Genomic DNA, 230686 nt, shown 5'->3' with positions numbered 1-230686 from the left:
AAACCGGATGTTCTGGTCTTGATCATCCGGGACGAAACGCCGCGTTTTGAGGCGGAGGCGCGCTTCGAGAGCGCCTTCAATGCAAATCCGGCGCCGGGACTGATATGCCGGCTGGAGGACAAGCGTTTCATCCGCGTCAATCAGGGTTTCCTTGAGATGACCGGGTTCAGCCGTGAAGAGATCATCGGCATCAGTGTCGAGGAACTCGGACTGTTTTCCGAGTGCGACACAGGCGAGGACGCCCTGAAAAAGCTGGAGGATGGCCGGCTCATCCGTCAGCGCGAGGCGCTCATTCCCATCCCCGGAGGCGACAGGCTGGTCATCGTGGCCGGCGAAACGATCGCCGTTGCCGAAGAACCCTGCATGCTGTTCACCTTCGCCGATCTGGACGGCCGCCGCAAAGCCCAGAACGCTCTGCGACAGAGCGAGGAGCGCTTCTTCAAATCCTTTCGCCTGTCGCCTGTCCCGGCAGCAATTTCGAGGCTGGACGACTTCGTTCTGATGGAAGTCAATGACGCGTTTCTGGTGCTGTGCGGACGCAACGAGGCCGAAGTCGTGGGCAAGACGGCCAGCGAATTGCGGCTGTGGGAGGACGCGGGTGCGCGCCGCGATCTCGAAAAGCGGCTGAAGGACAACATCCCCATCCGCGATGAGAACATGCGCATGAATCTTTCCGGTGGCGGTTTGGCCGAATGCATCGTTTCCGCCGAACGCGCCGAGATCAACGATCAGCTCTGTGTCATCTGGGCGATACAGGACGTGACTGAGCGGCGCAGAACCGAGAACGAACTGATTGAAGCGATCGAAAGCGTCATGACCGATACATCCTGGTTCAGCCGGACGGTTGTCGAGCGGCTGGCAGGGCTGCGGCAGAACTCTCGCGGCACAACCTCTTCCGCCTCCCTCAAGGATCTCACCGAGCGCGAGGAGCAAATCCTGTCACTGATCTGCGATGGATGCAGCGACAAGGAAATGAGCGACAGGCTGAACCTGTCCAAGCATACGATCCGCAACCATATCGCCTCACTCTACGGCAAGATCGGCGTCAACCGCCGCACCGCCGCCGTGATCTGGGCACGCGAGCGCGGTTTTACCGGCCATAGGGAAAAATAACCGCAGCCGAACGCGAAAATAGGTCAGTTTGTACCAGTTCAACTAGTAGCTATTGCTCTGCAAACTGTGATTTTCCCGAACTACCTTACCATCATGCCGCTACCAACAGCGGCACCCTCTAACGATGGAAGGAGTTCGTCATGGACAATAACCGTATCGAAGGTATCGCCCGTCAAGCCAAGGGCACCATCAAGGAAGCAGCCGGCAAGATCACCGGCAACGACAAGCTTCAGGCAGAAGGCAAGGCCGAGAAACTGGCTGGCCAGGCGCAGGAGAAGCTCGGACAGGCAAAGGACGCCGTCAACAAAGTTCTCAAGTGAACCATCTATGTTCAAGGCAGGAGGTTTCACGATGATGCTCTCGTGCGATGCAAACCAGGTGTCAAGCTGCGATCCCCAGGAGATCAGCCTGTGCGCCGCGTTGCAAGCCGTGATCGCCTATGCGGACGGGCAGGAAAAAAGCTCGATCTCCGTCACCTCCGTGGAGGGCCGTATCGTGCTCTCCGGAGAGGTGGAAACACTCTCTGCCTTCGAACATGCGGTCATCATCGCAGAATGTTTCGCGTCGCGGCCCATCATCGCCGATCTGGCGATACGGCAGCGGCCTTGCACCTATCTGGAGACGCCGTCCCGGCGCATCCATCTAGCGAATAACAACAGGAGTGAAAAACAATGAAGACATTCGTTCTCGCAACCGCGATTGCAACCCTGGCCCTTGCCCCGATTGCTTCAGCCGAAACGAAGCACAATGCAAAGCGCCCTATGGAAACCGCGCAGAAGGAACGCGTCGGCACCCTGTCGTGCGAAATTGCCGGCGGCGTCGGCCTTGTGGTCGGCTCCAGCAAGAGCGTGGCCTGCGAGTTTCGCCAGCGCTCCGGCAAGACCGAGCGTTATACCGGCACGATCGGCAAGCTCGGTCTCGACATCGGCGTAACCGGCAAGACCTATATGAGCTGGATCGTGCTGAACACCGCAGCCAGCCGCGTGGGTGACGGTGCGTTGAGCGGCAACTATGTTGGTGCCTCCGCTGCCGCATCGGTCGGCGTGGGCTTGGGCGCCAATGCACTGATCGGCGGCAATGCCAAGAACTTCGCGCTTCAGCCGCTCAGCGCCGAAGTCGGCACCGGCGTTAACATCGCTGCGGGTGTCTCGCGTCTGCAGTTGAAGCGTGCAGGCTAAACCTTAAAAAACCGGCGGCGCGGGCTCGGGACGGTTATCGTCTTCGAGCCCGCGCCGTCTGGCGCAGATCAGGCCCCGATATCAGGGTTTGGGGTGAGGCATCATCTCGCCCATCGGGCCGTCGCCTTTTGGCCCGCGCATCATATCCTCTTTAGGACCATGATGCGGCGGACGGCCTGCCGGTCCTAGTGCCTCGATACTGCCATCCTGACGGACGACATAGCTTGCCCGCAGGACACCCCTGTCGAAACGGCCCTGAACGCTGACCGCTTCATCGACAGTCACGACCTTCCCATTGTCGCCCTCGGGGCCGGTATCGATGAGTGCGCGGCCGCTATCATCCTGAACGATGAACTTGTTGCCGAAAATCTCGGCGACCTTGCCCTTCAGGGTCACGAGATTTCCTTCCTTGACGGTGGAAATGGCAACGGGTGTCATCGGCGCCATCTCGGGCGTCGGCCGTGTCAGCTTCACCGCACCGGCTCCGGCAGCTGCCCCAACGGCCAGCATGGCAACGGCCGCAAAGGCGAACGCGGCGGTTTTACGGCGATGTTTCCGGTGCGGCGGCACGGGAGTGTCAGAAGTGGCCTTCGGTGCTGCGATTTCGTTATTCTCTTCAGAGTGGGACATGGTGGTCTCCTGTTTGATTGACAGGGCCTTTTTACCTGCCAGGCGCCACCAGCAGCCTGAACCTTATGGTTCAGGTTGAGTTAAGCCTTCCGGGCCTAGTTAAAACACCGCCCACGAAACCGAAACGGCAGGATCATGCGCATACTTCTCGTTGAAGACGATACCGATCTTTCCCGGCGCATCGCAGCCAGCCTGCGGGCGGAAAATTTTGTCGTCGACATCGCGCAGAATGGCGAGGATGCCGAACATGCCGGGCTTACCGAACTTTACGACGTGGCCGTCCTCGATCTGGGATTACCGAAAATCGATGGCGTATCGGTTCTGAAATCATGGCGGGCGGCGCAGCGGAACCTGCCCGTGCTCGTTTTGACCGCGCGTGACGGATGGCCGGACAAGGTGGCGAGTTTCAAAGCGGGAGCAGACGATTTTCTCACCAAGCCGTTCAAGGTGGAAGAACTGGTGCTGCGGCTGCGTGCACTCGTTCGCCGTGCCACCGGCCACGCCGCCTCCGCCATCACCTGCGGTTCGCTCATCTTCGATGCGCAGCTCGGAACCTTCGAACAGGACGGCTTGCCGCTGAAGCTGACCGCGCTGGAGTGGCGGGTCCTCTCCTGCCTCATCCTGCGCAAGGAAGTGGTGGTCGACCGCCGCGAACTCATCGAACGGGTCTATGAGGGCGATGCGGAAGTGGATTCCAATTCCATCGAAGTGATCATTGCCCGCCTGCGGCGCAAGATCGGTGCCGGGCATATAGAGACCGTTCGCGGGCGCGGTTACATGCTGAAGGCAGAGCCATGAGGGAGTTTTCGGCCATTCCGGGTTCGTCGATCTCGCGCCGCCTCACGGTTTTTTCCGTGGTTTTCGTCACCGCGACCGTGATCGTCGCCTCCATCATACTCTATCTCATCGTTGCCGCCGTGGTGCGTGAACAGATCGACCAACGGCTTGACACGCAGATAGAGGGATTGCGGAGCGCGCTCTCCGGCAGCGCAAGCGGCGGCGTGACACTCAACGCCGCGCTGGACGGCCCGCCATTCGACAGGCGCGGCTCCGGCTGGTACTGGCAGATCACCGGCGAGGGTGTAGCGATCGTCTCTCGGTCGCTCGCGGGGCAAACCATAACCAACCCGCCCTCCCCGTTCGAATGGCGCAAAATGATGGGCCACGGCCCTCGTCCCGGCGCAAATACCGATTTTCACGGCGAGAAGCTCTATCTCAGATCCATTCAAACCATGGTTGGACAGCGCCTCGTCGAAATCACTGCCACTGCGCCGCAATTCGCGCTGGTTGCACCCGCCCGCAGCGCGCTTCTGTGGTTGATACCTGCCATGACCCTCTTGGGCGCGAGCCTCGTCGGCGGTATCTTCTTGCAGGTCAGATATGGTCTGCGACCACTGCGGCAACTCACCGCCGATATTTCCTCGATTTCGGCAGGCACACTCGACAGGTTGCCGGAGGCGGATGTCGAGGAACTGCGTCCCGCCTCGGGCGAAATCAACCGTCTCGTGGAGCAGAATAGCGAGAGGCTTGCGGAAACACGTCTGCACTTTGCAAATCTCGCCCATGGTCTGAAAACCCCGGTGACAAGCCTCTACCTTGCGCTCGACGAAACCAACGACCCGGACCGCGAAATGCGTGCGCTGGTGGACAGGATCGACCAGCGCATCCGTCACCATCTGGCAAGAGCCCGCAAGACCGCGGCAGGCGGCACGACCACGGTGACCGCGCTCAAACCGAGGATCGACGATATCGTTGATATCATGTCGCGTATTCATGCCGACCGGGGGATTGTCGCAACAGTCGATGTGGACCCCGAGTTGCTATTGCATGTCACGCCTGAGGATCTGGACGAGATCGTTGGCAATATCATCGACAACGCATTCAAATGGGCCAAAAGCGCGGTTTGTATTTCCGCGAAAAAGACCGGACGCGACGTCTGGATCGTGATCTCGGACGATGGACAGGGCATCGAGGACAACCGGATTTCGGAGGCTTTCCAGCCGGGCAGACGCATGGACGAGACCGTTCCGGGTGACGGCTTCGGTCTTACCATCGTCAAGGAACTTGTGGAGCTTCATGGCGGCAGCATCAGGCTGGAGCGCGGCGAAAATGGCGGGCTTACCTGTTCGCTGGCCCTGCCGGCAGGAGCTTGAGGAAAGCCCGCCTTTCCCTTTGTTGACCCTGATGCGCAGCAGCGTTAAATACAGGTTTCGAAGCAGGGAGATTTATGCGCAGAGGTTGAAAATCTGACCGCCCATCGCGGTTTCAGCCGGCTCTGAAAACGGAGCTGACCCTTTGGCATGTCTAATTCTGCGGAATTTCCATGAATATCAAATCTATCGACATCCGGCCGTTTGACGCGGCAGCGGATACGCAAATCCTGTCACGCATCTGGCTTGATGCCTCGCTGCTGGCACATCCCTTTATCGGCACGCAGCGTTTGCGCGAGCAGCAAAGACTGATCGAAGATACCTATCTGCCGCTATCGGAGACTTTCGTCGCGGCGCAGGCCGGTGACCCTGTCGGCTTCATCAGCCTGCTCGACAGTTTCATCGGAGGCCTGTTCGTCGCACCGGCACAACAGGGCAAGGGTATCGGGCGCAGGCTCATCGCCCACGCGCTTGATCTCAAGGGTGAATTGTCGCTTGAGGTCTATACCGCCAATGAGCAGGCGATGCGGTTTTACCGTTCGCTCGGCTTCCTTGAAGTCTCGCGCAGGTCGACTGACGATGACGGCCTGCCCTTCGAGAATGCCCGCCTGTCACTCAAGGCCTGAAAACAAATCCGGGCAGCCACAGGGCTGCCCGGACGATCTGATGTTTGTCGCAATCAGCCAAACAGCACAAGGCTGCTTTTGACCGTGACCCACACGCCCCAGAGAAGTGGTATGCCGACGGCTGCCCAGGCCAATGCGGCCTTGGCGTCCAAACCACCCCTGCCGATACCGAAGGAACCGGTAGGCCCTGCATTGGCGGCTGCAGTCTTGGCCTGAAGTGTCGCAACCTCCGCATCCGACATGAACCATTTCTCCGGCAGCGGTCGGACAAACGCGTTGGCGACGAGGCCGATCGCGAGCATCCCCGCCAGGATGTACATGGTGCTGGTATAGAGCGCGGGACCCGGCGCGACACCGGCCGCGATCTGTGCTTCGCGGATGTAGTTGACGACAACAGGCCCGGCGATACCCGCCGTTGCCCATGCCGTCAGCAGGCGGCCATGGATCGCGCCGACGAACTGCGTGCCGAATATGTCGGCAAGATAGGCGGGAATGGTTGCAAAGCCGCCGCCATACATCGACAGGATGATGCCGAGGGCAAGAACGAAGAACGCCTTGGAACCCATCGTTGCCAGCGTCGGGGCCAGCGCATAAAGAATGATGCCAAGCACGAAGAAGCAGAAGTAAGTGTTCTTGCGGCCGATTTTGTCGGACATGGAAGCCCAGAAGAAGCGGCCACCGATGTTAAACAGCGACAGCAGGCCCGTGAACCCGGCCGCGATGGCGGCGATCGATGCTTTCTGCTCGATGTTGAGGTCCGCAAAACCAACGCCGGGCAGACCGATCAACGAACCCGCGAAAATCTCCTGCAACATTGGCGATGCCATGCCGATCACGCCGATACCCGCTGACACGTTGAGGCACAGAACCGCCCAGATGAGCCAGAACTGCTTCGTCTTGTGCGCATCACGCAGATGAACGTGACGATTGGTGATCATGGCACTTTTGGCCGCCGGGGCCGTCCAGCCTTCCGGACGCCAGCCCGCCGGTGGAATGCGGTAACCGAAGGCACCCGCCATCATGAAGACGAAATAGATCAATGCCATGACGACGAACGTTTGCCAGACACCGACTGAAGTATCCGTCTTGAAGGTATTCATGAGCAGATTGGCAAGCGGTGCGCCGATCATAGCACCACCGCCGAAGCCCATGATGGCCATGCCGGTTGCCATGCCGCGCCGGTCCGGAAACCATTTGATCAATGTCGATACCGGCGAGATGTAACCGAGACCAAGACCAACGCCGCCGATGACACCTGCCCCGACCCACATCAGCCAGAGCTGGTGCGTCATCACGCCAAGCGCTGCAACCAGAATGCCGCCGCACCAGCAGCAGGCGGAAACGAAGCCGGCCTTGCGCGGCCCGACCCTTTCCAACCAACCGCCCCAGATCGCCGCCGAGCATCCCAGCAGGACGAAGAAGAGCGTGTAAATCCAGCCAAGATCGGCCACACGCCAGTTGCACTCGGTGGTGAACAGCGCCCCGACAAGGGTAAGGCTGGAGCAACTGGGGTCCGTTGCCGGCAATGCCTTGGACAGCGGCAGCCAGAAGACGCTGAAGCCGTAGGCCATGCCGATACACAAGTGAATGGCCAAAGCCGCCGGCGGTACCAGCCAGCGGTTGAAGCCCGGTTTTGCTATGATCCGTTCGCGGTCTAGAATCCCGGCTTGCGCCGGCCCTCCCGCAGATACGCCTGCTACTGCCATCGACACTACCTCCCTCGTGAATGTCTGGACAACCATGATACGCCCGCATTGGCCGCATCGACCGGGCGTTACCGAGATCGCCGGATGTCCCCCATCCGGCAATACCTGTTTGCGGCGTGTTACCGCCTGGCTTTACGTGGTTTCGGGAATGCTCGGTTCGGACAAGGACTCGCCCGCAGCAACGCCCTTGCCCTCCGGCGTTCCCGTGGCATCCTTGCCAAGCCCGACCGCATCGGCGGCGGGCACCCCGGGCCTCTTGATCTTGAGCGCTGCTGCGAGCACCAGCGGCAAAAACTCCCCGGCACCGGCATCAACCATCTCGAAAAACCGTTTGCGCATACGGGGTTCCCAGAATTTGTTAATGTGCGTGGCGACCCCCTCAACGCGGATATCCTCCGGCTGGGAAAGGAAAAAAGTCGCGATCTGGTTCGCCATTCTCACCAGTTTTTCGTCGGTGTGATTAAGCAACATGGCTGTTTTCCCCGCGCCGCCTGACGGACGACGTTCACGTTTTCAAAAGGCCGAGATTGCCCCGGCCCCGATTATTCGGCCGCCTCGAGCTTGCCAGCGATCCGCCGCGAACGGCGGCTGAGCGCGTCATATCCTTCCTGCCATTCGGTCGGCCCGTTCGAGGGCGAGACCTGAACTGCAGTGACCTTGTATTCCGGACAGTTCGTCGCCCAGTCGGAGTAGTCGGTGGTGATGACGTTTGCCTGCGTGCCCGGATGGTGGAAGGTGGTATAGACCACCCCCGGCGCAACGCGATCGGTGATCAGCGCCCGCAGCGTCGTATCGCCCGAACGGCTGGCGAGCTTGATCCAGTCACCATCCTTGACGCCACGCTGTTCGGCATCATGCGGATGGATTTCGAGACGATCCTCCTCATGCCAGACGACGTTTTCGGTGCGCCGTGTCTGCGCGCCGACATTGTACTGCGACAGAATGCGGCCGGTGGTGAGCAGCAGCGGAAAGCGCGGGCCGGTACGCTCGTCCGTCGCCACATATTCGGTGCGGATGAACTTGCCCTTGCCGCGCACGAACCCGTCCACATGCATGATCGGCGAGCCTTCCGGGAATTTTTCGTTACACGGCCACTGCACCGAGCCTCTGCTCTCCAGATAGTCATAGGAAACGCCGGCAAAGCTCGGTGTCGTCGCCGCGATTTCATCCATGATCTGCGACGGGTGCGTATAGTTCCAGTTCAGCCCCATGGCCTGAGCCAGCTTCTGGGTGACCTCCCAATCCGAATAGCCGTTTTTCGGCGACATGACCTTGCGCACACGATTGATGCGGCGTTCGGCATTGGTGAAGGTTCCGTCCTTTTCGAGGAAGGTGGAACCCGGCAGGAAGACATGCGCGTAGTTTGCCGTCTCGTTCAGGAACAGGTCGTGCACGACAACACATTCCATAGCGGCAAGACCGGCTGAAACATGCTTGGTGTCCGGGTCCGACTGGAGGATGTCTTCGCCCTGAATGTAGATGCCCTTGAAACTACCATCGACGGCTGCATCCAGCATGTTGGGGATGCGCAGCCCCGGCTCGTTGTTGAGGGTAACACCCCAGAGCTTTTCGAATATTTCCCGGGTGGCATCGTCGGATATATGACGATAACCGGGAAGCTCATGCGGGAAGGAACCCATGTCGCAGGAACCCTGCACATTGTTCTGGCCACGCAACGGATTGACGCCGACACCAAGGCGACCAATGTTGCCGGTCGCCATGGCAAGATTGGCAATCGCCATGACGGTCGTGGAACCCTGGCTGTGTTCGGTAACGCCAAGCCCGTAATAGATTGCGCCATTGCCGCCCTTGGCAAACAGCCTGGCGGCACCGCGCAGCTCATCGGCGGGAACGCCGGTAAAGCTTTCTGTTTCCTCCGGGCCATGCTGCGGTTCGGCCACGAACGCGGCCCAGTCCTCAAATTCCGACCAGTCGCAACGCTCGCGGATGAAGGCCTCGTCGAACAATCCTTCGGTAACGATGACATGGGCAAGGGCTGTCAGCACCGCAACATTCGTTCCGGGCTTCAGCGGCAAATGGAACGACGCCTCCACATGCGGCGTGCGAACGAGATCGATGCGGCGCGGATCGATGACGATCAGCTTGGCGCCCTGGCGCAGCCGCTTCTTCAGGCGTGAGCCGAACACCGGGTGCCCGTCCGTCGGGTTGGCGCCGATGACGAGGACAACATCCGAATGTTCGACGGAATCGAAATTCTGCGTTCCGGCAGAGGTGCCGAACGCCTGCCCCAACCCGTACCCCGTCGGCGAATGACAGACGCGGGCGCAGGTATCGACATTGTTGTTGCCGAAACCGGCACGGATGAGCTTCTGGACCAGAAAGGTCTCTTCATTGGTGCAGCGAGAAGAGGTGATACCGCCGATGGATTCGCGGCCATAGGTTCCCTGAATGCGCTGGAATTCGGAGGCGACATGGGCAAACGCCTCGTCCCACGTCACTTCGCGCCACGGGTCGCTGATCTTTTCGCGGACCATCGGGTTGAGAATACGGTCGCGGTGGCTGGCATAACCATAAGCAAAGCGACCCTTGACGCAGGAATGGCCACGGTTTGCCTGACCGTCCTTCCACGGCACCATGCGAACCAACTCCTCTCCGCGCATCTCCGCCTTGAACGAACAGCCGACGCCGCAATAAGCGCAGGTGGTGACCAGCGAATGTTCCGGCTGGCCAATGGCGATCACCGATTTTTCAGTCAGCGTCGCCGTCGGACAGGCCTGCACGCAGGCGCCGCAGGAAACGCATTCGGAATCAAGAAATGCCTCGTGCGCGCCGGGCGAAACGCGGCTTTCAAAGCCGCGCCCTTCGATCGTCAATGCGAACGTTCCCTGCACTTCCTCACAGGCGCGCACGCAGCGGGAACAGACGATGCACTTCGACGGATCGTAGGTGAAATACGGGTTGCTCTCGTCCTTGGGCATCCAGTTGGCGTTGAGGTCGCCATCGCCGGCACGGGCCTTCGCATGGTTGTCACCATCATAGCCGTAACGCACGTCACGCAGGCCGACGGCGCCAGCCATATCCTGCAATTCACAGTCGCCATTTGCGGCGCAGGTGAGACAGTCGAGCGGGTGGTCGGAGACATAAAGCTCCATCACGCCCTTGCGGATCTGCTTCAGGCGTTCCGTCTGGGTGTGGACGACAAGACCGGCCGCCACTGGCGTGGTGCAGGAGGCGGGGGTGCCATTGCGGCCCTCCACCTCGATGAGACAGAGGCGACAGGAACCGAAGGCATCGACCATATCGGTGGCGCAGAGTTTGGGAACATCGATGCCCGCTTCTCTCGAAGCACGCATGATGGACGTTCCCGCCGGCACGGTGATCTCGCGGCCGTCTATCGTTAGCGTGACCATCTCTGTCGAGGTGGATTTTGGTGTTCCGTAGTCGATTTCAGATATAAGGGCCATGGTCTTACTCCGCCGCTTCGACACGTGGGATGGGTGCAAAATCCTGCGGGAAGTGCCTGAGCGCGCTCATCACGGGATAAGGCGTGAAACCGCCTAGCGCGCAGAGCGAACCGAACTTCATGGTTTCGCAGAGATCCTCAAGCAGCGCCGTATTTCGCTCTGCTTCTATTCCAAGGGAAATCTTGTCCACCGTCTCGACACCGCGTGTCGAACCGATCCGGCATGGCGTACACTTTCCGCAACTTTCGACGGCACAGAATTCCAGGGCAAAACGCGCCTGGCGCAGCATATCGGCGGTGTCGTCAAAGACGACGATACCGGCATGACCTATCAGGCCGCCTGCGGCGGTAAATGCCTCGTAGTCGAACAGCGTATCAAACAGCGACACCGGGAAATAAGCGCCCAATGGGCCGCCGACCTGAACCGCTTTGACCGGCCGGCCAGTAATGGTGCCGCCACCGATTTCGTTGACCAATTGCCCGAGCGGCAGACCGAAAGCGGTCTCGTAAAGTCCGCCATGTCTGATGTTTCCGGCAAGCTGGATCGGGATCGTGCCGTGCGAACGACCAATGCCGAAATCCCGGTAGAACGCCGCGCCGCGATCCATGATCACAGGGATCGAAGAAAGAGAAATGACATTGTTGACTACCGTCGGCTTGCCGAACAGCCCCTGCAGGGCGGGAAGCGGCGGCTTGGCGCGCACTGTGCCGCGCTTGCCTTCGAGACTGTTGAGCAGCGAGGTTTCCTCACCGCATACATAGGCTCCGGCGCCCATGCGCACCTCGAGATCGAACGCGCGACCCGAACCCAGCACAGACGCGCCGATCACCCCATCTCGCCGGGCAATGTCGATGGCTTTTTCCATCGTCCTAACGGCATGGGGATATTCGGAGCGGGTATAGATGTAGCCCTTCGTTGCACCAACCGCGAGGCCGGCAATGGCCATGCCCTCGATAAGGACAAAGGGATCGCCTTCCATGATCATGCGGTCGGCAAAGGTGCCGCTGTCGCCCTCATCCGCATTGCAGACAATGTATTTCTGATCGGCGGTGGCATCCGCCACGGTTTTCCACTTGATACCGGTCGGAAAACCGGCGCCACCCCGTCCGCGAAGGCCGCTATCGGTGACCTGTTTGACGATCTCCGCGGGGGTGAGTGCGACGGCTCTCTCCAGCCCCTTCATGCCCTTGTTGGCACGGTAGTCTTCCAGCGAAAGCGGATCGGTCACGCCGCAGCGCGCAAACGTCAGGCGCGTCTGATTCTTCAGGAAAGGGATTTCTTCGGTCAGCCCAAGACAGAGCGCATGATCGCCGCCACCAAGAAAATCCGCATCGAACAGCCCGGAAACATCAGAAGCTTTGACTGGTCCATAAGCAACGCGGCCATGATGGGTGTCGACCTCTACCAGCACTTCAAGCCAGAGCAGGCCGCGCGAACCGTTGCGGACAAGGCGAATATCAAGATTGCGGGCCGCGGCCTCACCCTGGATTGCTTCGGCAACGCGGTCGGCACCAACGGCGAGTGCTGCGGAATCGCAAGGCACGAAAACGGTCACGCTCATCGACGCACCTCCGCCAGAATGTCGCCAAGACAGTGCTCATCCACTCTGGCATGAACCTCGCCATCCAGCATCAGCGCGGGTGCCTGGGCGCAGAGCCCGAGACAGAAGACCGGCTCGAGTGTGACCGAGCCATCCTTTGCCGTCTGGTGCCAGTCGAGACCAAGATTCCCCTTGATGGTGTCGGCAAGAGACTCACAGCCCATCGACTGGCAAGCCTCGGCCCGACAGAGCTTCAGCACATGGCGCCCGCCGGGATGGTCGCGGAAATCGGGATAGAAGCTCACAACACCATGCACTTCGGCACGCGATACGTTGAGGGCCAGGGCGATCACCTGTTTGACGCTATCAGGCACATAGCCGAATTCTTCCTGCACCCTGTGCAGGATGGGCAGCATTGGCCCTTCCATATGCAGACAGTCGTCAATGATAGCCTGCACACGCGTCGCCTCATCTGCGGCGACAGCACGAATATTCATGAGCCAGTCCTCCCAAACCGACAGGTGGCGGGCGTTTGAACCGGAGGACCTCCACATCCTTATCCGGCGCGCCGCGCTACCTGATGGCGAAAGAATGGCGAGCGGAGCAAGATCAGGTCAATATCGTCTTTCCGTCAGTCGATAGGAAATTTCTATCAAAAGCGGAGGCCGCGACGCGCAATCGGGCCTCATGCAGCAGTGCGGAAACGAGTGGCGTATGGGGTTCACGATAGGTAGCGATGAGGCCGACAAGATGCTCGGCATCGGGCTCGACAATCGGGATCATTCGGATCTGCTTTGGAAAACCAAACGATTCCACGATGTTACGCGGCATAATTGAAGCCCATTGTCCGGTTCGGATATGGGAAAACAGTACAATCATCGAATTGGACTCGAGCGTGGGTTTCGCTTCAACACCCGCTTCGGCCATGTGCTTGTTGATAATGCGGCGGTTTTGCATGTCGGAAGTCAATAGGCAAAGCCGAAGACCAGAAACCTGCTTCCAGGTCACGCTCTCTTGATCGGCAAGGGGCGTGCCTGCTGCCGCAATCAGGTGATATCGCTCCGAGTAAAGCGGAACCGTCGTCACCCGGCCCAGAGGTTCGTTGTCGAGATAGGTGATTCCCGCGTCGATTTCGAGATTTTCGATCTGGCTGAGAACCTGCAACGACGTGCGGGAGGTGACGGAAAACGTGACTGCCGGGTGACGCGCCTGAAAGGGTTCGGTGAGCCTGGGCACCATGGCGAGAGCGGTGGGGATGACGGCCAGCCGGATATGGCCGGCGAGACCTTTACGCGCAGCCCGCATTTCCTCCCGCATGGTACGTGTATCGGCAACGATGCGCCTTGCCCATTCGAGAACCCGCTGCCCCTCCGGCGTCAGGCCCTGATATCGGGCCGCGCGCACGACGAGCACGACACCGAGCTGATCTTCCAGTTGCCGGATGGCCGCAGACAGCGTCGGCTGCGAGATGCCGCACTCCTCCGCGGCCCGCCCGAAATGCTCCGCGCGCGCAAGTGCAATGAAAAACTCCAGCTTGTCGATCATCCTGCCTCCCATCCCGCGCGGCCATTCTGCGGACCGGCGCGAAAGCAGACACTAGAGCGAGGCGGGCTTTGTCGCAAACGCCGTGGAGGCGCTTTGCCGCACCCGCGTTTCCTGGTCAGGCGACGAGCTTGGTTTCCTTCACCCGCGGATAATCATAGGCATTGACCTTGGATGTCACGTAACCCGCGCCCACCAGGGCTTCGGCCAGCTTGACGGCGGCCGTGACACCATCGATGACAGGGATGCCGGTTGCCTCGCGCAGCCTGTCGCACAGTGCGGACATGCCGGCGCAACCGAGGATGATGGCTTCTGCCGCATCTTCTTTCTTGGCCGCTTCGATTTCACGGATCAACATCGCCTCGGCTGCAAGCGGATCCTCATCAAGACCCAGCACCGGCAGATTGATGGCACGAACCCTGCGGCAATGCCGCTGTGCACCGTAGCTATCGACGAGATCTTCGATAATGGGGATGGAGCGCGGCAGCGTTGTGATGATGGAAAAGCGGCGGCTGATCGTCATCGCCACCTGAATGCCGGCCTGGCAGATGCCGATCACGGGACCACGCGCGACTTCGCGCGCCGCATGCAGGCCCGGATCATCAAAGCAGGCAATGACATAGGCATCGACGCCCAGCCGCTCGCCCTTGCGGATTTCCTCCAGCATGCCGGGAACAGCCAGCGCCTCATCGGCCCCGCCTTCGATACTGACCGGCGTATCGACAGGATTTGCGGCGGAAATCTTCGTATCCGCCTGCCTGACGCGCAAGGCGCTCTCGAGCGCCTGCGCCGTCATCGAGGCGGTTGAGTTCGGGTTGATCAGACGAATATGCATTCAGGTCAGCCTTTCGGGACTGTCACTTGCCATCTGGCTTGATGAAGTCGGTAATGGGTGGCGCCTTCAAGACGAACTGGCGATCCGAGGTAATGTAATTGTCGGCATGGAGGCGTGCGATCGGCTGGTATCGGTCCGGATCGACATAATGCCCCTCCTTGTCGAGGCAGTCCCTGTGGACATGCATGTGCACGACCTCCCCCAGCACCAGCGTCCGGCGCGGATAATCGATCAGACGCTCCACCCGGCACTCGAAGGCGCAGGGCGATTCCGCTGCAAAGCTTGCATCGATCTTGTTGCAGGGCGTCGGCGTCAGCTGCGCCATGGAAAGTTCGTCGACCTCGCTGTCGAAACCGAGGCCGCAGACAAGCATATGTTCGGATATAGTCATATCGACCATGTTGACGACAAACTCGCCGGTGCGGCGAATATTGGCCATCGTGTCCTTCTCCTCGCCATTCAGACGCGGCTGGATTCCGAGAACAACGATGGGCGGATCATGGGAGAAGACGTTGAAAAAGCTCATCGGCGCTGCATTGTTGTGGCCCGCTTCCGAGCGGGTCGTGACAAGCGCTATCGGCCGTGGACCAATAAAATTCGTCAGCAACCGATAGCGGCTCTGTGGCTCAAGCGTGGTGAAGTCGAATTCCATGACGTTGTCCCGTTTATAGTATACAATATTGTTTCATATTGTTGACAATTATGCAACCAAAACCCTGTTGAAACAGTTGACTTTTTCGGCGGCATCACGCTTTTCTAACCCTAATGGAGAGCGAACAAAATGACCGAGCAGAACGGCCAGTCCACACAGCAAATTGTCGAGAAAGTCTGGCTGTCCATCGCTGAGCGGCGGCTGCGTCCCGGCGTGCAGCTGAAGGAAGAACAACTGGCGACAATTTTCAGTGTCAGCCGTGCACGTATCCGTCAGGCCCTGTCCGTTCTGGAGCGCGACGGTCTCGTCACCATCGTTCCCAATCGCGGCGCCTTCGTTTCGAAACCATCGGTCGAAGAAGCCAGAGACGTGTTTTTCGTGCGTCGCACCGTTGAGCAATGTGTCGTTGAACGTCTGTGCAAATCGGCAACCAAGGCCGATCTGAAACGGCTTCGCGACCATGTTGCCAAGGAGCGCGTGGCCAATGCTCACAACATCACCACCGATATCATCAAGCTCTCCGGCGGGTTCCATCTGCTGCTTGCGGAAACGGCCGGTTCCGATTTCCTGTTCACCACCATGCGCGACCTCATTTCTCGTTCCTCCCTCATCACCGCCGTTTACCGCAACACCGACCGCTTCAATTGCGGACCGGACGAGCATGCGGAAATCGTCGATGCGATTGCCAATAACGACCCGGCGAAAGCCACGCATCTGATGACCCACCATCTGGAACATGTGGAAGCGGAACTCGATCTCAGCGAAATCCGCGACCTTTCCCACGATCTGCGCGCCGCACTCGCCTGACCCGACGGTCAGACGAGTTCTCTTTCCTTCACAACCCGCTCTTCTTCGTCCGCCACCAGATGGCAGGCGACACGTGTGCCGCCGGCAAGCGTGCGCACCTTTGGCACCTCCGCCGAACAGCGCGCCGTTGCAAGCGGGCAACGCGGATGAAACGTGCATCCCGATGGCGGTTTGAGCGGGCTTGGAACTTCACCGGCAACCAGTTCCCGGTCACGGCGCGGCGCATCGATATTGGGAATGGTCTGCAGCAGAAGCTGGGTATAGGGGTGACGCGGGCGGGCGAACAGCTCCTCCGTGTCGCCCTCCTCCACGATGCGGCCAAGATACATGACCGCGATGCGATCCGACATGTGGCGAACCACGCTCATGTCATGGCTGATGAACAGATAGGTCAGCCCCAACTCGTCCTGAAGGCGTCGCATCAGGTTCAGCACCTGCGCCTGCACCGATACATCGAGTGCCGATGTCGGCTCGTCACAGACCAGAAACTCGGGCTCACTTGCCAAAGCGCGGGCAATGGAGATGCGCTGACGCTGGCCGCCTGAAAATTCATGCGGAAACTTTTCGCCGTCCGAAGCAGACAGACCAACCGTCAGCAACAGTTCCTCCACCCGTTCCATGGTCTCGGCCCGGGTCGCACGAAGTTTCAGTTCGCGGATGGGTTCGGCAATGATATTCTTCACCCGCCAGCGCGGATTGAGCGAGGCATAGGGATCCTGAAAGATCATCTGCGCCGAAAGCGGTGTATCCTTGCGGCCCTTGGCAAAGTGGAAATTACCAGCACTTGGCCGGAACAGCCCGGTCACCAGACGGGCAACCGTGGACTTGCCGCAGCCGCTTTCCCCCACGATGCTGAGACAGCCGCCCGCCGGAACCGTAAAATCGATGTCGTTTACGGCCTGGACGAATTGCCGGGGCTTGCGCTCGATGACCCGATTAAGCCAGGGGGCAGAGACATCGAAGGTCTTGGTGAGGCCCTTGACCGTCAATGCGGGTGTTCTTTGAACCGGCGTGTTCATGCTGTACCTCCTGCATTCATCCAGCAAGCGCTGGCGCCATCACCCACCGCTTCCAGTTCCGGCCGCTCGCGAAGACAGCGCGGTCCTGAGAACCCGCAGCGCGGATTGAAGGCGCATCCGGGCGGGATGGCGTCGAGACGCGGCATGGCACCGTCGATCTGGTTGAGCCGTTCCACTCGCGCGCCGAGCGAAGGAATGGAGGCCATCAGGCCCTGCGTATAGGGGTGCCTCGGCGCATGGAGAACCTGTTCGACCGGCCCCACCTCTATCAACCTGCCGGCGTAAAGCACGGCAACGCGATCGGCCGCTTCGGCGATGACGCCCATATCATGGGTGACCAGCATGACAGCCGTCTGCTTTTCCTTGCAGAGCTTGCGCAGCAGCGAGATGATCTGCGCCTGGATCGACACGTCAAGCGCCGTCGTCGGTTCATCGGCGATGATCAGTTTCGGCGACGCCGCAAGTGCGAGCGCTATGACGACGCGCTGGCGCATACCACCGGAGAATTGATGCGGATGGTGATCGACGCGCTCTTCCGGAGATGGAATACCGACATCACGCAAAAGCTGGACTGCGCGTGCCTTTGCATCCCTTTTCGAAAGCGGCAGATGCTGGCGGATCGTCTCCACAAGCTGCGCGCCAACCGTGAATAGCGGATTGAGTGAGGTGAGCGGATCCTGAAAGATCGCGCCGATTTCCCGGCCACGGATGCTTTCCATCGCCCTGTCATCGAGTTGATCGATACGACGCGACCCAAGCCATATTTCGCCATCCGCGATGCGGCCCGGTTTTTCGAGCAGGCCCTGTATCGCAAGGCCGGTCATGGATTTTCCGGCACCGGACTCCCCGACCACACCGAGGATTTCGCCGGGGCGGATGGAAAGGCTGATATCCGAAAGTGCCGTCACCGTTCCCCGGCGGCCGGGAAACTCGACTTTCAAATTGCGGACATCGATAACCGACTGGTTCATGTCATTCATTGGTATTCACCTCCACCGGGTAGCTCGGGGGGAAGATTTCCGAAACGGGCGGATTGGCCCAGCTTCGCTCGGGATATTTCGCGATCAGCCCATCGAATTGTGCCTGCGCCTGAACGCGGGCGCTCGCCATGTCGATGTTCGCGACCTGTCTTTCCCGCATGGAGAGACGGCCATCGACAAACACGGCGCGCGTGATTTTGCCCGAACCGCCAGTGACAATCGTCGTGATCGGATCGAGGCTCGGTGCCATGACCGTGTCATCCAGATCGAAGACCGCGATATCGGCGCGCGCACCCTTGGAAAGATGTCCGAGATCGGAGCGACCCAGCGCCCGAGCGCCGCCGAGCGTGGCGGCGTCGAACAGATCGGCTGAGCGGACCTTATCGGGAGCACCGTCATTGATGCGGCAGGTTATGAGACCGACAAGCAGGTTCATCAACATGTCGGCGGGCGCCGTATCGGTGCCCATCGCAATGTTTATTCCAAGCTGCCGGCACGCGGAGAAGGACGACAGCGTACTGCCGCTTCTGGCCGACACCAGCGGACAGTGGACGATGGACACGCCATTTTCCGCATAGAGCGCCAGATCTTCCTGCGTCGCATTGGTGGCGTGCGGCGCGATAAGGCGGTCGCTAAGCAGGCCTGCCTTGGCGAGCCACACCGGTGCAGTCGAGCCATGCAGCTTGCGAACCGTGTCGACCTCCATGGTACCCTGCGCCATGTGCAGCCGGAATTTGCAGCCGAGATCACGGGCGGCCGCATCGGTTCTTTCCAGCAGGGTGAGCGTCGATGTTTCTACCCGATCAGGTGCCAGAAGGCCGCGGACGAGGTCGCCGTGTCTTCCGGTCTGCCGTTCGATGAACGACACGGCTTCCTTCAGCCCCTGAAGACCGCGTTCCTCATCGAACACGGGCACCATGCGTCCCGGCTCTTCCAGCACCATGCCGCCGGAGCGGAAGGCGGGGCTGAGATAGACCCGGAGACCAAGTTCGCCGGCAGCATCGGCCGCAGCTTCGAATTCAGTGACCGTTTCTCCCCATTCACGATAAAACAGCGAGGCAATGGGTGCCGCCGTGGTGATGCCGTTGAGGAGAAGCTGGCCAAAGGCGAAACGTTTCTGGAAGGCAAGCTCCTCCTCGGAATACATCTCGTAAGGACCGGCCTCGACATAGGAGCGCGGCCATACACGGCCCTTCGCCCAGCCGGGGTGATTGTCGATCCCCAAAATAGTCGTATCGAAATCGGAAAGCGCATCGAGGTCGATCAGGCCGGGGCTGATCAGGGCATTGCCGAAATCGACGCGCCGCGCGACCTCGCCCGGAAAGCCATGGCCGACAAAAAGGATTTCGCCGTTCTCGAAAACCACTTCGCCGTTTTTCAACAGCCGGTGAGACCCGTCCTTATGACCGACCACCCAGCTCGCGGTGAGCAGCGTGCGACCGGAGGGGCGTTCACCGAGAGCGATAGACTGTAGCGGATTGTTCATCATGGCGCCTCCACCACAGCCTTGCCGCCTCTGGCGGTCACGCGTCCGCCCTTTACGACCAGCGGCCGCGGCGCGACATCGACAACGGCATGGGCCAATGTCTCGCCCGTCAGCAGCGTGAAGTCTGCGGCACAGCCAACCTCAAGACCGTAATCCTTGAGGCCCATGACATCGGCACCGCCCTGCGAGACGACATGGAGGACATGCGCAAGCTCGATATCCGAGCGCAAGCCGTTCTTCATGCCGATAATCTTGGCCCGGTCGAGCATATCCGGCTGGCCCCAAGGTCCCCAGGTATCGCGAATGCCGTCACAACCGCCGCCAACGCGAACGCCGGCTTCCTTCAGCCGCATGATCGACGGCACGGTTGCCGAGGGCGCGCCCGTCGTCAGGATCGCCACATCGAGCCGGGCGATTTCATCGATAAGCTTGCCGACCCTGATGTAATCATTCATGCCCAGCGCAAAGGCGTGGCTGATTGCGACCTTGCCTTCCATGCCATTGGCACGAATACGCTCGAAGATCAGCTCCATCGTGAAGGCGCCGAGATCGGCAGCCTCATGCAGGTGAATGTCGATCGGCACGCCGTGCCTGACCGCGAGTTGAAAGAGGATATCGAGCTGACCTTTGGGATCGCGATCGATGCCGCAGGGATCGATGCCGCCAAGGACTTCGCATCCCTGTTTCAGGGCCTCGTCCAGCAACTCCACCGTGCCGGGCATGACCATGACGCCGGACTGCGGGAAGGCAACGACCTCGATGTCGATGATGCCTTTCAGCTTCTCACGTGTTTCCCATATGCCTTCGACAAGCTTCAGGCCGTGGGTCGGATCGATATCCACATGGCTGCGGATATGCGTGCCGCCGTTTGCAGCAAGGCCGATGGCGTGGCGCATGGACTGGCGGTGCGGATCGATACCGATCTGGGTGCGGTTCTCGCGCTCGAAATCGATCCGTCCGCGCAGGATGGCCGCACGGTTGTTCTCATGCCAGGGCATGCCCCATGTCGTCTTGTCGAGATGGGTGTGTGCATCGATGAGACCGGGCGCGACGATTGCACCGTTGCCATCCTCGACCGCCATGCCGGGTTCGGCCTCGAACTTTCCAAAACCGGCAATCTTTCCCTGTCTTACCAGAATATCGCAGGTGCCGCCCGCCATGGGCCTGACGTTGCGGAGCAGAAGATCGTACATGGAACTCACCTCAGTTTCGGATTGAGCGCATCGCGCAGCCAGTCACCCAGAAGGTTGACGGTGACGACGAGCAGGCAGAGCTGGAAAACCGGAAACAACACGATCCACCAGGAACCGGAAAACAGGAACTGGTTGCCGATGCGGATCAGCGTTCCGAGCGACGGCTGGCTGGGTGGCATGCCGATGCCGAGGAACGACAACGTCGCTTCGGTCAGGATCGCCATGCCGAAGTTGAGCGTGGCGGCAACCATGATCGGCGTCAGCGTATTGGGCAGAATATGGTTTGCCATGATGCGGCGCGCGGGAACGCCGATCAGCTTCGCCGCCTGCACATAGTCCTTGCCGGTTTCGACAATCGCCTGGGCACGCACGGTGCGCGCATATTGCACCCAGGCGGAAAGCGCGATGGCGAGAATGAGCACGGCAGACGCGCCGACCTCGCGAAGATTGTCCGGAAGCATCTGTCTGACGACCGTGGAGACGAGAATTGCCACCAGAATTGTCGGAATGGAGAGCGTGATATCGCCGATGCGCATCAGGAGATTATCGGCAAAACCGCCAAAATAACCGGCCACAAGCCCGGCAGTCATGCCGATGACCAGGGAAAGCGCCACCGAGGCGACACCAATGACGATCGATATGCGCGTGCCGTAGAGGATAGCGGAGAGCATATCACGCCCTTGCGTATCCGTGCCGAGCAGAAAGGGCCATTCGCCGCCCTCCTGCCACACCGGCGGCAGTTCGGCCTTCCACATGTCGAGCGAAGCGCCGTCATAAGGGTTCTGCGGTGCGATCACGGGCGCGAAAACGGCGGCGAGGATGAGGACTGCAAGGATCAGCGCGCTGATCTTGGCCGATCTGCTGTGGCTGAACGACCAGTAGAGATCGCTGTTGCGTATGCGCTTGATGAGCGACGGGCGGGCAGCTTTTGCCGTTTGCGGAAGGTCTGTGGCCATGAAACCGGCTCCCTTCGGTTAGCGCGCAGTGCGCAGACGCGGATCGATCACCGCATATGCAATGTCGACGAACGTGTTGAGGACAACGAAGATGAAGGAAATGATGCAGAGATAGGCCGCCATGACGGGGATATCGAAAAACGTCACCGCCTGTATGAACAGCATGCCCATGCCCGGCCACTGAAACACCGTCTCGGTGATGAGCGCAAAAGCGATGAGCGAACCGACATTCATCGTCGTCAGCGTCACAACAGGCATAAGACAGTTGCGCAGCGCATGGCGGAAATAAATGCGCCAGCGGGGAATGCCGCGTGCACGGGCGAACTTCACGAAATCGGACCGCAGCACCTCCAGCATCTCAGCGCGGACCAGACGCATGACGAGCGTGATCTGGTAAAGCGAGAGCGCGATGGCAGGCAGAATGAGTGCGGCACGCCCCGACGAGGTGAGCAGGCCGGTGGACCACCAGCCGAGCTGCACGACATCACCGCGACCAAAGGCCGGCGCCCAGCCGAGGCTGACCGAAAAGACAAGAATAAGCAGAATGCCGACAACGAAGCTTGGCAGCGAGACGCCGACAATCGACAGGAATTGCAGGCCCTCCGTATACCACTTTCCGCGCCTGATCGCCGTCAGCACCCCGAGCGGCAGGCCGACGACAAGCGATATGATCGTGGCCACCAGAACCAGTTCCAGCGTGGCTGGAAACCGCTCCGCGATCAGCGGCAGCACCTGCTGGCCGTTGCGATAGGAAACGCCGAAATTGCCCTGGGCGGCATCTTTGACAAACCGCAGATATTGCGTTGGCAGACTGTCGTTAAGACCAAGACGCTCACGCAACGCGGCGCGATCTTCCTGCGATGTCTGCTCCCCCACCATCAGCTCGACGGGGTCTCCGGCAAGCCTGAAAATGAGAAATGCAATAAGCGCGACGGAAAGCATGACCAGAATGGCATTTCCCATACGCTTGATGATGAAAACCAGCATTGTAACCTCTCGGATGCAAACCCGTGGCCAAAAGGCAGGCAGGTTTGCCCATTTTTGCAAGAGACGGGGTACGGGCCGCATGCGCCCGTAACATTGTCAACAATTGCACCGGCAGCGGAGCATTCAGGGAGGCGTTCAGCGAAATGCCCAATGCCTCCCTGATATTCCAGATTACTTGCCGACCTGCGTCAGCCAGTGGCGCGGCTTGTTGTCGGCGCGGAAATCAACGCTCTTGACCTTTCCGAGCATGGCCCAGGCGATGGGCTGCTGGTGCAGCGGAACAAGCATCGTCTCGTCCTTGGCGATTTTCAATGCAGCTTCTTCAAGCGCGAGACGCTTGGTATTGTCCTGCTCGTGTGCTGCCTGATCCACCAGCTTGTCGATCTCGGGGTTAGACCAGCCGCCATAGTTGGATACGCCCATCGCGCCCTTGCGGGTCGACAGGATCTGCGACAGGAACGAGAAGGCATCGAGCGTGGGCTCGTTCGCCCAGCTAAGGTTGAAGACATCGGCCTTGCCACCATTGCGCTTGGGAGACTGTACCGAACGCGGGGCGATGTCGATTGTCGGCTGGAAACCGCCGCGTTTGAGCATGTTGGCAACGCCGGAGCAGATGTCTTCCTCGTTGATGCTTTCGTCATTCATGCAGGTATAGGTGAATGCAAGGTTCTTCATACCTGCATCGGCAAGCAGCTTCTGCGCCTTTGCCGGATCGGCAGGCTGGTAGGTATCAAGCGACTTGGCGTAACCCGCAATCTCAGGCGCAATAAGCGAGCCGGACGGTCTTGCAAGATCGCGCATGACCTTCTTGTTGATGAGATCACGATCGATCGACGCCTCGAATGCCTGGCGAACGCGAAGATCGTTGAACGGGTTAGGCTTGCCGTCTTCCAGCTTTTCGCGGCGATTGAAGCCGATGAACAGCGTGCGCAGCTCGGTGCGCTTCTTCACCGTGATGTTGGGCGAGGATTCCAGACGCGGCAGATCCTGGATCGGCGCGGAATCGATCAGGTCGATTTCGCCGGAGAGCAAAGCTGCAACGCGGGTTGCGGCCGAGGCAATCGGCACGAATTCGATGCGATCGAGATTGTGTTTTTTCTGATCCCACCAGGAATCGTTGGCGACAAGAACCGTTTTGCTATCGGGAACGCGGCTCTCAAGCTTGAACGGGCCAGTGCCGTTGGTATGCATCGTCGTGTAGCCATCGACCTTGGAAGCGAAGTCGGTCGGCTTTTCGCTGTTGTTATCTTTCAACCACTTGGCATTGAAGATGAAGATATTGGTGATGTCGTTGAGGAAAAGCGAGGTGGGCGCGGTGACGTTCAGATCGACGGTGTAATCATCGACCTTCTTCACGCCCGCAAAAACCGGAATATTGCCGCGCAATGGCGAGGTGGCATCCGAAGCGCGCGTGAAAGATGCAACGACATCGTCAGCGGTAAACTCAGCACCGTCGTGGAACTTCACACCTTTGCGCAGGGTGAAACGCCATGTTTTTTCATCAACAAGTTTCCACTCGGTCGCAAGCGCCGGCTCAATCTTGAAGTCCGGCCCGTAACGCACCAGCCCTTCATAGATATGATTGAGAAAGGCGAGGTTGGAGGTGGAAGGCACCGAATACGGATCAAGCGAGTAAAGATCCGCGCGGCCGCCCCAACGCAAGGTTTCTGCGTTTGCGGGAACGGCAATGGCGGCGGCGGCCATGGCGGCCAGAACGAAACTTCTAATTCGGGACATTTGATCCCCCCTTTTTATAAATCATTGGATAGCCGGCAGACCTACCGGCCGGACAAGGCGGAGTATTGTTTCGCACAGGCGTATTGTCAATAATATTGTTGACAATTATCGTATCCAAAATCGCGAGGTTCTGGATACAAGCTACGCTTCAATGAGGGAGAGGACGAAATGGGGAATTTTCTGCTGCTGCACGGCACGATGGTGACGGTGGATCGTGAAAGACGCATCATCGAGGATTGTGGCCTTGCCATTCAGGGCGACCGTATTGTCGACATCGGTACAGCAGCGGAGCTGGCGCCACGTCACAGCGACAAACAGATCATAGATTGCCGGGGAAAACTCATCATTCCCGGCCTCATTGACGCCCATGGCCATGCAGGGCACGCGCTGATCCGCAGCATTGCGGCCGACACCAACGCCATGTGGATGAAGGTCGTGACGCCGACCTACTATCACTACGTCACACGCGATTACTGGTATGCGGACGGCCTGGTATCCGGCATCGAGCGGCTTCGCGCCGGCGTGACGACAGGTGCCAGCATCATCACCTCGATGCCACGCGCCGACGACCCCGTCTTTGCCATCAACCACGCCCGCGCTTATGACGAGATCGGGCTTCGTGAAATCATCTGCGTTGGACCTTCCGGCCTGCCCTGGCCGCATCCGGTGACCCGATGGGAAAGCGGCTCTCCGGAGCGCCGCAATGTAAGCTTCGAGGAAATGATTGAGGGCAGCGAAGCCACGATCGACGCCCTGAACGGAACGGCAGACGGACGCATCAGTGTTTTTCTGACACCCTTTACCATCGTTCCCTCGGTGGAACCCTCCAACGCTTCGAGCCCCGACCACGCCGTGAAACTGACGGAAAACGACCGCATGCAGGCGCGCCGAATACGCGAGACGGCCCGGAAAATGGGCGTCAGGCTGCATTCCGATGCATTTGCGGGGCAAATCCGCATGGCGTTTCAGGATAAGGAAAATGCGCTTCTCGGCCCGGATATCCACCTCCAGCATTGCTGGGGCATCTCGCATGAAGAAATCGACATTCTGGCCGAAACCGGCACGCGCGTGACCCACGCCCCGCCGGGCCGCTCAACGCCGATCATGGAAATGATGTCCAAGGGGATTCGAGTCGCCATCACCACCGACGGCGCGGCACCCAGCCGTCACTTCGATATGCTCCAGACCGCCCGTCTGGCGCAATTCACGCAGCACCTGCTGCACAACCACGATCGCTACCTTTTGCCGCCGGGCAAGATATTCGAAATGATTACCATCGACGCCGCCCACGCCATCGGCATGGAAGATGAAATCGGCTCGCTTGAAATTGGCAAAAAGGCCGATGTCGTCATCATCGACATGCGCAAGCCACATCTGATGCCGATTTGGATGCCGGTGCACCGTCTCGTGCATCAGGTTCTGGGAAGCGATGTCGACACCGTTTTCGTTGATGGCAAGATGCTGATGGAAAACAGCCGGGTTCTGACGACCGACGTCGATGCGGCTCTCTCCTTTGGACAGGAAGAGGCACTGGCACTTGCCGCCCGCGCGGGTCTTGAAGCGCATATGCATGATCCGGGCTGGGGACGTTTGCTGCGAACCTTCGAAGAGCCAGTGCACCCTCCCCAGCCGCCGGTACCAATGCCTGGCGAGCGATAGCGCAACCTGATCTCCAGGACCGGCAACCCGCCAACCCAGCGACCCGCCCGCAAATGCCCGCAACGACACTGTTGACAAAAATCTGCCGGAACTTTCCTCAAAACAAAATCTCCCCGGCCTGGAGGGGTCCGGGGAGCAAACCTAACATCATGTCAGGAACTTTGACTGGAGCTAGCACTCACCCGCTCAAGAGCGGGGTGGATCTGAGTCATCTAATCCGGTTTAGGCTTTTTTCTTATGACTATTAGAATGCGCGCTGCAGGCGAACGAAACCGGTCCAGGCTTCAGGCTTGGTGTCGACGTCGAGGTAGTTTGCAGCAACCTTTGCCGAGAGGCCGTCCGTGATCTTGTAGTCAACCGTCAGGCCAGCCTTCCAGGCGTCGTTGTTCGAGAATTTGTCGAACGAGACGAGGCCGTAGCCACTGTAGTACTGGAAGCCGGGGGTGATCTTCAGCTTGTCGGTTGCGTTGATGGCGTATTCGGCAGCAACAGCCCACTCGGAAGCATTGTAGTAAGCGTTTGCGCCGGAAGCCCAAACACCAGACAGGCCAAACGTGCCAGGACCAACACCAGCTGTTGCGATCAGGCGAACAGAGCCGTTTTCGCGGTCAGTGTCATAACCACCGATGAGCTGAAGAGAGACGCTATCGATCTTCGCGCCAGCGCCAACAACGACGCCGACATTGTTACTTGTGTTGTTGTTCTTGTTGAACGTGCCGACCGCGATACCTTCGAGTTCGTCAACCGAGACACCAGCCCAGAAAGAACCCGCTTCATAGGTGTAACGAACGGAATTGAACAAAGCGTTGGTCGCCACATCGTCCGTTTCACCGGAGAGACCATCATCCCACCAGCTCAGGAACTTACCGACCTTCAGGCCGGCGATTTCGATAAAGGCCTGATGAACGAAAACTGCGGATCCCTTGTCGCTGGAACCAGAAGTGGTGGAAGCAGCGGCAGAACCGGTATCAGCATCACCACGCAGGCCGATGAAGCCACGCAGAGCGCCGAGTTCAGTGTCGGTACGGGTGTCAACTTCGAACTGGGCGCGCGTGAATGCGTCCCAATCAGACTTGCCAGCCTTGTCACGGCCGAAGTCGGTCTGGAAGCGAACGTAGCCCTGGAACTTCAGGCAGGTTTCGGTGCCGGGGATGTAGAAGAAGCCGGTGCCGAAGGCGTCGCAGACGCGAACATATTCCATGGGCTCGGGTTCGGCAGCGACGATAGCGTCAGCGGCCTGTGCGCCGGATACTGCTGCGAGAGCGGCAGCGGAGCCGATGAGGAGGCTCTTGATGTTCATTTTTAATCTCCAGTCAAAAAATTTTTCAACGAATGCGCAAAGCCGAGGGCTGGTCTTTTCCCTGCCGCCCGCTTCTCTGCGCTGATCCAGCAAATGGCAGAAACTTCGGGAGAATCGCAATTTAAATCTAAAAAATCCAAATAAACTCAAAGCATGCAATCAAATCACGTAGTAAAATTACAACAAATTAATAGTTCAATATATAATATATAAATGTTTTATTTGGTGATTTCGATATTTATTACTTAGTTATCGCGCAAATTAGTTCTAATATTTTTGAATTATAATACTAGAACAAACTTGCGCCCAATCCCGCAATCGCTTGGGAAAGGCATCAAGTTTCATGGATGAAGATGAGGGCATGCGGGCTTTTAATGCCGCGTGGGGTCGCAAGAAGGGTGATATAGCCGCACTCCCTCCCGACGCCACTATGCGGCAAAGACAGCGCAACGTGCCTTCCGCCAATTCGCGTCCGGCGAATCCGGTTAGAGGCAGGCCACCGAGGTGGGAATTATTGCATGTCGTTCGATAGACCAGCGGGGAAAGTCATCATATTCCCCAACATTGCCTCGATCGCATCCGCCTGCACCGGGCGGCTGAAGTAATAACCCTGCCCATAGGGGCAGCCGGCAGCGCGCAGAAACGCTGCCTGCTCGCCGGTCTCGACGCCTTCGGCAATGACATCGATGCCCAGAGACCCCGCAAGCTGGATCATGATGGAGACGATGGCGCTGTCCTTGGTTTTTTCCGGCAGATGGGTGAGGAACGACCGATCTATCTTCATGCACGACAGGGGGAAGGTCTTGAGCATGCCGAGACAGGAATAACCAATGCCGAAATCATCCAGTGCCAGGCTGACGCCCATCTCCTTGATGACGCGCATGATCCGCACGGATGTTTCCACATCCTGAATGATGAGGGTTTCGGTGATCTCAATTTCCAACAGAGACGGTGCAAGGCCGGATTGCGTGAGCGCAGACCTGATCTGCTCCACAAGGCCGCCCTGAAATTGCCTGGGTGAAATATTGACCGCCATTTTGACGGGCGGCAGCCCGGCATTGCACCATGCCTGCGCCTGAAGGCAGGCTTTCTTCAGAACGCTTTCCCCAAGTTCCACGATGAGGCCGGTTTCTTCCGCAAGGCCGATGAATTCCGCGGGGCCGAGCAGACCTTCCACCGGGTGCTGCCAGCGCACCAGCGCCTCCACGCCGCTGATGCGACCGGTCAAAAGATCGACCTGCGGCTGATAGTGGAGAACGAACTCATCTCTTTCTACCGCCTTGCGCAATTCCTCGATGCGGGTGAACTTCTTCCTCAGATCATCCGCCATGCGCGGCGTGAAGGTTGCAATGCCATCTCGCCCGCTATGCTTGGCCTCATACATCGCAAGATCGGCCGCAGCGACTATTTCCGCCGTGGTTTCCCCGTGCTCCGGGAAAAATGCCATGCCAATACTGCATGTGACCTTGATATCGTAGTTGCCGAGGCGCAGCGGCTGCGAGACCGCAGCCCGGATATGTTGCAGGCGGCTTTCGAAATCGTCCTTGTGCTTATGCAGAATGATGACGAACTCATCCCCGCCCACCCGTAGCACCAGATCGTTTCGACCGAGACTGCGCGAGATGCGCTCAGCCGTTTTTGACAACAAAGCATCGCCAACGCTGTGGCCGAGCGTATCGTTGATGTGCTTGAAATTATCGAGATCAAGAAAGCCGATGCCGACATGCCGCTTCGCTTTTGCCGATGCTGCCAGTATTTCCGGCAGTCTCGTATCCAGAAAGCGGCGATTGGGCAGCCGTGTCAGCATGTCGTGATCGGCAAGAAACGCGATATGTTCCGCCGCCCGTTTGCGATCGATCGCAAGACCCGCCATGCGCGCGGCGGCGGCGATGAACTCCAGAAGCCCCGCATCCGGTGTGCGGCCCGCCAACATGCACCAGACGAAACCGTGCGCATTGCCTTCGCTGGCGGGAATATCGAAACTGAAGGCCACATTACCGGCGGGATAGGTCAGGCTTTCGGGATCGCTGACGCTGGAGATGAGTGCTGACACCCCCGCATGCTGTGAAAGCGCCGGTGAGGCATAGACCGAGGGTTCGCCGGCCGCGGCATCGAATACGCGAACAGCGCAGGCAAGACCCGTAGCGAGGTTTTCGATGGCTTTCACGAATTCTTCGAGAAAATCCTCGATACGCGCCGCCCCAACAATCATTTCGAGAATATGCGCCTGCGCCTGAAGCAGTCGCTCCGAGGCTTTCTTCTGGGTAATATCCCTGGATGCGCCAACCACACCGATGATCGCGCCGTTCTTGTCCTTAAGCGGCACGCGCGACATCATCAGCCATCGGTCGATATCGCCGCGCATTGCGCGTTCCTCAAAACCGAGATCCGGCTCTCCCGTGCGCATCACCCGCGCCTCGGTCTCTGGAATGCCCGCACGCTGCGCCGCATCGCCGTTAATATCGTAATCGGTAAGACCGATCAGTTCCTCGACTGTGTCAAAGCCGTTTTCGGTGACGATGGCACGGTTGGCGAAGAGAAAGCGGCCTTCCAGGTCCTTGGCATAGATGAAATCCGGCACATGATCGATCATCGCTTCAAGCAGCGCATGCCGGTCGGATGGCGGCGCATCGGACTTCGTCCGCGGCGGCCGGTTCTGCAAGCGTGACTTCGGGCCTTTGGAACGCAACTATCCGCCTCGTTACTGTATAAGGAAGCAGAATAGTAGGATTATACATATTATATAAATATGAACGGTGGCGGGGGATTGAAGCGAAATTGCGCGACAAATACCGCGCGATCAGATTGTCGGCAAAGGCAAAACCTCTCCTGCAACATGCCAGCCTTGAGCTGGCATTGAGCCACGGCGCATCTGCGCCGTGAAACAAGCTTTTCCCATTCAATACTTCATAGCACTGAACTGTGAGCTGCAGGACTTCGTAGACAATCTCATGAGCTGCAACGGCTGTAGCGTTTGACTACAACCGTCAATTGCTTATCCATCACACGACAGGTGTGGGGAGCTCTTTACCGGCAAAATGCGCGTCTAGATTGGCGAGTACCAGATCGGCCATGGCGCGCCGGGTCTGGTGCGTGCCGCTGCCGACATGCGGCGCGAGCGTGACATTTTCGAAGGCGAAAAGCGCCTCCGGCACACGTGGCTCATCTTCAAAGACGTCAAGCGCTGCGCCACCGATCGTGCCACTCGAAAGCGCCTCGACCAGTGCCTTTTCATCCACAAGCGAACCACGCGCCACATTGACGAGCACACCCTGGGGACCGAGAGCCTTCAGCACATCCGCATTGACGATATGGCGCGTTTCAGCGGTGGCGGCGGCGGCGATGATCAGCACGTCGCAATTGGCGGCCAGAGCCTCGATGCTGTCGTGATAATCATAGGGAACATCGCGGCGGTTTCTGGCGGTGTAGGAAATGCGCGCATCAAAGCCTTCCAGCCTTTTGGCGATAGCCTGACCGATGCGGCCAAGGCCAAAAATGCCGTAGCGGCGGCCGGCCACACGGGTGGAAAGGCCCATATCACCCTTCAGCCACTGCCCCGTGCGCACATGCTGGTCAGCCTGCGGCAGCTTGCGCGCTTGCGCCAGAACAAGACCGAGCGCGAGGTCAGCGACATCCGCCGTCAGAACATCCGGTGTGTTGGAAACGCGGAAACCGCGTCGCTTGGCTTCCGCCAGATCCACCTTGTCGAAACCGACGCCGTTGATGGCGACGATCTCGAGATTGGGGAGTGCGGCGCCGATATCCGCCGGAAGGCCGATATGGCCACCGGTGACGACGCCGCGGATTGCAGCACCCTTTTCAGAAAGGAACGCCGCCTTGTCTGCCGCCTCAAACAGGCGATGAACAGTGAAGCGCTGCGCGAGTTCTTCTTCCAGCGCCGGGATCAGCGGGCACAGTTGTACGATTTCAGTAGTCATGGATATGTCCTTGTGGATCAGGCGCTATTTCACATCGGCCTTGACGAATTGCCGGAGTTCCGGTGTTTGCGGATTGGCGAAGAGTTCTGCCGAGCGGCCCTGTTCCCAGATCTTACCCTTGTGCATGAAGATGGTTTCGGTCGCCACACGGCGTGCAAAGGCCATTTCATGGGTAACAAGGATCATGGTCATGCCGCCCTTGGCGAGGTTTTCCATGACCGTCAGCACTTCCTCCGTCAGTTCGGGATCGAGTGCAGAGGTCACCTCGTCGAACAGCATCACCTTCGGCCGCATGGCAAGCGAACGGGCAATCGCCACGCGCTGCTGCTGGCCGCCGGAAAGCTGGTCGGGATAGGAATCGAATTTCTCCGACAGGCCGACGAGTTGCAGAACCTCGCGGGCAATGTCCTTCGTTTCCGACTTTGCCACGTCCTTGACGATACGCGGAGCGAGCATGATGTTTTCACCGACCGTCAGATGCGGGAAAAGATTGTAGCTCTGGAACACGATGCCGACATCGGTGCGCAGCTTGCGCAGCGCTGTGGCATCTACGCCCAGCGCATGGCCGGCAATTTCGATGCGGCCCGAATTGATCTTCTCCAACCCGTTCATGCAGCGCAGCAGCGTGCTCTTGCCCGAGCCGGAGCGGCCGATGAGGGCGAAAACTTCACCACGGCCGACGGTCAGCGACACGCCTTTAAGGACTTCCAGAGCGCCAAAGCTCTTGTGAACGTTTTCAACGATTACTTCCGGCATGAAGCCTCCTTTCCAGCCAACGAGACAGCTGGGACAACGGGTAGCAGACGATGAAATAAAGCACGGCCACCGCGACGAAGACGCGGAACGGCTGGAACGTGGCATTGTTGATAAGCTGCCCCGCTCTCGCCAGTTCGACGAAACCGATGATTGATGCGATGGACGTATTCTTGACGACCTGAACGGCAAAACCGACGGTCGGCGGCAGGGAAATGCGGATCGCCTGCGGCAGGATGACGTAGCGATATTGCTGGGCGCGGGTGAGAGCCAGCGACTCGGACGCCTCCCATTGCTGCTTCGGCACCGCCTGGATGCAGCCGCGCCAGATTTCGGCGAGATAACCCGACGTATAGATCGTCATCGATGCGCCGGCAGCAATCAGTGGCGGCAGTTCAAGTCCGGCAAGGCTTAGGCCGTAATAGGACAGGAACAGGATCATCAGCACCGGAATGCCCTGGATGACCTGGATATAGGTGCCGGCAGCGATACGCAGCGCCTTCAGTTCCGAGGTGCGGGCAAGCGCCACGAAGAAACCGACGAGGCCGCCGCCGATGAGCGCAATGATCGTCAGAAGCACGGTCCATTGCAGGGCGGTGAGCAGGAAGCCGAACTCGTTCCAGCCGAAAGTTCTGAGTGTCATGACTGCACCTCCGGCAAGGCGGTCATCGTCTTGCGCGCCACGCGGCGGCCGAACAACCACATGCCGACAAGGGCAAGGATGAGCCGCAGGCTGAGCGCCAGCGCAAGATAGATGAGCGTGACGACGAGATAGACCTCGAAGGAGCGATAGGTCTGCGATTCCACGAAGGCAGCGGCGGCCGCAAGCTCATGGGTGGAGATGGCCGAACATATGCTCGATGCCAGCATCATCAGCACGAACTGGCTGCACAGCGAAGGATAGACCTTGGCGATAGCAGGCACGATGATGACGTGACGATAGATCTGATATTTGGTGAAGCCCAGAGCCTCACCCGCCTCGATCTGTGACTTGTGCACCGCCTCGATGCCGGCGCGGATGATTTCCGTGGAATAGGCGGCAAGATTGATCGTCATGCCGATCAGAGCTGCCGTATCGGCTCCAACGCGAAAGCCGAGCCCCGGCAGACCGAAATAGACGATGAAAAGCTGCACAAGAAATGGCGTGTTGCGGATCACCTCAACATAGCCGTCCACGATGATGCGGACGATACCGCCATTGATGGAACGCAGCGAGGCTAAAAGAATGCCGAAAGCGCAACCGAGCACGATGGAGAGGACCGATAGCTTGATCGTCAGCCATATGCCGCTCAACAATTCGTTCTGATATTGGGCAAGCGCGCCGAATTGAAATGTATAGGACATGCGTCACTCCGTGGACATTTCCCGGCCCGCCGGAATTTCTCCCGGCGGGCGCGTTGAATGGCTCAATCAGAAGCTAGGCAGTTGCGGCAGCGGACGGCCGGTCCACTTCACCGAGATGCGGTCGAGATCGCCCGACATCTTCATGAGATAGATGGAGGTGTTCAGCCACTGACGCAGCTCGAAATCCTCAATCTTCGTCGCCATGGAATTGCCCTGCTGGAAGAAGGTGAAACCGACCTGCAGACCGGCTTCCGGACGCTGCTTGATGATCGCCTCACCCACCGTGGACGGCAGGGCGACGGCATCCACCTGACCGGCAAGCAGAGCCTGGGCGCTGGTGGAATCGTCTTCGTAGACGACGATTTCGAGACCTTCGACATTGGCCTTGCGCAGCGCGGTTTCCTGCGAGGAACCGCGATTGACCGAAACACGCTTGCCCTTGAGGCTGTCGAGATTTTCGAATTTCTGGTCCTTGCCGGAGATGATGTCCATGTTGAAGGCGCTGTAGGGCTGCGTGAACATGACGGTCTTGGCGCGTTCACCGGTCGGTGCGAGCGTCGCGACAAGGAAATCGACCTTGCCGGTCTGGAGCGCCGGAATGCGGGCCGGCGGCGTCAGCGGCACCAGTTCGACCGGCAGCGACAGGTAAGAGCCGATCAGATTGGCGACATCAACGTCATATCCGGAAGGATTGCCCTTCTCATCCACCATACCCATCGGCGGCGCGCCGGTGAGAACGCCGATCTTGACCTTGCCGCGCGCGGTGATCTCGCTGAGCGAGACGGCATGGGCCGAGGTGGTGGCGGCTAGCGTTGCTGCGGCAACACCGACTGCGACGGTCATGTTCTTCAAAAATCTGGAAATGCTCATGGTTTCTCCTCCAACCCTTTATTTGCCGTCCGCACGGGAACAGCGGCCTTTGCGCAAACCGAAAAATGTTCTCGATAACATTTCAACCCGATTTGCAAAAAACTCCTCCCAAGAAGACGCGAAGATCCAAAACTGTTAGAATTCCCTATGAAATTCAATGATTTTGGCTGGTTATCGATTTTCCTCTGGTCGACACCATTTCGCGTTCTTGGCAGGATCAATAATGCATGTTATCGGTATCATTGCAAGTCCGATCTACAGAACTGTTGCATCGGGCATTCATTCGGGAGGGAACCATGTATACACGCTCGGCAATTTTTGAAGGCAAGATCCACGCCGGTCGGGAGGAGGAGTTTTTCCGCATTGTCGAGGAAAAGCTTCTGCCGGTCTGGAAACGCATGCCGAACGCGCAGGCCGTGCGCGTCATGCGCACCGAGCGTACGGACCCGGACGCGGCGGCCATCATTATGGTGCAGGAAATCGACTATCCGTCGATTGAGGCTGTGGAAGAAGCGCTGGTTTCGCCTGTCAGACTGGAAGGCCGGGTGCTGACGGACGAGATGATGAGCATGTGCGACGGGCGTTTCTATCACCTCGTCTACCGTCGCATCGCATAAATCCGGTGCACGCCGCACCGATCTGCAATCATGCGGCGTGCTTTCCCTTGATATCTTCGTGTATGTCTTGTCCTGAACCGGTTCTAATTCAGGGAGACATGCTTTGGTGGAGCGCACGCCCTTGGCCGCAGCGTTAGTCACGTCAAAAAAAGCAACCATGAGCGACGTCTCGAAACTCGCGGGCGTCTCCAAGATGACCGTTTCGCGGGTGCTGGCCGATCCGGCGCTGGTGTCTGAGGACACGCGCCAGAAGGTGATGAAGGCCATCGAGAAGCTGGGCTATGTTCCAGATAGAATCGCCGGTTCGCTGTCTTCCCGGCGCACCAATTTCATCACCGCCATCCTGCCGACGCTCACCAACTCCAACTTCGCCGACAGCGCACAGGGGCTCGCCAATGCTCTGCGGGCGGCCGACTACCAACTGCTGATCGGCTATACCATGTACGATCTCCAGGAGGAGGAGCGCGTCATCCGCACCATGATGGAGCGCCGGCCCGACGCCATAGTCGTTGCCGGAACGGTGCATACCAAGATGGCGAGCGAAGTTTTGATGCGCGCCGGCATCCCGATTGTCGAGATCTGGGACGTTCCCGAACATCCCATCGACCATGCGGTAGGCTTTTCCAACTACGAAGTGGGAAGAAACGCCGCCAAATATTTAATATCGCTTGGATTTAAGAGAATTGGCGCACTGGGATCGCGTGCGGATGGCGATGTAAAGGACTGGCGCGGCGAAAGCCGTCTGCTCGGTTTTGGTGCTGCACTTCGCGAAGCCGGGATTGCCGACGACCTCATCATCCGCGAGGGCAGCGCCCCAGTCTCCTACGACCATGGGGCCAAAACGCTCGGCTCATTGCTGGCGAAGGCGCCGGATGTCGAAGGTATTTTCGCGGTCTCCGATATTTCCGCCGTCGGCGCACTGATGGAGTGTCATCGTCGCGGCATTCATGTGCCCGAACAGATTTCCATCCTCGGCTTCGGCGATTTCGACATCGGCCGGCAATGTTATCCGGCGATTTCAACGATCCGTGTAGACGCCCAGATGATCGGCCGAAAAGCGGGCGAATTGCTGCTTTCCATATTGGAAGCGGAAAAAGGCGCTGCCGTTCCCGAAGGCGCGCGGGTGGATGTCGGGTTCGAGTTGATCGTGCGCGAGACGACGAAGCGGGTGGGCGGGTGAGGCGTTCCCTCCCTCATCCCTGTGCTGGTCACAGGGATGAGGGAAGTACAGTGTATCGTCCTTATCGAGCGCCCCAAGTGTCCGTCAGACGATATCCTTCCGGCCACGGATCGGAAGGATCAAGCATGTGCTGGTGAATGCCGGTGATCCAGCCGCGGCCGGAAATTTCCGGCAGGATGGCCGGGCGGTCGCCCACCGTTGTCGTTCCCAGAATGCGACCGATAAAGGTGGAGCCGATGAGCGACACGGCCGTCAGCGTTTGGCCTTCTTTCATCTCACCGCGTGCATGCAGCACCGCCATGCGGGCCGAAAGCGCCGTACCGGTCGGTGAGCGATCCACCTTGCCAGGCTGGATGGCGACGGCGGCACCTGCCCGCAGGCCCTCAGCGGTGCGCTCCACCTTGCCCGCAAACAGGCAGAAGGAAAAATGACGCCAATCGGGGTTTTCGGGATGCTCGAAACCCAGAGCCTTGTTGGCGGCATTGGTGATGCGCACGCCGAGACGGGCAATCTCGTGCGCTTCATCCGGCTTCAGGCTGAAGCCCATCGCCTCGGCGTCGACGATGACGAAACTGTCGCCGCCATAGGCCGTATCCACCTTCAACGTACCGAGACCCTCAACCTCAAGCTCTACATCGAGCTTCGCGGCAAAGCTCGGCAGGTTCTGCACGAAAATGCGTTCGGCCTTGCCATTGCGGCATTCGGCACGCACCTTCACAAGCCCGCCCGGCGCTTCAAGCAGCATATGGGTTTCCGGCTCCTGCATTGGCACGATACCGCCATCCAGAAGCACGGTGGAAACGCAGATGGAGTTGGAGCCCGACATGGGCGGGGTATCTTCCGGCTCCATGATGATGAAGGCGGCATCCGCGTCAGGATGTTTTGGCGGCACCAGAAGATTGACGTGGCGGAACACGCCACCGCGCGGCTCGTTGAGCACGAAATTGCGCAGGGTCTCATCGCGGGCGATGAAACGGCTCTGTTCCCAGATCGTCTCGCCCGGCGGCGGCCTGACGCCGCCCACGATCACATCACCCACCTCGCCTTCCGCATGGGCGGAGATGACGTGAACTGTCTTGATACTGCGCATTTAGTGCTCCTCAGGAAAGCCAGGATGGAAGACGGGAAATAGCACGGCCGGTCAGTGCGCTTTCAACACAGTCGGCAAGGCTGCCGAAACGCACCGCGCGGCCGCTGAGGCCAGGACCGTAGTGGGCGTACTTGCCCGAATTGGTCATCAGCGCGCGCGTCCTGGTCGGAAAGACCGGTTCGGAAATCGAGCACCAGCACAGATCAGGCAGTACCTGGACGCCACTGTCATGCAGGCTTTGCAGGGTGCCGTCCCGTTCTGCTGCGTCGATGACCTGCTGTCCGGCAGTGACGATGACGGCAACATTTGCATGACGCCTGCGTCCGTTGAAGGCGGACGCCAGCGCGCGGCATTCCTCCAGCGAGGCATGCGGGCTGCCGATGGCAACCAGTTGCACATCCTCTGGTCCCTCATTCAGAAGCGACCAGCCTGCGGCCATATCAGCAAGCGAAACTGTGACGGTTTCCGCCGTTTCGACCGGCTCCAGTCCCGCTTCCGGGGTGACGCCCTCGATATGCAGCATGGGAGCCGCAGACGTGGTGCCGAAAGCGGCGCAGAGCGCCTTCAGATCATCCCGCGAAGGCTTTGCTGCACCAAGACCGCGCAGAAGCGGAATGCAATCGGGGGCTGCCTTGCCAGCGAGATAACCGATGAGCGGCCAGAAGGCGTCATTGATATCCTCAGGCAAAGCGACATCGACAATGCGTTGCGGTCGGCGGTTTTCCTCAAGATAGACGCCGGACAATGGCGCCCTGCCCGTCAAGGCAATGCAGAGATCGAGAAAATCCGGATGTTTAGCCGTGCGTGCGCCGAGAACCGTATTTGCGAAAATCACGGCATTCGATTCGGCCCAGGCGATCATGTCGCCGGCCTGCGGCGCGCTGTCGAGCAGATATGGCGAACAGGTAAAGGTGGGGCGACAGCCCATGCGTACATAGGCATCCGCCAGCCTTGCGGCGGGATCGCCGAAATCCTCCGGCACGCCCTGCGCGCGCCAATGCGCCTTGTCCACCGAGATGGCGTTCATGGTCGTCGGCACGCGCACGCTTGCGCCCATCTCCGCCATCTTCTCTGCAAAGGTGAGATTGGCGGGGCTGGCATAGATGCAGCCGTCAATATGACCCTGCGTGACATCGACGAGCGCTGACGCCCCCTGCTGGGCGGCCATGGCGACAATGATGCGCATGGCCTGCTGCACGGCAATGCCGTCGCGGCCCTCGAGCATTGCCCTGTCGTCATTCTTGAGATCGAGATACGTCGTCGCAGGCGGCGCGATCGCGAGGGAAACGCCATCAGCCTCAATGGTATTTTCATCGATACGCACATGAGAGGCTTGGGAGAACCGCGCGAAATTCTCCGCGTCCAGGCGCAGCACCGGCAAAGGCTTGCCGAACATTTCCGCAGCGATCAGTGCACCCAGCGTCAGCACGTCTTCGGCCTCGCAGAAGACAAGCGCTGAGGGTGCGCGGCCCGTCAGGATGAGATCGAGCAAAACGCCCGAACCGGTGCAGGAGCCACGGCTTGACGGCATGAACAGCACACCGCCGGTGAGACAGACGCCATGCAGCGGGTGGTGCACGTCAATCACCTTGCCGGTGGCGGGATCGACACCGCCCCAGAAACTCAGCGCCTCTGTCGTGGCGATCACCACGCCTTCAGCCGCGCCCGGCAGGATGCTGCGCGCCTGAGGAACGGCTGTTGTCGAACCGGAAGAAGACATCGAAAATCTCCCCAAAAGCATTTCCAGTAAAAGTGCGTAGCGGTTTTGCGTCTGGAAAATGCGTAAAAAAAACCAGAGAATTTTTGCGTTTCGGAGAAAAGCCAAAATTCTCTAGAAACGTTGTGGCGAAAATGCCCTTGTATCGATGGCGGGTTTTTGCCCCGTCAGTAGATCGGCGACGATGCGGGCCGTGCCGGCCGATTGCGTCAGCCCCAGATGGCCGTGGCCGAAGGCATAGACCACCCGCGCCGTATGCCGCGCCGCACCAATCGCGGGCAGGCTGTCGGGCAGCGACGGGCGAAAACCCATCCATTGTTTGCCGCCTTCGGTTTTCAGGCCTGGGAGAAAACTTGCCGCCTTGGCGAGAAGCGCCTCGGAGCGGGCGAAATTGGCCGGAAGCTCGAGCCCGCCCAGCTCCACTGCACCGCCGACGCGAATGCCGGTCGAAAGCCGCGTGACAACGAAACCATGGCCACCGAAGGTCACCTGCGTGCGCAGATCGAAGGCGCCTGAAGGCAGGGTGGTATTATACCCCCGTTCCGTTTCCAGCGGAATTTTTTCCCCAAGCGAACGCGCAATGCGATGCGAAAATGCGCCCGCCGCCAACACCACCTTGCCGGCCTTGCGGGTGCGCCCGTCATGGCTCACCACTTCCACACCGTCTTCCAGCGGCCTGAGCGCTGCGATGTCGAGACGTTCGATACGACCGCCGATGCTGCGGAAATGCTCGGCAAGAGCCAGCGTATAGAGCTTCGGGTCGGCGATGGAATGCCAGCCGGGCGTGAAGGTGCCGCAGGTGAAACGCGGTGCGATGCCGGGCTGTATCTCGGCCATCTGCTCGGCATTGAGGTGCCGGAACTCGATGCCATGACGCTCGCGCGCCTTCCAGCCGGCAAGCGAGCCTTCGAATTCGGCTTCGCTTTCATAGACCTGGAGATTGCCCTCCTTGCGCAGCATGGCAATCGTGTCGGTTCTCCTGAGAAACGGCTCAAGTTCAGATTTCGACAGGTCCATCAGCGCCGTCTGGGAGGCGGTGGAATGTTCAACCTTCGAGGCGGCACAGGCGCGCCAGAACCGGAACATCCATGGTGCAATCTTCAGCGCATAGGCAGGCGGTACGCTGAGAGGCCCGAGCGGGTCGAGAAGCCACTTCGGCGCTTTCCAGAGAATGCCGGGGGATGCGAGCGGCAGGATATCGGTGAAGGCGAAGGCACCGGCGTTACCGGCGGAAGCGCCGGCCGCCGGGCCTTCGCGATCGATAACCGTGACCGAAAGGCCGCGTCCCTGGGCGGCAATAGCTGCCGAGAGGCCGACAACGCCGGCCCCTATGACGATGACATTGTTTGCAGACATTACCGCACGCTCGACAGGAATTTCTGCGTCTCGGGGTGCTGCGGCGCGCCGAAAAGCTGATCCGGCGTGCCGATTTCCGCCATCACGCCCTGGTGGAAAAAGGCGACACGGTTCGACACATCGCGGGCGAAGGCCATTTCATGGGTGACGCAGATCATCGTCATGCCCTCGTCGGCCAGCATCTTCAGCGTATCGAGCACTTCGCCCACCAGCATCGGGTCGAGCGCTGAGGTGACTTCGTCGAACAGCATATATTCCGGCGACATGGCAAGAGCGCGGGCAATCGCCATACGCTGCTGCTGACCGCCAGACATGCGGTTCGGATAGACCTTCAGCTTTTCGGCAAGACCGACATGGGTCAGTTGCTTGACCGCGATTTCCTCGGCCTGCTCTTTCGAAATGCCAAGCACCTTGCGCGGCGCCAACATGACGTTTTCGAGCACCGTCAGATGCGGAAAGGCATTCCATTGCTGGAAGACGATGCCGACCTTGCGACGCAGCTTGTTGAGGTCGGTCGATTTGGCATGCACCTCGGTGCCGTCGATGACGATCTTGCCGCTATCGATCGGCTCCAGGCCGTTGATGCAGGTCAGCAGCGTCGACTTGCCGGAGCCGGAACCACCGATGATAGTGACGACCTCGCCGTTGTTGACGGTCAGGTTGATCCCTTTCAGAACCTCCAGCGGGCCGAAGGATTTGCGGACGTTTTCGATCTCAATCATTGGGGGACCACCGTCTTTCGAGATACCCGCCGAAACGGGCGATGGGGAAGCTGATAAGGAAATAGATGGCGCCGCAGATCATGAGAATGGTCAGCGGTTCCTGCAGGCGGGTGACGAGGATCTGCGAGGCACGCAGAAGCTCGATAAGTCCGAGCCACAGCACGAGCGCCGAATCCTTCATGACGCCAAGTGTCAGGCCGATCCAGGCGGGCAACGACACGCGAGTTGCAAGCGGCAGCACGATGTAGCGCATGTCCTGCGACCAGGTCATGCCGAGTGAACGGCAGGCGCGGCGCGTGTTCGACGGCACCGCTTCGATGCCGCCACGCACGATCTCGGTGCAGTAGGCCGCCGTATAAAGCGACAGAACCACGCATGAGGTGGTGAATGGCGGCCAGCCGAGCTTGGCGATCGACTGGAAGGCATTGCCAAGGACCAGCTGGATGAGGAGCGGCACGGAGCGGAAAACATCCAGCACGAAGGTCAGCGGCAGCGACCAATAGGCCCCGAGCTGGAAGCGGATGACACCGAAGATGATACCCATGAGGGTGCCAGCCGTCACGGCAACGGCGGTGACGGCAAGCGTCATCCCCGCGCCCTTGGCAAGGAAGGCAAGATCACTCCAGGTGAGAGCGGTTTCAAACATGGCGCACCTCTCTCAGTAACGAAAAAGACGAGCGGCCAGCAATCTGGCGGCAAGCGTGACGATCTTGGCGATCACGTAATAGATGACCGCGGCAAGCGCGAAGAATTCGAAGGTCCGGAACGAACGGGCGTTCAAGGCCTGCGTGACACCGGCAAGATCCGTATTCATGCCGACGGTGACACCGAGCGAGGTCATCAGGATTGCCCAGACCATCTGGTTGGTGGCGGGCAGGAAGGCGACGCGCAGCATCTGCGGCATGATGATGAGACGGAAGGTCTGCATCGACGTCATGCCGAGCGAACGGCCGGAGCGCGTTTGCGTATCCGGTATCGCCTTCAGCGCTCCACGGAAGTTCTCCGCAAGATAGCCCGCATTGTTGAAGGCGATGCCGGCCAGAAGTGCCGTATAGGGGCTGAGATGAATGCCGAAATTGCCAAGGCCGAAATGGGCCATGTAAATCTGGAACAGTGCCGGCGTGTTACGGGCGATTTCCACCCAGACGGCGGCAATGGCACCCAATATCCGGTTACCGGAAAGCCGGAACAGGGTCAGCACTATGGCGCAGGAAAGACCGATCACCATCGACAGGATCGCGATCTGCAGCGTCACCACCGCACCGTCCAGCAGCTGCGGCAAAGCCTTCAGCGCCTGATTCCAGTGGAATGTATAATTGAACATAACCGTCTCACCTTTTCAGAAACGATCAACGGCGCGATCGATCCGACCGCGCCGTTTGGGAAAAGTTCCGATCAGCGATAGACGCCGTTGACGGTGAGCGAAGGAACTTCGCCGCCAACCCATTTTCCGTAGAGTTCGGCGTAACGGCCGGTGCGAACCTGCTGGTTGATGAACAGGTTCAGATAGTTGATGAAGCCATATTCATCGCGGTTGGTGAAGAGAGCGACATAATCGATGTCATAGGGTGCCTTGCCGACCACCGAGATGCCGGCAAATTTGCCGGTCTTGACGTTGGCCTGTGCAACGGTCGAGGTCGAAACGGTGGCGTCGATCTGGCCCTGGCTGAGCGCGAGGAACACATCGGCCTGCGTCTGGTAAGGACGGAACTCGCCTACGCCCCATTCCTTGACGGTCTTTTCGAGCGCAATGGCTTCGAACGTACCGGCAGTCGCGCCGACGGTCTTGCCCTTCATGTCCTCAAAGGATTTGACGCCGGACTTGTCGTTGGCGGTGACAGCCATTTCGAAGGCGAAGTAAGGCACGGTCATGCCAACCGTCTTGGCGCGCTCAAGCGTATCGGAGGTGGAGGCAACGCCAACATCGACGCGGCCGGACATCAGCGCCGGAATACGTTCCGGGAAAGGTGTCTCGACGATTTCAGCCGTGACGCCGAGCGCCTTTGCGAGATCATTGCAATAATCGACATCGAAGCCGATCGGGTTGTTGGCGTCATCACGTGCGCCCATGGGCGGGAAGTCGAGCACGACCGCGCAGCGCAGCGTACCGGACGAAATGATGTCGTCAAGCTTGTCGGCCTTGGCCGGAGTAATAGCGAAAGTGGCGGCCAGCAGGCCGGCGACGATGACCGATTTTTTCATTGTTGATTTGCTCCCAGAATTGCTCTGCCATTGAAGGCGAGGTCACTATTTCCCCATGGAGGCGATAAATCAACATAAAAATACAATGAGTATACAAAAAGAATTTTTGCAGCAGCGAACAGTGCTACGGCAGCGAGCTTGCAATTCGGGACCGAAGAGCACGTGAAAATGACGCCCTGGTTGGGCAGTTCCGCCCTACTCTCATCCCGGCGCTTGTGGCAGGAATGGGCACCGGACGCAGAATGCCGAAAAGACAAGTTGCAATAGAATGACCGTTGTATACTTTATGTATTCAAAATGTGCGAGCCCAATATCGGAGGATTATGATGAGCGACAACACCACATTGACCATCGACGGGCTTTTTCAGCGGGTCGAAGCTATTTTCCGCAAGGCGGGGCTCAATGCCGTGCAGGCGGGAGCGCTTGCGCGGGTTATTGTTGCCGGTGAGCGTGACGCCTGCAAATCGCACGGTATCTACCGCATCGAAGGCGCCCTGCGCACCGTCAAGGCAGGCAAGGTTAAGCCCGATGCGATGCCGGAGGTGGCCGAAGACGACGGCACAGCGATCGTGAAAGTCAACGCCAATGGCGGTTTTGCCAACCCCGCCTTCGAGCTTGGCCTGCCTGTTCTGGTGGAGCGGGCGAAACGCACCGGCATCGCCGCGCTCGTCATCAATGATTGCACGCATTTCTCGGCGCTCTGGCCGGAAGTCGAGGGGCTGACAGCGAACGGTCTAGCGGGTCTGGTCATGTGCCCGAGCTATTCCACCGTCGCCCCCACTGGCGGAACCAAGCCGCTGCTCGGCACCAACCCCTTCGCCTTCGGCTGGCCCCGTAAGAACACTTCACCCTATGTCTTTGATTTTGCGACATCTGTTGCGGCGCGCGGCGAGATAGAACTGCACCGTCGCGCGGGCAAATCTTTGCCTGAAGGCTGGGCCGTGGATGCCGACGGAAACCCGACGACCGACCCGGAGGCTGCGCTTGCCGGCGCCATGCTTCCGTTCGGCGGCCACAAGGGTTCGGCCATCGGCACCATGATCGAGCTTCTCGCGGGTATCATGATCGGTGACCTGACCAGCCCCGAAGTACTGGAGTATCTCGGCACCACAACGCTTGCGCCCTTCCATGGCGAGCTTATCGTCGCCTTTTCCCCTGAAGCCTTCGCCAAGGGCCGCCCGGGCGATCCTTTCCAGCGGGCGGAAATCCTGTTCGACGCCATTATCGGCCAGGGTGCCCGCCTGCCCTCCGGCCGCCGCTTCACTGCACGCGCCAAATCGGAAAGCGAAGGCATTACCTTGACCGCCGCCGAAATCGCCGGTCTCGACCGGCTGCTGGAACAGGGGATGGACGCCGTCTCCTGACATCAGTCCTTCGTCATGCCGAAGCCAATCAGGCATGACGAAGGATAGCTATCGAACCTCATAAAACGAAAAAAGGCCCGCAAATGCGGGCCTTTCCACTTCAGCAAGTAATCAGGCAGCCTTGCAGGCCTGAACCGCACCCGGAAGCTTGCTCCAGTCGGCGTACCAGCTGTTGAACAGCTTGAACTGCGCCTCGACATAACCGCGCTGGCTGTCGCTAAGGGCATCGGTCTCGTTGAAGTGCAGCGTATATTCCTTGTCGCCCTTCAGCACCATCATGTGCTTGAAGTAGAGAACCAGATCCGGGCCTTCATCGAAGGAGGAGAGGACGGCGAGCGCCTGCTCCAGTTCCAGCGCGCGGGCGCGGGCATCCGCATCGCCCTTGGCGGCGGCCTGCGACAGCTTGCAGAGATGGATGACTTCCTTCGGCAGGACATTGCCGATGCCCGTGATCGCGCCGGTTGCGCCGCAATTGACGAAGCCGTGGACAACGGCAGTATCGACGCCGATCATCAGGGTGACTTCATCATCGCGGCTGGTGATGTTTTCAGCAGCGTAACGCATATCCGCCGGACCACCGAATTCCTTGAAGCCCACGAGGTTCTTGTGTTCCGCACGCAGCGCGAAGAAGAGATCGGCGCGGGTGGCGAAACCATAATAGGGGCTGTTGTAGATGACAGCAGGCGTTTCGGGAGCGGCCGCAAGGATGGCCTTGAAATGCGCCTTCTGGGCAGCGATGACCGAGCCGCGCGAAAGAACACGCGGAATGACCATCAGGCCCTTTGCGCCAACCTTCTGAGCATGGGCGGCGTGCGCAACGGCAGATGCCGTGTTGACCGCGCCGGTGCCGACGATGACCGGAATGCCGGCTTTCACCAGACGTTCCACGCCTTCCATGCGCTGCTCATCGGAAAGAAGCGGCCAGTCGCCCATGGAACCGCAATAAACGACGGCAGACATGCCATCGGCGATCAGCTCTTTGCCCTTGCGGACAAGCGCGTCGAAATCGGGGGTGCGATCATCTTTGCAGGGGGTCATCAAGGCGGGAATCACGCCGGAAAAAATGCTGGCCGTCATTACTAGCTCCTAAGGGACAGTTTTTCGGGAATGGACGCACCTCCGCGCCACCCTTTCAACAAGGACATTACAATCTTGTATTTTATTTGTCGACAAGAAATCGACAAGCTACAGATTTATTTCCAGCCGCTCATTGCGCACCAGTAGTTTCTGCACCTGCTGCACGATCTGTTCGGCATGCTCGCGGGCCAGTTTCTCGGACAGAACGGTGTCGCGCGCGGCGATCGCCGCGATGATCGCATCGTGATCGTCGACGAAACGTTTCGGCAGGCGATCATCATAGGACTGGTAATACAGCCGCAAGATGCGCCGTCCCTCATCCAGCAGACGCTTGAACAGACTGGTGAAATAGGGGTTGCGCCCGGCTTCGGCGATGGAAAGGTGCAGGGCCGCATTGGTGGAAATCATCGCCAGCGCGTCTTGCTCTTCCACCGCAATGGCAAATTCCGCATTATGGGCGCGGATGCCGGCCAGATCTTCCGGACGGTGATATTGGGCAGCAAGCTGGGTCGTCACCCGGTACATCAGCACCAGCGCATCGAAATAGGTATGCATATTGAGGAAATCGATGTTCGACACCATGGTCGAACGGTTCGGCAGCGTATCGATCAGCCCCTCGCCCGAGAGCCGCACCAGCGCTTCGCGAATGGGCGTGCGCGACATCTTGAACCGCTCGGCAAGCTGCACCTCATCGATTGGACTACCCGGCGGCAGAACCAGATCGAGAATCTCGTCGCGCAGCAGATCGTAGACCATCTTCACGCCGGAGCCACGCTTACGCTCGGCAGAAGCAATTATATCCGTCATAACCAAATCCCTCTTGTCGACATAAAGAGTACTATTATATTTTTTCCATATCAACGCCGCGTTGCAGCACCTGCCCTTCGAATGGCGGAATAATTGTTCAAAAACAACAAAAAGCCGTCACGAAAATTACCCGCGACGGCTTCAATAATTCAATTTGTGACATAGCTGCTTTTTTTACAAAGCGCCGCTTCGAGGTCGGGACCTCAGTTACGCAGGCCGGTGGCCACGACGGAAATCTTGAAAGCGCCGTCCAGGGTCGGATCGAAGGATGCGCCCATCACCACATCAGTCTCTTCGCTGACTGCCTCGCGCACAAGCGTCATCGCCTCGTCGATCTCGTAAAGCGTCAGGTCGTTGCCGCCGGAAATCGACACAAGTGCGCCGCGTGCCTCCTTCAGCGACGGTTCGCCGAGCAGCGGGTTGGCGATGGCGGCTGCTGCCGCTTCCGAAGCGCGTTTTGGACCCTTCGCCTGCGCCGTACCCATAAGCGCGCGTCCGCCATTCTTCATGACGTAACGCACATCGGCGAAGTCGAGATTGACCAGGCCTTCGCGCAGGATGAGATCGGTAATGCAGCGCACGCCGAGGGACAGGACCTTGTCCGCCGTCTTCAGGGCACTTTCAAAGGTCGTGCCGGCATCCGCAATACGCAGCAGGTTCTGGTTGGGAATGACGATGACGGTATCGGCGGTATTAAGCAGATTGGCGAAACCATATTCGGCAGCACGCATGCGGCGCGCGCCCTCGAAGCTGAACGGCAGGGTGACGACACCGACGGTCAAGATATTCTTCGCACGGCACGCTTCCGCGATGACGGGCGCAGCACCGGTGCCGGTACCGCCGCCCATACCGGCGGTGATGAAGCACATGTCGTAACCGTTGAGGTGATCCATGATCTCGTCAAGCGAATCGATTGCCGCCTGCCGGCCAACCTCCGGATCAGCCCCGGCACCCAGCCCGCCTGTGAGTTCGGAGCTGAGTTGCACGAGCCTTGGCGCGTTGGTTTTCTTCAGCGCCTGCGCATCCGTATTGGCGGCGATGAAATCAACGCCGCCGATGCCCTCGTCGATCATGTTGTTGATCGCGTTTCCGCCGCCGCCACCGACGCCGATAACAGCGATATTGGGCGTATTGCGGGCGATTGGAGCGCGCGGAGACTGGGTCATCGTCTTATTCTCTTTCTAAACTCATAGGGTCTCGCGCCGTTTTTTAACCGCGGCACGCGAATGATCGGCAACGTTCCTGCGTTTCCTTCCTGGCGCGTGAAGGACGCTGTAACGCTTTGAATTTGCATGCAAGCCTTTGCCCCGCTTGCGGCTAAAGGCTTGTGCTCCAGGGGCGAAAGATGCGCTACGGCGACTGTCTCCGACCCCTTCCCCGGATGAAAACCAAACCGAATCAACTGCTTCGCTATCTAGAGGTGATAGCCGAAAAGCCGGTCCGTTTACACTGGATTCACCATGTTTATCTCACTTTGGAACGAGTTGCTTCGGCAGGTGTTTGCCTTCCGACCGCGCTAAAGCGCATGGAATGGAGGCAGTCATATGTCCGCATACATCCTGCAAAACGAACCGGGTTTCCGCACGGAACAACCGCGTGTGCTGATCGTGGAGGACGAATTTCTCATCGCCATGGATATCGAAGATTCCATTATGCAGGCGGACGAGGAAGCTGACGTCATCGGCATCGCCAACCGGCTGGATCAGGCCGTGGCACTCGGCAGCCGCGCAGATATTGCCTTTGTCGACGTCAATCTCGCCGACGGCCAGACCGGCCCGGAGATCGGGAGGCGGCTTTCGCAGGACCACGGCGTCGTGGTGATCTTCATGACGGCAAATCCGGAAGTGGTGGTCAATCTCGGTATCGGCGCAGGCGTTATCGTAAAACCTGTGCCGCAGGACGCCGTGGAGCAGTGCCTTTCCTACGCACTTGCCAAGCGCGCGGGCACGCGGGCGGTTACGCCCATCGGCATGATGGCTTTCGACTGAACCATTCTCGTGGAGATGAAAAGCGGATTGCCTGAAAACGGCGCCCGGCGCTGAAAACAAAAAAGCCTGCCGCGGGAGGAGGTGCGGCAGGCTTCTTGAAAGATTGAACAGCGATATGGGAGGAGGAAACCGCTGTCCCCGGGGCAATCCTTGGGAGGAGGAGTAGGATCGCCCGCATTACCGAAAGGATGTGGGAGGAGGTACATCCGTTTCGATGATTTGAAGATATCATTTTTTTCTGCATTTCACAGACACAAGCTTGCACCTCAGACATGCATCAAACGCATGGCGATTTTTCCAACCCGAAACATCAATGCAACAGGCTGATTTTTGCCTTTGCACGGCATGCCCCGTGGGAGACACAAGCATCGACGGTTCGCCAAAAACAAAAACGCCCGCGAAGCGGGCGTTTAGTCATTCAAAAGCGGCAATAGCTGCCTGATTACTTGCCGACGGCGGCGCGGGCGACGCTGTTGATCTGGCTACGGTCGATACCGAGATCGTGCAGTTCGCGGCTGCTCATGCGGCCCAGTTCGTTGACGGTCTGACGATACTTGCGCCAGTTATTAAAGCTGCGTGCTACGTTCATGACATTACCCTTTCAAGGTGTTGGCGACGTCAGTAACGTTTCGTTCCGGCGTCCTTTGATGTCCCTTATATGCGCCTTGTCGGGACCAAAGAACAGACAGAATAAGGCAGGCCACCCATGCGCTGTATGCAAGGGTCATCGTCCGAGGGGCGCGGAAAAACAGAAGTATGGCGTAAATTCAGTCATATCGGGGGGCCACTACCGGCACCCCGTCGTCAGAACTTGTAGCGGACGCCAAACACATTGGCATTCGTCGCGCCCTTCATATTGCCCAGCGTCTTGCCGCCGCCGGAACGGTGGTGAAGCCGCCAGAAGAACTCCGTCGAGGATTCTTCGCTGAAGGAAACGTTGATTTCCGGGCCGAGGTAAAACAGGACATTGGCGTTGCCGTTGTCCTTGATTTCTTCTTGCCGCTCCCGCCCCGGCTGCGCATCCGAGACGAGGCTCAGACCCGCCGTGAAACTCGGCGAAACGAACAACCGTTCCCCGAGCCTGATCTTGTCATATCGCGCGACCGGCCCCGCCCAGACTTCACCAGTGAAACCCTTGCCAAACCTGACGGCAACGCCGATTTCACCGCCCAGCTTCACATTGCCGATGCGATAGGGATAGAACTGATAACCGCCACCCAGAATGGCGTTTTTCTCATAGTCGACCGGAATGAGTGCTGCGCTTTTCAGCATGTCTTCCGTGGTGAGGGCGCCGCCAAAACCGAATATCGCTTCGCTTGTCTCCGAGCCCATGTCCTCCGAAGAAAGAGACGGTGTCGCGACCAGGGCAATCATGGCTGCCAGTGACAGACTTGGTGCGATATTCATTTTGCTACTCCTGAACATGGCCGCTTTTATCCGCCCTCATAAGGGTATTCACGTAAGGCGAACATACCCTTACCGAACACAATTAATTTAACACATTCGGAAATGGGCGGGAAAAGCCGTCCATCGTTGCTGTCGTGGGGGCATAGGTGAAACCGAAAAAGGCCGTGGATGAATCCCACGGCCTTTTGCATTCAGCGGTTCGGCGAAGCGAGCTTACACCGCGCGAGCGCGCTTCACCTCCACCTGCGTCCATTCCGGCAACCAGTCCCGGTGCGCGACAAGCAGATCATCCACAAGCGACCAGATCTGGTCGAGATCGAGTTCCGCTGCCGTATGCGGGTCCATCATCGCCGCGTGGAAGATATGCTCGCGGTTTTCGCTCATCAGCGCCCGCACCGTCAGCTCCTGCACATTGATGTTTGTGCGCATCAGCGCGGTCAGCTGCGGCGGCAATTCTCCGATGAAGGTTGGTTGCACGCCGTTATGGTCAACAAGGCAAGGCACTTCCGCAGCGCAATCTGATGGTAGCGAGGTGATGCAGCCATTATTGCGCTGGTTGCCGTAGATGACAGACGGTTCGCCGGTCCAGACCGAGTTGATGATGGAGGAGGCATATTCCTTGGATTGCTTGACCTCGATCTTCTCGGCTGAGCGATAGGCCGCCGCCTGCCCCTTCCAGCGCTCGATCTGCTCGATGCAGCGCTTGGGATATTCATCGAGCGGAATACCGAATTTCTCGATCAGATCCTCGCGCCCCTCCTTGATGAAATAGGGTGTGTATTCGGCGAAATGCTCGGAGCTTTCGGTGACGAAGTAGCCGAGACGCGTCAGCATCTCGTACCGCACCTTGTTGGGGCAGCGCGGGTTCCAGCCGGGCTTCGGCGCACGGCCTTCGCGATAGCCGCGCACGAGATCGGGATAGAGGTTCTTGTAGCTGCCATCAGGCTGGCGGTGCTCGAATTCCAGGAAAAACGCCATGTGGTTGATGCCGGCCGAACGATAGCGGATTTCCTCATAGGGAATATCGAGGTCATGGGCGAGTTCCATCGCCGTGCCCTGCACCGAATGGCAAAGGCCGACCTGCCGGATGGTCGGATATTTCTCCGCAATCGCCCAGGTGTTGATCGCCATCGGGTTGACATATTGCAGCATGATCGCATTGGGGCAGACGGCGAGCATATCCTCGCAAATCTTCCACAGATGCGGCACGGTGCGCAGGCCCCGCATGATGCCGCCGACACCAAGCGTATCTGCAATGGTCTGACGCAGGCCATATTTGCGCGGCACCTCGAAATCGGTGACTGTGCAGGGTTCGTATCCGCCGATCTGGAAGGCGACGACGACGAAATCGGCACCGGCGAGCGCCTTTTTCTGGTCTGTAAAAGTCTCGGCTTTCGCCTTTGCCCCGAGCGTCGAAATCAGCTTGTTGACGACGATGGCGCTTTCTTCCAGCCTTTCCCGGTTGATGTCCATCAGCGCGATCGTTGCGCCTGAAAGGGCCGGACGTTGCAGCACGTCGCCGATGATGTTCTTCATGAACACCGTGGAACCTGCGCCGATAAATGTGATCTTGGGATCTCGTGCCATATTTGCCTCCGGCATCTTGAACTATGCGATTTCAAAGGCGGCCCGGACGAGCCGCTGGGTGTATTCGGTTTTCGGGCGGTTCAGCACCTCCTCGACGGGGCCTTCCTCCACGATCCTGCCGCGCTGCATGACGATGACGCGGTGGCAGAGAGCGCGAACGACCTTCAGGTCGTGCGAGATGAACAGGTAACTCAAGCCGCGCTCGTCCTGCAGCTTGCGAAGCAGGTCTATGATCTGCGCCTGAACGGAAAGGTCGAGCGCCGAGGTTGGTTCATCGAGCAGGATGAATTCCGGCTCCAGCGCGACTGCACGCGCAATGGCGATGCGCTGGCGCTGGCCGCCGGAGAACTCGTGCGGGAAACGCGAGAGGATGTTGCCGGGCATGCCTGCCGCCTCCAGCGCGTCGCGCACCCGCTCCAGCCTTTCGGCCTTGGTTTTACCAAGCCCGTTGATAACCAGCCCTTCCTCGATGATCTGGCCGATGGTCATGCGTGGATTGAGCGAGGCGAACGGGTCCTGAAAGACGACCTGCATGCGTGAGCGCAGAGGCCGCATTTGAGACCGGGAGCGGCCGTCGACCCTCTCGCCATCGAAAATCACCTCTCCGGCCACCGGCTCGTTCAGCCGCAACAGGGATTGGCCAAAGGTCGTTTTGCCAGACCCGGATTCGCCGACAATTCCCAGCGTTTCATGGCGCTTGAGGGCTAGACCAAGATCGTCGACGGCAACAAGTTCCCTCAATTCCGGCTTGAACAGGCCACCGTAGCGCATCATGAACGACACCCGCACGCCATTCGCCGTCAGCAGCACACCGGAATTTTCCGGCAATGGTTTGGCGGTGCCATGCGGCTCGGAAGCAAGCAGCTTTCGGGTATAGGGGTGCTTCGGCGCTGCAAACAGCCGCTCAGTGGTGTTGTGCTCACGCATCTCGCCATGCTGCATGACGTAGACGTAATCGGAAAACTGCTTCACGATCGTCAGGTCATGGGTGATGAGCACCACGGCCATGCCGCGCTTCTTCTGCAGATCGCGTATGAGGTTGAGGATCTGCGCCTGTACTGTCACATCCAGTGCTGTGGTGGGTTCGTCGGCGATCAGAACATCCGGATCGTTGGAGAGCGCCATGGCGATCATGACACGCTGTCGTTGACCGCCGGAAAGCTGGTGCGGATATTGCTTCAGCCGCGCCTCGGGTTCCGGAATCTGCACCTGCCGCAAAAGATCGAGCGCCCTCGCCTCGGCCTGCTTCTTGCTCAGCTTCGAGTGGACGCGGATCGCCTCGACGATCTGACTGCCGATCGTATAGATCGGGTTCAGCGAACTCATCGGCTCCTGAAAGATCATCGAGATACGATTGCCGCGCAACGCCCGCCGCTGGCGGCTTGAAAATTTCAGGATGTCGTCGCCGTTGAAGCGAACGGTCGCGGTTTTCGAAACCGAGGCCCGCTTCGTCAAAAGCCCCATGATGGTGCGGGCGGTCACCGATTTTCCCGAACCGGATTCGCCAACGATGGCGATCGTCTCCCCCCGGTAAAGCTGGAAGGAAATGTCCTTCACTGCCTCCACCGTGCCGTGCTCAACCTTGAAAGTCACGGCAATATTGCGTGCATCGATGATGGCCTGGTCGTTTCGATTATCAGCATCGAAGCGGATGGCAGGGGCGTAGGTGTTCTGTGCAGCAACCATGTTACGCTCCTCTCAATAGGGATCGACAGCATCGCGAAGGCCATCGCCCAGCGCGTTGAAGGCAAAAACGGTGACCAGCACAAAGCCGACCGGCGCAAGGATCCATGGATAGGAACCAATGACAGAATAGGTGGCCGTATCCTGAAGCATCAGCCCCCAGGAGATCAGCGGCGGCTTGACCGCGAAACCGAGAAAGCCAAGGAAGGATTCGAGCAGCACGACGCTTGGAATATGCAGCGTGACGGCAACGATCACATGGCTCATCACATTCGGCAGGATGTGCTGGAAGATAATGCGCCGGTCGGTGGCGCCGACGGCAATCGCGGCGCGGACATAGTCGATACGCGCCAGCGCCAGCGTCTTGCCGCGCACCTCGCGAGACATCTGCGCCCAGCCGAGCGCTGACATGACGCCGACCACGAAGAGGAGGAAAACAGTCGTCGGGGCAGTGACCGGGATAAGCGACGTCAAGGCGAGATAGAGCGGCAATTGTGGAAAGGCCAGAACCACTTCCACGAAACGCTGCACCCAGGCATCCAGCGGCCCGCCGAAATATCCTGAGATCAACCCGACGCTGGTGCCGATGACGGTAACGATGGTGACGACACTGAGCGCGATGGCAAGCGAGATGCGCGATCCATAAATGGCGCGTGACAGCACATCGCGTCCGAACTTGTCGGTTCCGAGAAAATGCACCGGCTGCCCGTCCGTGGTGCCGAAGAAGTGCCGGTTTGCCGGGATGAGGCCGAGCAGTCGATATTCCGCGCCTTTCACGAAAAAGCCGAGATAAAGCGGATTGTCGTAATCCGGGCCGACGATAGGCTGGAAGGTCACCGGATCGAGCTCGTCCGTTTCAGCGGTAGCATAGACCCGAGGGAACAGGCTGATATTGCCGTCCTTGTCGGAGAACCGCACCACCTGCGGCGGGGAGAAACTGTCATTGGTTTCGAGCGGGTTCATCGGCGCGAAGAAATCGGCGAAGACTGAGATCGTGATCAACAGCACCACCAGCACCAGCCCCACCATGCCGGTGAAAGAGCGTCTGAGGCGCCGCCACACCAGAGCGAGATAGGTCTCGTTACCCTGAACAACCCGCTCGGGCTTGGGTGCGGCAGCCGATTCATTCTTGAGTTCGTCAACGGCCACCATCTCAAGCCCTCCCGAATTCGCGCACACGCGGGTCGAGCATGGCGAGCAGCATGTCGGCGATGATGTTGCCGATGATGAGCGTGGCGGCCAGCACCATCATGAAGGTTGCGGTGACATAGACATCGCCGACCGCCATGGACCCGACGATGGCGGGACCGACGGTCGGCAGCGCAAAGATGATCGCAGTTTCGATTTCGCCGCTCAGCATGTAGGGCAGCACGACGCCCTGATACATAATGAGCGGATGCACGGCGTTCGGCACGGCGTGGCGCATGATGACCGCGCCTTCCGAAAGGCCCTTGGCGCGCGCCGTCTCCACATATTGGGCGTTCAGCGTATCCAGCAGATTGCCGCGCATCACCCGCATATTATAGGCAAGTCCACCGAAAACGGCGATGGCAACCACCGGCCAGACATGGCTGACGAGATCGACGAACTTCCCCCATGACCATGGCGCACCGCCATATTGCGGCGAAAAGAAGCTGCCGATTTCCGACACGTCGAAATGAAACACCATCAGGTAGACGAGGATCAGCGCCATCAGGAAGCGCGGAATGGTCATGCCGAGGAAGGCGACGGTCGAAAGCAGATTATCGATCCAGGAATATTGTCTGGTGGCAGCCCAGATACCGAAACCGATGCCGAGAAGCGATGAAAGAATGTGGCAGACAAGGGCGAGTGCGATGGTGCGCGGCAGGCGTTCGCCGACCACATCGGCAACCGGCTTGTTGTAATAGAAGCTGTAGCCGAAATCGCCGCGTGTGATGATGCCGCCGATCCAGTTGAAATATTGCACGACGATCGGCTTATCGAGACCGTGTTCGATGCGGTAGGCCTGCGCCTGCGCTTCCGCCTGTTCGAAGGACGCACCGCCCTGGTTCATCAATTGCGAGCGGATGTAGTCAGCATAGTCGCCGGGTGGCGCCTGAATGATGGCGAATGTCACCACGCTCAGGATAAGCAGCACCGGAATGGCGGAGCCTATGCGTATTGTCAGGAATCTCAGCATCGAACGGGTATCCTCCGCTTGGCTAGTCCGTGTGTCTCCGGCCGCGCTTCACGCGCGACCGGTACCGGGTTTTCTCCGGGAGGAGTTCTAGTTGATCGGGCCGCCCTCACCCGGCTTGCCGGGAAGCTGCTCGGGGAAAAGCTCGTATTTGCCCTGCTTGTCGGCCGCGACCCAAAGGCGTTCGCGGATGATGGCGTCTTCAGCCCAGTTGAACATGAAGATCGGCGTGCCCTGCGGCACATTCGAGAACCGCTTGTTCACGATGAGCGCGCCGGGATATTCGGTAAGCCCGATCGTGTAGAGGTTCTGCGTGTAGACCTTCTGATATTGCTTCATCAGTTCCGCCCGCTCGGCATTGTCCTGCGAGGAGATGAATTTGCGCACGATATCGGCCATCTCCTTTTCGAACGGCATCAGATCCAGTTCCTTGCCTTCAGGTGCGCGATGGTTCCAGCTGGTGCGCGGGCCAACGGGTGCCAACTGCTCGGTATTCTGCACCACGGACGAAAGCTCGGTGGAGTTGCGGCGCACCAGCCAGTCGAACTGACCGCCATAATGGGCCGCATCGCGCTGGTTGGAATCAAGGCTGTTGATGACGAGGCGAAGGCCAAGTTTCGCCATTTGCCCGACAAGGCCTTCCGCAATGCTCTTGTCCGTTGTGTAGCCGTTATTGACCAGAAGAATGATCTCAACGTTTCGTCCGCCCAGTGTCTCCTTCGGGAAGTTCAAGAAGCCGTCGCCGTCGGTGTCCTTCAGGCCAATTGATGCAAGGGCGGCTTTCGCTTCCTTAAGGTTGAAGGGGTAATAGACCGTTGAATTGCGATCGTAAAAACCGGTGCCCGAGGAAATGCCACCCGGATAGATCGCCGTGAACGGGCCCTTGACGAGCGAGTCGCCGATTGCCTTGCGGTCGAGGGCCGAGGTCACCGCCTGACGGAACACCTCGTTGCGGTTCAGCTCGCGAATGGCCTGCCCGCGCTCGTCCGGATTGCCCCAGCCATTGGCGGAAAAGTTCATCTGCAGATTATAGCCGATCAGGCGCGGCCCGAAGGCAAGGCGAGCCGGCGCATTCGGGTCAGCTGCGCGTTTCAGCGAAGCGACAAAATTTTCCGGCTGCTCGAGATTGGAGAAATCGCCCGATCCCGCCACAGCCTGCACATCGCGATCGGCCCAGGTGGAGAGCTTGTAATGAAGCTCGTTGAGATAAGGCAGCTGCTGGCCCTTCTCGTCGACCTTCCAGTAGTATGGGTTGCGCCTGAGCACGATGATGTCGTCGGGGCGATATTCCACCGGCACCCAACCACCCATGACAGGGATGTTCATATATTCCGGCGGAAAGGCGTTCTTGAACTGGTTATAGGTGTTCTTGGAATATTTCGGGTGCTGTGGTTTCAGAATATGCGCCGGTCCGGGGCAGAAGCTCGGATAAGCCATGGTATAGAGATATTGCTTCGGGAAAGCGGTCTTGAAAGTCCACTCCACCGTATAGTCATCGATCTTTTTGAGCGTGGTGCCTTCGCCGAAGGCTTCAGGCGACGCGCCGCCGCCGAGCGGCGACACGTTGGGATCGAGAACCGCGTCTTCCCAGTAGAACATGACGTCATCGGCGTTGAACGGCACACCGTCAGACCATTTGGCACCCTTGACCAGATGCATCGTCAGCTTGTGGCCATCCTGCGACCATTCCCAGCCTTTGGCGAGATTGGGCAGCGGTTCGGTGTCCTTGGCATTCACCTGAAACAGCGGCGCTGTGCGCGTCAGGCATTCGGAAAGCGCAATATCGATGCCGCCCCAGCCCTGGCTCTGGCCGGCAATGTAGTTCCAGCCTTCGGGCCGTCCGCCGATCACATGGCGCATCGTATCGCCATAAACGCCGATGCCATCCACCATGTTACCGGTCTTGTAGACCAGCGGCTCCTCAGGCAAGCGTTCCTTCAAGGGCGGCAGCTTGCCTGTCTTCTCGAATTTTTCGGTGATCCAGTCCGGCTCGCTGTAGCTCGGCAGGGCCTTGAATTCGAGGATCGAGTCGCGCGCCACATAATCGATCTTGCCTTCCGCCGGAAACTGCGGCGGCTCCGGCGGCGTGGTGGTTTCGAAGGCGTTCGCACTGAGTGCGATCATCGAAACACCAAGACCCAATGCCGAGATGATACCGATCTTGCGTTGAAGTTGCATCGTCATTCCTCCCAAATGGCAGCTCTTCGACCGCCCACCCTCTGTTGTCGCGATAGCCACGGCGGCGAACTCCCTTTTCACCACCGGCCTGTTCCCATGCCTATTCCTTCAAACGGCCTTTTTCAGCGCCGATTTCTCGGCCCGTAGTTCCTCGATTGAGCGCACATTGCGGCGCGCCGCACCCGCCCAGTCGCGGGTCTTGACGGTGGATTTCGCAAGCCGCTCCTTGGCATCAGGCACGGCATCCGCATATTGCGGCAGCCAGCGCGCCTGTGCGACAACCATCTCGTCCACCATCTGCCAGACCTCCTCCGGAGTGGCGACGGCGCCGACTAGCGGGTCATGCAGCACGGCAAGCTTCAGAAGATCGATATCGCCGCTGACCGCCGCATGTACCGACATGCGCTGCACGTTGATAGACGCCATGCAGGTCGCCGCGCAGGCTTCCGGCAGCGTGATACCCGAGACCATGTTGATGCCGAAACGATCCACGAAACCGGGCGACTCAATGATCGCATCAGAAGGAAGGTTGGTTATGACGCCATTGTTCTTGACGTTGAAGTGGCCGCGATAGACACGCCCGGTTTCAAGCGCTTCGAGAATGTGGCTCGCATGTTCGTTGGAGCGCTTCTCCGGTTCGATGGGCTTGGCGGCTGACGCCAGGAACTGCGGGAATTCCGTTTCGAACCAGTTCCGCGTCTCGGTGGAGTGGCGCAGATAACCGCCGGTTTCGCCGTGAATCCAGTCCGACATATCGATCCAGCGGGCGATTTCATCCGGGCGCTTGCGGTACCACGGCAGATATTCGGACAGATGGCCGTTGCTCTCCGTCGAATAGACACCGAAGCGCTTAAGCACGTCGATGCGCAGCTTTTCCTGCTGTGAGAAAACCGGATGCGCCTCGAAAGCGGCGACCAGCTCTTCTTTGCCGATCTTGCGGCCATTAAGCCTTAGATCGATGAACCATGTCTGGTGGTTGATGCCCGAGCAGATGTAATCAAGTTCGGACGGGGATTTTGCGCCGAGAATTTCAGCGATCTGCTCCGCACCGTGCTGCACACCGTGGCAAAGACCGACCGTATCCACCTTGCCGTATTCGATGGCTGCCCATGTATTCATGGCCATGGGGTTGGCGTAATTCAGGAACTTGGCACCGGGTGCGGCGACCTCGCGGATATCCTTGCAGAAATCCAGAATGACCGGAATGTTACGCTGGCCGTAGAGAATGCCGCCGGCGCAGATGGTGTCACCGACGCACTGGTCGATCCCGTATTTCAGCGGAATACGGATGTCGTCCGCATAGGCTTCCAGACCGCCGACCCGCACACAGCTTATGATGTATTTCGCACCCTCAAGCGCGCGACGGCGGTCGGTATGCGCTGTCACTTTCACCGGAAAACCGTTGGCCTCCACGACCTTGTCGAGGATCGCCCTGATCATATCCAGATTGTGCTGGCTGATATCCGTCAGCGCGACCTCGATGTCGCGAAACTCCGGCACGCACAAAAGATCGGTGAACAGTTTTTTCGTGAATCCGACGCTTCCGGCGCCGATTATAGCGATTTTGAAACTCATAACGCCACCTCTGTTGCAAATCGAACGGGTGAAACGGGCCAAACGATCATAATAAGGCGATGCGAGAATATACCTGTAAGAACCCCGGAAAACCGGCACTCCTGAAAAATTCTCCGCAACAATATCGCGCTGGCTGTCTCCTCGGTTCGGGATTATGCGTATAATGACGAGCGGAACCAGAGAAGGATTATGCTTTCATGGGTAATTTTGTGCTGCGCGATTTGATCGATCAGGGGCCGGGGATGCGGACCGTCTCGCTGCCCCGCGGCCGCCAGACCCTGCACACAATGCCCACCAGCAGCGGCTATGAAATCCGCAGCAGTGGCAATTATGACTGGGACGGACGAAAGCGCGGACAGACACCATTCACTGTGCTGCAATATTGCATTGGCGGACAGGGAAACCTTCGTTACGAGAACCGTCATTACGTGGTGAAGCCGGGCGAAACCCTCCTGTTGCTCATCCCGCACAATCATCGCTACTGGCTGGAAGCGGGAAAGCAATGGGAGTTCTTCTGGATCTCCATGAATGGCGAAGAGGCCTTGCGCATTCACCGCAATATTCTTGCCGTCACTGGGCCGATCCTCAAGCTGCAACAGGAAACCGTCGATCATCTCGCCCATTGTTGCTCGCGCCTCGTCAACGGCGCGGAAACACCAGGGGCGGCCTCCGCCGTCGCCTATGAGGCGGCGATGACGCTTTATGACGACGTGTTCGGCTCGCATCCCTCCTTTGGCGGTGAATATCGCACCATGCAGCAGGTGCTGAGCTATATAGACGGGCATCTCGGAGAGCGTCTTTCCGTCAGCGATCTTGCCGCCGTCGCCGGCCTCAGCCGTGCGCATTTTTCCCGCATCTTCACGGCAAGCGAAGGCCTGCCACCGGCCGAATTTGTATTGCAGCGACGGTTGAGGCGGGCAGCGAAGCTTCTCACCACAGCCGAAAACATCCCCATCAAGGAGGTATCCGTGCTATGCGGCTTCGAAGACCCGAACTATTTCTCGAAGGTCTTTCGCAGGCTATATGGCATCAATCCAAGCGAATTCCGCACCACCGGCATGTATGCTAGCGTTCAGCAGAGCAGATCGTAAAAAACAACTTCGTTTTGCCACGTTTCAGGCGATTAAGAATTGGCGATACAGCCCCTTTTGGAGACCGAATGAGGTGAACAACAAGATCAGGAAGATCCTCATCTTTCCGCTTCGGGCAATCATCGTGTTTGCCCTGATCCTCGACGGCATTTTTCGCCCGCTTTATCGGCCGATCATCAAGGCGATATCCAGACTGACATTCATCAGGAAACTGGAAAGCCGAATTGGCGGATTGCCGCGTCTTGCCATTCTTCTTTTGCTGGCGGTGCCATTTGCCATCGCCGAACCGATGAAAATCATCGGCCTGCTCCTCATCGCGCACGGCACCGTCAAAACGGGAATTGCGCTGACGATCCTCGCTCACCTCGCCACATTCCTGATTGTCGAGCGCATTTACCACGCCGGTCGGGAGAAGCTCCTCACCTACGCCTGGTTCGCATGGATCATGCGATATGTGCGGTTTGCCCGTTCGTTTTACGATCGCTTCAAGCGCGCGACACTGGGCTGGATCCGGCTGAGCGTTCTGGCGCGTCAAAGATAAAAGCGGCACCTTTCACCGCCGGCCGCGCAACTTCTTCAAAAGATATTCCGCAAAGGCGGTTGCCTGCAAGGAGACGAGAATGATGGCAATGCCAAGAACAACACGGGCTTCGGGCACCTCGTCAAACAGGAAGTATCCCACAGCGGTCACGAACAATATCGACAGATATCCGACGGGCGCCAGAACACTGGCGTCAGCGATGCGATAGGCCCGCAGGAAGCAATATTGCCCCATTTGCGCAAGCAGGCCGATGGCGAGCAGCGCCACCCAGTCGAGCGGCATGACCGGTTTCCACGTCCAGATCGCCGGAACGGCGGTAATGACGGCAAGACCCACCGTGTAGAACACCATCATGACAGTGGTGTTTTCCTGCCGCAGCGCCCGGGTCTGGATCACCGCAAGCGCGCCGAACACGACGGAGACGAGGACGACGAGCACGCCTGCGTTAATCTCCGCGCCGCCCGGCCCGATGACTACAAGAACGCCAACAAATGCGAGACAAGCGCCGACCCAGCGATATCGGCTTACCTTTTCACCGAGAAAGACAACCGCCATGGCCATCGTCACCAGCGGGCGTGAGAAGCCGACAGCATTGACGGTGGCGAGCGGCAAGAGGGTGATGGCGACGAAATTGCTGGTGAGTGCAATGGCGTTGCAGCAGATTCGGAAAAGGTTGCGCCAGGGATATTTGACGCGCGCCATTTCCCCCCGGTGTCGCCAGATAAGCGGCAGGATGAAGATCAGGCCGATCATCGCTCTTATGAAGACGAGCTGAAATGCCGGATAGGTCACACCCTGCGCCTTGACCAGGGCCGTCATTCCGCCCGAAACGAGGGCCATATCCATGAGCAGCCAGCCGATGCCCGCGCGAGCATCGTTTTCGCGCGGGTTTTCCTGTTTTTCACTCTGGTCCTGGCCATTCACGCGGGTTGCACAAGGTTGGCCATGAGGCGAAATGCCCCCGGCACCAGCTTGTCCATCTGGTGGTGCAGCACGAGGCTTGTATGCGTATGCCGGCCCTTGCCAATGGCTGCCGAGACCAGCGCCCCTTTCAGAGGCTGTTCATCGACATCGTGCATGGCGAGCAGGGGTTCATAAGCATCATCCCAGCGCGCAGCGAAATAGAGCCCTCTCTCCTTGTCCCAGCCCGTCCAGTCGGCAGCACCGATCGTGTTGGGCCCGACAAGCAATGGATGATCGGGCAATAGCACCGTTACCTCCGCGTTAGGGTCCGTCACCCGCCAACGCAGGGAAGGCTTACCGATCTCAAGCCGCCTGACGGGCGTCGTCTCGGGATTCCATCCGTCGGTCGGCCGGTGATAGAGCGTGACAAGATGGCCGCCTTCTTCGACGAAGCGGTGAAGCCTTTCGGTTGCCGCAGCCAGATCCTTGCGAATGCCGAAGGCGAAGATGCCGACAACGATTGTCGTGAAGGACGAGAGATCACCGCCAAGCGCCTGCGCATCGAGTTCGGTGACATCAAGACCCATGCGCGAAAGCCATGACCCGACCCGGTCGGCACCGCCGCCGATATAACCGACGCGCGCCCCCTCGGGCAGCTTGAGATCGAGCGAGAGGATTTTCAGAGCGGAGGGTGCCAGAAACCGCGCCCGGCCGATATGCGGATATGCGATGGGCGTGATCTGGAAGGCAGGTTGCGAACCGACAAGCGCTTCGATCTGGGCAAGGCCGACCGCTGTCTCACCGGTACGTTCGGCAATCCAGTCATTGCCGGTCTTGCGCAGGTTCCAGCCACCCGTACTCCTGAACGACAGCGGTGCATCGGCACCCTTTATGTGTGCCTGAAAAACATGGGAATCCTGCCCCTGCCCAAGTGGAACCAGAAGCGCATCGGGCGAAATCGTCAGCGACTGCGCCGGCGTCACGAAAAACGGTTCCTCCAGATCGAAAGCGGCCAAAACCTCCCTGCCTCCAATCCTTACGGACAGGCGCACCGAGGCATGACCATTGCCGCCTGAGGCTTTCCAGTCGGGCTGGTAAAGCCCGGAAACGGCCGCGTCCTGATCGGCGGCAAGTGAGAAGACCATTGTCTGGCCACGCGAATGAACCGAAGACGATACGCCAGCCGGAAGGACCGGGGTAACCTCGACGTCAAATTCAGCCGCCTTTCCCGCGAGTTCCACATAGAGAGATGACGTCCCACCCGGAACGATCTCGGCTGGCTCGGCATAGGCCCGCTCGAAAAGATCGAGTGCCGTCAGGATAGCGGCATCGACCTGCGCCCGTTTGCGCGCGATCCGGTGCCCATGCAACTCCCTGAAGTCCTGCGCTGCGGCCTCGTCGACCTCTTGCAAAAGGGCTGCCGCCGTCAGAAGTGAGGCCGTGATCCGCTGCGTGTCGGGAAAGGCATCGATTGCGTCAGTGATTGCCTGTTCGGCCGCAACCAGCGCCTTTGCCAAATCGGCGGTAAGACCCGGAAAAGCCGAGAGATCAGCCAGCGACGACGGCAGGCTGTGGAGGATCGAGCTTTCCTCACCGCCCGCGACGTTGGAGAGCTCGAGATGCAGTGGCCATGCTTCCTGCGCCCGCTTCGGCCAATGCCCCATTCCCTGTGAGGCATGATAATAGCGCGACCATTCGCCGATGCGGTCGTATTGCGCGCCGGTTGCCCGCTCCTTGCCCACCGCATTGACTGTCAGCGTCGTTTCCGGCGGAGGCACCTCGTCATCATAGGTGTCACCACCACCAGACCATGCAGGAAGATAATATTTGGCCACCTTCCACGGCTTCAGCCCCTCGGAGAAATGCTCGGGATAGGCGGCAGGATCGGCCGCCAGCGTGATCGCGCTTTTCGCCGCGCGCGTCATGGCGCGGTGATGCCCGTGTTGTCCCGGCACATCGAGAAATGTCGGAATGACGATATCAGGCCGTTCCTTTCGATAGGCGCGCACCAGCCGCTCGACGATGCGCTGCTGCCCCCATCGACCGAAGGTCTGGTCGCCATCCTTGGAGAAGCCGAAGTCGTGGATGATATCCACCGGGCCATGGCCGAGCCAGCTTATGTCCGCATCGATGATGCGGGCCGCCTCCTCCAGCTCCCGCGACCGGATGACACCAAGCGCGCCCAGCCGCTCCGGCCCAAGCGCATTCTGCCCGCCTTCACCGCGCGTCGAGCAGGCGATGATGATCCGCATGCCCAGTTCCATCCGGAAATAGGCAAGAAGCCCGTTCTGCTCGTCGTCCGGATGCGCACCGGTGTGCATGACGGTGACAGTGGATTTCAGTGCGCTCAGTTTACGGTGCAGACGCACGAGCCATGGATCGGCCATCTGCCGTTCGATGCGCTCCCGGGGGTTAAGCATGGGCGGTCTCCTCCAATATTCAGCCGGGCACCTGCGCTGCGGCGCCCAGGGACGTCTCAAGTTTTGGTGTGACAATGTCGAACAGCGGCAAGGCGGCAGCACCAAGCGCCGCCGTCAACTGTCCGGACTTGCCGTGGATGACGCGCGGCAACTCTCTTTGCCGCCGGCTTGCAACCGAAGTCGGCAGATGCCCCATCCGCGCAATGATCTCGCTGATGATGTTTTCAGGCAGCGCACCGCCGAGAATGACCGTCTGCGGATCGAGAATGTTCTCGAGCATCGCCACCATGGGCGCCAGATGGACGGCTGCCTCGTCGATCCATTCCATCACGACCGGATTGCCCGCGCTGAACAGGGCTTCAAGATCATCAAGCTCCGTGTCCGCAACACCGGCGCAGACGAGCTTTTCCTTGAGCACATAGACGGAAGCATAGGCCTCCAGGCAACCTCTTTGCCCGCAAGACGGGCAAGGCCTTCCCTTGGGCGAGACCGTCACATGGCCGATTTCGCCGGCGTTGCCGAAAGCGCCGCGATAGGGCGAACCATCCTGGATGATGCCGAGACCAATACCGACGCCGAAATAGATCATGCAGAAATTCGGGATAGCCAGCCCTGCGCCGAACAGGCGCTCGCCGACGGCAGCGGCCGTCGCATCGTTTTCCACCACGACCTGTTGGCCGCAGGCATCGCTCAGCATCTGGCGGGCATCGATACCCACCCAGCCGGAAAGCGTCGTCGGACCGACAGACGTCATGCCGTCAATCTCGAAAGGCCCGGGCATGACGACGCCGGTGCCAAGCAGCCTGCACCCGACATTCTTCGCAACCGCTGCATGTTCCGCCGCAAAGGTTTTGAGTATGGCGTCCGGCGTGGTGTCCTTGAGCGGGGTAACGCGCTGCGTGCGCAACACGCCGGCCAGATCAAGACCGACGGTGACCATATGGTCTGCGGCAATCTCCACCCCGATCGTTGCGCCACCATCCGGGTTGACAGCAAACTGTATCGGCGGCTGGCCCCTGCCGGTGCGCCGGCGACCAAGCTCTTTCAGGAGCCCCTCGCCCACCAGCTCATCGACGATATTGGCGACCGCCTGGGGTGTGAGATGCGTGATCTTGGCTAACTGGGCGCGACCGAGCGAGCCGTGCCGCCTGACGATGTCGAGGACGACTCGCCTGTTGTGTTCGCGGCTGCGCTCAGGATTTTTTCCGATTGCTACGGGATAGGTATCCACCGTGTGCACCGTCATCTCTTCAACTTCCCGTCCGTTAGAAAATTCATAGCGTCGAAGTGAGGATAAGCGCAATATAATAATTCAAGTAAATTATGTTATTGACAAATGCTCGCCTTCAGAGAACCGTAGAGAGCGACCGGGGGTCAGAATTGCAAGGGGCGGAACGCGTAAAAATCCCGCTGCCGGCAAATCGATGAGCGCGCGCGAAAGCGCGGATAAAGGGAACGATCACTCCGCATCCGGAAGACCGGGCGGAGAAAATGGAGGCTTACATGCGCAGGGCAACTTTGTTCGCCGGCTTGGTCGCCGGTTTCAGCACATTTGCATTCAACGCCGCGCAGGCGGTTGAAATCGAATATTGGCAATATGTCTTCGACACACGCGTCAAAGCGATGGACGAGCTTATCGCCGAGTTTCAGAAGGCCAATCCGGATATCACCGTCAAACAGGTGACCTTCCCTTATGCCGACTACCAGACGCGAGTGATTGCCGCCAACATGTCCGGTAAAGGCCCTGACGTGATGCAGCTCTTCTACGGCTGGCTCGACAAGTTTGCAGCCGGCGGTATCTTGCAGCCGCTGCCGACAGACGCTTTCCCGCATGACAAGATCGAAAGCGAATTTTTCCCCATCGTCGGCGCCATGAAGCGCGGCGACGATTATTACGGCCTGCCGACGGCGGTTCGCTCGCTCGCACTTTTCTACAACAAGAAGCTCTTCACGGAAGCCGGTCTTGATGCCGCCAATCCGCCGAAGACGCTGGACGAATTTGTTGCCGCGGCGGAAAAGATCGCCAAGCACGATGCCGCCGGAAACCTGACCGTTGCAGGCTCCACGCTCGATATGGGCGGTCAGGACCACCAATGGTGGCGCGAAGTTCTTATCCGCCAATATGGCGGCGAGCCCTACACCGACAACGACCAGAAAGTCACCTATGACAGCGAGGCGGGCATCCAGGCGCTGAAGTTCTATACGAGCCTGCAGCTTGAAAAGAAGATCGGTCAGGTGGGCTTTATGGACGAAGGCCAGGCTGCCTTCCGTGCGGGCAAGGCAGGCATGACCATCGACGGCACGTTCAGGCTTGGATCTTTCAGAACCATCAAGGACTTCGAGTGGGGCGTGACCGAGCTTCCCACCAATGACAAGAATATCCGCTCCAACTATGCCAGCTATTTCGCCAATGGCATCAGCGCCAAGACAACCGGTGAAGAACTGGAAGCGTCGAAGAAATTCCTCGCTTACATCTCCTCACCGGAAGCCATGGCGATCTGGCTGAAGACGGTTGGCGAGTTGCCGGCGCGGCGATCTGCGGCGTTGACCGAGGAGAACCTGAAAGACCCGATCTATGCACCGTTCCTGAAGGGTCTCGAATACGCCCATACGACACGGTTCATGGATGAGGCAGCCCAGCGGCAGAACGCCATCGACATGACGAACCGGATTTTGCTCGAGGGTCAATCCGTCGAGGAGTCCATCAAGCAGGCCGCCAGCGCCGAGCAGGAAATCATCGACGCGGCCAAACCGTAAAACCGCAGGTCCAATCATGACAGCGATCGATCAACAGGGGGCGGCATCCGGCCGCCCCGGCGGCTCCTTCGGGGATCGCTTTTCCATGCGCACGAAACGGCTTGTGTGGATCTGGAGCTTTCTTGCTATCCCGATCCTGTTTTACAGCATCATCCGTTTTTACCCGACGTTGCAGGCCTTCTGGTTGTCCTTCACCAACTGGGACCTGCTGCGCCCGGCAAAGTTCATCGGCGTTGCCAATTACGTCAAGCTGTTCAAGGATCCGCAATTCTGGAAGGTTTTCAAGAACACCTTCACCTATCTCATCGTCGGCACGCCCATCAGTCTGGTTCTGGCTTTCGTCATCGCCTTTTATCTGGATCGGGTGCGGATCCTGCACGGTTTCATCCGCGCGCTTTATTTCCTGCCCTATCTGACGACGGCAGCGGCAATGGCATGGGTCTGGCGCTGGTTCTATCAGCCGCCGCCGATCGGCATCATCAACGACGTGCTTGGCATGATCGGAATTCCCCAGCAGCCATTCATCCGTTCCACCGATCAGGCGCTTTATTCGGTCATGGTGACGTCCATCTGGGCGGGGCTTGGTTTCCAGATCATCATCTTCATGGCGGGCCTGCGCTCCATTCCGACGACATTTTATGAGGCCGCGCGCATCGACGGACTTGGCGAATGGGCGATCCTTCGAAAGATCACGCTGCCGCTCCTGAAACCAACCACCGTTTTCCTGGTCGTCTTCTCCTCAATCGGGTTCCTGCGCATTTTCGATCAGGTCTACAACATGACCACCAACGATCCGGGTGGACCGCTAGGCTCAACCAAACCGCTGGTGCTGATGATCTACCAGACCGCGTTCAACTCCTATGCGATGGGTTATGCCGCCGCGCAGACGGTTGTCCTGTTCACCATTCTTCTTGTCGTGTCGCTGGTCCAGCTCTGGGTTCTGAGGGAAAAGAAATGAGCGAAGCGTTGCCACTCTCCCACGCCCGCGTCCGCCCCGGCCGCATCCTTGCCTGGACGCTGCTGTTCATCGGCGGCCTGATCATGATTTCGCCGCTGCTCTTCATGTTTTCGACCTCGTTCAAGACCGCGGATCAGGTCTATGATCTCAGGCTCATTCCCGCAGCACCGACGCTTGCGAATTACATGACTGTCTTGGCCGACGGCCGTTTCCTCCGCTGGTTCTTCAACTCGATGTTCGTTGCGGTCATCGTCACCGTCTCCAACTGCTTCTTCGACAGTCTGGTCGGTTATACGCTGGCCAAATTCGAGTTTCGCGGTCGCTACTTCATCTTCCTCGCGATCCTTTCCACACTGATGATCCCGACCGAAATGCTTGTTATCCCCTGGTATCTGATGTCCAGCCAGCTTGGCTGGCTCGACAGCTACTGGGGCATCATGTTCCCGGGAATGATGACGGCCTTCGGCACCTTCCTGATGAAGCAGTTCTTCGAGACGGTTCCGAACGACTTCCTGGAGGCAGCGCGTGTCGACGGGCTGAACGAATTCCAGATCTGGTGGAAGGTAGCCCTGCCGCTGGTGACGCCTGCCCTTTCGGCGCTTGCAATCTTCACCTTCCTCGGCAACTGGACAGCATTCTTCTGGCCCCTGATCGTGACTACCAGCAAGGAGCTGTACACGCTGCCCGTCGGCCTATCGAGCTTTGCGGTGGAACAGCAGATCCAGTGGGAAATGATCATGACCGGCGCCGCCATTGCGACCATCCCAACCCTTATCGTCTTCATCGTCCTGCAACGCTACATCGTTCGCGGTGTGATGCTGGCAGGTCTGAAAGGATAACATCATGGCCGATATGAACCCGCGCCTGTCGGATACCAGCAAGTTTCCCGACCCAGTCTACAAGGAAACCGTGCTGCGTCCGCTTTTCGATGGCGCCACGAACCACCATGTCGACGGTTTCCGCCGCATCGACCGCGCCCATCTGGTCATGCTGCGCGAGACCGGCATTCTCGATGCGGACACGGCAGCAAAAATCGCCGGAGCGCTTGATGACATCGACAGGACCATCAATCCGTCGGAGCTGGTCTATACCGGCGAGGTCGAGGATTTCTTCTTCCTGATCGAAAAGGAGCTGAAAGCCCGCATCGGTGTCGATGTGGCAGGCCGCCTGCACACGGCACGCTCGCGCAACGACATCGATCACACGCTTTTCAAAATCGGCCTGAAAGACAAGATCGACACGCTCACTGCCAAGGCGCGGCTTCTGCTGGCCGCCCTGATCGACGCCGCCGAGCGCAATGAGAAGACGTTGATCGTCGCCTATACGCACGGACAACCGGCCCAGCCCACCACCTTCGGCCACTATCTTTCCGCCGCCATCGAAGTGCTGATCCGGGATATTGACCGCTTCACTGAGGCCCGGCGTATCGTCGATCTCTCACCCATGGGCGCTGCGGCCATCACCACGTCCGGCTTTCCCATCGACCGGGCACGTGTCGCCGAACTTCTCGGCTTTGCAGCACCGTTGCGCAATTCCTATTCCTGCATCGCCGCCGTCGACTATACGACAGCGACCTATGGCGCCATCGAATTGATGTTCCTGCATCTCGGCAGGCTCATTCAGGACTTCCAGTTCTGGACGAGTTTCGAAGTCGGGCAGATCTACGTACCGAATTCGCTAGTGCAGATTTCGTCGATCATGCCGCAGAAACGAAACCCGGTCCCGATCGAACATCTGCGCCACCTTGCTAGCCAGACATTCGGGCGGGCACGGACCATGCTCGACGTGATGCACAACACGCCCTTCACCGACATGAACGACAGCGAGGGCGAAACCCAGGGCATGGGTTACGAAGCCTTCGCCTCTGCCGGCCGGGTGCTCGATCTCCTTGCCAGCCTCGTCGGCAAGATCAGTATCGATCCGGAAAGGGTCGACCAGAATATTCGCCGTTCCTGCATCACCATCACGGAACTGGCAGATTCTCTTGTCCGCATCGAAGACCTGTCATTCCGCCAGGCCCATGAAATTGCCGCAACCGTCGCCAAAAGCGTTGTCGCGCTGAAGGGCGACCTGCCGAACGACGGTTACCAGCCGTTCCGCAAGGCGTTCGAGGAACTGGCAGGACGCGAGACTAGTGTCGATGAGGAAAAGTTTAGGCAGATCGTCTCGCCCGAGCACTTTGTCGCCGTGCGCAGCCGCTTCGGCGGCCCTGCCCCGGAGCCGATGCGCGAGGCGATTGCGGCCTATCGCGACAAACTTGCTGCGTTTGAAGCAGAAGCACAGCGATCCACCGACTACGAAGCGGCAAAAGCCGCTGAGCTTGCAGAGAAATTTACCGCCCTGACGGGAGCGCGATAATGGCGACAATCGAACTCAATCAACTCGTAAAGCGCTACGGCAAGGTGGAGGCAGTCAAAGGCATCGACCTTGCCATTGAAGACGGCGAATTCGTCGTTTTCGTCGGTCCTTCCGGCTGCGGCAAATCCACGACACTCAGAATGATCGCGGGTCTGGAAGAGATTTCGGGCGGAACGCTGAAAATCGCCGGAAACGTCGTCAACGAGAAAGAACCGAAACAGCGCAACATCGCCATGGTCTTCCAGAACTATGCGATCTACCCGCATATGACGGTTCGCCAGAACATCGGCTTCGGGCTCTATACCTCAAAGCTCGACAAGGCGGAAAAGAACCGGCGTATCGAGGAGGCCGGTCGGGTACTCGGACTTGAGGCATTGCTCGACCGTCGGCCCGCGGCTTTGTCAGGCGGGCAGAGGCAGCGCGTCGCCATCGGCCGCGCCATGGTGCGCGATCCCTCAGCCTTCCTTTTCGATGAGCCGCTCTCCAATCTCGACGCCCAGTTGAGATCGCAGATGCGCATTGAAATCAAGCGCTTGCACCAACGTCTTAAGACAACCACCGTCTACGTCACTCACGATCAGGTGGAAGCGATGACCATGGCCGACCGGATTGTCGTGATGAAGGACGGCCATATCCTTCAGGTCGGCACGCCCTCGGAACTTTACGAGACGCCGGTGGACGTCTTCACTGCGCGCTTCATCGGCAGCCCGTCGATGAACCTGCTGCGGGGCAAAAGAACGACGAACAGCGTTACACAGTCTGCCGATGGCGATCTGCTGATTGGCATTCGCCCCCATGATCTGCTGGTTGGAGAAGGCGAGACAACTCAAGGGTCCTTCTCGCTGGAGGGAACAGTGACAGCCGTGGAGCCGCTCGGCCCGGAAACGCTGGTTCATCTGGACACGCCCACGACCTCGGTCATCGCGACAGCAAGGGGCAAAGCCATTCCCCAGGTGGGTAGCCGCTTGCAATGCGAGGCGCAGGCAGGCGCGCTCTATCTTTTCGATGCCAAGACGGAAAAGCTTCTGGGCCGCGCATGATGACGACAGACACGGAAAAGTCAGCGGTCATCAGTATCGGCCGAATCTATTGCGACCTCATTTTCACCGGGCTTGACGAATTGCCGGTGCTCGGACGGGAGCTGTTTGCCAGCGACATGGAAATCGCCGCCGGTGGCGGGGCTTTCATTGCGGCTGCGCATTTCGCCCATATCGGCCGCTCGGCCACGCTGCTGGCACGGCTCGGCACCGACACCTTCTCACGTGCCATCGGCGAGAAAATGCAGCAAAGCGGTGTAGACCTGCAATTTCTGGAACACTCGGCAGATGCGGGCCCGCAGGTCACCGTCGCGACGGTGGTTGGCCATGACAGGGCGTTTTTGACACGGCGCGCCGGTATCGCCCGGCCATCGACCCTTGATGCCGCCTTTTCGTGGAACGGGGCCTGCCATCTGCACATCGCAGAATTCGCCACGCTGAACGAAATCCCCGATCTCGTCGCCCGCGCCAGGGACAGCGGACTGTCCGTCTCGCTCGATCCCAGCTGGGATGCCTCGCTGATTTACGACAAGGGCCTGCTCAAGGCGTGTGATGGCGTCGACGTGTTTTTGCCCAACCTCGAAGAAGCCGAGGCGATCACAGGCCATTCTGACCCTGAGGCGGCGGCCAGGGCCTTGTCGGGGTCGTTTCCTGTCGTCGCCCTGAAAGGCGGTGCAGAGGGCGCCTGGGTGTCCTCGCAAACAGGCCTACACCATGCCGCGGCGAAGAAGGTACCCGTCGTCGACACGACAGGCGCGGGTGATGCTTTCAATGCCGGTTTCATCGATGCGTGGCTTCGGCGGGCGGACGAGAAGCAATGCCTTGAGGCAGGCGTCGCGGCGGGTAGCCTTGCCGTGCAGGCCACGGGCGGCGCGCCGAGAACGACCGCCGCCGCATAATCCCTGCCAGCGTTATTCCCCGCGTGGAAAACGCTGGTTTTCCTCCAGTACGTTCAAGTCCATGTGGTTGCGCATGTATCGTTCCGAGGCTTTCTGCAACGGCTGATAATCCCACGGGAAATAGGCGCCGTTTCGCAGCGCCTTGTAGACCACCCAGCGCCGCGCCTGACTTTCCCGCACCGATGCGTCGAAAACGGGCAGCTGCCAGCGTCGGCCGATTTCAGCCGAAAGCCATGACAGCACATCCGCGAATTCAGGATTGCCGGCAAGGTTTATCCGCTCTTCAGGATCCGTCTCGAGGTCGTAGAGCAAAGGCGGATCCGCTTCGCAGACTGAGAGCTTGTAACGGCCATCCCTGATGGCGACGAGTGGCGCAATCGAACCTTCGGCGGCATATTCCATCGGCACCGGCCCACGCTCGCCTGTTCCTGCAGCCAAAGCCGCAAGGTCTTCGCCATCCGTCCAGCGTTTCAGTGAGGTAATATCGAGGCCTGCCAGACCGCATAGCGTCGGTGTGACATCCAGCGTCGAAACCGGCGCGTCGATAAGCGCCGGTCGCCAGCCGGGTGCCGCGATCATCAAGGGCACACGGGCCGAACCCTCGAAAAAGCACATCTTGAACCACAGGCCGCGCTCGCCCAGCATATCGCCATGGTCGGAGAGGAACAGGATGATCGTGTCCTCCTCCATCCGCGTCGCCTTCAATACGTCGAGAATTTCGCCGACCTTCTCATCGATATAGGAGATATTGGCGAAATAACCGCGCCGCGCCCGGCGTATCTCGTCGGGTGAAATATCGAAGGCCTGATGATCACAGGCTTCCAGCAACCGCTTCGAATGCGGATCCTGCTGCTCGAAGGGAAGCGCCCCTATCTGCGGATCGAGCGCCGGGCAATCCTCATAGAGATCCCAGAATTTCCGCCGTGCCACATACGGGTCATGCGGATGGGTGAAGCTGACGGTCAGGCACCACGGTCGGTCATCGAGCCGGCGCGACAGATCGTAGAGCTTGCGGGTTGCGTGATAGGCAACCTCATCGTCATATTCCATCTGATTGGTGATTTCGGCAACGCCCGCGCCGGTGACCGAACCGAGATTGTGATACCACCAGTCGATCCGCTCGCCCGGCTTGGTATAATCAGGCGTCCAGCCGAAATCCGCCGGATAAATATCCGTCGTCAGACGCTCTTCGAAGCCGTGCAGCTGGTCCGGTCCGACAAAATGCATCTTTCCGGAAAGGCCGGTGTAATAACCAGCTGCCCGCAGGTGATGCGCATAGGTCGGAATATCCGACGCGAATTCGGCGGCATTATCGTAAACCCGCGTCCGGCTGGGCAATTGACCGGACATGAACGAAGCCCGGGCCGGCGCGCAAAGCGGACTTGCCGTATAGGTATTGGCGAAACGGACAGACCGCTCCGCCAACGCTTTCAGATGTGGCGCGTGGAGAAAATCGGCCGGGCCATCGGGAAAAAACGTCCCGTTGAACTGGTCGGCCATCAGGATCAGGATATTGGGACGCGGCATTTCACCCTACAGTCTCAGAGGCCAAGCTTGCCTTTGACGGCATCCGCACCCGGCTTGCCATCCAGCGTGGTAACGCCCTGCAGCCAGCCATCCAGCGATTTCGGATTGGCCTTCAGCCACGTCGCTGCCGCCGCCTTGGAATCCTCGCCACCGAGAATGGAACCCATCAGGGCATTTTCCATGCCGATATCGAATTTGAGGTTCTTGAAAAGCGTCGCCGCATTCGGGCATTGCTGCGGCCAGCCGGTACGGGCAAGCGTATAGACCTCGGCGCCACCGAAATTCGGGCCGAAATAGGCGTCACCGCCGGAGAGATAGGCGATATCGATCTTCTCGTTCATCGGGTGCGGCGCCCATGCTAGGAAGACGACCGCCTTTTTGTTTTTTCCGGCCCGTTCCACCTGCGCCAGCATCGCCTGCTCGCCGGATTCGACAAGCTGCCAGCCCTTCAAGCCGAAATCACTGGCATCGATAATCTTCTGAATGTTCTGGTTGGCGGGTGCGCCCGGCTCGATGCCGTAAATCTTGCTTTCAAATTCGTCAGCGTGTTTGGCAAGATCAGAAAAATCCTTCACGCCCTTTTCGGCCATATAGGAAGGCACTGCCAGGGTGAACTTGGCGCCTTCAAGGTTTTTCGTCATCACGTCGGCCGCCTTGGCGGCGTTGAGGTCGTCAACGAAGGATTTCTGGGCGGGCATCCAGTTGCCGAGAAAGACGTCGATCTCACCGTTTTTCATGGCCTGATAGCCGATCGGCACCGACAGCGTCTTGACGTCAGCCTCATACCCCAAAGCATCGAGCAGAACCGAGGCGACGCCATTGGTGGCGGTGATGTCGGTCCAGCCGGGATCGCTGAGGCGAATGGTCTTGCAGGCCGCATCATCAGCGGCATAAAGCGGGGTGGAGAAGGCCGCCACGGACAAAAACAGACCGGCGGCGATGCGGTGCATACGAGAAACGGTTTTCATTGCGGCTCCCCTTTTATTAGTCCAGTTTATTGAACACCACATTGTTTTTGCCTGTGAAGCGGGTATTTTTCGATGACTGATATAAGGAATTTCTATGACAGAGCGGCCGCTCGATCTTGGATGGATGCGCATTTTTACCGAGGTCGCCCGTCGCGGCAGCCTGACGGCAGCGGCGGCGTCCCTGCGGCTGACCCAGCCAGCTGTCAGCTATCAGATCCGCCGGCTGGAAGACGATCTGGGCGTTGCACTGGTGCGGCGTAAACATCGCGGCATCGAGTTGACGGCCGAGGGGCTAAAGCTGTTCGAGATCGTCTCGCGCAATGTCGATGCCATCGATCTTCTGGCCCAGCAACTTCGCCGAACGGAGGAACGGCAGACAATCCGCCTGCACACGGACTATGCCTTCTCCTCTCTCTGGCTCATCCCGCGCATGCATGGTTTTCGCGCGCTCAATCCTGACATCAACATCCAGATCGTCGCCACGCAGGATCCGCTCGGACAGGGCAAACACGACAGCGACGTGATGATCATCTTCGGCACGCGGCAGGATGCCGGCGACGGCGCGGTGCTGCTGCTTTCGGAGAAGGTCACGCCCGTCTGCTCGCCGGCGCTTTTGGCGGAGCAGTCGGCACCCGAAACCGTGGCTGATTTTTCGCGGCTGAAACTCATCCACCTCGAAAATACCTCACAGGCGCACTGGTTCGACTGGGCGTCCTATTTCAAGCATTTCGGCGTGCTGAGAGGCGCGGAAAACGAAAGCGGAGACATCAGCTTCAACAATTACACCATGGTGGTTCAGGCAACGATCGGCGAACAGGGTTTTGCCCTCGGCTGGGCGGGACTGGTCGATCCGCTGGTCGAGGCAGGCGTGCTGGTGACCGCAGGCCCGAGTCTGGATGCGCCGGGTCGCGGCTACTGGTTGCTGAGGCCGAAAAGCAGCGACAGTGCGGTCAGAAAACTCACCGGCTGGCTGATCGACGAGAAGCGTTGACGTGACCAGCCAGCCGGTGATGCTTCCGGCTTAAATCGGGTAATGCAACGGTCCGTCCTGCAGCGTGACCCATCGCAGTTCGGTGAATTCCGCAATGCCCGCCGTGCCGCCGAAACGGCCGTAACCGGAGGCCTTCACCCCACCGAACGGCATCTGCGCCTCGTCGTGAACGGTGGGTCCGTTGATGTGGCAAATGCCACTTTCGATGCGTCCGGCTACCGCGAGTGCTTTTGCCTGATCCCTGCCGAAAATAGCTGCGGAAAGACCAAACTCGGTTTCGTTGGCGATACTGACTGCCTCATCGACGCTGCCGGCGCGAATGATGGAAACGACTGGGCCGAAGCTTTCTTCGGAATAGAGCCGCATCGCAGAGGTCACGCCATCGACGGCAAGCGCATCCAGCATGGTACCATTGCCGCCTCCGCCGGCCACAAGGCGTGCGCCTTTGGCAACGGCGTCATCCACCAGCGCCCGGATGCGGGACGCGGCCTCGGCGCTGACCAAGGAGCCAAGCGGCATTTTTCCCTCGCGAGGGTCTCCAGCCTTAAGGCTCGCCGCTTTTTTGGCAAAGGCCTCGACAAAGGTGTCGGCAACGCTGTCGAGTACGATGATGCGTTCCGTCGACATGCAGATCTGGCCCTGGTTCATGTAAGCGCCAAAGGCGGCCGCAGCCACTGCCGCATCGATATCGGCATCATCAAGCACGATGAAGGGTGCCTTGCCGCCAAGCTCCAGAAGCGCTGGCTTCAGGTAACGGCCCGCCGTTTCCGCAATGACACGACCGACGCGGGTCGAACCGGTGAAATTCACCCTTCTGACAGCCGGATGGGCGATCAGTGTTTCAACGATTTTCGCCGCATCTTCCGGCGCGTTGGAGACGGCGTTCAGCACACCTTTCGGCAGACCTGCCGAAGCGACGGCCTCGATGATCAGCGCATGGGTGCGCGGGCAAAGCTCCGAGGTCTTCATCACCACGGTGTTGCCACAGGCAAGTGGCGTGGCGATGGAGCGTACGCCGAGAATGACCGGTGCATTCCATGGCGCGATGGACAGAACGACGCCTGCCGGCTGGCGAAGTGCCATCGCCGTGGTTCCCGGGCGGTTGGAGGGAATGATTTCACCCTTTATCTGGGTCGTCAGGCTGGCCGCCTCGACCAGCATGTCGCTGGCCAGCATCACGTTGAAACCGGCCCAGGCATCCGTCGCGCCAATCTCCTCTTTCATCGCCAGCGTAATCTGCGGCCCGGCATCGCGGAGCGCCTGCGCCGCGGCAAGAAGCAGGCGACGGCGTTCGCCGGGCGGCGTTGCCGACCAGACGGGAAAGGCTGCGGCTGCGGCATCGGCCGCACGTGTGGCATCCTCAGGCGTTGCCGCCGCCGCACTGGTTGCCAGGTCCCCGGTGATCGGATTGTTGCGCTCGAAACGCTTGCCGTTTGCGGCTGGGCAATGGTCGCCACCGATGAAAAGATTGACAGTCTGCATAGTCTTCCTCCTGAATTCAGAAAATAGTGGCGGCGGCACCGCCGAAAAACGCCCGTTGCACGGTGGGACGGGAGGAAAAGGCTGCTGCCGTCCCCGCCCCTGCGATCCTTCCGGCGTCCAGCAGATAGTCGCGATCGACAAGGGCAGAGCTTCCGCGAACAACCTGTTGCGCCAGCGCAAGGCAGGACAGCGTTCTGCGCTTCATACCATTCATGATTTTCCTCCAACGGCGCAGTAGCGGGATTGCCGTTCTCCTCAAGGCTTCCCTGCGCTGATGGAAGTTTAGCAACGACAGGCGCATATAAAATGCACTAATGTAGTGCATTATTGTACTTTTGGAGGGTGAATGCCGCATCACGGCCAGATAGCTGCTAACAGGATCGAAACGACGGCGCGCATGCTGACTTCGTCCCTGCGCGTGTCGGAGTTCAAGCTGGAACAGGGCGCAGCCCATCTTGTCCTCGTCTCAGCCGGTGAAGCGGAGATCATTCAGGGCGAAAAGACACTTGTGGTTACCGCGCCGGGGCTGGCCTGGCTGCCTGCCTCCGGCCCCGCCGGCCGCCTGCGGCTGAATGCCGGAAGCCGCGGATCACTGCTGAAAACGACCGAAATCGGCCTTGCGCATGCCATGCCAACCGGAACGAGCGCAATCATGGTGCGCAGCACATTGCAGCGCGTTCTGACCCGGACGTTGGCTGAAAAGGACAGCCAGGAACTGGCGGGTTATCTCGACACCATCGCGGATGAGAGTTTCCGGTCATCGACAGGATCGGATACGATCATCGCCAGCCTGTTATCCGTCACCCTTATCCGCATCTGCCAGCATGCCATGGCCGAGGTCGCGGGCGCGGCCTCCACCGCAGGCAGCCTCACGGAGCGGTTTGTGCTACTTGTCAGTCAGCACAAACGCGACCAATGGGGCGTGGAAGACTATGCGGGGCAACTCGGCGTCAACCGTGAACGTCTTGGATTTGTGGTGCGCAAGGCAACGGGGCTTTCACTACAGGCCTATATTCACCGCGAACTGCTCTCCGAAGCGCGTGATCTTCTTCTCAACTCTTCACTGCAAGTCGCTGAAATTGCGTTTCGATTGGGATTTCAGGATCCTGGGTATTTCAACCGCTTCTTCACCCGCAATGAAGGCACGTCTCCCGGCCGCTTCCGGCGAACGGCGGTGCGCATACAGAACGTAGCACCGCCGTCCTATGCCGCATGGCCTTGAGTTCTGCCCGGCAGGTGCAAATCAGGAGCGGCAGAAGAGACAACGGAGCGAAGTGTCGGCCTGTTTGCCCGGCACTCCAACGGGCGTTAGCGGGCGCTGTCGATAATCTGGCCGCCGTCGGGGGTCAGGCTCGATCCTGTAATGAACCTCGAATCGCTGCTTGCGAGGAAGAGAGCCACCGGAGCGACATCCTCTTCAGGGGAACCGTAACGACCAAGGGCATTCGTGGGAGCAGGAGCGTCGACGCCCGCACCCCAGGTGTCGGCAACGGGAAGCAGGTTGTTCACGGTGATATTGTCAGGACCCCATTCGCGCGCAGCAGATCTCGTCAGGGCGCGGACGGCCTCCTTGGCAAGGTTATAAGGTCCATACGGCGACATGCCGAGAATACCGGCCAGCGACGCGAAATTAATGATCCGGCCCTCGCCACTGGCCTTTAAGTACGGATAACAAGCCTGCATCATGCGAAGATAGGCGATCGGCCCCATATCGAGGTTTCGCTGCAGTTGCTCGACTGTCAGCTCGAGGATCGGGGAGTGGACGACAGTCGGGTCGAACGCGACATTCACGAGAATGTCGATGCCGCCAAATACCTCCGCTGCCTCAGCCACAGCCCGGGTGATCTGTTGGCCATCGCCAAGATCACAGACGATGCCGAGCGCGGTGCCACCACTGGATTGTATCTGACTGACGACCGCGTTCACATTTGCAGGCGTCAAGGACAATACCACGACCTTGGCGCCCTCCCTTGCAAAGAGTTCTGCCGTCGCACGGCCAATCCCTCTGCCTGCGCCCGCCACGATGGCTACTTTTCCGGTCAGTTTTCCCATTTTGATTTCCTTTCGTGATGGATGCGTCAGAGCTGCCGTGCAAGGGCATAGGGGGATGGGACTTCGCGTGCAGCGTTCTGCATGGCGAAGGAAACGACGAGCAGCCCGAGGCCGATGGCGGCAGGCAGTGCGCCGGCAGATTTGCGGACGCCGATATGTGCAAGGCCGGACAGCAGCAGGTGAAACAGTACCCCCGCATACGCCAGATCGCTGATGGCGACGTTGAACCGCGCAAGGATGGCGATGACGGCGGCGATCTTCACCGCCGTCAGAAGAGGCACGAGGTAGGCAGGGTAACCGAAGCCGGTTATCGTCTCCCTCACCCAGTCGGATTTGACGACGTAGGTGACTGCCGACGCCAGATAGAGCAGGACGAGAAGGGTTGTTGCGACCCAGTAGATATAGAATGAAGACATGGGATATCCATTGCCGCCGAATGTCTTCGGCAGCTTGATTTGTTCAATATTTTCGTTGTTCCGGAACAGCTTGGGGCTCATGATCCGGCGTTCACATGGAAAATGTGCTATTGAATGAATATGCGCAAGTAGGATGAATTTGGCGTGGTAAGTATGGAAAACCAGACTAATGGCGGTGAAACCATTAACATGCACGAGGAAATGCGTCGCGCTTTCGCGCTGCTTTCCGGCAAGTGGAAGCTCGAAATCATGTGGCTTCTCAACCAGCGGATCTATCGTTTCAACGAGCTGCGCAAAGCCATTCCCGGCATCACACAGCACATGTTGACCTCTCAATTGCGTGAGCTCGAGGCCGATGGACTGGTCTCTCGCACCGTCTTTGCAGAGGTTCCGCCACGCGTGGAATATGAAATTACGGCAAAGGCGAAAGGACTTGGCCCGACCATGGAGGCATTGATGGTATGGTGGAACGAGTACGGCGCGAGCGTTCCGGTTAAAACCACCACCCGTGGACGCAGACGGTCACCGCAAAAATAGATGGATTATTGCGGCCGTTGCGCCGCCGTCCTGTGCCGCCCGATCGGCAGCATCATTGGTTTGCCCGACGTCGGGTCTTCGATGACACGGCTTTCTATGCCGAAGACGTGCCGCACGTTTTCTTCCGTCAGCACCTCCTCCGGCGTGCCGCAGATATGCAGCTTTCCACCGGTCATGGCGACCAGATGATCAGCGTAGCGCGCCGCGAGATTGAGATCGTGCAGCACCATGACGATGGTGGTCTGACGGGCATGGTTGAGGTCCGTCAGAAGATCCAGCACTTCCACCTGATGGCTGATGTCGAGGAAGGTGGTGGGTTCGTCGAGTAGCAATATCTCGGTCTCCTGGGCGAGCGCCATGGCGATCCATACGCGTTGCCGTTGCCCGCCGGAGAGTTCGTCCACCGGCCGCTCGGCAAGTTCCACCGTATCGGTGGCGACGAGGGCTGCGGCCACGGCCTCATCATCCTGGCGCGACCAACGCGCGAAAAGGCCGTGATGCGGGTGCCGGCCGCGGCTGACCAGATCGGCAACGACGATGCCCTCGGGCGCAATCGGTGACTGCGGCAAAAGACCCATCCGTCTTGCAAGTTCGCGCGAGGGAAGACGGTGGATCGACTTTCCGTCGAGCAGGACCTGCCCGGCGCGGGGAGAGATAAGCCGCGACATGCTGCGAAGAAGCGTGGACTTGCCGCAGGCATTGGCGCCGACGATGACGGTTATCTGGCCGCGCGGAACGACAAGATCCAGCCCTTCGATGATGAGGCTATCACCGTATCCGGCCGAAAGACGGTTCACGGAAAGGGAGTGGCTGGTCATAAAGAGCCTCCGCTGCGGTTTACCCGCACGATAAGGTAGATCAGATAGGGCGCGCCGAGCGCGCCGGTGACGACGCCGACCGGGTAACGGCCCGGCAGCAGGAACTGGCCGCAATAATCGCCCACCAGCACCAAGGCTGCCCCAACGAGCGCAGCCGGAATGAGCAGCGACCCATTGCTGCCAACGATGCACGCGGCAATCGGCCCGGACAGAAAGGCGACGAAAGCAATCGGTCCCGACACTGCCGTGGCAAAGGAGATCATGCCGACGGCGGCGATAATCACGATGATGCGCGTTCTCCCCACCTGGACCCCAAGCGCCGCGGCCGCATCATCGCCAAGCCTCAATGCCTCGAGATCGCGCGCGCGACTGAGCAGCAGGCCGCCAAAAAGGATGAGCGCAACGAAGAGCGGCAGCGTCTGGGCAAGTTTTGCGCCGTTGACGCTGCCCGTCAGCCAGCGCATCGCCTCCTGCAGCGTCCAGGCCGGTGCAACGGACAGGATATAGGCGATGAAACTTTCGAGCATGGCCGAAACGCCGATGCCGACAAGGATCAGCCGCGTTCCGGCAACCCCATTGCGGAACGACAGCAGATAGACCAGCAATGCGACGCCAAGCCCGGCGACGACGGCGAAAACAGAAACAAGCGGTCCACTCAGATGCAGGACGACGATGGCAAACACCGCTGCCACGCTTGCGCCGGAACTGATGCCGATAATGTCAGGGCTGGCAAGCGGGTTGCGCAGCATGATCTGGAAGGCGACACCACCCAGCCCGAAGCTCAGTCCCGCGAGAACGGAGAGCAGCGCGCGTGGCAGGCGCAACTGCCCGACCGTGAAAGTGACCCCGGCAATGTCCTCTCCGAGCAGCACCCGCAGGACGTCACCGGGCGGCGTGAAGGATTGTCCCAGCATCAGCGTCAATGCAAAAACCGCGATCAAAAGAGCCGAAAGGGCTGAAATGACAAGGCGGCGCCGGTGCTGGCGGGCGTGACGATTGGAAACCAATGTTTCCATGACGGACGTGTGCATGTTCACAGTTCGCGTACCCGCTGGCGTCTGACGATCCAGATGAAGAAAGGTGCGCCGACAAGGGCGGTGACGATACCGACATCGAGTTCGGACGGCCGTGCCACGATGCGCCCGACAATATCGGCCGCAAGCAGCAGACAGGCGCCGCCGAGCGCGGAAAATGGCAGAAGCCAGCGATTGTCGACGCCAACGAGCAGGCGGCAGAGATGCGGAACCACCAGCCCGACGAAACCGATAGGCCCGCAGATGGCAGTCGCCGCGCCGCAGAGGAGGATAGCACCAAAGGATGCAATGGCTCTCGCGAGCACGACATTCTCGCCGAGACCGGCGGCCAGCTCATCACCAAGCGCCAGAGAATTCAGCTTGCGTGCCGAAATAAGGCTGATGGCAAAACCGGCGGCGAGAAACGGCAGCACGGTCTCAATCCGCTCAAAGGTCGCACCACCGACACCGCCGATCTGCCAGGAACGGATGCCGCCGGCAATATCGCTGCGCGGCAGCACGACGGCAATGACGAGTGAGGAGAAGGCGACAGAGGTGGCGGCACCGGCCAGAGCGAGTTTTAGCGGCGTTGCCCCACCCCGTCCGAGCGAGCCGACGACATAAACGAAGACCGCAGCCGCACCTGCCCCGACAATCGCCGTGATGATAAAGGCCTGCGCCGAGGCAATGCCGAACCAGACGATGGCGATAACGACGGCAAGTGATGCGCCCATATTCACGCCAAGAATACCGGGATCGGCAAGCGGATTGCGCGTAACGCCCTGCATGATGGCGCCAGCGAGCCCGAGCGCTGCCCCGGACAGCAGGGCAAGCAGCGTTCGCGGCAGGCGAACCGCAACAGCCGCTTCCGCCACCGTCTCCACGCGACCGGCAAGCGCTGCTGTGATGTCAGCGAACGTGACGTCACGGGTGCCAATCGCGACGGAAAGCGCACATAGCAGCGCCAGAAGCGCCAGCACGGCGATAAGCCATGCGGTCCGCATGCGGTTGGAGCGGCCACCTGGCAGCACGGCCGGACCTTTGCCAGGCCCTTCCATTGTCATTTCGCTTTACCGGAGGACTTATCCGCTGCTTTCGCCAGAAGATCGGCGTAATCCTTCAAAACCCAGGAAATCGACAGCGGTGTGGGATTGGATGCGGTGCCGAGCGGATCACGCCCCAGCATGACGATTGCGTCATGGGCAACGGCGGGCATGCGGGCAAGCAGCGGATCGGCCCGCATTGCCTTGAGCAATGGCTGGCTGCCATAGGTCACGACGATATCGACATCGTCAAAGGCATCGACTCGCTCGGCGCTGACGCCGGCGGCGAATTGCCCCGGTTTCGTCGCCTCCGCCACGCTCTTCGGCGAGGTCAGCCCAAGATCGGTGAAAAATTTCACCCGGCTGTCATTGGCGGTATAAAAATTGACGACGCTGAGATTGGTGGCATCGAGATGGGTGACGAACATCGCTGACTTGCCCTTCAGCTGCGAATGGCCGGCAGCCACCTGCGCGATCTCACCCTCGATGCGTTTGATCAGCGCCTCACCTTCCGGCGCCATGCCAAGCCCGGCACTGTTCAGCCGGATCATCTCGCACCAGTCGGTTGCCCACGGTGACACGGGATAGGCAACGACCGGTGCGATCTGGCTTAGCGTATCGTAGTCGGACTGGCTGAGGCCGGAATAGGCGGCGAGAATGACATCCGGCTGCGTTGCCGCCACGGCCTCGAAATCGATACCATCACCCTCGTCAAACAGAACAGGCTTTGAAGCACCCAATTCAGAAAGCTGCTTCGCCACCCAGGGCAGCAATCCATCACCGTCATCATCGCCGAAATTGGCAGCGGCAAAACCGACGGGTACGATGCCGAGCGCCAGCGGCACCTCGTGGTTTGCCCAGGCGACGGTCGCGACACGCTGAGGCTTCCTCGCAATCGTGGTCGTGCCGAAGGCGTGTTTGATGACGACGGGATAGCGCGTCGCCTCTTCCGCCGAGGCAATGGTCGGCGCGATCATCGACAGAAAAAACACGAATGCCGGCGCGAGGCAGCGAAACAGGAAAAGCATGGGCGAAGCTCTCAACGGTTCAAAAGTGGACTTGAACTCTCAGCTTCACATGCCCCCGTCAACCCCGGTGAGGAAATGCCGCCACAACAGTGGTGAAATTTCCGGGGTTTTGTACAAAACCGCAAAAAGTTACAATACCGGACAAACTTTCTCAAGTTATTGGGCGCTTCGAGAGCGGGCCGTGGAAGCGGCGATTGGGGCATCAACTTCTGGAATTTAGCAATGAACACTGAAATGAATGGCGTCAACGGCAGGACCGCGCGACTGCGCTACGGGCATGCAGCCCTTCTTGCCTGCACGGCGCTTGTGACAGTACTGCCCGGTCGTTCGCTGGCGCAGGAGGCTGCCAATACGGGCGGAAGCACGGTTCTCGAGCGCATCACCATCGACAGCGGTGACAATGACCAGAAGTCGATCGTCGCCACCCGCACGACAAGCGGCAGCAAGATGGCAACCGACATTCTCGATACACCGGCCGCCGTTTCCGTCATCACCGCCAAGGAAATGCAGCAGCGCGGTGTGCAGACCGTGGAAGAAGCCTTGCAATACACGGCAGGTGTGACCACGGATTTCTACGGCTCGGACGACCGTTTCGACTATTTCAAGATTCGCGGTTTCGACGCCTACACCTATCGCGACGGGTTGACGCTCGGCCGTCCCTTCGGCGCGTTGCGCGAAGAGACCTATGCCTATGAGCGCGTTGAAGTCCTGAAGGGCGGCAATTCCACGACCTTTGGCGTTTCCGATCCCGGTGGTTCGGTGAACTACTCGACCAAGGTTCCCAAACGCAGCCGTTTCGGTGAGGCCTATATAACCGGCGGTTCCTATAGCCGGGCTGAAACCGGCTTCGATTTCGGCGACAACATCACCAGCGACGACACCCTGTCATACCGCCTGACCGGCAAGCTCAGAAATGCCGACGCGGAATATGACTATTCCCGCGACGATGAAAAATTCTTCATGGGCGGCCTGACATGGCGGCCCACAGATGTCACCAGCCTCACCGTCGTATACGATCATCTCAACAAGGACGGCGTTCCCGGCGGCGGCGGCCATCCGGTCGGCTCGCATTTCGACAGGAACCGTTTCTTCGGTGAACCGGACTATAATTACCGCGGCACCAACCGCAATTCGCTGAGCGTGATGTTCGACCATGATTTCGGCTCTGGCCTGACGCTGAGTTCGAACGCGCGCTACAGCAAGGCAAATACCGATTTCGGTTATGCGTATATCTCGTCCACACCGACCAATGGCTCGACCATCGCCAACCGTTCCTATTTCGGCAACGAGACCGAAACCGAGAATTTCCTGATCGACACCCGGCTGCAATATGACACGACGTTCGAAAGCGTCGAAAGCCGAAGCCTTGTCGGCGTTTTTTATAACGACTACTCGTCCGGCAGCAAAAGCTACTTCGGTTCTGCGCCAGGCATCAACTGGCTGAACCCGGTCTATACCGGTGCACCCGCCTCAGTGCCGCTCTACGCCAGCTCGCTGACGGATCAAAAGACAAGGGCACTCTACCTCCAGCAGGACCTGACCTTCTTCGACAGGCTGACCGTCAGCGCCGGTCTGCGCAATGACTGGATCGACACCGACCAGACCAACAGGCTGAGCGGCACGACGGCAAGCGGCGATATCAGCGAACTGACAAAGCGCATCGGCGTGTCTTATAAGGTCACGAACGAGATCGCGCCCTATATCAGCTACGCCGAATCCGTGGTGCCGGCCTCGGGCCTGACCGTCGAGCCCGAACGCGGCGAGCAGATCGAGCTTGGCGTGAAGTATCGCCCGGATGCCTTTCCTGCCCTGTTCACGGCATCGATCTACGACCTGAAGAAAAACAATATTACCGTCACCAGCCCGATCACCAGCCTGCCCACCACCATCGGCGAGGTGCGCGTGCGCGGTCTCGACCTCGAGGCCAAGGCGGAGGTTACCGACGAGCTGAGCCTGACGGCGGCCTATTCCTATCTCAACGCGGAAATCACCGAAAACGGCATCGCTGGCAATGTCGGCAACCGCCCGCAATTCGTGCCGGAACATCAGGCCTCGCTTTGGGTGAACTACACGCTGGCTGGCAACGACAAACGCGGCGACATGACCTTCGGGCTCGGCGGACGCTTCACCGGCGCATATTATTTTGATGATGCGAACAAGGTTTCGACCGGCAGCAGCGTGACCATGGACGCAGCGTTCAGCTACAAAATCCAGGAAACCACCTCGCTGGAGGTGAATGTTTCCAACCTCTTCAACGAGAAGCACGTCTCTTATGGCGGTTTCGGCGCAGACTTCTACAACCCCGGCCGAGCGTTCTCGGCTACGCTGCGCAAGACGTGGTGAGAATAAGTACATCCTTACTTTTCAACATACTACGTAACCATCCTAACGTTCCACGTCATCCCCTGGGGTGACGTGGAACGAAGCTCAAGGCATGCGCCGAACCCGCTCCGCGTAAACGGCAAGGCGCCCGTTCAAAGCAGCCTGTGCATGCGCCGCCAGGCGGCTGGCGTATTGCCCACGGACTGGCGGAAGGCCTTGGTCAAATGGGCCTGATCGGAAAAGCCGAGCTGGGCAGCGATATCGGCCACCGTGAGATCGCCTTCGAGCAACAGTTTCTGAGCAAGGCTTATCCGCCGCTCCAGTTGCCATTGCAGCGGTGTCTTGCCCGTTGTCTGGCGGAAGACGGTTGCGAACCAGCTTTCCGAAAGCCCGACGATGTCGGCCATTTCTGCAACCGTCATGCGGTCGTCGCCGCGGCTTTCGACACGGGCAAGCAGCTTGTTCATCTGCGCCTGCGTCAGCCTGCCATTTACCTGTTTGGGCGAAGATCCGGGAATATCGAGAAGACCGGCAACGATGCTGCCAACAAGGCTTTCCGCATAGACCGCATGTTTCGAAGGCTCGGCGAGTTCATCGACAAGCAGTCCAGCCAGTGTTTCGACCGAACCGATATCCTGTATCTCGACCGGGCGGCGCAAGGCAGTCATCGCCGCCGAACTGCCGACCGATGGCGACAGGAAACGCAGCAGGCGGTCCTTGTGGATATGCAGATTGAGATGCGAAAACCGGTGCGTAGCATTGCTGCTCGTCCACATCGGGACACCGGCCGGCACATAGACCGCCCGCGTCATGGGGCGGGAATGCTGCGTGAACTCGCCGTCGCGGTTGGAAATGCTGATGCGCGACGAGACATCGTTGAAAAATATCATGATACGCGGATCGGCGGCCAGATAATAACCCTTCGCGCCCATCTGGCTCTCTGCCTCCCAGAAAGCGCTGACGAGCCCGTCCAGCTGGCGCCATTTGACCGGCGCAGTGACGCTGATCCCTTCCGTGTGCCAGGTCATGGAGTGCCAGAAACTCAATGCAGGTACCGTTCAGTTGTCGAGCCGAGGTTGAAGCCATGTAAGACATGCGCGTCACAATAACGGCGCCGCACGTCCCACCATATGCGGCCGAAATAACATGACTTATCAATTCATGTTAATAGCAAAGATGGTTGTAATGCAAAACATTGCTGTGCTGGCAGTCGATCCCGCAACAATGTGAGGCTTGGAACCTCTGCCCCGACCAGCCGTTTGATCTCCAGACAAATGAAATCACGAAGGGAGATCACTATGAACGACAAAAAGGAACCCGGCGATTTCGCCGACAAGAAGCGCGAAGAGCAGGGCCGCGGCGTTATCGTCGCTGGGCCGGATGCGCATGAGAATGAAAAGGGCGGCAAGGCGCCGGCGAATAGTGGCGAAAAGCCATCATCCGAAAAACCGGTTCTATCCTCAGACCGCAGATAGAAAATTGCCCCTCCCTGATCGCTCAGGGACGGGCTTTTTTGGACTAGTCAGCCTTATCAGACAAGGTCGAAACGGTCGGCGTTCATGACCTTCGTCCAGGCGGCGGCGAAATCACGCACAAACTTTTCCTTGTTGTCGTCCTGCGCGTAAACTTCCGCATAGGCACGCAGGATGGAGTTGGAGCCGATAACGAGGTCCACGCGGGTCGCCGTATATCGGGTTGCTCCGGACTTGCGATCGCGAATCTCGTAGAGATTGCCGCCGGTCGGAACCCAGGAATAGGCCATATCCGTCAGCGTTGCGAAGAAATCGGTGGTCAGAGCACCGGGCGTCTGCGTGAACACGCCATGCGCTGCGCCGCCGTAATTGGCGCCAATGACGCGCAGGCCACCGATGAGAACGGTCAGTTCCGGCGCCGTGAGGCCTAGAAGCTGAGCGCGGTCCAGCAGCAGTTCTTCGGGGCTGACGACATAGTCCTTCTTTACCCAGTTGCGGAAACCATCTGCCAACGGCTCGAGCGGGGCAAAGCTGTCTGCATCAGTCTGCTCGGCTGAGGCATCGCCACGACCGGGTGCAAAAGGCACGGCGACATCGAAGCCGGCTGATTTCGCCGCCTGCTCAACACCGTAGTTGCCGGCGAGAACAATGACATCAGCGATGCTGGCGCCGGTTTCACGGGCAATCGGCTCCAGCACCGAAAGCACATGGGCCAAACGGGCGGGCTCGTTGCCTTCCCAGTCCTTCTGCGGCGCAAGGCGGATGCGCGCACCATTGGCGCCGCCGCGCTTGTCCGAACCACGGAAGGTACGCGCGCTGTCCCATGCGGTAGAGACCAGATCGGCGACCGCCAGACCGGAAGCGGCGATCTTTGCCTTTACGGCAGCGACATCGTAGCTCGTGGAACCTGCCGGGATGGGATCCTGCCAGATCAGGTCTTCTGCGGGAACATCCGGGCCGAAGTACCGGGACTTCGGGCCCATGTCGCGGTGGGTCAGCTTGAACCATGCGCGGGCAAAGACCTCGGAGAAGTGGTCCTGGTCATCCTTGAACTTCAGCGAAATCTCGCGGTAGATCGGATCGACCTTCAGGGCCATGTCGGCATCGGTCATCATCGGGATGGTGCGGATCGAGGGATCCTCGACGTCAACAGGCTTGTCCTCTTCGGCAATGGTGATCGGCGCCCACTGAGACGCGCCAGCCGGGCTGTGCGTCAATGTCCACTCATGCTTGAACAGCATCTCGAAGAAGCCGTTGTCCCACTTGGTCGGTTCGCTTGTCCAGGCACCTTCAATACCGGACACCACGGTGTCACGGCCGATGCCGCGACCCTTGGTGTTGATCCAGCCTAGACCCTGATATTCGGGGCCTGCTGCTTCCGGATCGGGGCTGAGGTTGGCGGCGCTGCCATTGCCGTGCGACTTGCCGATGGTGTGGCCGCCTGCGGTGAGCGCGACGGTTTCTTCGTCATCCATGCCCATACGGGCAAAGGTTTCGCGCATCTGCGCGGCTGTCGCCAGCGGATCGGACTTGCCGTTGACGCCTTCCGGATTGACGTAGATGAGACCCATCTGCACGGCGGCAAGCGGATTTTCCAGCGTCTCGGGCTTGGTCACGTCACCGTAACGACCATCGCTCGGTGCCAGCCATTCCTTTTCGTCACCCCAATAGGTGTCCTTTTCGGGAGCCCAGATATCTTCGCGGCCGAAGGCGAAACCGAATGTCTTCAGACCCGCAACGTCATAAGCGATCGTTCCGGCGAGCGCGATGAGATCGGCCCAGGAAATCTTGTTGCCGTATTTTTTCTTGATCGGCCACAGCAGGCGGCGGCCCTTATCGGTGTTCACATTATCAGGCCAGGAATTGAGCGGTGCAAAGCGCTGGTTGCCGGTGTTGGCGCCGCCGCGTCCGTCCGTCACGCGGTAAGAACCGGCCGCATGCCAGGTCACGCGGGCCATCATGCCCACATAGCTGCCCCAGTCGGCCGGCCACCAGTCCTGGCTTTCCGTCATCAGGGCGCGCAGATCGGCCTTCAGGGCTTCCACGTCGAGCGTCTTTAGCGCTTCGCGGTAATTGAAGGAGGTGCCGAGCGGATTGGTCTTGGTGTCGTGCTGATGCAGGATATCGAGGTTCAGCGCGTTCGGCCACCATTCGGTAAACGATTTACCGGAGGCCGTATTGCCTCCATGCATGACGGGACACTTGCCAGCCGGTTTTGAAGTTGCGTCCATTTCGCCCTCCGATGGGTTTAGTAATTAAACGACATAGTCAATTCGACATGCGCAGCATGTTGGAACCACAGCCCACAGCAGGTCATCCTTACGGAAAGCGCGCAGTGACGCTGGTGATACCGAACAGCTACATCCTCTTTCTGTCATGACGATGACTAACAGCCGGGTTCCATAATTTCCAATTGTATATTCTAAAGGCTGCGATATGCTCAGCTTATGATTGGACTATCGATGAAACACCTGCGTTATTTCGACGCCTTGGCGAAGATCGGCCATTTCGGGCGGGCAGCGGAGGCGTGCTCCATTTCCCAGCCAGCACTTTCGCTACAGATCAGGGAACTGGAAGAGCTGATCGGCGCGCCGCTCGTCGAACGGGGCAGCCGCCAGATCAGGCTGACCGCTCTCGGCGATGAATTCGCCGAACGCACCCGCCTGATCCTGCGTTCAGTGGATGAATTGCAGGATTTGGCGAGGGCAAGGCACGGCCCGCTCAGCGGCCGCCTGCGCATCGGCGTCATTCCAACGGTCGCGCCCTATCTTTTACCGCAGGTCATCAAGACGCTCACCCGGCATTATCCGGGACTGGAAACGCGTCCGCGCGAAGCGGTGACACAGAAACTGATCGAGGACCTCCTGGAAGCCCGGCTGGACATGGCAATCGTCGCGCTTCCGGTGTCCGAAGCGTCGCTGGAAGAGGTTCCGCTGTTTTCCGAGGAATTCATTCTGGTCCGGCCGATGGAGGATGCGGGGATGCCGGTGCCGAGCGCTGGCAAGCTCGGTGAAATGCGCCTGCTGCTGCTCGAGGAAGGCCATTGTTTCCGCAATCAGGCACTGTCTTTCTGCAGTACAACGAACGCGCCGCCGCGCGTGCTGATGGAGGGCAGTTCGCTCTCGACGCTGGTCCAGATGGTCGGCGCCGGCATCGGCGTCACGCTCATTCCGCAGATGGCTGTCGATATGGAAACGCGGCAATCCACCGTCTCGGTATTTCGGCTGGCAGAGCCAAGACCATCCCGCACCATCGGCATGGTGTGGCGCAAGAGCAATCCGCTCTCGGCGCAGTTTACCCACATTGCCGAGATCGTCCGCGAATGCGGCCTGCAAAAACTCGGCCGTGCTGCCGATGCAGCGGCATGACGGTGTCGACGGCCAACTCGGATCTGTGGCCTCAACTCTTCGCAGCACTCCCAGCTTTACCCTCGCAAAGCCGGTCGGCCATGGCAAAAAAGGCAAGCTTCATCTTGCTGCGTTTGTCCGCGCCCTCGAGGGTTGAAACCGGTACCTGAAAACCGAACACGTCGTCCGGCTCGGCGGAACGTTCCCGCCAGAATGCGTCTATGTCGGAAAGCAACATTCTCTGCCGCCGCGCGCGACGATAATTGATCGGATGTCTGGCGTGGGAGACTGCGAAATAGGAACCCGCTTCCGTCTCTATTAGACCTTGCAGCAGCATCAAAACGGCATCCTTCGGGCGAAGACCCGCAAGGTCGCGCGTTACTGCCACCATCTCCTGCTTTGCGGCGCGTGGCCCCTGCATGCCGCCAACGGCAATCGTCCTGTACCCTCCCCCATCCTGCGTCACGAAGATAAACTTCGTCGTCCACAAGGTGACGTCGTCACGGGTTCTGATCAGCCGAACCGCGAGAGCGCCTTCGTGGCGGCCGCCACATAAATCCGCAAGAGCAAGCGTGCAGCGATATTCGTCAGCACGGCCGCCTAGGGTGCCGATTTCGATCGTTTTTCCACTCCAGAGCGCAGCCATAACCTCTCTGGAAAAACAATCGCTGGCGATGACGAAATTCTTCATGAGAAAATCCAGCCGTCGTCCATAGGAGATTTTGCCGACGAGGAATTTCGACAGGGGTTTCTGAAGAAGCTCGTCATGCGGCGGTGGCAGTTTTTGCGTCGCCGAGAATCGTGACAGAAACCGCCACCACCGCAGGGTTACAAGCGGATGAGCCAAAAAACGCATCCAGAAAAGGAAGCCCCGTTTCCAATGAGCGCGCATAACGAAGGTCGCAACGCTCCAGGCCAGGGGAAAACGGAGGAGTTCCAGCCCATCGCCAGTCATGGTTTGCGCAGCGATGACCGGCTCGGGTTTCGCCGAGTTTTTTTCCGCAGCGAATGCGGCGATTTCAGTATGCGACATCGTAAAATTCCGGGGAGTATGACTGTTTGGACTGGGGCGTGGAGTGATTTGGCCGGGACTGTGCGCGCCCAGGATGAACCGAATATGAAATCGGATTGGTGCTCTGCTGCGATTATTGGCGCTGCAGCATTGCGCGAGGTTCCGGGCCGGCGACGCGCTTTCTACGCGCCGTCTTCTCGCCGGAAATCCGGAAGAAAACGATCCGGTGGGTGTGTCACTGTGTGTACTCCGGTTGGCACGGTTGATCCCGTGCCCACACATTATGACCGCGAACGTTGCGGCAGCATTACAATCGCCGCGACCGGTCTACAGCGCGCAAAGCGCAATCAGAATCGAACCCGGAACGTGCTTCCAGAGGGGTTGCTTTCCAGCACGATACGGCCGTTATGATTGGCGACGATCTTCTTGACGAGGCTGAGGCCAAGTCCGGCACCCGTGCTTTTCGGCGTGACCCGATAGAAAGGTTCGAATATCCGCTCCTGCTGGTCCTCGGGTATGCCCTGCCCCTCGTCGGAAATCGCGATTTCGCCGTTTGCGAGAACAGAGACATGGATCAGCCCCTTGTTTCCACCATGGTCGATGGCGTTGCGCACGATATTGCTGATGGCGCGCGGCAGGGCGAAAGGGTTGCCCTGCATGTCGTATTTTTCGATCTGCGTTTCGAAGGAGATGTCGTAACCTGCCGAAAGCGCAAGCGGCGCGAGCTCTGCCACAACCGTGCGGGCGACATCGACCAGGTCCACCGCCTCGCGCCGGTCGTTCACCTGATCGTTTCGCTCAAAGGCCAGAAGCTGTTCGGCGGTTTCACCGAGCCGCGCGACATCCTCCATCAGGCGCTGCTGGTCAGGTCCGGGCAGGCCCTCTATCCGGGTCTGCATGATTGCAATCGGCGTCCTCAATTCGTGCGCGGCATCGATCAGAAAACGTTGCCGCGCCTGGAACTGCTCTTCGAGCCGCTCGAGAACGCTGTTGAAGGAAACGATCAACGGAACGACTTCGCGCGGCACATCTTCGACAGGAAGCTTCGAACCCGGTCGTCGCGGGTCGATCTCCGGTGCTTTTTTGACGACGGAACTCAGGCCAGCAAGCGCCCGGCGCACAATGTGTGGCACGGAGAAAAACACCGCAGGCAAAAGAACCGCCAGGAGGGGGACGTAAATCGGATAGGTGCCGGCAAGAAGCGTCAGAAACGACGCTCGTGCATTAGAGGTTCCGCCGAACATGATCCTGACGGGTCCCGACGTCGTCTCGATACTTTCAGCCGAAGCGACCTCGGATATGCCGCTGCCGCCGCGAATATCGGCGTCCGTCATCAGATGAACGTAGCGCGCCAGTTCGGCATAAACAGCCGGTACGGTGCCGAAGGTGGCCGCGTGACCGTCAGGCGTCGAGACCACGAACCACAACGTCTCATTCTTCGCTTTCAAGGCGCGTAATGCCGACCCCTCGGTAACGACCAGACCCTTTTGCGGATCAAGCGAAAGCGACTCGTCAAGCGTCGCCGACAAATCGTTCCAGAGACCGATATTGGGCGAGAGCTTCATCACCCCGTAAACGCAAAGCCCGACGATGACGACAGCGATCATGGAGGAGACGACAATGCTGAGCTGCCAGCTCAATTGCCACCACAGGGACGGATTGGACTTGCCCTGCGCTTTCATGTGTCTTCCCTGAGCAGATAACCGATGCCGCGAATATTATGCACGCTGACCCCGGCGGAAGCGTCGAGCAGGCGTTTGCGCAGTCGCGATATATGCGCATCGAGCGCATTGGACTGGATTTCCTCCTCGTAATTGTAGACGGCGGCCTCAAGCGTCGAGCGCAGCACGGATTTGCCTTTTCGTTTCGCCAGCGTGATGAGGACCATCAGCTCGCGCCTTGGCAGATCAAAGGGAAGCGAGTTGATCGTGACGCTGAGATGAAGCGGATCGATCACGATGCGACCTGCAGCGATCTGCGACGGGGCGATGCTTGCCGGCCTTCTCAAAACCGCGCGCAGCCGCGCCAGCAGTTCGCCGACGAGAAACGGCTTGCCAAGATAGTCGTCGGCGCCGCCATTCAGCCCCTCGATCCGCTCCTCCGGTTCATTCATCGCCGTCAATAAGATGATGGGAGTATCGATACCGGCGCGGCGCAGCTTCGGAATGAAGGTAAGTCCCTCCCCGTCCGGCAGACGACGGTCAAGCAGAATGGCATCATAGACATGCTGGCGCGCCAGCTCCATCGCATCGCCGAGCCGCACCGTATGGTCGATGACGATCCCCTGCTTGCCGAGCGTCGTCGACAGCGCATCCGCCATTTCCTTTTCGTCCTCAATCAACAGAAGTCTCATTTGCCACCGTCCCTTCGCCCCCTCCTTGTCTGCCAGAAAGGTTGCGGCAGTATTGCGGCGCAGAAGATGCGGGCGGGTAATGCTGCTGCAATTATCAACACTTATCCAGAAACCATCAGCCTGCAAGACAGGCGACATGACCGCTCGATCGGCGGTCACAGGATGAGTTTTGCCTGGAAGGAATATGTCATGTGGGTGAAAAGAACGATCAAGGCGGGGATCGCGCTTGCGGGCTGCGCTCTCGTCGTCACGGCTCTTGATCCGGCGAGCGGAAGCGTCGATGCGAACGAGCGCGTCAAGGGGATCGTGGCGTCAACCTCGATGAGCCCGGCCGGTATCCCGTTCGAACTTACGGCTGCGGAAATCGCAAGGATCGGCACACGAGCGATGGCGGAGCGGCTCAGCATCAGTGGCGAACTTCAGCCGGTCAGCCGTGTCGTGATCCGCGCCCGCGAGGCTGGAAAAATTCTGGATATGAATGTCCGGGACGGACAGGCGGTGCGGGCGGGCGACCTGCTGGTACGGTTCGAAACCGAGGAACTGCAATCGACGCTGCTGCTGCGGCACAGCGACCGGGATGCGGCCGAGGCCGAACTGACACTGGCGATGCAGGCCCTCACCCGAACCGAACAGCTGGCGTCAAAAAACATCGCATCGGCTGAACAGCTCGACAAGGCGAAGAGCGATGTCGTTGTGAAAACGGCAAGGCTGCAGAGCCTTTCGGCGCAGGTGGATATCGCCCGCCTTGCCCTTCGCAATGCCGAAATCCGCGCGCCTTTTGATGGCACCATTACCCGCCGGCAGGCAGAAGCCGGCTCCCGCGTCAGTGCCGATGGTGAACTCATGACGCTGGTCGATACAAGCATGCTTGAGGCGAAGGTTCTCGTTGCCACGCGCGACATCCCACGTGTCGCCGTCGGCCAGACCGCCCAACTCGATATTGATGGCATCGGCGGCCAGCCTCTCAGAAGCACCGTTGAGCGCATCAGCCCGGTTGCCGAAGACGGGACGCGCTTTGTCGCCGTCTATCTGCGGCTTGCCAACCGCGACGGCCGGCTGTGGGGAGGAATGTTCGCCAGCGGGTCCATCCTCGTGCGCGAAAAAAACGATGCGCTTGTCGTTCCTGCAATCGCGCTTCGCAAAGACGAAACCGGCTACCATGTCCTTAAAGTCCTGAACGGCCATCTTCGCCGCCAGACGGTGGCGGTGGGCTCGCGCTGGAACGATGGCAGCCTGATCGAGATCGGCGCCGGTCTAGAGGACGGTGAGACGATCCTGACCGCACCGCTTCCCGAATTGCAGCCCGACATGGCTGTAACGGTCGGCAAGGCAGGCTGAGATGTTTCTGACCCGCATATCCGTCTCCCACCCCGTTTTCGCCACCATGATGATGGTGGCGCTTCTGGTCATGGGTCTTTTCTCGTTGCAGCGGCTGGGGCTCGACCTCTACCCCAATGTCGACGTTCCGGTCGTCGTGGTGTCCACCGCTTATCCGGGCGCCACGCCGGAAAGGGTGGAGACAGAATTGACGCGCCCGGTCGAGGATGCGCTGAACGCCATCGGCGGTCTGGACGAGATCACGTCAACCTCCTACGAGGGACGCTCTGTCGTCGTCGCAAAATTCAAGCTCGAGGTTAAGAGCGCGACCGCGGCACAGGACGTGCGCGACAAGATCGCCGCCATCGACGCGAATTTCCCGCAAGAGGCCAAAAAGCCGGTCATATCCCGGTTCGATCCCGCCGCCGAGCCTATCCTGTCGGTGGCGATAAGCTCGACGTCGCTCGACATACCCGCACTCACCACCCTTGCCGACCAGAAGGTGGTGCGGCAACTGACGACTGTTCCCGGTGTCGGGCAGGCAACGCTGGTTGGCGCCCGCAAGCGGCAGATCGACATTGTGATCGACGATACCCGTATGCGCGCGCTTGGGATCGGCATCAACGAGGTGGTGAGCGCGCTACGCACCGGCAACAGCAACAGCCCGGCTGGAAGCCTTGTCGATACCGTTTCCGAACGCACGATCCAGGTGCAGGGCCGCATCGCCGAACCGCAGGCGCTGCTGGACATGGTCGTCGCCCGGCGCGGTGGCGCAGCCATTTATCTTCGCGACATCGCCGCACTCTCCGAAGGGGCTGCCGACCCCGAAAACCGTGCCCTCTATAATGGCCAGACTGCGCTGGCGATCGACATCGTCAAGGTTCAGGATGCCAATACGGTTCAGGTTGTCGCGGATGTGAGAAAGCGCCTGGACGCCCTCAATGCCGACCTTGTTCCGCAAAACGTGCAATTGCGGGTAATTACGGACACATCCATTCCCATCCGGGAATCCGTCACCCAAGTGCAGACGACGTTGATAGAAGGGGCGGCACTTGCCGTGGCCATCGTCTTCCTGTTCCTCAATTCCTGGCGCAGCACCGTCATCACCGGACTGACACTGCCGATTGCGATCATCGGCACGCTGGCGGTCATTGATGTTATGGGCTTCACGCTCAATACACTGAGCCTCCTGGCGCTGACGCTTTCCATCGGCATTCTGGTGGATGACGCCATCGTCGTGCGCGAAAACATCACCCGTCACCTTCACATGGGGAAATCCCATATCCGCGCAGCACTCGACGGCACGAACGAAATAGGACTTGCGGTTATCGCGACAACGGCGACAATCGTGGCGGTTTTCCTGCCCGTCGCTTTCATGGACGGCATCGTCGGTCGGTTCTTCTATGAATTCGGCATCACCGTTTCAGCTGCCGTGCTGATCTCGCTTTTCGTCGCCTTCACGCTCGATCCGATGCTGTCGAGCGTCTGGTACGATCCGGATGCGCAACCCAACGCCCCGCGCGGGCCGGTGGGCCGGCTGATCGCCCGTTTCGATCACGGCTTCGAATGGCTCGCCGATCAATATCGGCACGTGATCGGCTGGACATTGCACCACCGGCTCGTCACCCTGCTCGTCACATCAGGCATTTTTGTCGGCAGCCTGCTCATGGTGCCGTTGGTCGGTGCGGAATTCGTCCCGAATACGGATGAAGGCCGCTTCCAGATCAACGTCACGGCACCGGTCGGCTCCTCGCTGGATTACACCACGGCGAAGGTGCGGCAGGTCGAGAAGGCACTCCAGGAATTCCCGGAGGTCGAAATGCTCTATTCCACCGTCAATACCGGCGGCACCGTCGGTAAACATCGCGCCGCCGTTCTGGTGGGGCTGGTGCCGCTGGAGATGCGCACCCGAACTCCGGTCACGCTGGCCGATCCGATCCGCAAACGCCTGTCGGCCATATCGGGCATAGAGGTCGCGATCCTGCAAAACGGCCTCGGCGGTGGCGAAAGCCCCGTCCAGCTCAGCATTCTTGGTGACGACCGGGCGATCCTCGAAAAGATCGCCGACGGTCTGATGGAAGACATGAAAAAAATCCCCGGCCTCGTGGATGTGACCTCGAGCACCCGCGACGTGACCTCCATCCTTTCGGTACGCCTGAAACGCGAGGCGGCAAGCGATCTCGGCATTTCCCGATCCGATCTTGCCGCAGCGCTCTCGCCGCTCATCGCCGGTGAGGACGTGTCGAAATGGACGGATGCGGGCGGTAACAGCTACGACATCGTCGTGCGCCTGCCCGGCGAGCGGCGTGCCGACACGGCGAGGATCAGCGAGTTGATGATCGCCACCAGCCGCACGGGATCCAACGGCTCGCCCCTGATGGTACGTCTGGATCAGGTCGCCGATATTACCACCGTGGAAGCACCCGCCGAAATCCGCCGCATCGACAATCTCCGCGAGGTGCTGGTTTCGGCCAACATATCCGGACGAGCGCTTGGCGAAGTGACAGATGTGTTGAAAAACCTTACCGCCGCCCGCGACCTGCCAGACGGCTACCGTATCCGCTTCGGCGGCGACGCCGAAACCATGGAGGAAACGGTCGGCCACATGGTAACCGCGCTCGCAATGGCGGTCATCTTCATCTACATCGTGCTCGCCTCGCAATTCGGCAGTTTCCTGCAACCGCTCGCCATCATGGCGTCGCTGCCGCTGTCCCTCATCGGCGTCCTCGTCGGGCTCTTGGTTGCCGGCAGCACGATTAACATGTTCTCGCTGATCGGCTTCATCATGCTGATGGGCCTCGTTACAAAGAACGGCATCCTGCTTGTCGATTTCGCTAACCGCGAAAGGAAGCGTGGACTTTCGCTCAACGAAGCGCTGGCGAGCGCCGGCATCATCCGCTTCCGCCCGATCATCATGACGACGCTTGCGATGATTTTCGGCATGATTCCGCTCGGTCTGGCTGTTGGCGGTGGCGGGGCGCAGCGCGCGCCGATGGCGCACGCAGTAATCGGCGGCCTCATCAGCTCCACCCTGCTCACCCTGATCGTCGTGCCGACAATCCTGTCTTACATCGACAGCATCACCCGGCGTTTCGCCCGCCTGCTACCGAAGGCACCGGACGAGATGGGGGAGACCGGATCGACCGAACGACCAGCATCACCATCCTAGGTTCGCTGGTGACGTCTGCCGTCAGGACTTTTCTTCGGTCAGGCGTTTCCTCTTCCCCCTCGGGCGGAAGTCGACCAGAAGCGATTTCAGTTCGATTTCCCGGACGCGCCTTGCTGCCTCGTCCGGGCGAACCCATTCCAGAAGGCGTTCGCCGCGCTCCTTGAAACTCGTTTCCTCCCCGGTGATCTCGATCTGGAAGACATCGACAACGCAGGGAACGACATCGCCATTGTCGAGCATCTTGAGATAGGTGTAGCGGCCAACGGCGTCCTTCCTCACGCGGCCGCGAACGCCCGCTTCCTCCCACGCCTCGATCGCGGCAGCCTCATGCGGCTTCTTGCGTTTCATCGGCCAGCCGCGCGGAATGATCCAGCGTGCGCTGGTGCGGGAGGTGACGACGAGGATTTCGATCTCTTCGCCGCTTCCGGTATAACGGAAGCATAAGGCGGCATATTGCTGCCGGAAAGAGCCGGTGAACAGCTTTTCAGGAACAGCAGCAAGTTGCTGGAGCAATGTCAGGGAACGCGCCGGACGGGCTTTCCGGCTTTTCTTCGTGGATTTCATATCCGTTGATACTGCCGATTTTCCGGGTTGCATCAATGCCCCGCGTGCATTTATGACAGTTTTATGACAATCACCCCCCACAACTAATAAAGCGCCATTGAGGGCCAATTCGCATGATGAGCATTTTTCGCAAGCTGATGCCGCGCGAGGACCGTTTCTTCGACATGTTTAGCAAACATTCGGAAACGGTCGTCAAAGCCGCCGCAGCTCTGGACCACCTTCTGAGCGGCGTCGACGTCGAGAAAAACTGCGACCTTATCGTCGCCCTCGAAGACCAGGCGGATGATATTACCCGCGACGTTCTGCTTGCGGTACGCCGCAGCTTCATAACGCCCTTTGATCGTGGCGATATCAAGGACCTCATCCAGTCCATGGATGACGCCATCGACATGATGCACAAGACCGTCAAGACGATCCGGCTGTTCGAGCAAACCGAATTCGACCCGCTGATGCGCGAGATGGGCCACGAGATCGTGCGTGCGGCAAGCCTCGTCGCCGAAGCCATCCCGCTTCTGGAAAAGGTTGGCACCAATGCCCAGCGCCTGTCGATGATTGCCGAAGAGGTTACCCGCGTCGAAGGGCGCTCCGACGAGCTTCATGACCAGGGCCTGAAGAACCTCTTCCGGCGCCATGGTGCGACCGGCAATGCCATGGCCTATATGATCGGCAGCGAGATCTACGGCGAACTCGAAAAGGTCGTCGACCGCTTCGAGGACGTGGCGAACGAGATCAGCGGCATCGTTATCGAGAACGTCTGATGGATGTCGCGCTTGCACTGCCACTGCTTGTCGGCCTTATCGCCATCGCGCTGTTCTTTGATTTTCTGAACGGTCTCCACGACGCCGCAAATTCCATCGCCACCATCGTTTCCACCCGTGTATTGCGCCCGCAATATGCGGTGGCATGGGCGGCCTTCTTCAATTTCATCGCCTTCCTGTTCTTCGGCCTGCATGTGGCCGAAACGCTCGGCACCGGCATCATCGATCCGGCCATCGTTTCCCCGCAGGTCATCTTCGCGGCATTGATGGGCGCCATCGTCTGGAACATCGTCACCTGGATTTTCGGCATTCCCTCCAGCTCGTCACATGCCTTGATCGGCGGTCTCGTCGGTGCGGGCTTTGCGAAGGTCGGTTTCAATTCCATCGTCTGGTCGGGTCTTCTGAAAACCGTGGGCGCGATCTTCATGTCGCCGGCCATCGGCTTTTTCCTTGCACTGCTGCTGGTGCTTGCCGTCTCCTGGCTGTTCGTGCGCCAGACGCCCTTCGCCGTGGATCGTACCTTCCGCATCATGCAATTCATTTCCGCCTCGCTCTATTCGCTCGGCCACGGCGGCAATGACGCACAGAAGACCATGGGCATCATCGCTGTGCTGCTGTTCAGCCAGGGGCATCTTGGAGAGAGCTTCTACGTGCCGTTCTGGGTGGTGATCTCGTGCCAGTCGGCCATGGCGCTCGGCACACTGTTCGGCGGCTGGCGCATCGTGCACACCATGGGGTCGAAAATCACCAGGCTGAACCCGATGCAGGGGTTCTGCGCCGAAACCGGCGGTGCGCTGACACTTTTCGGCGCGACGTGGCTCGGCATTCCGGTGTCCACCACCCATACGATCACCGGCGCCATCATCGGCGTCGGTGCCGCGCGTCGCGTCTCGGCGGTGCGTTGGGGCCTTGCGGGCAATATCGTCATTGCCTGGGTCGTGACCATGCCGGCCGCTGCCCTGATATCCGCATCTGTCTATGGTCTTACATCGCTGTTCGGCTGAGACAGAGACCCGCCCTCTCTGCCAAAGCTCCCGGAACAAAAGCCACCCTGTGGTTGTTGATCCGGGAGACAACAGGCGACAAGGCGGATCGCGGATCATGGCACGGCAGGTTTTCTGGAAGGGTTATCTGAAGCTGTCGCTGGTGACGGCCGCAGTTTCGCTGACGCCTGCCACAACCGAAAGCAACAAATACCGCTTCCACGTTCTCAACCGCAAAACCGGCAATCGCGTCGAAAGCCGCTATGTCGACAGCGTTACCCACAAGCCGGTGGCCGCAAAGAACCAGGTGAAGGGGTTTCCCCGCGCCGAAGACGATTATGTGTTGCTGGAGGATGACGAGATCGATGCGGTCGCGCTCGAAAGCACCCGCACCATCGACATCCAGACCTTCGTACCCACAGGCTCTATCGACTGGATATGGTACGACCGGCCGCACTTCCTGCGCCCGGAAGACAAGATCGGCACGGAAGCCTTCAGCGTGATCCGGGAAGCCATGCGGGCAAACGGCGTTGTCGGCATTGCGCGGCTTGTTCTCTATCGCCGCGAAAGAGCGGTTCTGCTGGAACCGTCAGGCAAGGGCATCATTCTGTGGACCCTGCACTATGGCGAGGAAGTGCGCGAAAGCATCGACGCGCTGGATCCGAAGATGAAATTCGAAAAGTCGCTGCTGGACGCGATGGAAAAACGCATCGGCAAACAGATGACGGGATGGAAACCGGCGCTGGTGCAGGATCCGATCCAGAAAAAGATCAGCGCTTTGCTAAAAACCAAGAGCAAGACCGTCTCTTCCCCGGAAAAGAAGACCGGCACGAAAACCCGGACCGGCGGCAATGTCATCAACATCATGGATGCCTTGAAAAAAAGCCTTGCCTCGGACAAGAAAAGCTAACGCTCATCGGGCCTTTTTCGGCAGGGGTCGCGCGGCAGCGAAAAAGCCGTCCCATGGATCCTTCTTCAGGGCAGAAAGGCGCGCGCCGATATTGCTGACCGTGAAGTGCGCCGGACCTATCTCATCTGAGAGTTCCGTCCATTCGATTGGCGCTGAAATGGCGGCTCCCGGTCGGGCACGTGTCGAATAGGGCGCAACAGCCGTATTGCCCCTGCCATTACGCAGATAGTCGAGGAAGATGCGGCCCTGGCGTTTCGCTTTGGTCGCCACCGCAAGATATTTCTCCGGCTCCGCCTTGGCCATGTCATCCGCCATGGTCTTTGCAAAGGCCTTCAAGGCCGGCCATCCCGCTTCCGGTTTCAAAGGCGCCACCACATGCAACCCCTTGCCGCCGGAGGTTTTCACGAAAGCGGCCAGACCGGCATCTTCGAAACGCCGCTTCAGTTCCAGTGCCGCATCGATTACCTCCGGCCATGACACGTCCTCGCCGGGGTCTATATCCATGGTGATCATGTCAGGCTTTTCCCAGTTCGCGGTTGTCGCCCCCCATGGGTGAATTTCAAGCGCAGCGGACTGGACCAGGGCCATCATGCCATCGAAATCCGTAATCCTGATAAGCGGTTCGCCGCCCTTGTCCTTCGGATCCTTGATCTGTTCTATCGACTTGTTCACACCGCGCCAGGCGTGTTTCTGGAAGAAACGCTGACCATCGATCCCTTCCGGACAACGCAGCAGCGCCAGAGGCCGGTTAACGACAAAGGGGGCCATATAGCGCCAGACCTGGGTGTAATAATCGGCAAGCCCTTCCTTGGTCACGCCATCGTCCGGCCAATAAAGTCGTTCCGGATGGGTGAACTTGATCTTTGACTGCGGCGTCCCTTGTTCCGACACGGCTTTATCCTCGCGTTCGATTTCGCCCGCCGGCTTGTCTTGCCGCAAGCCGCGGAATGATGCATGGCGCAGATTGCCATCTCCGGACCAGGCACGAAACTCCACTTCTGCAACCAGTTCCGGCTTGACGAAATAGAGGTCGCGGCGCGCAAGTGCCGTGAGCTTTTCGCCGAAAGGGCTATCATCGATGCCGAGCGGCTTCAGGCGGCCAAGCAGCATTTCGGCAACGTCAGCGGTATAGCCGGTGCCGACGCGGCCGACATGACGCAGCTTGCCTTCCTCATAAACGCCGAGCGCCAGCGAGCCAATGGCATTGTCCGACGCAGAAGAAAGCGTATAGCCGCCGATGACGAATTCCTGCCGCATCGAGCACTTGGATTTCACCCAGTTACCCTTGCGGCCAGAGACGTATTTGCTGTCCTTGACCTTGGAGATAACGCCCTCAAGGCTGAGGCGGCAGGCATGATCGAGAACAAGCCCGCCGCTTTCCTCGAAATGTTCGCTGTAGCGAAGATGCGGGTTGCTGGCGGGCAACAGCTTTTCCAGCAGCGCCTTGCGATCCGTCAGCGCCGCCCCGCGCAAATCCGTGCCATCCAGATACAGGAGATCGAAGGCATAAAAAACGAAGCGGTCGCTGCGCCCTTCGCTCAAGTCCTGTTGCAAGGCTGAGAAATCCGAGGCGCCGCTGTCCCGTTCCACCACGATCTCGCCGTCGATCATCAGCGTTTCGGCCGGCAGCGACTTGAGCGCTCCCGCCACGGCATCGCCGAACTTTTCGGTCCAGTCCAGTCCGCTACGGGTCAGAAGCTGGAGTTTGCCGTGGTCGATACGGACCTGCAGGCGATAGCCGTCGAACTTGATCTCATGCAGCCAGCGGGAGCCTTCCGGTGGCTTGGGTTTCAGCGTCGCAAGTGCCGGCGGCACGAAGGATGGGAGCGCCTGTTTGCGGGCACCTTTCGGCAGGGCATGCGCCTGTTTTTGGCCCGAGGAAGAACTAACGCTCTTTTTCGATACGGGCTTCGAATTCCAGGTGTCTTTCGGCTTGGCGGCAACTTCTTCAACACTTCGGCCAGTCTTCACGGATTCCGGCCGCTCCTCCAGAATATCGGCGCCACCATCATGCCTTGCCTCTTCGTCGTCGCCCTTGATCAGCAGCCAGTTTTCACGGCTTTCACCGGGCTTTCCATGCATACGTACAAGATGCCAGCGGCCTCTAAGCTTTTCGCCCTCCAGTTCAAATTCGAGATGGCCTTTGCGGTAGCCTTTCTTCGCGTCGCCAATCGGGCGCCAGACACCACGATCCCAAAGAATGACGGTGCCGCCGCCATATTGACCTTTCGGGATTACGCCTTCGAAGTCGCCGTAGCTTAGAGGGTGGTCCTCGACGTGGACCGCAAGGCGCTTGTCCTCCGGGTCAAGGCTCGGCCCGCGGGTTACCGCCCAGCTTTTAAGGACGCCGTCCATCTCCAGCCGGAAATCGTAATGCAGTCGGCGGGCATCGTGCTTCTGTATGACGAAACTCGATCCCTGCGCATCGACCTTGTCGCCCTTCGGCTCCGGCGTCTTGTCGAAACTGCGCTTGGCGTTATAGCTCTGCAAACCCATGGATCAGCTCGCTTTCCGGGAGGATTTGCGCCCCGCACCAGCGGTAGATTTTCCGCTGTCGCCGTCACCGGCGCTGCGGCGCAAAGCCTCCTTCAAGTCGATGATGTTATCTTGCTTGCGCGGCGGCTGTTTGCTGATTTCCCTGCCCTCGATCTTCGCCTTCACCAGTTCCGCCAGCGCATCATTGTAACGATCGGTATATTCCGCGGGATCGAATGTGCCTGCCCGTTTCCCGATGATGTGACCGGCGAGTTCAAGCATCTCTTCATCGAACTGAATATCGGGAATGGACTTGAAAACGGTGGTTTGCGAGCGAACCTCGTAGCCGAAATTCAAGGTCGTCGCCACGAGCGCCTTGCCGCTTGGACGGATCAACAGCACGCGGTTTCGGCGAAAGAGTACCGCTTCGCCAAGTGCCGAGACCTTCTCGTCGTCCATGGCTTTTGCCAGCAGCGTTAAAGCCTCTTCGCCACCTTCCTGCGTCGGCGCCAGATAATAGGATTTGTCGAAATAGAGCTTGTCGATCTCGTCGTAGCTCAGAAAATGCCTGATGCGGATGACCTTGTCGTTTTCCGGCATCAGCGTTGCGATCTCATCTCCCTCGATGACGATATGGTCGCCATTGTCGAGTTCATATCCCTTGACCTGATCCTCGCGGTCGACAGCCTCGCCGGTATCGCTATCGACATATTGCCGTTCGACGCGATGGCCAGTCTTTCGGTTGACGATGTTGAAGGAGATTTTTTCCGATGAAGTGAGCGCGGAATAGAGGCCGATTTCACAGTTGAAATCGCCGAATGTCAGATGACCCTTCCAGCTCGCTCTCCGGTTCATGATCGCCGCCCATGGTCGTCTTGAGAGGATTGGCCTCTGCCCCGGTCCGCAGCAAGGATGCGCTCGATAGCGGGAACGTCCGCATCCGCCAGCACCGGAACAGGGTCGGATGCCATTGCCTCCAGCACCTCTGGCGAAAGCCCGCCATTGCGGATGACCCATTCCATGGCTTCGCGCGTTTGCCGCTCGGCCTTCAGCTGCGCATAAAGGGCCAGTATCAGCCGGTCGCGGACATCGAAGGGCTTCATATCTCTGTCTGAACGTTCTGTCTGTCGTTTCATGTCAAGTCCTCAAAGCCGATCAGGCAACGCCTCGGCCTCCGGTCACACCATAGACCTCGCCATTGATGAAGCTGCCATCCTGCGACGCCAGCAGCACATAGACCGGAGCCAGTTCCACAGGCTGGCCTGGACGGCCAAAATCGCTGTCCTTACCGAAATTCCTGACCTTTTCGTCCGGCTGCCCGCCGCTTGGCTGCAAAACCGTCCAGAAGGGACCAGGCGCGACGACATTTGCCCGCACGCCTTTTTCGATAAGCTGTTTGGCGAGCGCTTTCGTATAGGCAACGATGCCGGCTTTCGTAGTGGCATAATCAAGAAGAATGGGAGACGGCTCATAGGCCTGTATAGATGCGGTGGTAATCACCGACGATCCGGGCTCAAGATAAGGAACGGCGGCCTGCGCAATCCAGTGCAGCGCGTAGAGATTGGTCTTCATCGTGCGGTCGAAATCTTCAGTCGACAGCTCGGCGATACCCTCGCGATATTGTTGTCTTGCGGCATTGATCACCAGAATATCGAGGCCGTTGAGATCACCTACCGCTTTTTCAACCAGTTCGCGGCACCATGCCTCATCGGTAATATCTCCGGGTAAGGCGACCGCCACGCGGCCTTCCGCTTCGATAAGTGCTACCACCTCTTCGGCGTCCGATTCTTCCTCCGGCAGATAGGATATCGCGATATCTGCACCCTCTCTCGCAAAGGCAATTGCCACCGCGCGACCGATCCCGGAATCACCGCCGGTTATGAGCGCCTTGCGCCCGGCAAGCTTGCCGCTGCCGCGATAGGTCTTTTCACCATGATCAGGGAAAGGCATCATGTTCGTGACCAGCCCCGGCATTTCCTGAGTCGGCGTTGAAAAGGGCGGGCGCGGATACTGGTTGCGCGGGTCCTGCGGCTCAAGGCGGTCTGTCATTGGTTTCTCCCAGAGATAGAATTCCATCCTTGGTGCGTCTCATGACCAGCGAATTCATCATCGGAAGGTCAGGGCTGTCGTCTGCCGCCGGCTGCGGCGGTGGCGACACGGACGCACCACACACAATCCTAACGATCTGCGTTCGCTCTCGTTCCATTGGCGTAGGAGAATGGAATTACGACGGCATCACGCCGCCGTACTCCTCTTTCAGACGGAATGTTTCTTCCGCTTGCCCGTGCTTGCGGCCGCGGCAGGAGCCACATCCGGCCTGCCGAAGAGATAACCCTGCGCCTGCGCGCAACCTTCATCGACAACCATGCGATATTGCGCGTCGGTTTCGATACCCTCCGCCGTCACTGGCAGATCGAGGCTGCGACCGAGGCCGATCACCGCGCGCACGATGGCGCGGGCATTATCATCCTCGCTCATGGCGGCGATGAAGCTGCGGTCGATCTTGATCTTGTCGAAGGGGAAGCTCTGCAAGTTGCTGAGCGATGAATAACCGGTGCCGAAATCATCCATGACGATGGCCACACCCAGCGCCTTCAACTGGTTGAGGATGATCAGCGTCGCCTTGCGGTCCTTCAGCAACGCGGCTTCGGTGATCTCGAGTTCCAGCCGGTTCGGCGAAAGGCCGGACTGCATGAGAACCGTGCAGACGACATGGCCGAGATTTGCGAGCGAAAACTGCAATGGTGAAACATTGACAGCGATTTTCAGGTGCGGCGCCCAGGTGCTCGCCTGGCGGCAGGCCTCGCGCAGCACCCATTCGCCGAGCGAGATGATGATCCCGCTTTCCTCTGCAATCGGAATGAAGACATCCGGAGGTACGACACCCCTTGTCGGATGCTGCCAGCGTACCAGCGCCTCATAACCGACGACCTGACCACATTCGACGGAAAGGACAGGTTGATAGTTCAACACCAATTCGTTGCGGTTGATGGCGAGCCGCAGATCCGTTTCGAGCTGGCGGCGCTCGCGGGCCTCCTGATCCATCAGGGGATCATAAAAGGACAATATTCCGCGCCCACCCATCTTGGCGCGGTAAAGCGCCAGATCAGCGGCGTGCAAGATGCTTTCGTTGCTGTTCCCGTCCCGCGGAAAGACGGCGATGCCGATGCTGACGCCGACAGCGGTCGGATCGTTGGCCGCATTCATTTTCAACCCGAACATGGCAAGGATTGTCTCGGCAAGCAGACGTGCCTCCTCCGATTTGGTGTGCCGGGCAGTCAGGATAACGAATTCATCGCCCCCGAGACGGGCGACGATATCTCCCGGCCTTGCGCATTCATCGAGGATGGTCGCAACTTTTTTCAGCACCCGGTCGCCCTCGGCATGGCCGAAAATGTCGTTGACCGCCTTGAACCGATCGAGATCGAGCGCCAGCAAGGCAAACTCATCCTCCGCGTCGCAATGTTCGATCTGCTGGTGCAGCCGCGTCTGGAACATGGTGCGGTTCGAAAGGCCGGTCAGCACATCGTGGCGGGCCAGATATTCGATCTCCCTTTGCGCCTCCCGCTTTTCCGTCAGGTCGCGAATGGCCAGCACTTCGCAAGGATGGCCGCGATACTCGATGGTGCGCACGGCAAGCTCGAACACCTGCGGCCGGTCGGTGCGTTCTCGGATTGCCTCAACCGGCGCGAGGCGCGGCAGATAGGTGGGCTGTCCGTCCATGGCCTTGAAGAGATCATCGGGATTTTTACCCATCAGCGATGCCTCATCGCTGCCGACAAGCCCGGCAAAACGGGTATTCAGCTCAACAATGCGGCCATCACGGACCACGGCAAGACCATCCAGCGTCGCATCCACAAGCCCCTTGAGATCGACAAGGTAACGGTCAACGAGAGCGGCGGTGGCAGTGGCTGCGAGGACCAGGAAAGTCACGCCCGAAACGGCAGCAATCATGATCACTCTGGCGAGATTGTCGGGATCCGGGCCAGCGACGGACGGATCCGGCGACAGGATCGTGGCCGACATGGCGGTGAAATGCAAAGCGCAGATTGCCAAGATCGAACATCCGGCCGGAATGACGATGCGTTTCCATGCGGCGGAACGAAGGAACAGGAAAAAGGCCAGCAGAAAAAATACCCAGGCAACAGCAAAGCCGCCCAAAACGGGGCCCCAGCGATAGCTGATCGTGGCGGCCACATCCATGCCCGCCATGCCGACGAAATGCATGACGGCAACCGAAAGGGTAACCAGCGTTCCGACGATAACGGGACTGTAGCTCGCCTTCGAGCGCGCCCTGAGCGCCAGCCAGAACCCCAGAACGGCCAGAACCGCCGACAGAGCCGTGAACTGGAAATCAAAGCCGATCGGGACTGAACCCTTATAAGCAAGCATGGCAACGAAATGCGTTGCCCAGACGCTGAGCCCCGCTGCAAAGGCGGCAACCAGCACCCAGTAAGGCTTGCGGCCAGCCGGGCTTTCTTCCGCACGCAACAACAAATGGAAAAAAGCATGCATGCCAAGCAGGCAAATAACCGCTGCAAGCAGCACGATCGCATGATCGTGTTGTACCGCAACGCATTCCAGAACCGTGAACATGATGCACTCTCCCAGCCTCGAGAACCGCCCACGATCGCACTATGGAGTTGGTTTATTTATAAATCTCTAATGCAACTTTGGATAATTGATCGATCTCACCGACAATGAGCCAGGAGACGCCGGGCCGACGCGCCAGCCCATCAAGCTCTTGCGACCGGCCCAATATACGCCAAGAGGGAAAGCCTTTATTTCCAGCTTCGAAAATCGTCCCCGGCACAACCGAAAGGTGCCGGACCATCAGCAAAACGCTCCTGCAGACGCGCGCAGCCCCACTCGTTGAGCGCCGCGGGCATCATGTTGTTGAGGTCCATGCCCGGAGAGTTGAATTGCGAAGGCGCGCTGGTGACGTACCACAGCCAGTACCCCAAGGTTGCAACGACGATAAAGGCGACAATTGCAACGAACGTTGCCAGCCGTCGCGCAAGGCTTGGGGCCTTTGTCACCGCCGCGCCGGGGGCGGATACGCCCTCCTGCCCACGGTTCGCAAGCACCGGTTCGAGCGAGGCAAGTGCTTCCGCTCTTTCCTGTTCCGATAGGTCAATTCGCTCCAGCTGATCGTCAAGCAGAACAGGCAGCGGGGTTTCACCGTGCCAGACCGCCAGTGCGACATCGTGTTTGCCTGTGTGGCCGACGACGACCGGGATTCGCCCTCTCTCCAGGTAGGTAAAGGATTGCCTCTTCGTCTTCCCTTCCCTGACCGTATCGGCATAGGTCACGAAGAGACGGCTGCGTTTTTCGGCGACCGCCGTCAGCGCCACCGGAATAACAGTCAATGGCGCCGGGTGCCGCAGACGCAGACGAGCCCGCAAGGTGCGGATAAGTGCAAGCAGCAGTGCGAAACAGCCGAAACCGAGCAGGGCAACGAACACGCCCAGGGTTATGATCCGGTTCCAGAGCATATCGAGGCCAAGTGAAATCGTTGCAAGTTCGGGATTCTTCGCCGAAATGACCAGACCGGTTTCATAGTCGCCGGAATGGAAATCGACGAACATGACCTCGACATCCTTCTTGTAGCTCACACCGCCATGGTCGTAGGAAAGCTCCGCTGCGCAATTCGTGAAGATCGCCTTGCGGGTCTTGCAACTGCCGTTGATGTCGCCGCTTTCGATCTCCAGCGGGTCGCGGCTGATCTGATAGTCGCGCAAAACACCCGGGCCTTCGGCCACGAGCAGGACGACTGTAATCACCAGCAGCACCGGGATGGAAAAATAATAGGCCGCCGGTACCGAAATGACACCGCGCTTCAAACTGAGCGGCCTTGCGGGAAGTTTTATTTGTGGGAAGCTCATGGTGCCAACGCATTTAGTGGAATGTGAGCGAGCGGGGTTTGGGAATCCCGCTCTGGGAAAGGGTCGATCGCTGCACGGTCTAACCCGCTAAAGCCATCGCGAAAACCCCAAGAATTCAAGGATGCGGGCGTAATAGTTCGCACGGCGGCCCTGTCTTAATTGGCCAGCAAGCGGTCGGGGGACCCACAAAAAAACGGGCGGTAAATTCACCGCCCGTCACATGTTTTCCGTCTAGTGGTTTGCAGTCACTGCTTCGTCACGTTTTCCAGTCGTGTCGTCTGACTGGGGTGACCGACATAATCCTTGACGCGCGACGTCAAAACGATCGGCTCGTATCTCTCGAAGAGAGGCAGAACCGCTGGCTTCTGCGCGACGAACATTTCCTGCATCTGGGTGTAGATTTCCCCACGTTTCTTGGCATCGGGCTCAAGGGAAGCCTTTGCGGTCAGAGCCGTCAGTTCCGGAATGTCCCAGGCAGAGCGCCAGACGAAATTGCCGGCATTGTTGGCAGCAAGCGAGTTGTCGGGGTTACTGGAGAACTGCTCCATCGAGCCGAGGACGTTGGGCATATAGGCGCCCGTCTGCGGAATGAGCAGATCGAAGTCCCGCGCACGGTGAGCGGCAATCACGTCCGAACCGTTACCCTGCTGAATGTTCACCTTGATACCGACCTGGCTGAGCGATGCCTGGATGGCCGTAGCAAGATCGATGCGCGGCGTTTGGGCAATTGTCTTCAGATTAAGCGTGAAGCCATTCTCATAACCGGCTTCCTTCAGAAGAGATTTCGCTTTCTCGACATCAAGCTTCCAGTCGGGGCTTGGAATGGCATATTCGAAATTCTCCGGAACCGGCACCGTGCGCGCCCTGCCATAGGGGCCCATGATGGTCTTTTCCATTCCCTTGTAGTCGATGCCGTAAGCAATCGCTTCGCGAACCTTGGGGTTGGAAAGAGGCTCCTTGCCGGCATTCATGGACAGGACGTAGAAACCACCCGTCGGCACACGCTGGATCTGAAAACCTTCCTTGTTGTTGAAGGTCGCAAGGTCGGACGCCGTCAGCGCGCTGGCAATGTCGATGTCGCCTCGCTCCAGCATCAGGCGCTCCACCTGGCTTTCCGGTACATGCCGCACGATCACGCGACGCATTTTCGGGCTGCCAGCCACATAGTCCTTGTTGGCCTCAAGAATGATGATTTCGTTCGGCGACCAGCGATTGAGGGTGAAGGGGCCTGAACCGGCGGAATTTGTTCTCAGCCACGCATTGCCCCAGTCGCCATCAACTTCATGGGACTTGAGCTCCTTGCTGTCGACAACGCTGGCAATGACCATCGCCAGACGATAGAGCAGCAGTTCGGAGGTCGTTTGCCCTGACAGTTCGATGCGGACCGTCTTTTCGTCCGGGGCGCTCACCAGCTTGTCGACATTTTCCGCGTTGTAACCAACGCGCTTGAGGTTGGCGGCCGCCGCCTGATTCATCTTCAAAAGGCGGCTGAACGAATAAACGACATCTGCGGAGGTAACGGGATTGCCCGAGGCAAAGTTGGCGGCGCGAAGATGAAACGTGATACCCTTGTCATCTGTCTCCCAGCGCTCTGCCAGCTGCGGCGAAACCTTTCCCGAGCCATCGACCGAGATCAACCGATCGTAAAGATTGGCCATGATTTCGTTGGCTTTCGCTTCGGTAGCCTGATGGGGGTCTAGCGACAGCACCTGGGCAAGCGATGTCCCGACGACGAGCTGGTCGTTGGGGGTCTTGGCCGCCACCGGCGACGCCTGCACCAGCATGGCGCCCAGAACGGTGGTGAATGCGAGACGGATCATTGATTTTTTCATACCTGCTCCTCCTACAGATCGGTAATTGCAAGCCGGCAGCGCCACGTGCGCCAACCGGCCTGAAACAGTCAAAGATGGTTGTTATTAAGCGCTTCGATGAGCGCGGCGATGTAGCCGTAGCAAAACGCAAAGGCGACACCGACGGGATCGCGGCCCGCAATCGTCGGCACATGATCGGGCATGATCATGTAGCGATAGCCGAGTTCATGGTAGAGCTTCAGCGAACGGACCATGTCCATGTCACCCTCGTCGGGAAACGTTTCCATGAACGACAGCTTGCCGCCGCTGATGTTGCGGAAATGGACATTGAATATCTTGTCGCGGCTGCCAAACCAGCGGATGATCTCGTCGATCTCCTCGCGCGGATTGTCGAGCATCTCGCCGATCGATCCCTGGCAGAAATTCAGGCCGTGATAGGGGCTTTCCCGCATCTGCACGAATTTCTTCAGGCCCTCGACGGTGCCGAGCACCCGGGTGACACCCTTGTAGCCGGGCGGGGTGTAGGGGTCATGCGGATGGCAGGCGAGCCGGACCTTGTTGCTTTCGGCAACCGGCACCACACGTTCGAGGAAATAGTCGATGCGTTCCCAGTTTTCGTCCTCGGATAGAACACCGGCAAGGCCCGGAGCCGCATCATGGTCCGCCTTGTCCCATCGCCAGGCTTCATTGAGCGAACCACCACGCCCACGCTCCATTTCAGTGCGCGGGATGCCGATGAGATTGAGGTTGTATTTCGCCGCCGGGATGCCGGCCCTGGCGATATCCTCAATCATTCTGCAGACGGCATCGATCTGCCGGTCGCGCTCTGGCCCGGCAAGCAGGATATCGGGAAACGATGCCTGTTCGATCGGCCTTGATGGCAACGGCAATTGCACCATGTCGAGCACGAGGCCAAAGCTCTCGACCTTGTCACGGTGGCGCTCAAAATCCTCAAAGGTCCAGCTTGCGGGTGCACCAGGCGGATCTGCGTTGATATTCTTGACGCCAAGCTGCGCCCAAACCTTGAAATCCTCGTCATCGCGCGCTGTCACCTGGGTGCCGACATACATCGATTCTCTCCTCACTCCATGCTAGTCATCATATGACATCGCACGAAATAAGATGAGTGTCGAGATGCTATTGCGCCTCGGAAAGCAACCTGTAGCGACGCTGGCTCGCAAGCATATGATCGCGCATGGCTTTCCGCGCGGCATCCGGATCCTGCTCTACGATGGCGCGCAGGATTGCCTCATGCTCGGCCTGCACTTTGCGCAGATAATCCGCGTCGCCCGTCTCCGGCAGGGTTGGAAACTGACCGCGCGGTATCGAGCGTGACCCGAACTGGCGCAGTGCCTCGAGATAGAACCGGTTGTTGGTCGCTATCGCAATGGCCGTGTGAAACTCGTAATCGGCACTGACGGTGCTTTCGCCCGCATCGATGGCCCGGCCCATTTTCCGATGGGCTGCGGAAATCGCCGCTTCTTGCTGGGCTGTGCGGCGATAGGCGGCAATCGCCGCTGCTTCGCCTTCGGTTGCGAGCCGAAACTCAAGCATTTCCAGCGTTTCTGCAATTGTGCCAACTTCGGATTGCGTCAGCTTCACACCCGCCCACTCGCTGACATTGCTGACGAACACGCCCTTGCCGTGGATGGGAATGACATAGCCGGAAGAGCGCAGATCCGCGATCGCCTCGCGAACCACTGTTCGGCTCACGCCGTAGGTGCGCTCAAGCTGCGGTTCCGTGGGAAGCTGATCGCCGTTCTTCAGTTTTCCACTGCGAATTTCTGCACTGAGATTATCGATGATCTGTTGTGCCCGCCGCTCCCGCGGCTTTTCCCTATCGCCCATCATGCCACTCTTCCCTCTTGCAGAAAACGAATCCCTTCGTTACTCATATGATGACGTGGCGTTACGTCATATCTTTTCATGTTAGCTCAGGGAGGAGTTGGGATGAAGTACCATCAAAAGTTTTTGCAGGGTAGAATTGCTCGTCTGCGGCGAGCCGTTCAAAAAGTGGCATCGCTGACAGCGTTTTCTCGTGGAAGTGCGATTTGCGATGACTGAAATTTCATTGCGCGGCCTTGGACATCGCTTCCTGCAACTTGTCGTCAGCCTCTTCATCCTGCTCTGCATCACCTTCATCATTGGCCGGGTGATGCCGACCGATCCGGTCGGGGCAATCGTCGGTGAGCTTGCAGATCCTAAAGCCTATGAAGCCATGCGCGCTCGGCTTGGGCTTGATCTCCCTCTTTACCAGCAGTTTTTCATCTATCTCCGCGGCCTGCTGCACGGCGATTTCGGTATAGCTATCCTGACCGGAAACCCGGTAACGCGGGACCTGGCGCAAGCCTTCCCGGCGACGCTTGAGCTTGCAACGCTGGCAATCATCATCTCCACCGTCATCGGCGTCCCGCTCGGTCTCGCCGCGGCCCTGTTTCGCGACACGTTCATCGACAAGTTCGCACGTGTCTTTGCGCTGGTGGGGCATTCGATACCCGTATTCTGGTTCGGTATCGTCGGGCTCGTGATTTTTTATGCGAATCTCAACCTTGTCGCCGGGCCCGGTCGCGTGGACGTCTTTTACGAAGGCCTCGTGGAGCCGAGAACAGGGCTGATGCTGGTCGACACTCTTCTCGCAGGTGAGACAGAGATTTTCTGGAATGCGCTCGCGCATATCATGCTGCCGGCGATCATCCTTGCCTATATGGCAATGGCCTACATCACCCGCATGACCCGCGCCTTCACCCTCGAACAGCTCAGCCAGGATTACGTGATTGCGGCGCGTGCGAAAGGCGTCAGCCCGGCGCGCACCGTAACCCGCCATGTACTGCCGAATATCGCGGTACAGCTTATCACCGTTCTCGCCATCTCCTATGGCAACCTGCTGGAAGGCGCCGTTGTGACCGAAATCGTCTTTTCCTGGCCCGGCATCGGACAATACATGACGAATGCACTGCTTATTGGTGACATGAATGCGATCCTCGCAGCCACGATCGTCATCGGCTTCATCTTCATGATGCTCAACTTCCTCGCAGACGTGGCCTACACCACGCTTGACCCGCGGACACGGGAGGTCGCTCGATGACCGATATAACTCAGAACACTCCCGTGCGGAGCCGCAGCGCATTGTCTCGGATATCCACAACGACGGCGCGGACGCTGCGGAAGCTTGGCGACGAGCCGCTTGGAATGTTCGGCTTTGCCATTCTCGCCATTCTGGTCGTGGTCGCCATTTTCGCTCCCCTGATTGCGCCATATGATCCGGTGCGCCAGGTGCTAGACAATGCGCTCCAGCCTCCCAGCTGGGCGCATCTGGCGGGAACCGACGAATTTGGCCGAGACATTTTCAGCCGCCTCGTCTATGGCACCCGCATCACGATCCAGACCGTTTTGTCGGTCTCGGTCATCGTCGGCCCTATCGGCCTTGCAATCGGTGTCATGGCCGGTTTCTTCGGCGGCAGAACCGACGCCATTCTGATGCGCGCGACCGATATTGTCCTTTCCTTCCCTTCGCTCGTTCTGGCACTTGCCTTTGCTGCTGCAATGGGAGCCGGTCTCGGCACCGCAATCATCGCGATCTCGCTGACCGCCTGGCCGCCCATCGCGCGCCTGGCGCGGGCCGAAGCGCTGGTCGTGCGCAACACCGACTATGTTGCGGCCGCACGCCTCTACGGGGCCTCGCCGATGCGCATCCTGTTTCTTTATATCGCGCCGATGTGCATTCCTTCGGTCATCGTCAGACTGACGTTGAATATGGCCGGTATCATCCTTACGGCCGCCTCGCTTGGCTTCCTCGGTCTTGGCGCGCAGCCGCCGCTTCCCGAATGGGGGGCGATGATTTCCAGCGGCCGTAAATTCATGCTCGATTACTGGTGGGTCGCCGTCATGCCCGGCATCGCGATCCTTTTGACGAGCCTTGCCTTCAACATCGCTGGCGATACGCTGCGCGACCTACTGGATCCGCGTCATGCCCGTTCCTGATAGCTCTCCCATTCTTTCGGTCCGCGATCTTAACGTTCGCTTTGGCCGCAACGCCATCCCCGCCGTCTCCAATGTCAACTTCGACGTCGGACGCGAGCGTGTCGGTATCGTCGGCGAATCCGGGTCCGGAAAGTCCACGACCGGTCGTGCCGCCATGCGCCTTCTGCCCAAGAGCGCCACGGTGACTGCAGAACGGATGGATTTCCTCTCCGAACCGCTGCTTGAAAAATCCGAGCGCCAGATGGGTGCGATCCGCGGCAGCGAGATGGCGCTCATCATGCAGGACCCGCGTTATTCCCTCAATCCGGTCCTGCCGATCGGAAAGCAGGTGGCGGAAGCGGCCGAGCTGCATCTGGCCCTCAAGGGCAAGGCCGCCAGAAATGCCGCGCGCGACATGCTGCTGCGCGTGCGCATCAACGATCCTGACCGCGTGATGGGGCTTTATCCCCACCAGATTTCAGGCGGCATGGGACAGCGCGTGATGATCGCCATGATGCTGCTTGCCAAACCCAAGCTGGTCATCGCCGACGAACCGACCTCAGCACTCGATGTCAGCGTGCGCAAGGATGTCCTTCTGCTTCTGGACGAGATGGTGCGCGAAAACAATTCGGGCCTCATCCTCATCAGTCACGATATCCGCATGGTCGCGGCCTTTTGCGAACGCGTGCTGGTCATGTATGGCGGACGCGTCGTGGAGACGCTTTCCAAGCTCGAAGATGCGCAACACCCCTATACACGGGGCCTGATCGCGGCCATGCCCGATCCCCGCAATCCGGTCCGGCGCCTCAAGGTGCTGGATCGCCAGGCAATCGATGCGGAGGTGACGCGATGATCACGGTAGACAAGCTGGATGTCGTCTACGGCACGAAGGAAACCCGCAATCACGTCGTGCGCGACGTCAGCTTTCGGGTCAACCGAGGCGAGACACTCGGCATCGTTGGCGAAAGCGGTTGCGGCAAGTCGACATTGCTGCGATCGCTTGCCGGTCTGGAATCCGGCTGGACCGGATCGATCTCTTTCGAAGGAAAGCCTGTAGGCAAAGTCCGCAGCCGCGACGAGCTGAAGCTGGCGCAGATGGTGTTCCAGGACCCCTATGGTTCCCTGCACCCACGCCACCGCATCGGCCGGGCTCTTGCCGAACCGATCCGCTCCATGGGGCTTGGTGACGGCTGGTCGAAGGTTCCGGCCGCGCTGCAGCAGGTTGGCCTGCCCGCGCATTTTGCCGAGCGCTTCCCGCACGAACTGTCCGGAGGCCAGCGTCAGCGTGTTGCGATCGCCCGCGCGCTTATCCTCGAGCCGCCGATCCTGCTTCTCGACGAGCCGACATCCGCTCTCGACGTCTCCATTCAGGCGGAAATCCTGAACCTGCTGGCCGATCAGCGCGACGAGCAGAACCTCACCTTCGTTCTCGTCAGCCACGACCTGTCGGTTATAGCCCATATGTGCGACCGCGTTCTGGTCATGCAGAATGGTGTTTTTGTCGATGAGTTGACCAAGGCCGATCTTGAAGCGGGCATCACCCACGCGGCGTATTCAGGCGAACTCTTCGAGAGCAGCTTCCTTTGAAAGCCGTCATGGGGTGAGCCATTGGAACAGCTGGACTGCGAGGTTTTCCCTGGCAGTCCAGTAGTCGATCAGGCCGTCGGGCCGCGCAAGAGGCAGATGGCCCCGTGATCAGTTCAGCCGTGCTCCGTCTTCACTCGAAAACAGATGGACGCAGTTAAGTGTCGGCGAGACCATGATGCTGTCGCCGACTGCCTGCCCTATGCGTTCCCGAAAGACGCCGAGTACCTTGGTATCGCCGAGTTTCATGGTGACCTGCGTTTCCGATCCTAATGGTTCAACCAGCATTATCTCGGCAGGCACGCCGCCGGCATTAAGCAGGAAGTGTTCCGGGCGGATGCCGTAAACGGCCTGTTTGCCGGCAAAGCCGGCCGCGGAAACTGGCAAGGGCAACACGATACCTGCGGTTTCAAAACCTCTTTCAGTTATCGCGCCGGTCAGTAAGTTCATCGATGGCGAACCGATGAAGCCCGCAACGAACTGATTTGCCGGGCGGTCGTAAAGTTCGAGCGGCGTGCCGATCTGCTCGACCCTGCCGCCATTGAGAACCACGACCCTGTCGGCCATCGTCATAGCCTCGACCTGGTCGTGCGTCACATAGATCGTGGTGGTTTTCAGCTTCTGATGCAGCGCCTTGATCTCGCCGCGCATGACGACGCGCAACTTCGCATCAAGGTTTGACAGGGGCTCATCGAACAGGAACACCTGCGGATTGCGAACAATGGCCCGGCCCATCGCAACGCGCTGGCGCTGGCCGCCGGAGAGCTGGCGCGGATAACGGTCGAGCAGCTGCGCAAGGCCAAGAATATCCGCTGCCCAGTTCACCTTTTCAGCAATTTCCTGCTTGCTCGAGCCCCGATGCTCCAGCGAAAAGCCCATATTGCTGGCCACCGTCATATGCGGATATAGGGCATAAGACTGGAACACCATGGCAATATCGCGGTCCTTGGGATCGAGATCGTTGACGACCCGTTCGCCGATCCTGAGCTCTCCGCCGGTAATCGTTTCGAGACCGGCTATCATCCGCAAAAGGGTCGACTTGCCGCAGCCGGAAGGCCCGACAAGCACAACAAACTCGCCGTCCATAATGGCGAGATCGATGCCGTGAATGGTTTTCACCGCGCCATAGCTTTTGCGGATGTCGGAGAGAGTAACGTGAGCCATCAATCGGTTTCCGGTTCTTCAGCCCTTGAGGCCGGTATGGGCGAGGCCTTCGACAAACTGCTTCTGGGCAATCACGAAGACGATGAGCACGGGCAGCGCAGTCAGCGTCGCTGCGGCAAGCTGGATGTTCCACATCGGCCCGCCATAGGCGTCAGTATATTGCGTCAGCGCCTGCGGCAGCGTGAACATCTCGGCGCTGGAGAGAAAGACGATGGGTTCGAGGAACAGGTTCCAGGAATGCAGGAACGTAAAGATCGCGACCGAAGCAAGCGCCGGCTTTGCCAAGGGCAAGGCAATCTTGCGAAATATCTTGAAACGTCCAAGACCGTCGACGCGTGCGGCCTCCTCCAGCTCTCCCGGCAGCGTCACAAAAAACTGCCGCATGACGAAGGTGGCAAACACGCTTGGCGCCCCGAAAACCGGCACGAGGATCAGCGGCCAGTGGGTGTTGACCATGCCTGCCTTCAGGAACATCTGGAAGAGCGGCACGATCGTCACTTCCGACGGGATCAGCAGGCCAAGCAGCACGATCATGAAGATCACATTGGCGCCCGGAAACCGGATCCGTGCGAAGGCATAGCCTGCCATTGAGGAGATGATCATCGTGCCGATCGTCACCACAGCGGCAATGTAGGCGGAGTTCCAATATTGCCGCACGAAGGGCTGCAACTCGAACACCTTCGCATAGGTCGTCCAGTCGTGGCTCTGCGGGATGAGCTGCGGTGGGAAGGCGAAGATGTCGCTTATGGGCTTGATGGAGGAGGTAACCATCCACCAGGTCGGAAAGACGAAGGGGACAAGCAGCACGCACAGCAACCCGTAGAGCGCCACCTGCATGCGGGGGGAAAGGTCAGCTTTCATAAAAGACGATCCTCTTGCGCATCTGCCACTGGGCAAAGGTCAGCACGGCAACGATCAGAAACAGCAGGATGGACAGCGTCGAGCCGTAACCGAAGAAATGGAACTGGAAGGCCTGCTGATAGAGGTAGTAGACCAGCACCGTGGTCGACAGACCCGGCCCGCCTTGGGTCAAAACCGCAATCTGAGCAAAAACCTGTAACGAGCCGACAATGGTGATGATCGAGGTCAACAGGATCGTCGGGCTGATCAGCGGCAGGGTGATGCGACGGAACTGTTTGAAGGCTGGCGCGCCGTCGATGCGGGCGGCCTCGTAGAGTTCCTTCGGCACGCCCTGAAGTGCCGCCAGAAACAGGATCATGTTGAGCCCGACATTCTTGAAGACCTGCACGACGATGACCGAAATCATCGCTGTCGTCTCCTCGCGCAGCCAGTTGGGGCCTTCGATGCCGACCATCAGCAACATGCCGTTGATGCCGCCGTTCTTCTGCAGCAGGAAACCCCAGACGATCGTCCAGGCAACGAGAGACACGACGACGGGCGAGAAGAACAGCGTTCTGAATATCGCAATGCCGGCAAGCTTCTGGTTAAGCAGCACGGCAAGCAGCAGCGCCAGCGACAGGTTGAACACCACCAGTCCGGCGGAGAATATCCCTGTCGCGCCCAACACCTCCAGAAGATTGCCGTCTTCGATGAGCATCCGGTAGTTCTGCGCACCGGTATAGGTGAAGGTATTGGCGAGCACGTTCCACTCATGCAGCGAATACCAGAACACCAGCCCCAGCGGGATCAGCACGAAGATGATGATCCCGATCAGCTGCGGGGCGATGAACAGAAAGCCAGCGAGACTGTCGCGCCGCGCGATGGTCCAGAACGCCGATGCAGGGCGATGCCGGGGACGGGTAATCTCCTGCGCGACAGCCATGGCTTTCTCCTCAGCGCTTCAGGAGCGGCGCGATCTGGCCGCAGATTTTTTGAAGCGCTCCCGCGACATCGGCCTCCGACCGCCAGACCGCATCGAGGTTTGAGCGCACGATCTGCTGTATCTGGGCAAAGCCGGTGTGGCCGGGCATGACCTTGCCCGTGGCGATGCCTGATATGACGACCTTTTCGATCTGTTCCTGGCTGAGCAGCGGATTGGTTTTTTTCAAAACCTCCGCATTCAACAGCGACTTGCGTGCCGAGGGGAAGAACTGGCTGAGCTTTGCCGAATTGTCCGGATTGGTCATGTAAGCAACGAATTCGGCCGCCGTCTGCGCATTCTTTCCGGACTGCATGACGCCGATGCCGGCCTGCCCGATCAGTGCGTATTCACCGGCCGGTCCTTTCGGCAGCGGCACGAGGTCCCAGCCGAAAGGCTTGTCCTTCGGCAAAAGCGAGGCCCGGCTGATCTGGGTAATGGTCATCGCGGCATTACCGGCGAAGAAATCGACCGTCTCGCCGGGGCCGGGCATGGCCTTCTTGCTGAAGATGGCATCATGGATGAACGATAAAGCATCCGCCATCGGCTTTTCCGCCATGGTGCACGTTGCGCCATCCGCGCTCCAGGGCGATGCGCCCCAACCGTTCCACACGGAGGTCAGATATTGCCAGCTCTGGTAATTGAAGTCGCGGACGACAAGCCCGCCCTTGCCGGATTTCGAGACCGCCGAGGCGGTCGCGATGGCGTTTTCCCAGGTCCATTCGCCGGCAGCGATCATCTCCGCCGGCGTCTTTGCACCTGCGGCCTTGATGAGATCATTGTTGACGAAGACCGCAAAGGGCGAGGTCGAGAACGGATAGGCGAAGAGCTTTCCGTCCTGCGACCAGCGTTCCGTGGCCCCGGCGCTGACTTCGTCAGGATTGTAACCCTGAGCGGCCTTCAGCGTGTCGGTGAGCGGATAGAGCGCGCCTGATTTGACGAAATCATAGGCCGAGGTCTCGAAAATCCAGGCCATGTCAGGCGCATTGCCGCCCGCAATCTGGGTCGTGAGCGCGGTGGTATAGGTGTCGAAAGGCAGGGACTCATAGGTCACGCTGACATTCGGATGGTCCTTTTTGAAGCCGGCTGCGATGTCGTTGAACAGCTTTAGATGCGCCTCGTTGGCACTCCAGATCGTCATGCGCAGCTTGACCGCATCCTGTGCCGCCGCTGCCCCTGCCAGCGCAAACGAGCCGATAAGGGCCAGCGCGCAGGCCGTGGTTTGCATTTTCCAATGACTATTCATTCCCAGTCCTCCTCCAAAGATGGGTTCGATCGAACGACAGTCCGCCGTCCTAATAGGCCGCGATATCCGGCCAGCGTATTTCAATGCCTTCGCGGGTTAGCGCCGTCTGGAAGGCATGAAGATGGTCATCGTCTTCCTGCACCTGATGCGGAGGGAGACCTTTTTCCAGGCAATAGGCCGCCAGCATTCCAGCCACTTCGCCGATATTCCATTCGACTGGATGCAGGCGGTAGCAGCCATTGGTGATATGCGTCGTGCCGATGTTCTTGCCCGCCGGAATAAGGTTCTTCACGCGCTCGGGTATGAGTGCGCCAAGCGGAATCTCGAACGGGCAGGAAGGCACATCGATATAGTTGTCGCCACCGGTCGATGGGTGCAGATCGATGCGGTACATGCCGATGCCGATGCTGTCGCGATAGCGGACAGCCCCCCTGTCACCGCGAACCGTGTAGGAAAGATCCTGTTCGACGATGCGCGTGACCGGCTTGATGCGGCGGCTTTCCCGGATATAGGGCGCCATGGCAAGGCCGTGTTCGGTGCCGGTAATATCGCCTCTGAGACGCAGGCCGCGAAAGCCCTGTCCGCCATCAAGGCGCGGTGCTTCGGTCTGCAACCAGTAAAACACCGAATAGGAAAGTTCGGCCGCCGCCTTCAGATGCCGCGCCTTTTCTTCTTCCGACACATCGATGATGGTGCCGTCCATGTAGTCGATCATCGGCCAGTTCACGAGGCAGATGTCGGATTTATAAAAACCTGGCGCAAAGTTCTTGCGTGCCGCGATGCGACGGAAAATCCAGAGGTTTTCATCGCCACCGCCCTTGCGCTGGTCGGCATCAACCAGCAACGGATCGTCGTCCGGATTGGGCGTGAAGGAGCGGGTCGTGTGTTCCAGCGTGCGCGGATGCGGCGCGGTGAAACCGAGCATCGGCCCACCCCAGAAATGCGGCTGGTACTTGCGCCAGTAGTCGTAATTATCAGGCTTGTCGATCGTCTGATCGCCGTCGACATGATCGATTGCAAAGCAGATCGACACGGCCTGCACATTATCAGGCTGGGCGCTGGCCGGCGCACTGGGCTCACCCGTGTCCGATTGCGCCTCGAACCCCTTGGCATATTCCGTGCCCGTCATCGGCAACAGATCGCCAAGCTCGGTGGCATCAAGAATGTAGTCGGCGGAAATAACGATCTCGGCTCCGCTGTCGCGATGACGCAGGGTGACCGAGCGCACCCGGTCGCCATCCACATCGGCAGCAACCGGCCGATAGGGCTTGAGCACCGTCAGCCGGTCGGCGCCGATATAGGGCATAAGCATGCTTTCCATCACCTCAAGGCTGACGCGCGGCTCGGCGCAGATGCGGCTGACCCAGCCGCCACCCGGATTGAGGTCACTCCACGAGCGGGCGCCGTCCGTCAACGGATAATGGTCGCGGTAATATTGGCGCACGCCGTTGCGCAGCGCGCGATAAGAGCGGGTGATCCCGAACTGCTCGACCCAGCTATGTTCGTCCGATGGAACCGCCTGACTGGTCAACTGACCGCCGATCCAGTCATATTCCTCGGTCATGATCACGCGCTTTCCGGCGCGTGCGGCACCGAGGGCCGCCGCCACGCCGCCAAGGCCACCACCGACCACAAGAATGTCTGCTTGCATCTCTTTCACGTCGTCTCATCCGTTTTGTTGACTGGGGACTTATCTGGGGAGGCCACTGGAGCCGGCCCCAATGTTTCACCCTTGACAGGTTGGCACTTGAGTAGAATCTGACTTCCCGGGCTGCCGGTCTCGATGCGGTTCACCAGCATTGCAGTCGCCTGCCGGCCCATCTCTTCACGGGGAATTTCATAGGATGTGAAACGCACCGGGCTGCGGCCGGCACGAATATGGCTGCCAAGCACGACCATCGAAAACACGTCGGGCACCCCAATTCCGCGCTCCCGTGCCAAAGTCTCGACGCGCACCGCATCCGCCAGTTCTATGAAAAATGCCACCGTCGCGCCGCTTTCGATGATCGCGTCGAGGATCTTTTCGGCAGGCCGGTTTACCGCCTTTATGTGCAATGCAAGCGTCGCCGCCGTGCCGAGCGCATCACTGAAACCTCGCCATCGGTCGGCAATCGATTCCGCCGGACCCGCAGGGCCGATATAGGCGAGCTTGGAATGCCCGAGCATCATGGCATCTTCAACAAGCTGCCGTGTGCCCGCGGCATAGTCGCCGCCAACATAGGGCACGGGCCCGCCAGCATCGTCGCGTCGGCCGATCGCCACGAATGGATAATCTTCCGAGACCAGCCGGGTAAGCTCCTTGCGGTCGAATTCACGGCCCAGGACCAGGCAGCCATCGGCGATCCGGAGCCTGTTGCCCTCGGAAAAAATCTTGCGGTTGTTGCCGACGCCGGCACTGGTCAGCAGCAGAAGATCGTACGCCTGCTGTTGCGCCTCTTCCTCGATGCCCAACAGGAACGGCGTGAAGAAGTCCGCCTGTGCGCTTGGAAAAGCAGGCTCGTAGGTGAAGACGCCGAGGATGCGATTAAGCCCCTTGGCCATGCGGCGCGCGATCGGGTCCGCGACATAACCCGTCTTGCGAATGACCGCCTGTACGCGTTCGCGTGTTTCAGCCGGGATACGCGCAATCGCGGTCGGCGCGCCGTTCAGAACAAGCGATACTGTTGCCTGACTGACGCCGGCAAGCTTCGCAATATCGTTCTGAGTAAGGCGTTTATGGCTGGTCACGCAATGCCCTCCCCGACACTCGTTGACTGCTAATACGTATTAGCTGTTAATGCGTATTAGCATGACTTCCCTACTCTGTGTCAAGAGGCGAAAGACACGCTTGCGGAGAGATGTTTTGACGAAGGCTTATGAGGCGGCCAGCCCGGCCTTATGACGGCCGCGCTGGGTTATGGGCTTCCATACCAGCGGTAAAACGGTGCCCGCTGCGGGTTCAGGGTACCGAAGGCGTCTTTGCGTCTGCAAGCTTTTGCTGGAGAAGCCAGGTCCACATCGCCTCATCGCCGAGCACTTTTGCCTCCACCTCTTCATGGTTCGTATCTTCAAAAACCGTCAGCCGCACATTACGTTTCAGTTCCTGGAGACGCTGAACGAGGACAACAGTATCGGACAAAGGAATCACCTCGTCCCTTGAGCCGTGAAAGGCCCAGAATGCTGTCTTTTCATTGGTGCGGTTGAGGTAATGGCGGATGCCGCCACCGGGAATTGGGACGACCGCAGCAAAAGTTTGTGGAAACTGCTCGGCCATTGACCAGGCGCCGAACGCTCCCCGGCTATATCCAATCAGATAGATACGGCTGCGGTCCACCCGATGATCCGCCACAACGGAAGCTAGGACGCTTGCGACACGTTCGATCGGATAAAGCAGTTCCTCGCTCGGATTTTGTGGCGAAAACACCATGAAAGGAAAATCACGGCCCCCATCGATCAATTTTGGCAGACCGCTGCGGCGCAGCTTTTCGACGTCGCTCCCGCCCTGATCGCCGCCATGCAGCCATACCACGAGAGGATAGGTTTTGTCCGAACCGGCATAGTCTTTGGGCGTATAAAGCAGATAATTGATATCCGACGCGATCGTGGCGTCAGACCTCATGGCCTTCTGCTCGGCAAACGCAAATGTCGATGTGGCCAGTGCCGCAACAGCGATCAGGCATAGTTTCAGATGCTTCATGCTTTTGTCCTCCCAACAAACACGTCTTCCAAGACGCGACTGGTGAACTCATCAGCCGCCGGGTTGGTTCAGTGGTTTGAAAAGCATGCCGGTCAACAAGCCATGCGGAACCCGATTGAGGCTGCGAATATCGATCAGCCAGGTTTGTCCACCGCAGTGTGGAGGACAGAGACATGCGTTCATTATTTGTTCTGGCCTGCTGTTTGAGTTTTTGCTAATCATTGCAACAAGAGTGCTTTTGAAAAATGCCGTCGTCGTGCGGATAGGCAAATATCAAGGATGCAGGCATGGCGGTTGCCTATCTGGACAAACTGAACGAGCAGCAACGCAAGGCCGTGGAACATGGCGTTGGGCCTTCAGGCGGGCACACGGCTGGACCGTTGCTGATTATCGCCGGTGCCGGTTCCGGCAAGACCAATACGCTGGCGCACCGGGTGGCGCATCTGATCGTCAATGGCGCCGATCCTCGCCGCATCCTGCTGATGACGTTTTCACGGCGTGCCGCTTCCGAAATGTCGCGTCGTGTCGAGCGTATCTGCAAGCAGGTCATCGGCGCTAACGCCGGAGCCCTCACGGATGCGATGGCCTGGTCCGGCACGTTTCACGGGATCGGCGCGCGCCTCTTGCGAATCTATGCGGAACAGATTGGACTGGACGTGGATTTCACGATCCACGACCGCGAAGACAGCGCTGATCTGATGAATCTTGCCCGACACGAGCTGGGTTTCTCCAAGACCGAGAGCCGTTTTCCGACAAAGGGCACCTGCCTTGCGATCTATTCGCGCGCCGTCAATTCACAAACGCCACTGAAAGAAATCCTGCGCCAGCACTATCCATGGGTGTCCAGCTGGGAAGAAGAGCTCAAGCAATTATTCGCCGCCTATGTCGAGGCCAAGCAGGCCCAGAACGTTCTCGATTACGACGATCTTCTGCTCTACTGGGCCCAGATGGTCAGCGATCCCGACCTTGCAGGCGATATCGGCAATCGTTTCGACCACGTGATGGTCGACGAATATCAGGATACCAATCGGCTGCAGGCCGCGGTGCTGATGGCACTGAAACCGGGCGGTCGCGGATTGACCGTCGTGGGTGACGATGCCCAGTCGATCTATTCCTTCCGGGCAGCAACGGTGCGCAATATCCTTGATTTTCCGGCATCTTTCAGCCCGGCTGCCGATATTATCACCCTTGATCGCAACTATCGCTCGACACAGCCGATACTGGCTGCCGCCAATGGTGTCATCGACCTTGCCCGTGAGCGATTCGCCAAAAACCTCTGGACCGAACGACAGTCGCTCGAGCGACCGAAGCTCGTGACAGTAAAAAGCGAAACCGAGCAGGCGAACTTCATTATTGACCAGGTGCTGGCCAATCGTGAGACCGGCATGAAGCTGAAGCAACAGGCCGTGCTGTTTCGCACCTCCAGTCATAGCGGGCCGCTTGAAGTTGAACTTACACGCCGCAACATTCCCTTCGTCAAATTTGGCGGCCTGAAGTTTCTCGACAGTGCCCATGTAAAAGACATGCTGGCGGTATTGCGGTTCGCGCAAAACCCGCGCGACCGCGTCGCCGGTTTCAGGCTACTTCAGATGCTGCCGGGTATCGGGCCGAAGAAAGCCGGCAATATTCTCGATACGATTGCGGCAGACCCGGAACCTCTGCTCGCCCTTGCCGAAATTCCGCCGCCACCCAAAACCGGTGATGACTGGGTATCCTTCGTGCAGTTGCTGGCGAACATGCGAAAATTGCACGGCGGCTGGCCATCAGATATCGAGCAGGCGCGGCTCTGGTACGAGCCCCACCTCGAACGCATCCATGAGGATGCCGAGACGCGGAAGGCCGATTTGCTGCAACTCGAGCAGATTGCCGGCGGCTATCCTTCCCGCGAACGCTTCCTCACCGAACTGACGCTCGATCCGCCGGATGCCACCAGCGATCAGGCAGGCGTGCCGCTGCTCGATGAGGATTATCTGACGCTTTCAACCATTCATTCGGCAAAAGGCCAGGAATGGCGCTCCGTCTTTATCCTGAACGTGGTCGATGGCTGCATACCCTCCGATCTGGGCGTCGGCTCCACGCATGAAGTAGAGGAGGAACGCCGGCTGCTCTATGTCGCCATGACTCGCGCCAAGGACAGTCTGTCACTGATAACCCCGCAACGGTTCTTCACCCATGGCCAGAACGCGCAGGGCGACCGGCATGTCTATGCCGCTAGAACCCGCTTCATACCGGCAACTTTGCTGCAGTTCTTTGAAACCGCCACCTGGCCCCTGGTTTCGGCCGCAGCCTCCGAGCGCAGCGCGCAGCAGATCCGCATCGATGTAGGCGCGCGGATGCGGGCGATGTGGAAATAGGGAAGATCGTACAGGCTGGAACGATGGATAACACGGCTGTTCGAAAGATCATCCATATCGACATGGATGCCTTTTATGCATCGGTGGAGCAACGCGACAACCCCGCACTTCGCGGCCTGCCGGTCGCCGTCGGCGGATCGGCCGCACGAGGCGTGGTGGCTGCGGCAAGTTACGAGGCGAGAACCTTCGGCGTCCATTCAGCCATGCCGTCCGTCACTGCCAAACGGAAATGCCCGGATCTGATCTTCGTACCGCCACGCTTCGAGGTATACCGGCAGGTGTCGCAACAGATACGCGAGATATTTGCCGAATATACCCCTCTGATCGAGCCGCTATCGCTCGACGAAGCCTATCTCGATGTCACCGAAAACCTGAAAGGCATGGAGATCGCCACCGAAATTGCGCTTGAGATCCGCGCAAAAATCAAGGCGGTCACCAGCCTCAATGCATCTGCCGGCATCTCCTACAACAAGTTTCTGGCCAAGATGGCAAGCGACCTGAACAAACCGAATGGCCAGGCCGTCATTACGCCGAAGAATGGGCCTGGCTTTGTTGAAGCCCTGGCCGTCAAGAAATTCCATGGCGTAGGACCCGCCACGGCCGAGCGGATGAAACGGCACGGCATCGAAACAGGGCTCGATCTCAAGTCGAAATCACTCGGTTTTCTGCAACAGCATTTCGGGAAGTCCGGCCCTTATTTCTACAACATCGCCCGCGGCATCGATGAACGGCAGGTCAAGCCCGATCGCATCCGCAAATCTGTCGGCGCCGAGGACACATTCGTCGAGGATATCGACGATCTCGACTTAGCGAAGGCGGAGCTTGGCCCTTTGGCTCAGAAAGTCTGGCGTTATTGCGAGGCCCACGACATCACGGGAAAGACGGTGACCGTGAAAATCAAATATTCGGATTTCAGCCAGGCGACACGCAGCAAAACAGTGTCGGGAGCCGTGTCTGACCTCGCAACGATCCAGGAGATGTCAGAGAGCCTGCTTGCCTCCGTCTTTCCATTCAAACGTCCGGTAAGGCTGTTGGGGATTACCCTTTCCTCGCTGAGCACCGAAGAGAGTGAAGAGGAAGCGCAGCTAGCGCTTGGCCTGTGATGCCCCTGTCCCGAAAACGAAAAAGCCCGCCGCGGGAGGAGGTGCGGCAGGCTTTCCGAAATTTCGAACAACAGCTGGGAGGAGGAGTGCCATTGTTCACAAGACAACCCTTGGGAGGAGGATAGGGTCATCTCAATCCGAAGCTTTGCGGGAGGAGGTGCATCGCTTCGATGAAAACAAGATACCCGGTTTTACCGCATATTAAATAGGCTTTAATGCAGCGCAGCCATGCAAGAAACGCACGACGTCATCTAGCAACGCGTGCTGAGAGGCCATCAGCTACAGCACTGCGTCAAAATGGATGCCCTCCACGAGATTAGAGCATTCGAATAGTCTCAAAAATGTGTTGGATAAAAATCTGTAAGAAATTAACTTTGCAACTCCGCTCCTGTCGACGGGCCGTACGAAAGAAACTGAAATGAGTGAATGGTCGAATAAAGAATATGTAAATTGGATTTATAAAACGCTCTTACATAGGGACGCGGACGAAAGCGGGCTGGATCATTTTTCCAACCGTTTGGAGTCAGGGGAGGACTTGAAGAATATTGTCGAAAGCATTCTCGCAGGCGACGAATACAAAGCAAAAATGCGAGCAGAGGAAGTCGATCCTTTGCAAATTTCTCAAAGACAGCGTCGACGATTGACTATTGTGGATGTCGGCGCCCGTTTGCTTGCAACAGAGGATCACATCTACGCGCCATTGACAAAAGGTACTCTCGATTGGCGTGCCATCGGTTTTGAGCCACAAAAGCACCGCATAGAGGAACGGGCAGCAGCAGAACCAGACCCCAGACTAGTTTTGATTGAAGCGTTTATCGGGGATGGCAAAGAAGCGCTGTTCCATACTGTTAATGACGATGGCAGCTCTTCCCTGCTTGATCTCAATCTGAAGTTCAACGCAGATTTTGATGATATAGGCGACATGCGTGTTGTATCGACTGACGTTGTTAAAACTTCCACTCTAGATGAAGCTTTAGCTGGAGAGCCACACATCGACTTTTTAAAATTCGACATACAGGGCTTCGAGGGTCGCGCACTGTCGGGCGCAAAAGATGTATTGCAGAAAACCAACGTCGTGCACTGCGAAGTTTTTTTCGGCCCCATGTATCACGAGACGGCATTTTTCCGGGATATAGATCATATCCTTTCAGAAGCAGGATTTGAATTTATCGACTTTTCGCACTTGAATAGATACGAGTACACATCGGTGCCGTTCAAGACCGCCAAGCGCGAGAGACTGATATGGGGCGATGCCGTCTTCTTTCGCAAGGACGTGAATAACGCTGATGATCGCATCGCCCAGGCTTTGATAGCGAGTATGATTTACAAGAAACATGGCCTGGCGCAAACGCTTCTTCGCTGAGGATCAGTCGCCGTAAATGCATAGACAGAAAGACCGTCGACGATGATGGTCTTTCTCTATCTGCACAACCCAGGCCAAGGATGGTCTCCGATCAGCAACTGACCGCAACAACATGGTGGAAACCTGGCTGACGACTATGGTCGGCGTGCCTGCGCGTACGAAAAATATGAAATTCGGATCCAGGTCAGTATGCTACCCCTGAGCATCAAGATCATCCAAAAATTTCCTAAGAATAGTCACATGCTCTTGGAGCCAATCTGACGCCCAATCGGTATTTTTTGCATGTAACGATTTTCTATACGATTGTATATTCTTTTGCCAAGGCGCTGGGACGGCTTCTCTATCCAGATATAAGTACAGTAAGACAATAAGAATGTTGCCAGACTTACCACCAAAAGTGAGAGATATACCGAAATCTTTCCACGCAGTGATTGACCATAATTATCAAGGTAATAGATCCCCGCATACATGACGGGGCCATGCATCAGATATATGGAATAACTAATTCTGCCGGTAAATGATAAAAACGCCGATTTAATTTTGAAGAAATGAATGGAAAAGAAAAATACGGCGAAGGCTGCAAAATAAGAGCCATATAAACGGGGCACCATATCTGGCTCAGCGTGCGTTCTGACGTAGGCTTCATTGAAGCCTGCCATTGGGAACACAAATAGCCATCCAATTGCTACGATCCAGTAGGCAAGCTCTGCAAATCCTTGTAGCCCCTGCTTTTCAAAACGAGCGCGCGCCAAGGCGCCCCAGAACATGAAGCCCAACAGCATGGGATATTCGCCGAGCTTGCCTTCAAACATTTGAAATTTATGAAGATATTCACGATCTATGAAAGTAGCCGTCAGGACAAGCGCAAGCAGCGCCAAGACGTTGGGGTTCTTTACGCCCTTCAACAGGAAAAGCGCCAAGCACATTCCATAGAAAACCAGCTCGACAGCGAGAGTCCAGTAGGCTCCGTTTATAGGCTCAACGGAGAAAAGATCCGGCACCATTGTCGCGTTGAGAAAGATATCTGTCGTACTAGGATACTTGCCGGATGCCCATTGCTGGGCGATGAGGGCGAAGAGCAACGAGAGCCAAAAGAGCGGAAATAGCCTGAAAAATCGAGACAATAAAAATTTCACGCTCCCGTCAAATCTTCCTCCCGACAAGCTACCTGGTATCACGAATCCACTTATTATAAAGAAGATCGTAACACCCATCCGACCGAAATCGAACTGATGCGCGATTTCTGCGATCCATCTGCCTCCGGCCTTGCCCTGTTGCGCGAAGCCGACATAAAGCTCGGAAATGTGAATTATCAAAACAAGAAGCACCGCGATGCCGCGAAGAACGTCTATGAACTGATATCTCTCGGACTCTCTCACTTACTGTCCTCTCGATCGAGCATTTTATCCGGCAAGGGCTGCCACGATATCAGGCTCATAAAGGACGTTGGATATGAGAACAAGCTTACAAGTCCCCTATTATCTCCCGTAGCCGCGTAACACACCGCATCCAGCAATTGGTAAAACACGTCAAGATTGAAGGAACCGGCCGTACTAAAGGTAGATATCAGCGTAATGCGTGGGGGTTGCCACGGTTTCCGCGGGCGAAACGATAGCGCGGTGGCTGATAGTGAAACTCTGCCGTGTACGGAGACAAAAACTTGTCCTCCAGACAATCATCTGAAACAAAATAGGCATTCACTCCGATAATGTCGCACCCGACAAGCGACATGGCCTTGCTGCGACCAATCAACTCCATAGTCTTTAAGGAGCCGCCAAATAGGTTGGTTCCATCCCAAAGCGAATTTGGATCATAAGGCACTTCGTATTCGATACTTGGGTGGATGTGCGCATTGTACTCAATACATGCAGCTCGGGCGCTAATCGGTATCGCTTTCCATACGTGTGAGGTATTTTGATCGATATCGACGCTCATAAAATCGACTTCTGCGCCTATGCCAGTGCCTTCCAGAATCCCCGATATGTTTTCAGCGGCGACAAACGCTTGCTCAACAATAAGCCGTCCGTCTCTAATCTCATTGGCAAATTTCTCTCTAATCTCAGCCACGTGACGGGAGCTTCCTTCGATCCACACACCTCGCCACCCCATTTCGAGCAGAAACCTGGTCGTATTTTGATTGCCGTTCTCAGTGCCCAATTCTATGAACGTCTTATGCTTCACACCTATTCTGGCAAAAATTTCAGCGATCGCAGAATCTTCATAAGTCTGGGAAAAAACGTGAGCGTTATGTTTGGCAACAAATTTCTCGCCATACCTGCGAAGTAGAGCTTCGCAAAGCATATCTTCGTAATAAATAGCTGAAAGCTCTTTATTTATGAACGCGTTTTCATTTGCTTGCCTTATCCATTCGGCAATTTCTTTTAGATTAACGTCCGACAGGGCTGTATTGTCACCGGCGTTGAAGACTTTCCGCCATCTCTTCAGGATTGAGGTTCGAAGCCTGCTGATGTTCATATTTTAAGACCCTAAACCAACGTCCAATAAGAGAACTAGGCCGATTTTGCTTGCGCCAGGCGCGGCCTGGTTTCGAAACTGACAACTTCCAGAAACCCATCGATTACAGATATGTCTCCGATGTAACTGAAGCCTATCGCTGAGACCGGATTTTCTTTTTCAAGCGATCCCACATGACCGACAGACCACGTCGTTCCAGTTTCTCCCGGAAAAACCTCACTTCTGCCTTCAGACGCTCAATCTCGTCTCTATTCTGTTCATTGTGCGTTTTCAGATCAGCCAATTCCATCTCATTCCGATGGGTTTTATCTATGAAATCGTCGATGACCCGATAACTATATGGATTACTGTCTGGATATGTTTTGCGTACAAACTCCAGAAACCCGGTCGAGGTCGCGCCTTCCTTGGGCTTGCGCCCGAGCACAGCATAATCGGGGAAGAGTTCCATCATTTCCAAGAATGCGGCTGCTGACCCTGTTTGATAACGGAGATTCGGCTGATTTATGCCGATACATGTTGCCTCGGAGAAGCCATAGAACTCGACGACAAATTCGAGATACTTAGGAGGCAACGGGTGAACATGGGTTGGATCCGAGTAAAAGCGGTTCGAACCGACAAGTATGTTTTCAGGATTGGGAGTCTCGAAGATCACGAGGCCACCGGGCCGCACTACGCGATGCGCATGTTTGACAAAGTCGTGCAGCACATCTGGCGGGAGGTGTTCCACGATGTGAAACCCGGTTATCAAAGTCACACTATTGTCTGGCTGGCTCGCAATATGGCTAAGACAATCACCAACCTCGACAGTTAAACCATCCGCCTGAGCAGGAGAAAGCATATCGTCGTTCGAGTCGACGCCCAAAACCTGCCAGGAGCGCTCGGACAGCAAACGTAGCCACTCGCCACGCCCGCATCCATAATCAATCGCATTCCTGGGGAGTAGCTCCAGCTCTAAAAGCTCGATGGTCTGATTGTAGATTTCCAGACGTCCACGAATTTCGCTTCGACTGCCCCTGTGCCTGTTTTCAAACTCATAATAGAAACCTTTTTCGATCACAGGAGGCACCTTCCATCTCGCAACAACACAGTTCAGCCTCGACACGCATTGGCTTGCGAATTCGTGACGCCAGAATCTCTATATGTTCGTGTACATTGAAGGCAAGTCACTATGAGACCGACCGTGACACTGCAAACAAACTTCCTTACACACTAGTAGCAATCATTCGGCATCATGCGCCGACAATGTGTTTCTAATCGTATCAATGACCACGTCGACAGATATTCCAGTCATGCATTTGTGAGCGGCAACACAATCTTCGATGCGCGCTATATGGCAGGGCGAACAGGCTAGCGGTTTTCTGACGATCGCAACAGACCTTCCCATTGGTTGCCATATATTGTGATCGGCAACACCGCTGAACACGACAACAGTTGGTACGCCTATTAACGCCGCAAGATGGGTGGCACCGGTATCTGTGCCGACAAAAATCTGCGCATTGGAGATGACCGAAGCAAGGTCCACTAAGGGGAGATTGGCGATCAAATCCAACCCCATGCCCTCTGGGATCGCGTTAAATATCGCATCGCGATATTCAGATTCCGCGTTACCACCGACAACGACTATCTTGAAATCGTCTTCCGATACAAGCCTGCGCGCAAGCTCCGCAAACTTCGAAGGAGCCCATTTCTTGGCCAATGTCCCTCCGCCGGGAGCAATGACCACATATCGAGAGCCGACGAAGGGATTATTGAAGCTTCCACTCGCTATCAATGCAGAGGTCGCGTCGGAGCTGTCAAATCCCTTTAAAGTGTTGACGACATGGCTACTCAGCAACATGAGACGATGGATGTTATGCGCGTTTTGATATAGTCCGCGGGGAACCTCCATCGGCGGCAATGAAATATTGAGGGGCATGAAATGTTTGTCAAAGCCCTGAAAGCCTGCCTTTACGGCGGCCTGAATAAACATCAGAAGCGGCCTTGTATCCGGGTCATGCCTCAGATCGATAGCCAAATCGTAGCGATCTGGTACTAGCCTTTTTATGTTCGCGTAGTTTTCAAGTTGGGCTTTCTGAACATCCTGCGAGAGTTCCGCAGAGAATTTATATTCGATTACTGAATCGAAATAGCCGCTTGCCCTGGCCAGATCACCATTCGTCGGCGAACAGACCAACGTGACCTCCGCATCAGGCCACGCTCTTTTCAGCACATCGACGGCGGGAAGCGACAGAAAGAAATCACCTATATGATCAAGCTTCAGAATAAGTATCTTAGGTTTTTGACCAAAAGGGGTTAGCCCATAGGTAGTTCTATTCTCGACCACAACGCCATTTTCAGGCGCCGAAGGAGAACGAAGAGGCTCTAAATCAGGCGCCTGACTTATATGTTTTTTTTTTCGTTTTGCCTTAGCTTTTTTTATTAGCGACAGCACCAGACCGGCGAAAAGAGACCATGGATAGGTAATCGGTAAAAATAGGGATGTCTGTTTTCTGAGCGCCAGAACACGCCGCTCAGTTTTCAAAAGGCGGCGAGACGCGTCCTTTGCGGAAACAGCGGTTTCGGACAGAGACGCTATCATCGCTTCCGCCGTGCTAGCTTGGGCCTGCAATGTATAATGCATCTGCCAGATGTCCGAAAGATCGTGATCTGCCATCTTGGCCCCATCCGTGGCTTGGGGCGACCCGATAGTGAACTGCAAATTCTCGGATTGCGTTACGGCCCGAATGTCGTCGATTGCTCTTCTAACTTCTCTAATAAAAGAGTTCTCGACGTCGAAGTCACGACAGACAACGATCGTTAAGTAAGTTGAGCCGGATATACGGCCTTCAGGCTTCGCGTGCCCATCGTTGCCGCCAGAATAAGGCATCAATATTTTTGCTAGAATACGTAAGTTGAACGTGTCTAGAACATAGCGCCAGCGATGCAGCGCTTCGTCAATGTCGCTTCCAGCAGTTTGTCGATCTAATTTCAGTTCAAATATCAACAAACCGTTTGGCAAAAGACTGCGCTCGACATCGCTCACGCACTTGTGGATGTTTTCGAGGCTATCGAGTGTCGACGAGCGCTTAAAAAATATGTCGAACTGCAGCGTCGCTGGAGAAGTTTCCGCCTTCTCGGATGAGCTTCCCCCACCCGATACAAGCGACCACATCTGGGGATTTATCCCAGAAAACTCCACGCCATCCACGCCATCAACGCGGACAGTGCACAATCCGCTTTTGCTCGCTTCGACGGCTTGGAAGATTGGTAAATAGTGAGTGCCGGCAGAGGTCTGTGTTTCCCTCCATTTCGCGTAAGCGTCTTGGTAGTTCGAGAATTCAGTGCCGTTCAAGTTAAGCAACCGCGTACTTTCCATAACATCACAACCAAGACGTTAGAGTTTTTTGCTTGAAACAAAATCAAACAAGTTTTTTCCGGAGAACAACGCGCCTTGAATACCGGCTGCAACAGCAGCCTCAACATCCGACACCTTGTCGCCGATGAGAACGCTGCGCTCCCGATTCACGTTCCATCGCATGATGATATCTTCTATCATTCCCGGAGAGGGTTTTCTCCAATAGTGATCACCCCGGTATTTTTCGATCGTGGCATTCTCGTGGAAAGGACAGAGGCGTTCATCGTCAATAGATGCGCCTTGTTCGTGAAGCAACTTCCCAATATGAGCCCGCAAAATGATATAGTCGAGATCATCGTAATAACCGCGACCGATGCCAGACTGGTTTGTTACGACAAATACCCGATATCCCCGGTCTCTGAAAGAACTTATAACTTCCGCTGCCCCAGGGATAAGTCGGACGTCCTCAATCTTACCTGGATATCCCGTGTCTTCGATAATCACGCCATCTCGATCTAAAAAAAGCGCGGGTACGCTTTCGGTATAAGGCTGCAGCAATCTGTGCATTTCTTCGACAGCGCAGACGATATGATAAAGAGACGACGCGGGCGCATGCTCCTCGACTGCGGTACCATCTTCGTGAAAACGATCCACCCAAAGGCCGGGTAGAACTCCCTTGAAAAAACCCTGCAATGCACCGGCCGCCTCAGCAACCTTTGCGTATGCCACTTCTCTATCTTCGAGAGTTATCGCCGTCTCGGCCATCATAAGCCAAGCTTTGATCCGCTCAGTCTGTGGCCACAGACGAAATGCTTTGTCGTTGAGTGTCAGATCAAAATTCAGACCATTGCGCGCAAGACCACGGGATTCATCGACACCTTTTTCGCCAATCTCCACGAGTTTGCGCGCAGCGATAAGAGCGTCTTTCCGCCCTACCATCTTACCCCATCGCGTGAGCAACCATGCCCATTCGAATTGGTGCCCCGGCTCGATTGGCACCAGGGTGTGGTGCGGCATTACCGACCAGTCGTGATTATAATATTCACGAAGAGCCCCGTTTTCAGGCGAGATAAATGCCGACAGGCACAATTCGCCTATTTCATTGAGGCACGACAGCCAGCGTTCAGGCTTTTTTACCGAAGGATTTTCCATCCATGCAAGAAACGCCTCAAAGAGATGCATATGCGGATTGGAACGCAGAGGCACGATAGGCGGCGCGGCCTCTTCAAAACCTGAGGCCGGATGCTTCCAACCTGCGATCATCGCCTCGAGACAATGCAGCGCGGCTTCGGCAATGGCGTCCTCGTTTTCAAGCGTGTCAGCAGCATAGCTCAGACCGAACAACGCAAAGGCATGGTCATATAGATCGAATGACGTATTCCTGACCCCACTCGCCAAATCGACCGTGGTAATCAGGGAACCGTCCGCATTAAAACAGTGCTGTTGAAGAAAGTCCCATCCGTGCTGAACCACCCCTTCAGCATCGCCGGCCCAACCCATTCTCTTAGCCGCAGAAAAGCTATAGATCTGACGGCAAACGACCCGCGTTCTTCTCGCCACTTCAACGGCAGCACCGCTTCTATCGATTTTTTCGAAAAAGCCACCACTCACATCATCTCGCCCAACCGAGGACCATAGTGGAAGCGCCGCTTCGAAAAGCCATTTTTTGAGTTTCAGATACTCATTCTGAGCGGATTCGAAGCCCGGCTGTGTCATCAAGAATTATCCTTAACCAGACTGGTTTGGCTGACATGAGTGATAGCTATCCGAATCCGTTTTCGAAGGACGCCATTCAGCGGTTGCGATTTTGAGGGTGTTCAATCCAGCTTTATGTGAGCGCATACAGTCTTTTCGCATCAATTATGCCTACTGCTAGCGATATCTGTCTTCGCGGCTTAGATACGAATTGATGTAATCGTCAAGCCCTTCTTCAAGCGATGATTGGGGGCCGTTATATCCGATTGACGCGACTTTCGACATATTTGCCTCGGTAAAGTACTGATATTTACCGCGGATCGCCTCCGGCATTTCAATGAAATTAATATTCAGCTTCTTGCCGAGAAGATCGCCCATGACATGAACGATGTCTGCAAAAGATCGTGCCTTGCCAGATCCACAATTAAAGATCCCGCTATATTTCTGATTGTTCAAAAGCCACAAGATGAACGATGTGCAATCTTTCACATATACGAAATCCCGACGCTGTTCTCCATGTTCGATATCAGGTCGATAAGACTTGAACAGGGATACCTCGTTGGTGGCCTGCACGACGTCAAAGAGTTTGCAGGCGACACTGCGCATATCATCCTTATGATATTCATTTGGCCCGTAAACATTGAAAAATTTTAGGCCAGCCCACTGCGGAGGGGCATTCTCACCACGCGCAACACGTTCGATGAAAATATCATCGGTCGTCTTTTTGCTCCAGCCATAGGCATTMAGCGGTGCAAGAGAGGCGCGTGCCGATGCAGCCTCGTCGTCATCAAACCCCTCCTCGATGCCGCCATAGGTCGCAGCGGAAGACGCGTAAATGAAAGGAACGCCATGCTCAGCACACCAGTCCCACAACATTACAGAATAGTTGATGTTCAGCTCGATCAGTCTGTCTACATCAGCTTCCGTGGTGGCGGAAATCGCGCCCATATGTATTACGGCTTTGACATCCACTTTAATGCTGCGAAGATAGTCGGGCAGTCCTTCGGGTGACACATAAGCTGCGATGTTACGCTTTGCGAGATTGCGCCACTTATCGCCACGGCCAAACCAGTCAACGACGGTAATCGGCCCCAGACCCGCCGCCTCCAAATCAGCGACAATGTTGGACCCGATAAATCCAGCAGCACCGGTTACAATATACATCAAACTGCCTCTTTTTTACTGCGCGCAATAGTCGCCGTCGTGCTTTTCCCGGGCACTATTTCGAATGTAACGACCTTGCCGCCATCCGCCATCACGACATCCGCACCAACAATGTTGTCGATCGTATAGTCCGCCCCCTTAACCAGCACATTGGGGCGTATCGTCTTGATGAGTTCAAGCGGTGTGTCTTCGTCAAACACCACCACCGCGTCGACGAAAGCCAATGCGCCGAGAAGTTCGGCGCGATCCAGTTCGGTATTTATCGGTCTCGATGGACCTTTAAGCCGCTTTACCGAGCTATCTGCATTAACGCCAACGATCAGACGATCGCAATTATCCCTCGCAAACTGCAAAAGCCTGATGTGGCCAACGTGCAGGATATCGAAGCAACCGTTCGTAAAGCCGACCTTCAGATTATCGCCCCGCCAATCCTCTGCCAGCGCCTGGACATCTTGCCTGTCAAAAAGCTTGTCCGAAGGGCTGACTTCCCCCGACGAGGTGTCGTGAGACAAGGCATCTCGGAGTTCGGCAGCAGAAACAGTTGCCGTGCCTTTTTTACCAACCACGATGCCAGCAGCTGCATTTGCAATCCGTGCTGCATCGGCACGTGTAGTTTGGGAGCCCAGGCCAACGGCGAGCGTCGCAATTACCGTGTCGCCGGCACCAACGACATCGAACACTTCTTTAGCTTCCGTGCGAATATGGAAAGGCGGATGGCCTCGCTCAACAAGGGTCATCCCTTTTTCCGCTCGCGTTATGAGGACCGCCTCGATGTCGAAGCGCGACAAGATCAACTCGCCAGCCAATTCAGCTTCCTCATCGGTATCCGGCCATACACCCGTGACGGCCTGCGTTTCCTTTTGATTGGGTGTTACAATCGCGGAACCTGCATAGCGGGTAAAATCAGACGTTTTTGGATCGATAATGACCGGTTTTCCCTCAGTCCGGCACGCAGCAATAATTGCTTTCACAACCCTTTCGCTTAACAGACCTTTGGCATAGTCCGACAAAATGACAACGCTGTGAGATGAGATCAAGGAAAGCGCAGTAGAGATGACACGATCCTCTTCCTCGTGGGAAATCGGAGAGGCATCCTCAAAATCAACGCGCAACATTTGCTGGCCGTGACCGAGGAAACGCGTCTTGATAGTTGTCGGGCGCTCATCCAATGTCACGAAGGGCGCCGAAACGCCATGAACATTGTTCAGCAACTCAAGCAGTTTGCTGCCATTGTTGTCTTTGCCCACCGCTCCCAGCAATGTACAACTTGCTCCAAGAGAAGATATGTTGCGCGCAACGTTAGCTGCGCCACCGGCAAAATATTACTCTGATCGCGCGCACATAACCGGGACCGGGCCTTCCGGGGAAATGCGGCCGACATCGCCGGAAATAAAGCAGTCCAGCATTACATCGCCAATGCAGAGAACCTTAACTTCAGAAAATCTCAAATAGTCCAACATCACCAGTTATTCATCCTGTCGCTGTCCTACACGTGAGCCACAACACACGCAAAACGGAATGCCCAATTCAACTGCTCTGCAAATTGCAGAACTGCCATCGCCCCCGAGACGATTCAACTGAATCGAATTAGCTGCCCAATGTGCCCCAATTGCGCTTAAGACATTTAAAAGGGCATGATTATCACAATTTTTAAAGCTACCCTTCAACCTCGATGAATCGAACATTTGCTTGTCGTAAATGAAAATTTACAAAAGCAAAAGGCCAACCATATTGGCCGTCACGCCTAAAAAACCATCAGGAACATCGAAAAAACGGTCGACCATATGCCTTGGAAAACATTATCCCCGGGCAGCATTGCATTTAAACGGGTCTGATAATTCTTGAGCATATTTGCCTGTATCAAGAGCGTACGGGTTTGATTGCCTCAAGAATTCCTTGCGCAACATCTTTCCAGGTCCGCATTTGTGGACGGGAAAGCGCGATAGTTTTTTTCCATTCCGAATATTCAGCAGGATTTACCAGAAGCTTCTGAAGCTGACCCGCTAGTTCTTCCGGTCTTTCTGGATCGAAATAGCGCGCCAAATCTCCCCCTGCCTCTCGGAGTGCAGGAACATCTGCAGCCAGAGCCGGCGTTCCACACCACAATGCTTCACTTACCGGCAGGCCCCAGCCTTCCATTCGACTTGGCAAAAGAAGCGCATAAGCCTTTTCATACAGCGCGCGCAATTCCGCCTGGTTGGGATTGAAAACGAAATGAAACTTTCCGGATAGCGGTGCAAATTTCTCTTTTTTAAGAAATTTTTCCACTCTTTTACGCCGCGCACCCGCCAAGACGAGTTCAGGCACCTGAATGCCCCGTTGATGCAAGGAGAGCATCGCTTCGACGACGCACTCAAGGTTTTTCCGTCCGTTGTAGATACCCACGCATAAGAGATATGGCTTTTCCGGGCCATGTTTATCAACCGGCTCGTTAGTCGGGCGCAATTCATGACATAAGGGAACGGCAATAACAGATGACACGGCAGGCAAAATTCCGGCTTCCGAAAAATGCCGGACTTCTGACGCGGTAAACTCCGAGTTGGTCAGAACCATAGACGCAGCCGTGATCGCCACCTGATTGTCATAAATAAAGTTTCTCGGGAAGGAAAACTGATTTCGATGGGTGAAATCATGCAAGGGGATCATGTCGTGAAGAAGCGGGATGAAAATCGGCTTGGTGCCATTTTCAGCGAGAGCCATCAGATAGTCTGACATTATCTTCGGACGCCCAAGCGCAATCAGGATTTGCCCGTCGAGGTCTACATCCTTAACCGCCCCAACGGGAACGGTAGCCCAGCGCTTCCTGTTGCGATGCTGAACGATCTTGTGCAGAATCCGGTAAAGCGCGTTTTTAATGACGTTTTTATCATATAAATTTTGACGAAGGCGCAAAGGCGTTGCCGAAGAAGGAATATTCGGATCAAGAACGCCCGTTGGAGACGCATCGCCTACGCGTGGAAAAACCTCAAAGAAACGCCGATGCAACGGTGAGTATATGACGTATCGAATGGACGCATCAAGCTTTGTAAGCTCGTATGCAACTTCCATTACGGTTCGCGCTATACCGTAATATTTGAATTTCACACCGGAATTCAAATACAGTTCTGATAAATCAAAAAATACATCGGACATTCACTGACCTGCCTGCTTTGAACTGGCCCGACGACGGTCATCGGGGATGCAACCAAAAATTCTCCTGCAATCAGTGAATGGGATAATGCACCGTTCACCAATAAGCCAGAACGTTTCAGGCGAGAGCTTTCGCGACTTCGCGTCGATATAGATTTTAGCCAGCCAGCTTGTCAATCACGCAGCCAGTCAAACGCCCAGAGCCAAATTACAGTTGGAAAAATGCCGCACTTGGAATTGCCTGCGCCTTGTAGACGTACATTGCGGGTTCGTCAGGCGCAGTTCCTCCCAATCTGTTGCGCTGAGTAACGATATTCGCTCATTCTTACTCATCTTCCGGTCACTCCTTTTCATGGCCGCATCAACGCTCAATGTTGACACTTTAGATCGCTAGGCTTATTGGCGTGGTCTCAAATCAGTCGGGCTCTTTACCTACCAGAGCCTTTCGCGCATTTTTGCTCGGGCGCGAGAGAGATTATCGAGCTTGGCACGGCAGCGAGTGGAAACTGAGAAAGCCATCCCGCATGAATAACATGCAGCTGAATGTGCAATTTTGGAATCTGTGTGGGCGTCGACACCAAATAAGGATATTTCTGTGATCGGATCGTTTTTGTCGCCAAACGACAAGAAGTTGCTGGTGCGGCTTTTCAAAGAGAACTTCAAAAAACATGTCGGTTGGTACAGTGCGGCAATTGTGGCGATGGTTGTCGTTGCCGGCACGACCTCTCTCAGCGCATGGATCATGCGCGATATCGTCAACAGTGTTTATCTGAAGCAGGGTTTTGACGTTGTTCTGGAGATTGCGTTTGCAGTGGCTGCAATCTTCATTGTCAAAGGTCTCGCCACCTTCGTACAGAGCTACTATCTCAGCAAGGCAGGCAACAGTATTGTTGCCGAACAGCAGCGCAAAATCTATGACAGGCTTCTAAAGCAGGGCGTTTCGTTCTTTCAGAACCTGCCATCGTCGGAATTGCTCGTTCGCGTTACCTACAACGCGCAGGCTGCCCGTAGCGTCATCGATACCATTGTCACATCCTTTATACGCGATCTTCTTTCGCTCATCGGCTTGATCATCGTAATGTTCGCCCAGAATTTCCTTCTGAGCGCGATCTCGATGATCATAGGACCGCTGGCGATTTTCAGTGTTCGCCTGGTTTTGCGGCGTGTGCGCCACATCATGGAAGCGGAACTTGCTTCGCTCGGCGAGATCGTCAACGTCGTGCAGGAAACCAGCATTGGGGTTCGCGTTATCAAGGCGTTTTCGCTTGAAAAGCTGATGCGCCAGCGCATGAACAAGGCGGTATCCGATGTCGAGCAACGCGCCAATGGCATTGCGAAGCTTGAAGCGGCGACCAGCCCGATCATGGAGACACTGTCCGGTCTCGCCATTGCAGTCGTCATCGCCGTATCCGGTTACACCGTTCTTGAAAAAGGTGGTTCGCCGGGCGACCTGATGGCCTTCATTACTGCCCTGCTTCTCGCCTATGAGCCAGCCAAGCGTCTGGCACGCATGCGTGTCCAGATCGAGGGCGGTATGATCGGCGTGCGTATGATGTTCGAGGTTCTGGACGCTCCGTTGACACTTGCCGAAAAGAAGGATGCCCAGCCGCTCCCCAAGGCAAGCGGCAATGTGGAACTCAAGAACGTCAGCTTCGAGTATGTTGCTAACCAGCCGGTTCTGAAGGACGTCAGTGTCCTCTTCGAGGGTGGCAAGATGACTGCGCTGGTCGGGCCTTCCGGCAGCGGCAAGTCGACGATCATCAACCTCATGATGCGTCTTTATGATCCGCAAAGCGGTTCGGTCGAGATCAACGGAATGGATTTGCGCGATGTGTCCTTCGCAAGCCTGCGCGAGCATGTTTCTTACGTGGGTCAGGAAACCTTCCTCTTCTCGGGAACGGTGAAGCACAACATTTCTGTCGGTCGTGACAACGCTACCGATGAGGAAATCATCGMTGCGGCCAAAGCGGCCAACGCACATGATTTCATCATGAGCATGCCTGATGGTTATGACAGCAAGCTTGGCGAAAACGGTTCCGGTCTGTCCGGTGGCCAGCGTCAGCGTGTTGCCATCGCCCGCGCCATGCTGAGAGATGCGGACATATTGATCCTCGACGAAGCAACGAGCGCGCTCGATTCCGAATCCGAAGCGCTTGTTCGGGACGCGCTTGAGCGGTTGACGTTTAACAAGACGTCGATTGTCATTGCCCACCGGCTCTCCACGATCAATCGGGCCGACAAGATTGTCGTCATGGATAATGGTCAGGTTGTGGAGCAGGGAAGCCGTCGCGAGCTGCTCGCAACGGATGGTCTCTACAAGCGCCTGCACAGCATCCAGTTCGATGCGGACGTAGCCTAATTCAACAATCCATCGGGCGGCGTTGCCGCCCGATCCTTATTGAACATCCATGATATCAGGTACCTTCGGCCGGTAGACGCCGATTACCAGGCTATTTCCATATCGCTAGCTGCCCTCAACAGGAGGGGAAGAATTTCCGCCACACGCTCATCGGTCAAACGCGTGAGCGGCGCGGCAACGCTCATGGTGCCAACGACCTCCTTACCTTGACGGATGGCAACCGCGATTGCCCCTACCCCCTCCTCGGCTTCGCCAACCGCGCGCCCGTAACCGAGGCGGGAGACGGCATCGAGTTCCTTGTTAAGTGCCTCGATGGTGTTGATGGCATTGGCGGCCTGCTGTCCGGGTTGGCCCAATCCGGCGTCGAGAGCGATCCTTAGCGCCCGCTCCCTGTCGAGGCTTGCCAGCCATATCTTGCCGTTCGCCGTAGCGTAGGGAACGATGCCGGCGCTCATATCAGGCTCGAATACCAGACCGGAACGGCGGCCGCGCGCCGAGCCGACCCACACAAGAGTGTTGTTCTGCACGGCGGTCAGGCGAACGAGTTCACGGGTGCGCTCCGCAAGATCGTCGAGGATCGGCTGGCGCAGATCCGATACCTGCAGGCGCGCCAGCTGTTTCTGACCCACCAGCGCCATGCGCATGGTCAACGCATAACAATCGCTTTCCTGGCTCTGCCACGCCCAGCCGTTGTCGATGAGCGATGTCAGGATACGGTGGCAAGCGCTTTTGGGAATATCGAGTTGGTGTGCGACATCGGAAAGCTTCAGCGGCTCCTCGGCCAAGGCAAGAAGCTCCAGCATGGCGATCGTCCGCTCGACACCGCCGCTTGGTACATTGATCGTCTTTTCCATCTCACTCTCCGGTCGACGTGCACGGCCACTATCGGGAGGGAACCCCAAGGCGATGCGAAAATAGGCTGTTGCGGCGTCTTTGGCTTCAACGAAAACCAGGAGACGCCGCCGGTTCAGGCATGGCGCTGCAGAATGCCGCGCGATAGGAATATCTCGGTGATCTGCTCGGATTTTTCGATAAATTCCGGCTCGCGCCGTGCCGCCAGCCCACGCGGACGCGGCATGTCGATCTCAAGCACTTTTTCAATTCGGCCCGGCCGCGGCGTCATGACTATGACGCGGTCCGCCAGAAGAACCGCCTCGTCGATGGAATGGGTGATGAACACCACCGTCATACGATTTTTCAGCCAGAGCGCTTCAAGGTCGATACGCATCTGTTCGCGCGTCAGCGCATCCAACGCACCGAATGGCTCATCCATCAGCAAAAGCCTGGGCTGAAGCAGAAGCGCACGCGCTATGGATGCGCGCTGTTTCATGCCGCCGGATAGTTCGTGCGGATACCGGTTGGCAAAGTCTTTCAGGCCAACGGATTGAAGAAGCGCCAATGCGTGGGGTCTCAGTTCCTCACGGTTTCTGCCGGTCATTTCGGCCGGGAACAGCACATTGTCGATAATCGTTCTCCAGGCCAGAAGCACGTGATTCTGGAAAACGATGCTCATGCCGGGCGGCGGGTTATTTGAAACATCGCCAAAAACGGAAATCTGGCCGGTGCTGGCATGCGAAAGCCGTGAGATCAGCCGCATCATCGTTGATTTGCCGCAGCCGGAAGGGCCGACAATTGCCACGAACTCCCCGTCGCCAATCGTCAGGTCGAGCTTTTCCAGCGCCACGACCGGCGCATCCGGGTGCCCGAAATATTTACTGACACCCTCCAGCAAGACGCCCGGCTCATAGGTCTTCCTTTCGGTCTTCTTCTGCAACATGCACTCCTCCCGCTGCATTCCAATTCTCTTGTACTGCCTGAATTACCACTTGACGAAACATCAGTCCATATGGAACATTGTTCCAATAATAAAATTTCGCGGTGAACGGCCGGGCAATTTCGGGAGGAAACATGTTTTCGAAAGTCATGGGGGCCGTCAAAGGCCAAGCCCACACGATGGCCAGTCTCGTGGGCGCAGGGGTCGTGTGGGAGATTGCGGTGAGAGCGCTCAAGGTGCCAGAATATATTCTGCCGGCCCCGAGCAGAGTGTTTACGGACCTTTTTTACAATATACCGATCGTGTTCACGGCATCGCTTTATACGCTACAACCGATGGTGCTGGGCTTTCTGGTGGCGGTGGTCATGGGAACGCTTCTTGCGCTTCTGGTGGTCTATTCGCGTGCCTTCGAGGCGATATTTTACCCGCTGCTGGTAATCCTGCAAATCATCCCGAAGATCGCCATCGCACCGCTTTTCATCATTTGGGTCGGCTTCGGCCTGCCGTCCAAAATCCTGCTGGTCTTCCTGCTTTCCTTTTTCCCGATCGTCGTCAACTCCATCGTGGCCTTCAAATCCATCGAGCCGGAGGTCTACGATCTCGCCAAAAGCTATCGGGCCGGACGCCTGAAGATTTTCTGGAAAGTGGAACTGCCGGGCGCCCTGCCCTCCCTTTTTGCGGGATTTAAGGTCGCTGCCGCACTTTCGGCCACCGCAGCCGTGGTGGCGGAGTTCGTCGCCTCCGATAACGGGCTCGGATATCTGCTTCTGAATTACAACGGCAACATGAACACCAGCATGACCTTCGCCGTCATCATCGTGCTGAGCCTGCTTGGCCTGCTTCTCTACGGGATTGTGGAATTGATCGAGCGCTTTGCCATCCCCTGGCATGTTTCCCAGCGCCGAGATGATTTCACCGTGGGCAAGAGCACGACCTGAACCAGGACTTTAATTAAAAAGGGAGGATAAAATGTTTAATACAATGAAGAAAACACTGGCGGGCGGCGTGCTTGCCCTTACCGTCGGCCTGGCGGGTGTGCAATCGGCCGCAGCCGAAGACAAGGTGACGCTCCGCCTCAATTTCCTTTTGAGTGGCGTCCACACCATCTTTTATTACGGCGCCGAAAAGGGCTTCTACAAGGATGCCGGCATTGATCTGCAAATCGGCGAAGGTCAGGGTTCGGCACGCACCGTGCAATCCGTCGCAACCGGCGGCGATATGTTCGGCATTGCCGATGGCGGCAGCGTGATTGCCGGCGCTTCGAAAGGCGCGCCTGTCAAATCCGTGCTTGGCCTGCTCAATACCTCGCCTTATGCGATGACGTTCCGGGCAGATTCCGGCGTGAACTCCATAAAGGACGTGGAAGGAAAGACGGTCGCCGCCAGTGCCGGCGAAGCATCTCTCGCCCTCTTGCCAGCCATCTGGAAGAAAAACGGCGTCGACTCCTCCAAGGTCAACATTCTGAATGTGGATGGCCCCGGCAAGATCATCGCCATCATGCAGGATCGCGCAGCAGGCATCCTCGGCGGCCTTGAAAACCAGGTGGTGGTTCTGAATTCCAAAGGCCTGCAACAGAAGGTGTTTTCCTTTGCGGAACTCGGTGTGAACACGCAGGGCCTGACCATCGTCACCAACACGAAGCTCATCGACAACAATGAGGACCTCGTCAAACGTTTCGTCGCGGCATCGCTGAAATCCATCGAAGCGGCCAGGGCCGATCCTGATGCGGCGGTTGCGGCAGCGGTCAAGGAAAAGCCTACCGGCGATCCGAAACTCCTCAAAGAGCAGCTTGAAATCTCGCTCAAGCTTCTGCCGTCGCCCACGGCCCCCTCCGCACCGCTCGGAGAAATGGCTGTTGCCGACTGGCAGCAGACACTCGACCTGATGAAGGAATATCAGGACATCAAGACCGATATGCCGGCAAACGCCTTCTTCACCAACGGCCTGATCGCCAAATAAGCACGGACGCTCCCAGTCCGACGGATGCCGCCGGGCTGGCACGCGGAACAATGGTTTAAAACATGTCCACATTTTATGATTTAGAGGGCAAGGTGGCGGTTGTTACCGGCGCTGCGGGCGGCTTTGGCACCGCCATCAGCCAGCGCCTTCGCGACTGCGGAGCGACGGTCGTCAATTGGGACCTGCCAGCCTGCGTAAAACAACACCAGTTTGCCGGCCTTCCGTCATCCGGTGTCGACATTACCGAACCTGAAAGCATCGACGTGGCCGCCGCCGAATTGCGCAGCCAATTCGGCAGGCTCGATATTCTCGTCAACAATGCCGGCATCGTCGGCAATGTCGCGCCGCTTTGGAAAATCCCGGTGGAGGAATTCCGTCGGATCATCGACGTCAATCTCACCGGTTCGTTTCTTGTCTGCCGTGCCCTTGTACCTCTGATGATCGAGACGGCGAAGAGGAGCCGCGCCGGCCGCATCGTCAATGTCGCTTCGATCCAGGCAAAAGAGGGCATGCATCAGGCCGCCGCCTACAGCGCCGCCAAGGCGGGGTTGGTGGCGCTGACGAAAAGCCTCGGCAAGGAACTGGCGACATCGGACATCCTTGTCAACGCCATCACACCCGCCGCTTCCTTGACGGCGATGAGCATCGACGCGCCGAAGGAACGGCTGGACGATATTCTCTCGCGCATCCCGATGCGCCGATTTCTCGAACCCGCCGAGGTCGCCAATATGGTGGCCTGGCTCTCTTCTTCCGAATGCAGTTTTTCGACCGGCGCGGTTTTTGACCTGTCCGGCGGTCGTGCAACATATTGAGGTAACCTATGTCTCTTTTGGGAAAAGCCGTCGTCGCCATCTGGAACGACATCTTGCCGGAAGGCCGCGAAAACTTCATCGAATGGCATAATCGCGAGCATATTCCGGAACGCGTGGCGATCCCCGGCTTCCTGCGCGGACGCCGCTATGTCGCCGAACAGGGCACGCCGGAATATTTCACGCTCTACGAAGCGGCGGACGCACAGGTGCTGGTTGGCCAGCCCTACCTGGAGCGGCTGAACAGCCCCACGCCCTGGACTAAAAAATCGACCGCCGACTTTCGCAACACGACGCGCGGCGTGTGCAACACCGAATACTCACATGCATGTGGTGACGGCGGCTTTATCGCCACCTTCCGGTTTGATGCCGCCGATGAGCGGAAGGCAGCGTTGCAATATGCGCTATTAGAAGCGCTGACCGAGATCGGCAAACTGAACGGCGTCAGCGGCGTGCACCTGTGCATTGCGGACAATGGCGCAAGCAGCCTTGCGACAGCAGAGCGAAAGGGTCGGCAGGTGGGCGTGCCCAACTGGATCATCCTCATCGAAGGCGGCTCCGCCCTTTCCGTAACGAACGCCAGCGACGCGTTGGCACATAAACTGTCGAAACAGGAGTTGACGGGGTCGGTGGAAAGCGGCCTTTACCGGCTCGAATTTTCGCTGGGCGAAAACGCCCTTCAGCAATCGGCAGCATAAGGAAAACAGCATGAAACTTCTCCGTTGTGGCCCATCCGGTCATGAAAGGCCGGCAGCAATCGATGCCGATGGAAATATCCGCGATCTCTCTTCCGTTATCACCGACATCACCGGTCAGACGCTTTCGCGCCGTTCTCTGGCTGACCTTGGCAAAATCGACCTCTCGTCACTTCCCATCGTGTCACCAGATGTCAGGATCGGCGCCTGTGTCGGCGCAGTCGGAAATTTCGTGGCAGTCGGCCTGAATTACAGCGACCACGCACTCGAAACCAACACGCCGATCCCGGAGGAGCCGGTGCTGTTCAACAAACACACCTCCTGCATTTCCGGGCCGAATGATCCGATCGTGCTGCTGAAGGATTCGGAAAAAACCGACTGGGAAGTGGAAATCGCCTTCGTCATCGGCGAGCCCGCCTACAATGTCAGCGAAGAGGACGCGCTTTCCGTCGTCGCCGGTTATTGCGTCTGTCACGACATTTCGGAGCGCGCCTTCCAGATCGAGCGCGGCGGCCAATGGACAAAGGGAAAAAGCGGCCCTGGCTTCGGCCCGCTCGGCCCATGGCTCGTCACCCCGGACGAAGTCGACGATGTGCAAAACCTCGGACTCTGGCTCGATGTCAACGGCCAGCGCATGCAGACCGGACAGACCGCGAAGATGATCTTTCCTATCGCCACTCTCGTCTCCTATATCAGCCGTTTCATGCGCCTCATGCCAGGTGACGTGGTTACGACCGGCACACCACCGGGCGTCGGCCTTGGAATGAAGCCGCCGGTCTTCCTGAAAGCCGGAGATGTCGTCGAACTTGGCATTGATGGCCTTGGCAAGCAGCGCCAAATCGTGACAGCATTCGGCCAATAGACAGAATGAGGGATGATGACTGGAATGACGGCGATCGAAAAACTGGCCCAGGGCCTTGTGAAAGCAGGCCTGAACAGCAGCAAAATTGCGCTGGCGACAATCGAGGCGGATGGCCTCGTTCCAGAAGGCCTTGAGGAAGCCATTGCCGTTCAACGCGCTTTCGTTGAAGCTTCCGGTAAAACAGTGGGAGGCTGGAAGCTGGCGATCCGGCCGGACGGGAACGCGGTCGCTGCGCCGATGGTCGATTGTTACCGGATCGGTGACGACGCTATCGCGTCTTTTCCCGGAGTGGATATTGAAGGCATCGAGGTGGAAATCTGCTTCACCCTCGCCTCCGATATACCCGCGGCAACCGCAACCCCGCTAAGCAGGGCCGATATATTGACACATATCGACGCCGTTCACCTCGGTGTCGAGCTTCTCGGCTACCGGTTGGTGGAAAAGAACCAGGTCCCCTTCCCGCTGTTTCTGGCGGATCGCCTTGCCAATCGCGGGTTTGTTCTCGGGCCGGAAATCGACGCGGCAATCGTTGATACCTTTGCCGACAATACCGGCGATCTGCCGCATCTGACGGTGACCGAAGGCACAGATATCCGTTTCGATGCGGTGGTGAAACACCCTAATACCGATCCACTCGCCCCGCTCGTCGCTTTCGCCAATTCCAAGCTCAATAGGAATGGAACGCTGAAGCGCGGACAGATCGTCACCACCGGCAGCCTTTGTGGGGCGATAACAAGCGACCTTGCCGCCGACACCTATATCGATATGAAACCGGTCGGGGCTTTCACACTTTCATGCTCTTGATCGTCGCCTTCGGCCATCAACGCGGATAGTGCTTCCGCGTCGATGGCGATTTTGGTCGAGGCGTTGCGGACCTGCAGCGTCATATCCCGAAGAACCCCTTTCGGGCTGCTTCATATCCCGTCGGCCAATCTTCGTCCGGCGATCCTATCCGGCTTTCGTCGTCGCCGTCGTGTCCACCCGGCCCGAAAACCAGTTGGCCAGCAACGCGCCGGAGATATTGTGCCAGACGCTGAAGATGGCGCTGGGCACAGCTGCGAGAGGCGAGAAATATGCCGTCGCAAGAGCGGCACCGAGACCGGAGTTCTGCATTCCCACCTCGATGGCGATTGCCTTGCGCTTGGCGAGGGAGAGACCGGTCGCCTTCGCCGCAAAATAGCCAAGCAGATATCCAAGACCGTTATGGAGAACCACGACGGCAAATATCATCAGTCCAGACTGGGCTATCGCACCTTTCGATGCGCCGACAACCGCCGAAACAATCAGAACGATACCGATCACGCTGACAAGCGGCAACGCAGGCACAGCCGCCTTGACGACGTTCGGCAACAGCTTCTGCAAGGCGGCTCCAAGTGCCAGCGGCACCAGAACGACCTTGACGATGCTCAGGAACATTGCCCAGCCATCAACCGGCAGGAACTGGCTGGCGAACAACCACACGAGGAATGGCGTCACCAAGGGAGCAGCAAGCGTCGTCACTGACGTGCAGGCGACGGAAAGGGCGACGTCGCCCTTCGAAAGATATGTCATGACATTGGACGATGTGCCGCCCGGGCAGCAGCCAACCAGGATGACACCTGCTGCCACTTCCGGTGGCATCGGGATTAGCTGAGTCAGCAGCACCGCAAGTAACGGCATGATGAGGAACTGGCCGAGCACCCCGATGGTGACATCAACAGGGCGCCTCACGACTTCACGAAAATCGTCGACCGAAAGTGTGAGCCCCATGCCGAACATGATGATCGACAGAAGCGTAACGATCCACGGCGCAATCTGCTTGAAGGTTTCTGGAAAATAAAAGCCGAGCACGGCAAACAAGATGACCCAGACCGCAAAGGTTCTTCCCACGAAAGCCGAAACGGCTGCCAGCGATTTCATGTCTATACTCCCAAAATGAACATGAGAACCCGTCTAGTCGGCATGGTCGCTGTGTCAAGGTCACGCGGGACGGTCAGTGGTCCATGCGCGGATGAGATCAGGACGAGCCCCAACAAACATCAGTGCAAAGCGCGGACGCAGCGGGCGAAGTGCATCTTCACAACCACAGGCGGGTAGACCGCACAGGGTGTGCGTCGGGCGTAAACCGTCAAAACCTATAGGTCAGCCCGACAACAGGGCCACTCAGCCGCGAATCGAAGACGTAGCCGTCATGCGAATAATCGACATCAAGCACCTTGTAGCCGGCCGAGACAGAGAGTGTATCGGTAAAGATGTAGTTCACCGTCGCCAGGGCCGACCATGTCAGATCCGATCCTGCGCCAAATCCGCCGATGTCTACCTGACCCTGAAGTGAAAGCCGGTCCGTCACGCCAAAAAATACCCTTGCGCCGATGACTGGATCCACCCAGCCGAAGTTTTCCTTGTGGGTTGCCGACACGCTGCCGATCAATGGGTGACTGGCCGTAACCGCGACCTCGTTGGAAATATGCCAGAAGCGTGCACCCGCCAGCGCATCGAGCGTGAACCCTTTGGTATCCACGATCCGATACCCGGCCTGCAGCGTTGCCATGAATTCCTGGGTATCGACATCAGCGCTGATGGCCGCCCCCGGGGGCAGCGTCGGCAAGCCGGGAATTTGCAGGGCCGGCAACGGGCCGGTGGCCTTGCTGTCGGTCGTGTCGACATACATCAAGTCGCCGGACAGAACGAAGCGGTCGTACCGCCCCCAGATATTAACAAATCCCCCGAAGTTGAGATCATCCATGACGTCGGAAAATGATTTCTCGACGTGAAGCGTCGGCGCACGCCGGAACGGTGAAATGTTGCCGTTCAACCCGGTTGCCCACAAATAGCCCGTGACCTGAAGCGCCCAATCGGGTTGATCAACTCCCGCGGGAGTGAAACGCTGCGCATCCGCACCTAAGGCCAAGCTTGCGGAAAAAACCATAACGGTCGAAAAAATAGATAATTTAAGCAAAGGCCTACCCCCGTCCGGCACCGAAGGTAAACCGATTTGACATCCGGCAACAAGTCCGATTTTCTATCATACGCTGCAATCGCGCCGCGAGCACCGGAGGATGCACCATGCGACCGAAGACCATTCCTTTTTTGTCTGCCTGCACCGCCACCGTTTTTTCCATTGCCACGCTTGCGACATCGGTGGCCGAAGCCTGCACACGGTTCGTCTATCTGGGTGAAAACGACCAGGTCATAACTGCCCGCTCCATGGACTGGAAAACAGATGTTGGCACGAATATCTGGGTCTTTCCGCGCGGAATGGAGCGGTCTGGCGAGGCCGGGCCGAACTCGGTCAAATGGACCTCGAAATACGGCAGCGTCATTGCCTCGGGCTACGATATTTCCACCACGGATGGCATGAACGAAGCTGGCCTTGCCGCCAACGTGCTCTGGCTGGTCGAGTCGAGTTACCCGGCCTATGATGGCAAGTCTCCGGGACTTTCCATTGCGGCATGGGCGCAATATGTACTCGACAATTTCGCCACGGTCGGCGAGGCCGTCAGCGCACTCGAAAAGAACCCCTTCACGGTGGTGACGGACAGTGTGCCGGGGGAAGAACGTCTCGCAACGCTGCATCTATCGCTGTCGGATGCGAGCGGTGACAGCGCAATCGTTGAATATATCGATGGCAAACAGGTCATTCACCACAGCCGCAAATACCAGGTGATGACCAATTCACCGACTTTCGACAAACAGCTGGCCCTCAACGAATACTGGACGCAGATCGGGGGCACGGTGATGCTTCCCGGCACGAACCGGGCATCGGACCGATTTGCCCGCGCAGCATTTTACGCCAATGCAATCCCCAAAAGCGAAGACCCGGTCGAGGCAATCGCCAGCGTGTTCAGCGTCATCCGCAACGTCTCGGTGCCCTATGGCATAACCACCCCCGACCAGCCTAACATTTCTTCAACGCGCTGGCGCACGGTGATCGACCACAAGCGAAAGCTCTATTTCTTCGAATCCGCTTTGACGCCGAACATCTTCTGGATAGACATGACAAAGCTCGACGTCTCGAGAGAAACAGGCTCCGTGAAGAAACTTGACCTGGGGCCAAATCAGATCCACATTTACTCCGGCATGGCGAACGACAGGCTGAAAGACAGCAAGCCTTTCAAATTCCTCGGACTTTGAGAGTGCCGCGGCGACGGCACCGCACCCTGCCCTTACCAGCCATTCAAGCAGACGACCGTCCTGTCATCGCTGAATTCGGTGCTTGTCGAGCCTTTTACCGAAGGATAGTCGGCTAGTTTGTGAAAATCTGCCGTCTCGACGCGGGCAAATTCCGCTTCCCAGTCAGCGACATCGGTTCCAGCCGGCAGAGACAGATAACCGTCGGAAAAGATTTCAAGGCTCACAAGCGTGTCCTTGGCGATGCTAAGATCGACCGTCCCCTCTTCTATGACCGTTCCGCCATTGACCGAGGCGTATCCCAGTACGTGTCCCTGCCTGTTTGCGAATTGCGGTTGGACGCGAATTCCTCCCATCAGGAATTCCTCGACCGCTTCGATATCGCTCTCAAGGCCGCTCATGCGGGCTGCGGCAATGACAACATTCTCCGCCTCCTGCGCAGTCATGATGCCGTTTTCGACAGCGGAACGCAGGCCGGAAAAGATGGTCGCACGCGTGCGTGCCTCGGCTGCATCACCATCCCTCAAAGCGGCAAAAAGCTGTTTGAAGACAAGGATGCGCGCCGATGTACTTACCTTGTCTATAAGCTTGGCATGCTGCAGCAACCGGGAGCCGTTGATACGCACACCGGAATCGCCAGCCAGAAGCAGGCGGAAACTGTCTCCCAGGTCGGCAACAATTGCCAGGGTTGTCGACGGTGGATGGCTGGCATTGATGCGCTCGGCCTCCTGCTTCAAGATATCGCTGATGTTCTGAAAAAGCTTGGGCGTGGCAATTGTTTCCAGTGTGCCATCGAGGCCCATTTTCGCCACGGCATTTGCGGCAGCAAGTGCTGCGATACGGCCCGAGCTCAAGCCGCCGTAACTTGCACCGGTCGGGTCGGTCGCACCGTCAAAAACGGCCAGAACCCGTCCCGGTATGATCAGTGCCACATCGTCCCCGGGCGTTGCGGCGTTCTTATATTTCGATTGCGAAAAGCTCGCGATATTCATCGTCGTGTATTCCTTGCAGAGGGAGGCTGGGCAGAGGGAGGCTGGCGGCGACACGTATGTCGCCGCTCCTGCAGGCTTTTGGTGAGGGCTGGTATGGTTTCAGACGAAAGAGGCTTCTTTGTCTTCCGAGAGGCGGAACACGATGAAGACGCAAAGTCCGGTGCTGACCAGAAGGACGGTTGAAAGCGCCGCAGCCGTGCCAAACTCGCCGTCAATCACCTGAACATAGATGAGAACCGGCATGGTGATCGTTCGTGCCGTGTAGAGGATCAGCGTCGAGGACAGCTCGTTGATAGCCGTTATGAAGCTCATCAGCGAACCGATGATGAGACCGGGCAGCATCAGCGGCACCGTCACCGACACGAAGGTCTTTGCCGGCGAAGCCCCGAGATTGACCGCAGCCTCCTCGATGGACGGTTTGATCTGCCTGAGGATCGATGTCGTGGAGCGGACGCCGTAGGGCAGCCGGCGGATAAACACCAGGACGATGATGATGAGCGCCGTCCCAGTGATATCAAAGGGTGGATAGCGGAACGTCGTAACGTAGCCGATAGCCATGACAACGCCGGGAATGAGGTAAGGCACCATCAGCAGGAGATCGAGCGAGCCGGAGACCGCATTGTCGCGTCGCACCACGATGAAGGACAGCAGGCCGGAAACGATCGCAATCAGTACCACGGCAGCCAGTGCAAACGTGAAACTGTTGGCAATCGCCTGCGGTGAATCACGAAGGATACGGGCATAGCTGTCCAACCCGAAGCCGCCGGTAAAGACGGGACCGCTGGTTGCGAGGAACGAGGTGTAGATGACCGTGAGCGACGGCAGCATGGCGATGAAGACGACCAGATAGCAGAAGCCGTGCACGATGAACGACTTCAACGGGCGCATGGACTGCTTTACCGGCCTGTTGGTCAGTGAACTGGCGTAGCGGCGCTTGGCAAGAATGTGCCGCTGCAACAGAAGTGCCGCCATCGAAATTGCAATCATCACCATGGAAATCGTCACCGCCATGGTCGGCGTACCGGCCATTTCGGAGGTGTATTGCGCATAGGCGATGGTCGAAAGTGTTCTGATGCCCTTGCCGAGGATTGCCGGCGTTCCGAAGTCGGCGATGGACAGCACGAAGCAGATGATCGCGCCGGTGCTGACTGCCGGAAAGACCAGCGGCAAGGTGATCTTGCGGAAACGCTCGAACGCCGTGCAGCCGAGATTTTCCGCCGCGTCCTCATAGGACTTGTTGATGGTGTTAAGCGCGTTCTCCGTCATCAGGAAGATGTAGGGAAAGAACTTCAGGCTGAAGACCATCACGATGCCCGGGATCCCGTAGATCGTCGGCAATGAAATGCCGGCGAAGGACAAGAGATTGGTGACCGCGCCGTTGGCACCGAACAGCATAATCCAGGCATAGGCACCAATGAACGGCGGTGCGCACAGAACCAGAACCGCGAAGGTGGCAATGAAAGTGCGCCCCTTTATGCGATAACGGGAGGTGCAAAAGGCAAGCGGAATACCGAGAAGGCAGGCGCCCAGCATGCCCAGCACGCCGATCAGAAGCGTATTCCAGAGTGCGACGGTGTAAAAACGTCGCGTGAACACTTCCGCGTAGTTGCTGAGACCGAAGGCCCCGGTTTTGGCATCGAAGAAACTGATGAAGAAGACGCTGAAAATCGGCAGGATCAGGAAGATCGCCAGCAGGATGACGGCAAATACCGTCACGCTTGTCCAAAAACCTGGCAGTCGAAGGCGGAGACCGCCGGGAGTTGCAGTCGCAGTCATATCCGTCATGACAGGCGCTCCCCGGTTACGCCCTCGCCGAACAGCTTCGCATCGGCCGCGCGCCAGGAGAAAGTGGTCTTCTGGTTGGGCTGCAGTGCAATGATCTCAGGCGATGGCTTGGTGATCGCCTCGATTTCCTCGCCCGACGAGAGAACGGCTGCAACGTTCATCTCACGCCCCGTGAAACTGACCAGTCTTATGGTCACGGGCAGTTCGATGCGCTCGTCACCATCGATCGCGGCAGGACCGACAGAAATCGCCTCCGGGCGGATGGCGGCGACGATCTTCCGCTGCGGGGAAATCGCATCCGCCTGCGGCAATGCGACCTTGTGGCCGGAAATGGATGTCTGTCCGCCTGCACGGTCAAGCGTCAGGAAGTTGTTTGCGCCCACGAACGACGCGACGAAGCGGTTAGCGGGATTGTTATAGACTTCCCAGGGTGGTGCCGCCTGCTGAATGACGCCGCCATACATGACGCAAACCAGATCGGACATGGCAAGCGCCTCTTCCTGATCATGCGTGACATAGACGGTGGTGATGTTCATGGCCTGCTGGATTTCACGCAGTTCCCGGCGCAGGTCCACGCGAAGTTTGGCATCGAGGTTGGACAGCGGTTCGTCCATCAACAGCACTTTCGGGTTGATGACGAGTGCGCGTGCGAGACCCACACGCTGCTGCTGGCCGCCGGAGAGTTCGTGAGGCATACGCTTGGCATAGGGAGCGAGCTGCACGACATCGAGAATCTTGCTGACCCGTTCGCGGATCTCGGCTGAAGACGCCTTGCGCTGTTTCAGACCGAAGGCAATGTTGTCAAATACCGAAATATGCGGAAACACCGCATAATCCTGAAAGACCATGCCGACATCGCGCTTATGGGCGGGCACATGTTCGATCGCCTGTCTTTCGATGCTGATGCTGCCGCTATCCTGCTGGTGAAAACCGGCAATCGTGCGCAAAAGGGTCGTCTTGCCACAACCGCTGGGTCCAAGAAGCGTAAAAAACGATCCGGAGGGGATGGAGATGTTGATGTCGGAGAGGGCAACGACATCCCGGTAACTTTTCTTGATGCTGGTAATTTCTACGGCGGCCATGTGCTGCTCCATGACATATCCTGCGCGGCACACGACCACGGTGGACGGAACGAAAATGCTGTTGTGAAAGAGGTAAGCAGGGGACGGTTGCCTGACGCGCCGCCCCCGGCAATGTTCTTACTGGACGTCGAGCAGGATCTCGTTCCACTTTTCCATCAGACGCGAGCGGTTGTCCGCAGCCCACTTGAAGTCGTATTTCGCATCCGGAACATCGGACAGCGGAACGAGCGCCGAATTGGCAGGAACATCGGTTCTGACCGAGCGACGACCGGCTTTCACCACGACTTCCTGCGCTTCCTTGGAGACGATGAAATCGATGAAGGCCTTGCCGTTTTCGGCGTTCGGTGCACCCTTGACGAGCGCCATGCCGTCAGGCGCGATTGCCGTGCCTTCTTTCGGATAAACGATCTCTACCGGGGCGCTGCCAAGCTTGTAGCGCAGGGCGGCGTCTTCGAGCGTGATACCTACCGCCTGCTCGCCATCATTGACGAAACGCGGAACAGCGCCTGAAGAGGTAGAAAGAACGGAGTTGCCGAGAATGCCGGTATAGACCTCCCAGCCCTTCTCTTCACTATCGAAATCCTGCAAAACCGTCGCCATCTGGATATAGGCGGAGCCGGACTGATCGGCACGGGCCGAGGAAATCAGACCCTTGTATTCAGGCTTGGCAAGATCGGCCCAGGATGTCGGAACCGGCGCACCTTTCAGCGCTTCCTTGTTGACGATGAAGGCCGTAACGACTGCGGTAAAAGGAACCCAGTTGGTGCTCGGCGAAAAGGCAGGGTTGATCGATGCTGCCTCGACAGGCTTGTAAGGTTCGAAGAGGTCGGCGGAAAAGTCGATGACGGTGCCATCAACGCTCCAGATCACGTCGCCCGCCGCCTTGCCGCTTTCCGCCTTGATGCGGTTCATCAGCTCGCCGGACCCGGCTTTGACAAGCTCGACCTTGGTGCCGGTCTTCTTTTCAAACATGGGCAGCAACTCATCCATGAGCTGCTGCGGCGCTGCCGAATAGACCACGACGGTACCTTCCGCATGGGCGAAAGCCGCACTGGCAAGGAAAGTTGCGCCAGCAACAAGGCGCGCGAAAATAGTGCATGATTGACGCATAAAGGGTGCTCCGTTTTTTTGTTCCCTGACTGGCAAGGCAGTACGACATAATTTCTTATTGATTTTGCGTGTCGCTACCCGCCGTCTGCTATTTATTTTCTTTACGTAAATTAATTAGTCAAGCTGCAATTTATCTTGAATACAAAAATTGAATATCCGTCTGAAAAAACTCAACATTTGAAGACAGCCGCGCTTAATCTGCGAACCTGAAAAGTCAGGACGCTCCGGAAAACAAGGTGCACAGCCACTGAAATTGCGCTAATCATCCGACTTAACTTCTCGTGGGAGACTTGGTTGATCGACCTCGGCTACAATGAACGGCGTCTGCTCGAAATCCTGCGCGGCAAGGGAGGCATGTCGCGCATCGAACTGGCGCGCGAGATGGATGTTTCCGCACCGACCCTCACCCGCCTGACGGCCAATCTTCTGGAATCCGGCCTGATCCTGGAAGCCGAGGAAGCGCGCAGCGACGGCAAACGGGGGAAGCCATCCACTGCCATCGAGATAAATCCGAACGGACTTTTCACGCTCGGGGTCTATTTCAACCCGGACGATCTGCGTGTCTGCCTGGCCGATCTCAACGGCACGATCAGGCAGGAAATCAGGTCCGAGCTTGAGGGACACAGTTTCGAGCATATCATGGAGATGGCCGAGACGGCCGCCCGACAGGTGGTTGAAAAGGCAAAGATCAAAAAGAAGGATGTGCTTGGCTGCGGCATCAGCTTTCCAGGCCACTTCAAACGTGATCGAGGCCATGTCTTTCGCATCAAGCAATTCGAGAGCTGGCGCGACATCGACGTGGACAAGGACTTCCAGCCCTATTTCGATTTCCCGGTCTTTCACGAAAATGACGGCAATACCGTCATCCTCTCGGAGCTATATTACGGAGCGGGTCGAAGCATCCGCAATTTTGCGATGATCTGGCTGACATACGGCATAGGCGGCGCCGTTGTGGTTCAGCGCCATCTCTATCGCGGCACCAACGGCAATGCCGGCGAGTTTGGCGGCCTGTTTCCCAAATCCCATCCACGTCCCTCTGGACAGGACCTTTGCGACACGCTGGCCGCCCACGGAGTGGGCATCCGGCGTTTGAAGGATATTGATGAAAGCTATTGCGACCACCCCGCCGTGGTTGCCTGGCTGGAAAGGGCGACCGACCAGCTTCGTCTGCTGGCGCTGACGGTTGCCCGGACGATGGATCCCGGCGCCATCATTTTTGGCGGATCGCTACCCGACTGGGTTCTTGAACACATCGTCCAGCGCATCGGCTCGCTTGAAATGCTCGGCGAAGACTTTTTCGTCGAACCGCCTGAAATACGCAAATCGATGATGAGCGACCTGCCCCATCTCGGTGCCGCCAGCATACCGATCTACCGCGCCACAACGCCCAGCTATTATTCCGGCCGGGCGCTGAAGGGTTGGGCATAACCGCCAGTCGTCAGAGGCTTTTCGGTCCAGTTGCCGGTGGAAGGCGCCGGGTGTCTGGATCTCTCACCCGGCACGGGTTTTTATGGGAATTTCAGGCAAGTTCGGCCGGCACCAATTCCGCGATCTCCGGCCAGAGCGTTTCCGTCACGGCCATCAATTCAGGCGTTGCGGCGGCAACCCAGGGAATGCCGGTTTCGCCGCGCGTTCCAATCCGCACGTCAAGACCCGCCTCCCGTGCCAGGACAACGCCACCGGCAATATCCCACATGGTCGTCAGTTTTTGCAGATGGCCATCGAAGATACCGCGCGCTGCAAAAACCAGTGAAATCGAGGTCGAACGGATGGATTCCACCACCCAGCCCGCATGCCTCAAGCCGACATTGAGCGCCGCCACCTCCGCGGCATCGGCAGACGCGCTGTCACCGAGCGACATCACCTGCACTTCCTTAAATGGAACATCGCGCGCAAGCGGCTTGCCGTTCAGCAGCAACCCTGTTCCTTCGGCAGCCGAATAGATCTCCTGGAAGACTGGCATGGCGACGACCCCGATTTCCGGGACGCCGTTGCGCACGAAGCCCAGCGAGATGCCCCAGAGTGGTGAGCCGCGCAGGAAGTTTGCGGTGCCGTCGATGGGATCGATGATCCAATAGGCGTCATCTGCGATCCCGCCCATCTCCTCGCCGAGAACGGTTTCACCCGGAAATGCCGCCGCCAGCCGGTCGCGCACCAGCCTTTCAACCGCGGTATCCGCTTCCGAGACGAAGTCCTGAAAACCCTTGGTGCGGGTGGCGATGCTGCCGCGCGCTTCGAAAAAGCGAAGGGCAAGACCCATCGCCTCCTCTATGATGCCGGCTGCGCGCTCGAGGCGCTGGTTCATCGTGTCCATGACCTGCCCGTCTCGCCTGCATCAGCCTTCAACCAGCCCGTGAAGGCCTCGACTTCATCCGTCTGGATTGCACCGACGCCGACCTGCGCCAGTGCGCCCCAGACACCTTCTGCATCGGAAAGTGCGCGCGTGTCGTTGAGATCGAGGCAATGGGAAACGTCGAGCGTGTTGATCCAGAGGCGGATATTCTGACGCTCCATTTCGGCGCGGCCTTCGACCAGATCAGCGATATCGGTAAATTTTACCTCGATCATCGGCGCGCGCAACGCTTCGATGCGGCGCAGATCCTCGGCAAACTTGCCCTTTCTCACCGGAAACATCGGCATATGCGGGATTTTGCCGAACCAGTCGGTATCCAGCACATCGAAATGCGCGGCTTCAGGATCGATATCGGTTTTCACCAGAACCTGATCCGCGACGCCGAGGCGCAGTACGGTTTCCATGACCTGAGGCAGGTCACGGGTGAACTTGGTATCGATATTGACGGTGATTTTGCCACGCGCCTCTTCCAGCAATTCTTCCAGCGTCGGTACGCATTCCTCCGTCACATCGGCTGCATCGCCGCCAGCACCTGCCTTGAGCCGAGCGGAACGGACGACATCAAAGGCCAGTTCGCTCACTGTCCCCCGCCCCGTCGTCGTGCGGTCGAGCGTCTCGTCGTGAATGACGACCAGCCGGCCATCCGCCGTCGCCTGCGTGTCGATCTCGATCATCTCCACACCGGCAGCGACCGCTGCGCGAACCGAAGCCAGCGAATTTTCAGCGGTCGCGGTCCAGAACCCACGATGGGCGATGGTGAGGATCGCGGGATTGTCGCGCGAGCAGAGGGCGAGAACGTTGCACGGATTGGAGACTTTTAGTTGGGCTGCAAGGGTTTGAGGCATTTTTTTCACTTTCGGATGTTGCGTTTACCGGAGTTGGGTTGCCCGGATCAGATTTTCCCCATGCCCGCCGCCATCAGGTCGTCACGCAGAATGCGGCCGGCGATGATGAAAACGACGAGTGCGGGAAGAAGCAGGATAAAGGAGACGATGGAGGCGAGCGGGATCTGCATCGAATAGGGGTCGAGATACATGTAGAGCTTGATCGGCAGCGTCTGCACGACAGGCGCACCGACGATGAAGGACTTGTCAAATTCCTCGAAGCTGCCGATGAAGGACATCAGGCCACCGGCCAGAAGGCCGGGCACCGCAAGCGGCAGGATGATGTGGATGACAATGCCGGCCGTTCCCGCGCCGAGCGAACGGGCGGCATGGATCAGGTCGTCGGGAATGGTTTCGAGCGTCGCCGTCATCAGCCGTATCATCAGCGGCAGCGTGCCGACGATCTGCACAAGGATGACCCCGATGACCGAATAAGCGAGACCGAAAAGAAGAAACACCTGGCCGATGCCGACAGCGACGACCAGCCCCGGAATGATGATGGGGGCCAGAATGAAGATCTCCACCAGCCGTTTCAGCCGGAAAGGAAAACGGGCCATGGCCCAAGCGGTCGGCAGGGCGATCGCGGCCGTCGAGAAAGTCACGACGATGGCGATGAGGATGCTGTTGACGGCGGCCTGGATGAGGCTTGCATCGCCAAGAATGCCCGCCCAGCGCGTGGTGGTGTAATCCTTCGGCACCACCAGAGGCGGCGTCCATCCATCGGCAATGCTCCACAGGAACATCAGCGCCAGAGGCACGGCGATAGCGAGCGCCAGCGCGGTAAAGAGCCCGATGGAGACGAAAATCCGGTCGTCCGGCGTGAAGGTGCGGCGACTTGTCATGGTGACGGGATCGAGGGCAATGGCGCTCATTATGCGTCTCCTCGGGTTTGGCCGGGGCCGATGCGGGATGTCAGGGAGTAATACAGAAGCAGGACGGAGACCGCGAAGAGGCTCAGCACCATGCCCATGGCATAGACCTGATTGAATCGCCCCTGATTGAACTCCGTGACCATGAGAACCGAAAGCGGCCGGGCAGTGGGCGGACCGACAATATCGGGAATGGCGTAGGAGCCCATGGAGCCGATGAAGGTAAGGAGGATGGCGGCGGTGATGCCGGGCATCGCGAGCGGAACTTCGACGAACAGAAAGGTCTTCAGCCTCGAGGCGCCGAGCGTGCGCGACGCGTAACGGATGTCCTCCGGAATGGCGGCAAAGGCACTGGTGATGATCAGCGTCATGAAGGGTATCTGCTTCCAGACACTGGCGAGAATGACGCCAATGCCCCAGTCGTCACGCACGAGTTTGGGCAATTCAAGCCCGAGCGGCGCGACCAGCCGGTCGAGAAAACCGCCCCTTTCGAAAACGACGATCACCATCAGGCCGACGATGATGCCCGGCACCGCCATCGGCAGCTTGTAAAGGCCGCTGAACAGCTTGCGGCCGAGAAAGCTCTTGCGGATCAGAAGCGCCAGCGGCACCGAAGCCGCAAGCGACACCATCACCGGCATGACACCGTAATAGATGGACGTCGTCAGGCCGCGGATCATCGAGGGACGTGTGAAAATCCGCTCGTAGAACATCAGCGTGAAGCTGCCATCGTCCTGCCTGAAGCTGCCGATCAGTGCCGAAAGCAGCGGACCGCCGAAGAAGATCAGCAAATAACCCACCCCCGGCGCAAGCAGGACCAGCAGCTGGGCGCGCCTGTCGCGAAGCACCCCGCGCATCACGCCGCCTCCCCTGCCTGCCCGTCATCGAGCAGATGCACCGATCCGGGAAAACGCAAGGCGACCCTGCGTCCCGCATCGATAAGATTTTCCGCACCGGACTGGCTGATCTTGATCTGGTGGCTGCCGATTTCGACCGTATAAAGCGCATTGGCGCCCATGAAGGAAACGGCAGAGACCGTGCCGGCACCCGCCTCGTCGGCGCTGATGTGGATGTTTTCCGGACGAACCGAAATCTGTGCGGAGCCGGCAGCAGTCGCATCCAGCGTTACGGACTGCTCCCAGGGCAATTGCGCCTGCCTACCCTCAGCCAAAACCGGCAAAAGGTTGGTCTGCCCCAGAAAACCGGCAGTAAAGGCGTGTTTGGGCGCACGGTAAAGTTCGAGCGGCGTTCCCACTTCGACGACGCGGCCGGCATTCATCACCACGATCCGGTCCGACATCGCCATGGCCTCGGCCTGATCATGCGTCACATAAAGGCTGGTCGCGCCGATCCGGCGGTGAAGTTCAGTCAGTTCATGACGCAGCGTGTCGCGGAGCTTGGCGTCGAGGTTCGAGAGCGGCTCATCGAACAGCAACAGGCTTGGCTGCATGACAATGGCGCGCGCCAGCGCAACGCGCTGCTGCTGCCCGCCGGACAGTTGCCGCGGCATGCGGTCCACCAGGCCGGCAAGATTACAGATTTCAAGCGCATGGGCGATGCGGCGCGCGCGCTCGTCCTTCGGGACCTTCTTCATCTTCAGGCCGAAGCCAAGGTTTTTGGCAACCGACATATGCGGGAAAAGCGCATAGGACTGGAATACCATGGCGATGTCGCGCGCTTCCGGCGGCGCCTGATCGATACGCTTGCCGCCCAGCCGGATTTCGCCTCCCGAAGGCTGGCTGATGCCGGTGAGGATGCGCAAAAGCGTGGACTTGCCGCAGCCCGAGGGGCCGAGAATGGTGACGAATTCGCCCCGCTCGACAGTGATCGACACGGGATGAAGCGCCCGGCTCAAACCGTAATCCTTGCTGATATTGCTGATCTCGAGTTCACTCATGGCGAGGCTCCCTCATGGTTGCGACCAAGGCTCCCGGACCGTTTGGCGGTTTCCAGCCCCACGGTCCGGTCGATCCGGGCAGGTGTTACTGGTTGAGCACTTTTTCATCGAGCGCTTCGGCAAGGGCCGTCGACATGTCCCAGAACGCCGGAACCGACAGGCGGGGATAAACGCTTTGCGGCAGAACATGCTCCTGTACGGCTTTGGGCATCAGGTCGTTGGTGACATCCGCCCGCGGAGAGCGCGAAGCCTTGTTCTCCAGCTTCCAGAGCTGGAACTCCTTGCTCATCGCCATATCGATGAGAAGGAGCGCGGATGCGACGTTCTTGGCATTTGCCGGCACGAAAATGGCATCGCCCGAGCCGACCTGGCCTTTTTCCAGCAGCGTGACGCGGAAGCTTTCCGGCAGCTGCTTGGTGCCGAGGAAGCTCATGACCTGGTCTTCCCAGACGGTGCCCATGTAGAGCTGCTGGTTGTTGATCAGGTTGAGCGTGTCGGCGTTGCCGTTTGTCAGTTCAGCCACGGCAAGAAGACGACGGTAATAATCCCAGACCGGCGTAAGGCACTCGGACGTCATTGCCCAGTCTTCGGCCTGCTGCAGCGTCTGATTATAGTCGGTAAGCTGCTTGCGGCAGTCGCCGGTGAGATAATTGAGCGCCACCGAATAGATGAAGCCGCCGCCGGAGCCGCCCTTGGCTGGCAGGGTGACTCCAAGGCGCTTCGGGTTCTTTTCAGCCCAGACGAGAAGATCGTCGAAGCTGTTCGGCACGTCTTCGGCTTTCACGAAGGCGGAATCGTAACCGAGGGCGGTCTGGTTGAGATGCACCAGAGGGAAACTGCCGCCATGCGCCTTGCCGAAAACGGTCTCGGCCAGTTCCGGATTGTAATTGGCCATGTTGGGCAAGATCTTCGTCAGCGGAATATTGCCGACGACGCCCTTGGAAGACAAAAGCGGATAACCGCCACCGCCAGCGAAATAGGCGTCGACGGGTGAATCCTGCCCAGCCGCCTGCACGGCGATGAGCTGCTGGTTCGCCTGATCACCCTTTACGTCGCTATAGGTAACCTTGATGCCATATTTGGCCTCGAACCGGGTGATCAGTTCTTTCCACGTATCCGCGAAACTGCCGGCAAAATTGTACATCGTCACCGTGCCTTCCGCTTTGGCAGCGGGAACGACGATGTCATAGAAATTTTCGCGCGTGACCTTCGACAGATCGAAGTCGAGGTTCTTCATGTTGGTGTCCGCCGCAAGGCAAGGCGCTACCGTCGTCGCCAGCGCAAGCGCGGCGATCGCAATAAATTTCATGCTCATTGAATGGTTCCTCCTGGGGATCCGTTATTGACCGGCCTCTTATTATTACACTCTAAGTGTATTATTTGTGACAGTCCAGTGAAAAATGCCGTCCCCGGTGCGCGGCCCGAGTTGCGAAGGCCTTGTGCAGCCGCTATCCAAGGCCATGACAACAGATAAGACACCGCGACAGACCTTCGACCGCCAGCCGCTTGCCAGCGAGAATGAGCGCCTCATTCTCGATATAGTGCGCCGCCACGGCCCCATTGCCCGTGCAACAATCACCGGTCACACGAACCTGACGCAGCAATCCGTGCATCGGTTGATCGAAGGCCTGCTGGAACGCGGCCTTTTGCGTACCGGCGCACCGCTTAAAGGAACGCGTGGCCAGCCGAGCCCGACCATTGAACTGGTGCCTGAGGCGGCCTATTCGCTCGGAATTTCCATCAACACTGACTCCGTGGTGATCTGCATCGCCGATTTCCGTTGCATGGTGGTTGTCGAAGAAAAATTGCGGATGCTTCCCAGCGATCGCGAAATGACGCTTGCCGCATTGTCGCTCGCTCTGGAACGGTTGCTGGCGGACCACGGCATCCCGCGCGAACGCCTGCTCGGCCTCGGCTTTTCAATGTCGGGATTTTTCGTGTCGGAAGATCGGGCGTTCAACGCGCCGGAACCATTGCGCGACTGGTCGCTGATGGACCTGAAACCGATCCTTGAAGAGAAATTCCGTCTGCCAGTCTGGCTGGAAAACAACGCAACCACCGGCGCGATCGGCGAAAGCCTTCGCGGCGTGGGACTGTGGTGCCAGACCTTCGCCTATCTATCCTTCAACTATGGCTTCGGCGGCGGCCTCATTCTGGGAGGTCAGCCTTTCTACGGTTTTCACGGCAATGCCGGTGAATTCAGCGGCATCTTCAACCCGGATGAAGCCGACAGGCGGCCGGCGCTGCAATATCTGATCGCGACGCTGCAGAAACACGGGAGCGAGATAGATTCGATCGAAGCGCTCTATCAGCATTTTGACCCTGCCTGGCCGGGCGTCGAGGAATGGCTTGAGCGGACCATGCCGCAGGTGGACCGGCTGGTGGCGAGCCTGATTGCGGTTCTCGATCCACAGGCGATCGTCTTTGGTGGACAATTGCCGCGCGCACTCGGCCGGATGATGATCGAACGTGTACACATGCCCTCGCAACGCGAACACCGTTACGGCATCGGGCCGCAGGAAGCAAAACTGGTGCTCAGCGAGACAGAAGGAGATTCCTCGGCACTCGGAGCCACCCTGCTGCCGCTCAGGGTCCGTTATTTCCTGTAACCGGGCCGGCCGGGCGCGGCGATTAAACCGCGCCCGCGAAACCTTGGCCTCGCAGCCTATTCGACCACCACGGACAGCGCCGAGCCGGTATAAACCGGCCGCACCTTCACATTGCCCGCGTCGATCGCAGCGAAGGTGCCAGTCAGGCCGTCTGCGGCGAAGACGTTGAAGCGCGTGCCGGCAGCGGGTGCGGCGCCATCGAAGTCGAGCCGCAGGGTTGCACCATCAAGCGTCGCGTTGCCCTTGACCCGCAGCGGAGCCTTTTGCGGATCAAGCGCCAGCGTGCCGCCCGTCTGGGCATAATCGCCGCCAATGACGATGTCACTGTCGCCGTTCAGCAACAGCGTTCCGCCGGAGACAAGCACGCCGCCTGTACCAAGCGCATTGGCGGAGGATGCCACAAGCGTTCCGTCCTGCAAGACGGTGCCGCCGCTATAGCTGTTGGCGCCGGTGAGCGTGAGCGCGCCACTGCCGGATTTGACGAGACGCCCTGCCCCGGCAATATCGTTCGTCCAGCGGTCAGCCGCATTGAACCCGCCGGCTGCAGCATCCATTGTCACGTCGACATCGCCGTTAAAGGCACCATAACCGGCAGCGGCGGCCACCAGATTGATCCGGCCCCAGCCATTGCTGTCGTCAAGCAGCGGATAACCGGCCTCGATACCGGTGGAGAACAGGACTGCGCGGCGTTGCGCGGCATCGAGATAAGGCAGGCGTGTCTCCAGCAGAACCTCGGCACCCTTCGGCACCACCATGGGCGCATCGCCAACGGTTTTGTCGCGGCTGAAGGACATGGTCATACGCCGGCGATAATCAGCCTCGTTGGTCGCGGCATCCGCAAAAGGGTCTACATCCGGTTTCGCGCTATGGGCAAAGTCGATCAGGGACTGTCCCGCTGGTAAGCGTTTGGCAAAATAGGCCTGCAATTCATCATGCGCGGCCTTCTTGAGATCGGCGTTTTTCGGATCCTGCAGAATAGCGGCAGCTATCGCGGTGGCCGTAATGCGGCCGCCGATCACGTCGACTGGCGAATGCATCCCTGCAACGATACGGCTTTCGCCAAGCTCGGAAGCGGCAGTCAGCAATTCGGAAAACCGCTCCGGCACAACGTAGGCATAAGTGATGGCGGCGAGATAGGCGGCATTGGTGTGACCGCTCGGAAAGCCGCCATCCTTGCCGCGTCCACGGTTCTCGCGCGCATATTTGAGCGCGGGCACAATGACGCCGGGATCGGTTTCGTAAGTTTCAAACTTGCGGTCGCCGATGGTCTCGGTGCCTGTCTCTATCACCTCGCCCTTGGCATTCATGCGCCATGGGCGCGGCGTGGAATAGAAATATTTCGCTGGCGACGTCGTGCCTTCCGGGCCACGCATTACCTTCATGAGGGCCACGACATCCTTCAACTCGGAATCGGCCGCTCCAGCCTCGGTGCCCTTGTCCTCTTCCTTGCGCGTGATGACCTCGTTCGGATCGAAATCCGCCAGGGTGTGGTTGATGGTCGTCGTCGCGCCCGCGCCTTCGCGATACCACGGAGCAAGCGGCCCCATGCCGTCGATCATGCTGTAACCCTGCGAGCGGCGGTCTTTCATATAGGCGTTCAAGGCCGCGGCGGGGGTGCGGTTCTCACCGGTTACGGAAAGCACGTAACGCATGTTTTCCTGCCACACAGCGGGATTGACGGCCCTCACATGGCTGAAATCGGCAGGACCGTCGCCATTGGCGCCGCCATCCGCCCATTCTTCATCGCCCAGCGTCCAGATGCGATTAAAACCCGAGAGGATTTCGATGACGGGATTGTCGCGGTCGTCATAGGCACGGACGTCTTCGCCCTTGGCATTCTTGCCAGTCTGGTTGCGATAGGTGTCGGAAAGCGGCAACGGATATCTTGCTGCGGGTTCGGGTACCGTAATGGCATAACCCTGACCTGCGGGTTGAGTGCGCTCGAATGCCTGTGCGTTCGGGACAAGAACCAGCAATGCGACGGAGGCAAGCAAGGCCGACCGCACGAACGGAAAAGACGACATCTTCAGTTTAGCCATGACGAATCCTATGATTTCAGCGGATGACGCGTGACGAAGCGCGCACGCAGCTTCCGGCGCGCCTCGCCGTCAGCTTTTATGCCGGGCGTATTGCAGTTTTTTTTCGACTTGCTGATTAAGTCAGATCGCATATGCCACAACAGCCGGCGAACAAGCGGCGAAGTATGCCCGGAGCATAACTCCGGGCAGATCGAGAGCATCGTTATTTCGTGATGAAAGAACGGGCGCTCATCATTTCTTGACCGCAACGGCCTCATTGATCTTGGCGACATCGTCTTCCAGGACCTTGTAGGTCTGGTCGAGCGTCAGTTCGCCGACGATGAGCTGGCTCATGCGCTGGACGATCTGCTGATACATGGCAGTGCCACCCTTGGCGTGCTCGAATTCGCGGGCGGCCTGCGGCACATTCTTCTTGTTGTCCAGAAAGACCTTCATCGCCGCCTTGGCGTTTTCGCTCTTCAGCTTGTATTGCGGATCGACGATTTCGGCGCCCGTCAGGATCACGTAATTTTCGGCGATTTCCCGCTGCACCTTTTCAGAGCCGAGAAATTCGACGAAATGGGCGACGTCTTCGGGATATTTGGTGCGCTTGAAGCCGACAATCGCCGTGCCGCCGGGCATGGCATAGCAACCGGCATCGCCGCAGGGGGCGTTGATCGCGGTCCATTCGAAGCTGTCACCGATCTTGTTCTGGAACGGATTGACCATCCAGTTGCCTGCCAGATAGGTCACGACATTGCCGTTGACGAATTCATCGCCCATGTTCTTGTATTGCGAGCCACCCGCAGCACCCCACATTTCCTTTGGGAAGCTGCCGTTCTGCGTCCATGAGTAGATGTCGGAGATGTATTTTTTCGCCGCGTCGTCGGGGAAGCTGAACTTGCCGTCCTTCACATAGGTCGCACCATAAGCGAAGGCGCCGCCGGAGAAGCGGTGGCCGGAGCGGTCCATGGTGAAGGGAATCTGCACGCCGGTCGACTTGGCGACGCGGGCGGACGCCTCGACAATCTCGCTTAATTTCGCGGTCGGGCCGGGCAAGGGTTCACCCGCCTGCTCGAACAGCGTCTTGTTGACGAAGGGCAGGTTCAGCGTCTGCGAGGCCATGTAACCGTTGATCGACTGCGGATCGTTGACACCAGGCAGACGAAGCTGGGCAAGGCTCGAGCCGTGCAGTTTGGCAAAGCCATCCGCATCCTTCATGTAGGGGCGCATGTCGAGATAGTAGGAAGCGAGCTGCCAGTCGGTGATCTTGGCAACATCCGGCCCCTCGCCCACCGCAAGCTGTACTGGCAGCTGCTTGGAAACGGCATCATAACCGGAAGACACGAAGTTGATCTTCACGCCCGGATTGGCCGCCTCGAACTCCTTGCTGAGTTCAGACATGCGCTGCACATAACCCTGGTCGTCATCCGTAAAAAGGAACGTGATCGTTCTTGTCTCGGCCTCTGCGACCGAAAGGCCGGCGATAGAGGCCAATACGAGGGCGCTGACGCCCGAAAACAGTTTCAGCATGCTCATCCTCCCAATGAAAAACTTTTCACAAATCGAATTGAAGCTCCTCGTCTTAATTCGATTTCGCTTGTTTTGCGACTTGACAGAATAAACGTCAAGCTGTTTGTTTCCGCTAAATCGCACAAATCGACGCAACAAAGCGAAAATAGATTTGTGAAAATAATTTCATAAAGATCGACGGGAGGCGATCCATTATGACGGATGCACCATTGGCGACGGGCATGTCGCAGCCCACATATACCGTACCGCCAAGCGAAACGGTTACCGCCTGGATCGTCTCGGATCTGGTGGAAACCTCATTTCCGGGAATTGCGGCACCGGCGGAAGACCGGGTCGATTATCGCTTCATCAACGGCTTTGTGGATGTTGGCGACCTGCCCTGCCGCAAGGCCTTTCAAGAGACGATGATCGGCCGTGACATCGCGCCCGACTCCAGCTTTACGGTTTCGCACCTCAACCTGCCGGGTTCTAACCGACGCGTTGAATTCACCGGTTTCTGGCACGTTCCGACCCATGTGCAGCGCTGGCTGAAGGGCACGTTCCGCAGCGACACCACAAGACAGGCGCATTTCCGGCTGCGCACCTGCGGCGGCGTGCGCATCTGGGTGGCCGGCGTGGAACAGGTCCGCTTTGAGCCCTTTATCCGCAATGTCGAAAGCAGCCGCGATATCACGCTCGAACTTGCGGCCGGTGATAACGAAGTGCTGCTGCTTTGCGAAGATCTGGCGGAACGTGACATCATCTGGTTCTTCGAGCTTGAGGTTACGGACGCCACGCCGCTCACCGTCGTGCTGCCGGTGCCGCTCGACCGGGAAGAAACGAAACGTCTTGCCGCACTGGTGCGCGATGTTCGCCCCGCACGCGACGTTTTTTCCGGCGCGGCCCTCGAGCTGGTTTTCGGGGCAGCACCTGCCAGCGACCTTCCCGTCCACATTGCGGTGAAAAGCCACGGCCACGAGCGCGCCGCCCTTGCCGAGGTCGATACCGTGTTGAAAGCCGGGCAATCGACCCTGACGATCCCCGAGACGGCAGGCATTTCGGACGGATATCATGGCGTCAGGATCACCATGGGTTCAGGTGCCGGAACGGTAACGCGCGTCATCGACGCAGCCTTCATGGGCGATATGGCGCCACAACCGGCCGCCACCGATATTGCCGAGCGAAAGAAAGCGGCATTGTCCTTCAGCGCCCGCTTTGGTGCATGGCGCATCGGCCGCGCGCTGGCAATGGTCGCTACCGGCAGCGGTGACATGAAGACGATTTCCGGCATCGTCGACGCAACGCTGCGGTCCATCGACCGGCGTGAGGATTGCTCCGATTTCGTGCTGGTGCCGCTTGTCTGGCTGGTGCGCGCCTATGGTGACCGGCTTCCCCCTCAGATGCTTGAGCGGATCAACTCTTCTATTCTCTCCTATCGCTACTGGGTGGACGAACCCGGCAACGACGTCATGTGGTTCTGGAGCGAAAACCACGTTCTGTGCTTCCATACCAGCCAGCTGCTCGCGGGAGACTATCTGCCGGACGCCATCTTCAGCGCCTCCGGGCGCACCGGCAGGGAGCAGGCTTTGCTGGCCGCAGACCGGCTGCAGCGCTGGTTCGACAGCGTCGAGGCGCACGGTCTCGCCGAATGGAATTCGGCCGCCTATTACCCGGTGGATTTCATCGGCCTTCTCGCCATCGAACATTGGGCCGAACCGGAACTTGCCGCCCGCGCCCGCCACCAGCTCGATCTCATTTTCGAAATGATCGCTCTGCACACGCTTGGTGGCGTTCCCTCCGGTTCCCAGGGCAGAGCCTATGACAAGGAGCTGCGCGCCGGGCCGCTGACGGAACTGGCACCTTTTGCGCAAGTTGCCTTCGGTCAGGGCTGGCTCAACAATGGCGTCGCCTCGCTGCCGATGTTCTGCTGTGGAGATTACCTGCCGCCACCGCATCTTGCCGCCCTGTCGCAACTGACAGGCGGCCGCATGGTTGAGGCGCGTTATGCGCAGGGACTGGAGCCGGGCAAACTCGTGCTCTTCAAGAACGAAGCAGCCCAGCTTTCCACTGTGGTGGACCACAAGACAGGTCGCAAGGGCCACCAGCAGCACGTCATGGACATCAAGCTTGCCGGCCATCCGATGGCGCGGCTGTGGGTCAACCATCCGGGCGAAGACGACCCCTGGGGCACGCAGCGCCCCTCTTATTGGGCGGGCAGCGGCATCCTGCCGCGCGTGGCGCAGCACCGGGATATCGCCATGATGGTCTTCGATACGGATGATCACCGCAATGATTGGACCCATGCCTATCTCGGTCGCGACGGGCTGGACGAGGTGGTGACGAAGGGTAACTGGCTCATCACCCGCGCGGGCCGCGGCTTTGCAGCACTTTATGCGACCAATGGGCTTGAACCTGTAACAGCAGGCGCCACCGCCGACCGCGAGATCAGATCACCTGGCCGCCGCGCTGGCTGGATCGGCATTATCGGCTGCGGAGATACGAACGCATTCGCGCACTTCCGCGAAAGAATTCTCGCCACGCAGGTCATGTTCGACGCCGACAGGCGCCTGCTGTCTGTCACACCGCCCGGTGGCCCCGAACTCTCCCTCAACTGGGACGGCAACTTCATCATCGGCGGGCAAGCCATGGCCTTCGACCACGAGCAGCCACAGCCACAGATCACCTTCGACAGTGCCAAAACCGCCGCAGGCAACGGCGTGGCACAGCCATTTTACTCCTAAGCGGAATGACCAGATGAACCAGCAAAGCATCGAGAAAGACACTCTCAGAACGACGATCGACAGCGTCGCCGCCGCCTTCAGCCGCCTCAAGGGCATACAGGAAGGCCTGGCAAGCGGCAGTTCCGACGGCAAGATCCAGTTCGATGAATGGGATTGGGAAGTGGGCGTTGGGCTTTACGGCTTCCTGCGCCGGGCGCTTGCCGCAAACGACCAGAAAGCTCTGGACGATCTCGTGACCTGGTACGGCTGGCAGATCGATCGTGGCCTGCCGCCACGCCAGATCAACAGTTCCGCGCCAATGCTGCCGCTCGTCATCCTCACCGAACATGTCGACCGGCCGGATTTCCGGGCGCTGGTAGAAGACTGGGCCGACTGGCTTGTGCACAAATTGCCGAAAACCGAAGATGGCGGCTTCCAGCACGTGGTCAAGGAGCGGCTTAACGAGGGTGAACTCTGGGACGACACGCTGTTCATGGCTTGTCTGTTCCTTGCACGCGCCGGTGTGGTCTGCAAACGTCAGGACTGGATCGATGAGGCAGTCTACCAGTTCATGATCCATGCGCGTTACCTGTCAGACCCCGTGACCGGGCTGTGGTATCACGGCTGGACCTTCATCGGACGCCACAATTTTGCGCATGCCTTCTGGGCACGCGGCAATTCGTGGATCACCGTTGCAATCCCCGAACTCTTCGAACTGGTGCCGACGCTTGCCGAAAAGGACAAACGTTTCCTCGCCAATGTGCTTGCAAGCCAGGTGCGTTCGCTGCGCCAGTATCAGCGCGAGGATGGCATGTTCCACACGCTCCTCGACGATCCGACTTCGCCGGTCGAGACGTCGGCAACCGCTGGCATCGCCTATGGCATTCTGCGCGGCATCGAGGCAGGTATTCTCGGCGAAGAAAACCGCGCCCATGCCGAGCGGGCGCTGAAGGCGGTGCTGGGCAATATCGATGACGAAGGCGTCGTGCACGGTGTGTCGGACGGGACGCCCATGGGCCACGACCTCGATTTCTACCGCCGCATTCCCAATTTGCCGACACCCTATGGGCAGGCGCTGACGATGCTGCTCCTGATCGACGTCTTTCTGAAGAGGCCGCAGGCATCATGAGTGCTCACACCAATATCACCATAGCCGCCGAGGGACGTGACGCCACTGCCGATATCCAGCAGGCAATAGATACAGCATCGGCTGCAGGCGGCGGCGTCGTGTCGCTCTTGGCCGGACGGCATGTCAGCGGCGGCCTTCATCTTAAAAGCGGCGTGGAACTTCACCTTGCACAAGACGCGGTGCTTGCGCCGATTTCCGACTACGACGCCTTTGCCCATACGTCCGTTTCTGTCATCGCCGAGGATTCCGACCGCGGCATGATCGTCGCAAAGGGCGCGAGCAACATCGCCGTCACCGGCCCCGGCCGTATCGAGGCTGGCGGTGAGAACTTCATCATCGATGACGACGAAGCCATGGGAACCTATGTGCCCGCGAAAAAGAGGCCGCGTGTCATGGTTCTGGAATCCTGCCGCGACGTTCGCCTTGAAAACCTCGTCGTCAGCGGTTCGCCAATGTGGACCCTGCACATGGTCGATTGCGAAGATCTGAGTTTCCGCAACATCCGTGTCGAAAACGATCGCCGCCTGCCCAACACCGACGGCATCGTGCTGGATGCCTGCCGGCGCGCACTGATCGAGGATTGCTCCATCTCCACCGCCGATGACGGTATCTGCCTGAAGACCAGCGCCGGACCGGATGGCAAGGCTGTTGGCGCCTGCGCCGATATCACGGTTCGCCGCTGCACTGTCTCAAGCATGAGCTGCGCCTTGAAGCTCGGCACGGAATCCTTCGGCGATTTCACCGACGTGGCGTTCGAAGACTGCAAAGTCATCGCATCCAATCGCGGCATCGGCCTTTTCTCCCGCGATGGCGGCGCCATGCGCAATATCCGCTTTTCGCGGATCGAGGCGGAGTGCCACGAAACGCCGGGCGGGTTCTGGGGATCGGGCGAAGCCGTGACTGTCACCGTGGTAGACCGCCGGCCGGAACGTCAGGCCGGTAAGGTTGAAAACCTTGTGGTGGAAGACGTGAGCGGCTCGATGGAAGGGGCGATAAACCTCGTCGCCACCTCGAGCGCCGGCATCCACAATGTCACGCTCGCGCGCATTTCACTGTCGCAGCAGCCCGGCAAACTCGGCACCGGCCTGCAATATGATCTTCGCCCGACCAATGCGGACATTGCACCAAGCCCGGAAGCTGCCGGGCGCGCCAATGCCTGGACACGCAGCGCAGACGGCAGGATCGTCGGACTTGAAGATTACCCCGGCGGCATGCCTGCGGTCTATCTGTCCGGCGTTCACGGATTTTCTGCGCGCGACGTTGCCATTGGAAGAACGATGCCCTTACCCGAGGGCTGGAATGCAAAAGAGATCGTCGCAGAGACGACCTTGCCCGAAGGGAGCAGGTAATGGGAAGTCTAAAGCTGGAAAACCTCAACAAGGCATTCGGTGCCGTTCATGTCCTGCATGATATCGATCTTCAGATCGAGAACGGGGAATTCGTCGTTTTCGTCGGTCCTTCCGGCTGCGGAAAATCCACGCTGCTGCGCATCATCGCCGGCCTTGAGGATGTGACGTCAGGCACCATCGGCATTGGCGGACGCGACGTCAGCGCGCTCTCGCCGGCCGAGCGCAAGATCGCCATGGTCTTCCAGTCCTATGCGCTCTATCCACATATGAGTGTGCGCAAGAACCTCGCCTTCGGCCTTGAAAACCTGCGTTTCAAGCGGGCGGAAATCGAAAGCCGCATCAACGAGGCGGCACGCATGCTGGCCATCGAACCCTATCTCGACCGCAAGCCGAAACAGCTTTCCGGCGGCCAGCGCCAGCGCGTCGCCATCGGCCGCGCCATCGTGCGCGAGCCTGACATTTTCCTGTTTGACGAGCCGCTGTCGAACCTCGATGCGGCGCTGCGCGTGCAGACCCGCGCCGAAATCACAAGGCTGCATCGCGATATCAAGACGACAATGATCTATGTGACCCACGATCAGGTGGAAGCCATGACCATGGCCGACAAGATCGTGGTGCTGCGTGCAGGCCGCATCGAACAGGTTGGCAGCCCGCTCGAGCTTTTCGACAATCCGCGCAACCTCTTCGTCGCCGGCTTCCTCGGTTCACCGCGCATGAACATACTAAAGGGCACATTCGTCGCCGGCAGCGACGGCGGTTTCGCAATCGACACCGGATACGGCGTGTCCCTGCCCTGCCTCGTCGATCCCGCCGTGGCTACCCCCGGACAGGCAGTTCTGGCGGGCATCCGCCCCTCGCATTTTGTCATCACGCAGGAAAAGGGCCTGCCCTTCGAGGTGCAGTATCACGAGAGCCTCGGCACCGAGACCTATCTCTACGGCAATCTTCAGGGCCAGAAAGAGCAGATCATCGTGCACCAGGCTGGCCACTTCGCACCCGCTTCAGGTTCAATTCTGAACATCATGCCGGCGCGCGAACGGGTGCATGTCTTCGACCCCGAAACCGAACTGGCGCTGCCGCGCCTTGACAGCCACGGGAGAGACTAGCATGGCCAATCCGACGCTTGCGAGACTGTCCGACCGCGTGCTCGACGCCGTGATGGCGATTGCCGAAGTGCCGCTCAACCTCATAGAGCGGCTGATCGGCAAAAGGCGCATGCCCTATATTTTCCTGATGCCGAACCTCGTTCTCTTCGGCATCTTCACCTTCCTGCCGATTGCCATTGCCGTCGGTTACGCCTTTACCGGCGGCACCGAGCTGCTGATCACCGACCGCCCCTTTGTCGGTCTGGAGAATTTCGGCAAGCTGCTCGATTGCCAGAGCTATATGGACCCTGGAAGCTGCCGGGAATCGCTGTTCTGGACAGCGATCTGGAACACGCTCTGGTTCGTCGGCTTCAACGTTGTCGCCACGCTGTTCGTCGCGCTGGTCACGGCCCTCATTCTTAACAGGGCGATTGCCGCGCGCGGCTTCTTCCGCGCCATGTTCTTTTATCCCGTGCTGCTGTCACCTGTTGTCATCGGCCTCATCTGGAAATGGTTTCTTGACCGCAACGGACTGCTGAACGCCTTCTTCCAGATGCTCGGCGTGCCGCCGGAAATCTTCCTGCTGGATGTCGGCTGGTCGCGCTTCTTCGTCGTGGTCGTATCCGTCTGGTTCCACATGGGCTTTTACACGCTCATCCTGCTGGCCGGGCTGCAGGCCATTCCCAAAGACCTTTATGAAGCAGCCGCAATCGACGCCGCTTCGCCCCGACGCACATTGCTGCGCATCACCCTGCCGCTGCTGGCTCCCAACCTTCTCGTCGTACTGATCCTTTTGATGATCCGCTCAGTGCAAATATTTGATGAAGCCTGGGTTTTGACCAATGGCGGCGGGCCGGGCACGGCCAACACGTTCGTGGTGCAATATATCTACCAGATGGCCTTTGGCAGCGATCTCAGGCTCTTCGGCCTCGCATCCGCCGCATCGGTTCTGATGGGCCTTGTTCTTCTCGCGCTGACGCTCGTGCAACTGCGCCTCGGCAAAAAGATGGAGTCCTGATAATGTCCGGCAATATAAACGCAGTCACTTTCCTGACGCGAACCCGCCGCCCCGGCAGGATCGGTCTCACCGATATTCTCTCCTGGGTGTGGCTCATTGGCGGAACGCTCGCGGTGCTCATACCCGTTGTCTGGGCCGCCATGTCCTCGCTGAAGCCGGAAGCCGAGATCACACGGTTTCCGCCGAGCCTTCTGCCGCGCGCCGCCGTGCAGGTGGAAGTTCCAGGTTATGACAGGCCGCTCAGCCTCTGGACCGTCACCATCGACGGCATGGAGCGGGAGATGGCCATGGTCCGGCGCGTTGGCATCAAGGCGCAGATGGTGGATCCGGCCAATCCCGGCCCGCCGGTCAGCGTCGACACACGCGAAATGTCGCCCGTCCAGAAACTGACGATCGCGACGCAGAATTTCACCGATCCCTTGACCCAGTTCAACTTTCTGACTTTCCTGAAAAACTCGGTCTTCGTCACTGTTGTCGCGACCGTTTTAACCTTGATCGTCAACGCCATGGCGGCGTTTGCTCTCTCGAAATACCGCTTCCGCGGCGAGAAGGCGATTTTCGTGCTGATCATCTCCACGCTGATGATCCCACTTACCGTCGTCATGGTGCCAGCCTATCTTGTTATCGTCGGTGTCGGCCTCGTCGACAATCTCTGGGGTGTCATCATTCCCACCGTCGCGACGCCAACCGGCGTGTTCCTGCTCCGGCAATATATGCTGACGATCCCGGACGAACTGATCGAAGCCGCACGCGTCGATGCGGCCAGCGAATTCCGCATCTTCTGGCGCATCATCCTGCCGCTGACGGCACCTGCACTAGCGGTTCTCGCAATCTTCTCGGTGCTGTGGCGCTGGAACGACTTCCTCTGGCCGTTGATCGTCCTCAGCAGCCGCGAGAACTTCACACTGCAGGTGGGCCTGAACGCCTTCCAGGGCGAGTTCTCGGTGCAATGGCACTATATTCTTGCCATGACTTTCCTCAGCCTGGCGCCGGTTACCGTCGTGTTCCTGTTCCTGCAACGCTATATCACGACAGGCATTGCTGGGACGGGCATGAAGTAAAAGCTCGGTATCACTTGGGGGGCGGTGCGATGCTGCCCCTCAGCACAAGTCGACAGCCAAGTTCCAGCCGGTGCGCAGGCCGGGTCGGGTCGGCGGCGACAAGCCGCTGCTCCAGCAGGGAAAGTGCCGCACCACCCAGCCTGTCGGCGGGCAATTGAACGGTGCTGAGCGGTGGCGCACTGAAGGCCGCCGGCATGATATCGTCAAAACCCAATACCGAAACATCATCGGGAACCCGGACACCGGCTTCCGTCAGTGCTTTCAGACAGCCGAGCGCCAGATTGTCGGCAGCGCAGAAAATCGCCGTTGCATTTCTGAGCGGGCGCTCCTCGGCCAGCAGGCGACGAATGGCGGTTTCGCCCCATTGGGGTTCATAACTCTCCACCTCAATGACCATATCCGCAGGCACCGGAAACCCCGCCGCAAGAAATGCGTCGCTATAGCCGTCGAAACGGCGGCGGATCGTCGTGCGCCCCTTCCAGGTAATGTGCAGAATATTGCGGTGCCCAAGGGAAAGCAGGTGCTCGATGCCGAGGCGGGCGCCGAAACGGTTCTCGGCCGTCACCGTATCGACGATCATGGCCGGGTCCTCGCCATTGATCAGCACCACCGGTTTGCCGAGCGCCGAAAGCGCCTGAACCAGTTGCGACCGGTCATCGTTCAACACCACGATGCCATCCACATTGTCGGCATCCGCCGCCTGCGCCACCGCGACAGGGTCAAGCCGGCTTGTGGCGCTGACGAAGGGAACGATGCGAATGCCGCGCCGTTCGCATTCGCGCCGGAAGCCGTTCAGCATCGTCCAGCTGACCATGTTGAGATCACTTTGCGGAGCCGCATCGTTGGTCATTGCCAGCAACACCACGCGCAGGGTCGCAATCGTCGCCTTCTGCCGGCGGTTTTCGAGATAACCGAGCGAACGGGCCGCTTCCAGCACCCGCTCGCGCACCAGCGTGGTCAGGGGGGCCGTGCCGTTAAGGGCGTGCGAAGCGGTGCTAAGCGAAACATTTGCCTGCTGCGCCACATCCTTAAGCGTCGTTTTCCTGTCTATTTTCATAAAAGGGAAATTCACCCACTCTTTTAAGGATGGGGCGGGCAAGAAACCGGCACAAAGCAGTTGATTTCAAGAATACCCGAGCCCGATTGCTGCTCTGTTCTGTCATGCAAAGATTACAGCATCATCCGTAAAAGCGGAATTGATTTCTCTGTGTTTTCTACCAATCAGCCTGTATTCGAACGCAAGCACCGCCTGCAGCAAACCGCAGGCGGTGAGGCGGTCATAGCGCCTTGGAGATATGGTCGATACTGTCTCTGACGGCAGCAGCCGGGTCTTTCAACTCATGCACCTCAGCCGCGAAAGGCTCGAAGCTGTAAGGCCCCTTGTAGCCAGCTGCCTCCAGCGTCCTGATCTGGGCAAGATTCTCCAGCCGGTCATCGCTATCCACAAAAACGCGGTGGGCGTCCAGCATGTCGGCGACGGAGACGGCGGGGTCTGTCACGCCTGATATGTGGACGAGGCCGGTGCGTTCGGGGAAAAACACCGTCTCTCCTGCCAGATGATGATGGAAAGTGTCGTGCACCAGCCTGTAGACATCGCCCCCGTCTGCCGCGTCGATGGCCTTGACGGCCTCAGCCTTGGTACGCAGCGAAGAGACGGGGAAACCGAGCGGTTCGACAAGGCCGGTCAGCCCACGTTCCTCGAGGATGGGCTTCATGGCCTTGAGCGCGGCCACGAGATCGTCGAACGGTACCTGTCGGCCCTCGTTGAGCGGGCACATGACAAGCGCCTTCGCACCACTTGCGGCGGCGTAATCAGCCATCACGACTGCCCTTTTTGGCAGATCACCCGACCAGACGTTGAAGGGATAAAGCGCGTTGATGGAGATGATGGTCACACCGGCCTTTTCGGCCGCGGCCTTCACGGCAGCCGGGTCCACCGTGCCGACGATGTCAGGCAGGTCGTTGCGGATTTCGACTTCGCTAAGGCCAAGATTGCGCGCTGTCGCGAAGAAGTCCCCGAGGGAGAGTTTTGGTGCGGTGATGTGGTTGATGGCAAAACGCATGAGATATCCTCACTTATAAAGGGCAGGACGCGCGGGAAGGTCGATGGCGACCGCAGCGCCACCGGTTTCCTGCGCGGTGACGCAGGCATCGGATGTGATGGCGGCCACGTAACCGTCCCAGGAATTTGGTCCGGCCGCAGTCCCCTTCGCCGCCGCATGGATGAAATCCTGCAGCTCGACATCATAGCTCGCGATAAAGCGATCCTTCCAGTCTGTCAGGATATCGTTCTGTAGCTTGGCGCCAAGGCGGGTCTGGACGGACATCGGCTCCGGCAGGCTGGCGATGCCATCCTCTCCCACCACCTGGCACTGAATATCATAGCCATAATGGCAATTGACGAAAATTTCGACCTCGATGAGCGTGCCCCTGGTGGTCTCCAGAATGACGATCTGCGGATCCTTCAGCTGTGCATGGCTTCTGGCCGCCGAGCGGGGAAAGAGGACCCGCGCCGAAACATAGTCATCGTCGAGCAGCCAGCGCAGCACGTCGATCTCGTGGATCATCGTGTCGTGGATGGCCATAGCAGTCACATATTGCTCCGGAACCGCCGGATTGCGATGGGCGGCGTGCACCATGATCGGTGCGCCGATCTTGGTGTCGACGGCCTGTTTCAACGCCACATAACCGGCGTCATAACGGCGCATGAAGCCCACCTGAACAAGCCGCTTGCCCTGCGCCACCTCGGCGTCAACGATGCGCTTTGCCCCTTCCGCCGTTGTCGCCAGCGGCTTTTCGCAAAAGCAGGGCTTGCCGGCGGCAATGGCGGCCAGCACATATTGCTCATGCGTGGCACCCCAGGATGTCACCAGAACGGCGTCCACATCCGGCGATGCAATCAGTTCCTCGCCGGTGGCGAAAGTGACGGCGTCCGCAGCAATGTCGTTCTTCACCGCCTCGGCGGATGCAGGGTTGACGTCACTCAGCGCCACGACCTTTGCGCCTCCGAGGACCTTATTGATGCGGCGGGCATGGTCACGGCCAATCGCCCCGGTGCCGATGACACCAATTCTCACAGTCATGGGAAAAACCTCACTTGCGGTATTTTTCGATATAGTTGTTGATCTCGGCGCACATGAACCTGCCCGATTCATCGGCCCTGTCCTCCCACGCGAAAACACAGGAAGTCATGATGCCGTCGAAGCCGATTTCGGAAAGCGTGCCGAAGAAGTCGTCCCACGGCACCTCACCCTGGCCGATGTTCAAGTGCTGGTGCACGCGCGCCTGCGTGCCGGGCGGGTTGAGAATGTAGCGCAGCCCTGAACTGGCCTTGTGATTGAAGGTGTCACCGACATGCACGTGGGCGAGCACATCCTTCGCTTCGCGCAGCATCGCCTTGGTGTCGTCGCCGAAATAGAAGGTGTGCGGGGCGCAATAGAGAAACTTCACATTCTTCGAATTGACGGTGCGGATGATGTCGAGCGCCGGCTGAAGTGTCTCGCACCAGTCTTCCGGATGCGGCTCGACATGCAGATTGATGCCTTCGCGCTCGAAGATCGGCACAAGTTCTTCCATTGAACGCCACCAGGAATCCTCGCAGGCCTCGATCATCGAGCCGGTATGGCAGCAATAGCAGGAACCCTTGTCGGGATGCGGTCCACGGCCAAATTCGGAGTTCATCGTATCGACCTCCAGTTCGACGGCGATCTCGATGGCGCGTTTCCAGTGCTTCACTGCCGCCTGCCGCTCGGTCTCGTCATTGGAGGCCCAGCGATACATCGGCAGCAGCGAGGCAATCTTGACGTTTTCGGCCGCCAGCGCCTTCTTGAACGAGCGGATCCTTTCGGGAAACACGCGTGGCGCCTTGAACCATTCGAGGAAATCGGCGCGCGGGCTGAGCTCGATCCAGTCGTAGCCGAGCTCCCTAACTTTGGCGGGAAGGGCTTCGAGGCTGAGATGGCGGTGCATGAACGGGTCGATGGCGATGCGCATTTACGCTTCCTTGTCGTCGGTATCTGTTGAGGTCGTTGCGGACAGGTTAGGCCGCGGTCCGGGAGAAGAGACCGCGGCCTTGGGCCTGCTTGTCCATGAGCGGCCCCTTGGTTTATTGCCGGCTTTCCCAGTGAATGCTGGCCTCAGTTCTTCGCCTGATAATCCTTGAGGTTGGCGGGCGTGACGAGTTCGAAGGGCACGAAGACCTTCTTGTCGATCGTCTCGCCCTTGGCGAGTTTCAGCGCGGCATCCACCGCGCCCTTGCCCTGGCCGGCGGCATTCTGGAAAACACTGACATCCAGTTCGCCCGCCGCCATCGCGGCAAGTGCATCCTGGGTCGCGTCGATACCCGCGATGATGACGCCGTCCATCGGCCGGCCGGCCGCCTTCAGCGACTGGATCGCGCCGATCGCCATCTCGTCATTGTTGGAAATCACCGCATCGAACTCAACGCCAGCCGAGAGCCAGTTGGTCATCAGGTCCGACCCCTGCGTGCGCGACCAGTTGGCTGATTGCTCCTCAACGAGCTTGATGAAGCTGCAATCCGGTGTGGCGACGACCTCCTTGATGTCCTCGGTCCGCATGCGAGCCGCCTGGTTGGAGAGTTCGCCCATCATCACCACTGCCTTGGCTTCCGTCTTGCCGGCAGCTTTCAGAAGCCGGCAGACTTCCTGCGTCTGCAAGGTTCCCGACTGTTTTTCATCGGAAGCGACGAAGGCCTGCTTGTCCGGCAGGTTGTCGAGATTGACCGGCTGGCGGTTGACGTAGACAAGCGGAATGCCGGCTGCGGCAGCCGCCTGCGAAAGCGCCACCGTCGCATCCGTATCAACGGGATTGACGATGATGGCGTCGACGCCAGCGGCGACAAAGTTCTGCACCTGGCTCAATTGTTTGCCGACATCGTTCTGGGCGTCCTCGATCTGCAGCGAGACACCGTTCATGCCCTTCGAATAGTCGATCATGCCGTTACGCAGCACGGTCAGGAAATTGTCGTCGAACAGGGCCATCGAAACGCCGATGGTCTGAGCCGAAGCCGTGGTCGCCAGCATGGTGGCCAGAGCCGCAATCGCAAAATGTCTTTTCATGTCATCCTCCTCCGAAACTCTTGAAAAGAAACCGGTCGCACAGCCGCAAGTGCATCGCGCCACAGCCGATCGCCGGCAAAAGGATACCCGTCGCCGAAGATGGACATCTGCGGCGTTTGGCAACCTTGAAACATCGTTATTGTCGTGGATCAGCCTCCTGCCCGCTCCACATGCCGGCACCATGATCCTAGTCCGGGGCCGGCGTCAACGCGTCTTCGGCGGGAAAAACCATCATGGCTGATAGAAATAGACGCTGCATTTATGATAGAATCTATCAAACCATCAAAGGCTCTCAGGAACCCATAGATGAGCGGGCACAAATCTCTGTCCCGGCGTTTCCGCCATGCCGTGTTCGATGGTGTGAACCATCGTGGCAACGAGGTCCGTGCATAGTTCGCGAAGCGGTGTCTGGAACACGCCGGTAATACGCCGCTCAAGCAGCGCCTGACGGGATTCCGGCGTCAACTCGTTGACGAGGCAGACGATGGTTTCCTGGCGGTTCTCCTGCTGCAAGGCCTCGATCACACCTTCCATGCCGCCGCCGATGCAATAGATGCCGACGAGATCTTGGTGTTTGGCGATGGTGTCCATGACAAGCTCGTAGGTCAGCCGCCGCGTTTCCAACGTGATCAGCGCGTCCATCACCTCGAATTCCGGCGCATATTCCCTGATATAGCTGCGAAAACCGGTTTCCCGCAGTGAATGGCCGTGAAAACGGTGGCCACCGAGCAATAGCAGCACCTTGCCCTTGCTGCGCGCCAGCCGCGAGATCATCCACGCCGCCGTGCGCCCAACCTTCATGTTATTCGCGCCAAGATAGGCCTCCCGCACACCCTGCGCGAAATCGGAAAGCAGGGAAAAGGTGGGAATACCCTTCGCCTTCAGCGCCTCAACGGCCGCCGTAACGTCATGATGGTCAGGCCCGGTGGCCGCCACGGCCTGCACCCGACCTTTCATGGCCGTCAGAAGGCCCGCAAGCTCGCTCGGCTCGCCCGACTGCGCAAATTCGATGCGCAGGTTCAGATGGCGATCCCTCACGTTGCGCGCCGCAAGCTCCAGCTCGTCGGCAAATGTCTGGTAAAAGGAGTGCCGTTCTTTCCGCAGAATGATTCCGAGATTATAGGACGGCAGATCGGCCAGCATGCGCTGGCGGATGATGTTGGTGGCATGGAAACCGATCTTTTCCGCCGCCTCGAACACCCGCCGCGAGGTTTCCTCCCGCACCGGCAGGCGACCATTCAATACCCTGTCGACAGTCGCAACGCTGACGCCGGCGGCGTTTGCAACATCTGTGATTGTCGGACGCTTCATGAAGACACCCCTTACACGGAAAGAATCCTGTCATACCCCGCAAAACATGTCACGGATCGTGATAGAATCCAACGCAAACCGAGATTTCGGCGAGGGGTGCCATAGCACGCGGCATAAATATTGATGGCTGGGGTGTCTGGTGCGAGGCCTGCTTATCCACGTCCCTCATCTTTGTGCTTGTCACAGAGATCCAGCCAGCCCAAATCCTTGGGCCGAAAAGGCTCCCTCCGCCGCGCAGACCCGCGTCGGCTGGATTCCTGTGACAAGCACAGGAATGAGGGGAGCTGGAATGCACCAACGCGAGAAAATCAAGCGTGGAGTTCCTGAGCACCTGCCGACATAGGTGAAGACACGGCGGCAGCGGCATCCGGACCGTTCAACAGAACCGAATGCCGCGGTCCCGTCAGACCCGCTCGAGCGCCACGGCAATGCCCTGCCCGACGCCGATGCACATGGTCGAAAGCGCATAACGCTTGCCGGTCAGAGAAAGCTCGAGTGCTGCGGTGCCGGCAATGCGCGCACCGGACATCCCAAGCGGATGCCCAAGCGCAATCGCGCCGCCATTTGCATTCACCCGCGCATCGTCATCGGCAATGCCGAGCTGGCGAAGCGTTGCGAGACCCTGGCTGGCGAAGGCTTCGTTCAGCTCGATCACGTCAAGCTCTTCCTGTTTCAGGCCGAGACGCGCCAGAAGCTTGGCTGAGGCAGGCGCAGGGCCGATGCCCATGACGCGCGGCGGAACGCCGGCAGTTGCTCCGCCGAGAATGCGGGCAATCGGCGTCAGGCCGTATTTCTTTGCGGCTTCAGCCGAAGCGATGATGAGGGCCGCCGCACCGTCATTGACGCCGGATGCATTGCCCGCCGTCACTGTCGCACCGTCGCGCTTGTTGACAGGCTTCAGCTTTGCAAGAGCTTCAAGGCTCGTAGCGCGCGGATGTTCGTCTTTAGACACCACCAGCGGATCGCCCTTGCGCTGCGGGATCGTGACCGAGACGATTTCCTTGTCGAGGCGGCCATTGGCCTGCGCGTCGGCTGCCTTTTGCTGGCTGCGAACGGCAAAGGCGTCCTGATCTTCGCGGGAGACCTGATAATCGACGGCGACGTTATCACCGGTCTCCGGCATGGAATCGACGCCATATTGCGCCTTCATCAGCGGGTTGACGAAACGCCAGCCGATGGTCGTGTCGTAGATTTCGGCGTTGCGTGAAAAGGCGCTTTCGGCCTTGGGCAGCACGAAGGGCGCGCGGCTCATGCTTTCCACGCCGCCTGCGATCATCAATTCCGCCTCGCCGGATTTGACGGCACGGGCAGCGGCGATGACAGCGTCCATGCCCGAACCGCACAACCGGTTGATCGTGGTTCCGGTCACCGAAACCGGCAGGCCGGCCAGCAGCAGCGACATGCGGGCAACATTGCGGTTATCTTCGCCCGCCTGGTTGGCGCAGCCGAAGATCACGTCCTCAACGGCTTCCCAATCCACGGACGGGTTACGCTCGACAAGCGCCCGCAAGGGCACAGCACCGAGATCGTCAGCCCGCACTGAAGACAATGCACCGCCGAAACGGCCGATCGGTGTGCGGATATAGTCGCAGATGAATGCATCGGTCATCGGTTGTTCCTCAAAGTTCCGGGGCGACAAGATCGGCGACTTCGCCATCGACATGGAGAGGCGCACCGGTCATGGCCTGCAATTCATCGAAGCTCATCGCCGCCAGCTTTTCGCGCAAAACGAAACGGCCATCCACGACGTCAATCACCGCATGGCTGGTGTAGATGCGGGTGATGCAGCCGACGCCGGTCAGCGGAAAGGCGCATTTTTCGACAAGCTTCGGCTCGCCGTTCTTCGTCACATGTTCGGTGATGACGAAAACCTGCTTGGCGCCATGCACCAGATCCATGGCGCCGCCAACGGCGGGCACGCCCTTGGAGCCAACGCGCCAATTGGCGAGATCACCATTCTGCGCCACCTGATAGGCGCCGAGGATCGCCACATCCAGATGCCCGCCGCGCACCATGGCGAAGCTGTCGGCATGGTGGAAGAAGGAGGCACCCGGCTTCAGCGTCACGGCCTTCTTGCCGGCATTGATGAGGTTCCAGTCCTCTTCACCTTCCGGCGGCGCTTCGCCGAAATTCAGGATGCCGTTTTCGGTGTGGAAGATAGCCTGACGGCCGGGCGGCTGGTAACGGGCGACCATTTCAGGAAAACCGATACCGAGATTGACGTAAGCGCCATCCTCGATGTCCTGCGCCGCGCGCCAGGCGATCTGGGCGTTGGAAAGCTTGATATCGTCGCGAGTGTTGATTGGCTGGGTCATGCGTAGGCTACTCCCGCGCGAATGAGAATTTCTTCCTGTTGCGGATTGGCGATTTCCACGACGCCGTTGACGAAAATGCCGGGCGTGACGACATGCTCGGGGTCGATCTCGCCGGCAGCGACGATCTTGGAGACCTGGGCGATGGTGGTGGCTGCCGCCATGCACATCAGCGGGTTAAAATTGCGCCCCGCCTTGTTATAGGTGAGATTGCCGTAGGTATCGCCAAGCTCAGCCTTGACGATGGCGAAATCCGCCTTCAGCCAGCGTTCCTGAACATACGACCGGCCGTCGAATTCGGCGATCGGCTTGCCATTGGCAAGCTCCGTACCAAAGGCAGTCGGGGTGTAGAATGCCGGGATGCCCGCGCCACCGGCACGGATACGCTCGGCAAGCGTGCCCTGCGGCACAAGTTCCAGCTCGATTTCGCCGGCCAGATATCTGTCGGTGAAAGCGCGCGGATCGGAAGAGCGCGGAAACGAGCAGATCATCTTCTTGACCATGCCCGCATCGATCATTGCGGCAATGCCGATACGGCCATTGCCGGCGTTGTTGTTGATGACCGTCAGGTTTTTCGGTCCCTTGTCGATCAGGGCGTGGATCAGCTCGATGGGCGCGCCGGAGCCGCCAAAACCGCCGATCATCACCGTCGCGCCGTCGCCGATACCGGAAATGGCATCAGTCGCGCTCTTGATTGTCTTGTCCATATCAATCCTCCATCCAGCCCAGCAATGGGAACTCGCAAGGCTGCTTTGGCGCAGAGCTAAATCCGAATCCGCCTCGACGGCAACAATTTTGTGCGTTATATGATTTTTGTTCGTATATCGCACAAATGGAGCGTGACATGGCCGTCAATGAAAGAGACATGATGGGCGGTCTCGCCAAGGGGCTGAAGGTGATCGAGGCGTTCAGCGCCGAGCGCCCGCGCCTGTCCATATCAGATGCCGCTGACATCGCAGGCCTTGACCGCGCCACCACGCGGCGCTGTCTGCTGACACTGTCGGAAATGGGTTACGCCGCCTATGACGGCAAGTTCTTCACTGTGACGCCCAAGGTGCTGCGGCTTGGCACCGGCTGTCTTGCCACCATGCCGCTGCCGCGCATCGTCCAGCCCCTTCTCGACCGTCTTTCGGAAGAGATCGGCCACAGCACATCAGTCTCCATTCTGGACGATACCGAAATCGTGTATGTGGCGCGCGCCGCCCAGCAGCGGGTCATGTCCATCGCCCTCATGCCTGGCTCGCGCCTGCCCGCCTATTGCACCTCCATGGGCCGCGTTCTCCTCTCAGCCCTTACACCGGAACGGCAGCGCGAGGTCCTGGAACACTCGCGGCTGGTGGCACGGACGGAAAAGACGATGACCGGTATCGACGCCCTGCTCGACGAACTCGAGGCGACCCGCAATCGTGGTTATGCCCTGATCGATCAGGAGGTGGAGATCGGCCTTCGCTCCATCGCCGTGCCGGTGAAAACCGTGCGCGGGCAGACGGTCGCAGCACTCAATGTCGGGCTTGCCGCCTCGGTAGCGTCGATGGACGATCTGGTGGAGCGATATCTGCCGGCACTGCTTTCCGTTCAGCGTGAACTGGGAAGAATGCTTGCCTGAGGTGAGGCCGAAGCCGCGCCGTCATCTCCCATTTTCCGCCGTTCAGCCAATCGCCATGCCCGCGGTGTCATGCCTGTTTCCCGCTTGAAGAAGCGGTTGAAATAGGCCGGGTCGGCAAAACCGAGATCTTCCGCAATCATCTGCACGGTCGATACGGTGAAGATCAGTTCCTGCTGGGCGATCTCGATCTGTCGCCTGGCGACAAGCCGTTGCAGGCTGAGGCCGGAAACGGAACGGACGAGACGGTTGAGATGGGTCTCGGAAAGGCCGAGCTTCTGCGCATAAAACGCCGCCTTGCGCGGCTCGCGAATATGTCGGGCGATCAGTGACAGCAGGAGTTCGAAGCGCTGTTCCGCAGGGCCTTCCCCGGTTCTCTCCAGTAGAGGCCGCGCCGCTCGCGCAAGAAGCGCAGCCACGGTGGCAAGCTGACCTTCGATCATGGCCTCCCGGCCTATCTCGTGGCTTTCATACTCCGCGGAGATATGTTCGAAATCCCTGCGCAATCGCTCGCCCTCGGAGAAATCCTGCAACGGCAACAACACGGGCTGCTGGAAATTCCGCAGCAGCAGCGCCTGTACGGATGCGGCAAGCGCGCCCGGCAGCACGGTGACGATCACCCCGCCAATATCACGCGAAAAACGAAAGCCGTGCTCGAAACCCGGCGGTACGACAATGGCGACCGGTGGGCGGATAGCCTCGGTGCGGCCATCCAGCAACGCATCGCCCTCGCCGCCCCAAATGTACAAGATTTGCAGGAACGCGGCATGCCGGTGCAGGCCGATTTCAAAGCGATGCAGGCTGCTTCTGGAAAAAAGCGTCTCGCAATGAAAGCGGAAAGCGGTTCCTTGCGCTGTCTCCTCGCCATATAGGCCTTCATTCGCCGCAACCCGCATGTCACCCCCAGCTCCCCGCATCATGGTCGAATTGTGCAATTTACGGATCAGAAAGTCCATTGAGCTTGTCGCGCGCTTTGGTCAATTTCCTGACAGGAGACAATTCCGGGAGGAAAATAATGCGCACCAAGGTCGCCATCATCGGCTCCGGCCCTTCGGGTCTGCTGCTTGGTCAGCTGCTTGCCAATGAAGGCATCGATACCGTCATTCTCGACCGGGCCGGCAAGGACTACATCCTCGGTCGGGTCCGCGCCGGGGTGCTGGAAGAAGGCACAGTGCACCTTCTGGAAAAGGTTGGCGCCGACAAACGCCTGCACAAGGAAGGTCTGCCGCATGACGGTTTCTCGCTGGCCTTTGACGGGCGCGATCACCGTATCGACCTCTTCGATCTGACCGGCGGCAAACGGGTAATGGTCTACGGTCAGACGGAGGTGACGCACGACCTGATGGATGCCCGCGAAAAAGCGGGGCTTACCACAATCTATGAAGCCTCGAATGTGGAGCCTCATGATTTCGAAGGCACCAGCCCCTACGTCACCTATGAGAAAGACGGCGTAAGCCATCGGATAGATTGTGATTTTATTGCCGGATGCGATGGGTTTCACGGCGTCAGCCGCAAATCCGTGCCTGAGCGCTCGATCACGGAATTCGAAAAGATATATCCCTTCGGCTGGCTCGGTATTCTGGCCGAAGTGCCACCCGTCAGCCACGAACTCATCTATGCCAACCATCCCAGTGGTTTTGCGCTCTGTTCCATGCGCTCGCACACGCGCAGCCGCTATTACCTGCAATGTTCGCTGGAAGACCGGCCGGAGGACTGGAGCGATGAGCGCTTCTGGGATGAAATCCGCCGCCGCCTGCCGGAAAACCATGCCGATGCCCTGGTGACCGGGCCGTCATTTGAAAAATCCATTGCACCGCTTCGGTCCTTCGTGTGCGAACCGATGCGCTTCGGGCGGTTGTTTATGGCGGGCGACGCCGCCCACATCGTGCCGCCGACCGGCGCCAAGGGCCTCAACCTTGCTGCCAGCGATGTGCATTATCTCAGCGAGGCGCTCATCGAATTTTATCGTGAAGGGTCGGAAGCGGGCATCGATTCCTATTCGCAGAAAGCGCTATCCCGCGTCTGGAAGGCCGTGCGCTTTTCCTGGTGGATGACGACAATGATGCACCGCTTTCCCGATACCGGCGAATTTGGCCAGCGTATCCAGGAAGCGGAGCTGGATTACCTCGTGCATTCCCGCGCTGCCTCCACGGCGCTTGCGGAAAACTATGTCGGGCTTCCCTTTTAGGAAACAGTTTCGGGCTTCGGGTCGAGCAGTTCGCGCGCAGCTTCGCGAATGGCCTGTATCAGCAGCGACAGCGGCAGTGAGGGCTGCGTATCGGCCCGCACCGTCAATCCGACCGGGCCGCTGGTATCGGCGGTATCGACCGGCAGGATCGCCAGAGTTCCATCCGCCACATCGCCTGCGACCACCCCTTCCGAAATGATCCAAACGGCATCACTGGCGCGCAGGAACGCGCGGCCAAACGCATCCGATACCGTTTCGATGCGGATCGGCAAGGCCGGCACCCCATTGGCGATCAGGAACTGCTCGACGATGGGACCGATTACCGACTGGCGGGTGGGGATCAATACCGGAAACTCGTGCAGGTGATCGAAAACCGAAATGCCCGGCGACAGCAGCGGATGGCCGGCGCGCACGACGAACCGCACCTTTTCGGAATAGAGATGCTCGAAGGAAAAGCCCGCCATCTTTTCCGGCGCAGCCAGGCGCCCGACGACGAGATCCAGATCGCCGACGCGCAACTGCTCCAGAAGAACGGCATTGTCACCGGTGACGATCTTGACCGGGCTGCCGGTTTTTTCCGAAAGAAATCCCGCCATGGCTTTCGGCATGATCCTCACCGAAACGGTTGGCAAGGCACCGACGCGAACCGGCGGGCCGGCACGCGCCGCCTCCTGCGAGACGGAATCGACCGCATGGCGAAGTGCCGTCATCGTTGCCCCGGCATGGCGCAGGAACACCTCGCCATAGCGGCTGATGCGGATGCCGCGCCCCTCGCGGTCGAACAGCGAGACGCCCAGAATCTCCTCGAGTTCGCGGATGGTTTTTGTTACCGCCGGCTGGCTGACATGCAGGATTTCTGCCGCACGAATGACGCTTTTCTGGCGCGCCACCTCCACGAAGGTCTGAAGATGCCGGAACTTTATACGCTGCTCGACCATCGAACATATAATCCATTGGTTATATTTTTCACCGATAATGTCATTTTACTTAACCGGAACGTGCTTGCAATATCGTCAACAGGAGGACGTACATCATGCATTTTCTGCGCTGTGGCGAAAACGCGATCCATTATCGTGCGCACGAACTGGAAAGCGGCAAGCCGGTCATCGCCTTTATCAATTCGCTTGGCACCGATTTCCGTATCTGGGATGCGGTGATTGCGGAACTTGGCGACAAATATGCTTTCGTCCTGCACGACAAACGTGGCCATGGCCTGTCCGATATCGGCCGCCCTGCCTATTCGATAGACGATCACGCGGACGACCTGATTGCCATCCTCGATCATCTTTCCGTCGACAATGCGGTCATCTGGGGTCTGTCGGTCGGTGGACTGGTTGCACAGGGAATTTATGCCCGGCGTCCCGATCTCGTGCGTGCCCTTGTGCTCAGCAATACCGCCCACAGGATCGGCACCGCCGAGATGTGGAACGCGCGCATCGACAAGATCGCCGCTGACGGCCTTGCCTCGCTGATCGATCCGGTGATGGAGCGCTGGTTCACACCAGCCTTTCGTCAGCCGGACAACTTGGTTTATGCGGGTGCACGCAACATGCTTTCCCAACAGCCGGAGGCCGGTTACAGCGGCACCTGCGCCGCCATACGCGATGCCGATTTCACGCACGAAGCGGGCCGCATCGCTGTTCCGACGCTCTGCGTGGCGGGCGATGAAGACGGGTCGACACCGCCAGCACTGGTGCAATCGCTGGCGGACCTCATTCCCGCAAGCCGTCTCGCCACCATCGCACGCTGCGGCCACATTCCTTGCCTTGAACAACCGCTCGCCTATGCGCAGGCGGTCGGTGATTTTCTGAAGACCTTGCCGGAGCAGTGACAGATGGCGGACAATATCGACAAGAACGAGAGATTTGAGCAGGGCATGAAAACGCGCCGCGCCGTGCTCGGTGACGCGCATGTCGACCGCGCGCAGACGGTGACAACGGGGTTCGACCAGCCGTTTCAGCAGCTCATCACCGAAGCGGCCTGGGGCACGGTCTGGTCCGGTAACCACTGGACGAAGCGCGAGCGCTCGATGGTCACCATCGCCTTGCTTGCCGCACTCGGTCAGGACGAGGAGCTCGCCATGCACGTGCGCGCCACCGCCAATACCGGCGCCACCGAAGCGGATATTCGCGAAGCGCTGCTGCATGTCGCAATCTATGCCGGCGTTCCCGCCGCCAACCACGCTTTCAAGACCGCCAAGCTTGCTCTGGCCGGCATGAAAGCCGATAGTTCCCGCGACGAGGAGGAGACGAAATGAGTAATACAAAGCCCGAAACCGGGCCGTTCTTCGCACGCGACCGCGACATTCATCCGCTGGCCTATGCTCCCTGGTACAAGACCTCTGTCCTGCGTTCTCCGCAGCGCGCCCTGATTTCGCTGGAAGGCACCAAAAGCGAGATCACCGGGCCGGTTTTCGGCCACAGCCTGCCGAACGAGCTGGATAACGACCTGATCCTCAATTATGCCCGCCCTGGCGAAATGCCGATTGGCCCGCGCATTCTGGTCCACGGCCGGGTGCTGGACGAGCGCGGCCGCGGCGTGGACGGTGCGCTCGTGGAATTCTGGCAGGCCAATGCCGGCGGGCGGTATCGCCACAAGAAGGAAACCTATCTCGCCGCCATCGATCCGAATTTTGGCGGCGTCGGCCGCACGATCACGGATGAGAACGGTTATTACTGGTTCAAGACCATCCAGCCTGGCGCTTACCCCTGGCCGAACGGCGTCAACGACTGGCGGCCTGCCCATATCCACTTCTCGGTCTTCGGCCACGGTTTTGCCCAGCGGCTGATAACCCAGATGTATTTCGAAGGCGATCCGCTGATCTGGAAATGTCCGATCGTCAAAACCATCCCGGACGAGGATGCGATCAAGCGGCTGATCGCGCCGCTGGATATGAATTCAAACATTCCCATGGACATGCTGGCATACAAGTTCGACATCGTGCTTCGCGGCCGCCGCTCCACGTTTTTCGAAAATCGCAAGGAAGGCAACTGATCATGGTCCAGCCGCTCGGTTATCTCAAGGAATCAGCGTCGCAGACGGCAGGTCCATATGTCCATATCGGCTGCACCCCCAATTTCGTTGGCATCGAGGGCGTGTTCGAAAAGGACCTGGGCTCCGGCGCGCTCTATAACGACAAGGCTCGCGGCGAACGCGTAAGCGTGCGTGGCACGGTCTACGACGGCGCTGGCATGCCGCTGAAGGACGCCCTGATCGAAATCTGGCAGGCGGATACGGACGGTTATTACAACAGCCCCAGCGAAACACGCGGCAAGGCGGATCCGAATTTCACCGGCTGGGGCCGCTCGCCCGGCGACATGGATACCGGCGAATTCATCTTCGACACCATCAAGCCCGGCAAGGTGCCCTTTCGCGACGGCCGGTGGATGGCGCCGCACATCACTTTCTGGATCGTGGCGCGCGGTATCAATATCGGCCTGCAAACCCGCATGTATTTTCCCGAGGAGCAGGAGGCCAATGCCGCCGATCCGGTCCTTGCCCGCGTCGAGCAGAAAAGCCGCATCGCCACCCTTGTCGCCAAAAAGGAGGAAGGAAACATCTATCGTTTCGATATCCGCCTTCAGGGCGAGGGCGAAACCGTGTTTTTTGATATCTGAGCGGAGCCGTAACCTGAGATGAGCCTTTCCCCCTTCGAACATCCGTTTCTCTCCGGCCTTTTTGGCGACAGCGAAATCGTTGAGCTGTTTTCGGCCAGAGCGGATATCGATGCCATAATCCGTTTCGAGACGGCGCTGGCGCAGGCGCAGGCCGGGGCGGGCGTCATTGAAGCGGATGCGGCGGATGCGATCGTCTCGCGCCTTTCCGATTTTGCCGCTGATACCACCGCGCTTCGCCATGGCGTCGCCAAGGACGGCGTTGTGGTGCCGGAACTTGTCCGGCAGATGCGGGCGGCGGTTGCCGGTACGGCGGCGGAAAAGCTGCATTTCGGCGCCACCAGCCAGGATGTCATCGATACCAGCCTGATGCTGCGGCTGAAGGCGGCAGCGGAAATCATCGCGGCACGGCTCGGCCGCCTCATCGATACGCTGGGTGATATTGCGGCCCGCGATGGCAGCAACCCGCTGACGGGATATACCCGCATGCAGGCCGCCATCGCCATCACGGTCGGCGACAGGGTGGAAAGCTGGATCGATCCGCTGGAACGGCATCTGGTTCGGATCGACACGTTTTTGCAGCACGGTTTTGCCGTCCAGTTCGGCGGCGCGGCCGGCACGCTGGAAAAGCTCGGCGACAATGCCGGCACTGTCCGCGCCGATCTCGCAAAGCGTCTCGGCCTTTCTGACAGGCCGCAGTGGCACAGCCAGCGCGACGGTATCGCCGAGCTTGCCAATCTGCTGTCGCTCGTCACCGGCACGCTTGGCAAGTTCGGGCAGGATATCGCGCTTCTGGCCGAAGTCGGCGCCGAAATTCGCATGAGCGGCGGGGGTGGTTCCTCGGCGATGCCGCACAAGCAGAACCCGGTCAATGCGGAAACGCTGGTGACGCTGGCACGCTTCAACGCCGTGCAGATTTCGGCGTTGCACCAGTCTCTCGTTCACGAACAGGAACGTTCGGGCGCGGGCTGGATGCTCGAATGGCTGTCGCTGCCGCAAATGGTGACGGCAACGGGGTCCTCACTCCTGATCGCCGAGCGCCTAGCGGGGCAGATCGACCGGCTGGGAGCAAGCGAAGAATAAAAAGGGAATGGCAGGTTTTCGCGAAGACTGAGCGGCCTTCGGGCGCTTTTGCCAGCGAGATGGGAATGGCGCGGGCGCGCGATGAAAACGCTTGCGACCAATCACATTAGTCGTTGATAAAAAACGACTTTCTTTAACAAGACGAATGAGGAAAAAGTGATCTTTAAGCTGTTTCTAACCGGAGTTGGCGCTTGACACAAAATTGAACTAACTGGTACAAACATTCAGGTTAACGCTATGCTGGCACAGAAGTGTGGAGCTTCCCCGGCACGGTAAAAACAAACGGAGGGCTTTGGAGCCACAGGGTTTCCAAAGCGATGCGAACAAGGCGAAACGTCTGTTCGGACCCGAACGGGTTGGGAGGAAATATGTCTTACAGTCTCGATTTTTCGGCGGTCATAGACCGTCTGCCCGAGCTGCTTCTGGCCTGTCTTGCAACGATCGGCCTTGCAATCGCCGGCATGTCGCTTGCCACCGTCATCGGGGTTCTCGGCGTCGTGGCCCGCCGCTCGCGCTTCAAGCTGCTGCGCGGTCTGGTCATCGGGTTCGTGGAAGCCATTCGCAACACGCCGTTTCTGGTGCAGATATTCTTCATCTTCTTCGCCCTGCCGCAAATCGGCATCAAGCTTAACCCCACGGTCACGGCCATCATTGCGCTTGCGTTGAACGGCGGCGCCTATGCCATTGAAATCATTCGCGGCGGCGTCGATTCCATTCCCAAGGGTCAGGTTGAGGCGGGATTGGCGCTTGGCCTGCACCGGGCGCAGATCTTCCGGCACATCATTCTGAAGCCGGCGCTTCGGGCGGTCTATCCGTCACTCACCAGCCAGTTCATCATGCTGACGCTGACCACTTCGGTCTGCACCTCGATTGCGGCTTACGAGCTGACCTCGGTGGCCCAGCAGATCGAAGCGGACACCTTCCGCTCCTTTGAGGTCTATTTCTCGATCACGCTGCTTTATCTGGTCATTTCCTCGCTGATGATGGGGGTATTTTCCCTCATCTCCCGCACATCGTTCAGCTATCCGGTCAAGTGAGGAAAAGACAATGGCATCCATCGGTTCCAACGAATTGTTCTTCCTGCTGCAGGGCCTGAAATGGACCCTTGCGCTGACCCTGATCGGCTTCATCGGTGGCGGCATTTTCGGCCTTTGCGTCGCGCTTGGCCGCGTTGCCGAAACCCCGGCGATCCAGCGCGCCAGCACCGGCTTCATCGCGATTTTCCAGGGCACACCGCTCCTGATGCAGCTTTTCGTCGTCTATTACGGCGTGGCGCTTGCGGGCCTGAATGTCGATGCCTGGATTGCGGTCGCCATCGCATTCACCCTGCATGCCAGCGCCTTTCTGGGTGAAATCTGGCGCGGTGGCATCCAGGCTGTGCCGAAGGGTCAGACCGAAGCCGCCAACGCGCTTGGCCTGCACTACGTGTCGCGAATGAAGGACGTGGTTCTGCCGCAGGCCTTCAAGATTTCGCTGCCCGCCACCATCGGTTTTCTGGTGCAGCTCATCAAGGGCACGTCGCTTGCCGCCATTGTCGGCTTCGTCGAACTGTCCCGCGCCGGCCAGATCGTCTCCAACCAGACGTTCCGTCCGCTGACGGTCTTTGCCATCGTCGGCATCATGTATTTCCTGATCTGCTGGCCGCTTTCCCTGTGGGGCGCCAGTGTAGAAAAGCGGATGCAAGCCGCTTCCCGCTAATACCCATCAACATGTCATCAAGCTTTGTAAGGAGGAGCAAAAGATGAAATCCAACGGTAAATTCTCACGTCGCACCCTGCTCGCGCTCGCCGCAGCAACGGTCGCCCTGCCCTTTATCGCACCGGTCGACGCCTTCGCCGGCACGGTGGATGAGGCCAAGGCCAAGGGCAAGGTCGTAATCGGCATTCAGGGCGACAATTCGCCATGGGGCTTCGTCAATTCGAGCGGCGTTCAGGACGGCCTCGATGCCGATATCGGCAAGGCGTTTGCCGAATATCTCGGCGTCAAGGTCGAATTCGTACCGCTTGCCGTGGCAAACCGCATTCCGGCCCTTCTGACGGGCAAGGTCGACCTGCTGTTCGCAACCATGGGCATGACCGCCGAGCGCGCCAAGACCATCCAGTATTCCAAGCCCTATGCCGGTAACGTGCTTTCCGTCTACGGCCCCAAGGACAAGAAGATCGGCAACTATGACGATCTGACCGGCGTTTCCGTCGGCGTTCCTAAGTCCAGCGCCATGGACACGGCGATCACGGCAGGTGCAGGCTCCAAGGCCAAGATCCTGCGCTTTGACGACGATGCCGCCAACATTCAGGCGCTGATTTCCGGCCAGGTCGAGGTTGTCGGTGGCAACCAGTTTTATGGCGACCGCCTCAATCAGGCTGCCAACGGCAAATACGAGCCGAAGTTCGACCTGACGACGCTTTACAACGGCGCCGGCACCCGTCCGGGTGAAAAGGACTGGAACGAGACCGTCAACGCCTTCCTCGACAAGATCAAGTCGGATGGCCAGCTTGCCAAGATCTACGACAAGTGGATGAAGCGCGAAGTTCCCGCTTTCCCGGAAAGCCTGCCGGATATTCCTTTCACCGTGAAGTGAAGACCGGAAGAGGCTGGATTGGGAGGAGTAACCAATGGGAATCTTTAACAAACAGACGCGTTGGCGAACAGCCATCGCCGTCGGATTGGCAGCAGCTTTGCTGCCAATCCTGACACCCGCAGGCGCAGAAGCCAGAACACTTGAAGAAGCAAAGTCCAGCGGCAAGATCATCATCGGCATTCAGGGCGACAACGCGCCCTGGGGCTTCATAAATTCCTCTGGTGTTCAGGAAGGTTATGATGCGGATTTGGCCCGCGGGTTTGCGGACTATCTTGGACTGAAAGTGGAGTTCGTACCGCTTGCAGTCGCCAACCGCATCCCGTCGCTTCGCACCGGAAAGGTCGATGCCCTGTTCGCGTCGATGGGGATGACGCCGGAACGCGCGAAAAACGTACAATATGCGCAGCCTTACGCGCATAACGTCATGTCGGTCTATGCCACCAAGGACAAGAAGATCGCCAACTTCGACGATCTCACGGGAATGACCGTCGGCGCGCCGAAATCCAGTCCGATGGACACGGCGTTGACCGCAGGTGCCGGTACCAAGGCGAAAATTCTGCGTTTCGACGATGACGCCGCCACCATTCAGGCGATCCTGTCGGGCCAGATCGAGGCAATCGGCGGCAACCAGTTTTATGGTGACCGTCTCGCAGCCGCTGGCGGCAAGGATTACGAGGTGAAGTTCGACCTCGTGACCCTCTACAACAGCGCCGCCACGCGCCCCGGTGAAAAGGACTGGAACGAGGCACTCAACGCTTGGCTCGACAAAGCCAAGGCCAATGGCGAGCTCGCAAAAGTCTATGCCAAATGGATGAAGCGCCCGGTTCCGGACTTCCCGGCCTCGCTTCCTGACATTCCCTACACCGTTAACTAACGCTGCTTCCCAGCATGAAGGAAAGTTCCATGTCGCAATCCTCCGCCGCACAGGCTCCGCTGATCGCCCTTGAAGGGGTTGGAAAGTGGTATGGAGCCTTCCATGCGCTGAAAGGCGTCAACATGACGGTTCGCAAAGGCGAAAAAATCGTTCTTTGCGGCCCGTCCGGTTCAGGAAAATCCACCCTTATCCGCTGCATCAACCATTTGGAAGAAATCCAGGAGGGCAAGATCACGGTCGAAGGAACCACGCTTTCGGATTCGACCCGCGCCATCGATGCCGTTCGGCGTGAAGTGGGCATGGTGTTCCAGAGCTTCAATCTCTTCCCGCACAAGACCATCATGGAAAACTGCACCCTGGCGCCCATGCGGGTGAAGGGCCTGTCGAAAGCCGATGCGGAAGCGACCGCGCGCAAATATCTGGAGCGCGTGCGCATTCTCAATCAGGCCGATAAATATCCGGCGCAGCTTTCCGGCGGCCAGCAGCAACGCGCAGCGATTGCCCGTGCGCTCTGCATGGAGCCGAAAGCCATGCTGTTCGATGAGCCGACTTCGGCGCTTGATCCGGAAATGGTCAAGGAAGTGCTCGACACGATGATCGGTCTTGCCCGCGACGGCATGACAATGATCTGCGTGACCCATGAAATGGGCTTTGCCCGGCAGGTTGCCGACCGTGTGGTCTTCATGTCGGAAGGCGAAATCATCGAGGAAGGCCCGCCGGACGAGTTCTTCCGCGATCCCAAGCACCAGCGTACCCGCACATTCCTCGGCGAAATTCTCGCCCATCACTAAGGCTCACCCGGAGCCGACAGGCAGGCGGGGATGACCCCCGCCTCTCCCACCACGTTCGATGAGCGATGACCTGATCATGACAGACACCAAATCCTTCAAGGTCGGCCTGATTGGCGCCGACATCCAGCTTTCCAAATCTCCCGCGCTGCACATGCGCGAAGGGGCTGCCCACGGCCTCGATTATTCCTACGAGCTTGTCGATGTCGTGGCGCGCAAGCTGCCGGAAAGCGCGCTTCCCGATCTGCTCAATGAGCTGGAATCGCGCGGCTTTGCCGGCACCAACATTACCCATCCCTTCAAGCAGGCGGTCCTTCCGCACCTGCATGAATTGTCTGATGATGCCCGCATGCTCGGCGCGGTCAACACCGTCGTCTTCAAGGACGGACGTCGCATTGGGCACAATACGGACTGGTACGGATTTTACGAGAGCTTCATGCGCGGCCTGCCGGATGCGAAACGAGACCGGGCGCTGCTGGTCGGTGCTGGTGGTGCAGGCGTTGCGGTGGCCCATGCGGCGCTGAAACTCGGCATTACCCATCTCGATATCTGCGACCGCGATTTCAGCCGCGCCGAGCATCTGGCTGCCGAACTCAACGCCCGTTTTGGCGAAGGCCACGCCTTTGCCGTGAAAGACCCGGCAGATTCCCTGCCCTTCGCGGATGGGTTGATCCACGCCACACCGATGGGCATGCCCGCCCATCCCGGCATGCCGGTCAAGGCCGACCTCCTTGAACAACGGCACTGGGTGGCCGATATCGTTTATATGCCGCTGGTGACCGAGCTTCTGGCGACGGCGGCCCAAAAAGGCTGTCGCACCCTGCCCGGCGGCGGCATGACGGTGTTTCAGGCTGTTGGCGCGTTTCGGCTGTTCTGCGGCCGTGAACCTGATGCAGAGCGCATGACGGCACATTTTACCGAAATTTGCACGAAAGAGGGTGTGGCGTGAGCCTTTTCACCATACTTAACGGACCGAACCTCAACCTGCTCGGCCAACGCCAGCCGGAAATCTACGGCTACGAGACGATGGCCGATGTGGAGGCCAATTGCCGCGCGATTGCCGAGGCGGCGGGGCACGAGATATTCTTTGCCCAGAGCAACCGGGAATACGAGCTGATAGACTGGATCCATGCGGCGCGCGGCACATCGGCAGGCATCGTCATCAATCCCGGTGCCTTTACCCATACCTCGGTGGCGATCCTCGATGCACTCAATACCTTCGAGGCACCGGTGATCGAGGTTCACATTTCCAACATCCACAAACGGGAGATCTTCCGCCACCATTCCTATATCTCGACGCGCGCCGAAGGCGTGATCGCCGGTCTCGGCATCGAAGGTTACGGGGTGGCGCTCAGCCACCTCATCGGCCGTCTTTCCCGATCTTCGTGATATGGTCCGGGCTCAGCACATATCGCAACACCATGTCGCTGACGTGATGCGACAATGTTTGCTGACCCTTCTCGGTAAACAGCCCGTCGCCGAAGATGAAAGAGAAGGTTGCGACGTTCGAGACGTTGAAAAAGGACAGCGCGCTGATCTGCCAGTGCAGTTCCAGCGCATTGATGCCGTTGCGGAAAATGCCGCTCTTCTGGCCGCGCAGCAGCACGCTTTCCAGGGCATCGATGGCCGGCCGGTTGAGCTGGCGGATCGTTCCGGACGATTGCATGTGCCGGCCGTGATGAATGTTCTCGATCATCACCATGCGGATGAAAGCCGGGTTGCGGCGATGGTGATCGAAAGTGAACCGACAGAGCTTTTCGAGCGCCGCAACCGGCTCCAGACCATCCAGCTCCAGATCGCTCTCGCCGCCACGCACCTTGGCATAGGCTTCTTCAAGAACGCGCTGGTAAAGCCCTTCCTTGTCGGTAAAATAATAATAGATCATCCGCTTGGACGTGCGCGTGCGGGCGGCGATCTCGTCGATGCGCGCTCCCGACAGGCCGTTTTGCGAAAACTCCTCCATCGCAACGGAAAGAATGTCTCGGCGCACGCCTTCCGGATCGCGCTTCGCCTGCCGGGTTTCGCTGGTGCCGTTCGAAGTTGCGCTTTTTGTCATGATCCATCCATCAGCAGGGTATACGGCTTGCCGCCGCACCCCTATTATTAACCAATTAGTACATAACGCTGAAAAGGAACGCAATATGGCGAGCTATGACACAGGCAAACAGGGCGTGCCAATGCGTACTTCCATCGCCACCGTCTCCATCAGCGGCGAATTCCCGGAGAAACTGGCGGCCATTGCGAAAGCCGGTTTCACCGGCGTGGAGATTTTCGAGAACGATTTCCTGACCTACGACGCCTCGCCGCGCGAGGTTAGGGCCCTTGCGGCGGATCATGGGCTGGATATCACGCTTTTCCAGCCGTTCCGCGATTTCGAAGGCATGCCGGAACCGCACCGCGCCCGCGCCTTCGAGCGCGCAGGGCGTAAATTCGACATCATGGGCGAACTCGGGACCGATCTGATGCTGATCTGCTCGAATGTCTCGCCGGTGTCGCTGGGTGGAATAGACCGCGCCGCCGCCGATTTCCACGAGCTTGGCGAGCTTGCGGCCAGGCATGGTGTTCGCGTGGGTTACGAGGCGCTGGCCTGGGGCCGGCACATCAGCGATCATCGCGATGCGTGGGAAGTGGTGCGCCGCGCCGATCACCCCAATGTCGGTATCATCCTCGACAGCTTCCACACGCTGTCGCGCAAGATCGATCCCAACTCCATCCGCTCCATTCCCGGCGACAAGATCTTCATCGTGCAATTGGCCGACGCACCGCTGATCGACATGGACCTGTTGTACTGGAGCCGGCATTTCCGCAACATGCCCGGCGAAGGTGATCTGCCGGTGGTGGATTTCATGCGCGCTGTCGCCGCAACCGGTTATAGCGGCCCGCTGTCGCTCGAAATCTTCAACGACCAGTTCCGCGGTGGCTCGGCGCGCCTTTTGGCTGAGGACGGCCATCGTTCGCTCATCAACCTCATGGATCAGGTGCGCCGTCTGGAGCCCGACATCCGCATCGAGGCGCCCGCCATGCCTGAGCGGGTGCAGACGGAAGGCGTGGAGTTTGTCGAGTTCACAACGGCACCGGAGGAAAAGGCCAATCTGGAAGCGCTGCTCGCCACACTTGGTTTTGATAAAACCGCGAGGCACCGCAATCGCGATGTCGATCTCTACACGCAGGGCGACATTCGCATCGTCATCAATACCGGCGGTACCGGTGAGAGTTTCGCCGGTGCATCCTACTCCATCCACGGCACCAATGCCTATGCATTCGGCCTGAAGGTCGATGATGCGCAGGCAGCGCTTGCGCGTGCGGCAGCTCTGGGCGCGCCGACATTCGCCGAACCGCGCAAATCCGGCGAAGTCGCGGTTCCAGCCATTCAGGGCGTGGGCAATGGCGTCATCTATTTCCTCGACGGGTCCACGGCGCTCGCCTCCATCTGGGACAATGAATTCGCACCGGTAGATGCGACGGCACCGGCAGGCAATACCGGACTGACCCGCATCGACCATCTTGCGCAAACCACGCATTACGATGAAATGCTGACCTGGCTTCTGTTTTACACATCGCTGTTTTCAACGCGCCGCACTCCGATGGTGGATGTGGTCGATCCCGGCGGTCTGGTGCGCAGCCAGGCCATAGAAAGCGTGCCCTCCCCGCGTTTCCGCCTGACCATGAACGGCGCCGACAACCGAAAGACCTTCGCCGGCAAATTTCTGGCGGAAGGTTTCGGCACCAGCATCCAGCACATCGCGTTCGCCACGGACGATATCTTCGCCACCGCCAAGGCTCTGCATGCGCGCGGCTTTCACGCCCTGCCGATCTCGCGCAATTATTATGACGATCTGGAGGCCCGCTTCGGGCTGGAACCGGAATTCTCCGACGCACTCCGGGAAGCAAGCATCCTCTACGACAGGGACGACAACGGCGAATATTTCCAGATCTACAGCCGCACCTTCGGCGAAGGGTTCTTCTTCGAAATCGTCGAAAGGCGCGGTGCCTACGGCGGATATGGCGCGATGAACGCCCCCTTCCGCATCGCTGCGCAGCGGCGTCTTGCGCCACCGATCGGCATGCCGAAGGAATAGGCGCAGACACCAGTCCACTGGTGCTTCAAAAATCCAAACAGGCCGCAGCCGGCAGGAATGCCGCTGCGGCCTGTCTTTATTTACGCCAGCGTCACTATCTCATAGTCCCGTGGAATGGCGGAGGTGGCCACAAACCACTTAGATGCGCGCGTGCGCTGCTGATGAAAATCGAAAGCAGCGCGGTCCACAAAAAGCTCTTCCACCCTCCAGATCAGGGGGTCTTCGGTCTGCGATACCTCAAAAGAAATACAGCCCGGCTCCGCTCTGGTCAGGCGAATGTGATCGGGTAGATGGCTTTCCACAAGTTGGACATCCTGCACCGATGCGCAACGGAGGAAGCCGGATAGCCTGACCGCACCCGTTCTATTCGTCATACCCGGTATCCTTTTTCAATGGTCTTCGTCCGGCCTGTATCACGGGCAGCGGCACCCACAACCACTGAAATCGATACATCCTCAATACAGACTAAAAACATCCCTTAATCGGGGTCCGGCCCTTCGGCACACCCGCGCCCAAAATAAATGCACTTGCGTATTTGTAGAGCAGTATACAAAAATTGTTCAACACTCTGGACATGATTGTCCTGTTTTGTTAGCTTTTTTGTAAAACAAGGGGTGGGGAATACAAGTTCATGCGCATCATCGATTCTGAGACTGGCAACAGGCATTTTACCGGCACCGGTGAGGTCGCCCGTAGCACTTCGACCAGGTCGCAATTTCCGTATCGACCGGCAGCAGCCAATCTACATCGCGCCTGAAACGCCATGCGCTTTCTTTTTGACACTCCCATCCTCCGGCACAGCGTTTCATCCCGCGCGCCTGCCCCACGCCCTTGCCCCCTCACTATTTCAGATGGCCGCGCCGGCATTGCCGCGCATGCCAAGCCGGAGACGCTGACATGACTGCCGCAAACCGCAACGCCCTCCTCTCGGTTGAAAACCTGAGCGTTGAGTTCGGCGACAGCCGCGTCGTGGACGATATTTCCTTTGCCGTGGAAGCCGGCAGGACGGTGGCGATCGTCGGCGAATCCGGATCGGGCAAATCGGTCACGTCGCTCTCGACCATGCGTCTTGCGGATATGATGGGCGCGACTTACCCCGCCGGTCGCATCATGTTCGAAGGCAAGGATCTGCTGAAGGCATCGCAGAAGGAAATGCGGTCGATCCGCGGCAAGGAGATCGCCATGATCTTCCAGGAGCCGATGACGTCGCTGAACCCGGTCTTCACCATCGGTGACCAGATCTGCGAAGTGCTTGTCCTGCACGAGAAAATGGGCAAGGCGGCGGCCATGGCCGAGGCAAAAAAGTTGCTCGACATGGTGCGATTGCCGGATGCGGCCGAGCTTCTGCACCGTTATCCGCATCAGCTTTCCGGCGGCATGCGCCAGCGCGTGATGATTGCCATGGCGCTTGCCTGTCGGCCGAAGCTGCTGATCGCCGACGAACCGACGACGGCACTTGATGTCACCATTCAGGCGCAGATCCTCAACATCATGCGCGACCTGCAAAAGAAGCTCGGCATGGGCATGGTCTTCATCACCCATGACATGGGCGTGGTGGCGGAAATGGCCGATGACGTCGTCGTGATGTGGAAAGGCAGGAAGGTTGAGGAAGGCCCGGTCAAGGACATCTTCGCCAATCCGCAGCATCCCTATACGCGGGCGCTGCTTTCCGCCGTTCCGCGCCTCGGCAGCATGACCGGCGAAGAGTTTCCCAAGCGCCTTCCGCTCACCGTCCTGCAGGATGGCCAGCCGGTCGTGGTGGGCGAGGAACGGGTGCAGAACACCGCAAAATACGATGAGAAGCCGCTGCTTTCGGTTCGCGACCTGTTCGTTCGCTTCGATATTCGCAAGAACCTGTTCGGCAAGGCGACGCACCGTTGCAGCGCCGTGCAGAAGGTCAGCTTCGACATCCACGCCGGGGAGACACTGGCGCTGGTCGGTGAATCCGGTTCGGGCAAATCCACCATCGGCCGCACAATCCAGCAGCTGCAATCGGCGGTATCAGGCGAAATATCCTTCAACGGCCGCAGCTATTCTGAGATGTCGGCGGCGGAACGTTTCCGCATGCGGCAGGAAGTGCAATATATCTTCCAGGACCCCTTCGCCTCGCTCGATCCGCGCAAGACGGTAGGCTTCTCGATCGCCGAACCAATCAACACCCACAGCCTGATCAACGATGCCAAGGCGGTGCGCCGCCGGGTGGATGAGCTGCTGGAACGGGTGGGTCTGAGTTCGGAACATGCATCGCGGTATCCGCACGAGTTTTCGGGCGGCCAGCGGCAGCGTGTCTGCATTGCCCGCGCGCTCGCCTCCGATCCTAAGCTCATTATCGCCGACGAAGCGCTGTCGGCGCTCGATGTCTCCATCCAGGCGCAGATCATCAATCTGTTCATGGATTTGCAAGCGGAACGTGGTCTTGCTTACCTGTTCATCAGCCATGACATGGCGGTGGTGGAAAAGATGAGCCACCGCGTCGCGGTGCTTTATCTCGGCCAGATCATGGAAATGGGCAGCCGCCAGCAGGTCTTCGAAACGCCCACGCATGATTATACGCGCCGGCTGCTTTCCGCAGTGCCGGTTGCCGATCCCCTGATCGAGCGCCGCATCGCCATGATCGAGGGCGAAATTCCCAATCCCGTGCGCCGCGTCGGCGATGAGCCCGCCATTCTCGCCCATGAGGAAATCAATCCAGGCCACTTCATCGCGAAGAGTGCCTGAACAATAACCAAAACCGTAACCATCTGAAGAGGAACAGGTAGATGACAAAAATCAAAAAGGGGATGACGGCAACGTTCGTCGCGCTTGCGCTGGCCGGCACGGCCTTCACCGCAGCGCCGGCTTTCGCCGCTGGCAAGATGACCATTTCCAGCCCGCAGGACCCCGGCAGCTGGGATCCGATCGACACCTTCCTGGTGCAATGGGCAGCTGTCGCCACCAACATCTTCGATGGCCTGACCTATCGCGGTCCGGACCTGAAACTTGTGCCCGGCCTTGCCGAATCCTGGGAAGAGCTGGATGAAGGCAAGCGCATCCGCTTCAAGCTGCGCCAGAACGTCAAGTTCCATAATGGCGAGCCCTTCAACGCCGCCGCCGTCAAGTTCACCTTCGAGCGCCTTCTCGGCGAACAGGGTGCCAAGGGCCCGCAGCGCTCCAACTATGTCGCCATCGAAAGCGTCGACGTCATTGACGACTACACCGTCGACATGAAGCTCAAGGCGCCCGATCCGGTGCTTCTGACCAAGCTTGCCGGTTATGGCGGCATGATCGTGCCGCCGAAATACATTCAGGAAAAGGGTGAGGATAATTTCAACCTCAACCCGGTCGGCACCGGCGCGTTCAAATTCGTCTCCTATGCGCCGAAGACCAACATCAAGCTTGAAGCCAACCCGGATTACTGGGGCGGCGCACCAAAGCTCTCCGAACTGGAATTCCGCTTCATCGCCGAGCCGGCGACTGCGGTTGCCGAATTGCAGGCCGGCCGCGTCGATCTCGTCATTCCGCCCACCATCCCGATCGGCATGATCCCGGTCATCGAAGGCGATTCCAAGCTGGAGATCGTCAGCGTTCCAGGCCCGACGGTGGATGCGCTGCGTTTCAACACTCGTGACGGCATCACCGCTGATCCCAAGGTGCGCAAGGCCATCATCATGGCCGTTGATCGCGGCACGATCGTCAAGTCGATCCTTGCCGGTCAGGCCTCGGAAATCGCCAGCTTCCAGAGCGCGCTGTCCTTCGGTTACGACGCCGATCTGAAGCCGCTGCCTTATGATCCGGAAGGCGCAAAGAAGCTGCTCGCGGAAGCCGGCGTCAAGCCGGGTGCGGCACTGCAGATCGATATCAGAGGCAACGATGCGACGATGAACGAAGTCGCGCAGGTCATCTCCAGCTATCTGTCCATGGTCGGCATCACCGCCACCATCAAGCCCTATGAGACCAACGTGCTCCTGAACGACATCATCCCGCAGGGCAAGACCGGCGCCATGTTCCAGCAGAAGTGGGGCGGCTGGACCTTCGATTACGACAACACAGCCTATTCCATGTACCACTCGGGTGAAAAGTGGAATCCTTACGACAAGGACGAGAAGCTGGACAAGCTGCTGGAATCGCAGCGCCCGCTGACTGACCGAGCCGAGCGCGAAAAGATCCTCAAGCAAGTCGGCGCCTATGCCGCCGAGCGCGCGCTGGAAATTCCGCTTTACAACACCAATGCCATTTACGGCATCAACAAGCGGGTCAAGGGTTTCGTGGCACCGCCGGATAACCGCCTGAAGCTGACCGACGTCACCGTCGAATAATCAGGCTTATCCTCCCAAAAAGCGCCTTGCCCGCCATCCCGCGGGCAAGGTCGGGTCTCTCTTCAAGGTAAAAAACGTGGCCGGTTTCCTCATCAAGCGATTGCTGCAGGCGATTTTCGTCGTCATCGCCATCACCCTTCTCGTTTCCTTCGCCATCCGCCTGACGGGCGATCCGGCTGTCACCATGTTCCAGGGCGGCGGCAGCATGACGGAAGACGATCTGGCGCGCATTCGTGCGGCGCTTGGAACCGACCGGCCGTTCTTCGTGCAATATTTCAGCTTCCTGAAAGGCCTGGTTACGCTCGATTTCGGCCGCAGCTTCACCGGCAGCACGCCGGTATCGCGGCTCATCGCCGATGCCCTGCCCGCCACGCTGCTTCTCGCCTTCATCTCCATGGCGGTGTCGATTGCGCTTTCCATTCCGCTCGGCATCAAGGCCGCGACCTCGCGCGGCAAGACGGCCGATCAGGTGATCCGTATCTTCTCGCTCGTCGGCCTGTCCTTCCCCAATTTCTGGCTGGCCACCATGCTGGTGCTGCTTTTCTCCATCACGCTCGGCTGGCTGCCGCCAAGCGGCATGGGCGGCTTTGCAAGCTACATCATGCCATCGGTCACCATGGGCGTTATCCTGACGGCTACCAATGTGCGTCTGGTGCGCACGGCGATGCTCGATACGCTGCGCTCGCAATATGTCATGGTGGCGCGCGCCAAGGGCCTCAGCGAAAACAAGGTGCTTTACAAGCATGCGCTGCGTAACTGCGCCATTCCGCTGATTACCTATTTCGGCCTGCAATTCGGCGGACTTCTCGGCGGCATCGTCGTCATCGAGCGCGTCTTCAACTGGCCGGGTCTCGGCACGCTCGCCTTCGATGCGGTGGGCGCGCGCGACTATCCCGTGCTTCAGGCCGTCATCACCGTGCTGTCGCTGATGATCGTCGGCATCAACCTTCTGGTCGATATCGCCTACGGGCTGGTCGATCCGCGCATCCGCACGGAGTAATTGACGATGGCTGCCAAAACCTCGCGCCTGTCGCGCTTCAACAATCTCGAATTCATCCTCGGCGCCCTGCTTACCGTCGTCATCTGCCTTGCCGTTCTTCTTTCCGACGTGCTGTTTCCGGGCGGTGCCGAAAAGATCGACCTGATGGCGCGCCTTGCCAAGCCCTTCACTAGCGCCGCCCATCCGCTCGGCACCGATCCGCTCGGCCGTGACGTACTGGCCCGTGTCGTGGCCGGCGGCAAGATTTCGCTGCTCGTCGGTTTCACCTCGGTCATCGGTGCCGTGGTCTTCGGCGTGATCGTCGGCCTGGTCGCCGGTTATTATCGCGGCTTCTGGGACATGCTGGTCATGCGCTTTGCCGATATCCAGCTCGCCATGCCCTTCATTCTCTTGGCGATCACCTTCATCGCAATTGTTGGCGGCAGCCTCACCAACACCATCATCCTCCTGATCGTCTCGCAATGGGTACAATATGCCCGTCTGGTGCGCGGCTCGGTGCTGACGCTGCGCGAACGGGAATTCATCCTGTCCGCCCGCGCCATTGGCGTGAAGGACTGGCGCATCATCCTCCAGCACCTTCTGCCGAACCTGATCGGCCCGGTCATCGTGCTGATGACGCTCAACGTCGCCAACAACATCCTGCTGGAAAGCAGCCTCACCTTCCTCGGCCTCGGTGTCGATCCGACCATTCCGAGCTGGGGCGGCATGCTGGCGGATGGCCGCACCTATCTGCAGACGGCATGGTGGGTCAGCGTCTTCCCCGGTCTTGCCATCCTTCTGACCGTGCTTGGCCTCAACCTTCTCGGTGACTGGCTGCGCGACAGCCTCGACCCCACCGGCAGAACCTCAAGGTGATCGTGATGAGCCAGATTTTCGACCAGACCTTCAAGCGTACTCTGGATGTGCTTCTCGCCAATGCCGCGCCCGGCCAGTCCTTCGAGGCATGGACGTTCGATGACGCCAAAAGCCGCCGCGAGGCCGAAGAAAGGCTGAAGAAAAAAGGCGTCAGTGCCCGCATCCGCAGCGCCTACAAGCCACTTCTCTTCACCTTTCTGGAAGAGATCAATCTTGGTGGCGTCGATGCCATCGAGGTGCATTACCCGGTGCACGCCAATGCACCCGCCAATCGTTTCCGGCTGGAGGCCTATCCGCTGGCGGCACTAGCCGGCGACGCGAAGATCGATTTTATCGCCCGCGACGACGACGCCCTTCATTATGACGTTACGCTGAGCCGCAACGGCAAGAAGGAAACCCTGAAGGTTCTCGCTCCCAACCGGGTTCATACCGATATCGTCGGCGAAACCAATGTCTCGCCAACCGGCTGGTTCCGTCCGGCCGGTGACGCTACGGGCGAGCGGCTGGAGACGGATTACGAGCAGCTTTTCGAAGCGGCAATCAATGCCGTTGCCAATCACGGCTGGGGCGATGAAGAACCCTATTTCGAGGAATTGAACATCCGCGTCACGCACCCGTCCGAAGACATGGCGCTGCCGGTCGGGGAAGAGGTGGTCAGCCTGCGTGAAGCGCTGCATGAGGATTTCTATTTCTCCCTCCTCGAATTCTTCCAGAAGAAGTCCGGCCGGCCGCTGGGCGACCGCGGCCTGAAACCCGGCCAGATCGTTCCGGAAGTCGTCAAAAGCAACGGCGACGTTTCGGTCCGTATCGAGACCCGTGCACTCACCACCGCTTTCCTGGATGGCGGCGAACAGCGGATCGACGAGGCCCGCGAACCGGTGGCGGCGGGTCAGATCGCGCGTATGCTTGCCGAGATCGACGGCGAGGCGTTCGAGGCCCGCTCGCGGTCGGGCCGCGTTCTTGCCGCCCGTTATGTCGCGGGCAGCGATGCCGCCGTGATGATCAGCGGCGGCCAGCATCCCAATGAAACCACCGGCATCGTTGGCGCCGTCCGCGCCGCCTGCAAACTTGCGGAAAGACAGGGCGCGCATTTCACCATTTCGCCGCTGGAAAACCCCGATGGTTATGCCCTGCACCAGCGGCTGCGCGCCGACAATCCACGCCACATGCACCATGCGGCGCGGTACACGGCGCTCGGCGACGATCTCGAATATCGCACGCGGGAAAATTCGGGCGTCCATCTCAACGAGAAGGCAATCCGTTTCAGCGCGCAGGAGATGAGCGGCGCGAGCCTGCATGTGAACCTGCACGGTTATCCCTCGCACGAATGGACCCGTCCGCTTTCCGGTTATGTGCCGCGCAATTTCGCCATGTGGACCCTGCCGAAGGGTTTCTTCCTCATCATCCGCCACCATGCGGATTGGGAAAAGCAGGCGGAAGCCCTGCTCGACCGGGTTACCCGCCATCTCGGCGCCATTCCGGGCCTGCTGGATTACAACAACCGCCAGATCGCGCTTTATGAGATTCACGCCGGTGAAACCGGTTTCCGCATCATCAACGGTTTCCCGTGCCTGTCGTCCATCGACGACCGCCACACAGTGCCGATGACGCTGATTACCGAATATCCTGATGAGACGATCTACGGCGATGACTTCATCACCGGCCACACGGCGCAGATGGAAACGGTTCTTTCCGCTTACGACGCCTGGCAGGATATTTTCGTCGCGGACGTTGCCTGATTTTGAAGCGCCCCCGATTGGGGGCCTCAGAATGATGACGAAGTCCCGAAGCCCTCGTCCGTCATGCTTGGACTTGTCCGGAGCAGCTGCAACGTCTTGGTCTAGTTGGACGTGATTGGATCCTTGGGGCAATCCAGCGATGACGCCGGGTGTGAGGGAGCTTTGTCATCACCCTCAGTTGCCTTGTACGGCTTACTTCTCAGCCGTGGCGGCAAGCTTCTTTTCCTGCTGCTTCTGCAAAAGCCGCTTGCCCTTGCTCAAAATATGCAGATTGGCGGCATCGAGTTTGTTATATCCGGCCTGAATAATATCGAGATCGGCGACGTGACCGATTGCTGCCAGTTCATGCATCACGTCGCCAACAGCGACATCGACGCTCGGCTTCGGCAGGTGCACAACATCTTCCACCGCGGCGCGCATGCCATCCGCCGCGCCGCCCATGACGTGATACAGCGCCAGCGCCTTGCGGAGAAAAGCTTCGCGGCGCTCGATCTTGTTGTTGAGTATACTGTCGCCAACGCGATTCCGCATAAGATCAACGGCTTTATTCTGATATTCGCCCATCAAGACACCAAATGAAATTCAAAATATGCTTCGGGAGACTACGGACAATCCCCTTAGAACTGGTTAAGGCACCGGGATTACGTGCATATTATCGTCATTTTCCGGCCCCGTGGAGCAGGGCATTTTTCATAACGGCGGCATTTGGAAGCAGCATGCTGCAACGGGACCTTTCGTGATGGCTGCAGCGGCTGCGGCAATTGAGAATCGCCAGACTATCCCTATTGTATGATCCAATATCGGGCAGAACCGGATAAGGTAGCAATCCATAACCATCAGGTTATTTATTGCCCCCTTTTTTTCATTTTACTTTGGCCATCGCACTTACCAGTTTGACTGGCTGGATCGGTGGAGGGAGCCACGGATCAATTGGGAGGAAATCATGAAATTACGGATCACCGCCGCAATCGCGGCCATCTGCTTCAGTTCCGTTGCCTATGCCGAGACGATCAAGGTCGGCGTGGTCGGCCCGTTCTCCGGCCCCTTCGCGCTGCAGGGCAAGAACTTCAAGGCCGGCATAGACGCCTGGTTTTCGCTTCACGGCAACAAGGTGGGCAATGACACTGTCGAAGTCGTCTACCGCGATGTGCCGCAGGCCGATCCGGCGCAATCCAAGGCGCTGGCGCAGGAGCTGGTTGTAAAGGAAGGCGTGCAATATCTCGCGGGCTTCTATTTTACGCCCGACGCCATGGCGGTTACGCCACTTCTGAAACAGGGCAATGTGCCCATGGTCATCATGAATGCGGCCACCTCGGCCATCGTTACCAAAAGCCCCTATGTGGTGCGCACCTCGTTCACGACATGGCAGACATCCACGCCCATCGCCAAGGTGGCTTTTGATGGCGGCGTCAAGAAGGTCATTTCGCTGGTCAGCGATTACGGCCCGGGCGTTGACGCGGAGAACGCCTTCAAGGCAGCCTTCACCGCCGCTGGCGGCGAAGTTGTGGAGAGCATTCGCATGCCGCTTTCCACCAATGATTTCAGCCCCATCATGCAGCGCGTGAAGGATTCCGGCGCACAAGGCGTCTTCGCCTTCCTGCCCTCCGGCCCGACGACGCTCGGCTTCGTGAAGGCCTTCAACGACAACGGCCTGAAATCATCAGGCATCAAGCTTTTCGCGCCGGGCGATCTTACACAGGAATCGGATCTGCCGGCCCTTGGCGAAGCAGCACTCGGCATGCAGACTACCTTCCACTATGCCGTCTCCCACGATTCAGCCGAAAACAAGACCTTCGTGGAGGCCGCAACCAAGGCCATTGGCAATCAGAAGGAACTGTCCTTCCCCGCGGTCGGCGCGTTTGACGGCATGTATGTCATCACCAAGATGATCGAGGCGACCGGCGGCAAACAGGATGCGGAAAAGGCTGTCGAGGCGGTGAAGGGCCTTTCCTGGACAAGCCCGCGCGGCCCTGTCAGCATCGATCCGCAGAGCCGCCACATCACGCAGAACATCTATCTGCGCGAAGTCTCCAAGGGCGATGACGGCAATTATTACAACAAGGAAGTCCAGACTTTCGAAAAACAGGGCGATCCGGGCCTTGCCGCCGCCAAGTAAGTATTGAGACGGAAATGACCGGCGCCGCCTTTTGCGGGCGGCTCCGGCACGGGCGCAAACGCATCGGGAGGAGCTTTCGAACATGCAGACGGTCTTCAGCATCCTTGTCGATGCGCTTGCCTATGGCATGGTGCTTTTCATCATCTCCATCGGCCTATCCGTGACAATGGGGCTGATGCGTGTGGTCAATCTCGCCCACGGCGCCTTCGCCATGATCGGCGGGTATCTCGCCTCCTATGCCGCCCATGGCCTCGGCCTTGGTTACGCGGCGGCAATCCTCGTTGCGATTGTCGGCACCATCGTGATCGCCATACCGCTTGAACGGTTTCTCTACCGGCGCATCTACGGCGCACCTGAACTGACGCAGGTGCTGATGACCATCGGCATCACCTTCTGCATCATCGGCATCGCCAATTTCGTGTTCGGGCCAACGCTCAAAACCATTCCGCTGCCGCAGGAACTGGCCGGTCCCACCGATCTCGGGTTTCGCACCATCGCCACCCACCGCATCTTCGCCATCGTCGCTGGCCTCGTGGTGGCGGCGGCACTTTGGTTCACGTTCGAAAAGACCGCCTTCGGCATCAAGCTGCGGGCAGCGGTGGACAATGCGGCCATGGCAGCAGCCCTCGGCGTGCGCACCGAAATCATCTATGCCGTTAGCTTCGCCATCGCCGTCGGCCTTGCGGCCATGGGCGGCGTCATCGGCGCAGAATTGCTGCCGGTCGAACCCTATTATGCGCTGCGCTACATGGTCACCTTCCTGGTGGTCGTATCAGTCGGCGGCGCAGGCTCGATCCCCGGCGCGCTGATCGCCTGTCTGCTGCTTGGCGCCATCGATACGACCGGGCGGTATCTTGCCCCCGAATATGGCGAATTCTTCTTCTATCTGGCGGTCATCGTGATCATCACGCTGTTTCCGCGCGGCCTTCTTGGAAGGGCGAAATGAGATGGCGGTGCTCATGAACGACCTCACTGAAACGGCAAAACCGCCGAAGGCCCGCTCGCCCCTGCGCGCGATTGGCGGTCCGCTGCTCATCATCATCGCCGCCATCGCCGGTTACTTCCTATTTCCGGATAATCTGGCGCTGTTGACGCGCATCATCGCGATAGCGCTTCTCGTGCTCTCCATCGATCTCGTTACCGGCTATTGCGGCGTGGCGACACTTGGCCATGCGGCCCTTTTCGGTGCTGGCGCCTATGCCGCCGGCATTGCCGCTGCCCACTACGGTATCACGGACCCGCTTCTCATGACCCTCATCGGCGCAGCAGTGGGCGGCATCGCGGGATTGCTGTCCGGCACCATTCTGTTGCGCGCGCACGGCCTGCCGCAACTGGTGCTGTCCATCGCCGTCGTCCATCTTTTCCATGAGGCGGCCAACAAGGCGTCGGACTGGACGGGCGGCAGCGACGGGCTTGCCGGCGTCTCGCCCGATGCGCTGTTCGGCACCTTCGAATTCGATCTTTACGGCCGCACCGCCTATATCTACGGCGTCTGCCTGCTGCTTCTTGTTTTTCTGGCACTTCGCGTCGTCGTCAATTCGCCCTTCGGCATGCTGTGTCGCGGCGTCAAGCAGGACAGCATCCGCATTCAGGCCATGGGCGGTTCGGTCAATGGCACGATTTTGAAGATGTTCGTGATATCAGGCATCGTCGCCGGAATCGGCGGCGCGCTGAACGCCATCTCCACGCAGGTGGTCGGCCTCGACAGCCTCAGCTTCACGCTGTCTGCCGAAGCGCTAGTCATGCTGGTTCTCGGTGGCGCGGGCTCGCTTTATGGCGCGCTGATCGGCACCGTCACCTTCATGTGGTTCGAGGACGTCGTTTCCGCCGCTAACCCGTTCCACTGGCTCACAATCGTCGGCCTGCTTCTGATCGCCGTCGTGCTGTTTGCGCCACGCGGCCTTTATGGCGCGGGCGAACAGATCATCGCGCGCCTGCGGGGAGATCGCAAATGAGCGCTATTTTCGAAGTTTCCGGCCTGCAGAAAAATTTCGGCGGTCTCGTCGTTACCAACAATGTCTCGCTGTCGCTTTCGCCCGGCGATCGCACCGTGCTGATCGGCCCCAACGGCGCCGGCAAGACCACATTCGTCAACCTCGTTACCGGAAACATCAAGCCATCCGCCGGAACCGTGCGGATTGCCGGAGAAGACGTGACGGGGCTCAGCGCCAGTCAGCGTGTGAAGCGCGGACTTGTCCGCTCGTTTCAGGTGACGCGGCTGTTCCAGGACATGACGCCGGAGGAACATGTCGCACTCGCCATTCTGCAAAGGGAAGGCAGAACGGGCCGGATTTTCGGCCGTTACCGCGCCATGCCAACGGTGATGAGCGAGGCGCGCGACATTCTCGGAACGCTTGGCCTGCTTGCCATCGCCGAAACCCGCGTTCGTGAAATCGCCTATGGCCAGCAGCGGCTGATCGAGATCGCGCTTGCCATGGCGCTCAGGCCCAAAATCCTGCTGCTTGATGAACCTGCCGCCGGCGTTCCCTCGACGGAGACGGCGCGTATCGAACAGGCGCTCGATCGCCTGCCCGCCGACCTCGCCATATTGATGATCGAACACGACATGGATCTGGTCTTCCGTTTCGCCAGACGTGTGGTCGTGCTCGCCGCAGGCGCCGTCATATTCGACGGTTCGCCTGGCGAAGTCACCAGCAACGCAGAAGTCCGCCAAGCCTATCTCGGAAGTTACGCCAATGCCCGCAGCGCCGCTTGAAATCGCCAACCTGACCGCCGGTTACGGCCCCACCCGTGTCATCGAGGGTCTGTCGCTCTCCGTTCCCGCCGGTTCGCGTTTCGCGGTGCTCGGGCGTAACGGCGTTGGCAAGACGAGCCTGTTTGCCACGCTTGCCGGGCAGACGAAACGATTTGCCGGTGATATCCATCTCGGCGAGCAGGACATCACCGCCCTGCCGAGTGCTGCCCGCGCCCTCGCCGGTCTCGGTTACGTGCCGCAGACCCGCGATGTCTTTCCGACACTCACAGTCGAAGAAAACCTCTTCGTCGGCCTCAAGGGCCGGCCGAAATCAGCCATCGAGGAAGCCTACACGCTGTTTCCGCGCCTGAAGGAAAGACGCCGCAATCTCGGCTCGCAACTCTCCGGTGGCGAGCAGCAGATGCTTTCCACCGCTCGCACCATCCTCGGCCAGCCGCAGGTGCTGCTTCTCGATGAACCGCTCGAAGGTCTCGCCCCTGTTATCTGCGAGGAACTGATGGCGGCCTTCTCGAAACTCGCGCAATCGGGCGAAATGACCATTCTTCTCATCGAACAGCGCATCCAGATGGCCATCGACTTCGCCGACCACGCCATCATCATGGAACGCGGCCGCATCGTCTGGTCAGGACCGTCCGACGATCTTGCGGCGAACCCGGATATTGTTGATACGCATCTTGGTGTGGGTGGATTGCACTGACCCAAAAGCGTCAATCACCCCCTCTTCATCGTTCCGGCCTCGAGCCGGAATGATGAAAGTTAACCCGATCACACACCGCAACAAACCCCGATCCCGCTTCATGATCCGTTCGTAAAAAACACAATGGAATAAAAATTCCATTGCAGTTAAAGTGCACACGATTTCAATCTGCACAAAGGAACGACAATGACGGCAATCGATGTGCCAGACTCCGTGAAGGCTTTTGAGGAGCGGTTGCTTCAGGTCGCGGAAGGCCTGCCGAAACGATTACGTCAATGTGCGGATTATGTCGCGTCCAATCAGGATCGCATTGCCGTTTCCACCGTCGCCGAAATGGCAGAAGGTGCCGGCGTGCAGCCGTCTGCATTCATGCGCTTTTGCCAGATCATGGGTTTTTCCGGCTTTTCGGAGATGCAGCGCCTGTTTCGCGATTCCTATGTCGGCGGCTGGCCGGATTATGCGACCCGGCTGGACCACCTGCGCGAAAAGGGCGACGAGAGCGCGTCGGGCCTGTTGGCGGAGTTCGTGGAGGCTGGCCGTTCTTCATTGGAAATGCTGCTGAAATCGGTCGATACACGGCAGCTTGACGAGGCGGTCTCGGCGCTGGCACAGGCGCGCACCGTGCATATCATCGGTTTGCGGCGCTCCTTCCCCATTGCCAGTTACCTCGCTTACGCCTTCGAGAAAATGAAGGTACCTGCGGTTTTGCACAGCGCCGTCGGTGGCCTCGGCAACCTCAGCGCCATCTCCCGCGATGACGCGCTGATTGCGATCACCTTCTCCCCCTATTCGGCTGAAACGCTGGAACTGGCGGAAATGGCCCGCGCCAATGGTATTCCGGTCGTCGCCATGTCCGATTCGGCCGTCAATCCGCTGCGCAAGTCCGGCGCGACGCTACTCACGGTAACGGAAATCGATTTTGGCGCATTCCGCTCGCTTTCCGCCACGCTCTGTCTCGCCATTACACTCGCTGTCGCTGTGGGAACGCGCAAAACAGCCTGAATATTTTTATTGAAAACATAAAAAATAGAATTTATGATCCAAATTCATGAAACGGGCATTCCATAATTGTCCGTCTCGTGAATGCACCCGAAGGTGGTGAGACAGAAAGTGGGCGGAGGAGGCCCACTGACATCAGGCTCCCTCAATGCGGGGTCCGAAGGAGGAAGCTTTTGAAAAAACTTGACCTTATCACGATCGGGCGCTCGTCGGTCGACCTTTATGGTTCACAGGTCGGCGGCCGGCTGGAGGACATGGCCTCCTTTGCCAAATATATTGGCGGCTCCCCCACCAATATTGCGGCCGGCGCTGCGCGGCTCGGCCTTGCCAGTGCCGTCATCACCCGCGTTGGTGACGAGCATATGGGCCGCTTCATCCGTGAACAGCTGGTGCGCGAAGGCGTGGACGTACGCGGCGTGAAAACCGACCCGGAGCGGTTGACGGCGCTGGTGCTTCTCGGCATTCGCGACCAGAACCAGTTTCCGCTGATTTTCTATCGCGAGAACTGTGCCGACATGGCGCTCAGCGAAGACGACATCGATCCCGCCTTTATTGCCGAAGCAGGCTGTGTCTGCGCCACCGGCACGCATCTGTCGCATCCGAAGACGGAAGCGGCCGTACTGAAGGCGCTGAAACTTGCCCGCGAAAACGGTGCGAAAACAGCGCTCGACATCGACTATCGACCCAATCTCTGGGGTGTTGCCGGCCATGGCGATGGCGAAAGCCGCTTCGTGGAATCGCAGAAGGTCACCGCCAAGCTGCAATCCACCCTGCATCTCTTCGATCTGATTGTAGGCACGGAAGAAGAATTCCACATTGCCGGCGGCTCGACCGATACGCTGGCCGCACTGAACGCCGTACGCAAGGTGTCGAACGCGACGCTGGTGTGCAAGCGTGGCCCGATGGGTGCTTCGGTTTTCGCCGGCGAAATTCCGGCAAGCCTGGACGATGGCGAGACGGGCGAAGGTTTCCCGATCGAGGTCTTCAATGTTCTCGGCGCGGGCGATGGTTTCATGGCCGGGCTTTTCCGTGGCTGGCTGCGCGGCGAGGACTGGCCGACAACGCTGAAATACGCCAATGCCTGTGGCGCCTTTGCCGTTTCCCGCCACGGCTGCACGCCCGCCTATCCGAGTTGGGAAGAGCTGCAATATTTCTTCAAGGCCGGCATCCGCAACAAGGCGCTGCGCAAGGACGAGGCGCTGGAACAGGTGCATTGGTCAACCAATCGCAAGGGCGAATGGGACACAATGCGCGTCTTCGCCTTCGACCATCGCATGCAACTGGAAGCGATCGCCGACGAACTCGGCATTAAACATGAGCGCATCGGCGCCTTCAAGAAGCTCTGCCTCGAGGCCGCGCAAACGGTCGCCGGTGGCAAGGCGGGTTACGGCATTCTCTGCGATGGCCGCCTCGGACGCGATGCGCTTTTCGCAGCCAGCGGCTCCGGTCTGTGGATCGGCAGGCCGGTGGAATGGCCGGGTTCGCGCCCGCTGACGCTGGAACCGGAACTCGGCAAGGATTTCGGCGGGCTTTCCGAATGGCCGCTGGAAAATGTCGTCAAGGTTCTGTGCTTCTATCACCCGGATGATACCGACGAAATGCGCGCCGCGCAGGAGGAGACGGTGATGCGTCTGTTCCAGGCGACACGCCGCAACCGGTTGGAAATGCTGCTCGAGGTCATTCCCTCCAAGGTCGGCCCGACCGACGATCTGACCGCCGCGCGCATCATCGAACGCTTCTACGAGATCGGCGTTTATCCCGACTGGTGGAAACTGGAGCCGATGAAAACCAAAGCCGCCTGGAAAAATGCCTGCGACGCCGTGCATCGCAACGATCCTTACGTGCGCGGCATCGTCGTTCTTGGTCTCGACGCACCGCAAAGCGAGCTGGAGGAGAGCTTCCGCCTTGCCGCCGGTTTCGATCTGGTCAAAGGTTTCGCGGTTGGCCGCACGATTTTCGCCGACGCCGCGCGGGGTTGGCTCGGTGGCAAGATCACCGATGAGGAAGCGGTGAAGGACATGGCGCAGCGCTATACCAGCCTGTGCCGCATATGGGATGAGGCGCGCGCCAAAAAGGGAGAGGCAGCGTGAAGACAATCAGATTGACGGCTGCGCAGGCTATGGTTCGTTACCTCGCCGCGCAGATGAATGAGCATGGCGAGACCTATATTGCCGGTGTCTGGGCCATCTTCGGCCATGGCAATGTCGCCGGCATCGGCGAGGCGCTTTATGGCATTCGCGAGGAACTGCCGACCTATCGCGGCCAGAACGAGCAATCCATGGCGCATGCGGCGATTGCCTATTCCAAGCAGCTGCGTCGCCGGCGGGCAATGGCGGTCACCTCCTCCATCGGCCCCGGTGCTGCCAACATGGTAACGGCGGCAGCGCTCGCCCATGTCAACCGCCTGCCGGTTCTTCTCATCCCCGGCGATGTCTTCGCCAATCGCGGTCCCGACCCCGTGCTCCAGCAGCTGGAGGATTTCGGCGACGGCACGATGACGGTGAATGACTGCTTCCGCCCGGTTAGCCGTTATTTCGATCGCATCATGCGCCCGGAACAATTGCTGACCGCCCTTCCCCGCGCCATGCGCACCATGACCGACCCTGCCGATTGCGGCCCGGTAACGCTTGCCTTCTGCCAGGACGTGCAGGCGGAAGCTTATGATTATCCCGTCAGCTTCTTTGAAAAGCGCGTCTGGCGGCAACGCCGCCCGGAACCGGATGTGGTGGAATTCGAAGAGGCCGTCGCCGCGCTGAAGGCTGCGAAGAACCCCGTCATCGTTGCCGGCGGGGGTGTGCATTTTTCCGGCGCCACCGAAACGCTGAAGCGTTTTGCGGAAACCCATTCCATTCCGGTCGTCGAAACGCAGGCCGGCAAATCGGCACTGGCGTGGGATCACGATCTCAATTTCGGCCCGGTCGGCGTCACGGGTGCCGAAAGCGCCAATATCATAAGCGAGAAAGCCGATCTGGTGTTCGGCGTCGGCACCCGCTTTCAGGACTTTACCACCGGTTCCTGGGCGCTGTTCAAGAACCCGGACCGCAAGATCCTCGCCCTCAACGTGCAGCCCTATGACAGCGCCAAACACGATGCGATCAGCCTGACGGCGGATGCGAAGATCGGTCTCGAAAAACTGTCGGCCGCCCTTGGCAGCCACCGCTTCACGGCACCGGATGCCAAGCTCAAGGCGGCATGGTTCGAGAAGGCCGATGCCGATACGGCGGCACCGGGTGAGGAAAACGCCAACAGCCTGCCCACCGACATGCAGGTGATCGGCGCCGTGCAGCGCCAGTCGCGCGACAATACCGTCGTCATGTGCGCGGCGGGCACCATGCCGGGTGAGCTGCACCAGTTGTGGAAATCCAAGCTGCCGCTTTCCTATCACATGGAATACGGCTTCTCCTGCATGGGCTATGAGGTTGCCGGCGGCCTCGGCATCAAGATGGCGGAACCGGACCGGGACGTGATCGTCATGGTCGGCGACGGCTCCTATATGATGATGAATTCCGAGCTTGCGACATCGGTTGCCATGGGCGTCAAGATCACGCTCGTCATCACCGATAACAGGGGTTACGGCTGCATCAACCGGCTGCAAATGGAAACCGGCGGCGCGGAGTTCAACAACCTTTACGCCCACACCAACGTCAACCCCATCGCCATCGACTTCGTCGCCCATGCCGGCTCTATGGGCGCGGATGCGCGCAAGGTTTCCACCATCGCCGAGTTGGAAGCGGCGCTTGCGGCTGCTCGCGAATCCAGCCGCACGACTGTCATCGTCATCGATACCGACCCCTATCCGACCCCGCAGGCCGGTGGCCACTGGTGGGATGTGGCGGTACCCGAAGTTTCCGACCGGGCCGAAATCGGACCGGCGCGCGCGCGCTACGAAAACCATATCAAGGAAAGACAGTAAGATGATCCGTTACGGAACCAACCCGATTGCCTGGTCCAACGACGACGACCGCACGCTGGGCGCCCATATCAGCCTTGAACAATGCCTCGACGAAACCGCCAAGATCGGCTTCGACGGCATCGAGAAGGGCCACAAGTTCCCGACTGACCCGGAAGGCCTGAAGGGTGTGCTTGCGCCGCGTAGCCTTTCCTTCGTCTCCGGCTGGCATTCGCTGAACCTTCTGACCGACAGCATCGAATCCGAAAAGAAGGCCATGCAGCCGGCGCTCGATCTGCTGAAAGCCATGGGCTCGAAAGTCATCATCGTCTGCGAGACCTCGAACGCCGTTCACGGTGCCGACGACACGGCGCTGGTTGACCGTCCGCGCCTTGCGGCCGAGGACTGGGCGAAGTTCGGCGCGGGTGTGGAGGCGCTGGCGGCCTATGCTGCCGAACAGGGCATCACCCTCGTCTACCATCACCACATGGGAACCGTGGTCGAGAGCGAAGACGAAATCGACCTTCTGATGAAGCATACCGGGCCGAAGACCCATCTGCTCCTCGATACCGGCCATTGCCTGTTCGGCGGCGGAGATCCCGTGCGCGTCGCGCAGAAATACATGCACCGCGTCGGCCATATCCACGCCAAGAACGTGCGGCCGGTGATTGCCGATCAGGTTCGGAACGAGCGGCTTTCCTTCCTCGAAGGCGTTCGCCGCGGTGTGTTCACCGTGCCGGGTGACAGCGAGGGCGGCGTAAACTTCCCGCCGGTTCTGAAAATTGCCGCCGAGCACAATTACAGCGGCTGGCTGGTCATCGAGGCCGAACAGGACCCGGATGTGCGCAACCCCTTCGAATATCAGAGCCTCGGCCTGAAATCGCTGAAGGCTTTTGCGCGTGAGGCCGGACTGGACAAGGCTCAGGCGGCTTGAGGCCCTTTACTCCCTCATCCCTGTGACAAGCACAGGGATGAGGGAAACGCGGGAATAGCCGCCCGAAAAATTGAACGACTGACCAAAAAGGAACACCAACATGACCTCACTTCTGCGCAAGCCGGTCGCGACAAGCGGCAAGGTGCACGACATCACGCCCCAAAGCGCGGATTGGGGTTATGTCGGTTTCGGCCTTTATCGTCTGAAGCCCGGTGAAACCGCAGCCGAGAAGACTGGCGATACGGAAGTCATTCTGGTGCTTGTCGAAGGCAAGGCGAAGATTTCCGCCGGGGGCAAGGAGTTCGGTGAACTCGGCGACCGCATGAACGTGTTCGAGCGCAAGCCGCCGCACTGCGTTTATGTCCCCGCCGGCTCCGAATGGTCGCTGACGGCCACGACGGATTGCACCGTCGGTGTCTGCACCGCACCGGGTGAAAAAGGTAGCCGCGAAGCGCAACAGATCGGTCCCGATGGCGTGCAACTGACCGAGCGCGGCAAAGGCGCCAATACGCGCTACATTTTCCCCATCGCCATGGAAGAACGCGATGTCGCCGATAGTGTCCTGGTGACGGAAGTGTTCACCCCGTCGGGCAACTGGTCGTCCTATCCGCCGCACCGGCATGACGAAGACAATTACCCCGATATGACCTATCTGGAAGAGACCTATTATCACCGTCTCAACCCGGCACAGGGTTTCGGTTTCCAACGCGTTTTCACCGAGGATGGGTCGCTGGACGAGACCATGGCTGTAGCGGACGGCGATGTCGTGCTGGTTCCCAAGGGACACCACCCCTGCGGCGCGCCTTATGGCTACGAAATGTATTATCTGAACGTGATGGCCGGGCCGATGCGCAAATGGCGCTTCAAGAACCACCCCGATCACGACTGGATTTTCAAGCGCGACAATCCCTGAGGCATGCCAGCGTCCACGGCACCCTCCTCATCCCTGTGCCTGTCACAGGAATGAGGGGCGAGGAAAGTCCGCGTCGCGATTGCCGTAGAGAAAAAAGCAATCGAACGTATTGATTTCATCGTAATGATTTAGGGGAGAAGAGACCATGGCCGCTCTTGGCGTTGGCCTTATTGGCACGGGTTACATGGGCAAGTGCCACGCTTTGGCGTGGAACAACGTCACCAGCGTTTTCGGCGATGTGGAGCGTCCACGACTGGTCACACTGGCAGAGGTCAATCCCGAGCTTGCGGCGAAGAAGGCCGCCGAGTTCGGTTTCGCCCGCTCGACCGGCGACTGGCACGATCTGCTTGCCGACCCTGAAATCGATGTGATCTCGGTCACCACACCCAATGCCTTTCACCCCGAAATGGCGATTGCCGCCCTTGATGCCGGCAAACACGTCTGGTGCGAAAAGCCGATGGCGCCTGCCTTCACGGATGCCGTGAAGATGCGCGATGCGGCCCGCCGTTCGGGCAAGGCGGCGGCCATGGGCTACAACTACATCCAGAACCCTGTCATCCGCCATATGCGCCGCCTTATCGACGAAGGCGCGATCGGCAATGTCTACCATGTCCGTGCGGAAATGGATGAGGACTTCATGGCGGATGCCACCCAGCCCTTCTACTGGAAGAGCGAAGCCTCCTCCGGCTATGGCGCGCTGGATGATTTCGCTGTTCATCCGCTGTCACTTCTGTTTTCCCTTTTCGGCCATGCCGAAAGCGCGATCACCGATATGGTGAAGCCTTACGAGACGCGGCCGCTAAGTGGCGGCGGCGAGCGCGCTGTGGAAACGCATGATCTTGCCAGCGTGCTTCTGAAGCTCGAAGGCGGCATTTCGGCGGTGCTGATCGCCAACCGCTCGGCCTGGGGTCGCAAGGGCCGTATCGCCATCCAGATTTACGGCTCCACCGGCTCGATCCTTTTCGACCAGGAGCGGATGAACGAATTCCAGCTCTACACCACGGACGGGCGCCCGGAGGAGCAGGGTTTCAGAACCATTCTCGCCGCCCCTCACCACAAGCCGTATGACCGCTTCATCCCCGCACCCGGCCACGGGCTCGGCTTCAACGATCTGAAGGTCATCGAGTGCCGGGAACTGATCGCGGCCATCGAGGGCAAGACGGCGCATATCATCGACTTCGAGGAAGGCCTGAAGATCGAGCGCAGCATTCATGCCATGGCCCGGTCCTTCGCCGAGGGACGATGGGTCGCGACGAGTGAGATTGCGGAATAGGCAGAGGCGGGGTTAGCGCGGAACTTTGCCTCTTTCGTCATGCTCGGGCCTGTCCCAAGCATCTGCAACCGATTGATTTAACGCTACGTAGTTGGATCCTCGGGACAAGCCCGAGGATGACGGCGGAGAGGTGTTATCCCTTAACCGGCGTTTCCGGCACCGGCGTCAGCACCTTGCCATCCCTAAACCAGCCGAGAATATTGTCGGCCACCAGATCGGCCATCGCATTGCGCGTCGGGATGGACGCAGAGGCGACGTGCGGCAGCAGGGAAACGTTCGGCAGTGACAGGAACGCTTCCGGCACCTTCGGTTCAGCGTAGAACACATCGAGACCGGCAGCACCCACCGCACCGCTCTTGAGGGCCTGCAAAAGCGCATCCTCATCGACGCTGGAGCCGCGTCCGACATTGATGAACACGCCCTGCGGACCAAGTGCCGAGAGGATTTCCGCGTTGATCGCCTTGTGCGTTTCAGGGGTGCCGGGCACGATGCAGATCAGCGTGTCGACAGCCTGCGCCATCTCCTTTAGCGAACCGTAATAGGTATAGGGCAGGCCGTCGCGCTTGCTGCGGGTATGATAGCCGATCTCCACCTTGAATGGCTCCAGCCGCTTGGCGATTTCCTGGCCAATGCGGCCCATGCCGAACAGGCCGACCTTGCGGCCGCGCAGGGAAAACGGCGAAAGCGCGAAGGGGCCTTCGCCAACCCATTTTCCCTCACGCAGCCAGGTTTCGGCCTGATAGAGACGGCGAACCGTGTTGATCAGCAGCGCAATCGTCGTGTCCGCAACTTCGTCGTTCAGCACATCGGGCGTATTGGTCACCACGATACCGCGCGTGGCGGCATGTTTGGCATCAACGCCATCATAACCGACGCCGAAATTGGCGATGATCTCGAGTTTCGGCAGCGCATCGATCCATTTGGCGTTGACGACGCCTGAAACGGCGATGGCATTAATGCGCTCAGCCGCACCATCAGGCAGAACCGGCTCAGCACCGGCGGGCACTGTCACGATCTCGACTTTGCCTTCGAGGCGTTCGAGCACGCGCGGGTTGATCTTGCCGGGAACGAGAACGACGGCTTGTCTGTCAGACATGGGTGGATATTCCTCCTGATTGCATTCCGATATCGTCAGAGCGGATTCATGGGCGAACCACTCGCCATCCCGCTCTTCTGGGCCGCGATCTTTTCAAACAACGGCGGCCGTGAAAAGGGCAATAAGGGGAAGCTATGGGGGCAGACGGAAGTTTCATGCCGTTTTTTTACGCGCCCGCCTCCGTCATGCCGCACTTGAGGCGCGCGTCGGCGGGGCGCAAAGAGTCTTTCCAGCTCAAGGGCTTGAGCTGGCTGGCTTTAGGCTGAAGGCCGGAATGACGAAAGAGAGGGAAACGCTGCTCAAACCCTCGGACGCACCGGCCCTGTCGACTGGCGGATGCGCATTTCCGGCTTGATGAGGTGCACGCCATCCGGCTCGTGGCTGCCCGCCAGCCTGTCCAGAAGCGCGCGCGCCGCAAGGCGCCCCACCTCGGCCTGTCCATTGGACACCGTGGTCAGCGCCGGCGTGGCGATGGCCGCCTCCTCCAGATCGTCGTAACCCGTCACGGAAATATCCACGCCCGCCACCAGTCCGGCGCGCGAAATGCCGTTCATCAGGCCGATGGCGACCAGATCGTTCCAGCAGACGGCAGCGGTGGGCTTCTGCGGCAGCGACAGGAAATGCACTGCGGCCTCGAAACCGCCCTGCTTGGAGCGTGGGCCGGGAATACGCAGGTTCGGATCGACCTCGATTCCCGCCTTGCGCAGCGCGTTGACATAACCCTGATAACGATCGCGGCCGGTCGAGGTCTGGTCGGTACCACCAACCATGGCGATGGTGCGATGGCCAAGACTGATCAGATGATTGGTCGCAAGCGAAATGCCATAGCTGTCATCGCCGCGATAGGTCGGCATGTCGACGCCCTCGAGCGAGCGGGCCACCAGAATGGCGGGCATGCCGTTTTCCTCAGCCAGCGTCATGTCCTCGATCGGCGTGCCGATGGCGGGCGACATGATGATACCATCAGAACCAAGTTGCAGCAGCGTTTCGATGAAGGTGCGCTGTTTTTCAACCGAATCATAATGGTTGGACAGAATGAAGGTCTGGCGGCTGCGATCCAGCTCGGTTTCGATGGCCTTGAGAATTTCCCCATAAAACGGGTTCATCACATCGTGGAACACCACGCCGATAATGCCGGAGCGCGAAGTGCGCAGGCTGGCGGCCCGGCGGTTGTAGATGTAACCGAGCGCCCGGGCCTGTTCCTTGATCTTGTCGCGAGTGTCAGAGGCGACCAGCGGACTGTCGCGCAATGCAAGGGAGATGGTGGCAGTCGATAGACCGAGGCTTTCGGCGATCGTCGACAGTTTGATCTTTTGTGCCACGGCATTTTTCCCCAAACCCATGTCATTGACAGACGTTTCTGTTTAAATCGCAATTAAACAATTTAAACAAAATCCGCAACCGGTTTAAGGAATATCAACAAAAAGACAGTGGTTTTTTAAAAACTCAACAAATTATTGAAGGTTGGTATCGATCACCTTGAGAAGTTTAACCACCGTCCTGATGTCCTTGGCCGAAAGCCCCTCAATCGCCCGCGCACCGCAATTTGCGATGGATACGTTGATATGTTCGACGCTTTTCAGGCCCGTCTCCGTCAGTTTCACCAGTGTTACGCGGCCATCCTCGTCATCGCCACTGCGCTCCACGAAGCCCTGGGCTTCCATGCGGCCGATGGTTCGCGTCATGGTCGGCGCCTTGACACCAAGTTTCTGGGCGATCTGCCCAGGCGTGAGGCTGCCTTCCTGCGCCAACGCCAGAATAACGCCGTCCTGCCCGGCATAAAGGCCGCTTTCGGCAAGGCTGTGGCTCAGCGCCGTGCGCATGGAACGGGCGGCCTGGGTGATGGATTGCGCCAGTTCCTCAGGGTTGAAATTCTCATCCCTCTTTTTGGCGTCCTTTACTTTCTTGGTGCCCTTGTCCTTTTTGGCGCCCTTGTCCTTATGCCCAGTTTTGTCCTTGCTCATATGCGAGTGCCTTTTACCCTGTGGCGGAACCGATATATGTTGCTGGAAATCCTTACCGAATGCACGCGCGGACTGCCAGATGCCAAACTCATACACGCATTATCACGACGAAAACGTAACAGACCCTCATCTTCGCGCAACAGGTGCAATTTCAGTGCTGCCGCTCGGTGCGCACGAACAGCACGGGCCGCACCTGCCCTTCGAGACAGACACGCTGATTGCGGCGGGCATTGT

204 protein-coding genes and 1 pseudogene (2 of these 205 running past the window's edge) are annotated in these 230686 nt (G+C 58.7%); 87 read left to right on the top strand and 118 right to left on the bottom strand.

Annotated features, from left to right (window positions below; all coding sequences use genetic code 11):
• The 4 genes from AC1DCP_RS14330 to AC1DCP_RS14315 form a co-directional block, all read left to right on the top strand.
• Positions 1-1113, top strand: partial view of a PAS domain S-box protein gene (locus AC1DCP_RS14330; protein WP_004431372.1) — the 3' portion only. It extends 366 nt beyond the left edge of the window; 1113 of the gene's 1479 nt are visible here — the last part of the coding sequence; the start codon falls outside the window, past its left edge; its stop codon occupies positions 1111-1113.
• Positions 1114-1253: 140 nt separating this feature from the next.
• Positions 1254-1433, top strand: coding sequence for a CsbD family protein (locus tag AC1DCP_RS14325; protein ID WP_004431371.1), 180 nt, complete (start codon positions 1254-1256; stop codon positions 1431-1433).
• 31 nt (positions 1434-1464) lie between these two features.
• Complete coding sequence (locus AC1DCP_RS14320; protein WP_004431370.1) at positions 1465-1788, top strand: BON domain-containing protein; 324 nt, start codon at positions 1465-1467, stop codon at positions 1786-1788.
• Positions 1785-2291: a DUF992 domain-containing protein gene (locus AC1DCP_RS14315; RefSeq protein WP_004431368.1), complete on the top strand. Its 507-nt coding sequence runs from the start codon at positions 1785-1787 to the stop codon at positions 2289-2291. The genes AC1DCP_RS14320 and AC1DCP_RS14315 overlap by 4 nt, the downstream gene beginning before the upstream one ends.
• 81 nt (positions 2292-2372) lie before the next feature.
• On the opposite strand, the gene AC1DCP_RS14310 is transcribed toward AC1DCP_RS14315, so the two are convergent.
• Positions 2373-2921, bottom strand: coding sequence for a hypothetical protein (locus AC1DCP_RS14310; protein WP_035200427.1), 549 nt, complete (start codon positions 2919-2921; stop codon positions 2373-2375).
• Positions 2922-3056: 135 nt separating this feature from the next.
• Here AC1DCP_RS14310 and AC1DCP_RS14305 point away from each other — a divergent pair, with 135 nt between their 5' ends.
• From AC1DCP_RS14305 to AC1DCP_RS14295, 3 genes are all read left to right on the top strand, one after another.
• Positions 3057-3719, top strand: a complete 663-nt coding sequence (locus tag AC1DCP_RS14305) for a response regulator transcription factor (protein WP_019566729.1) — start codon at positions 3057-3059, stop codon at positions 3717-3719.
• Complete coding sequence (locus AC1DCP_RS14300; RefSeq protein WP_065705591.1) at positions 3716-5074, top strand: sensor histidine kinase; 1359 nt, start codon at positions 3716-3718, stop codon at positions 5072-5074. Before AC1DCP_RS14305 ends, AC1DCP_RS14300 begins: the two co-directional genes overlap by 4 nt.
• Positions 5075-5244: 170 nt before the next feature.
• On the top strand, positions 5245-5697 hold the full coding sequence (locus tag AC1DCP_RS14295) for a GNAT family N-acetyltransferase (RefSeq protein ID WP_065661923.1): 453 nt from the start codon (positions 5245-5247) through the stop codon (positions 5695-5697).
• Between the two features lie 53 nt (positions 5698-5750).
• Here AC1DCP_RS14295 and AC1DCP_RS14290 read toward each other — a convergent pair whose 3' ends face one another.
• The 8 genes from AC1DCP_RS14290 to AC1DCP_RS14255 form a co-directional block, all read right to left on the bottom strand.
• The gene (locus AC1DCP_RS14290) at positions 5751-7403 is read right to left on the bottom strand and encodes an OFA family MFS transporter (protein WP_065705594.1); all 1653 of its coding nucleotides are present in this window, start codon (positions 7401-7403) and stop codon (positions 5751-5753) included.
• Between the two features lie 132 nt (positions 7404-7535).
• The gene (locus AC1DCP_RS14285; protein WP_019566726.1) at positions 7536-7874 is read right to left on the bottom strand and encodes a formate dehydrogenase subunit delta; all 339 of its coding nucleotides are present in this window, start codon (positions 7872-7874) and stop codon (positions 7536-7538) included.
• Between the two features lie 71 nt (positions 7875-7945).
• The gene (gene fdhF, locus AC1DCP_RS14280) at positions 7946-10828 is read right to left on the bottom strand and encodes a formate dehydrogenase subunit alpha (RefSeq protein ID WP_476774366.1); all 2883 of its coding nucleotides are present in this window, start codon (positions 10826-10828) and stop codon (positions 7946-7948) included.
• A gap of 4 nt (positions 10829-10832) precedes the next feature.
• Entirely contained in the window at positions 10833-12389 is a 1557-nt protein-coding gene (locus tag AC1DCP_RS14275) for a formate dehydrogenase beta subunit (RefSeq protein WP_476774365.1), read from the bottom strand.
• On the bottom strand, positions 12386-12865 hold the full coding sequence (locus AC1DCP_RS14270) for a formate dehydrogenase subunit gamma (RefSeq protein ID WP_421439880.1): 480 nt from the start codon (positions 12863-12865) through the stop codon (positions 12386-12388). The genes AC1DCP_RS14275 and AC1DCP_RS14270 overlap by 4 nt, the downstream gene beginning before the upstream one ends.
• Positions 12866-12977: 112 nt before the next feature.
• The gene (locus AC1DCP_RS14265) at positions 12978-13913 is read right to left on the bottom strand and encodes a LysR family transcriptional regulator (RefSeq protein ID WP_476774364.1); all 936 of its coding nucleotides are present in this window, start codon (positions 13911-13913) and stop codon (positions 12978-12980) included.
• Positions 13914-14028: 115 nt separating this feature from the next.
• A complete protein-coding gene (locus AC1DCP_RS14260) occupies positions 14029-14745 on the bottom strand; it encodes an aspartate/glutamate racemase family protein (RefSeq protein ID WP_065661919.1) in 717 nt (238 codons plus the stop codon).
• A 22-nt stretch (positions 14746-14767) separates the two neighbouring features.
• On the bottom strand, positions 14768-15397 hold the full coding sequence (locus tag AC1DCP_RS14255; protein WP_004431356.1) for a flavin reductase family protein: 630 nt from the start codon (positions 15395-15397) through the stop codon (positions 14768-14770).
• A 129-nt stretch (positions 15398-15526) separates the two neighbouring features.
• Here AC1DCP_RS14255 and AC1DCP_RS14250 point away from each other — a divergent pair, with 129 nt between their 5' ends.
• The gene (locus tag AC1DCP_RS14250; protein WP_004431355.1) at positions 15527-16204 is read left to right on the top strand and encodes a GntR family transcriptional regulator; all 678 of its coding nucleotides are present in this window, start codon (positions 15527-15529) and stop codon (positions 16202-16204) included.
• 8 nt (positions 16205-16212) lie between these two features.
• On the opposite strand, the gene AC1DCP_RS14245 is transcribed toward AC1DCP_RS14250, so the two are convergent.
• The 7 genes from AC1DCP_RS14245 to AC1DCP_RS14215 all read right to left on the bottom strand — a co-directional run bounded on the left by AC1DCP_RS14245 (position 16213) and on the right by AC1DCP_RS14215 (position 24562).
• Entirely contained in the window at positions 16213-17223 is a 1011-nt protein-coding gene (locus AC1DCP_RS14245) for an ABC transporter ATP-binding protein (protein ID WP_065705603.1), read from the bottom strand.
• Entirely contained in the window at positions 17220-18203 is a 984-nt protein-coding gene (locus AC1DCP_RS14240) for an ABC transporter ATP-binding protein (RefSeq protein ID WP_149916241.1), read from the bottom strand. The genes AC1DCP_RS14245 and AC1DCP_RS14240 overlap by 4 nt, the downstream gene beginning before the upstream one ends.
• Complete coding sequence (locus AC1DCP_RS14235; protein WP_149916240.1) at positions 18196-19689, bottom strand: amidohydrolase family protein; 1494 nt, start codon at positions 19687-19689, stop codon at positions 18196-18198. The genes AC1DCP_RS14240 and AC1DCP_RS14235 overlap by 8 nt, the downstream gene beginning before the upstream one ends.
• Entirely contained in the window at positions 19689-20882 is a 1194-nt protein-coding gene (locus AC1DCP_RS14230) for an amidohydrolase family protein (RefSeq protein WP_476774363.1), read from the bottom strand. The genes AC1DCP_RS14235 and AC1DCP_RS14230 overlap by 1 nt, the downstream gene beginning before the upstream one ends.
• 5 nt (positions 20883-20887) lie before the next feature.
• Complete coding sequence (locus AC1DCP_RS14225) at positions 20888-21838, bottom strand: ABC transporter permease (RefSeq protein ID WP_112682843.1); 951 nt, start codon at positions 21836-21838, stop codon at positions 20888-20890.
• An 18-nt stretch (positions 21839-21856) separates the two neighbouring features.
• On the bottom strand, positions 21857-22825 hold the full coding sequence (locus AC1DCP_RS14220; RefSeq protein ID WP_476774362.1) for an ABC transporter permease: 969 nt from the start codon (positions 22823-22825) through the stop codon (positions 21857-21859).
• A 171-nt stretch (positions 22826-22996) separates the two neighbouring features.
• On the bottom strand, positions 22997-24562 hold the full coding sequence (locus tag AC1DCP_RS14215; RefSeq protein ID WP_025594912.1) for an ABC transporter substrate-binding protein: 1566 nt from the start codon (positions 24560-24562) through the stop codon (positions 22997-22999).
• Positions 24563-24730: 168 nt separating this feature from the next.
• Here AC1DCP_RS14215 and AC1DCP_RS14210 point away from each other — a divergent pair, with 168 nt between their 5' ends.
• Positions 24731-26221 (top strand): amidohydrolase family protein, encoded by a 1491-nt coding sequence (locus AC1DCP_RS14210; RefSeq protein WP_149916239.1) that lies wholly within the window; start codon positions 24731-24733, stop codon positions 26219-26221.
• A 244-nt stretch (positions 26222-26465) separates the two neighbouring features.
• Here the strand turns inward: AC1DCP_RS14210 and AC1DCP_RS14205 are convergent, their stop codons facing one another.
• From AC1DCP_RS14205 to AC1DCP_RS14175, 7 genes are all read right to left on the bottom strand, one after another.
• Positions 26466-27521, bottom strand: coding sequence for a porin (locus tag AC1DCP_RS14205; protein ID WP_013761074.1), 1056 nt, complete (start codon positions 27519-27521; stop codon positions 26466-26468).
• 511 nt (positions 27522-28032) lie between these two features.
• Positions 28033-30183, bottom strand: a complete 2151-nt coding sequence (locus AC1DCP_RS14200) for a putative bifunctional diguanylate cyclase/phosphodiesterase (protein WP_149916297.1) — start codon at positions 30181-30183, stop codon at positions 28033-28035.
• A gap of 340 nt (positions 30184-30523) precedes the next feature.
• On the bottom strand, positions 30524-31459 hold the full coding sequence (locus AC1DCP_RS14195) for a 2-hydroxyacid dehydrogenase (protein WP_065661913.1): 936 nt from the start codon (positions 31457-31459) through the stop codon (positions 30524-30526).
• A gap of 24 nt (positions 31460-31483) precedes the next feature.
• Entirely contained in the window at positions 31484-32215 is a 732-nt protein-coding gene (locus AC1DCP_RS14190) for an amino acid ABC transporter ATP-binding protein (RefSeq protein WP_149916238.1), read from the bottom strand.
• Positions 32196-32855: an amino acid ABC transporter permease gene (locus tag AC1DCP_RS14185; protein WP_149916237.1), complete on the bottom strand. Its 660-nt coding sequence runs from the start codon at positions 32853-32855 to the stop codon at positions 32196-32198. Before AC1DCP_RS14185 ends, AC1DCP_RS14190 begins: the two co-directional genes overlap by 20 nt.
• Positions 32852-33556: an amino acid ABC transporter permease gene (locus AC1DCP_RS14180; RefSeq protein WP_476774361.1), complete on the bottom strand. Its 705-nt coding sequence runs from the start codon at positions 33554-33556 to the stop codon at positions 32852-32854. The genes AC1DCP_RS14185 and AC1DCP_RS14180 overlap by 4 nt, the downstream gene beginning before the upstream one ends.
• Before the next feature lie 66 nt (positions 33557-33622).
• Complete coding sequence (locus AC1DCP_RS14175; RefSeq protein WP_004431321.1) at positions 33623-34426, bottom strand: transporter substrate-binding domain-containing protein; 804 nt, start codon at positions 34424-34426, stop codon at positions 33623-33625.
• A 296-nt stretch (positions 34427-34722) separates the two neighbouring features.
• On the opposite strand from AC1DCP_RS14175, the gene AC1DCP_RS14170 reads away from it, so the two are divergent.
• Together AC1DCP_RS14170 and AC1DCP_RS14165 are read left to right on the top strand one after the other, a co-directional pair.
• Positions 34723-35043 carry a hypothetical protein gene (locus tag AC1DCP_RS14170; protein ID WP_004431319.1) on the top strand — a complete coding sequence of 107 codons (321 nt, stop codon included), beginning with the start codon at positions 34723-34725 and terminating at the stop codon, positions 35041-35043.
• Between the two features lie 157 nt (positions 35044-35200).
• Entirely contained in the window at positions 35201-36223 is a 1023-nt protein-coding gene (locus AC1DCP_RS14165) for a LacI family DNA-binding transcriptional regulator (RefSeq protein WP_025594918.1), read from the top strand.
• A 61-nt stretch (positions 36224-36284) separates the two neighbouring features.
• Here the strand turns inward: AC1DCP_RS14165 and AC1DCP_RS14160 are convergent, their stop codons facing one another.
• From AC1DCP_RS14160 to AC1DCP_RS14130, 7 genes are all read right to left on the bottom strand, one after another.
• Positions 36285-37313, bottom strand: a complete 1029-nt coding sequence (locus AC1DCP_RS14160) for a trans-3-hydroxy-L-proline dehydratase (protein WP_476774360.1) — start codon at positions 37311-37313, stop codon at positions 36285-36287.
• A 10-nt stretch (positions 37314-37323) separates the two neighbouring features.
• On the bottom strand, positions 37324-39033 hold the full coding sequence (gene lhpI, locus AC1DCP_RS14155) for a cis-3-hydroxy-L-proline dehydratase (protein ID WP_149916236.1): 1710 nt from the start codon (positions 39031-39033) through the stop codon (positions 37324-37326).
• Between the two features lie 111 nt (positions 39034-39144).
• Positions 39145-40386, bottom strand: coding sequence for an NAD(P)/FAD-dependent oxidoreductase (locus tag AC1DCP_RS14150; RefSeq protein WP_476774359.1), 1242 nt, complete (start codon positions 40384-40386; stop codon positions 39145-39147).
• Entirely contained in the window at positions 40386-41108 is a 723-nt protein-coding gene (locus tag AC1DCP_RS14145; RefSeq protein WP_004431309.1) for an amino acid ABC transporter ATP-binding protein, read from the bottom strand. Before AC1DCP_RS14145 ends, AC1DCP_RS14150 begins: the two co-directional genes overlap by 1 nt.
• Entirely contained in the window at positions 41101-41754 is a 654-nt protein-coding gene (locus AC1DCP_RS14140) for an amino acid ABC transporter permease (protein ID WP_004431304.1), read from the bottom strand. The genes AC1DCP_RS14145 and AC1DCP_RS14140 overlap by 8 nt, the downstream gene beginning before the upstream one ends.
• Positions 41755-41766: 12 nt before the next feature.
• Entirely contained in the window at positions 41767-42432 is a 666-nt protein-coding gene (locus tag AC1DCP_RS14135; RefSeq protein WP_019566704.1) for an amino acid ABC transporter permease, read from the bottom strand.
• A 71-nt stretch (positions 42433-42503) separates the two neighbouring features.
• A complete protein-coding gene (locus AC1DCP_RS14130) occupies positions 42504-43310 on the bottom strand; it encodes an ABC transporter substrate-binding protein (protein WP_013761084.1) in 807 nt (268 codons plus the stop codon).
• A 326-nt stretch (positions 43311-43636) separates the two neighbouring features.
• On the opposite strand from AC1DCP_RS14130, the gene AC1DCP_RS14125 reads away from it, so the two are divergent.
• Positions 43637-44674 (top strand): Ldh family oxidoreductase, encoded by a 1038-nt coding sequence (locus AC1DCP_RS14125; RefSeq protein ID WP_111788460.1) that lies wholly within the window; start codon positions 43637-43639, stop codon positions 44672-44674.
• Between the two features lie 111 nt (positions 44675-44785).
• On the opposite strand, the gene AC1DCP_RS14120 is transcribed toward AC1DCP_RS14125, so the two are convergent.
• The 3 genes from AC1DCP_RS14120 to ftsZ all read right to left on the bottom strand — a co-directional run bounded on the left by AC1DCP_RS14120 (position 44786) and on the right by ftsZ (position 47724).
• Positions 44786-45751, bottom strand: coding sequence for a dihydrodipicolinate synthase family protein (locus AC1DCP_RS14120; RefSeq protein ID WP_013761087.1), 966 nt, complete (start codon positions 45749-45751; stop codon positions 44786-44788).
• A 108-nt stretch (positions 45752-45859) separates the two neighbouring features.
• Positions 45860-46558, bottom strand: a complete 699-nt coding sequence (locus AC1DCP_RS14115) for a GntR family transcriptional regulator (RefSeq protein ID WP_004431295.1) — start codon at positions 46556-46558, stop codon at positions 45860-45862.
• A gap of 203 nt (positions 46559-46761) precedes the next feature.
• A complete protein-coding gene (gene ftsZ, locus AC1DCP_RS14110) occupies positions 46762-47724 on the bottom strand; it encodes a cell division protein FtsZ (protein ID WP_019566702.1) in 963 nt (320 codons plus the stop codon).
• A gap of 378 nt (positions 47725-48102) precedes the next feature.
• Here ftsZ and AC1DCP_RS14105 point away from each other — a divergent pair, with 378 nt between their 5' ends.
• A complete protein-coding gene (locus AC1DCP_RS14105; protein WP_149916232.1) occupies positions 48103-48546 on the top strand; it encodes a response regulator in 444 nt (147 codons plus the stop codon).
• A 442-nt stretch (positions 48547-48988) separates the two neighbouring features.
• On the opposite strand, the gene AC1DCP_RS14100 is transcribed toward AC1DCP_RS14105, so the two are convergent.
• From AC1DCP_RS14100 to melA (AC1DCP_RS14065), 8 genes are all read right to left on the bottom strand, one after another.
• Complete coding sequence (locus tag AC1DCP_RS14100) at positions 48989-49135, bottom strand: DUF1127 domain-containing protein (RefSeq protein WP_004431290.1); 147 nt, start codon at positions 49133-49135, stop codon at positions 48989-48991.
• 215 nt (positions 49136-49350) lie between these two features.
• Positions 49351-49953 (bottom strand): hypothetical protein, encoded by a 603-nt coding sequence (locus AC1DCP_RS14095; RefSeq protein ID WP_161986935.1) that lies wholly within the window; start codon positions 49951-49953, stop codon positions 49351-49353.
• Positions 49954-50166: 213 nt separating this feature from the next.
• Positions 50167-51540 (bottom strand): alpha-glucosidase/alpha-galactosidase, encoded by a 1374-nt coding sequence (gene melA, locus AC1DCP_RS14090; RefSeq protein WP_013761091.1) that lies wholly within the window; start codon positions 51538-51540, stop codon positions 50167-50169.
• Between the two features lie 21 nt (positions 51541-51561).
• Positions 51562-53226, bottom strand: a complete 1665-nt coding sequence (locus AC1DCP_RS14085) for an ABC transporter ATP-binding protein (protein ID WP_149916231.1) — start codon at positions 53224-53226, stop codon at positions 51562-51564.
• A gap of 12 nt (positions 53227-53238) precedes the next feature.
• The gene (locus AC1DCP_RS14080; protein ID WP_149916230.1) at positions 53239-54375 is read right to left on the bottom strand and encodes an ABC transporter permease; all 1137 of its coding nucleotides are present in this window, start codon (positions 54373-54375) and stop codon (positions 53239-53241) included.
• Position 54376: 1 nt separating this feature from the next.
• A complete protein-coding gene (locus AC1DCP_RS14075) occupies positions 54377-55384 on the bottom strand; it encodes an ABC transporter permease (protein WP_004431273.1) in 1008 nt (335 codons plus the stop codon).
• Between the two features lie 87 nt (positions 55385-55471).
• Entirely contained in the window at positions 55472-57559 is a 2088-nt protein-coding gene (locus AC1DCP_RS14070) for an ABC transporter substrate-binding protein (protein ID WP_476774358.1), read from the bottom strand.
• A 108-nt stretch (positions 57560-57667) separates the two neighbouring features.
• Positions 57668-59134, bottom strand: coding sequence for an alpha-glucosidase/alpha-galactosidase (gene melA / locus AC1DCP_RS14065; protein ID WP_013761095.1), 1467 nt, complete (start codon positions 59132-59134; stop codon positions 57668-57670).
• 197 nt (positions 59135-59331) lie between these two features.
• On the opposite strand from melA (AC1DCP_RS14065), the gene AC1DCP_RS14060 reads away from it, so the two are divergent.
• Together AC1DCP_RS14060 and AC1DCP_RS14055 are read left to right on the top strand one after the other, a co-directional pair.
• Positions 59332-60225 carry an AraC family transcriptional regulator gene (locus tag AC1DCP_RS14060; RefSeq protein ID WP_013761096.1) on the top strand — a complete coding sequence of 298 codons (894 nt, stop codon included), beginning with the start codon at positions 59332-59334 and terminating at the stop codon, positions 60223-60225.
• A gap of 73 nt (positions 60226-60298) precedes the next feature.
• Positions 60299-60766, top strand: coding sequence for a hypothetical protein (locus tag AC1DCP_RS14055; RefSeq protein WP_035200397.1), 468 nt, complete (start codon positions 60299-60301; stop codon positions 60764-60766).
• Between the two features lie 12 nt (positions 60767-60778).
• Here the strand turns inward: AC1DCP_RS14055 and AC1DCP_RS14050 are convergent, their stop codons facing one another.
• From AC1DCP_RS14050 to AC1DCP_RS14040, 3 genes are read right to left on the bottom strand one after another with little or no spacing between them, the layout of a single operon-like run.
• Positions 60779-61690, bottom strand: a complete 912-nt coding sequence (locus tag AC1DCP_RS14050; RefSeq protein WP_035200396.1) for a DMT family transporter — start codon at positions 61688-61690, stop codon at positions 60779-60781.
• The gene (locus AC1DCP_RS14045; RefSeq protein WP_476774357.1) at positions 61687-64089 is read right to left on the bottom strand and encodes a PIG-L family deacetylase; all 2403 of its coding nucleotides are present in this window, start codon (positions 64087-64089) and stop codon (positions 61687-61689) included. Before AC1DCP_RS14045 ends, AC1DCP_RS14050 begins: the two co-directional genes overlap by 4 nt.
• Before the next feature lie 19 nt (positions 64090-64108).
• Positions 64109-65335 (bottom strand): ROK family transcriptional regulator, encoded by a 1227-nt coding sequence (locus tag AC1DCP_RS14040; protein ID WP_013761100.1) that lies wholly within the window; start codon positions 65333-65335, stop codon positions 64109-64111.
• A 245-nt stretch (positions 65336-65580) separates the two neighbouring features.
• On the opposite strand from AC1DCP_RS14040, the gene AC1DCP_RS14035 reads away from it, so the two are divergent.
• Genes AC1DCP_RS14035 through AC1DCP_RS14010 form a run of 6 tightly spaced genes read left to right on the top strand, consistent with a single transcriptional unit; the run spans position 65581 to position 72098 of the window.
• Positions 65581-66846 carry an extracellular solute-binding protein gene (locus tag AC1DCP_RS14035; RefSeq protein WP_019566690.1) on the top strand — a complete coding sequence of 422 codons (1266 nt, stop codon included), beginning with the start codon at positions 65581-65583 and terminating at the stop codon, positions 66844-66846.
• A 16-nt stretch (positions 66847-66862) separates the two neighbouring features.
• Positions 66863-67804 carry a carbohydrate ABC transporter permease gene (locus AC1DCP_RS14030; RefSeq protein WP_004431252.1) on the top strand — a complete coding sequence of 314 codons (942 nt, stop codon included), beginning with the start codon at positions 66863-66865 and terminating at the stop codon, positions 67802-67804.
• Positions 67801-68643 carry a carbohydrate ABC transporter permease gene (locus AC1DCP_RS14025; RefSeq protein WP_013761103.1) on the top strand — a complete coding sequence of 281 codons (843 nt, stop codon included), beginning with the start codon at positions 67801-67803 and terminating at the stop codon, positions 68641-68643. Before AC1DCP_RS14030 ends, AC1DCP_RS14025 begins: the two co-directional genes overlap by 4 nt.
• A 4-nt stretch (positions 68644-68647) precedes the next feature.
• Positions 68648-70162, top strand: a complete 1515-nt coding sequence (argH, locus tag AC1DCP_RS14020) for an argininosuccinate lyase (RefSeq protein WP_476774356.1) — start codon at positions 68648-68650, stop codon at positions 70160-70162.
• A complete protein-coding gene (locus AC1DCP_RS14015) occupies positions 70162-71202 on the top strand; it encodes an ABC transporter ATP-binding protein (protein ID WP_004431247.1) in 1041 nt (346 codons plus the stop codon). The genes argH and AC1DCP_RS14015 overlap by 1 nt, the downstream gene beginning before the upstream one ends.
• Positions 71199-72098, top strand: coding sequence for a carbohydrate kinase family protein (locus AC1DCP_RS14010; RefSeq protein ID WP_476774355.1), 900 nt, complete (start codon positions 71199-71201; stop codon positions 72096-72098). The genes AC1DCP_RS14015 and AC1DCP_RS14010 overlap by 4 nt, the downstream gene beginning before the upstream one ends.
• Positions 72099-72110: 12 nt before the next feature.
• Here AC1DCP_RS14010 and betC read toward each other — a convergent pair whose 3' ends face one another.
• Both betC and choX read right to left on the bottom strand, forming a co-directional pair.
• On the bottom strand, positions 72111-73625 hold the full coding sequence (gene betC, locus AC1DCP_RS14005) for a choline-sulfatase (RefSeq protein WP_149916225.1): 1515 nt from the start codon (positions 73623-73625) through the stop codon (positions 72111-72113).
• A 14-nt stretch (positions 73626-73639) separates the two neighbouring features.
• Complete coding sequence (gene choX, locus AC1DCP_RS14000; RefSeq protein ID WP_476774354.1) at positions 73640-74593, bottom strand: choline ABC transporter substrate-binding protein; 954 nt, start codon at positions 74591-74593, stop codon at positions 73640-73642.
• Positions 74594-74687: 94 nt separating this feature from the next.
• Here choX and AC1DCP_RS13995 point away from each other — a divergent pair, with 94 nt between their 5' ends.
• Positions 74688-75584 carry a choline sulfate utilization transcriptional regulator gene (locus AC1DCP_RS13995; RefSeq protein ID WP_004431240.1) on the top strand — a complete coding sequence of 299 codons (897 nt, stop codon included), beginning with the start codon at positions 74688-74690 and terminating at the stop codon, positions 75582-75584.
• Between the two features lie 30 nt (positions 75585-75614).
• Here AC1DCP_RS13995 and AC1DCP_RS13990 read toward each other — a convergent pair whose 3' ends face one another.
• Both AC1DCP_RS13990 and AC1DCP_RS13985 read right to left on the bottom strand, forming a co-directional pair.
• Positions 75615-77066, bottom strand: a complete 1452-nt coding sequence (locus tag AC1DCP_RS13990; protein ID WP_112391502.1) for an aldehyde dehydrogenase — start codon at positions 77064-77066, stop codon at positions 75615-75617.
• Positions 77067-77082: 16 nt separating this feature from the next.
• The gene (locus AC1DCP_RS13985) at positions 77083-77280 is read right to left on the bottom strand and encodes a hypothetical protein (protein ID WP_149916223.1); all 198 of its coding nucleotides are present in this window, start codon (positions 77278-77280) and stop codon (positions 77083-77085) included.
• A gap of 132 nt (positions 77281-77412) precedes the next feature.
• Here AC1DCP_RS13985 and AC1DCP_RS13980 point away from each other — a divergent pair, with 132 nt between their 5' ends.
• On the top strand, positions 77413-78288 hold the full coding sequence (locus AC1DCP_RS13980; protein WP_149916222.1) for a helix-turn-helix transcriptional regulator: 876 nt from the start codon (positions 77413-77415) through the stop codon (positions 78286-78288).
• A gap of 86 nt (positions 78289-78374) precedes the next feature.
• On the opposite strand, the gene AC1DCP_RS13975 is transcribed toward AC1DCP_RS13980, so the two are convergent.
• Both AC1DCP_RS13975 and AC1DCP_RS13970 read right to left on the bottom strand, forming a co-directional pair.
• Positions 78375-79118 (bottom strand): SDR family NAD(P)-dependent oxidoreductase, encoded by a 744-nt coding sequence (locus tag AC1DCP_RS13975; protein ID WP_004431234.1) that lies wholly within the window; start codon positions 79116-79118, stop codon positions 78375-78377.
• A gap of 26 nt (positions 79119-79144) precedes the next feature.
• Positions 79145-79534, bottom strand: a complete 390-nt coding sequence (locus AC1DCP_RS13970) for a DoxX family protein (protein ID WP_188352055.1) — start codon at positions 79532-79534, stop codon at positions 79145-79147.
• Positions 79535-79687: 153 nt separating this feature from the next.
• On the opposite strand from AC1DCP_RS13970, the gene AC1DCP_RS13965 reads away from it, so the two are divergent.
• Complete coding sequence (locus tag AC1DCP_RS13965; RefSeq protein ID WP_188352065.1) at positions 79688-80071, top strand: winged helix-turn-helix transcriptional regulator; 384 nt, start codon at positions 79688-79690, stop codon at positions 80069-80071.
• Between the two features lie 5 nt (positions 80072-80076).
• On the opposite strand, the gene AC1DCP_RS13960 is transcribed toward AC1DCP_RS13965, so the two are convergent.
• From AC1DCP_RS13960 to AC1DCP_RS13945, 4 genes are read right to left on the bottom strand one after another with little or no spacing between them, the layout of a single operon-like run.
• Entirely contained in the window at positions 80077-80889 is an 813-nt protein-coding gene (locus tag AC1DCP_RS13960) for an ABC transporter ATP-binding protein (RefSeq protein WP_112179400.1), read from the bottom strand.
• The gene (locus tag AC1DCP_RS13955) at positions 80886-81920 is read right to left on the bottom strand and encodes a FecCD family ABC transporter permease (protein WP_476774353.1); all 1035 of its coding nucleotides are present in this window, start codon (positions 81918-81920) and stop codon (positions 80886-80888) included. The genes AC1DCP_RS13960 and AC1DCP_RS13955 overlap by 4 nt, the downstream gene beginning before the upstream one ends.
• Positions 81921-81922: 2 nt before the next feature.
• Positions 81923-82966 carry a FecCD family ABC transporter permease gene (locus AC1DCP_RS13950; RefSeq protein WP_476774352.1) on the bottom strand — a complete coding sequence of 348 codons (1044 nt, stop codon included), beginning with the start codon at positions 82964-82966 and terminating at the stop codon, positions 81923-81925.
• A complete protein-coding gene (locus AC1DCP_RS13945; RefSeq protein ID WP_476774351.1) occupies positions 82963-83973 on the bottom strand; it encodes an iron-siderophore ABC transporter substrate-binding protein in 1011 nt (336 codons plus the stop codon). Before AC1DCP_RS13945 ends, AC1DCP_RS13950 begins: the two co-directional genes overlap by 4 nt.
• A 222-nt stretch (positions 83974-84195) precedes the next feature.
• On the opposite strand from AC1DCP_RS13945, the gene AC1DCP_RS13940 reads away from it, so the two are divergent.
• Complete coding sequence (locus tag AC1DCP_RS13940; protein ID WP_149916217.1) at positions 84196-86316, top strand: TonB-dependent siderophore receptor; 2121 nt, start codon at positions 84196-84198, stop codon at positions 86314-86316.
• A 131-nt stretch (positions 86317-86447) separates the two neighbouring features.
• Here the strand turns inward: AC1DCP_RS13940 and AC1DCP_RS13935 are convergent, their stop codons facing one another.
• The gene (locus tag AC1DCP_RS13935; protein ID WP_476774350.1) at positions 86448-87341 is read right to left on the bottom strand and encodes a helix-turn-helix domain-containing protein; all 894 of its coding nucleotides are present in this window, start codon (positions 87339-87341) and stop codon (positions 86448-86450) included.
• Between the two features lie 252 nt (positions 87342-87593).
• Here AC1DCP_RS13935 and AC1DCP_RS13930 point away from each other — a divergent pair, with 252 nt between their 5' ends.
• Positions 87594-87770 (top strand): hypothetical protein, encoded by a 177-nt coding sequence (locus tag AC1DCP_RS13930; RefSeq protein ID WP_149916216.1) that lies wholly within the window; start codon positions 87594-87596, stop codon positions 87768-87770.
• 56 nt (positions 87771-87826) lie between these two features.
• Here the strand turns inward: AC1DCP_RS13930 and katG are convergent, their stop codons facing one another.
• Positions 87827-89998 (bottom strand): catalase/peroxidase HPI, encoded by a 2172-nt coding sequence (katG, locus tag AC1DCP_RS13925; RefSeq protein ID WP_476774349.1) that lies wholly within the window; start codon positions 89996-89998, stop codon positions 87827-87829.
• Between the two features lie 216 nt (positions 89999-90214).
• On the opposite strand from katG, the gene AC1DCP_RS13920 reads away from it, so the two are divergent.
• A complete protein-coding gene (locus AC1DCP_RS13920) occupies positions 90215-91135 on the top strand; it encodes a hydrogen peroxide-inducible genes activator (protein WP_026330999.1) in 921 nt (306 codons plus the stop codon).
• A 31-nt stretch (positions 91136-91166) separates the two neighbouring features.
• Here AC1DCP_RS13920 and AC1DCP_RS13915 read toward each other — a convergent pair whose 3' ends face one another.
• From AC1DCP_RS13915 to AC1DCP_RS13905, 3 genes are all read right to left on the bottom strand, one after another.
• On the bottom strand, positions 91167-92147 hold the full coding sequence (locus tag AC1DCP_RS13915) for a DUF535 family protein (protein WP_112350567.1): 981 nt from the start codon (positions 92145-92147) through the stop codon (positions 91167-91169).
• 326 nt (positions 92148-92473) lie between these two features.
• Complete coding sequence (locus tag AC1DCP_RS13910; protein WP_476774348.1) at positions 92474-93808, bottom strand: sensor histidine kinase; 1335 nt, start codon at positions 93806-93808, stop codon at positions 92474-92476.
• Positions 93805-94479 (bottom strand): response regulator transcription factor, encoded by a 675-nt coding sequence (locus tag AC1DCP_RS13905; protein WP_476774347.1) that lies wholly within the window; start codon positions 94477-94479, stop codon positions 93805-93807. Before AC1DCP_RS13905 ends, AC1DCP_RS13910 begins: the two co-directional genes overlap by 4 nt.
• A gap of 189 nt (positions 94480-94668) precedes the next feature.
• On the opposite strand from AC1DCP_RS13905, the gene AC1DCP_RS13900 reads away from it, so the two are divergent.
• Together AC1DCP_RS13900 and AC1DCP_RS13895 are read left to right on the top strand one after the other, a co-directional pair.
• Positions 94669-95817, top strand: coding sequence for an efflux RND transporter periplasmic adaptor subunit (locus tag AC1DCP_RS13900; RefSeq protein ID WP_476774389.1), 1149 nt, complete (start codon positions 94669-94671; stop codon positions 95815-95817).
• Position 95818: 1 nt separating this feature from the next.
• Positions 95819-98965, top strand: a complete 3147-nt coding sequence (locus AC1DCP_RS13895; protein WP_476774346.1) for an efflux RND transporter permease subunit — start codon at positions 95819-95821, stop codon at positions 98963-98965.
• 21 nt (positions 98966-98986) lie between these two features.
• Here AC1DCP_RS13895 and AC1DCP_RS13890 read toward each other — a convergent pair whose 3' ends face one another.
• Positions 98987-99529, bottom strand: a complete 543-nt coding sequence (locus AC1DCP_RS13890; protein WP_038495316.1) for an NUDIX hydrolase — start codon at positions 99527-99529, stop codon at positions 98987-98989.
• Between the two features lie 113 nt (positions 99530-99642).
• On the opposite strand from AC1DCP_RS13890, the gene AC1DCP_RS13885 reads away from it, so the two are divergent.
• The 3 genes from AC1DCP_RS13885 to ku (AC1DCP_RS13875) all read left to right on the top strand — a co-directional run bounded on the left by AC1DCP_RS13885 (position 99643) and on the right by ku (AC1DCP_RS13875) (position 102180).
• Entirely contained in the window at positions 99643-100287 is a 645-nt protein-coding gene (locus tag AC1DCP_RS13885; RefSeq protein WP_476774345.1) for a DUF47 family protein, read from the top strand.
• Positions 100287-101291, top strand: coding sequence for an inorganic phosphate transporter (locus AC1DCP_RS13880; RefSeq protein ID WP_004431194.1), 1005 nt, complete (start codon positions 100287-100289; stop codon positions 101289-101291). The genes AC1DCP_RS13885 and AC1DCP_RS13880 overlap by 1 nt, the downstream gene beginning before the upstream one ends.
• A 97-nt stretch (positions 101292-101388) precedes the next feature.
• A complete protein-coding gene (ku, locus tag AC1DCP_RS13875; protein ID WP_476774344.1) occupies positions 101389-102180 on the top strand; it encodes a non-homologous end joining protein Ku in 792 nt (263 codons plus the stop codon).
• A 3-nt stretch (positions 102181-102183) separates the two neighbouring features.
• Here ku (AC1DCP_RS13875) and ligD read toward each other — a convergent pair whose 3' ends face one another.
• The 9 genes from ligD to AC1DCP_RS13830 form a co-directional block, all read right to left on the bottom strand.
• Positions 102184-104676, bottom strand: coding sequence for a DNA ligase D (gene ligD, locus AC1DCP_RS13870; RefSeq protein WP_476774343.1), 2493 nt, complete (start codon positions 104674-104676; stop codon positions 102184-102186).
• A gap of 3 nt (positions 104677-104679) precedes the next feature.
• Positions 104680-105510, bottom strand: a complete 831-nt coding sequence (gene ku / locus AC1DCP_RS13865; RefSeq protein WP_476774342.1) for a non-homologous end joining protein Ku — start codon at positions 105508-105510, stop codon at positions 104680-104682.
• Positions 105507-105791: a hypothetical protein gene (locus AC1DCP_RS13860; RefSeq protein ID WP_113048975.1), complete on the bottom strand. Its 285-nt coding sequence runs from the start codon at positions 105789-105791 to the stop codon at positions 105507-105509. Before AC1DCP_RS13860 ends, ku (AC1DCP_RS13865) begins: the two co-directional genes overlap by 4 nt.
• 19 nt (positions 105792-105810) lie before the next feature.
• The gene (locus AC1DCP_RS13855) at positions 105811-106704 is read right to left on the bottom strand and encodes an SDR family oxidoreductase (RefSeq protein ID WP_013761134.1); all 894 of its coding nucleotides are present in this window, start codon (positions 106702-106704) and stop codon (positions 105811-105813) included.
• Positions 106705-106911: 207 nt separating this feature from the next.
• A complete protein-coding gene (locus tag AC1DCP_RS13850) occupies positions 106912-109251 on the bottom strand; it encodes an EAL domain-containing protein (protein ID WP_112291564.1) in 2340 nt (779 codons plus the stop codon).
• A gap of 185 nt (positions 109252-109436) precedes the next feature.
• Entirely contained in the window at positions 109437-110540 is a 1104-nt protein-coding gene (locus AC1DCP_RS13845) for a hypothetical protein (protein ID WP_476774341.1), read from the bottom strand.
• Positions 110541-110785: 245 nt separating this feature from the next.
• The gene (locus AC1DCP_RS13840) at positions 110786-112324 is read right to left on the bottom strand and encodes an ABC transporter substrate-binding protein (RefSeq protein ID WP_370953851.1); all 1539 of its coding nucleotides are present in this window, start codon (positions 112322-112324) and stop codon (positions 110786-110788) included.
• A gap of 116 nt (positions 112325-112440) precedes the next feature.
• Positions 112441-113421, bottom strand: coding sequence for a mannonate dehydratase (locus AC1DCP_RS13835; RefSeq protein ID WP_013761138.1), 981 nt, complete (start codon positions 113419-113421; stop codon positions 112441-112443).
• 67 nt (positions 113422-113488) lie between these two features.
• On the bottom strand, positions 113489-114202 hold the full coding sequence (locus AC1DCP_RS13830; RefSeq protein WP_004431172.1) for a FadR/GntR family transcriptional regulator: 714 nt from the start codon (positions 114200-114202) through the stop codon (positions 113489-113491).
• A 205-nt stretch (positions 114203-114407) separates the two neighbouring features.
• Between AC1DCP_RS13830 and AC1DCP_RS13825 the strand changes: the two genes are divergently transcribed.
• From AC1DCP_RS13825 to AC1DCP_RS13810, 4 genes are read left to right on the top strand one after another with little or no spacing between them, the layout of a single operon-like run.
• Complete coding sequence (locus AC1DCP_RS13825; RefSeq protein WP_004431168.1) at positions 114408-115436, top strand: ABC transporter permease; 1029 nt, start codon at positions 114408-114410, stop codon at positions 115434-115436.
• A complete protein-coding gene (locus AC1DCP_RS13820) occupies positions 115433-116332 on the top strand; it encodes an ABC transporter permease (RefSeq protein WP_013761140.1) in 900 nt (299 codons plus the stop codon). The genes AC1DCP_RS13825 and AC1DCP_RS13820 overlap by 4 nt, the downstream gene beginning before the upstream one ends.
• Positions 116319-117164, top strand: a complete 846-nt coding sequence (locus AC1DCP_RS13815; protein WP_111801929.1) for an ABC transporter ATP-binding protein — start codon at positions 116319-116321, stop codon at positions 117162-117164. Before AC1DCP_RS13820 ends, AC1DCP_RS13815 begins: the two co-directional genes overlap by 14 nt.
• Positions 117161-117898: an ABC transporter ATP-binding protein gene (locus AC1DCP_RS13810; RefSeq protein WP_111800783.1), complete on the top strand. Its 738-nt coding sequence runs from the start codon at positions 117161-117163 to the stop codon at positions 117896-117898. Before AC1DCP_RS13815 ends, AC1DCP_RS13810 begins: the two co-directional genes overlap by 4 nt.
• 108 nt (positions 117899-118006) lie before the next feature.
• On the opposite strand, the gene AC1DCP_RS13805 is transcribed toward AC1DCP_RS13810, so the two are convergent.
• The 7 genes from AC1DCP_RS13805 to AC1DCP_RS13775 form a co-directional block, all read right to left on the bottom strand.
• Positions 118007-119059 (bottom strand): ABC transporter ATP-binding protein, encoded by a 1053-nt coding sequence (locus tag AC1DCP_RS13805; protein ID WP_476774340.1) that lies wholly within the window; start codon positions 119057-119059, stop codon positions 118007-118009.
• An 18-nt stretch (positions 119060-119077) separates the two neighbouring features.
• Positions 119078-119920, bottom strand: a complete 843-nt coding sequence (locus tag AC1DCP_RS13800; protein WP_115064601.1) for a carbohydrate ABC transporter permease — start codon at positions 119918-119920, stop codon at positions 119078-119080.
• Entirely contained in the window at positions 119910-120842 is a 933-nt protein-coding gene (locus tag AC1DCP_RS13795) for a carbohydrate ABC transporter permease (RefSeq protein ID WP_004431155.1), read from the bottom strand. Before AC1DCP_RS13795 ends, AC1DCP_RS13800 begins: the two co-directional genes overlap by 11 nt.
• 10 nt (positions 120843-120852) lie before the next feature.
• Positions 120853-122124, bottom strand: a complete 1272-nt coding sequence (locus AC1DCP_RS13790; protein ID WP_476774339.1) for an ABC transporter substrate-binding protein — start codon at positions 122122-122124, stop codon at positions 120853-120855.
• A gap of 49 nt (positions 122125-122173) precedes the next feature.
• On the bottom strand, positions 122174-123775 hold the full coding sequence (locus AC1DCP_RS13785) for an FAD-dependent oxidoreductase (protein ID WP_476774388.1): 1602 nt from the start codon (positions 123773-123775) through the stop codon (positions 122174-122176).
• A 5-nt stretch (positions 123776-123780) separates the two neighbouring features.
• Entirely contained in the window at positions 123781-124851 is a 1071-nt protein-coding gene (locus AC1DCP_RS13780; protein WP_025594973.1) for a LacI family DNA-binding transcriptional regulator, read from the bottom strand.
• A 211-nt stretch (positions 124852-125062) separates the two neighbouring features.
• The gene (locus AC1DCP_RS13775) at positions 125063-125800 is read right to left on the bottom strand and encodes a carboxylesterase family protein (RefSeq protein WP_476774338.1); all 738 of its coding nucleotides are present in this window, start codon (positions 125798-125800) and stop codon (positions 125063-125065) included.
• 287 nt (positions 125801-126087) lie between these two features.
• On the opposite strand from AC1DCP_RS13775, the gene AC1DCP_RS13770 reads away from it, so the two are divergent.
• From AC1DCP_RS13770 to AC1DCP_RS13760, 3 genes are all read left to right on the top strand, one after another.
• Complete coding sequence (locus AC1DCP_RS13770; RefSeq protein ID WP_476774337.1) at positions 126088-128154, top strand: ATP-dependent helicase; 2067 nt, start codon at positions 126088-126090, stop codon at positions 128152-128154.
• 23 nt (positions 128155-128177) lie between these two features.
• A complete protein-coding gene (gene dinB, locus AC1DCP_RS13765; RefSeq protein WP_004431141.1) occupies positions 128178-129257 on the top strand; it encodes a DNA polymerase IV in 1080 nt (359 codons plus the stop codon).
• A gap of 418 nt (positions 129258-129675) precedes the next feature.
• A complete protein-coding gene (locus AC1DCP_RS13760) occupies positions 129676-130620 on the top strand; it encodes an FkbM family methyltransferase (protein WP_065663333.1) in 945 nt (314 codons plus the stop codon).
• Between the two features lie 236 nt (positions 130621-130856).
• On the opposite strand, the gene AC1DCP_RS13755 is transcribed toward AC1DCP_RS13760, so the two are convergent.
• The 9 genes and pseudogenes from AC1DCP_RS13755 to AC1DCP_RS13715 form a co-directional block, all read right to left on the bottom strand.
• Positions 130857-131999: an acyltransferase family protein gene (locus AC1DCP_RS13755; protein ID WP_025594979.1), complete on the bottom strand. Its 1143-nt coding sequence runs from the start codon at positions 131997-131999 to the stop codon at positions 130857-130859.
• Between the two features lie 187 nt (positions 132000-132186).
• Positions 132187-133095: a hypothetical protein gene (locus tag AC1DCP_RS13750; protein ID WP_111803169.1), complete on the bottom strand. Its 909-nt coding sequence runs from the start codon at positions 133093-133095 to the stop codon at positions 132187-132189.
• Positions 133096-133228: 133 nt separating this feature from the next.
• Complete coding sequence (locus tag AC1DCP_RS13745) at positions 133229-134152, bottom strand: class I SAM-dependent methyltransferase (protein ID WP_476774336.1); 924 nt, start codon at positions 134150-134152, stop codon at positions 133229-133231.
• A 162-nt stretch (positions 134153-134314) separates the two neighbouring features.
• The gene (locus AC1DCP_RS13740; RefSeq protein ID WP_162706801.1) at positions 134315-136426 is read right to left on the bottom strand and encodes a glycosyltransferase family 9 protein; all 2112 of its coding nucleotides are present in this window, start codon (positions 136424-136426) and stop codon (positions 134315-134317) included.
• Positions 136427-136468: 42 nt separating this feature from the next.
• Positions 136469-138145, bottom strand: coding sequence for an HAD-IIIA family hydrolase (locus tag AC1DCP_RS13735; RefSeq protein ID WP_476774335.1), 1677 nt, complete (start codon positions 138143-138145; stop codon positions 136469-136471).
• 156 nt (positions 138146-138301) lie between these two features.
• Positions 138302-139288: an ADP-glyceromanno-heptose 6-epimerase gene (gene rfaD, locus AC1DCP_RS13730; protein WP_019566637.1), complete on the bottom strand. Its 987-nt coding sequence runs from the start codon at positions 139286-139288 to the stop codon at positions 138302-138304.
• Positions 139288-139854: a D-glycero-beta-D-manno-heptose 1-phosphate adenylyltransferase gene (gene rfaE2 / locus AC1DCP_RS13725; protein WP_476774387.1), complete on the bottom strand. Its 567-nt coding sequence runs from the start codon at positions 139852-139854 to the stop codon at positions 139288-139290. Before rfaE2 ends, rfaD begins: the two co-directional genes overlap by 1 nt.
• Positions 139840-140595, bottom strand: a pseudogene (locus AC1DCP_RS13720) (bifunctional heptose 7-phosphate kinase/heptose 1-phosphate adenyltransferase); the annotation flags it as partial. The pseudogene AC1DCP_RS13720 and the gene rfaE2, both read right to left, overlap by 15 nt.
• Positions 140596-141148: 553 nt before the next feature.
• Positions 141149-142420 (bottom strand): glycosyltransferase family 4 protein, encoded by a 1272-nt coding sequence (locus AC1DCP_RS13715; RefSeq protein ID WP_476774334.1) that lies wholly within the window; start codon positions 142418-142420, stop codon positions 141149-141151.
• A 592-nt stretch (positions 142421-143012) separates the two neighbouring features.
• Here AC1DCP_RS13715 and AC1DCP_RS13710 point away from each other — a divergent pair.
• Complete coding sequence (locus AC1DCP_RS13710; protein WP_476774333.1) at positions 143013-144776, top strand: ABC transporter ATP-binding protein; 1764 nt, start codon at positions 143013-143015, stop codon at positions 144774-144776.
• 83 nt (positions 144777-144859) lie between these two features.
• Here the strand turns inward: AC1DCP_RS13710 and AC1DCP_RS13705 are convergent, their stop codons facing one another.
• Positions 144860-145630: an IclR family transcriptional regulator gene (locus AC1DCP_RS13705; RefSeq protein WP_112154200.1), complete on the bottom strand. Its 771-nt coding sequence runs from the start codon at positions 145628-145630 to the stop codon at positions 144860-144862.
• A 113-nt stretch (positions 145631-145743) separates the two neighbouring features.
• Complete coding sequence (locus AC1DCP_RS13700) at positions 145744-146553, bottom strand: ABC transporter ATP-binding protein (protein WP_476774332.1); 810 nt, start codon at positions 146551-146553, stop codon at positions 145744-145746.
• 131 nt (positions 146554-146684) lie between these two features.
• On the opposite strand from AC1DCP_RS13700, the gene AC1DCP_RS13695 reads away from it, so the two are divergent.
• From AC1DCP_RS13695 to AC1DCP_RS13670, 6 genes are all read left to right on the top strand, one after another.
• Entirely contained in the window at positions 146685-147488 is an 804-nt protein-coding gene (locus AC1DCP_RS13695; RefSeq protein WP_076844678.1) for an ABC transporter permease, read from the top strand.
• 31 nt (positions 147489-147519) lie between these two features.
• Complete coding sequence (locus AC1DCP_RS13690) at positions 147520-148509, top strand: ABC transporter substrate-binding protein (protein ID WP_476774331.1); 990 nt, start codon at positions 147520-147522, stop codon at positions 148507-148509.
• Between the two features lie 62 nt (positions 148510-148571).
• Positions 148572-149321, top strand: coding sequence for an SDR family NAD(P)-dependent oxidoreductase (locus tag AC1DCP_RS13685; protein WP_476774330.1), 750 nt, complete (start codon positions 148572-148574; stop codon positions 149319-149321).
• Between the two features lie 8 nt (positions 149322-149329).
• Complete coding sequence (locus AC1DCP_RS13680; RefSeq protein ID WP_013761191.1) at positions 149330-150016, top strand: DUF4286 family protein; 687 nt, start codon at positions 149330-149332, stop codon at positions 150014-150016.
• A gap of 10 nt (positions 150017-150026) precedes the next feature.
• On the top strand, positions 150027-150875 hold the full coding sequence (locus tag AC1DCP_RS13675) for a fumarylacetoacetate hydrolase family protein (RefSeq protein ID WP_476774329.1): 849 nt from the start codon (positions 150027-150029) through the stop codon (positions 150873-150875).
• 24 nt (positions 150876-150899) lie between these two features.
• Complete coding sequence (locus AC1DCP_RS13670) at positions 150900-151679, top strand: 2-keto-4-pentenoate hydratase (protein WP_476774328.1); 780 nt, start codon at positions 150900-150902, stop codon at positions 151677-151679.
• A gap of 144 nt (positions 151680-151823) precedes the next feature.
• On the opposite strand, the gene AC1DCP_RS13665 is transcribed toward AC1DCP_RS13670, so the two are convergent.
• Together AC1DCP_RS13665 and AC1DCP_RS13660 are read right to left on the bottom strand one after the other, a co-directional pair.
• Complete coding sequence (locus AC1DCP_RS13665; protein ID WP_174047724.1) at positions 151824-152774, bottom strand: bile acid:sodium symporter family protein; 951 nt, start codon at positions 152772-152774, stop codon at positions 151824-151826.
• Positions 152775-152982: 208 nt separating this feature from the next.
• The gene (locus AC1DCP_RS13660; RefSeq protein ID WP_476774327.1) at positions 152983-153783 is read right to left on the bottom strand and encodes a hypothetical protein; all 801 of its coding nucleotides are present in this window, start codon (positions 153781-153783) and stop codon (positions 152983-152985) included.
• A gap of 137 nt (positions 153784-153920) precedes the next feature.
• On the opposite strand from AC1DCP_RS13660, the gene AC1DCP_RS13655 reads away from it, so the two are divergent.
• Positions 153921-154988 carry a linear amide C-N hydrolase gene (locus AC1DCP_RS13655; protein ID WP_476774326.1) on the top strand — a complete coding sequence of 356 codons (1068 nt, stop codon included), beginning with the start codon at positions 153921-153923 and terminating at the stop codon, positions 154986-154988.
• Between the two features lie 32 nt (positions 154989-155020).
• Here the strand turns inward: AC1DCP_RS13655 and AC1DCP_RS13650 are convergent, their stop codons facing one another.
• The 4 genes from AC1DCP_RS13650 to AC1DCP_RS13635 all read right to left on the bottom strand — a co-directional run bounded on the left by AC1DCP_RS13650 (position 155021) and on the right by AC1DCP_RS13635 (position 159954).
• Positions 155021-155977 carry a hypothetical protein gene (locus AC1DCP_RS13650; protein WP_476774325.1) on the bottom strand — a complete coding sequence of 319 codons (957 nt, stop codon included), beginning with the start codon at positions 155975-155977 and terminating at the stop codon, positions 155021-155023.
• Between the two features lie 99 nt (positions 155978-156076).
• A complete protein-coding gene (locus tag AC1DCP_RS13645) occupies positions 156077-157762 on the bottom strand; it encodes an ABC transporter permease (protein ID WP_476774324.1) in 1686 nt (561 codons plus the stop codon).
• On the bottom strand, positions 157759-158844 hold the full coding sequence (locus AC1DCP_RS13640) for an ABC transporter ATP-binding protein (RefSeq protein WP_111784062.1): 1086 nt from the start codon (positions 158842-158844) through the stop codon (positions 157759-157761). Before AC1DCP_RS13640 ends, AC1DCP_RS13645 begins: the two co-directional genes overlap by 4 nt.
• Before the next feature lie 117 nt (positions 158845-158961).
• Positions 158962-159954, bottom strand: a complete 993-nt coding sequence (locus AC1DCP_RS13635; protein ID WP_013762397.1) for an ABC transporter substrate-binding protein — start codon at positions 159952-159954, stop codon at positions 158962-158964.
• Between the two features lie 294 nt (positions 159955-160248).
• On the opposite strand from AC1DCP_RS13635, the gene AC1DCP_RS13630 reads away from it, so the two are divergent.
• Positions 160249-161382, top strand: a complete 1134-nt coding sequence (locus AC1DCP_RS13630) for an ROK family transcriptional regulator (protein ID WP_004431088.1) — start codon at positions 160249-160251, stop codon at positions 161380-161382.
• A gap of 91 nt (positions 161383-161473) precedes the next feature.
• On the opposite strand, the gene AC1DCP_RS13625 is transcribed toward AC1DCP_RS13630, so the two are convergent.
• From AC1DCP_RS13625 to AC1DCP_RS13600, 6 genes are all read right to left on the bottom strand, one after another.
• On the bottom strand, positions 161474-162268 hold the full coding sequence (locus AC1DCP_RS13625) for an inositol monophosphatase family protein (RefSeq protein ID WP_019567023.1): 795 nt from the start codon (positions 162266-162268) through the stop codon (positions 161474-161476).
• Complete coding sequence (locus AC1DCP_RS13620) at positions 162256-163152, bottom strand: glycerophosphodiester phosphodiesterase family protein (RefSeq protein WP_112154183.1); 897 nt, start codon at positions 163150-163152, stop codon at positions 162256-162258. The genes AC1DCP_RS13625 and AC1DCP_RS13620 overlap by 13 nt, the downstream gene beginning before the upstream one ends.
• 47 nt (positions 163153-163199) lie before the next feature.
• Positions 163200-164063 carry an ABC transporter permease gene (locus AC1DCP_RS13615; RefSeq protein ID WP_476774323.1) on the bottom strand — a complete coding sequence of 288 codons (864 nt, stop codon included), beginning with the start codon at positions 164061-164063 and terminating at the stop codon, positions 163200-163202.
• On the bottom strand, positions 164063-164917 hold the full coding sequence (locus tag AC1DCP_RS13610; RefSeq protein ID WP_060642645.1) for an ABC transporter permease: 855 nt from the start codon (positions 164915-164917) through the stop codon (positions 164063-164065). Before AC1DCP_RS13610 ends, AC1DCP_RS13615 begins: the two co-directional genes overlap by 1 nt.
• Positions 164917-165957 (bottom strand): ABC transporter ATP-binding protein, encoded by a 1041-nt coding sequence (locus tag AC1DCP_RS13605; RefSeq protein ID WP_112200631.1) that lies wholly within the window; start codon positions 165955-165957, stop codon positions 164917-164919. The genes AC1DCP_RS13610 and AC1DCP_RS13605 overlap by 1 nt, the downstream gene beginning before the upstream one ends.
• A gap of 85 nt (positions 165958-166042) precedes the next feature.
• Positions 166043-167272: an ABC transporter substrate-binding protein gene (locus tag AC1DCP_RS13600; RefSeq protein ID WP_013762391.1), complete on the bottom strand. Its 1230-nt coding sequence runs from the start codon at positions 167270-167272 to the stop codon at positions 166043-166045.
• A 145-nt stretch (positions 167273-167417) separates the two neighbouring features.
• On the opposite strand from AC1DCP_RS13600, the gene AC1DCP_RS13595 reads away from it, so the two are divergent.
• Positions 167418-168566 carry an ROK family transcriptional regulator gene (locus AC1DCP_RS13595; protein WP_060642789.1) on the top strand — a complete coding sequence of 383 codons (1149 nt, stop codon included), beginning with the start codon at positions 167418-167420 and terminating at the stop codon, positions 168564-168566.
• A gap of 56 nt (positions 168567-168622) precedes the next feature.
• Here AC1DCP_RS13595 and AC1DCP_RS13590 read toward each other — a convergent pair whose 3' ends face one another.
• Both AC1DCP_RS13590 and AC1DCP_RS13585 read right to left on the bottom strand, forming a co-directional pair.
• Positions 168623-170605, bottom strand: a complete 1983-nt coding sequence (locus tag AC1DCP_RS13590) for a phosphatase PAP2 family protein (RefSeq protein WP_476774322.1) — start codon at positions 170603-170605, stop codon at positions 168623-168625.
• Positions 170606-170836: 231 nt separating this feature from the next.
• Positions 170837-172117, bottom strand: a complete 1281-nt coding sequence (locus AC1DCP_RS13585) for an ABC transporter substrate-binding protein (protein WP_004431072.1) — start codon at positions 172115-172117, stop codon at positions 170837-170839.
• Positions 172118-172311: 194 nt separating this feature from the next.
• Between AC1DCP_RS13585 and AC1DCP_RS13580 the strand changes: the two genes are divergently transcribed.
• The 6 genes from AC1DCP_RS13580 to AC1DCP_RS13555 are packed head-to-tail and all read left to right on the top strand — an operon-like array spanning position 172312 to position 180458.
• Entirely contained in the window at positions 172312-174837 is a 2526-nt protein-coding gene (locus tag AC1DCP_RS13580; RefSeq protein ID WP_476774321.1) for a hypothetical protein, read from the top strand.
• 13 nt (positions 174838-174850) lie between these two features.
• The gene (gene bglB / locus AC1DCP_RS13575) at positions 174851-175945 is read left to right on the top strand and encodes a beta-galactosidase BglB (protein WP_013762386.1); all 1095 of its coding nucleotides are present in this window, start codon (positions 174851-174853) and stop codon (positions 175943-175945) included.
• A complete protein-coding gene (pglB, locus tag AC1DCP_RS13570) occupies positions 175942-177294 on the top strand; it encodes a polygalacturonase PglB (protein ID WP_476774320.1) in 1353 nt (450 codons plus the stop codon). Before bglB ends, pglB begins: the two co-directional genes overlap by 4 nt.
• Positions 177294-178400: an ABC transporter ATP-binding protein gene (locus AC1DCP_RS13565; RefSeq protein WP_038495122.1), complete on the top strand. Its 1107-nt coding sequence runs from the start codon at positions 177294-177296 to the stop codon at positions 178398-178400. Before pglB ends, AC1DCP_RS13565 begins: the two co-directional genes overlap by 1 nt.
• A gap of 1 nt (position 178401) precedes the next feature.
• Entirely contained in the window at positions 178402-179397 is a 996-nt protein-coding gene (locus AC1DCP_RS13560) for a carbohydrate ABC transporter permease (protein WP_004431062.1), read from the top strand.
• A gap of 2 nt (positions 179398-179399) precedes the next feature.
• Entirely contained in the window at positions 179400-180458 is a 1059-nt protein-coding gene (locus AC1DCP_RS13555) for a carbohydrate ABC transporter permease (protein WP_013762383.1), read from the top strand.
• Positions 180459-180468: 10 nt separating this feature from the next.
• Here the strand turns inward: AC1DCP_RS13555 and AC1DCP_RS13550 are convergent, their stop codons facing one another.
• The 9 genes from AC1DCP_RS13550 to AC1DCP_RS13510 all read right to left on the bottom strand — a co-directional run bounded on the left by AC1DCP_RS13550 (position 180469) and on the right by AC1DCP_RS13510 (position 189866).
• Positions 180469-181515, bottom strand: a complete 1047-nt coding sequence (locus tag AC1DCP_RS13550) for a LacI family DNA-binding transcriptional regulator (protein WP_174012362.1) — start codon at positions 181513-181515, stop codon at positions 180469-180471.
• A gap of 220 nt (positions 181516-181735) precedes the next feature.
• Complete coding sequence (locus AC1DCP_RS13545; protein WP_476774319.1) at positions 181736-182521, bottom strand: TIM barrel protein; 786 nt, start codon at positions 182519-182521, stop codon at positions 181736-181738.
• A gap of 9 nt (positions 182522-182530) precedes the next feature.
• Positions 182531-183541 (bottom strand): Gfo/Idh/MocA family protein, encoded by a 1011-nt coding sequence (locus AC1DCP_RS13540; protein WP_476774318.1) that lies wholly within the window; start codon positions 183539-183541, stop codon positions 182531-182533.
• Between the two features lie 10 nt (positions 183542-183551).
• Positions 183552-184451: a sugar phosphate isomerase/epimerase family protein gene (locus AC1DCP_RS13535; RefSeq protein WP_112494602.1), complete on the bottom strand. Its 900-nt coding sequence runs from the start codon at positions 184449-184451 to the stop codon at positions 183552-183554.
• Between the two features lie 143 nt (positions 184452-184594).
• The gene (locus tag AC1DCP_RS13530; RefSeq protein ID WP_112493261.1) at positions 184595-185536 is read right to left on the bottom strand and encodes a sugar ABC transporter substrate-binding protein; all 942 of its coding nucleotides are present in this window, start codon (positions 185534-185536) and stop codon (positions 184595-184597) included.
• A 282-nt stretch (positions 185537-185818) separates the two neighbouring features.
• On the bottom strand, positions 185819-186847 hold the full coding sequence (locus tag AC1DCP_RS13525; RefSeq protein WP_060642650.1) for a LacI family DNA-binding transcriptional regulator: 1029 nt from the start codon (positions 186845-186847) through the stop codon (positions 185819-185821).
• Positions 186848-187250: 403 nt separating this feature from the next.
• Positions 187251-188456: a 3-oxoadipyl-CoA thiolase gene (pcaF, locus tag AC1DCP_RS13520; RefSeq protein WP_019567006.1), complete on the bottom strand. Its 1206-nt coding sequence runs from the start codon at positions 188454-188456 to the stop codon at positions 187251-187253.
• A gap of 10 nt (positions 188457-188466) precedes the next feature.
• The gene (locus AC1DCP_RS13515) at positions 188467-189162 is read right to left on the bottom strand and encodes a CoA transferase subunit B (protein ID WP_004431045.1); all 696 of its coding nucleotides are present in this window, start codon (positions 189160-189162) and stop codon (positions 188467-188469) included.
• Positions 189159-189866 carry a 3-oxoacid CoA-transferase subunit A gene (locus AC1DCP_RS13510; RefSeq protein ID WP_013762375.1) on the bottom strand — a complete coding sequence of 236 codons (708 nt, stop codon included), beginning with the start codon at positions 189864-189866 and terminating at the stop codon, positions 189159-189161. The genes AC1DCP_RS13515 and AC1DCP_RS13510 overlap by 4 nt, the downstream gene beginning before the upstream one ends.
• A 137-nt stretch (positions 189867-190003) precedes the next feature.
• Here AC1DCP_RS13510 and AC1DCP_RS13505 point away from each other — a divergent pair, with 137 nt between their 5' ends.
• The gene (locus AC1DCP_RS13505) at positions 190004-190765 is read left to right on the top strand and encodes an IclR family transcriptional regulator (RefSeq protein ID WP_004431042.1); all 762 of its coding nucleotides are present in this window, start codon (positions 190004-190006) and stop codon (positions 190763-190765) included.
• On the opposite strand, the gene AC1DCP_RS13500 is transcribed toward AC1DCP_RS13505, so the two are convergent.
• Positions 190735-191658 (bottom strand): helix-turn-helix domain-containing protein, encoded by a 924-nt coding sequence (locus AC1DCP_RS13500; protein ID WP_145166907.1) that lies wholly within the window; start codon positions 191656-191658, stop codon positions 190735-190737. The genes AC1DCP_RS13505 and AC1DCP_RS13500 overlap by 31 nt on opposite strands.
• A gap of 119 nt (positions 191659-191777) precedes the next feature.
• On the opposite strand from AC1DCP_RS13500, the gene pobA reads away from it, so the two are divergent.
• The gene (pobA, locus tag AC1DCP_RS13495; protein WP_476774317.1) at positions 191778-192950 is read left to right on the top strand and encodes a 4-hydroxybenzoate 3-monooxygenase; all 1173 of its coding nucleotides are present in this window, start codon (positions 191778-191780) and stop codon (positions 192948-192950) included.
• Here the strand turns inward: pobA and pcaQ are convergent.
• A complete protein-coding gene (gene pcaQ, locus AC1DCP_RS13490; RefSeq protein ID WP_013762372.1) occupies positions 192947-193888 on the bottom strand; it encodes a pca operon transcription factor PcaQ in 942 nt (313 codons plus the stop codon). The genes pobA and pcaQ overlap by 4 nt on opposite strands.
• 95 nt (positions 193889-193983) lie before the next feature.
• On the opposite strand from pcaQ, the gene pcaD reads away from it, so the two are divergent.
• The 12 genes from pcaD (at position 193984) to aroQ (ending at position 203276) form a co-directional block, all read left to right on the top strand.
• Positions 193984-194781, top strand: coding sequence for a 3-oxoadipate enol-lactonase (gene pcaD / locus AC1DCP_RS13485; protein ID WP_013762371.1), 798 nt, complete (start codon positions 193984-193986; stop codon positions 194779-194781).
• Between the two features lie 3 nt (positions 194782-194784).
• Positions 194785-195207, top strand: coding sequence for a 4-carboxymuconolactone decarboxylase (gene pcaC / locus AC1DCP_RS13480; protein ID WP_004431033.1), 423 nt, complete (start codon positions 194785-194787; stop codon positions 195205-195207).
• Positions 195204-195944, top strand: a complete 741-nt coding sequence (gene pcaH, locus AC1DCP_RS13475; RefSeq protein ID WP_476774316.1) for a protocatechuate 3,4-dioxygenase subunit beta — start codon at positions 195204-195206, stop codon at positions 195942-195944. Before pcaC ends, pcaH begins: the two co-directional genes overlap by 4 nt.
• Positions 195945-195946: 2 nt before the next feature.
• The gene (gene pcaG, locus AC1DCP_RS13470) at positions 195947-196567 is read left to right on the top strand and encodes a protocatechuate 3,4-dioxygenase subunit alpha (RefSeq protein WP_013762369.1); all 621 of its coding nucleotides are present in this window, start codon (positions 195947-195949) and stop codon (positions 196565-196567) included.
• Positions 196568-196585: 18 nt separating this feature from the next.
• Positions 196586-197647 carry a 3-carboxy-cis,cis-muconate cycloisomerase gene (locus AC1DCP_RS13465; RefSeq protein WP_112286089.1) on the top strand — a complete coding sequence of 354 codons (1062 nt, stop codon included), beginning with the start codon at positions 196586-196588 and terminating at the stop codon, positions 197645-197647.
• Positions 197648-198015: 368 nt separating this feature from the next.
• Complete coding sequence (locus AC1DCP_RS13460) at positions 198016-198684, top strand: amino acid ABC transporter permease (RefSeq protein WP_004431026.1); 669 nt, start codon at positions 198016-198018, stop codon at positions 198682-198684.
• A 10-nt stretch (positions 198685-198694) separates the two neighbouring features.
• Entirely contained in the window at positions 198695-199345 is a 651-nt protein-coding gene (locus AC1DCP_RS13455; protein WP_004431025.1) for an amino acid ABC transporter permease, read from the top strand.
• 43 nt (positions 199346-199388) lie between these two features.
• On the top strand, positions 199389-200225 hold the full coding sequence (locus tag AC1DCP_RS13450) for a transporter substrate-binding domain-containing protein (protein WP_004431022.1): 837 nt from the start codon (positions 199389-199391) through the stop codon (positions 200223-200225).
• A 34-nt stretch (positions 200226-200259) separates the two neighbouring features.
• Positions 200260-201099, top strand: a complete 840-nt coding sequence (locus AC1DCP_RS13445; protein WP_013762366.1) for a transporter substrate-binding domain-containing protein — start codon at positions 200260-200262, stop codon at positions 201097-201099.
• 29 nt (positions 201100-201128) lie between these two features.
• The gene (locus AC1DCP_RS13440) at positions 201129-201890 is read left to right on the top strand and encodes an amino acid ABC transporter ATP-binding protein (RefSeq protein WP_004431018.1); all 762 of its coding nucleotides are present in this window, start codon (positions 201129-201131) and stop codon (positions 201888-201890) included.
• Positions 201891-201948: 58 nt separating this feature from the next.
• Positions 201949-202836, top strand: coding sequence for a shikimate dehydrogenase (locus AC1DCP_RS13435; RefSeq protein ID WP_013762364.1), 888 nt, complete (start codon positions 201949-201951; stop codon positions 202834-202836).
• Positions 202833-203276 carry a type II 3-dehydroquinate dehydratase gene (gene aroQ / locus AC1DCP_RS13430; RefSeq protein ID WP_004431014.1) on the top strand — a complete coding sequence of 148 codons (444 nt, stop codon included), beginning with the start codon at positions 202833-202835 and terminating at the stop codon, positions 203274-203276. Before AC1DCP_RS13435 ends, aroQ begins: the two co-directional genes overlap by 4 nt.
• Here aroQ and AC1DCP_RS13425 read toward each other — a convergent pair.
• The gene (locus tag AC1DCP_RS13425) at positions 203248-203943 is read right to left on the bottom strand and encodes a TetR/AcrR family transcriptional regulator (RefSeq protein WP_004431011.1); all 696 of its coding nucleotides are present in this window, start codon (positions 203941-203943) and stop codon (positions 203248-203250) included. The two genes, aroQ and AC1DCP_RS13425, sit on opposite strands and share 29 nt — an antisense overlap.
• Before the next feature lie 121 nt (positions 203944-204064).
• Between AC1DCP_RS13425 and AC1DCP_RS13420 the strand changes: the two genes are divergently transcribed.
• On the top strand, positions 204065-205966 hold the full coding sequence (locus AC1DCP_RS13420) for a bifunctional sugar phosphate isomerase/epimerase/4-hydroxyphenylpyruvate dioxygenase family protein (RefSeq protein WP_060642792.1): 1902 nt from the start codon (positions 204065-204067) through the stop codon (positions 205964-205966).
• A gap of 80 nt (positions 205967-206046) precedes the next feature.
• Here the strand turns inward: AC1DCP_RS13420 and AC1DCP_RS13415 are convergent, their stop codons facing one another.
• A complete protein-coding gene (locus AC1DCP_RS13415) occupies positions 206047-206340 on the bottom strand; it encodes a putative quinol monooxygenase (RefSeq protein WP_013762362.1) in 294 nt (97 codons plus the stop codon).
• A gap of 523 nt (positions 206341-206863) precedes the next feature.
• Between AC1DCP_RS13415 and AC1DCP_RS13410 the strand changes: the two genes are divergently transcribed.
• The 5 genes from AC1DCP_RS13410 to AC1DCP_RS13390 all read left to right on the top strand — a co-directional run bounded on the left by AC1DCP_RS13410 (position 206864) and on the right by AC1DCP_RS13390 (position 213855).
• Entirely contained in the window at positions 206864-208684 is a 1821-nt protein-coding gene (locus tag AC1DCP_RS13410; RefSeq protein ID WP_060642658.1) for an ABC transporter ATP-binding protein, read from the top strand.
• Positions 208685-208725: 41 nt separating this feature from the next.
• A complete protein-coding gene (locus tag AC1DCP_RS13405; protein WP_004431003.1) occupies positions 208726-210261 on the top strand; it encodes an ABC transporter substrate-binding protein in 1536 nt (511 codons plus the stop codon).
• Positions 210262-210337: 76 nt separating this feature from the next.
• Positions 210338-211261: an ABC transporter permease gene (locus tag AC1DCP_RS13400; protein ID WP_003499197.1), complete on the top strand. Its 924-nt coding sequence runs from the start codon at positions 210338-210340 to the stop codon at positions 211259-211261.
• Positions 211262-211267: 6 nt separating this feature from the next.
• Positions 211268-212116 carry an ABC transporter permease gene (locus AC1DCP_RS13395; protein ID WP_004430999.1) on the top strand — a complete coding sequence of 283 codons (849 nt, stop codon included), beginning with the start codon at positions 211268-211270 and terminating at the stop codon, positions 212114-212116.
• Positions 212117-212121: 5 nt separating this feature from the next.
• On the top strand, positions 212122-213855 hold the full coding sequence (locus tag AC1DCP_RS13390; RefSeq protein ID WP_060642793.1) for a M14 family metallopeptidase: 1734 nt from the start codon (positions 212122-212124) through the stop codon (positions 213853-213855).
• A gap of 192 nt (positions 213856-214047) precedes the next feature.
• Here AC1DCP_RS13390 and AC1DCP_RS13385 read toward each other — a convergent pair whose 3' ends face one another.
• The gene (locus AC1DCP_RS13385) at positions 214048-214419 is read right to left on the bottom strand and encodes a hypothetical protein (RefSeq protein ID WP_013762356.1); all 372 of its coding nucleotides are present in this window, start codon (positions 214417-214419) and stop codon (positions 214048-214050) included.
• 379 nt (positions 214420-214798) lie between these two features.
• Between AC1DCP_RS13385 and AC1DCP_RS13380 the strand changes: the two genes are divergently transcribed.
• The 11 genes from AC1DCP_RS13380 to AC1DCP_RS13330 all read left to right on the top strand — a co-directional run bounded on the left by AC1DCP_RS13380 (position 214799) and on the right by AC1DCP_RS13330 (position 227392).
• Entirely contained in the window at positions 214799-215971 is a 1173-nt protein-coding gene (locus AC1DCP_RS13380) for an ABC transporter substrate-binding protein (protein WP_025595026.1), read from the top strand.
• Between the two features lie 82 nt (positions 215972-216053).
• Positions 216054-216917, top strand: a complete 864-nt coding sequence (locus tag AC1DCP_RS13375) for a branched-chain amino acid ABC transporter permease (RefSeq protein WP_013762353.1) — start codon at positions 216054-216056, stop codon at positions 216915-216917.
• A gap of 1 nt (position 216918) precedes the next feature.
• Positions 216919-217926, top strand: a complete 1008-nt coding sequence (locus AC1DCP_RS13370; protein ID WP_025595027.1) for a branched-chain amino acid ABC transporter permease — start codon at positions 216919-216921, stop codon at positions 217924-217926.
• A complete protein-coding gene (locus tag AC1DCP_RS13365; protein WP_013762351.1) occupies positions 217923-218687 on the top strand; it encodes an ABC transporter ATP-binding protein in 765 nt (254 codons plus the stop codon). Before AC1DCP_RS13370 ends, AC1DCP_RS13365 begins: the two co-directional genes overlap by 4 nt.
• Entirely contained in the window at positions 218668-219384 is a 717-nt protein-coding gene (locus AC1DCP_RS13360) for an ABC transporter ATP-binding protein (RefSeq protein ID WP_013762350.1), read from the top strand. Before AC1DCP_RS13365 ends, AC1DCP_RS13360 begins: the two co-directional genes overlap by 20 nt.
• A 186-nt stretch (positions 219385-219570) precedes the next feature.
• Positions 219571-220386, top strand: coding sequence for a MurR/RpiR family transcriptional regulator (locus AC1DCP_RS13355; protein ID WP_476774315.1), 816 nt, complete (start codon positions 219571-219573; stop codon positions 220384-220386).
• Positions 220387-220556: 170 nt separating this feature from the next.
• A complete protein-coding gene (locus AC1DCP_RS13350) occupies positions 220557-222473 on the top strand; it encodes a bifunctional 5-dehydro-2-deoxygluconokinase/5-dehydro-2-deoxyphosphogluconate aldolase (RefSeq protein WP_035200205.1) in 1917 nt (638 codons plus the stop codon).
• Positions 222470-224296 carry a 3D-(3,5/4)-trihydroxycyclohexane-1,2-dione acylhydrolase (decyclizing) gene (gene iolD / locus AC1DCP_RS13345; RefSeq protein ID WP_035200203.1) on the top strand — a complete coding sequence of 609 codons (1827 nt, stop codon included), beginning with the start codon at positions 222470-222472 and terminating at the stop codon, positions 224294-224296. The genes AC1DCP_RS13350 and iolD overlap by 4 nt, the downstream gene beginning before the upstream one ends.
• A gap of 1 nt (position 224297) precedes the next feature.
• Positions 224298-225206, top strand: coding sequence for a myo-inosose-2 dehydratase (gene iolE / locus AC1DCP_RS13340; RefSeq protein WP_060642660.1), 909 nt, complete (start codon positions 224298-224300; stop codon positions 225204-225206).
• Between the two features lie 100 nt (positions 225207-225306).
• Entirely contained in the window at positions 225307-226119 is an 813-nt protein-coding gene (iolB, locus tag AC1DCP_RS13335) for a 5-deoxy-glucuronate isomerase (protein WP_476774314.1), read from the top strand.
• Between the two features lie 145 nt (positions 226120-226264).
• On the top strand, positions 226265-227392 hold the full coding sequence (locus tag AC1DCP_RS13330) for a Gfo/Idh/MocA family protein (protein WP_060642661.1): 1128 nt from the start codon (positions 226265-226267) through the stop codon (positions 227390-227392).
• A 133-nt stretch (positions 227393-227525) separates the two neighbouring features.
• Here AC1DCP_RS13330 and AC1DCP_RS13325 read toward each other — a convergent pair whose 3' ends face one another.
• The 3 genes from AC1DCP_RS13325 to AC1DCP_RS13315 form a co-directional block, all read right to left on the bottom strand.
• Positions 227526-228488 carry a 2-hydroxyacid dehydrogenase gene (locus AC1DCP_RS13325; protein WP_013762344.1) on the bottom strand — a complete coding sequence of 321 codons (963 nt, stop codon included), beginning with the start codon at positions 228486-228488 and terminating at the stop codon, positions 227526-227528.
• 299 nt (positions 228489-228787) lie between these two features.
• Positions 228788-229810, bottom strand: coding sequence for a LacI family DNA-binding transcriptional regulator (locus AC1DCP_RS13320; protein WP_004430963.1), 1023 nt, complete (start codon positions 229808-229810; stop codon positions 228788-228790).
• A gap of 132 nt (positions 229811-229942) precedes the next feature.
• Positions 229943-230452 (bottom strand): MarR family winged helix-turn-helix transcriptional regulator, encoded by a 510-nt coding sequence (locus AC1DCP_RS13315; protein ID WP_004430960.1) that lies wholly within the window; start codon positions 230450-230452, stop codon positions 229943-229945.
• A 79-nt stretch (positions 230453-230531) separates the two neighbouring features.
• Here AC1DCP_RS13315 and AC1DCP_RS13310 point away from each other — a divergent pair, with 79 nt between their 5' ends.
• Positions 230532-230686: the beginning of a creatininase family protein gene (locus AC1DCP_RS13310; RefSeq protein ID WP_060642662.1), read on the top strand. 646 nt of this gene lie beyond the right edge of the window; only the first 155 of its 801 coding nucleotides appear in the window; it begins with the start codon at positions 230532-230534; its stop codon lies beyond the right edge, outside the window.

Source organism: Agrobacterium sp. 10T429 (genome assembly GCF_056393925.1).
The sequence above is the reverse complement of the archived record's forward strand: the minus strand, read 5'-3'. Positions and strand labels throughout refer to the sequence as shown.

Bases quoted from the DNA above. Each gene is read 5' to 3' on its own strand.
- AC1DCP_RS14325 (WP_004431371.1), top strand. From the start codon at position 1,254: ATGGACAATAACCGTATCGAAGGTATCGCCCGTCAAGCCAAGGGCACC.
- AC1DCP_RS14320 (WP_004431370.1), top strand. From the start codon at position 1,465: ATGATGCTCTCGTGCGATGCAAACCAGGTGTCAAGCTGCGATCCCCAG.
- AC1DCP_RS14315 (WP_004431368.1), top strand. From the start codon at position 1,785: ATGAAGACATTCGTTCTCGCAACCGCGATTGCAACCCTGGCCCTTGCC.
- AC1DCP_RS14310 (WP_035200427.1), bottom strand. From the start codon at position 2,921: ATGTCCCACTCTGAAGAGAATAACGAAATCGCAGCACCGAAGGCCACT.
- AC1DCP_RS14305 (WP_019566729.1), top strand. From the start codon at position 3,057: ATGCGCATACTTCTCGTTGAAGACGATACCGATCTTTCCCGGCGCATC.
- AC1DCP_RS14300 (WP_065705591.1), top strand. From the start codon at position 3,716: ATGAGGGAGTTTTCGGCCATTCCGGGTTCGTCGATCTCGCGCCGCCTC.
- AC1DCP_RS14295 (WP_065661923.1), top strand. From the start codon at position 5,245: ATGAATATCAAATCTATCGACATCCGGCCGTTTGACGCGGCAGCGGAT.
- AC1DCP_RS14290 (WP_065705594.1), bottom strand. From the start codon at position 7,403: ATGGCAGTAGCAGGCGTATCTGCGGGAGGGCCGGCGCAAGCCGGGATT.
- AC1DCP_RS14285 (WP_019566726.1), bottom strand. From the start codon at position 7,874: ATGTTGCTTAATCACACCGACGAAAAACTGGTGAGAATGGCGAACCAG.
- fdhF (WP_476774366.1), bottom strand. From the start codon at position 10,828: ATGGCCCTTATATCTGAAATCGACTACGGAACACCAAAATCCACCTCG.
- AC1DCP_RS14275 (WP_476774365.1), bottom strand. From the start codon at position 12,389: ATGAGCGTGACCGTTTTCGTGCCTTGCGATTCCGCAGCACTCGCCGTT.
- AC1DCP_RS14270 (WP_421439880.1), bottom strand. From the start codon at position 12,865: ATGAATATTCGTGCTGTCGCCGCAGATGAGGCGACGCGTGTGCAGGCT.
- AC1DCP_RS14265 (WP_476774364.1), bottom strand. From the start codon at position 13,913: ATGATCGACAAGCTGGAGTTTTTCATTGCACTTGCGCGCGCGGAGCAT.
- AC1DCP_RS14260 (WP_065661919.1), bottom strand. From the start codon at position 14,745: ATGCATATTCGTCTGATCAACCCGAACTCAACCGCCTCGATGACGGCG.
- AC1DCP_RS14255 (WP_004431356.1), bottom strand. From the start codon at position 15,397: ATGGAATTCGACTTCACCACGCTTGAGCCACAGAGCCGCTATCGGTTG.
- AC1DCP_RS14250 (WP_004431355.1), top strand. From the start codon at position 15,527: ATGACCGAGCAGAACGGCCAGTCCACACAGCAAATTGTCGAGAAAGTC.
- AC1DCP_RS14245 (WP_065705603.1), bottom strand. From the start codon at position 17,223: ATGAACACGCCGGTTCAAAGAACACCCGCATTGACGGTCAAGGGCCTC.
- AC1DCP_RS14240 (WP_149916241.1), bottom strand. From the start codon at position 18,203: ATGAATGACATGAACCAGTCGGTTATCGATGTCCGCAATTTGAAAGTC.
- AC1DCP_RS14235 (WP_149916240.1), bottom strand. From the start codon at position 19,689: ATGAACAATCCGCTACAGTCTATCGCTCTCGGTGAACGCCCCTCCGGT.
- AC1DCP_RS14230 (WP_476774363.1), bottom strand. From the start codon at position 20,882: ATGTACGATCTTCTGCTCCGCAACGTCAGGCCCATGGCGGGCGGCACC.
- AC1DCP_RS14225 (WP_112682843.1), bottom strand. From the start codon at position 21,838: ATGGCCACAGACCTTCCGCAAACGGCAAAAGCTGCCCGCCCGTCGCTC.
- AC1DCP_RS14220 (WP_476774362.1), bottom strand. From the start codon at position 22,825: ATGCTGGTTTTCATCATCAAGCGTATGGGAAATGCCATTCTGGTCATG.
- AC1DCP_RS14215 (WP_025594912.1), bottom strand. From the start codon at position 24,562: ATGTCCCGAATTAGAAGTTTCGTTCTGGCCGCCATGGCCGCCGCCGCC.
- AC1DCP_RS14210 (WP_149916239.1), top strand. From the start codon at position 24,731: ATGGGGAATTTTCTGCTGCTGCACGGCACGATGGTGACGGTGGATCGT.
- AC1DCP_RS14205 (WP_013761074.1), bottom strand. From the start codon at position 27,521: ATGAACATCAAGAGCCTCCTCATCGGCTCCGCTGCCGCTCTCGCAGCA.
- AC1DCP_RS14195 (WP_065661913.1), bottom strand. From the start codon at position 31,459: ATGACTACTGAAATCGTACAACTGTGCCCGCTGATCCCGGCGCTGGAA.
- AC1DCP_RS14190 (WP_149916238.1), bottom strand. From the start codon at position 32,215: ATGCCGGAAGTAATCGTTGAAAACGTTCACAAGAGCTTTGGCGCTCTG.
- AC1DCP_RS14185 (WP_149916237.1), bottom strand. From the start codon at position 32,855: ATGACACTCAGAACTTTCGGCTGGAACGAGTTCGGCTTCCTGCTCACC.
- AC1DCP_RS14180 (WP_476774361.1), bottom strand. From the start codon at position 33,556: ATGTCCTATACATTTCAATTCGGCGCGCTTGCCCAATATCAGAACGAA.
- AC1DCP_RS14175 (WP_004431321.1), bottom strand. From the start codon at position 34,426: ATGAGCATTTCCAGATTTTTGAAGAACATGACCGTCGCAGTCGGTGTT.
- AC1DCP_RS14170 (WP_004431319.1), top strand. From the start codon at position 34,723: ATGTATACACGCTCGGCAATTTTTGAAGGCAAGATCCACGCCGGTCGG.
- AC1DCP_RS14165 (WP_025594918.1), top strand. From the start codon at position 35,201: ATGAGCGACGTCTCGAAACTCGCGGGCGTCTCCAAGATGACCGTTTCG.
- AC1DCP_RS14160 (WP_476774360.1), bottom strand. From the start codon at position 37,313: ATGCGCAGTATCAAGACAGTTCACGTCATCTCCGCCCATGCGGAAGGC.
- lhpI (WP_149916236.1), bottom strand. From the start codon at position 39,033: ATGTCTTCTTCCGGTTCGACAACAGCCGTTCCTCAGGCGCGCAGCATC.
- AC1DCP_RS14150 (WP_476774359.1), bottom strand. From the start codon at position 40,386: ATGTCTGCAAACAATGTCATCGTCATAGGGGCCGGCGTTGTCGGCCTC.
- AC1DCP_RS14145 (WP_004431309.1), bottom strand. From the start codon at position 41,108: ATGATTGAGATCGAAAACGTCCGCAAATCCTTCGGCCCGCTGGAGGTT.
- AC1DCP_RS14140 (WP_004431304.1), bottom strand. From the start codon at position 41,754: ATGTTTGAAACCGCTCTCACCTGGAGTGATCTTGCCTTCCTTGCCAAG.
- AC1DCP_RS14135 (WP_019566704.1), bottom strand. From the start codon at position 42,432: ATGTTCAATTATACATTCCACTGGAATCAGGCGCTGAAGGCTTTGCCG.
- AC1DCP_RS14130 (WP_013761084.1), bottom strand. From the start codon at position 43,310: ATGAAAAAATCGGTCATCGTCGCCGGCCTGCTGGCCGCCACTTTCGCT.
- AC1DCP_RS14125 (WP_111788460.1), top strand. From the start codon at position 43,637: ATGAGCGACAACACCACATTGACCATCGACGGGCTTTTTCAGCGGGTC.
- AC1DCP_RS14120 (WP_013761087.1), bottom strand. From the start codon at position 45,751: ATGACGGCCAGCATTTTTTCCGGCGTGATTCCCGCCTTGATGACCCCC.
- AC1DCP_RS14115 (WP_004431295.1), bottom strand. From the start codon at position 46,558: ATGACGGATATAATTGCTTCTGCCGAGCGTAAGCGTGGCTCCGGCGTG.
- ftsZ (WP_019566702.1), bottom strand. From the start codon at position 47,724: ATGACCCAGTCTCCGCGCGCTCCAATCGCCCGCAATACGCCCAATATC.
- AC1DCP_RS14105 (WP_149916232.1), top strand. From the start codon at position 48,103: ATGTCCGCATACATCCTGCAAAACGAACCGGGTTTCCGCACGGAACAA.
- AC1DCP_RS14100 (WP_004431290.1), bottom strand. From the start codon at position 49,135: ATGAACGTAGCACGCAGCTTTAATAACTGGCGCAAGTATCGTCAGACC.
- AC1DCP_RS14095 (WP_161986935.1), bottom strand. From the start codon at position 49,953: ATGAATATCGCACCAAGTCTGTCACTGGCAGCCATGATTGCCCTGGTC.
- melA (WP_013761091.1), bottom strand. From the start codon at position 51,540: ATGGCACGAGATCCCAAGATCACATTTATCGGCGCAGGTTCCACGGTG.
- AC1DCP_RS14085 (WP_149916231.1), bottom strand. From the start codon at position 53,226: ATGGTTGCTGCACAGAACACCTACGCCCCTGCCATCCGCTTCGATGCT.
- AC1DCP_RS14080 (WP_149916230.1), bottom strand. From the start codon at position 54,375: ATGGTGGCCGTTGACGAACTCAAGAATGAATCGGCTGCCGCACCCAAG.
- AC1DCP_RS14075 (WP_004431273.1), bottom strand. From the start codon at position 55,384: ATGCTGAGATTCCTGACAATACGCATAGGCTCCGCCATTCCGGTGCTG.
- AC1DCP_RS14070 (WP_476774358.1), bottom strand. From the start codon at position 57,559: ATGCAACTTCAACGCAAGATCGGTATCATCTCGGCATTGGGTCTTGGT.
- melA (WP_013761095.1), bottom strand. From the start codon at position 59,134: ATGAGTTTCAAAATCGCTATAATCGGCGCCGGAAGCGTCGGATTCACG.
- AC1DCP_RS14060 (WP_013761096.1), top strand. From the start codon at position 59,332: ATGGGTAATTTTGTGCTGCGCGATTTGATCGATCAGGGGCCGGGGATG.
- AC1DCP_RS14045 (WP_476774357.1), bottom strand. From the start codon at position 64,089: ATGCTTAACCCCCGGGAGCGCATCGAACGGCAGATGGCCGATCCATGG.
- AC1DCP_RS14040 (WP_013761100.1), bottom strand. From the start codon at position 65,335: ATGACGGTGCACACGGTGGATACCTATCCCGTAGCAATCGGAAAAAAT.
- AC1DCP_RS14035 (WP_019566690.1), top strand. From the start codon at position 65,581: ATGGAGGCTTACATGCGCAGGGCAACTTTGTTCGCCGGCTTGGTCGCC.
- AC1DCP_RS14030 (WP_004431252.1), top strand. From the start codon at position 66,863: ATGACAGCGATCGATCAACAGGGGGCGGCATCCGGCCGCCCCGGCGGC.
- AC1DCP_RS14025 (WP_013761103.1), top strand. From the start codon at position 67,801: ATGAGCGAAGCGTTGCCACTCTCCCACGCCCGCGTCCGCCCCGGCCGC.
- argH (WP_476774356.1), top strand. From the start codon at position 68,648: ATGGCCGATATGAACCCGCGCCTGTCGGATACCAGCAAGTTTCCCGAC.
- AC1DCP_RS14015 (WP_004431247.1), top strand. From the start codon at position 70,162: ATGGCGACAATCGAACTCAATCAACTCGTAAAGCGCTACGGCAAGGTG.
- AC1DCP_RS14010 (WP_476774355.1), top strand. From the start codon at position 71,199: ATGATGACGACAGACACGGAAAAGTCAGCGGTCATCAGTATCGGCCGA.
- betC (WP_149916225.1), bottom strand. From the start codon at position 73,625: ATGCCGCGTCCCAATATCCTGATCCTGATGGCCGACCAGTTCAACGGG.
- choX (WP_476774354.1), bottom strand. From the start codon at position 74,593: ATGAAAACCGTTTCTCGTATGCACCGCATCGCCGCCGGTCTGTTTTTG.
- AC1DCP_RS13995 (WP_004431240.1), top strand. From the start codon at position 74,688: ATGACAGAGCGGCCGCTCGATCTTGGATGGATGCGCATTTTTACCGAG.
- AC1DCP_RS13990 (WP_112391502.1), bottom strand. From the start codon at position 77,066: ATGCAGACTGTCAATCTTTTCATCGGTGGCGACCATTGCCCAGCCGCA.
- AC1DCP_RS13985 (WP_149916223.1), bottom strand. From the start codon at position 77,280: ATGAATGGTATGAAGCGCAGAACGCTGTCCTGCCTTGCGCTGGCGCAA.
- AC1DCP_RS13980 (WP_149916222.1), top strand. From the start codon at position 77,413: ATGCCGCATCACGGCCAGATAGCTGCTAACAGGATCGAAACGACGGCG.
- AC1DCP_RS13975 (WP_004431234.1), bottom strand. From the start codon at position 79,118: ATGGGAAAACTGACCGGAAAAGTAGCCATCGTGGCGGGCGCAGGCAGA.
- AC1DCP_RS13970 (WP_188352055.1), bottom strand. From the start codon at position 79,534: ATGTCTTCATTCTATATCTACTGGGTCGCAACAACCCTTCTCGTCCTG.
- AC1DCP_RS13965 (WP_188352065.1), top strand. From the start codon at position 79,688: ATGGAAAACCAGACTAATGGCGGTGAAACCATTAACATGCACGAGGAA.
- AC1DCP_RS13960 (WP_112179400.1), bottom strand. From the start codon at position 80,889: ATGACCAGCCACTCCCTTTCCGTGAACCGTCTTTCGGCCGGATACGGT.
- AC1DCP_RS13955 (WP_476774353.1), bottom strand. From the start codon at position 81,920: ATGCACACGTCCGTCATGGAAACATTGGTTTCCAATCGTCACGCCCGC.
- AC1DCP_RS13950 (WP_476774352.1), bottom strand. From the start codon at position 82,966: ATGACAATGGAAGGGCCTGGCAAAGGTCCGGCCGTGCTGCCAGGTGGC.
- AC1DCP_RS13945 (WP_476774351.1), bottom strand. From the start codon at position 83,973: ATGCTTTTCCTGTTTCGCTGCCTCGCGCCGGCATTCGTGTTTTTTCTG.
- AC1DCP_RS13940 (WP_149916217.1), top strand. From the start codon at position 84,196: ATGAACACTGAAATGAATGGCGTCAACGGCAGGACCGCGCGACTGCGC.
- AC1DCP_RS13930 (WP_149916216.1), top strand. From the start codon at position 87,594: ATGAACGACAAAAAGGAACCCGGCGATTTCGCCGACAAGAAGCGCGAA.
- katG (WP_476774349.1), bottom strand. From the start codon at position 89,998: ATGGACGCAACTTCAAAACCGGCTGGCAAGTGTCCCGTCATGCATGGA.
- AC1DCP_RS13920 (WP_026330999.1), top strand. From the start codon at position 90,215: ATGATTGGACTATCGATGAAACACCTGCGTTATTTCGACGCCTTGGCG.
- AC1DCP_RS13915 (WP_112350567.1), bottom strand. From the start codon at position 92,147: ATGTCGCATACTGAAATCGCCGCATTCGCTGCGGAAAAAAACTCGGCG.
- AC1DCP_RS13910 (WP_476774348.1), bottom strand. From the start codon at position 93,808: ATGAAAGCGCAGGGCAAGTCCAATCCGTCCCTGTGGTGGCAATTGAGC.
- AC1DCP_RS13905 (WP_476774347.1), bottom strand. From the start codon at position 94,479: ATGAGACTTCTGTTGATTGAGGACGAAAAGGAAATGGCGGATGCGCTG.
- AC1DCP_RS13900 (WP_476774389.1), top strand. From the start codon at position 94,669: ATGTGGGTGAAAAGAACGATCAAGGCGGGGATCGCGCTTGCGGGCTGC.
- AC1DCP_RS13895 (WP_476774346.1), top strand. From the start codon at position 95,819: ATGTTTCTGACCCGCATATCCGTCTCCCACCCCGTTTTCGCCACCATG.
- AC1DCP_RS13890 (WP_038495316.1), bottom strand. From the start codon at position 99,529: ATGAAATCCACGAAGAAAAGCCGGAAAGCCCGTCCGGCGCGTTCCCTG.
- AC1DCP_RS13885 (WP_476774345.1), top strand. From the start codon at position 99,643: ATGATGAGCATTTTTCGCAAGCTGATGCCGCGCGAGGACCGTTTCTTC.
- AC1DCP_RS13880 (WP_004431194.1), top strand. From the start codon at position 100,287: ATGGATGTCGCGCTTGCACTGCCACTGCTTGTCGGCCTTATCGCCATC.
- ku (WP_476774344.1), top strand. From the start codon at position 101,389: ATGGCACGGCAGGTTTTCTGGAAGGGTTATCTGAAGCTGTCGCTGGTG.
- ligD (WP_476774343.1), bottom strand. From the start codon at position 104,676: ATGGGTTTGCAGAGCTATAACGCCAAGCGCAGTTTCGACAAGACGCCG.
- ku (WP_476774342.1), bottom strand. From the start codon at position 105,510: ATGAACCGGAGAGCGAGCTGGAAGGGTCATCTGACATTCGGCGATTTC.
- AC1DCP_RS13860 (WP_113048975.1), bottom strand. From the start codon at position 105,791: ATGAAACGACAGACAGAACGTTCAGACAGAGATATGAAGCCCTTCGAT.
- AC1DCP_RS13855 (WP_013761134.1), bottom strand. From the start codon at position 106,704: ATGACAGACCGCCTTGAGCCGCAGGACCCGCGCAACCAGTATCCGCGC.
- AC1DCP_RS13850 (WP_112291564.1), bottom strand. From the start codon at position 109,251: ATGTTCACGGTTCTGGAATGCGTTGCGGTACAACACGATCATGCGATC.
- AC1DCP_RS13845 (WP_476774341.1), bottom strand. From the start codon at position 110,540: ATGAGCTTCCCACAAATAAAACTTCCCGCAAGGCCGCTCAGTTTGAAG.
- AC1DCP_RS13840 (WP_370953851.1), bottom strand. From the start codon at position 112,324: ATGCTGGTGCAGGCGTCGCCGGTGGCGGCCAAGACCCCCAACGACCAG.
- AC1DCP_RS13835 (WP_013761138.1), bottom strand. From the start codon at position 113,421: ATGTATGTCGGCACCCAGGTGACAGCGCGCGATGACGAGGATTTCAAG.
- AC1DCP_RS13830 (WP_004431172.1), bottom strand. From the start codon at position 114,202: ATGATGGGCGATAGGGAAAAGCCGCGGGAGCGGCGGGCACAACAGATC.
- AC1DCP_RS13825 (WP_004431168.1), top strand. From the start codon at position 114,408: ATGACTGAAATTTCATTGCGCGGCCTTGGACATCGCTTCCTGCAACTT.
- AC1DCP_RS13820 (WP_013761140.1), top strand. From the start codon at position 115,433: ATGACCGATATAACTCAGAACACTCCCGTGCGGAGCCGCAGCGCATTG.
- AC1DCP_RS13815 (WP_111801929.1), top strand. From the start codon at position 116,319: ATGCCCGTTCCTGATAGCTCTCCCATTCTTTCGGTCCGCGATCTTAAC.
- AC1DCP_RS13810 (WP_111800783.1), top strand. From the start codon at position 117,161: ATGATCACGGTAGACAAGCTGGATGTCGTCTACGGCACGAAGGAAACC.
- AC1DCP_RS13805 (WP_476774340.1), bottom strand. From the start codon at position 119,059: ATGGCTCACGTTACTCTCTCCGACATCCGCAAAAGCTATGGCGCGGTG.
- AC1DCP_RS13800 (WP_115064601.1), bottom strand. From the start codon at position 119,920: ATGAAAGCTGACCTTTCCCCCCGCATGCAGGTGGCGCTCTACGGGTTG.
- AC1DCP_RS13795 (WP_004431155.1), bottom strand. From the start codon at position 120,842: ATGGCTGTCGCGCAGGAGATTACCCGTCCCCGGCATCGCCCTGCATCG.
- AC1DCP_RS13790 (WP_476774339.1), bottom strand. From the start codon at position 122,124: ATGAATAGTCATTGGAAAATGCAAACCACGGCCTGCGCGCTGGCCCTT.
- AC1DCP_RS13785 (WP_476774388.1), bottom strand. From the start codon at position 123,775: ATGCAAGCAGACATTCTTGTGGTCGGTGGTGGCCTTGGCGGCGTGGCG.
- AC1DCP_RS13775 (WP_476774338.1), bottom strand. From the start codon at position 125,800: ATGAAGCATCTGAAACTATGCCTGATCGCTGTTGCGGCACTGGCCACA.
- AC1DCP_RS13770 (WP_476774337.1), top strand. From the start codon at position 126,088: ATGGCGGTTGCCTATCTGGACAAACTGAACGAGCAGCAACGCAAGGCC.
- dinB (WP_004431141.1), top strand. From the start codon at position 128,178: ATGGATAACACGGCTGTTCGAAAGATCATCCATATCGACATGGATGCC.
- AC1DCP_RS13760 (WP_065663333.1), top strand. From the start codon at position 129,676: ATGAGTGAATGGTCGAATAAAGAATATGTAAATTGGATTTATAAAACG.
- AC1DCP_RS13750 (WP_111803169.1), bottom strand. From the start codon at position 133,095: ATGAACATCAGCAGGCTTCGAACCTCAATCCTGAAGAGATGGCGGAAA.
- AC1DCP_RS13735 (WP_476774335.1), bottom strand. From the start codon at position 138,145: ATGACACAGCCGGGCTTCGAATCCGCTCAGAATGAGTATCTGAAACTC.
- AC1DCP_RS13715 (WP_476774334.1), bottom strand. From the start codon at position 142,420: ATGTCCGATGTATTTTTTGATTTATCAGAACTGTATTTGAATTCCGGT.
- AC1DCP_RS13705 (WP_112154200.1), bottom strand. From the start codon at position 145,630: ATGGAAAAGACGATCAATGTACCAAGCGGCGGTGTCGAGCGGACGATC.
- AC1DCP_RS13700 (WP_476774332.1), bottom strand. From the start codon at position 146,553: ATGTTGCAGAAGAAGACCGAAAGGAAGACCTATGAGCCGGGCGTCTTG.
- AC1DCP_RS13695 (WP_076844678.1), top strand. From the start codon at position 146,685: ATGTTTTCGAAAGTCATGGGGGCCGTCAAAGGCCAAGCCCACACGATG.
- AC1DCP_RS13690 (WP_476774331.1), top strand. From the start codon at position 147,520: ATGTTTAATACAATGAAGAAAACACTGGCGGGCGGCGTGCTTGCCCTT.
- AC1DCP_RS13685 (WP_476774330.1), top strand. From the start codon at position 148,572: ATGTCCACATTTTATGATTTAGAGGGCAAGGTGGCGGTTGTTACCGGC.
- AC1DCP_RS13680 (WP_013761191.1), top strand. From the start codon at position 149,330: ATGTCTCTTTTGGGAAAAGCCGTCGTCGCCATCTGGAACGACATCTTG.
- AC1DCP_RS13675 (WP_476774329.1), top strand. From the start codon at position 150,027: ATGAAACTTCTCCGTTGTGGCCCATCCGGTCATGAAAGGCCGGCAGCA.
- AC1DCP_RS13670 (WP_476774328.1), top strand. From the start codon at position 150,900: ATGACGGCGATCGAAAAACTGGCCCAGGGCCTTGTGAAAGCAGGCCTG.
- AC1DCP_RS13665 (WP_174047724.1), bottom strand. From the start codon at position 152,774: ATGAAATCGCTGGCAGCCGTTTCGGCTTTCGTGGGAAGAACCTTTGCG.
- AC1DCP_RS13660 (WP_476774327.1), bottom strand. From the start codon at position 153,783: ATGGTTTTTTCCGCAAGCTTGGCCTTAGGTGCGGATGCGCAGCGTTTC.
- AC1DCP_RS13655 (WP_476774326.1), top strand. From the start codon at position 153,921: ATGCGACCGAAGACCATTCCTTTTTTGTCTGCCTGCACCGCCACCGTT.
- AC1DCP_RS13650 (WP_476774325.1), bottom strand. From the start codon at position 155,977: ATGAATATCGCGAGCTTTTCGCAATCGAAATATAAGAACGCCGCAACG.
- AC1DCP_RS13645 (WP_476774324.1), bottom strand. From the start codon at position 157,762: ATGACGGATATGACTGCGACTGCAACTCCCGGCGGTCTCCGCCTTCGA.
- AC1DCP_RS13640 (WP_111784062.1), bottom strand. From the start codon at position 158,844: ATGGCCGCCGTAGAAATTACCAGCATCAAGAAAAGTTACCGGGATGTC.
- AC1DCP_RS13635 (WP_013762397.1), bottom strand. From the start codon at position 159,954: ATGCGTCAATCATGCACTATTTTCGCGCGCCTTGTTGCTGGCGCAACT.
- AC1DCP_RS13625 (WP_019567023.1), bottom strand. From the start codon at position 162,268: ATGGACACGATGAACCAGCGCCTCGAGCGCGCAGCCGGCATCATAGAG.
- AC1DCP_RS13620 (WP_112154183.1), bottom strand. From the start codon at position 163,152: ATGCCTCAAACCCTTGCAGCCCAACTAAAAGTCTCCAATCCGTGCAAC.
- AC1DCP_RS13615 (WP_476774323.1), bottom strand. From the start codon at position 164,063: ATGAGCGCCATTGCCCTCGATCCCGTCACCATGACAAGTCGCCGCACC.
- AC1DCP_RS13610 (WP_060642645.1), bottom strand. From the start codon at position 164,917: ATGCGCGGGGTGCTTCGCGACAGGCGCGCCCAGCTGCTGGTCCTGCTT.
- AC1DCP_RS13605 (WP_112200631.1), bottom strand. From the start codon at position 165,957: ATGAGTGAACTCGAGATCAGCAATATCAGCAAGGATTACGGTTTGAGC.
- AC1DCP_RS13600 (WP_013762391.1), bottom strand. From the start codon at position 167,272: ATGAGCATGAAATTTATTGCGATCGCCGCGCTTGCGCTGGCGACGACG.
- AC1DCP_RS13595 (WP_060642789.1), top strand. From the start codon at position 167,418: ATGACAACAGATAAGACACCGCGACAGACCTTCGACCGCCAGCCGCTT.
- AC1DCP_RS13590 (WP_476774322.1), bottom strand. From the start codon at position 170,605: ATGGCTAAACTGAAGATGTCGTCTTTTCCGTTCGTGCGGTCGGCCTTG.
- AC1DCP_RS13585 (WP_004431072.1), bottom strand. From the start codon at position 172,117: ATGCTGAAACTGTTTTCGGGCGTCAGCGCCCTCGTATTGGCCTCTATC.
- AC1DCP_RS13580 (WP_476774321.1), top strand. From the start codon at position 172,312: ATGACGGATGCACCATTGGCGACGGGCATGTCGCAGCCCACATATACC.
- bglB (WP_013762386.1), top strand. From the start codon at position 174,851: ATGAACCAGCAAAGCATCGAGAAAGACACTCTCAGAACGACGATCGAC.
- pglB (WP_476774320.1), top strand. From the start codon at position 175,942: ATGAGTGCTCACACCAATATCACCATAGCCGCCGAGGGACGTGACGCC.
- AC1DCP_RS13565 (WP_038495122.1), top strand. From the start codon at position 177,294: ATGGGAAGTCTAAAGCTGGAAAACCTCAACAAGGCATTCGGTGCCGTT.
- AC1DCP_RS13560 (WP_004431062.1), top strand. From the start codon at position 178,402: ATGGCCAATCCGACGCTTGCGAGACTGTCCGACCGCGTGCTCGACGCC.
- AC1DCP_RS13555 (WP_013762383.1), top strand. From the start codon at position 179,400: ATGTCCGGCAATATAAACGCAGTCACTTTCCTGACGCGAACCCGCCGC.
- AC1DCP_RS13550 (WP_174012362.1), bottom strand. From the start codon at position 181,515: ATGAAAATAGACAGGAAAACGACGCTTAAGGATGTGGCGCAGCAGGCA.
- AC1DCP_RS13545 (WP_476774319.1), bottom strand. From the start codon at position 182,521: ATGCGTTTTGCCATCAACCACATCACCGCACCAAAACTCTCCCTCGGG.
- AC1DCP_RS13540 (WP_476774318.1), bottom strand. From the start codon at position 183,541: ATGACTGTGAGAATTGGTGTCATCGGCACCGGGGCGATTGGCCGTGAC.
- AC1DCP_RS13535 (WP_112494602.1), bottom strand. From the start codon at position 184,451: ATGCGCATCGCCATCGACCCGTTCATGCACCGCCATCTCAGCCTCGAA.
- AC1DCP_RS13530 (WP_112493261.1), bottom strand. From the start codon at position 185,536: ATGAAAAGACATTTTGCGATTGCGGCTCTGGCCACCATGCTGGCGACC.
- AC1DCP_RS13525 (WP_060642650.1), bottom strand. From the start codon at position 186,847: ATGAAGCGTCCGACAATCACAGATGTTGCAAACGCCGCCGGCGTCAGC.
- pcaF (WP_019567006.1), bottom strand. From the start codon at position 188,456: ATGACCGATGCATTCATCTGCGACTATATCCGCACACCGATCGGCCGT.
- AC1DCP_RS13515 (WP_004431045.1), bottom strand. From the start codon at position 189,162: ATGACCCAGCCAATCAACACTCGCGACGATATCAAGCTTTCCAACGCC.
- AC1DCP_RS13510 (WP_013762375.1), bottom strand. From the start codon at position 189,866: ATGGACAAGACAATCAAGAGCGCGACTGATGCCATTTCCGGTATCGGC.
- AC1DCP_RS13505 (WP_004431042.1), top strand. From the start codon at position 190,004: ATGGCCGTCAATGAAAGAGACATGATGGGCGGTCTCGCCAAGGGGCTG.
- AC1DCP_RS13500 (WP_145166907.1), bottom strand. From the start codon at position 191,658: ATGCGGGTTGCGGCGAATGAAGGCCTATATGGCGAGGAGACAGCGCAA.
- pobA (WP_476774317.1), top strand. From the start codon at position 191,778: ATGCGCACCAAGGTCGCCATCATCGGCTCCGGCCCTTCGGGTCTGCTG.
- pcaQ (WP_013762372.1), bottom strand. From the start codon at position 193,888: ATGGTCGAGCAGCGTATAAAGTTCCGGCATCTTCAGACCTTCGTGGAG.
- pcaD (WP_013762371.1), top strand. From the start codon at position 193,984: ATGCATTTTCTGCGCTGTGGCGAAAACGCGATCCATTATCGTGCGCAC.
- pcaC (WP_004431033.1), top strand. From the start codon at position 194,785: ATGGCGGACAATATCGACAAGAACGAGAGATTTGAGCAGGGCATGAAA.
- pcaH (WP_476774316.1), top strand. From the start codon at position 195,204: ATGAGTAATACAAAGCCCGAAACCGGGCCGTTCTTCGCACGCGACCGC.
- pcaG (WP_013762369.1), top strand. From the start codon at position 195,947: ATGGTCCAGCCGCTCGGTTATCTCAAGGAATCAGCGTCGCAGACGGCA.
- AC1DCP_RS13465 (WP_112286089.1), top strand. From the start codon at position 196,586: ATGAGCCTTTCCCCCTTCGAACATCCGTTTCTCTCCGGCCTTTTTGGC.
- AC1DCP_RS13460 (WP_004431026.1), top strand. From the start codon at position 198,016: ATGTCTTACAGTCTCGATTTTTCGGCGGTCATAGACCGTCTGCCCGAG.
- AC1DCP_RS13455 (WP_004431025.1), top strand. From the start codon at position 198,695: ATGGCATCCATCGGTTCCAACGAATTGTTCTTCCTGCTGCAGGGCCTG.
- AC1DCP_RS13450 (WP_004431022.1), top strand. From the start codon at position 199,389: ATGAAATCCAACGGTAAATTCTCACGTCGCACCCTGCTCGCGCTCGCC.
- AC1DCP_RS13445 (WP_013762366.1), top strand. From the start codon at position 200,260: ATGGGAATCTTTAACAAACAGACGCGTTGGCGAACAGCCATCGCCGTC.
- AC1DCP_RS13440 (WP_004431018.1), top strand. From the start codon at position 201,129: ATGTCGCAATCCTCCGCCGCACAGGCTCCGCTGATCGCCCTTGAAGGG.
- AC1DCP_RS13435 (WP_013762364.1), top strand. From the start codon at position 201,949: ATGAGCGATGACCTGATCATGACAGACACCAAATCCTTCAAGGTCGGC.
- AC1DCP_RS13425 (WP_004431011.1), bottom strand. From the start codon at position 203,943: ATGACAAAAAGCGCAACTTCGAACGGCACCAGCGAAACCCGGCAGGCG.
- AC1DCP_RS13420 (WP_060642792.1), top strand. From the start codon at position 204,065: ATGCGTACTTCCATCGCCACCGTCTCCATCAGCGGCGAATTCCCGGAG.
- AC1DCP_RS13415 (WP_013762362.1), bottom strand. From the start codon at position 206,340: ATGACGAATAGAACGGGTGCGGTCAGGCTATCCGGCTTCCTCCGTTGC.
- AC1DCP_RS13410 (WP_060642658.1), top strand. From the start codon at position 206,864: ATGACTGCCGCAAACCGCAACGCCCTCCTCTCGGTTGAAAACCTGAGC.
- AC1DCP_RS13405 (WP_004431003.1), top strand. From the start codon at position 208,726: ATGACAAAAATCAAAAAGGGGATGACGGCAACGTTCGTCGCGCTTGCG.
- AC1DCP_RS13395 (WP_004430999.1), top strand. From the start codon at position 211,268: ATGGCTGCCAAAACCTCGCGCCTGTCGCGCTTCAACAATCTCGAATTC.
- AC1DCP_RS13390 (WP_060642793.1), top strand. From the start codon at position 212,122: ATGAGCCAGATTTTCGACCAGACCTTCAAGCGTACTCTGGATGTGCTT.
- AC1DCP_RS13385 (WP_013762356.1), bottom strand. From the start codon at position 214,419: ATGGGCGAATATCAGAATAAAGCCGTTGATCTTATGCGGAATCGCGTT.
- AC1DCP_RS13380 (WP_025595026.1), top strand. From the start codon at position 214,799: ATGAAATTACGGATCACCGCCGCAATCGCGGCCATCTGCTTCAGTTCC.
- AC1DCP_RS13375 (WP_013762353.1), top strand. From the start codon at position 216,054: ATGCAGACGGTCTTCAGCATCCTTGTCGATGCGCTTGCCTATGGCATG.
- AC1DCP_RS13370 (WP_025595027.1), top strand. From the start codon at position 216,919: ATGGCGGTGCTCATGAACGACCTCACTGAAACGGCAAAACCGCCGAAG.
- AC1DCP_RS13365 (WP_013762351.1), top strand. From the start codon at position 217,923: ATGAGCGCTATTTTCGAAGTTTCCGGCCTGCAGAAAAATTTCGGCGGT.
- AC1DCP_RS13360 (WP_013762350.1), top strand. From the start codon at position 218,668: ATGCCCGCAGCGCCGCTTGAAATCGCCAACCTGACCGCCGGTTACGGC.
- AC1DCP_RS13355 (WP_476774315.1), top strand. From the start codon at position 219,571: ATGACGGCAATCGATGTGCCAGACTCCGTGAAGGCTTTTGAGGAGCGG.
- iolE (WP_060642660.1), top strand. From the start codon at position 224,298: ATGATCCGTTACGGAACCAACCCGATTGCCTGGTCCAACGACGACGAC.
- iolB (WP_476774314.1), top strand. From the start codon at position 225,307: ATGACCTCACTTCTGCGCAAGCCGGTCGCGACAAGCGGCAAGGTGCAC.
- AC1DCP_RS13330 (WP_060642661.1), top strand. From the start codon at position 226,265: ATGGCCGCTCTTGGCGTTGGCCTTATTGGCACGGGTTACATGGGCAAG.
- AC1DCP_RS13325 (WP_013762344.1), bottom strand. From the start codon at position 228,488: ATGTCTGACAGACAAGCCGTCGTTCTCGTTCCCGGCAAGATCAACCCG.
- AC1DCP_RS13315 (WP_004430960.1), bottom strand. From the start codon at position 230,452: ATGAGCAAGGACAAAACTGGGCATAAGGACAAGGGCGCCAAAAAGGAC.